Source organism: Rhodococcus sp. BH5 (assembly GCF_027583855.1).
Lineage (GTDB): Bacteria > Actinomycetota > Actinomycetes > Mycobacteriales > Mycobacteriaceae > Rhodococcus_F > Rhodococcus_F qingshengii.
Window position 1 is genome coordinate 399,600 of record NZ_JAJHVW010000003.1, and the last position, 163,695, is coordinate 563,294.

Here is a 163,695-nt window from a genome sequence, read left to right on the forward strand (position 1 = left end):
CGAACCTTTCGGTCGAGGATTACATCCATGATTGGGACCTGGCGGAGGCTCTGGCACGCGACGCCGTAGCTGCTGCTTTCGCAGCAGATCTCACGAGCAACGAGAACCGTGGACGAGTCGAGATCTTGGCACGAGGTCTTCAAATCATCCAGGCGCCAGACGAATTGGGTCCAAACGATCGGTTGACCCGGTCCGTGGATCCGAACGAAAACTTGCATCCGGACGAGGTCGCGCTTCTCGAACTGGAAGATCCATTGGTCGAGGGCGAGTGACACGACCAGGGCCTCCGGCGAGTGTGGCGCGGCAAGCAGAAGGGCGGTTGCCGATGTGGCACCGCGCTCTCAGAACCGAAGTGACGCAACATCATCGTGCTCTGCTCTTCGGTGCCCCCTTGCTCACGCAGACAACGCAGCACCTCATTTCGATACGCACGTAATCGAACCCCGAAAATCATGTCCTCTAGCTGACGGTCCATCCAGTCGAAGAAACAGTTCGCGTCGTGCGGCGGCAGCGGATTTACCGTGGGTATGCCCAGTCTCGAAGCCCCAGCAGAAGCCGAGGGTCTCGACTAACTTTGCCGGACCGACTGCAATGGTCAGCTTCGGCGGAGTGAATCTCGGAAGAAGAAACCTTCGTCCCCGATATGCCAAGTCCCTTTGCAGCCGGATCGACCCGCGGCACGCCTCGCGATAATTGTTCACCTCAGTGCCGCTGTTCCGACCAAGGAAAGTTCGAGGCGCTTCTCCACGGCGAAGTCGATGCATGTCGCGCCGTCGACACCATTCACCTGAGTGCCGGGAAGGGTGCGCACTGGATTCGGCGTCCGTCACCAGAGTGCCAGTGATGGCTACAGCCCCAGTACTCAACCCAGGCGTCATCACGCAGCTGTTCCCGAAATTAGGCAATCGGCGGTTAGGTAATTCGACCTTTTGGGGATCGAATCCACCGTAACCGATTCTCGCCCTCCACTGGAGATGCAACGGCGCGCCGCCGAGAGCCATGAGGATTTCTGAAAAACTGCAGATCAAGTCAGTATTGACGCCCACGGACTAACCTCGCCCTCTGGTTCCGCTGGCCAAAAGACAAACGATTGTGGCGTGCGCCACAAATCTCCTATAGGGTAACCACTGTTAGCCTGCGACGGGGTGCGAGACATTTCCCAGCGCCGGATCCACGCTCTATCCCACTCCTGAACAGACCGAGCGAGAGCTGAGCGCTCTTGACGACGTCGTGGTGGATTGAGGATCAAGAAAGAAAGATGGTATTGCCGTGCAGTCATCACTTGTCTCTCTGCCGTCCATGGAGAGAGTCCGCATTGGCGCTCCGGTCGCGGAGGCCGCGGCCCAGGAAGCAGAGTTGCTCGGGGCGAACCGAGTCTTCGTCGTATGTAGCGGGACGCTCAACTCGCAGACCGACGAGATCGCTCGGGTGATCGAGGCATTGGGTGATCGATTCGTGGGACTGTTCGATGCGGTTCGACCTCATGTACCGCGCGAAGACGTCATTGCTGCCACCCGAGTTGCTGCCGACGCCGATCCGGACATGCTGTTGTGCGTGGGCGGCGGATCGGCGACGGACCTGGCGAAGATCCTTGCAATCACTCTGGAGCACGGAGTTCGCGAGGCATCGCAAATGGACGCCTACCACCTGCAGGTCAATCCCGACACATCGGTGACCGCCCCCACCTTCTCCGCCCCGAAGATCCCGGTAGTGGTGGCGCCCACGACCCTGGCGGGAGGTGAGTTCAACGCGTTGGCCGGGTCGACGGATGAGACGAGCAACGTCAAAGAGGGTTACTTGCATCCGGCGATGACCCCGAAGGCTGTCATCCTCGATCCTGCACTCACGCTGCACACTCCGGAGTGGCTGTGGCTGTCGACCGGGGTTCGCGCACTGGACCACGCCTTCGAGACCCTGGGCTCACTCGAATCGAACGGGTACTACGACGGGATGGCGATGAATGCCATACGACTGCTCTCCGAAGGACTCGTCCGAGTGAAGGAGAACACCGACGACGTGGATGCGCGGCTGATGTGCCAGGTCGGTGCGTGGTCGTCAATGGTCGCGATCGTCGCAGGCCTCGACATGGGCGTCAGCCATGCCGTCGGGCATGCACTCGGCGGTTCGTTCAACGTCCCACACGGGTACACCTCCTGCGTCATGGCGCCCTTCGCGCTCGAGTACAACCGCGAAGTCAACGAGCATCGCCAGGCGCTGATCAGTGCGTCCTTGGGTGCGCCGCAAACGCCCGCACACGAGTTGGCGGACTCGCTCATCCGGCGGCTCGGCATGCCGAGATCGCTGGGAGAAGTCGGGCTGACCGAAAACGACCTCCCCAGTCTGGCTACGTACACGTTCAAGGACATCTGGTGCGGGACCAATCCGAACCCCATCGCGAATCCGGATGCTTTGGTTCCTTTGTTGCGGCGGGCACTCTGATCGAGCTCGAAAACAAGTGATCCCCCTCCACGTCGGGTGGAGGGGGATCACTTGTTTTCGGGCTGAACGGGCGTAACCGTCAGCTGGGCGTACCGCCGTTACCACTCTGCGTTCCGGGACGGTGACGGAGAATTCCGACGACGATGTAATCCACGTAGGTTGCCACCAGCGCCTCGATATCGTGGTCGTCTCGAAGCCACCAGCTCACGCCATTCATGAGGTCGAGCACCGCAACAGCCGCACGCTGTGGGTCGGCGATCTCGAACTCTCCGGCGCGGACCCCGGCAGCAATCACATCGCGCACACGCCTCTGGTAGTACTTGCGGTACTCGAGCACCCTCATACGGTGTTCGTCGGTAAGCGCCGAGATCTCTCGTAGGCTTACCAGATGCTCGACCCTGTTCATCGCCAAATACCGCAGATGAACATCGATCAGCGAGGTGAGTCGCTCGACCGGAGTTCCAGTCTCGTCGAGGACAAGTAGATGCTCCTCGACCGGGTCCCGGGTCATCTTGAGCGCGATCGCGTAGAGGATCTCCTCTTTCGAGGTGAAGTGGTTGTAGAGGCTCGCGCCCTTGATTCCCACCGAATCTGCGATGCCACGCATGCCTGCCGAGTGGTAGCCCTGATCAGCGAAGTATTCGGCCGCCGCGGCCAGTATGTCGTCACGTCTGCTTGGAAGCCCTTCAAGCCGTGGTCGACCGGATCCGGGTGTCGCGCTGCTGGCAGGATCGATGTTCAGCGTTTCAGTCCTTTGCATACAGGCGGCGTAGTTCTCTCTTGAGCAGCTTCCCCTGAGGGTCCGTGGGCAGCTCATCCACAATCTTGATCGCCTTTGGAACCTTATAGCCTGCGAGCACGGTCTTGCAGTGGTCTCGCAACTCCTGGCCGGTGAGGTCGCTGCCGTCTATGACGATGACGAAGCCTGTGACCGCCTCGGACCAGTATTCGTCCGGAAGTCCCACGACGGCGGCGCGCGACACCTCGGGGTGGGCTTGTAGTACGCGCTCGACCTCCTGCGAGGACACGTTGTAGCCGCCCGTCTTGATCATGTCCTTGCTGCGATCGAGGAAGAACATGTTGCCCTCCGAATCGCGACGTACGATGTCGCCGGTGTGGACCCAACCACCGTCGAGGACAGCGGCGGTCTTCTCGGGATCCTTGTAGTAACCCAGCATCACCGACGGCGTGCGACAGAGGAGTTCACCTCGCTCTGCTTCATTTCCGTCGGCATCGACCACCTTGACCTCGAGATGGCCTACAGGCTTGCCGATCCAGGTCGGATCCTGATCGGGAATGTCCTCGAGTCGCTTGAACCAGCCGACGGAGCCCAACTGCGTCAACTCGGACTGACCCCAGTAGGTGCCCCACACCGATGCGGGCGCCGCGTGGTGCCATGCGTCCACCGTTCGCGGCGAGACCTGACCTCCATAGGTCAGGCAGCGCTGGATGGTCCCGACAGTCTCCGGACCGAAGTCAGGATGATCTGCGAGCGAGATGAAGAACGTCGGGGTTTGAGCCAGGACGGTGATCTGCTCCGCTTTGATCATGTGCAAAGCGTCGGCAGGCGCGAGGCTGGCCGGGAGCACGAGCGTCGCTCCCAATAGCAGGAGCGAGGTCAGGGAGCCGATTCCGGCAATAGTGTGGAATGGCATGACGTAGAGCCAGACGTCATCGTCCAGGCATCGCAGTCCCCATGTGTACGCAGGTGCGGTGGAGACCAGGTAGTTGCGATGCGGCAGCATGACGCCCTTCGGAGCCGCCTCGGTTCCACTGGTGTACACAATCATTGCGAGATCGTGCTCGTCGACATCGCAATCCGGCTCTGTCGGCGACGAGGACGCGAGGAGTTGATCGAAGCAGTGACCGCCGAACTCGTCCGTGCTGTCGAGAACAACGATTTCGGGGCGGGTACCGAGTCCCGCCAGCGCTTCTTCCAGTAATGGCAGGAATTCCGCGGCCACGACCACAACCGCGGGCTCGAGGTGCCCGATCTGTTGAGCCACTTCGTTCGGTCCGAAAAGGACATTGATGCCGGAGTACACCGCCCCTATTTTGAGAGCACCGTAGTAGGCGACGATCGACTCCACGCGATTGCGGGCCATCACGGCGACCCGGTCACCGCGGGAAACACCGAGTCCGAGGAACATATGGGATGCCCGGTTGGCATCCTGATTGAGCGCACCGTAGGTGGTCACGGTGCGTCGACCACCTGGGGCATACGACACGATCGCCGGCTTCGAGTATCGACTCTGCGAGTGGCGGCGTAGCTGGTCGCCCAACGTCGCTCGCCCTAGCGGTGACGACTGGGTCGCTGTGAGGGATCGGACAAGCGGACCTGAACTCCGTCGCACATCAGTGGCATCCGATTCGACACTTGTCGACAGATCCATGGTTCCTCAACTTCCTGAATGCTTACCGCGGTTAGTATGATGTGGCTCATACTGTCATCGGCATCCACGCGGGTCAAGCAGAGTTTCCAAGCAACAATGGGAATATCGAAATCACACTTGGTTGTGTCGCTAACGGCTGTTAGCCTGCATGACATGACTATCGTCACTGACCTGGACCGTGACCACCTGCGTTCGGCGGTGTTACAGGGCAACGTTCCGACCATGCTCGCCGTGTTGCTGGAGCTGACCGCCGATGAGCGGTGGGTGGCACCCCGCTATCAACCCACGCGCAGTCGGGGCATGGATGACAACTCCACGGGAGGACTTCCGGAGGACGTTCAGTCCGAAATCCGGAGCGCGTTGATCGACGCAGTGGAACGCTGGTGGACGCTGGACGAGCCGTCCCGGCGGACGCTGGACAGCTCGGAAGTCGAGCGAATCCTCAACTTCACCTGCAGCGAGACCGTGCCGCCGGACTTCGCGCCGATGATGGCGGAGATAGTCAATGGTCCGCAGATCAAGCCTGCCACCACCAAGTGCGACGAGCGACTCCACGCCATCGTGATCGGAGCCGGCATCGCGGGGATGCTGGCCTCCGTCGAGCTCACCCGCGCTGGAATCCCTCACGTGATCCTGGAGAAGAACGACGACGTCGGCGGATCATGGTGGGAGAACCGCTATCCGGGCGCCGGAGTTGATACACCGAGCCACCTTTACTCGATCTCGTCGTTCCCTCGTAACTGGTCGACCCACTTCGGCAAGCGCGACGAGGTTCAGGGATATCTCGAGGACTTTGCGGAGGCCAACGACATCCGGCGCAATGTCCGCTTCCGCCATGAGGTGACGCGCGCCGAGTTCGAGGAGTCGAAACAGAGTTGGCGTGTGTCCGTCCAGCGACCAGGTGAGGCGCCGGAGACCCTCGAGGCTCCCATCCTGATCAGCGCGGTCGGTCTGCTCAATCGTCCCAAGATCCCGCATCTACCGGGAATCGAGACCTTCCGTGGTCGCCTCTTCCACTCCGCCGAGTGGCCGAACGAGCTCGACGATCCCGAGTCGCTCCGCGGAAAGCGAGTGGGCATCGTCGGTACCGGAGCCAGTGCTATGCAGATCGGCCCGGCCATCGCGGATCGTGTCGGATCGCTGACGATCTTCCAGCGCTCACCACAGTGGATCGCACCGAACGACGACTACTTCACGACCATCGACGACGGCGTCCACTGGCTGATGGACAACATCCCCGGCTATCGCGAGTGGTACCGGGCGCGTCTGTCGTGGATCTTCAACGACAAGGTGTACTCGTCCCTCCAGGTCGACCCCGACTGGCCAGAGCCGAGCGCCTCGATCAATGCGACCAACCATGGTCATCGCAAGTTCTACGAACGCTATCTCCGCGATCAGCTGGGTGATCGAACAGATCTGATCGAGGCATCTCTTCCGGACTATCCGCCCTTTGGTAAGCGAATGCTGCTGGACAATGGCTGGTTCACGATGCTTCGTAAGCCCGACGTCACACTGGTGCCCCACGGAGTCGACGCCCTGACACCTTCTGGACTCGTCGACACGAACGGCGTCGAGCACCAGCTGGACGTCATTGTCATGGCGACGGGTTTCCACAGTGTGCGCGTTCTTTACCCGATGGACATCGTCGGTCGATCCGGCCGGTCCACCGGAGAAATCTGGGGCGAGCACGACGCGCGCGCCTACCTGGGAATCACAGTTCCTGACTTCCCCAATTTCTTCGTCATGACCGGACCGAACACCGGCCTGGGACATGGGGGGAGCTTCATCACGATCCTGGAATGTCAGGTCCGCTACATCATGGATGCCTTGAAGTTGATGCAATCGGAAAACCTCGGCGCGATGGAGTGCCGGGCCGAGGTCAACGATCGATACAACGAGGCCGTCGACCGACAGCACGCACAGATGGTCTGGACCCATCCGGCAATGGAGAACTGGTACCGAAACCCGGACGGTCGCGTCGTATCGGTCCTTCCATGGCGGATCAACGACTACTGGGCCATGACCTACCGAGTCGACCCGGCAGATTTTCGTACCGAGCCGGCACGCTCCGAGTCGGTCCCGACTCCGACCGCGCGAGGGTGATCATGCAGGACGAAGCCACCGGCGGAGTGCACGGCGGGCCGCTGTCGGGTATCCGGGTCATTGAAATGGAGGCCATAGGGCCGCTACTGCACGCCGGTCTGATGTTGGCAGATCTTGGCGCCGATGTCGTGCGCATCGTGCGCCCCATCTCGATGGGAGCAGATGACGGAATCGACGATGCGAATGCGGGGATGCTCCGAGGGCGGACCGAACTCACTGCAGATCTGACCAAGACCGAAGATCTCGCCAAGGTGCGCAGGCTGATCGGCCGAGCGGACGTCCTGATGGAGGGCTCTCGGCCCGGCACGATGGAGAAGCTCGGCCTGGGCTCCGAGATCTGCCTGCAGGACAATCCGGGGCTGATCTACGGCCGAATGAGTGGCTGGGGCCAGAAGGGACCGATGGCCCGAGAAGCCGGGCACGACCTGAACTACCTTGCGCTTTCGGGCGCGCTCGAACAGCTCGGACCGGCTTCCGGGCCGCCGTCACCGCCGCTGAACTACGTCGGGAACTTCGGCGGCGGATCGATGTTCCTGCTCGTCGGAGTACTTGCCGCGCTGCACGAAAGAGAACGCACTGGCCGAGGCCAGGTGGTGGATACAGCGATGGTCGACGGCGCCAGTTCGTTGACTGCGCTCGTCCGATCGTGGCAGCATGCCGGCCGCTGGTCAGCCCGTCGTGGAACCAACCTCCTCGACGGATCTGCCCCGTTCTACCGCGCGTACGAGTGCGCAGACCACAGGTACATGGCGGTAGGGGCCCTCGAAGACGTGTACTACGACCGCTTCGTGTTCGGACTCGGATTGGATCCCGCCTCGTTGCCGAATCGCTGGGACCAATCGAACTGGGACGACTTGTCCGAACGCTTCGGCAGAACCTTCGCCACACACGATCGAGACGCCTGGGTCGAGGTCTTCGACGGCCTGAACGCTTGTGTCACACCCGTGCTCACACTCCACGAGGCAACACTCCACGACCATGCAATACAGCGGACGGCCTTCGTCGATGCAGGAGGCTTTTCGATGCCCTCCGCCGCACCACGGCTGGACTCGTCACAGGGAGCAGCCCCACCACGGAGAAACGACGAACTGGACGCAACCGTGTCGCGATGGGAAATTGCCTCAGAGCACCACGGGGGCAATTCCACTCGACATCGGTCCACTCGCATGGCTGTTGGTCCACAGACGTGGTGAGCGAGAGAACCGATGGCGCCAGGCGGGCTACGATTTCGGTATGCGCAGGCTGGCTGGATCGTTCGATCGTGACCTCCCCGGGTTGCCGCGTGGCCGCGGCCGACTGGCTGTGGACGAGGTCCAAGACGCGCAACGCGATCGCATTCTGCGTGCGGTGATCTCGTCGACGGCGGAGAAGGGGATCGCCTCGACCACGATCGCCGATGTCGTCGGGCGTGCCAGGGTGTCTCGCCAAGCTTTCTACAAGCAGTTCGAGAGCAAAGAAGCGTGCTTGATCGCGGCGATCGACGCCGGCATCGAGGTGATCGTCTCCAACATCACCTCGATACAAAGCTCGACCGCCAATTTATCTCTACACGAACAGCTTTCGGCTGTCATCGAGAAGTATCTCGAGACGTGTTCGTCCGAACCGGAGTTCGTGCGAGCCTGGGTGGTGGACCTACCTGTGGCCGGCCCGGCCGGGGTGGCGAAGCGCAACGAGTACGTGGAACTGCTCGCCGATGCATTGCTCGTCGGCTACTCGTCCAAGTCTTCAGAAGCCCCGGGGCGTGAAGTGTTTCTCGCGGCGATCGGCGGTTGCAACGAGTTGTTCTACCGCCAGGTGGTTGACGGGTCGAATTCGTACATGAATCTTCATGCGCCGATCATGTCCTTCCTTGAACGGGTACTGGATCTCTCGCCCGACCTCGTAGTCCGGTGTTGACAAGCCAAGGGTAGATCGCCATGCTCATTCATAAGTACTGCTACGTACTTATGAACGAGGAGTGGTCATGCGAATTACGAGTGGACTGACACAGAGTCCGATCGCACCGCCCGGCCGGGTAGCGATCCGTCCGCGGCGAGTCGATTTCGACTGGGAGAAAGCGCCTTTGGTGTGGTTGCCGAACGAGCCGATCGCCTCATACCTCCTCAGCTCGATGAACCTCGTCATCCCGGAGGGCGAACGGATGATGATCCAGGCCTTCGAGCAGGCCCTCCCGGACGTGCACGACGAGAAGCTTCGCGAGGACATGCTCGGTTTCATGGGTCAAGAACTGCTGCACGCAGAGGCGCATGACGAGGTCATGAATCAGGTGTTCACACGGCACGGGATCGACCCGGCCCCGTTCAACCGCCAGATGCAGTATTTCTTCCGTAGAACTTTGGGCGTCGGTGACGACCCCGATCCGCAGGCCGTCCGGCAGCGTCTGATCGAGCGTCTCGGGATTTGCGCGTCTTCGGAGCATATGTTCGCGTTCGTGGGCGACTGGGCGTTGAACGCGGACTTGGAGAAATTCGGCGCGGATCCGCAGATGCTTGACCTCTATCGGTGGCATGGGGCCGAAGAGGTCGAGCATCGTGCCGTGGCACACGAGGTCGCCACGTACTTCGGAGTCGGCTACTTTCGCCGCTGTATCTCCATGATCATCACGTGGCCAATCTTTTTGGGGTGGTTGCTCCGTGCTGCGATGTATCTGAGTCGCAACGACCCCAACACGCCGAACATCGGTTATCCACGATTGCTACTGGAATTCGTCCGCGCCGGACGCCGCGGACTGGTGCCTGGTGTATCGAAATGGTTCTGGAGCGGTGTGTCGACGTTCGTGCCGGGATTTCACCCCGACAGTGTGGGGTCCACCGCCCAGGCCCTCGCCTACGTCGCGCAATCGCCAGCGGCCAAGCGGGTCAACACATGACACCCAACGCGCCCGAGCTCACACAGCGGTGGCCGGCCCCCCGCGAGATCCCGGTCGACCTACGTCGCGGCAAGCGCCGCGACTCGATTCTGCGCATTCTGGATGTCCTGGTCTCCACGCAGGTCAAGTTGGCGGTCTTGATTCATCGCGACGAGCCACCGGAAAACCGGATCGACGAGTACAAGACAACGCTCACGGTGTCGGAGCGCACGACGGTGGCCACCGACAACGACGTGGTCAGTATCGAACTGCGAGCATCTGACGGCAGCGACCTCGAACGGTGGTATCCCGGGGCACACCTCGACCTGTACCTGCCCTCGGGACGGATACGTCAGTACTCGCTGTGCGGCGATCCCGCCGATCGACGCTGCTACCGGATCGCGGTACGCCGGATTCCTGATGGTGGCGGCGGATCGAACGAGGTGCACGACGAGTTGCCAGTCGGTACCGTCGTCGGCGTTCGCGGTCCACGCAACGCATTCGGGTTCGTCGAACCCGGGCGAATCGAGCGCGCGAAGCGCGTTCACTTCGTGGCGGGTGGCATCGGCATCACACCGATACTGCCGATGGTCCGCGAGGCGGAGCGCATGGGCCTGGATTGGTCGCTGATGTACGTCGGTCGCGAGCGCCGCACACTACCGTTCCTCGAGGAATTGTCGCCGTTTGGTGATCGGGTCACCATCCGCACCGACGACGAATACGGCCTACCCGCAGCGAACGATCTTCTCCCGCCGAATGTGCGCAGCGGCGACGCGATCTACTGTTGCGGTCCCGTCCCGATGATAGACGCGATCACAGCTAGTGTGCGCAACGAGCCCGGTGTGGAAGTGCACGCCGAACGCTTCTCCGCCGCACCGGTCGTCGATGGACGACCCTTCCGCATCCAACTGGCTCGCACCGGTCAGGTCATCGATGTCGCCGCCGACCAGACCGCACTGGACGCGGTGCTGCGTGTGAACCCGAAAGCCCCCTATTCATGTCGTCAGGGCTTCTGCGGCACCTGCATGGTCCACGTCAGCGACGGCGACGTCGATCATCGTGACAATTCGTTGAGCCCAGCCGAGCGCGCCGCCGGCAAGATGCTCCTGTGCGTTTCGCGGAGCAACAGTCCCTGCCTGACGGTCACCACATGAATCCACCGATGAGAAAACACAATTCCAGACAACCGGAGTACCTGTTGAACGACGATCAACTGACATCGCGGGTGGTGGACCTGCTGATCGCACTGGAAGAAATGGACGCCGATGCCGTGCGCGCACTCGTCGATCCCGACATCGAATGGCGCAATACCGGCCTGCCCAGCGTGCGTGGAAGCAAACGCGTCGAACTGGCGCTCACGATCGTCTCTCGCCTGATCACCAGGTACGAGGTCGTGGAAGTGCTCACGATGACCACCGACCACAACACCGTGTCCTCCCGGCGACGAGAGATCATCCGCATCGGATGGTTTGCCATGCACCTCGACGTAGACGGCCACTACACATTCGCAAACGGCCTGCTTCGCATTTGGGACGACCGCTTCTCCTACCGCCGACTGCTCCGCGGATTGCGATTCGGCCCAACCACCTGAAGTAGCGACGTTTTGTGTCGCATTTCGCCGGGGAGTCCTCACCAGATGCTGAAATCTCCCCCTGCAGCTTCTCGACTGCATCCTCGGTTCAGGAGTTCGGCCGCTGGTGCGGAGAACTCTCGCCGAGTCTACGTTCGCGCATGTGACCAGCTCGTTGTTCCTTTGGACTGCAACGGGATTGGATACCGCTGATGGATTCTCGACAATTGTTCGCCCTCGGCGCGCTCGGTACCGGGATGTTGTCGCTGGCCTTGCAGCTGACCCCGCTGTGTCTCGGCGCAGAGGATGCGGAGCAGTACGTCTTTGTTCGCACCGCCAATGCCACCGCGGTCCTCAGCCTTGCTCTGCTGTCCGCCGCGTTTGTCTTCTGGCCGCCGGCTGGATGACTTTCCGGGCGCAACATGTTCACGAATAAAGGAGTTTCGGTGAATCCACCCATAAACCACTACCGCCGGCGATCGGTGGAATCGATCCTCCTCGGCGGAGCCCTTGCAGCACTGCTGCTCTCGGGATGCACGATCAGTTCAGCAGATCCCACTACCGAGGGCAGGCAGTCGTCGAAGATGCCCACCGACTCCGAGCAGATCACCACGGTGATCCGATCTCACCTCGATACCCTCAGTACGACTCGACCGAGGTGCAACGAGAATTGTCGACGGGTCGGGGCATCCAGGGGTCGGTATCGAGCCGACGGTCGACGGGTGCTCAACTGACAAGTAGTTCCGTAACTTTCTTCGAGAGGGTCCCACTAATGCGTATTGGAGTATCCGGCCCGCACGGGACCGGCAAGAGCACGCTGGTCGACGAGTTGTGTGGCCGCCTCGCGGGGCACATTCGGGTCGATGAACCGTATTTCGTGCTCGAAGAGGAGGGGCGCGAGTTCGAGTTTCCGCCCTCGGCTGATGATTACCGTGCGCAGCTTCGTCGTTCACTGCGATTGCTGACTACACCTTCTTCTGGTGTTGTATTCGATCGCACGCCGCTCGACTTCCTGGCGTACTTGTCGGCGTGTGGTGTCGATCCGGAGGCAGAAGTCGAGGCGGCGATTGTGAGGTCCGCGCTACGTACTCTCGACGTGCTGGTTGTGGTGCCGATTACCGTCGAAACAGTGCAGAAGTTGCCTGCGGTGGGGATGCCGGAGCTGCAGCGCGCGGTGAACGACGCGTTGCTGGATTTGGTGTACGCCGATCCGATGCAGGTGTGTGACTCCCTGGTAGTTGTCGAGCTTGACGGCCCACTCCGTGGGCGGGTCGACACGGTTCTCTCGGCTTTGCAGTGACACCGGAATCGTCGAGCTGGGTGCGTTCGAAAGATGCTGGCACTGAGTGTTACTCGTGGTGATCGACCTGATGAAACTTCGGTTCATGGCTGGCCGGTCTCTAAAATCGCAAGGGATCTATGTCTTCTCGGGTGAGCTGGTGCTGCCGCCCCTTCAGTTTGCCGCCCCGCAGTGCGCTGCTCACCAACGCGCGTTCCCGGGCTCACTCTCTGGCGGAAGGTATCGAAAACAGGCATCTCGTGGCTCAGAGTGAATTCTGAGAGCCGGTTGTCCTGGTAAGTTTCGCGAAACCGAGGAAACGGAGTCCAGCGTGACAGTCGCCGCGTACCCATCCTTTCTGTTGCGATTCTCGCTACGGTCGCACTTGTCGTGGCCGGATGTTCGTCGGGCTCCGAGACTGATTCGACAAACACCGTAACCGCTCGGCAGCCGCCCAACATCGACATAATCGCTGGTGCTCGCCCCGAATCCCACCATGACCGATTCTTGTCCAACCTTCAGGCGATGGCGGCTGTAGATTCCGATCTATTTGTCAGATCAACCTGCGACTTTCGAAAAACTACGCGACAGTTGGCGCTGAAATTCCGGGCAAAGATGGCCTTTTCGACAGCTGAGAACAATCCACCAGCAGTCGGTCAACACTGCCCCTCTCCCTGGACTCGACGGGATGAAACCGTTAGCAACGGAGCTACGAACGAGGCACGGGGTGTCAGGATTCACCAGTGTGTCGAGGACCGGGAGTGACTGCCGACGGAAACTGTTGACTAGGTTCGAACCTTTCCAGCACCAGGCACCGACCCGACAGGTGACCTATCGCCATGGTTCTGTGGCAACAGGTGTGGCCGCGACTTCCCACGAGCATTCCGAGCGCTCCAAGGGGCACCAACCACCCCTTACATACTTTGCCAGCGGAGATCGTCCATGTCGTTTCCAACATCAGCCATCGTTGATGCCAACAAACACCTACTGGCGCTTTGCAACAACGGCAACATGATATGGTCGGCAACCAACAAAACCGCACACAACGAGATCGCATCAAACGGCGAACAGCTAACGACTGCAACAATATTCAGTCCACGGCAATCCGGGCTCACACCGCTCCGACGCCAACCACACGGGGACGCGGCATCACCGCTTTTCAATCCTGAAACAGCCACCCGAAAACCACCCCCTCACTCAGGGTGTCGGTTTGTCCAACAAGAACACGGACAAACCGCGGCAGGTCGAACTCATCGGTTTCGCCGCCGGGATGATGACGTACTCGATCGACCGGCCGTGTAGTGGGGAGTCTTCACCTTCCCGATCGGAATCGGGCTTGCAGTCAGTACCTATGGATGGCGCTGGGAGGAAAGCGATTCCGGGCCGTCGGTATCGCAGCGACTGCAGAAATTTTCGCCGTCAACCGCATCCGGGACCTCAACGAGGGCCAAGACACCGCCGAACTGACCGTCCGTATCAGCGGCCCGGGTTTGGACACGTTCGACGCTGACTGCGAGGCACCCAAAAGTAACGTGCTACCCCAGGTCGGTGACCGGCGCACGGTGATGGTGAATCCATCCGACCTCACCTTTGCCATCGTCTATGACCATCTTTCCAACAGGACTAGCACCAATCGTCCTTGCTCGATGATCCATGGTGCTCCACTAAGCCCTCCTCCAAGAACAAGGAGTCCTACTTCACTCCAGGCAGGTCACCTCAAACTCGAAACACTTTGCAATGAAACGAGTTTGAAATGCTCTTCCTACACGGGTAGCGAGTTGGCTCGACTGAGTGCCCTGCTCGTGATCTACCGATACCTGGGTGGAAGCGAGCGACGGACAGTACGCCACAGCCGCGCACGCCGGCAAAGCTACCGTGATTCGGGTATGGCTGTGGCACAACTGTATTCACAACCGAATGTGACCGCCATCGACAAGACATTTTCCAGTCGGTTGTTCAGACTTTTTCAGCGAGAACGTCGAGGTAGCTGATTTCGGGCGGCGCAGCGAAGAGTTCGTCGGCGCGTTCGCCGAGGGCCTTGCCGACCGGACCATTGAGATGTGTCTCGCGGGCAGCTTGGTCCGGGAATGCGTCGATGATGCCGAACGACGAGGGCCCGAACCGCACCGCGAACCAGGGTTTCGTGCCGGGCTCCTGCTCGACGAGCGGCAGTGCAGATCGGAGGAATTCCTCGACCGCTTCTTCCTTGCCGGGCTTCGCTTCAAGTCGGACCAGCAGCGCCTTGGTGGCCATATCGGATCTCCTCTTCGAGGTGGTGAACACTGTCAAGCATCACACCATCCATCGGTTAATGGAAGGTACCCAAACCCACCGTTCGAGGAAACCGATCCCAACCCCCTAGCGATCGTGGAGCCGAAGGAGGAGACTCCATGGTGAGGGAATGCGATACCTGGATGCAGCCGCAGTTGCGTCGATGGCAGGAAAAATGTTGGTGCGCCGACATTTTGGTGCGGTCTTCACTTCTGCGCGCCGTGGACCTTCCCCGAACAGCACGATTCATTCGGTCGGACGCTCACGCGTGGACGCCTGCGGCCGACGAGATCAACCGGAAAGCCGCAGCTACAAGACAAGGGAGTGCCGCGATGAAAGCGCTAGTATACGACGGGCCTCGAGAGGTCCACGTCAAGGACGTGCCCGATGCGCGGATCGAGAATCCGACAGATGTGCTGGTGAAGATCACGAGCACCAACATCTGCGGGTCGGATCTACACATGTACGAAGGCCGCACCGATCTGGAGCCCGGAATGGTCCTCGGTCACGAAAACTTGGGCATCGTCGCCGAAGTCGGCAATGCAGTGGTCAAAGTATCGCCAGGGGATCGAGTGTGCTTGCCGTTCAACATCGGCTGCGGCTTCTGCCGAAACTGCGAGGAAGGGTTGACCGCATTCTGCCTGACGGTGCACCCCGATCCGAAGATGGCCGGCGCTGCATTCGGTTTCGCGGGGATGGGCCCGTTCTGGGGCGGACAGGCGGAATATCTGCGAGTGCCGTTCGGCGACTTCAACTGTCTGCGACTGCCCGAGGATGCCCAGGACAAGGAAACCGACTACGTGATGCTGTCGGACATCTTTCCCACCGGATGGCATTGCACCCGCCTGGCCGACATGCAACCCGGCGATTCGATGGTGGTCTACGGCGCTGGCCCAGTCGGTTTGATGGCCGCGTATTCGGCGATGATCCAGGGAGCGAGCAAGGTGATGATCGTCGACCGCCACCCCGACCGGCTACGCCTGGCCGAAGAGATCGGCGTCGTCCCCATCGACGACTCGAAGGGCGACCCCGTCGAGCAGGTCCTCGAGCAAACCAACGGGAAAGGCGCAGACAAGGGGTGCGAGTGCGTCGGCTATCAGGCACACGACCCGCAAGGCCACGAGGACGCCGCCATGACGATGAACCGGCTCGTGGATTCGGTGCGCTTCACCGGCCACATCGGGGTGGTCGGCATCTTCCTTCCCCAGGACCAGAACGGCCCCGACGAACTCGAGCGCAACGGCAAGATCGCCTTCGACATGGGCAAATTCTGGTTCAAGGGCCAGAAGATCGGCACCGGACAAGCGAACGTCAAACACTACAACCGGCAACTGCGCGACCTCATCCACGAAGACCGGGCAAAGCCCTCCTGGATCATCTCCCACGAACTCCCGCTCGCCGAAGCCGAATCCGGCTACCAGCACTTCGACGCTCGCGACGACGGCTGGACCAAAGTCGTCCTGCATCCCTGACACGGCCAGAACCGAGAGGAGCACAACGATGCCAATTCCACTGCAGGGCAAGCAGATAGCGATATCGACTGCCGACGGGGCCGGAGGAGTAGAAGTCGTAGACGAACAGGTCGCGATCGACGGGAACCTGATCTCGAGCCGCTCGCCCGACGACCTTCCTGCGTTCCGTCAGGCCATCGTCGAGCAGTTCGCGAAGCTCGGGGCAGGTGCGTCATGACCGTGAACCAGACCTCGGTGTCCCTCGACGATGCGCAGCGGGTCATCGCCGCAGGACAGGCCAAAGCCACCGAGATCGAGTCGCCGTCGAACATTGCGGTGGTCGATGCCGGCGGCAACCTCGTGGCTCACGTGCGAATGGACGGTGCCTGGATCGCCAGCATCGACATTTCGATCAACAAGGCGTTCACCGCGCGGGCATTAGACGTCTCGACCGAGGACCTCGCGGCCAACGCGGGCCCGGGCGAGCAGTTCTACGGGATACACGCCTCCAACGGCGGACACATCATGATCTTCACAGGCGGTGTGCCTCTGCGGCACAACGGCCAAGTCGTGGGCGCTGTCGGCGTCAGCGGCGGCACCGGGGAGCAGGACAAGACCGTCGCCGAGGCGGCCGTGGCGGCGCTGTGAGCTCTGTTTCATCCGCGCGTCAGGTGAATTGACGCCGGCCAAGCCCGCTCGGCGAAACCGAATCCGGCTACCAGCATTTCGACGCTCACGACGACGGTTGGACCAAAGTCGTACTGCATCCCTGAGGCGGCTCCGAGCCGAGACGAACACAACCACGGCCAGACCTGGCACACCTGCGCCACCACGGGGGCGAGAGCAAACCGACCCCTCGATAGAAATCCTGCCAAAGGATGCAGCACAGGAATAGACGAGAACCACGTAAGTCCCGTAGTGACGGTGGCCGAAACATGTTGAATTGCAATAGCTCCCGCCTGAGCGGTCTGTTGACCAGCCACAGAACGGGACGTTGAACCGTGCAGCACGCGGGTGTTCGCCACCTACTCGCAACCAATTGGAACCGGCCAGTAGTGGCTCATTACCTTTCTGTCACAAGGCGATTCGATAGAACTACAATGAATCTCGTCCGGGTTCAACGGAGCTGCTGTTCACTGACTGTGACGATCTTTCGCAAAGGGAGTTCTCCTTTTGCATGCGCCGCGGTAGTGTGGACGTACCGCAGTAGCGGCCGACACTCGAGTTTTCGTGTCGAAGCCGATACTCGGAGTTTCATGCGATGGCCGCTTCGATCGGGTTCCGGCGGGCATCTTCGATCAAGGGCAGGTGTGGTCGCCACTGCCCCGTTGCGCCCCGCCCATCAGGCGAATGTTGTTGACGCCCTTTAGGTGGACGAAAAGACTCATCATGGCTGGGTGGTTCGTGAGCTCAACCGGTTGACCGGCGGTCGGGCCCTGTCAGTACACACAGGCCCGGCGAACCCCACAACATCAACGCTGAGGGGCGTGATGTCAAAGCACAGTGGCGGAAACCCTTACCCTCGGCCGCTCTCGAGCCTCACGCCCGCCATCCACGGATTGGTGTCGGGCGCCGTTATCGGCGCCCTGCTCGGTCTCCGTGACTTCACCCAATCCACTCGCCAAAACCAGGGAACTACGAAGTCCTTGCCGACATCGAGCGAAGTTGCGGGCGGAATCGCACTTGCTCAACGGCCGGGCCGATCGAAAGGAATTGAGTCATGACAACTGCTGTAGGCATCGACTTGGGCACAACCAACTCGGTCATCGCAAGCTGGCAAGGCGGCGAGCCGGTGGTGATCTCCAATGTGGAGGGAGCACGGACGACGCCTTCGGTGGTGGCGTTCACCGAGAACGGTGAGCGTCTGGTGGGCCAGCTTGCCCGACGGCAGGCGATCTTGAATCCGAAGGGCACGATCTACTCGGCGAAACGCTTCATCGGACGTCACTACGACGAGATCTCCGAGGAAGCCAAAGCGGTCAGCTTCGACGTCGTAGCGGGTGACAACGGTGAGGCCCGCTTCGACGTGCGCGGCAAGAAATACGCACCAGAGGAGATCAGCGCTCTCGTGCTGCGCAAGCTCGTCGACGACGCGAGCAAGTTCCTCGGTGAGAAGGTGAAGGAAGCGGTCATCACCGTTCCTGCCTACTTCAACGACGCGCAACGAAACGCCACCAAGGACGCCGGCCGTATCGCAGGCCTCGAGGTTTTGCGGATTATCAACGAACCGACCGCTGCGGCACTCGCGTACGGCATGGACAAACAGACCCACGAAACCGTACTGGTCTTCGACCTCGGCGGCGGAACCTTCGATGTGAGCCTGCTGGACGTCGGAGAGGGGGTAGTCGAGGTTCGTTCCACGGCCGGCGACTCCCACTTGGGCGGCGACGACTTCGATCGACGCGTGGTGGACTACCTCGCCGACGAATTCCAGCGCGCGGAGAACATCGATCTGCGTAAGGATGCGCAGGCGTTGCAACGACTGTTCGAAGCCGCGGAGAAGGCAAAGGTTGAGCTGTCCTCGGTGACCCAGGCCCAGGTAAACCTGCCTTTCGTCACCGCTGACGCGAATGGTCCCAAACATCTCACCACTACGATCATGCGATCGAAGTTCGATGATTTGACTGCCGATCTGGTGGAACGGTGCCTCGGCCCGGTGAAGCAGGCCATGAGTGACGCCAAGGTCGCCGCCAACGACATCGACGAAGTGATACTGGTCGGCGGTTCGACACGTATCCCGGCTGTACAGGCGCTGGTTCGCCGGCTGACCGGCGGCAAGGACCCCCACATGGGCGTCAACCCGGACGAGGTCGTTGCCCTCGGAGCCGCAGTCCAGGCAGGCGTGCTCAAAGGCGAGGTTTCCGATGTGTTGTTACTCGATGTCACCCCACTGTCCCTCGGCGTCGAGACGCAGGGCGGGGTGATGACGAAGATCATCGAGCGGAACACGACGATCCCGGCACGGCGCAGCGAAGTGTTCTCCACGGCGGAAGACAATCAGTCCGCCGTGGACGTCGTGGTGTTGCAGGGCGAACGCGAACGTGCGGCCGACAACCGGGTGCTGGGCCGGTTCCGGCTGGAAGACATCCGCCCCGCGCCACGTGGCGAGGCCCAGGTGGAAGTCATTTTCGACATCGACGCCAACGGCATCCTGAACGTCACCGCTCGCGACAAGGATACCGGCAAGGAACAGAGCATCACGATCAGTGAACAGGGCAACCTTGATCAGGGTGAGGTCGAGCGCATGTTGGCGGAGGCCGAACGGAACCGGGGTGAGGACGAGGCGCTGCGCAAGGCGGTCGACGCGCGCAACGGGCTCGATTCGGTTGCGTATCAAGTGGAGCGGCGACTCGCCGAACTCGGTGACAGTGCCCCGCCGCATGAGAAGGCGCGGGCCGAGATGCTGGTTGCCGACGCCCGAAAGGCCGTGCAGGACGGCGCTTCACCCGCGGAGGTTCAGCCACTCACCTCGGAGCTGCAACAGCTGCTCTACGGACTTGTGCCGGACCAGTCGGACGACGGCCAAGCAGGCGGCGCTGATGCTGCGTCGTCGGATGACGGCGACGTGATCGACGCCGAATTCGATCGAAGCTGAGGCGCACGATGGAAATGTCTGCAGATCATTCGACGACTGAGCCGACTACCAACAGCGCCGACACGGATCAAAGCAAGACCGAGTCCGATCGCGCCGAGACGGCAGACGAGCTGTCTCAACTCGAGGACCGTTGGCGCAGGGCCGTCGCAGATCTGGACAACCTGCGCAAGCGATACGCCAAAGATCTGGACCGTGAACGCGCCGCGGAAGTAGCGAAGGTTTCGGCGGCGTGGCTGCCGATACTGGACAACTTGGAGCTTGCGCTTGCACACGCAGGCAGCGATCCGCAGGCCGTCGTCGAAGGTGTGAAGGCGATCCGGGACCAGGCGGTACAGGTGCTCTCACGACTCGGCTTCGAGCGCCACGACGAGGCCGGTGTGCCGTTCTCCCCGGAACTCCACGAAGTGGTCAGTGTGGTAACCCGACCCGACCTTCCGTCCGGGACCGTGGTCGAGGTCTTGCGCCCGGGTTATGGAGAGGACGGGCGACAGTTGCGGCCCGCCGCGGTGGTCGTCAGCCGCCCAGAGGGGTGAGCACCGATGGCCCGTGACTACTACGAAGTACTCGGCGTACCGAAGGGCGCCGGCACCGACGAAATTCAGCAGGCGTACCGCAAGCTGGCCCGCAAGTACCACCCCGATGTGAACAAGGATCCCACTGCGGAGGACAGGTTCAAGGAGGTCAACGAGGCCTATCAGGTGTTGTCCGACCCGGACACCCGGAAACGCTATGACCGATTCGGTGACGACTTCCGGCATGTACCCGAGGATTACGACGAACGGGTGCGGGCAAACGCCGCCGGGTACGGCGGTGGCGGGAGACGGGTGCACTTCGGCCACGGTGTCGGTGGTGAGGGTGCCGTCGACTTCGAAGACCTCTTCGGGCAGATGTTCGGCGGAGGCGGTGGGTTCGGACCGATTCCCGGCGCCGATCAGGAGGCCGAACTCGAACTGGCGCTGGAAGAGGCCTATCAGGGCGGAAAACGCACTCTCAGACTGGACGGACGGCAGTATGACGTCGACATTCCAGCCGGCGTCCTGGACGGCCAGCGAATCCGGTTGGCCGGGCAAGGAGGCCGAGGCAACGGTGACGCGCCGCCTGGGGATCTGTACCTCGTGGTGCGGATCAAACCGCATTCACGGTTCCGCGTGCAGGGTCGGGACATCTACGTCGATCTGCCCGTATCGCCATGGGAGGCGGTTCTCGGGTCGACAGTCGTCGTTCCCACACCGGGCGGAGAGGCGAAAGTCAAAGTGGTGCCTGGCTCTTCGACTGGTAGGAAGCTGCGCCTGCGCGGAGAGGGAATGCCGAATCCGCGCGGTGCCAACGGCAACCTCTACGCCGAAATCAAGGTGATGGTTCCGTCGAAACCGACAGCACGTGAACGCGAACTGTTCGAGCAGTTGGGCGCCGAATCGAACTTCAATCCGAGGAAAGAGACATGAGCACCTCAACGCCGATCACTCAGTACGTATTGGTTCGCCGTACCGGATTGTCGCCGGACGCCTTCGCCGAACGTACTGGCCTGCACCCGGATCTGACACGAAAACTCGTGGCTCTCGGACTGCTCGACGCCCACCGCTACGCCGGCGGAGAGATGTCGTTCGACCCATCCGAAGTGACCCACGCCGCACGCATCCAACGACTGCGGACGGGTCTGGGTCTCAACTACTCGGCAATCGGGCTCGTGCTCGATCTGCTGGATCGAATCGAAAGACTCGAAACAGCGGCCCGCAGAAGGAGGACATCCTCATGGACACCGGCAGCTTGACCGAAAAGTCACGAGAAGCCTTGCAGGAAGCCCAGAATGTTGCGACCAGAATGGGCCACACCGAAGTCGACGGAGAGCACCTGCTGCTCGCATTGGTCGATCAGCAGGATGGGTTGGTGCCCCGACTGCTCGAACAGGCCGGCGCGAATGTCGAAGCACTTCGATCCGATCTGGATCGTGAACTGTCGCGTAGGCCGAAGGTCAGCGGCCCCGGCGCGACCCCCGGTCAGGTGATGATCACCCAGCGTCTGGCCAAGCTGCTCGATGCCGCAGAGCGGGAGGCGAAGAGACTCAAGGATTCCTACGTGTCGGTGGAGCATCTTGTGATGGCCCTCTCCGAGGAAGGATCGGCCAGCGCGGCCGGGCGGGTCCTCGCCAGTCACGGGGTCACACGGGACGCCTTCCTCACAGCGCTGACGAAGGTGCGCGGCAATCAGCGTGTCACGTCGGCAACCCCGGAGGGGGCGTACGAGGCATTGGAGAAGTACGGGCGCGACCTCGTCTCCGAGGGACGGGCAGGCAAACTCGATCCGGTCATCGGCCGGGATGCCGAGATACGCAGGGTAACTCAGATCTTGAGCCGGAAAACGAAGAACAACCCGGTGCTGATCGGCGACCCCGGTGTAGGTAAGACTGCGATTGTCGAGGGTCTCGCCCAGCGGATCGTCCGCGGCGACGTGCCCGAGGGCCTACGCGACAAGACGATCTTCTCGCTCGACATGGGTTCTCTGGTGGCCGGTGCGAAGTACCGCGGCGAGTTCGAGGAGCGACTGCAGGCCGTGCTGTCCGAGGTGAAGGCTGCCGAGGGGCGCATCCTGTTGTTCGTCGACGAGTTGCATACCGTGGTCGGAGCGGGCTCGGTCGGCGGCGAGGGGTCTCTCGATGCCGGCAACATGCTCAAACCGATGCTCGCACGCGGCGAACTGCACATGATCGGTGCCACCACTCTCGACGAGTATCGCAAGCACATCGAATCCGATGCGGCACTGGAGCGTCGATTCCAGACCGTTCTCGTCGACGAGCCCAGTGCCGAGGATGCGATCTCGATTCTGCGCGGACTTCGAGAACGCCTCGAGGTGTTCCATGGCGTGAAAATTCAAGACGGTGCATTGGTGGCCGCCGTGACCCTCTCGCACCGGTACATCACCGACCGCTTCCTTCCGGACAAGGCGATCGATCTCGTAGACGAGGCATGCGCTCGGCTCCGCACCGAAATCGATTCGATGCCTGCCGAACTCGACGAGCTCACCCGGAAGGTGACCCGTCTGGAGATCGAAGAGGCCGCACTGTCCAAGGAAACGGACGCGGCCAGCAAAGCGCGCCTCGAAGAATTGCGCAAGGAGCTGGCCGACCTGCGGGCCGAGGCAGACGCCCGGCACGCTCAATGGGAGGCGGAGCGGCAGGCGATCCGGCGGGTGCAAGAACTGCGAGGAGATTTGGAACGGTTGCGCGTCGAGGCCGAGGCCGCCGAACGCAACTACGACCTCAATCGGGCAGCCGAGTTGCGATACGGCGAGATCACCGAGCTCGAACGCCGGCTCGAGGCGGCGGAGGAGCAACTGGCCACCAGACAAGGCCGAAATCCGTTGCTGCGTGAAGTGGTCACCGAAGACGAGATCGCAGAGATCGTGGCCGCATGGACGGGTATCCCGGTCGCCCGGCTGCAAGAAGGTGAGCGGGAGAAGTTGTTGAAGCTCGACGAGATCCTGCACGAGCGGGTCGTCGGTCAGGACGAGGCGGTGCAACTGGTCGCGGACGCTGTGATCCGGGCGAGGTCCGGTATCCGTGATCCTCGTCGACCGATCGGTTCGTTCATTTTCCTGGGCCCGACGGGCGTCGGAAAGACCGAGCTTGCAAAGACATTGGCCAGCGCCCTATTCGACAGTGAAGACAACATGGTGCGCCTCGATATGAGCGAGTACCAGGAACGGCACACGGTGAGTCGGCTCATCGGTGCACCTCCCGGATACGTCGGGTACGACGAAGGTGGCCAGCTCACCGAGGCGGTGCGGCGTAAGCCGTACTCCGTGGTGCTCTTCGACGAGATCGAGAAGGCCCACGCCGACGTCTTCAATACCCTGCTGCAGGTGCTCGACGACGGCCGGATCACCGATTCTCAAGGGAGGCAAGTCGATTTCCGGAACACGGTGATCATCATGACCTCCAACATCGGATCCCAGCATCTCCTCGACGGGGTCACAGCCGACGGCGAAATCAAGCCGGACGCCAGGGAACGGGTGATGGCAGAACTGCGCGGGCATTTCCGCCCCGAATTCCTCAACCGGGTCGACGACATCGTGCTGTTCTCCCCACTCACCCTGCCCCAGATCGAGTACATAGTGGAACTGCAACTCACCGACCTTCGAAACAGGTTGTCGGAGAGACAGATACACCTGGAAATCACGCCGGAGGCACGCCGACTGATCGCCGAACACGGGTTCGACCCTGTCTACGGTGCGCGGCCGCTGCGCCGATACATCGCACACGAGGTCGAAACCAAGATCGGCCGTGCACTGTTGCGCGGCGAGATCAAACCGGACGGCACCATCAGCGTCACGGTGGACGGCGGCGAGCTTGCCGTCGCGTATGCCGAACCCGCCTTCGCGGCGGCCTGAGAAGAGGTAACTGGTCATGGGATCCGAAAAGGTGAAGTGCCCGAACTGCGGCAAGACCAACAACATCCCGGCAGCAGGGGAAGGAAAACCTCGCTGCGGCAACTGCCACGAGCCGCTGCCCTGGATCGCCGCGGCGGGAGACGGTGACTTCGCGGAGATCGTCGAAAAATCCTCGGTGCCTGTGCTCGTGGATCTGTGGGCGACGTGGTGCGGCCCGTGTCGCATGGTCAGCCCCGCGCTCGAGCAGCTCGCCAGAGAACACGCCGGCCAGATCAAGCTGGTCAAGGTCGACGTCGATGCTGCACCCCGGACGGCTGAACGATTCACCGTCCGCGCCGTGCCGACTCTGCTGGTGATGGACCGGGGTGAGGTTCTCGCTCGCCAGTCGGGCGCAGCTCCGGTCCCCCAGCTGCGCACGTGGCTCGATCAGGCGCTCTCGGAAAATGCCGGCGAGGAGGCGAAGTCATGAGTCCTGTCCATGCGGACCCACATGTAACCGCGATCCGGGCCGTGGTGCCCCGTACCCCGCAGGGCTGCGAGGAATGTCTTCGCCTCGGCACCCCGTGGGTGCATCTGAGGCTGTGCCTGACGTGCGGACACGTCGGTTGCTGCGACTCTTCGCCGGGCAGGCACGCGAGTGCTCACGCTCACGCCATCGGGCATCCGATCGTCCAGTCGATGGAGCCCGGCGAGGATTGGCGGTGGTGTTATGTCGACCAGAACTTCGTCTGAGGGCGCCTCACCCATCGGGTACAGCCCGCCGGTCGACGACGAGACCCCGGACGAGGAGGGCGCCTTCCCGCGGCTGACGGACGACCAGGTCGCGAAGCTCGAGGTCGGTGGCTCGCGTCGACCGGTTCACGCCGGCGAGGTGCTGATCCGAGAAGGCGCGCCTGACAACGATTTCGTCGTCGTCCTTTCCGGAAAGATCGCAGTCGTCGACGAAGGCGACGCGGACGGCGAGCGCCGGATACTGCGCGTGCACGGTCCTGGGCGTTTCCTGGGCGAGCTCGGACTCCTGGAAGGTCAGGTGGCGTTCTTCACCGCCGAAGTGATCGAGGACGGCGAGATACTCGTCGTCCCGGCCGAGCAGGTACGCGAGCTGATTGCCCACGATCCCGTGCTCAGCGATTTGATCCTGCGCGCCTACCTTGTGCGTCGGCACTTGCTGATCGGGCTCGGCTCCGGATTCCGGATCATCGGCTCCTGCTTCTCCCCGGATACGTTGCGACTTCGTGAGTTCGCGATGCGAAACCGTCTGCCCCACAAGTGGTTCGACTTGGAACAGGACGAACGAGTGGAGCAGCTGCTACGCAGCCTGAACGTCGCACCCGAGGACACACCCGTCGTGATCTGGCACGGCGAGAAGGTGCTGCGCAATCCGACGAATGCGGAACTCGCACGCGTCGTCGGGCTTCCTGTCCCGGCACCCGTCGCGGACGCAGCCAAGGACGTCTACAACCTCGTCGTCGTGGGTGCCGGACCGGCCGGCCTGGCCGCATCGGTGTACGGCGCCTCGGACGGGTTGAACACGGTGACGTTGGAGCGGATCGCTGCGGGCGGCCAAGCCAGTACCTCATCCCGGATCGAGAATTATCTGGGATTCCCCGCCGGGGTCTCCGGCTCCGAATTGGCCGAGCGAGCCGTGCTCCAGGCCGGGAAGTTCGGCGCCCGAATCCTGGTGTCGGCAGAAGTGACCGGTTTGGGATCCGAGGCCGGGAACCACGTGCTCCGACTGGCGGACGGCGGGTCGGTGCACGCCCGGGCCGTTGTGCTCGCCGCCGGGGCGCGGTACCGCAAGTTGGCCGTTCAGGGGATCGAGGCGCTGGAAGGAACAAGCGTGTACTACGCCGCAACGCATCAGGAAGCACGGATATGCGGCACCGACCCGATAGCCATCGTCGGTGGCGGCAACTCCGCCGGCCAGGCCGCCGTCTTCCTCGCCGAGCACGTCTCACAGGTGCACCTGCTCATCCGCGGCGATGACCTCGGGAAGAGCATGTCCCGATACCTGGTCGACCAGATCGAACACCATCCGCGGGTCACCGTGCACCGGCACACCGAGATTCGTGCGGTCCACGGCGAGAAATACCTCGAAGCAATTGCGGTCGAGGACAATCGCACCGGCGACCAGGACACGATTCGGGTGCGCGCCCTGTTCGTCTTCATCGGGGCAGTACCGCACACAGGGTGGCTTGCCGACGCGATCGCACTCGACGACCACGGCTTCGTCCTCACCGGTGTGGACGCGATCCACGCACGAGCGGACGGCAGCCTGCCAATCAACGGCGGCCTGTCCAGGACGCTCGAAACCAGCCTGCCCGGCCTGTTCGCGGCGGGCGACATCCGCCGCGGTTCGGTGAAACGAGTCGCATCCGCCGTCGGTGAAGGAGCGATGGCCGTACGCCAAATCCATGAATACTTCGAAAGGAGCTGACGACATGCCAGTAATGGGCACCGTGAAATTCCAGCGGTTCTTCAGGGCAGCGGCCGGACTGCAGGTCGACCGGAACGATCTCAAGCGCTATACCGATTTCATCGACGACAAGATCTACGACGTGATCCTGATCGGGAAAGCCTCCGCGAAAGCAAACTTGCGCGACGTGATCGAACCGTGGGACCTGCCGATCACCAAGGGATTACAGGAGAGCATCCACCGGTTCGAAAAACTCGACGAGGAGATCGAACTTCAACCGCTGCTCGATCAGCTCACGGCCCGCCCGCCCTTGGACGTGGCCCTCTCAGAGGAGACAGAGCAACGACTGCCGCTGATCGCAGGAGGGTTGAGCGTAGCGCTGGCGCAAACTTTCGCCACGGTCGAACCGGACCGCAAGAACCCCGGCACAGCCCAATGGACAGTCGCCTTCGACATCTTCCACCTACTTCTGTGATTACCACCCGTCCCGGCTGACAGCGCGTCTGAGTTCGAATATGCTGTCCGGCTGCGAAAATACCGGTGCGATTCAGAACTGCCTGTCAGTTGGCGTCGACGACGGAGGATTTCCGGCGAGAGGTGCGGTTTCCGCGCTCGATTCTCGAGCAGCGAGAACTCCAGTGAGGGACTCGATTACAGCCCTCAGATCTTCTGCCGTGAGCGAGTTCGGCTTACACGCCGAACCTCTGACACCGGTAATCCGCGTGGCCAGGCGGCGAGCAGAACTTGTCGATCGGCGATCACTCCTTCGGCTCATCTGAGAACCTTTCGTCTTCACTTTCTCGATCCCCGCATCGGGCGGGCCCTGAGCACTTCTGGGCGCGCACAGCTCAAGGCCCGGCAAGGAGACCCGCGAGGGTGATATGGCCTTGCCTTGACGAACACCCGCCCGATTGTTTGCCCCCTCGAACGGAACGGGTGCCCCCGACCCGACGAAGGTTATTGCGCACTGCTTGTAGACGACAGGGTCGAAAGTCCCAGTTCCATTGTGATGAGCAAGCTTTGACGGTGGCCGAAGTGTTCTCCCTTACAGCCGGTTCGGTGTGTGCACGAACACGGACATCGTTCGCAGCGACTCCGACGAACGAGCACCCGCGATGTTCGATGCCCGATCCACCCGCAAACATCGGGAAAAGACCTATTTTGCAAAAGCATTCGGAACAGACGTCTGCAAACCAAATACCAGGAACGGGCCACCTTTCCAGGCACCGCGGCTACTGCGCCGCTAGCGTGACGACCAAGATGTTCACCTTGCCATGCAAACGGCCATGTCACTTCTTGGCATCGAAGGCGACTGAACATGATTTATACCGATCGCACTGTTTATGGTTGAAGATGTGCGGACGACATGAACGTCGACTTCGCACGGATAGTGGGTCATCGGTGTTGTGTGCTCAATGCCGACGTCGGTCATACGCCCCGACTCGCACACGCAGAGCCGGGGCTCCGGCGGATCCGTTGCCGCACCGCCGCTACTGACGAAGTGCCGTACCGCGCCGCCCGCTTCGAATCGAGGCCGAAGGCGGCCACCGCTTTTGTCGGGACCAGGCAAAGCAGCGATCTTCAGGGACCGGAACACTTCCCCAAAGCTTCTGGCACTCTCGGTTGCAGAGTGCTAATTCGTGTGGTTATCATGTTCTCGCACAGTAAGTTCGGTCAACCGCCACAGTGGCGGTGACCTTTCTTTTCACGACATGGGAGGTGTGTTGCTGTGCTTCGTTTCGATCCTTTCACCGACATCGACGCGATCACCAAGTCCGTACTCGCCGCGGGAACCGGCAACGGACGCAGTCCACGGTTCATGCCGATGGACCTCTACAAGGTCGAGGACCAGTACGTCCTGCACGCCGATCTTCCGGGCGTCGACCCAGGATCAGTGGGCGTCCACATCGACGGCTCGACCCTGACGTTGACCGCGCACCGCACCGCCCTCTCCGAAGAGGGTGTGAGCTGGCTGGCGAGTGAGCGTTTCGCTGGAACATACAAACGGCAGCTGTCCATCAGCGACGACATCGACGCCCAACAGATCGAGGCCTCGTACGACAACGGCGTGTTGACGGTGACGTTGCCGATCGCAGAGAAGGCGAAACCGCGGCGGATCGAGGTCTCCTCCGGACCACCCTCCCGAACCGATAACGCCGGATCGACAACACAGGTGCAGATCGAAGCCTGATCCGCCTGGCCCGAACACCGCTTTGATGGTGGGGTGACTCCCGAGGACACGCGATGGGTTCTCGGGCCTCACCCACCATCGTTTCGATCTCCCACTGCACACCCGTGGCGCACACCGGTACATCCACCACACGAAAGAATCAGCGCGAGAACCCTTTAGCTGCCATGACTGCATCCACTATCCCCCCGCACGAACAATCCGACAACACCGACAACACCGAATCCCGCGCGCACACTCCACCCGATTGGTGGGATCACCACCGTCCGATCACCAGCGATGAATACAGCGACATGGCGTTGATGCTCGGTGCACTCTCGATACTGACGTTCTGGATGTTCGGCCTCGGCATCCTCCTCGGTGCCGCCGCCATCGGAACCGCCCTGGCAGCGCGCCGACCCGACACCCCCGGACGCGATCTGGGCGACAACACCGCCGGCGTGGTCGGGATCCTCACCGGCATTGCCGGAATCGCCTTCGGCGCCGTCTTCCTCACTGCAGCACTACCCCACCTGTAGAAAAACCGAATTCGGCACTTGTGAAATCGGATTCGGTTGTGCCGTAACGCGATCACGGTGCGCGCTGGCCAGTGTCGCGGTCGGAGCCCCGATCGCTGGGGTCCTCTACTACGTGCTGCGTTCGATCATCACGAGAGAATAAGGACTGCGCTGGTCAGCTGCACATTCCCATCACGAACCGTCGGCAGGGATCACGACCTCGCCCGCGGTCGCGAACGCCACCGGCAGTAGCGCCTACGAAGCGCTCTCGCGATCATTCATTCGCTTCGTTCGACCGCGTTCGGGTCTCCTTGATGCGTTGCCGCTGCCGAACCCCGTACGTCGCTTCCGTGACGGCATCGTCGTCCTCGAGACCCGACCCGAGAGCCCCACCTATCGTGGCGATCGACGCCAGCAGCCAGGCGAGCGTGAGGTAGTCGGAGAAGTTCACCCCGTGTCCGAGAGTGCGGGCCAGCAGTTCCGGGGGAAGTGTGAGACACGCAGTGAACAACAGTAGACAGAACAGGGCCACGTGGAGGACGGTCACGCCGATGAACAGGGTGACCACGGTCGAAATGTTGTACAGCACGGATCGATCGCGCTCTTCCGACGACTTCGGCCGCTCCCACAGTTCGTGATCGACGATCAGCCAGAGAATCATCGCCACGATCGACAGGAGCGTAGCCGCGCTCATACGCCAAGGGCCCATCGTGTCGGCGAACAACCAAATCGTACTCGTTGCTAGCGCGATCGCACCCGTGGCAAAGGCACCGACGAGCACCTTCGACAGTCCGGCGACCAGCCTCCACGGGCGGTTCGCCCGCACCATCCCCGACAACAGTCGTAACCGCCGCAGTCCTGATGGCGCGAAGTAACGACTGCCATTCTCCGTCTGCGCACACGGGAACCGTCGCGCCGCGCCCTGCGGCATGAGTTCCGGTTCACCAAGAATGCGGGCTATCGCGAGTTCGGTAACAGCGCGGACGCGGCGCTCGATGTGGATCGCACCCACCCCAGCGACAGAGACAAGCGCGAAGCAATGGCCGGGGCTGACGTCGGCCACCACCGGCAGCGTATCTTCGCGGCGCGGTAGATCAGTGAGGTATACGACGATGTCCTCCCCTTCGGACGACGGATCGACCGCCCCGATGACGTCTGCGAAGTCTGTTTGCTCGTCCGAGAGGTAGGGCTTGCTACGTACACAAGTCGTCCACCGGCGCTCGAGGCGGTCACGGCTTCGTAAACGTTGTGGCAGATACTTCGCTATGCGTTCCGCGAGAGCCGTAGCTTTGCCCGGTTCCGCGATCAACAGCACCGAGGCCTGCTCACCTGCGGCACCAGATCGCTCTCCCTGGAAGTGTTTATTTGTCTTCACCGCCTTCACCTACCCGCCCGGAGCTCCCCCAAACTCCTCGAATCCGTTGTCACTCCGAATCAATGTCGGGCGGGAGGTCGACCGCCGGATGTACCAGGGACGCGTCATCGGCCGGGGCAACGAGACACGCCGCGCACCAAGACACACGTGATCATCCCGAGTCGACACCAACCCGCCAATCAGCTCCAGCACCGAACCACAACACTCCGCAGCACTTCGCCGACTGAGCGCATTGCAGGAGGCGGTGTACACAGAGAAGCACCGGAGAGACAATCAACTATGGACACCAACGCCTTCCCCGATATTCGGTGGGGTCACGATCGGCGATTGCTCAAGAAGCCACTGAATGCCTTCGTATCGTCGCGGATCGGGTCTTGGTATCTCCGGAAATTGACGCCGATCGACCGAAAACTGCTCGCGCACAGCAAAGGCCGACGAACGATCTTCGGTCCGATGGGGGTGCCGTTGCTGTTGTTGGCCACGACCGGAAGGAAAACAGGGCAGCCCCGGACGACGCCTCTCACCTACATGCGCGAAGGAGGCCGATTATTTCTGGTCGGTAGTAATTTCGGGCGACCCCATCACCCCGCGTGGTCCGAGAACCTGTTGGCCAATCGGGAGGCGACGGTGACAATCGCAGGGGCCGAGATCCCTGTGAACACAACCTTGTTGACAGGGCAGGAGGCAGAGAGCGTCTTCGAACAGTTCGTCGAATACAACCCTACGTACTCGGTGTACAAGACTCGCACGGCACGTAATCTTCGAGTGTTCGCTCTCGAACGGCGCCAAACCTGATTCCCCGCAACAAGAACAACCCCTTACTCCCGATCGGCCGGTATCGACGGAATCGCCCCGGCGAGTCCGGGGACTTCGATGTACCCCAAGTTTCGTGGAGCCGTCATTTTTACGTCAGGCTACGGGTTGACGTGTGACGTGTACGTTCTCGAACTCGATCGGTGTCAGCATCCCGAGGGCACTGTGACGGCGTTAGCGATTGCGGAAGATCTCGAAGTACTCGAACGTGGAGTCGGCCAATTCGGTCCTCGTTTTCCGTCGTTTTCGATTCAAGAGTTCGGTTTACATGCTGCCCCATAAAGATTCGATCACGGCGTGTTCATAGCAATCGCCGATCGATCCCATAGACGGGACCAGCCCTGAGTCGTGCGGGGTACATCAGTCCCCGGAAACTACGGTGCGATTCAGTGACACGGGTGCCGACGGTGATGGAGGCGGCGGCCGCGGAGCGGTGTGTGTGGCTCATCGGTTGGACGTGTGCGTGCTGCCCGATGAGCCGTGCGCCCGTGGCCGGCAATGAGTGAGCATCCGAACAGCATGAAGGACCGGCCGTCCGTGTTGTGCGGGCTGTCAAGGGCTAGCTAGAGCTTCTTGTCGAGAACAGGTCCGAGCACGCCCTGCGCGGCCGAGACGATCGTCCGCGGTGGTAATCGGAAGCGCTCAAGTGCGCACGAACCGTTTTCCTCTCCATGCTCCATCGAGCAAGGATTTGGTCAGCCGTGATCGGCGATTCTGCTCGGTCATGCGTCGGTGGTGTTGGCCTGGAAGGTTTCCGCTCGTTCAGCGGGTGAGGAAGTCGACGGCGGCGGGTGCGAATGTGTCGTGGTGTTGGAATATGCCGCCGTGCCCGGAGTCGGGGTAGATGATCAGTTCGCTTGCGGGGATTCGGCGGTGCAGGTCTTCGGAGAGGGTTGAGGGCACCATTCGGTCGTTGTCGCCGTTGGCGATGAGGGTGGGTGCGGTGATGGCCGACAGGTTTTCCGGTGTGGAGCGGCCCCACTTCTTGATCGCTGTGAGTTGGGTCTGAAAGGCCTTGACCGAGACGGGCGCATCTCGGTCGTCGGTGCGTTCCTTCAGGCGTTCGACGAATGCTGTGGCGGCGCGTTTGCCGGCGGTGTTGCGGTTGAAGAACAGGAATTCTTTCGGGTCGGACCGGGTCAGGGTAGCTCGAAGAATGTCGTAATAGGTTGTGCGGGCGACTTTGTCGATGTCCTTACCGCCGGCGGGGCCGGTCCCGGTGAGGACAAGTCTGCGCACGAGTTCGGGGTGCTCGAGCACGAGGGCTTGGGCGATCATGCCGCCGAGGGAGAACGAAAAGATATCGACCGTACCGAGTCCGAGCGCTGTGATGAAGGTGACGGCGTCGTCGGCCATCGCCTCGATGCTGTCGGGAACTTTCCCGGTAGAGGCGCCGACGCCGCGGTTGTCGAAGGCGATGACACGGCGCTTTTTCGCGATGGGGTCGATGATTCGCGGATCCCAGTTGTCGAGGTTCGCGGCGAGGTGGACGAAGAAGACGACGGGGATTTCGCCCTTCGGTCCGAGTTCGCGGTACGCGTAGGTGACGCCGCCGGCGGTGATGGTGCGGGTCGGCGCCTTCGCATAGGACGTGATGACGGGGTCGTTGCCGGTACTCATGGATCTGTCCTTATGTCGGTTGAGGTTTCGAGGTTTCGGGTGTTACTGATGACAGCTTTACCCCGGATGCCACCCTTGCTCAGTGTCCGGAGGCCTTGGGGTGTCTCCTCGAACGGGAAGACCTGCCCGAGGACGGGGCGGAGTGCGCCGTCGTCGACGAGTTCGGCGATGTTGCGGAGTTGGTCACCGCTGGCGTGCATGAAGAGGAACTCGTAGCTCACACCCAGCTTGCGAGCTTGGCGGCGGATACTGGAGCTCAGTCCGGTGATCGCGAGGCGCAGTAGCGGATTGAGCCCGATCTCGCGGGCGAAGGCTGGATCCGGCGGCCCGGAAATCCCGATAGCCTTTCCTCCTGGCTTGAGTACGCGGAGGGATTTCTTGAGGTTCTCGCCGCCGAGGCTGTCGAGCACCACGTCGTAGCTGTGGAGGACCTGTTCGAAGTCCTCATTGTGGTAGTCGATGACTGTGTCGGCACCGAGGGCTCGAACGAAGTCCCCGTTTCGGGCGCTGGCTGTGGTTGCGACCGTGGCGCCGAGGTGTTTGGCGAGCTGAATCGCGATAGATCCGACACCGCCGGCGCCAGCGTGGATGAGGACTCTCTGTCCTGGCTGCACGTTGGCGCGCTCGACCAGTGCCTGCCACGCGGTCAGTGCCACCAGAGGCATGGATGCTGCTTCCGTCATGCTGATTGTTGCCGGTTTGAGGGCAAGATCGGCCTCCGTCACTGCGATACGCTCCGCGAATGTTCCGATGCGATCCTTGTCGGGTCGAGCAAATACTTCGTCGCCGGGTTTGAACGACTGAACCTTCGGCCCGACCTCGATGACGACGCCGGCGAGGTCGTTGCCGAGGATCAACGGAAGCCTGTACGGGAGTATCTGCTTGAACTCACCGGTGCGGATCTTCTCGTCGAGTTGGTTCAGCCCGGCTGCTTCTACTCGCACGAGCACGTCACGCTCACCGACAACTGGCTCCGGCACGTCGGATTCTTGCAGTGGCCCTTTATATTTGGTGACGACGAACGCTTTCATGTCTTTGGTTCCTTCGGCTAGGGCGACGGGAAGGGTGGGGAGGCGTCGCGGCTCTGTTTTCCGCGACGCCTCCGCTTGGCTACTGCTGCGGCGCTGCAGTTCCGAGTTGCGGGTAGAGAGCTTCGATGGGCGCACTGAGTCCAGCTTTGACCTGAGCGGATGCTTCGTCGGCGAGGACTTCGTACTCGCCTGCCTCGACCGCGTCGAACACGGTGCGTACGAGGTCCGCTGGATCAGTTTTGGGGTCGGTGGAGTGCGCGGCCATGGGGGTGTCGACCCAGCCGACGTGGACGCCGACGACGTGGACGCCTGCGGGTGCGAGTTCGAGGCGAAGTGAGTTGGTCGCAGACCATAGTGCAGCTTTGGTGGCGCTGTAGATACCCGCGACGGCGTACCAACTCAGCAGCGAGTGGATGTCTATGATGACCGACTCGTCCTGGGCTGTAAGGATCGGCGCGAAGGCGCGGGCGAGAAAGAGGGGGCCGAGGAAGTTTGTTTCGACATTGGCGCGGATTTCCTCGTCGGTATGGGTGAGGATGCCCGTGCTGGAGGTGGAAGTGCCGGCGTTGTTGATCAGAACGGTCACGTCCGATGCGGCGGAAACGACAGCTTCGATGGATGCGGGATTGGTGACGTCGAGGGCGAGGGGGACGATCCGTTCGTCGTCCCACGTACGAGGAGTGCGAGCGGTGGCATATACCTTCGACGCACCGCGAGCGAGGGCTTCGTGGACGAAGTGGGTGCCGATGCCGCCGTTTGCTCCGGTGACGAGGACAACGGATCCGTTGAGTGAGGGCATGTCAGGTTCCTTGGGTTACGTGGCGGATGGTCAGACGTGTGCGAGGGTCGGGTAGTCGGTGTACCCCGCTTCGCCGCCGCCGTAGAGGGTGGTCGGGTCCACAGCGTTCAGTGGCGCTCCCAGGCGTAGACGGTCGACGACATCGGGGTTCGCCAGTGCGAACTGCCCCAGCGGCGCGATGTCAGCCAGACCGGCGTCGATGTCGCCGGAGATCTGCTCACGCGTGCGCCCGAAGCGCACGACCAGGACAGCGGTCGGCCACACGTCACGGAACGAGCGGAGCAAATCGTCGTCACCGACATGATGGACGTGGAGGTAGGCAAGGCTCAGTGCCGCGAGTTCCCCGACCAGGTGCGTGTACTGGGCGCGCACGCTCCCGATCTCACCTTCGTCGATCCCGCCCAACGGCATCGACGGGGAAATCCGGATCCCCACCCGATCGGCTCCGATTTCTTCTGCCACTGCCGCGGCGACCTCGATCACGAAGCGAGACCGGTTTTCCACCGATCCGCCGTACTGATCAGTGCGGTGGTTCGAGTTCGGGGAGAGGAATTGGTGCAGCAAATACCCGTTCGCAGCGTGAATCTCCACCCCGTCTGCGCCGGCTGCGATCGCGGATGCCGCAGCATGCCGGAAATCGGCGATCGTCGTCTCAATGTCGGAGATGCTCATCTCCCGCGGCACCGGAGTCTTCTGCGGACCGGTCGCGGTGAACATGTCCTGATCAGCCGAGATGGCCGAGGGGGCTACCGGCGGACGGTGATGTGTTGTGTTGTCCGGGTGCGACATCCGGCCGACGTGCATCAGCTGGATGAACAGCGCACCGCCACCATCATGGACAGCGTCGGCGACGTGTGACCAGCCCTCGATATGAGCCGGAGTGTAGATCCCAGGCGTGTTCGGGTAACCCTGCCCGTCGTCGGAGGGCTGGGTGCCCTCGGTGATGACCAGTCCGAGCGAGGCGCGCTGGCCGTAGTAGGTCGCTACGAGCGGGCCCGGGGTGCCGTCCGGGTTTGCTCGGTTGCGGGTCATCGGCGCCAAGGCGAGTCGGTGCGGGAGTTCGACGCGTCCGAGGGCGAACGGTTGCCAGAGTGAAGGTGATGTCATGAGCGGGGTGCTCCTCAGGTAAATCGGTCAGGTAGGTCATCGGTGCGATGCAGAGGTGATGTCTCGTGGGACGATCAAGGGGACATCTGAACCGCATCAATATTGACTACAGTCATAACTGAATGTACTCAATATCTATTCCCGAAGGATATCCGTCATGCCATCCGCTTCCCAGCCAGCCGGAAGGCGCGAGCGAAACAAGCAGCAGAAACTTGTCCGTATTACCGCCGCTGCCAGCGAACTCTTCGCCGAGTACGGCGTCGACGATGTCACCACCCAACAGATCGCCGAGAAGGCGGACGTCGGTACCGGGACGGTGTTCCTGTACGCCAAGACGAAAGGCGAGTTGCTCCTACTTGTGCAGAACGCGAACTACAGCGAAGCACTCGCGCGGGGCCGCACGGATGCCGAAAACATCTCCGACGTACTCGACGCGGTGATGGCGATCATCGGCCCGATCGTGGAATGCAACCGCACCCAGATCGACAACGGACGCACCTACCTGCGGGAGATGGTGTTCGGCAACCCCGAGGAACCCCACCATGCGGAAGCGCTCACCATCGTCGGCCAGACCGAAGAAGCCATCGCAGCAGTGCTGCGCCGAGGCGGTCAAATCGGAGAGGCCGAGGCTGCAACGCGGGCGCACGTGGTGTCGGCGATCATGTTCCTCGCAATGGCGGCCACCGTAAACATCGCTCGTACTGTCGACGAAATCAGGGGGGAGATCAAGGCTCAGGTGGCCGCTCTTCTGCCGCACTGATGCCCTGCGCCACGGCACTGTCACTTCTGGCGCCGATCGCGGAGACTTGCCGATCGAAACCAAATGCCCTTAGCGTCCTTATGCGAGGCCGGTGCGCGCTTGGACGCGGTTACACAGGTCTATGATGCGAGAATCAAATACCCTCTTGGCCAATCGAATTGAGTTTCGCATGTGAGCGACTCCGCCAGGATCGACGGGTCGATCCTGTACTTGCCGAAACCTATTCACTATTGTTGTCCACCGACTTCGATCCGCGGTCGACGCTCAAAGAGCCCCGCGCCTGAAAACTACGGCAAGTTCTGCATCTTGACCGACTTCAGACCTGACTCGTTGCTGCACTCGTAATGCCGTAGCCACCGAAGGCGAAAGGGACCGCACAAGCTTTCCCCAACAAATGCGCCTGCCCGCATCCAATCTACGATACAAACAAGGCCGCGAGCGAAATACTGTGCAAGAAGAAATGTTTCAAGAATTCAATGCTTCGCGGCGGATGTCGCGAATAGCTCGAGCGATGGCTTGCCCACCCCCGATCGACTACCGGCGCCGACGACGCATCTTCCCGGCCCCCTCTGATATCGGGCGCAATCACACTCGACTCCTCGCTCGCGCGGCAAACGCCTACCTGACCGAAGCCTTCACATGGAAAATCCAGCGCTACATCTGGCAACCCCTGACCGGCAGCGACCCACTCGTAACCTACGGCGCTGCTCTGCTCCACGGCCCCGCCGCCTATAGCTACCGCAAATTGTGCTGACGATGCCTGCCGACCTGCAAGACAAATCCGGCGAGGCCGCCCATAGGCTCCTACTCAAGCATCGAATCGGTGAACCCACTAGCTAAACAACACAATTCAGTGCAATCCGGAACATGGGCGGCCCGAGGACGCGAAGAACACTACCTTCGAGACATCGGCCGCAGCGACCTCCGAAGAACTAGTCTGTCACTCACACTCGCGGCCTCGACGGCAGGCGACCCCGAAGAATTTGTCCATCTAGCGCTCTCCGGTGAAATGGTTGCCGCACTTCGACTCTGCCGATTCACCGAAACCGCCCTCTGCGCGTGGGAGACAGAGGCCGCAGCAACTTTAGGAATCCGAACCACTCAAATCAGCCGAGAATGCGCGTACCTCTCCAAGTCACTCGGAACGGAAATCTTCGCTCGAAGAATGCCCAATGGGACTCGCGAACTCACACCCACAGGCACTGCGCTGTACAATCTCGCCCGGGCGAACATCGACAAACTACGCCGTCGCCAGCTACGAACCACCCTGCGCAGACTAGACACTGAAGAACCACGCTCACGATTTCTTCAACGCGACCCAGTCGCCGCACTGTATCTCAGGTCGACAAGTTCCATACACAAATCAAACTGTCCCAGATCCGGACGGTGTGTGCTGGGCCTACATCCGCGCTTCGTCCCAACATCGACATAATCGCTGGTGCTCGCCCCGAATCCCACCATGACCGATTCTTGTCCCACCTTCAGGCGATGGCGGCAGCAGCTATCCCCGCGCCATATCGACGAACTTCGAGAGATGAAGCTGGTGCGCCACAGTGATTGTCGCGGTCGGGCCGTTACGGTGCTTACCCAGAATCAGGTCGGCTTCACCGCCACGGGGATCGTCTCGCTCGGTCGCGTCGGGGCGGTACAGCAGAATCACCATGTCGGCGTCCTGCTCGAGCGATCCGGACTCACGAAGGTCGGCGACCTGCGGACGCTTGTCGGTTCGCTGCTCGGGACCACGGTTGAGCTGACAGATCGCGACAACCGGAACTTCGAGCTCCTTCGCCAAAAGCTTTAGGCTACGTGAGAATTCGGAGACTTCCTGCTGACGGGACTCGACCTTTTTGCCGGAGCTCATCAGCTGGAGGTAGTCGATGACGATCAGGCGAATGTCGTGTTTCTGCTTGAGCCGCCGCGCTTTTGCGCGAATTTCCATCATGGTGAGGTTGGGGGAGTCGTCGATGAAGAGCGGCGCCTCGCTGATCTCACTCATACGACGCGCGAGCTTGGTCCAGTCGTCGTCGGTCATCTTTCCGGAGCGCATGTCGCCGAGCTTGATCTTTGCCTCTGCGGACAGCAGACGCATGACGATCTCGGTTTTGCTCATTTCCAACGAGAACATGACGCTGGCCATGCCGTGCGTGATGGAGCAGGAACGCAGGAAATCCATTCCGAGCGTGGAATTGTGCGTCGGGACCATCGAATGACCGGCCAGGTACATGTGGTCGGCGTTGTCGACCTCGACGCAGCGAACCGGAACACTCGCAATTGGTCGAACATCGACAATGTAGCGCGATCCGCTGCGCGCAGTGCTTTTACTCGCTCGACGCTCCTTGTGCAGCATCGCTTTCCGCGTAAGACCGAACACTTCGTCATCAGTCGAGAAGGTCAAGGTGAATGCAGTCGACGAAGCCTCGGTGCGACCGTTGACTCGCTTTGTGCTCATTTGGCAGCGATAGCCAAGACTGACCACTAATTCCTGGGCATCGCGGACGAGGCGCTCGTTGGTTACCGAAAACTGAACGGAGCCACCGGCAGTCACAGTTCCATCAGTGTCGAGAAGCCCCGCAAGAACCGCACGACGCTGCGCCTCAGACCCACGGAGATACTGGACAGGGATGTGCTTGTTGCCCAGAACACCGACCGTACGTAGGCGTCCTTGAACCGTGCCGTACTCATTGCGGCACTTCTGGCACAGTCGCAGCCCGATCGAAGGTCCACCACAGTGTGAACAGGTTGGCGCAGGTACAGGGTCAGACATGAAACGTGCTTTGCCGCCGCATGATTGACCGCACGTTCGCACCTGACTGGTGAACGGCATGAAGCTCTTTCCGCACACAACGCAATCGCGCGGAGCGACGGGATCTTCCGGGGCTAATTTAAGGCTGTAGCGCAAATGCGCCGACTTGGACGGAACTGCAACCAGGCCTTCGGCCTCGATCAACATGATGATCTCGGGATCAGCAGTGGTGAATTGTGCGCAGGCGGTAGAACCGTCACCGAGCCAAGCGCCAAGTGTATAGGGCGGGACAAGGAGATCCTGCGTTGGTAGGTCGAGCGGCTTGGCATTCACGACAGAGTGATTAACGCGGCCATCCGCCGTTGCGCATCGCACCGTCGATGCGATCTCCGCCGTGGTTCGGACCTCGGCGAATGTCTTTTGATTCTTATAGCGGTTGTAACCTGTCTTGGCGTTCTGCGCTGAACGGCGCGAAGCACGCGTCTCCGTCAACCACTGATGCTGCTCGTCGGCCACCAACACAGTTCCATCGGAAAACTCGACCTCGTAGCAAGGGCGGTCAACCATCACGTCGGTAGCGGCAACAACCCGCGTCGGCTTGCCGTGGTTGTCGATCAACAGATCGCCGACAGCAACGTCACCCATCGTGGTCCAGCCACTGGGCGTCGCGAGGGGAGTATCGAGGGCAAGCGCCTTGCCCACACCAGGACGGGCCGCGACGATAATCATCTGACCAGCGTGAAGACCGTTGGTGATCTCGTCGAGATCCTTGAATCCGGTGGGCACACCGAGGGAGATTCCGCCGCGGCTGGCGATGGAGTCGATCTCGTCCATCGTGGGCTGGAGGAGCTCGGTGAGGGGTACGAAGTCCTCGGTGGTTCGACGCTCGGTGACCTCGAAGATCTCGGCCTGCGCGCGGTCGACAACCTCGGCCACGTCCTGACCCTCGGTGCCGGCGTAGCCGTACTGGACGATGCGAGTACCGGCGTCGACCAGACGACGCAGCACGGACTTCTCGGCCACGATCTCGGCATAGAAGGCGGCGTTGGCGGCTGTGGGCACTGTCTGGGTCAGCGTCACCAGGTAGGCAGCACCGCCGATACGGCGGAGCTCACCTCGGCGGTCGAGCTCGGCGGAGACCGTCACCGGGTCGGCGGGCTCGCCACGGCTGTAGAGGTCCAGGATCACGTCGTAGACGGACTGGTGAGCGGGCCGGTAGAAGTCACCCGGACGCAGTACCTCGAGGACGTCAGCGATGGCGTCCTTGCTCAGCAGCATGCCGCCGAGCACCGACTGCTCGGCAGTCATGTCCTGAGGTGGCTGGCGTCCGAACTCCTGGTCGGGCTCGGCCTCGGGAGGGCCCGGGTAGTCCGGCCCTGAGAAGTCGGAAGGTCCTCGATCATCTACAACAGCCACAAGCGAGACCTTCCCGTAAAACACTCGACGACACTGCCAGAAACCGCAGCGCCCTCATCATTTGTACCTGCCCCCACCGACATCCCCTAGCCGCATTCGGCCGGGCTGTAGATAGACGCCGAGATGACGTTAGGGACTAGTAGGTCCGCATACAAACCGGACTGTGGATAAACCTGTGGATGCTTTGTGGAAACTCCCGCCCCACGGTGTGCACCGCCTGTGGAGCATTTGGGGACTACTTTGCCTAGCAACCACAAAAGACCAGGTAGATGGCTATCCACAATTTCACAGGCCTGTTGATGAAAATAGTTTTTCCACAGTCGGCGCGTCGGTGTGTCGGGCGTGTTGCCTCGCCCGATTCGTCACTGATCACCAAGTCGAACATCACAGTGTGAGAGTTATCCCCAGGTCCGATTCGGGACGCTGTCAGGCGGCACACCGCACCCCGAAACAAAACGTCGGGCCCCGCACACCGAAGTGTGCGGGGCCCGGCGAGACGAACAGTCGACTATGCGCCGACGACGTTCAGGTTGAACTTGGCAACCACATCGGGGTGCAGGTTCACGACCACGGCGTGCTTGCCCGTGTTCTTGATGTGAGCCTTCGGCAACACGATGGAGCGCTTGTCGACAACCGGTCCACCGGCAGCCTTGATCGCAGCAGCGACGTCAGCGACGGTAACCGAACCGAAGAGCTTGCCCGAGCCACCGGCGGTCTTGACCGTCAGCGTTACGGACTCGAGGCCCTCGATAGCTGCCTTGAGCTCCTTGGCGTGATCCAGGCCGCGCACAGCGCGCGCTTCCTGTGCACGACGGATGCCCTCGACCTGCTTCTCGGCGCCACGGGTGGCGACGATTGCCAGTCCGCGGGGGAGCAGGTAGTTACGGCCGTAGCCGTCCTTGACCTCCACGGTGTCGCCAGGCGCACCGAGGTTGTCCACGTCAGCGGTGAGGATGAGCTTCATGTTCTTTCCTCCCTTTCCTTAGCGAGCCACGGTGGCGTAAGGCAGCAGTGCTACCTCACGTGAGTTCTTGACGGCAATGGCAACGTCGCGCTGGTGCTGGACGCAATTGCCGGTGACACGGCGAGCACGGATCTTTCCGCGATCGCTGACGTACTTACGAAGCAACGTCGTGTCCTTGTAGTTGATCTGCGTGTTCTTCTCTTTGCAGAAGGTGCAGACCTTCTTCTTCATAACCTTGTCGCGCAAGGGCGGCTTCGGCATGTCTTTGCTCTTTTCTGGATGTTCCTGATCAGGTACGGATCAGAAGGGCGGTTCGTCGCTGCCCGCACCACCGAAGGAGCCCGAAGCCTGAGGCGCGCTGCCCCAAGGATCGTCTCCACCCGAAGGTGCAGCGCTCGGACGTCCGCCACCCGATCCGCCGGAGGAACCGCCGAAGTTGCCGCCTCCACCGCCGCCACCACGGTTGGCCTTGTTGACCTTTGCCGTGGCGTACTTCAGTGAAGGACCGATTTCATCGACTTCGAGCTCGACGACAGTTCGCTTTTCGCCCTCGCGAGTTTCGTACGAACGCTGCTTGAGCCGGCCGCTCACGATTACTCGTGAACCACGGGTCAAGCTCTCCGCGACGTTCTCGGCTGCTTCGCGCCAGATGTTGCAACGCATGAACAGCGCATCGCCGTCTTTCCATTCATTGGAATTACGGTCGAAGGTGCGGGGCGTGGAAGCAACCGTGAAGTTTGCAACCGCGGCACCCGCCGGGGTGAAACGAAGTTCAGGATCAGCCGTCAGGTTTCCGATGACGGTGATGATGGTGTCGCCAGCCATGTGGTTCCTCCTGCATTGATGTAAGACCGTTGGGCGCGAGAGTAGAGCTCGCTACCGACAGTAATTACTTGTTGTGGCGCAGAACCTTCGTGCGCAGAACCGACTCGTTCAGACCGAGCTGACGATCGAGCTCAGCGACGGTGGCGGGAGTGGCGTTGATGTCGATCACCGCGTAGATACCTTCAGCATGCTTCAGGATCTCGTAGGCGAGACGACGCTTACCCCAGACATCGACCTTGTCGATCGTGCCGCCGTGCTGGCGCACAACATTGAGGAACGTATCCAGTGAAGGAGCGACAGTGCGCTCGTCCAGGCTGGGGTCAAGGATGACCATCAATTCGTAATGACGCATAAGACCTCATCACCTCCTGTGGACTAAGTGAAAACGGCCACGGACTATCCGTGGCAGGAGGGTCGTTGCGTCAGCAACCCTCGTAGGCTACACGAGGGGCCTTGACCAGGGAAATCGTCCCGGCCCTCCGGGAAGACCGCCAGGTCGATGCGCGACGCGTGGTGCAGACGCATCACCCCGCGAGCCACTGCGCCCCCTAGGGTGAGAATCATGCGAACAGACCGCAAGACCCCGGCGTCGATCCTGGCGTTGGTCGTCGGATTGTGCGGGCTGACGATGGCGCTGGGCTATTTCAACAAGGCCAGATGCGGCGGTGCACCGTTCGCGCCCGACGGACGAAGCCTGAACTTCGACGTCAACAAGAACATCGACGTCTGCTACTCCGACATTCAGTTGCTCTGGCTCGGACGAGGTATCGATCAACATCTGTTCCCCTTCGTCACCGGAGGGATAACGCCCGAAGGATTCCTGACCGGCGGAACCGTCGAATACCCGGTGCTCAGCGGAATTCTGATGTGGCTGGGCGGTATCGGCTCACACACCGACACCGATTTCCTTCTGCACTCGGCCCTGATCCTGGCTCCTTTCGGACTGCTCACGGCGTGGATGCTCGGCAAGATGAGCGGCGCGTACGCGCTCGTGTGGTCGGCGACTCCGCCCCTGGTTCTGTACGCATTCCACAACTGGGAGCTCCCGGTGGTGGCCACCAGCGTCGGCGCGATCTTCCTGATGACGTTCGAGCGGATCCCGCTGCGAACTCGCGCGGTTCTGGCGGCCGTCATCCTGGCGATCGGTTTCTGTTTGAAGCTGTACCCGGGAATGTTCGTGCTGCCGCTCATGGCCTACGTGCTTCTACGCGGCACCGAAGGCAAGCGCTACGACGTTCGTGGAGCGCTGATGACGGCGGGCGCGGCGATCGTCACCGTCGTCCTCGTCAACCTGCCGTTCGCCCTCATTTCCTACGAAGGCTGGCGCGCGTCGTTCAGCTTCCAGGAGAAGCGAAGCGCGGACATCACCACCAACTCGGTGTGGTTCTGGGGTTTGCGCCCGTTCTACGGTTTCGGAGTTCGCGAACTCAACGCCGACTACGACGCACTGGTGAGCATCCTGTCTCCGGTGATGATCCTGTTGTCGTTCGCGCTCGCGATGTATCTGGGTTGGCGCCGCTACGTCCGCGACGGCTACTTTCCGTGGATTGCAGTCAGTGCCGCGATGCTGTGCGGATTCGTGTTGCTGCACAAGGTCAATTCACCGCAGTACACACTGTGGATCCTGCCTTTCCTCGTACTGTTCAAGATCCGGTGGTTCTGGATCGTCGCCTATCTGGTCGCCGACGCTGCGTTGGGTATCGGCATCTTCCGGTACTTCTACCAACTGGACATGAATCTCGATCCGAGCAAGTACGAAGCCGTCGTCCAGGCGAGTGTGTGGGGCCACGTCGTCCTGCTCGCCGTGTTCTTCTTCTTGTTCCTGCGAGTCCCGTTGCGGTATCCGCTTGCCGGTGGGACCGATCAGATTGCGAACTCCGACAACAACCTTCCGACTCACTCACGGGAGCACGCCTGATGACTGCATCATGGTTCGAATCACCGACGCTGACCGGTGATCGTGTCCGACTCGAACCCCTGGGCGTCGCGCACACCGACGCTCTGCTCGCTGCTGCCGACGACCCGGCGATCTTTCGTTGGACCGCATCGCCCATCACCGATCGGGAACAGGCACAGAAGTACATCGCTGCAGCAACCGACGACCCTAATCGGATCGCCTTTGCGCAGGTGAACATCGCGACGAACGCCGTGGTCGGCACCACGTCCATGTACCAGATCGACCCGGTAAACCGCAGTCTTGCAATCGGATACACGTGGTTGTCGCGATCGGTTCAGGGAACCGGGATCAATCCCGAATCGAAGCTGCTCCTGCTTCGTCACGCCTTCGACCAGCTCGAAGCCGTACGCGTCGAGTGGCACACGGACGAGTTCAACGATCAATCCAGGGCCGCGATCGCAAAGCTCGGCGCTCAGTTCGAGGGCCTGCTGCGCAAGCACCGACGCCGCGCCGATGGCAGTTGGCGTACAACAGCGCTGTTCGCGATGACCGACGACGATTGGCCGACCATCGCACCTCAGCTCGAGACACGTACCCGAAACTAGCGATCACCTGCACTCTTCGGCCAAGTCCATGCCAAGATTCACCTCATGAGCGATCAGGGTGGGTACGGGTACCAGGGCAATCAGAATTGGCAACCGTCTCCGTACGGGCAGCCCGATCCGTACGGCAGGCGGCCGACGAACACACTCGCGGTGCTCGCCCTCGTCTTCGCGTTCCTCATCGCGCCGTTGGGGATCGTCTTCGGTCACATCGCTCGCGGCCAGATCAAACGGACCGGCGAAGAAGGCGACGGACTCGCCCTTGCCGGACTGATCATCGGCTACATCTTCACCGCACTCGGCATCCTGGCCGTGATCGTGTGGATCGCGTTCTTCGGGCTGCTCGCCGCCGCTTTCGGCAACGCCGCCAATGAAGCGAGTTCGCGGAGTCTCACCTATACGACGCCGTACTCGTACTCCACGACCACGACTCGGGCGCCGAGTGCACCCACCACAGCGCCGAAAACGACGACGCCCCCACGCGTCACGACCTCGATCGGACCAGCGCCGACCGTCTCGGGCACCAACCGTCAGGGCTTCATCTCCGGCGGCCCCAGCTGCAACTCCACCAATCCTGCCGTCGCCATCGCCGTCACGACCGGATCACGAATCGTCATCTGCGAAACCGGAGTCGGGCGTTACTACTACAAGGGTCAACGGCTGAGCGACGGCGCCACCATCGAACTCGACGATCCGACGCCCACGGGCAACGGATTCACCGTCACCAACAAGGACGTGACGTACAAGCTCACCTCCGCCGGACTGGTGATCACCGGCAGCGGAGGCGAGCTGGGTCGGGAAGCGGCGCTCGAGTTCTGGATGAACTGAAGCGCGTCAGCCGGCACACGGATCCTGGTAGGGAACACCGGGCAGGTACCGCTCCCATTCGGCTTCCGTGATGGGAGATCCTGCGGTGCGGCACAATCGATCAACGACGCCGTCGGGGTCGATTCCCCACAAGCGAACGGTCTTGTCCGACCCACTGCCCGCGATCATGTCACTCTCGCCGGCGAACTGAGCGTCGTTGACGCGACCCGGGTAGGCGGACAGCGTCGCAAATCGTGTTGACCGCGAGGGCGTCTCGATGTCCCAGAGCCAGACGGTTCCGTCGCCGACACCGGCAGCGAGCCGATCACCGGCGCGGTTGAACGAGATCGAATAGATTGCGCCCTCGGGGCCGACGAGACGAGCGAGTTCCTCGGGTGCCGACGGTGTGCGTACGTCCCACACGGCGACACCGTGATCCGCACTTCCAGCGGCCAACAGCGTTCCGTCGGCGCTGAAAGACACTGCTAATGCGTAGCTTTCGAATCCACCCACCGTCGCCACCACCCGGGGCGACGCTGCGTTCGACACGTCCCACAGATCCACTTCGTTCTTGGCGTTCGCGATCGCCAAGATGTCGGTACCTGGCTGAAAGGCCATCATCTGCGGGTAGGAGCCGACATCGGTCGACGACAACAGTTTCGGAGCCGACGGGTCGGAAACGTCGACCAACGCAATACTGTTGTCGTCCTGCGAGGACACCGCCAGCAGATCACCGGCGGGATTCAGCGCGACAACCGCCACGATGCCCTTCACATATACCGCAGGCTCGCCGTAGATACGTGGCGACGCCGGATCACTCAGGTCCCAAAGATATGCACCGCCGCCGCCGGTGCCGCTCACAGCCAGGTTCCCGTCTGCCGACACCGCCGACGCACCGCTGAAAGAGTCGTCCCCTTGCGGTTTCAACTCCGGCATCACCGCGGGGCGATCGAGATCCTCGGTGTTCCACGCCAACATCGCGCCACCCCTGGCACCGACGCCGGCCACCAGACGCGAGCCGTCCGCGGCAAAGGGACTGGTGAAGATCGTGTCCCGAGCTCCCGCCCAGACCGGACCCGGAAGAGCCCACACGCGAGTCACACCGTTGAGTCCCCCGGTGACCAGATTGCGGCCGTCATCGCTGTAGTCGACTGTGGTCACCGCCCCACTGTCCGGAAGTGTCTCGATCAATGCCCCGGTTCGGGGGTCCCACACGCGCACGGAGTTGTCGGAACTCCCTGCAGCAAGGCGTGTTCCATCTTTACCGTAGTTGAGTTCGTTGACGTAACTGGAGAATCCCGTCAGCGCCGGGAGGGGAGCAGGGCGCGCCGGATCGCTCATGTCCCACCGAACCACCTCCCTGCCAGTCGTTCCCGCCGCAAGCTCACGTCCGTCCGGGCTGAAGGCAACGCCGAGGTAGTGGACGGTGGTGCCGTTGGGCTCGGTCGCGAAGATCGGCGCCGATTCCTCACCCCACTTCGCGACGTCCCACACGCGCAGAGTCGCTTGACGCCCGCCCGCCACGAGGAAACGTCCGTCGGGGCTGAACGTCGCGGTGACAATGCCGTCAGCTGGATGCGGAAGAGCAGGCAAAGCAACGGCATTCGTGGAGGTGTCGATGTTCCATCGCAGAACGTCGGGCGTCGAGGTACCGGCGACCAGCTTGGTTCCGTCCGGGCTGAACTCCATGTCCTGCACTACGCGTTCACCGTCGACGGGAAGTGTTCCACGGACCGGATTCTTCGGGTCCGACACATCCCAGAGTGCAGCGCCGCCGGCACCACCGGTCGCAAGGAGCCGTCCGTCCGGGCTGTAGGCGACGGCAAAGAGGGCCGTGCCCTCCGAGACTCCGAGGAACTCCGCCTGCGGAACGGCTGAGGCAACACCGTCCACCATCGGATAAAGCCTGACTTTTCCGTCCGAACCACCCACCGCCACAACAGTTCCGGCTGGGTTGATCCGGGCCTTCATCGCGCCGGGCGGCCCGATGATGCGAGTAGCCGAATGAACGCCCGACGCATCCAGCAACGCCGAGCGGGCTTCGGTCGTTTCGTTGACCGCAAATGCCGCCAGAGCAAGCTGCGACGCCAGCGACGGATCCCGCTCACGCATCCTGATCGACTCGGTGGCCACCTGACGCGACATCGCCTCGTCGCGCGCGGTATCTGCTTGGACACGTTGACGATTGGCGCCGATACCGGCGACGGTGGCAACCACCGCCAACACCAGAGCGATCACCGACGCGGCTGCCAGCGCAGTCACGAGCCGTCGTAGCACGCGTGTACGTCGGCGATCGGCAAATTCCTGCTGATCACGATGCTCGATGCTCGCGGCGAGGTACTCCCGCTCGGTGGCATTGAGGTCGGCGGCGCGGGTCCGACTCGGTTCCAGTGGGAGCCCGAGTTCGCCCGAACGCAGCCATTCTTCCGTCAGATGAAGACGTGCGGGTCCGAGCAGCGCGCCGGGGTCGCGTCCACTGTCTTCCCACACCTGCGCCGCGTAGGTGAACCGGCGATGCACCGCCAGGCCGGCGCGGTCCGAGTCGATCCAATCGCGAAGCCGACTCCACGCGGACAGCAAGACCTCGTGCGAAACCTCGACGGTCTCCTCGTCGACGGTGAGAAGGCGGCGTAAGGCGAACCGGTCGATGACGGTATTCACGTCGTCGACGTCGTCACCGAGGAAGAGTTCGGTGCGCGGTGCCCGCCGACGCGTCTGCGTCACTTCGTCGACGTTGACCAATCGCAGGAAGATCCTGCGCGCCAACTGCTGCTGCCTCTCTGTGAGCTCGCCGTACACTTCCTCCGCGCTTTGCTGGACGGCTCCGGCAATCCCGTCGGTGGCGTAGTAATCCGAGACGGTCAGAGTTTTACGCGTCGACCGTTGCCAGGTCCCCAACAGTGCGTGTGACAGCAAGGGCAAAGCTCCGGGGTCGCTCGCCGTACGCGAGCCGCGTGGTGTCAGCTCGGAGACCAGAACCTGAACCAATTCGCTCTGCACGGTCATCCCGGCCTTGATCGCCGGCTCGACGATCACCTCGCGCAATTGTTCGTCGGTCAGTGGCCCGACCACCATCGGCGAATCGTCGAGCAGCGGCACCAAAAGCGGTTCCTCCGCCGCGAGCCCGTAGAAGTCGGCGCGCATTCCGATGACGGCGATGGTGTTCTCACCGAGTTCCGCGAGTGTCCGCAGTATTTCCTCGCGCCGATCACCGTCGCACTGCGTCCACAGTTCCTCGAACTGGTCGAGGATCAAGACCGTTGGTTCGTCGGAAATCGACGACGGGATTCCTCCTGTACCCGGCTGCAGGGTTTCCACCCGCCAACCGTCGAACCGTGGATCGTCCCCGGCAACCTTGGGGGCGAGCCCGGCCCGCAGCAAAGACGACTTACCCGATCCGGAAGCACCGATCACCATGAACTGACGGCGGCCGACACCCCGTATCGCCGACGCCACCCGCTCGACCAAGTTGGCAGTGAGTTCGTCTCGACCGAAGAACCACTCGGCATCCTCCTGCCGGAACGACTCGAGACCTCGATACGGAACGGTGGCGTCGCCGCGTCGTCTGGCCGTCAGCTGTCTCACTCGTTGCACCGCACTGATCCAGCGCTCCCGCTCATCCTCGGAATCGACGCCGCAGGCCTCGAGGAGCGCGAAAAACATCGGGGTACTCGCCGGCGTCGGCAGGTGTTGGCCGGCAAACCATCCGCTGACGGTTCCGTGCAAACCACCCGAACGCTCGACGGCTTCGCGGACCGTCAGTCCGGCTGCGTTCCGCAGTGCAGTGAGCGTCTCAGCAAACTGCCCACGCGACTCGATCCGGGCGGGATCGACCTGATTGTGCGTACCGGCTTCTGCCTTCGAGTTCATAGCGACGCACTCTATCGGAGCAGGTAGGGGATTTGTCCGTTGTATGGACTCTGTATCGAGAGAGTTGCACCCGTTCCACTGAGACACCTCGATCGAAATACTCGTCTCAGTCGCACCCTGAGCCAGCAGCCCTTCTGCAAATACGGCAGTCGACGCCCATCCCCTCCGTCGAAAGGCGCTACTCGCATGTCTTCAATCGGCATTTCTCCGAAGATCGAGGCAAACGTGTCCCGAGTCGGCAACCCCAAGCACGGCAAGCACAAGCCGAAGCTGAGCGTCCGCGAGATCGAAGTACTTCTTGCCTGGCTACGTTCGGATTCCAAGTCCGAGGTCGCCGAGACACTCGGCCTACGCGTCTGCACCGTCAACACACACATCACTCGGATCCGCACGAAGTACAGCGGCGACGTCGGGCGGCCGGCTCCCACGAAGGCAGCATTGTTTGCCCGCGCGGTCCAGGACGGGTACACCACCCTCGACGAGTGGTGACCTCAGACCGTGACGGGTTGCGGTTCCTTCGCCTTGGACGGCTTCAGCCAACCGGGTAGCCAGGCAGGTTGTTTGTCCGGTGCTTGATCGAGAACACCGCCCGCCGGATCGTCGATGAACCCGTACCGCACGAGATCCTCCGACGGCCGGTAGATCTGCCGGAGCACCAGCGCGCATAGAACGAGTACCGCGATGTCCCGGATCACGACGGTTCCGGTGAACCACTGCTCGGGCAGCCCCTTGTTGGACACACCGAGGTAATACATCATTCGTGGAACCCAGACCAGGGCGTCGATGGTCATCCACGCGAGCAGGAGTCTGCGGTGCGGCAAGGCCAACACGGCCAGCGGCACCAGCCACAGAGAATACTGCGGGCTCCACACCTTGTTGGTGAGCAGGAAGCCCGCCACCAACAGGAAGCACAGCTGCGCAACTCGCGGACGACGCTGCGCCGTCAGGGCGACGTATCCGACACCGATGCAGACGGCCACGAACAAAAGCAGAGAGACGGCGTTGAGATTCGACGGCGACTCACCCTGTGCGAGAGGACCGTCGAGGCCCTTCCACGACGTGAACGACGCGATCACGTTGTAGAGCGAATCCGGATCGGCCCCGCGTTCGGAGTTGAGCCGGAAGAACTCGTACCAACCATGGGGGTACAGCGCGGCAATGGGCAGGTTCACCGCAAGCCATGCCGCGACCGCGCTGAGAGCGGTCACCAGCCAGTCCCTCGTCTTGCCCGCGCGCAGACACAGGACCAAGAGCGGTCCCAGTAGGAGCAGCGGGTAGAGCTTTGCGGCGCCGCCCAGGCCGAGCAGGATTCCCGCGAGCACGGGCCGCTTGCGTGCCCACGCCAACAACCCACCCGCCGCGAACGCCGTCGCCAGAGGATCGAAGTTCGTGAACACGTGCACGATCACCAACGGGGAGCACGCGATCAGAGCGCCGTCCCACACTCGTCGTCCGGCCAGCAGGGTGCTCGCCCACACGGTGACCAGCCACGCCAACGCCAACCCGAACGCCACGACGTTGAAATAGAGCGCCACCTGAATCGCGCCCGGCAGCCAGGTGATCGAATCCCACGCCTTCGCGACTTTCATTGCGCCGTACTGATAGAGCCCCGAGATGACCGGATACTCCATGTACCGCATCTGGATCGAACCGTCGCCGCGTACTTCTTCCCACGACGTCTTGTACGGGAATGCTCCCTGATCGAGGCGTTCGGCTCCGTACAGCGGAACGGTATCGGAGTAACACATCGCCACGTACTGACGGCTGCCACTCCAGTCGAGGCCGACCTGCCCGCTCTCGCCGACCGGCGCCTGCTGAATACAGCCCGCCTTGGCGAACCAGCCGAAAGCCAAGAACACCACGGCGAGCAGAAGGATCACTCGCATCGGTGTGAAGAAGCGAGTGCGCCCGATCAGTGCGTGACGACCTACCGGACCGCCGACGGTTCCCGACAGCGCAGACACCATCGCGTCGTTGCGACTGGGAACGTCCCGCCAATCCGCCGAACGAAGATCTTCGGCCAGCGGAGCGGGGGAGGTCGGTTCGGCATCATCAGCATTCGCGGCCACTCCGCGAGGTTACCGTCTTTCGAACCGACCACCCTCCAACTACTGGCCGGGGCTCACACCTGCCGGTTCTTCCTCGGTGGTCTCGCCTGCCCCCGGTACCTGTGGCGTGGTTGTCGTCGGCCGGGAGATGCCCGGAATCGGGATCGTGATGCCCGGCAGAACCTCGACCTGCGTCGTTGTCACCACGGGCGGCGGAGTGGTTTCCGTCGTCGTCGGTGCGGTGGTCGGCGGCGCCGACGTCTTGGGCGGTGCGGGAGCCGTGTACTCCGGAACACCACCGGCTTGACCGTTGATCTTGCCCGGCGTCGGGAACTTCTCGTTGTCGGTGCCCTCGAGGGCGCCGTCCATCGTGTCCTTCCAGATGTCCGAAGGCAGACCCGAGCCGTAGATCATCGCGCCACCGGAATTGGTGATCGCTTCACCGTCGGGAGTTCCGACCCAGACCGCGGTCGAAAGCGACGGCGTGTAGCCGACCATCCACGCGTCCTTGTTGGCTCCGGTGTCACCGAGCTGCGCAGTACCTGTCTTCGACGCCGACAGACGTCCGCCGGCCAGGTTGTGACCGCGCGAGTACGCCGCGATCGGCTGCATCGCAGCCGTCACGTTGTCCGCCACGGCAGCGTCGATGCGGTCTTCACCGGCGGGCGCGCCGCGGTCCAGCAGCACGGTGCCGTCGGCCGCGACGACCTTCTGCACGAAGTGCGGTGCGTGATACGTACCGGACGCGGCGAGTGTCGCGTACGACGACGCCATGTCGAGCACGCGGGCCTGGTACTGGCCGAGCACGATGCCGTTGTTGGGGCCGGAACCGTCGGCCTCGGTGAGCGACGGGCCGACGCCCGGGATGTCCTTCGGGATGCCTGCCTTGTGAGCGATGTCCGCGATTTCCTGCGGGCCGTTGCCGTCGAGGCTGAGCATCTGACGGTAGAAGCTGGTGTTCAGCGAACGCTTGAGCGCCTCTGCGATGGTGCAGGTGCCGCAGCTTTCACCTTCGACGTTGCCGATGGAGATGCCGTTGACGGTCAGCGGTGAGCTGTCGTACATCTGCGAGAGCGGGATTCCCTGATCCAGGGCGGCTGCGAGGCCGAACACCTTGAACGAGGAACCAGTCTGAAGTCCGGCATTCGCGAAGTCGTATCCCGCGCCGTCCTCACCGCCGTAGTACGCCTTGACGGCTCCGGTCTTCGGATCGACCGAGACAACTGCGGTACGCAGATTCTCCGGCTCACCCTCCATATTGGAACGGGCTGCCTCGACCGCTGCGGCCTGAGCCTGCGGGTCGATGGTCGTGGTGATCTGCAAGCCCTCGGTGTTGAGCAACTGCTCGCTGATTCCAGCGTCGCCGATCTCCTTGAGCACCTGACGCTTGATCAGGCCTTCGGGTCCGGTCGAGCCCTGGCTGCTGTTGTCGACCTGGGCGAGCGGGATGTAGGCGGGGTACTGCATCGGCGTGCGCGCGGCCTGATCCAGCGTGCCGGCGGACACCATGCCGTCGAGCACGTAATCCCAACGGGACTTCGCGCCTGTCGGGTTGGTCTCGGGATCGAGGAGCGACGGAAGCTGGATCGACGACGCCAGGACGGCGCCTTCTTCGATGGACAGCTGGTCGACGGGCTTACCGAAGTAAGCCTTGGATGCTGCGCCGATGCCGTATGCGCCGCGACCGAAGTAAATGGTGTTCAGATACGCGGCGAGGATGTCGTCCTTGGACCACTCGTTGGCCATCTTCGAGGAGATGACGAGTTCCTTCATCTTTCGCGTCAGCGAACGCTCCGAGCCGACAAGCGCCTTCTTGACGTACTGCTGCGTGATGGTCGAGCCACCACCGGCGCTGTCGCGACCGAGGACGTTGTCTCGGGCCGCGCGTGCGAAACCGGAGATCGAGAAGCCCGGGTTCGAGTAGAAATCGCGGTCCTCTGCGGCCAGAACAGCGTTGCGAACGTGCGGCGGTACCTGATCGAGCGAGACCTCGACGCGGTTGCCATCTGGCGGGACGACAGTGCTGATCACCGTGGTGCCGTCGGCGGCAAAGACCGTCGCCACCTGATTGGTCTTGAGGTCACCGGGCTTGGGGACGTCCTGCACGATGTACGCCGCCATGAAGGCAAGGACGGGCAGAACAAGACCGAGCGCCACCAAGACGTAGGCCGAGCGGCGAACTGTGCGCCACTTGGACTTCTTCTTCACGGTGCTCTTTCTTCCCTTCGGGGGTTGTCCGTCGTTGCCACCGCCACCGGAGCCACCTGTCGGTGGCTTCGTCGGTGGAGGTCCGACCGGCGGGCGGGTGCCCACGTTGCTACGGGTGGTCGCTGCTGCTGCCGCGACGCGCTGGGTCGGTTCGTTCGCCTGAGCGCCTACGGCGCGATCTCGAGGCGGCGGGCCGGCAGGTCGGCCTTGCGGCGGACGACCCTGAGGAGGGGGACCGGCGGGGCGGCCCTGAGGAGGCGGGCCCGAAGGTCGGGCTTGCGGCGGACGACCCTGGGGCGGGGGTCCCATCGGACGACCTTGCGGCGGACGACCCTGAGGGGGCGGACCCATCGGAGGGCGTCCCTGCGGTGGTGGGCCCATGGGACGTCCCTGCGGCGGACGACCCTGAGGAGGTCCGGCGGGACGGTTGGGACCGACGGGACGGCCACCCGGGTTGTTGCCGCCCGGGTTGTTGTTGCTGGGGGAACTCACGAATCAAATCTCCAGTGGTCACGGACCGATCACGTGCAGACTTCGATCGGGCCCTTCTTCGGGTGTGGCGTTACTCGCTGGCGGTGCGCCGGCTTGGTGGGCGTGCTCGCCGCGGTCGCGGCGGCGCAGGTACTGCGCCGAGCACATAGGACTGCACCAAGTGGTTCCAACTGCAGGTACGGCACACCTCTACAACGTGCACCGTGAACTCCTCTGCTGTTTCCGCAAGCCGAGCGAGCTCGTCCGAGGTTCGGGCCGATCCCGAAACCTGACCGAGCTTGTCGCCGAACACCCAGGACACGAGCGTCAACTGTTCCTTGCGGCAAATGGGGCAGACGACGTCGCTGCCCCGGCCGTGGAACTTCGCGGCTCTGAGTAGGTACGGATCGGCGTCACACACCTGCTTGACGTCGGTCCGACCCGCAGACACTTCGGCCAGCACAGACCGACGCGCGAGCGCGTAGTCCACAACTTGCCGCTGTATCCGCACCTGACCAGCGTACGTGCGTCCGTGCCGCGACGGACGGTTCGGGAGGGTCACGATGAACACATTTCGGGGGCTGGAGGCATGGCGACCAGCCATTACGATCACTTCCTGTGAAGTCTTCTCGTTCTCCGATGACGCGCGCTCGTGATCTTGATCGCGTCGAAACGTGCAATGTGTTGGACGCCGCGTACGCCGAAGGGCAGTTGAGCGCGGAGGACTACTTCGACCGGACCGAGAAGGCGAAGTCCGCGAAGACCCTGCTCGCACTCGCACGCCTGGTCAACGATCTGCAGGTGCCGAAGATCGAGACCAAAACGGTGCCTCGGACGTCGACGGCACGAAAGGCCGTGTTCGTCGGTGCTGCTGCTCTGATCGTCGTCGGCGCGATCGCAGCAGTGGCGTGGAGTCGGTCACCGTTGACGCCCTCGGAAGACATCACAGCCAGTTATGCCAGCACTACTTCCCTCGCTCCGCCGTTGCCGACCACCACCCCGGTGCCGGAGCCGACCGTCGAACCGATCCTGATCGCACACATCGACACGTTGACGCCGGAAGGAATCGGCGCATTCATCGAGAGGTATCGAGAAGAGTTCGGCGACATGTTCGTCGACGGCGCGAGCTTCCACGAGAAGCATTCCTCGGTCCAACGCGCAGCACCCGGTGCACCGGCTCAGACCCAGCGCATCAGCTTCTGGGGTGGATTCCAGATCGAGCCGAACAACACCCCTCGCAGAAGCGATCAGCCGACGTTCGACCTCGGCTCCATCCAGATCGACAAACTCACGCCGTTCATGGAAAACATCGGCGAATTCATCAAAGTGCCGGACGCGACGATCACCGCCGTGATCCTCAACGCGAACTACGGCGTCCCGGAGATCGCGATCTATGCAGAGAACGGACTCGGCCACCAAGGACGCATCGAGGTCACGCCGTGGGGCGAGATCTCTCGTTCCTACCCGTACGGGAGCTAGGGTGAGCCGGTGAGTGGGTCCCCGACTACTACCTCTACGCGCACCCGCGCGCGCGACGTCGACCGTTCCGACACCTGCGCCGTTCTCGACTCCGCCCTGTCCGACGGACAGATCACGGTCGACGAGCATGCGAACCGAACGGCATCGGCCATGACCGCGACCACGCTCGGACAGCTCGATCTGCTGGTCCGCGATCTGCAGAAAGCAACGCTGCGCAACGCCGTCGCCAAAGTTCGCCGTATCGACAAGATCTGGTACCTCGCAGCCGCATCGACTATCTTCGCCGGCCTGATCGGGTACCTCACCTTGTCCGCCGACCCTTCACCCCCACCGCCTCCACCGGCGGCAGCCGAAAACGTCGAACCGCTTGCCCCCATTGTGAGTTCGACGTTGAACACGGTCACCGCAAGCGGGATCGGGGAATTCATCACCAGATACAGCGCCAAGTACGGCACGACGATAATCGATTCCGCCAACTTCTACGACGGCTATGCAAGCGTCACTCGCGCCGCCGCTGTCTCGCCGAACCTGGAGGAAGACATCGACTTTCGAGGCGGTTTCACACCACGCGACAGCACGTCGACTCGAGCAGCCAGCACCGTCACCTTCGACCTCGCTGCCGTCGACATCGACAAACTCGCCGGATATCTGGCAGGAGTGTCCGCAAATCTCAACGTCCCCGACGCCGAGATCACACACATCAGCATGAGTTCGTCGAGCGACGATCCACGCGTCTCCATCTACGCCAGCAACAACCTCGGCGCGAGCGGCTCAATGGATTTGACCCCGGATGGCCGCCCGATCCGCTTGTCTCCCTTCACTCCTCGATAGGCCCCGGACATGCCGAACGATCTGACCAGGACCACCCGCGCTCGCAATGCCGATCGCGAGGCTACCTGCGCAGTGCTGGACTCCGCCTTCGCCGACGGACAACTCACGGCGACCGAGCACGACGAATTGACCGAACTCGCCGCGGTGGCAGTCACTCTCGGCGATCTCGAAGATTTGACGTCCGATCTGCAGACCGAGGCGTCCCTACCCATTCTTCGGAAAGAACCTTCGCTGGACACGCGTTGGATCGCCGTTGTGATCATCGCGCTGTCACTGGTCTCGGCTGTCGGTTTCGGAATCAAATACGCCGCGTCCGACGTCACGATCTTCTCGAGCCCCGAGCCACAGTTACACACCGTCGACGGCCTGGGGGCGATGTTCCATGCCATCGAAACGGAGTACGGCAGCGGACTGGTCGACGAGATGACCATCTATCCCACTTATGCACGCGTAACGCGCGCCGATCCCGCCGCGCCGCGCAAGAGCCTGGACAGCTACTACCGAGGCGACCTCGAGGACACGACTTCAGGAGGATCACGCGAACCCGACGTGACACAGATCGACGTCAGACAGCTCGATCCTCGCATCGTGATCGCCCTGCTCGACGGCGCCGGAACAACGACGTCGGTGCAAAATCCGACCACTCGGTACGTCTCTGTCGACAGCACCGAAAATGTTCCGACCATCCAGATTCACGTCGGCAACGACCTCGACGAGAGCGGGTACCTGACCGCTGCCCTCGATGGCGAAATCATGTCGATCTACCCGTTCACCCCCTGATCTAGCCGTGACACCTTGGTACACGTATCGGGCCGCAGTGTGGTTTTATATATCGGCGCGATATAGTTGGTTATCGCATCAAGCGGTTAGGTTCAACGACTCGGGAGGTTTGTCAGTTGCTCGAACTCGCAATCCTCGGGCTGCTCCTCGAGTCACCGATGCACGGATACGAGCTGCGTAAGCGGCTCACTGGTCTGCTCGGCGCATTCCGCGCGTTCTCGTACGGATCGCTGTACCCGGCACTGCGGCGCATGCAAGCCGACGGATTGATCTCAGAAGACGTCGACACTGCCACCGGCACGCTCAAGCGTCGGGCGCGTCGCGTCTACCAGCTCACTCCGGAAGGTCGGCAACGGTTCACCGAACTGGTCGCCGACACCGGGCCGCAGAACTACACCGACGACGGTTTCGGCGTTCACCTCGCCTTCTTCAGCCGCACCCCCGCAGAAGCGCGGATGCGGATCCTCGAAGGCAGGCGACGCCAGGTCGAGGAGCGCCGTGAGGGGCTCCGCGAGGCCGTCGGTCGGGCCAGCGGATCGCTGGACCGCTATACCCGTCAGCTCCATCAGCTCGGACTCGAATCGAGTGAACGCGAAGTGCGTTGGCTCAACGAATTGATCGCAGCCGAGCAATCGACAACAGGAACATCCCGGAAAGAAGGAGAACCCGACCATGGGTGAGAACAGCACCGCGGTGCGCGTAGCCATTGTGGGCGTGGGTAACTGCGCCTCGTCCCTGGTTCAGGGCGTCCACTACTACAAGGATGCCGACGAGACCCAGACGGTCCCCGGCCTCATGCACGTCAAGTTCGGTAAGTACCACGTCCGCGACGTGCAGTTCGTCGCTGCGTTCGACGTCGACGCCAAGAAGGTCGGCTTCGACCTCTCCGAGGCGATCCTCGCGAGCGAGAACAACACCATCAAGATCGCCGACGTCCCGCCCCTGGACGTTCCCGTTCAGCGTGGCCCGACCCTCGACGGCATCGGCAAGTACTACGCCGAGACCATCGAGCTGTCCGACGCCGAGCCCGTCGACGTCGTCAAGGCACTCAAGGACGCTCAGGTCGACGTCCTCGTCTCCTACCTGCCCGTCGGTTCCGACGACGCTGACAAGTTCTACGCACAGTGCGCGATCGACGCAGGCGTGGCATTCGTCAACGCTCTGCCCGTCTTCATCGCTTCCGACCCGGAGTGGGCTGCCAAGTTCAAGGACGCCGGCGTCCCGATCGTCGGTGACGACATCAAGAGCCAGGTCGGCGCCACCATCACCCACCGCGTGATGGCGAAGCTGTTCGAAGACCGCGGCGTCGTGCTGGACCGCACCTACCAGCTCAACGTCGGTGGAAACATGGACTTCAAGAACATGCTCGAGCGTGATCGCCTGGAGTCGAAGAAGGTTTCCAAGACCCAGGCCGTGACGTCCAACCTGACCGGCGCACTTGCCGGCAAGGTTCACGACCGCAACGTCCACATCGGTCCCTCGGACTACGTGGAGTGGCTCGACGACCGCAAGTGGGCATACGTCCGCCTCGAAGGCCGCGCCTTCGGTGACGCTCCCCTGAACCTGGAGTACAAGCTCGAGGTCTGGGATTCGCCCAACTCTGCCGGCATCATCATCGACGCCGTCCGCGCAGCCAAGATCGCCAAGGACCGCGGCATCGGTGGACCGGTTTACCCGGCTTCCGCTTACCTGATGAAGTCCCCGCCGGTCCAGATGGCCGACGACAAGGCTCGCATCGAGCTCGAAGCGTTCATCATCGGCGCAGACGAAGCTTAATTCGACTCACACTGATTCGGGGTCTTGCGCCAACGGCGCAAGGCCCCGATTCTGTTATCCGCAGGGTGTTTTCGCATCCGCGCGGGTAATCACGCCTGCGGCTGCCGAATTGCCGTGCGGGTCCGGGTGCCGCTCAGCGTGGAATGATGGACGTCAGAACCATCACACGGATCGAGGACCCCATGTCGATTACGTCGCTGCCAGTGCTCGATCTGTCGCTTGCGCAGAACCCCGACACCGCCGAGCAGTTCCGCACTCAGCTCCGCGAGGCCACCCACGAGGTCGGATTCTTCTACCTGGTCGGCCACGGAATTCCCGACGAACTGCAGCGCCGCCTCCTCGCCGTCGCCCGCGAGTTCTTCGCGCTGCCGACTGCCGAGAAGCTCGCGATCGAGAACGTCCGCAGCCCGCACTTCCGTGGGTACACCCGGCTCGGCGGCGAACTGACCGAAGGCAAGCAGGACTGGCGCGAGCAGATCGACATCGGGGCCGAACAGCCCGCGGCCGAGCGCACCGACACCTCACCGGCCTGGGAGATCCTGCAGGGCCCCAACCAGTGGCCCGACGCCCTTCCCGAACTCCGCGACGTCATCACCGAGTGGAACGACACACTCACCTCGATCGCATTGAGCCTCTTACGCGAATGGGCGGTAGCCCTGGGCCAGGATGCGAACATCTTCGACGACGCGTTCGCTCACGATCCGTCGATCCTCATCAAGGTGGTGCGTTACCCGGGCCGCCCGAAAGGTGCCGGCTCCCAGGGCGTCGGCGGACACAAGGACGCGGGTGTGCTGACTCTGCTCTATGTCGAACCGGGCAAGGGCGGTCTGCAGGTCGAGCACGACGGCGACTGGATCGACGCGCCGCCGATCGACGGGGCGCTGGTGGTCAACATCGGCGAACTGCTCGAGGTCGCTACCGGCGGCTACTTGAAAGCGACTGTGCACCGGGTAGTTTCACCCGAGGGCGACGGTGAACGTATCTCGGTGCCGTTCTTCTTCAACCCGAACTACGCAGCGCAGATCCCGGAGTTCGACCTACCTCCCGAGCTGGCGGCGCGCGCCACCGGCGTCACCGTGGACGCGAACAACCCGATCCACGATTCCTACGGGGCGAACGCCCTCAAGAGTCGACTACGTGCGCACCCCGATGTCGCGGCCCGCTGGTGGCCGGACATCGTTGCGGCACAAAGCGCTACCTGACGCTGAACTACAGATCCATCGCGACTTTCCACGCCGTGTGCATCGCGCCCTCGATGTAGTCGACGTTCACCGCGTCACCGACCACGTGCACGTCGGAGACGACGCCGATCAGAGAATCGGCCAGTGGCGCCTGCGCCGACACTCCCGAGGCGACGACAACCATGTCGGCCGGAGCGGTCCGTGTCTTGTCACCGGAACGGAATTCGACGTGCTCCTTGGTGATGCGCTGCACCGTTGAATTGCGGTGAATGTTCACGCCGACATGCTTGGCGTGCCGCACCGCCGTCCAGCGGCGCGGCATCGCCATCGGAATGCCCAACTGCTGGCCTTCTTCGATCAGCGTCACATTGCGACCTCGCTCGGCCAGGAACTCCGCGAGCTCGAGTCCGACAAGCGAACCACCGATCACGACAACGTCCTTACCCATGGGCAGGAACTTGCGGGTCACAGCTCGGATCGCCGCGGGGCTCTTGGTGATACCGGACAGCTTGCCCAACTTGGCCATCGTCCGCAGGAACGGCGGTACCTGTGAGACGTCTCCCGCTCCGGTCATCAACGCGCGCAACGAATCACCGGTGTGCACGTGCGGGAGATCACCGCCCGGAACGCTAGGCCGCTCACGGACTGCACCGGTGGCCACGACTACGGCGTCGGGGTTCAGTGCCCGGATCGAGGCAACCGAGGCTTCGGTCTTCAGTCGAACATCGACACCGAGACGCTCGATTTCCACTTTCAACCAGCTGAGCAGACGCCCGTTGTCCGGGGTAGTGAGGCTCGAGAACCACAGGGTGCCGCCGAGGCGATCGGATTTGTCCAACACCGTGACTCGGTGCCCACGTTCAGCGGCCACGCGAGCCGTTTCGAGACCACCGGGGCCCGCTCCGACCACAACAATGTGTTTCGGAGTGCTGGTCCGAACGAAGGGGAGAAGCGCTTCGTTGCCCAGGGCAGGGTTCACCGCGCACAGCGGGGTCTCGTCCCAGAAGTTCTCCTGCACGCAGACGTAGCAATTGATGCAAGGCCGAACCCGCTCGGGTAAACCGTCTTTGAGTTTGTTCACCAACTGTGGATCGGCCAGGAGCTGGCGGCCCATTGCGGCGAAGTCCGTGCGACCTTCCGCGATCATCTTCTCGCCGACCTCGGGGAGCATACGTCCGACCGTGATCACGGGGATCGATATCGCCTGCTTGATTCGCGTTGCATTGTCGGTGTAGTAGCCGACCTTGTCGGGCAGGGGGCCGTCGGTGAAGTTGGCAAAAGCATTCAGCGCGGTACCGGTGACGTGAATGGCGTCAGCGCCGGCCTCTTCGAACATCTTCGCGGCCGCAGCAGCCTCGTCGACCGTCAGCCCGTCGGTTTCGCCGTACTCTTGACCGGCCAGACGCACGATGACGGCGAGCGCACCACCGACCTCCTCCTTGACCGCCCGAATGACCTCACAAGCGAGGCGAGCACGGTTCTCCATGGAACCTCCGTACTCGTCGCTGCGCTGATTCGTGTACCGACTCAGGAACGCTCCGAGGACGTAGTTGTGGGCACAGTGAATCTCGACGGCGTCGCCGCCCGCCGCCTTCACCCGTCCGGCAGCCTCGGCGAACATGCGAACCAGCCAATCAAGATCTTCCTTGGTTGCCTCGTGGTACGTAGCCCTCTTGCCCTCGTTGATGGCAGCCATCTTGCCCAGTTCTTCTGGCGTGCAATCGGCCATCGCGCTCATGTCACCCGGCGGCTTCGGCGTGGACGGGACCAACTGCGGTCGGCCGTCGAGGGTATCGATGCGCGCCACCTTGCCGTGGTGTGTCATCTGCACACAGAGCTTGCTGCCTGCGTCGTGGACTGCGTCGGCCAACGCCTTGAGACCGGGGATGAACCGGTCTTCCGAAAGCCCCGGTTCCTTGCGGCTGGTGCAGCCCAGCGGATACGCAACAGCGCAGCAACCGGTGATGATCAGACCCGTTCCACCAGCTGCACGCGCCACGAAGTGGTCGATGTCGCCCTTTTCGATTTCCCCGTCTTCACACAGGTTCATGTCCATCGCAGGGAGAACCACGCGATTGGGCACGGTCATCGGGCCGATGGTGCCTGGTGCGAGCAGGTGCGGAAAGGTCTGGCTTCGGATCGTCACGAGCAGACGCTAGAACTGGACCACGCCCATCCGTTGCCGCACTCCCGATCAACGAGACTTCACGCGCTGTGACGTGCGAGGCACTCGGCTATCACCTCGAGCGCATATTCGAGGTCCGCGGATTCCACCCGTCCGTAGCCGATGACCAATCCGCCGGGGTCTCCGTGCGTTCGGGTGGACTCGACCAGGGTGGGCACTTCGACGCCGTGTTCAAGTGCCTCGCGAGCGACGGCGGCTGCCAGATCCGCGTCGAGCATGAGCGTCGTGTGCATGCCGGCGCCGAGACCCCGCAGTTCACCGAACGATGACAGCGCTTCCTCGACCGCCCGATCACGCTCCCGGTACCTGCGCCGGGCGGTACGCACCGCTCGATCCCATTCGCCGTCACGGAGCAGGGACAGGAGTGCTTGCTGCAGCGGAACCGACGGGAAGTCGCCGATTCGCTTGCGGTGTACTGCTATGCGGTCAACCAGGTCGAGGGGAGCTACCAACCAGCCCAATCGAATTCCGGCGCCGAGCGTCTTGGCAACTGTTCCGAGATACACCACCCGATCAGGAGCCAACTGGGCAAGCGCAGGCAAAGGCGCTACGTCGTAACGGAATTCGGAGTCGTAGTCGTCCTCGAACAGGACGACGTCGCGGACGCGGGCGAACTCGATCAACTGGTTGCGCCGACCTACCGGAAGCAGCCCACCCGTCGGATACTGATGGGACGGTGTCACATACACGCCACGGACGCTCTCCGACGCAGTTTCGAGTTGGTCGACACAGAGACCATGAGCGTCGACGGGCACGTCGAGCAGCGACCATCCACAGGCTGTTGCGGCCGAGGACGCATACCGGTATCCGGGATCTTCCATCGCCAGAACAGCACCACGGGTACGCAGAGCCGACAGGGCGAGGCCGAGACCATGCGTGGCACCTGAGGTGATCAGGATTCTCTCGGGTTCAACCGACATTCCGCGGGCTCTTGCCAGTAATTCCGATAGTGCCGAACGCAATTCGTAGTCACCCGCAGGATCGGGATCCTCGAAAGGTGGCGGTTTGGACCCGACGTCACGCCACGCCCGCCGCCACGCTGCCGATGCACGCGGTGGCGTCCACGGCACGCCCGGCCGGAGCTGCACCCTGGGTGACATCTTGTCGGCGGCCTTCTTCGGTGTAGTCGTGGGAGTGACCATGGGGGAGGGCGCCTCGGCAACGAAGGTGCCTGAGCCGTGCACAGCGACAAGCCAACCCTCGGCGATCAACTGCTCATACGCCCGTTCCACGACGCCCCGCGCCACCTCGAGCTCCGCCGCCAGCTTCCGGGAACTGGGTAACCTCAGACCCACTGCCGCCTTACCACTGCGGATATCAGCTCTGAGGTGGTCGGCAATCTGGACCGGGAGCGCCCGCCGATCTGTCCGGTCGAGGACGACGGCTACCGCCGAAGGCAGAAACATTCAGAACCCTCCCGGAAGTGGCCTATCGAAGTCTCCACTGATTGGACCATGACTTCAAGCCACTTTGCCACCAGCATTGTCTGCATGACAGATTCCGTTGTCTTTGCTGCCCCTGCTCCTGCCCCCACTGCACCTATTCCGCTGTCCCCGACAGCACGTACGACGCACAAGCGCGCCCGCCACCACGGCGTCGCAGAACGCGCGGCACTCGTCGACGTCTTGCAGTCCGCGAAGCTGTGCCACATGGGTGTGACCGTCGGCGGAGTTCCCATGGTGTTTCCCACCGCCTACGGGTTCGACCTCGACGGCCCCGACCGCGGCGGATCTATTTATGTTCACGGTTCAGTCGCTTCACGGAGTTTGGCTCCCGACAGCGAAATCTGCATCACCATCACGATCCTCGACGGGCTCGTGTTGGCTCGGTCGGGCTTCCACCACTCGATGAACTACCGCAGCGGCGTCATCATCGGATCACCTCGAGTCGTGACCGACGGCGACGAGCGCGTGAAGGCTTTGAATCTGATCGTCGACCAGGTGGTTCCCGGACGTTCCCAACACCTTCGGGATCACACGCGCAAGGAAATGGCGGCAACCATCGTTCTTGCACTGCCGTTGTACGAGGCTTCCGTCAAGGCCCGCACCGGCGGCCCCGGCGACGATGCCGCCGACATTGGTGTCGAAACCGTTTGGGCTGGAGTAGTTCCCGCAGCTACGCACTTCGGTGAACCGATCCCGTCCGAGGATCTCGACTCAGGTGTCGCGCTTCCGGACCATATCTCGACGATGCTCTGACCGCACACGCCGTACACACCGGGGCATGGCTATGCCCCGGTGTGTACGTATTCAGTTGCGCCCGTTCAGGCTGCTGTAGGTGGGCTGTTCCCGCCGATCGGCTGTTGATACGGATCGATCGACATCGGTGGATAGAACACCGATTTCCGATCCGGGCCGATCTCCACCCGCCACTCCGTGTGGTGCAGCGTCCGATGGTGATGACCGCACAACAAGATCAGATTGTCGAGATCTGTTGGGCCACCATCGTTCCAGTGAACAATATGATGGGCATCGCACCACCCTGACGGAGTCCCGCACCCCGGAAACGCACACCCACCATCACGAACCGCCAACGCCCGCCGCTGGGGTACCGTCGCCGTTCTCGCTTCCTTACCGCACTCGAGCGGAACACCATTCTCGTCCAACAAAATCCGCGTCACGGTGCAGTCGCACGCCAACATCCGGGCAGTATCGATACTGATCGGGCCCACCCAATCCGCCCACACGAACCCCAGTTCCTGAGTCGACGGCAACATATCCTTCAATGCTTTCAGGTCCGTCATGTCTTTCGCGCTGGCCGTGACCGTGATGTGCGGTTTCACTCCGCCTTCGATCGGACCCAACCCCGCCCGCTCGTACCGCCGCAGTAGTTCGCAGAACCCGTCCGCCCGCCGTAGCGCCGGAGTACGCGTGTCCTTCACGCCGTCCTTCTCCGGCGTCGGAGCCGACAGACTCGACAACAACGTGATCAACCGGGCCCCGTTCACCGCATCCAGATCACCCTTCACGGTCACCCGCCCGTACAAACCTTTCGACGCGTAGAACTCGTTACGCTCAGAGTCCTCGCCGACCGGGACCCCGTCCTCACGCTTGCCGTACTGCTTCTCGATCCGCCGAATCGCCGCCCGCACCGCATCACAATCAGCGATGTTCTTCGACGCCAAACCGAGCAAGATCCCGCGGGCCTTGTCCACATCCGCCAGGGTCATGTTCTTCGGCGGATGCTGACAAAACGACGCCACCTGCCGCGCCTTCAACGCATCCACATCGCCGCGATGAAACGCATCCGCCACCACGGGTTCGAGCATCAACAACCGCGCCAACCCGACCAGCAGACTGCACTCGCCGATCTCCAGATTCGTCGAACCGTGCAACCACTGCGCGATCGCCCGAAAACCCTTCCCGCCGAGAACCTCACGGGAAAACATCTCCACGATCAGCAACACCATCCGCGACTGCAACTCGTGCCGGACACGCACCAGATCCAGAACCTCACCCTTGAGGCCCACGCCATCCAGTTGCCACGCTTCCCGACTATCCATGCCGAAAGTCTAATCGAACATAGTTTCGAATACAAGGGACGGAGAACCGAAACTAGATGCTAATCAACAACTTTCGCATTCCAGGCGAAACGGGCATGTTCTTGGGTCGCGGGAGTTGCCGCAACTCCGCCACCGATAAAGGGCCGGACAAGATCCAGCGGCAAGGGGAAGACAACGGTGGAGTTGTTCTCACTACCGATCTCGTGAAGCGTCTGTAGATAACGCAACTGCAGGGTGGTCGGATTGCGGCTGATCACCTCGGCCGCCTCGGCGAGCTTGGCCGAAGCCTGAAACTCGGCGTCGGCGTTGATGATCTTGGCTCGCCGCTCTCGTTCGGCCTCTGCTTGCCTGGCGATGGCGCGCTGCATGTTGGCCGGAATCTCGACGTCCTTGATCTCGACGGTCGTGACCTTGACTCCCCACGGTTCGGTCTGCTGGTCGATGACTTTCTGCAGATCCTCGTTGAGGCGTTCACGTTCGGATAGCAGCGAGTCCAGCTCAGCTTTACCGAGGATGGAGCGCAGTGTGGTCTGGGCGATCTGTGAGGTGGCGGCCAGAAAATCCTCGACTTCGACTATCGAACGGTCAGCGTCGACGACCCGAAAGTACGTGACGGCGGTGACCTTCACAGGAACATTGTCGCGGGTAATCACTTCTTGGACCGGTATTTTCAGCGTGACGGTTCGCAGACTGACCCGCTCCATACGATCGATCGCCGGCACCAGAATCACCAGACCAGGACCCTTCAAGGTGATCAGTCGACCGAGGCGGAACACCACCGCGCGCTCGTACTCGCGCAGAACTCTCACCGACATGCCCACAAGGACTGCAATCAGCACGACAAACACGGACAACACGACAAGCACGGTGGTCATAGCGGCAGCTCCCACGGTTCACGACGGCGCACTTTCAGAGTCAGGCCTCGAACCTGCTCTACGACGACGGATTCGCCCACGGCGGGCACAGAATCGTCGTACCCGAATTCCATTCGAGCACGCCATAATCCGCCGTCGAGCTCGACCTGACCCTGCGCACCGGTCCAACTGCGAACGGTCGCGTCCGAGCCGACAAGAGATTCCGTCCCCGTACGCACGGGAGCGCGGCGCGCGGTAAGCGCTTTTCGACTCGCTACCGCCACCACGCCCAGGCCGACTACCGCGACCCCCGCCGTCACCGGAATCGCGATCAATTGCCCGATACCGTCGGACGTGAAGAGCATCCACACGCCGGCACCGATCATGAGTGCTCCAAGCGCACCGAGCACCCCCGCGGTTGGGGCATGCGCCTCGACCACGATCAACAGGACGCCCAGCAACAGGGCAACGACACCGATCGTCGTCATCACTCGTCTCCACGCTCGCGAGGACGCGGTCACGTCGCGTAGCCATTGTGCGATCGCGCCCTCGACTTCAACGGTAATCACGTTCGGCCGGATCTGCCACAAGCGCTTTCACATCACGTCAGAGAAGGACCTCACCGATCTGTCGTGCAGTCACCTTGGCAAGATCCGCGAGGAACGGAATCCGTTCGTCGATCATCAGCTCGACCGGACCACGAAGCCCGAGAGCGTAACGCACAGTGCCAGATCCATCGATTATCGGAATTCCGATCGTTCGGAAATCCGGGGTCAACTCCTCGTCGTTGAATCCGTATCCTCGCTCACGAGTCAGTTCCAGTTCCCGGCGGATACCGGCGACATCGGTGATCGCACGCTGAGTGGTCGCTTCACGTGGCAGCGCAGCAAGTTCGGAATCGTCGACATCGGACCAAGCCAGAAAGGCTTTCCCCAGTGCGCTCGCATGCAAGGGAAGGCGGACACCCTGCAGCACGTGCCCGTCGGCCTCGCGCCACCGACTGAATCCGAGCAACACCACCTCACTTCCGCTTCGCACTGCCAGGGAAGCGGATGCTCCTGTCGTCGCGGCCAATTGCTCCAAATAGGGCTCGGACAGATAGATCCGATGCTGCCGGTAGGAGACCTGTCCGTAAGCCGCCAGCGCCGCGCCGATGCGATACCGACTGGTTGCGTCGTCCTTCTCGAGAAATCCCGCGTCGACGAGCGACTGCAGCAATCGATGCGTGGTGCTGACCGCAAGCTCTTGTCGCCGCGCAACTTCCGAGACTCCCAGTTCTTCGCCACTGCGAAAACATGTGAGCATGGTCAGGGCACGGGTTACCGTCTGAACTCCCGCGCCGCGTGCGTCCGTCACGAACGATCCTTTCGCTGTGGCCTGATCGACCTGAGAATCGGACGCTAACACGGACCCAGCAGTCCGGCCATCCTTTCCATCAGATGGAAAGGAACCGAACGTGGACCTGCAAAAGCCCAGATGAACAGACTTCCGATGTTGTCAAGATTTCCAATCTCCAGAAAACAAACGGGGGTAAAACGGACAAGCACCCAATAGCGTCATCGTCGTCAGTTCTGACGATTCAACGCCTGAAGGAGCCACATACATGTCCCGCTTCCGCCGATTGCCACGAGCTGCCGCTGCGCTCGCCATGATCCCGCTGGCCGGGTTGGCGGTGGCGTGTGGGTCTTCCGATTCCAACAGCGCCGCAGGCAATTCCAGCGCAGACTTCACGCTCAAAGTTTTCGATCCCGGAAACTCCGGTGCCATCGCCGTCGGCAAGCGTGACGGAACCTACGACGAGGCGCTGGCACCGCTGGGCGCGAAGATCGAATGGGTCAAGACCACACCGGGATTCAGCTCCAACCTCAAACTCTTCAACAGCGGTGAACTCGACATCCAAACCGGCGCATACAGTCCCGTCGTCGGCGCACTGTCCAAGGACGTGGGTGTCCGCATCTTCGCCACGTCCGACCCGTACAACAAGGACCAGGCCGGCATCATCGCCACTCCGGAGTCCGGCATCAAGACCGTCGCAGATCTGGCCGGCAAGCGCATTGCCGTCAACCCTGCAGGCAAGGGCGAGTACATCACGCTCAAGGCTCTGACACAGGCCGGAGTGCCGATCGATTCCGTCGAACGTGTTCCGCTGCAACAGGCTGACGCGGCGTCGGCGTTCTCCACCGGGCAGGTCGACGCGTGGGCATCGTTCCTGATTCCGTATCAGGAGGCCAAGGCCAAGGGCGCGGTCGAGATCGCAACCGAGGCGAGCATCGACTCCGTGGACAGCACCATCATCGCCGGCCGCACCGCAGTACTCGAAGCGCATCCCGAGGTAGTCCAGAAGTTCCTCGAGGTCACCCAGGAACTCACCGCGAAGCAGCAGGCCGACCCGGCAGCATTCGAGAACGTCTTCGAACAGACCGGTCCGCGCGCACTCTCCGGACAGCGACTCGACGACGCGATCACCCTGGGCGGCCAGATCACCAACTTCCGCTACCCGACTGCAGCCGACGCTACCGACCTCGAATCGATCTCCACGTTGTTCGCCGACAACAAGGTGATCCAGCAGCCGATCAAGGGCAGTGACGTGATCTTCGACCTCCAGGGTGCTGTGGCAGGTTCGGCAGCGGCAGCACCCACCACCGAGGGGAAGTGACCCGATGGTGACGCTGACCCGGCCCGCACGAACTGCGTCGCCGTCAGTGGAGCATCCGCAACTCGAAACGCCCCGCTACCGCCGCAATCGCAGCAGGCCCAAGTGGGTCTCGATCCCACTCCGCTTCCTCGTGCCCGCGCTGCTGGTTGCCGGATGGTGGATCGGATCCGCTACCGGACTGATCCGCGAAGAGATCCTGGCCGGACCTCCGGCGGTGTGGACGGCATTCGCCGAGCTGTACCAGTCGGGTCAGTTGGTCGACTTCGGTCTCGCGTCGCTTCAACGTGCCGCACTCGGTGTTTCGGTCGGTGTGATCGTCGGATTGGTGCTCGGGGTTCTGTCCGGTCTCTCCTCGCTCGGCGAAGAACTGATCGACTCGACCATGCAGATCAACCGCGCGGTTCCGTTCCTCGCGCTCGTTCCGTTGTTCATCGCCTGGTTCGGTATCGACGAAACCTTCAAGGTAGTCCTGATCGCCGTCGCGACCGTCGCCCCCATGTACGCGTACACCTACCTGGGAGTGCGCGGAGTCGATCGCAAGATGGTGGAAGCGGCACAGGGTTTCGGCCTGACGGGTTGGCGACTGGTGTTCGGAGCAATTCTTCCGACCGCCCTCCCCGGTGTTCTGATGGGGCTTCGAATCTGCCTGTCGCTCAGCATCACCGGATTGATCGCCGCCGAGCAGGTCGGCACACGTGAGGGCATCGGATATCTGGTCACCCTGGCGCAGGAATACAACCGCACCGACTACATGGTTCTGTGCATCGTCATGTACGCGGCACTGGGACTCATCTTCGACGCAATCGTCAGACTGATCGAGCGGTACTCCATGCCGTGGCGGAGATTGTCGGTGGCGCGATGACGAATACAACCATCGGCTCGCTGCCATCCACCGAAGCACCTCTGCCGCCGTTGGCAGCCCGTGAGCGGACCGGCACCACCGCGGCCGAGCGACGTGCCGGATCACCGGTAGCGGTCTCGCTCACCGGAGTGCGTAAGTCGTTCGGTGACAAGACTGTTCTAGGTGGTATCGACCTCGAGATCACGCGCGGCGAGTTCGTCGTTCTCCTCGGCCCCAGCGGTACCGGCAAGACGACCCTGCTGCGAGTGCTTTCCGGTTTGGAAGCACCGGACAGCGGTGATGTGCTGGTCCCACGCGACCGCACGGTCGTCTACCAGGAACCGCGATTGATACCGTCGAAGCGAGTTCTGGCCAATGTCACAGTCGGACAGAAACGGTCACGTCAGGTGACCGACAATGCACGCAACGCACTCGCCGAGGTCAACCTCGCGGACAAGCACCGCGCCTGGCCGGCCACCCTCTCCGGCGGCGAGGCCCAACGCGTCGCATTGGCGCGCGCTCTCGTCCGTGAACCTGAACTGCTGCTACTCGACGAACCGTTCGCAGCCCTCGACGCTCTGACACGGCTCCAAATGCAAGACCTGGTAGGCGATCTGGTCGCCCGCCACCGTCCGGCAGTACTGCTCGTCACGCACGACGTCGACGAAGCCGTACGACTTGCCGACCGTGTGCTCATCCTCGACAAGGGCGGGTTTGCCGTGGACGTCGACATCGACCTGCCACGCCCCCGCGATCGGAACGATCCCGAATCTCTGCGCTACCGAGCGAGTTTCCTGAAGGAACTCGGCGTCGGTCGCACCTTCCCCGACGGACAGGACAGTCATGACATTGATCGCTGATTCCGCAATCGACACACTCTGGTACACCCGCTGCCCCGTTCCCACCGCCAGCGGCCTCGCCAACAGTCTCGGTTGGCTCGACCGGACGGCAAACGAATCCGGAGTGCGTTTCGGCGTACTGCAAGATGCCGGACCGGAATTGGCAGTGCGCCATTTCGATCACCACCTCTCCGGACTCATTCGCGAAGGCGGCAACGTCCCCGCACTGGCTGCGCGTGCCAGTGGTTCTCCGACGAGGCTCATCGGGCTCACCTGGATCGACGAGGCCCAGGCAATCCTGGTGCGCGGAGACTCCGACATCCGAGAAGCCGGTCTTCTGGCAGGCGCTCGGATCGGCATCCCGGCCTGGGCGGCAGATCAGGCCAGGAGCTTCCCCCGTGCCATGGCCCTGCACGGCTTCGCCTCCGCACTTCGACTCGGCGAGTTGAGTTTTGCCGACGTCACTCTCGTCGAGGTTGCGACGACGGCAGCCCCCGAGGTCCGCACCGCCTCGTCCACCCGCAACACGACGTGGGGCGTCGAATCCCTGCTACGCGGCGACGTCGACGCCATCTACGTCAAGGGTGCCCGCGCCCAGGAAGTTGCCCGCGAACATGGCCTCGCCGTTGCCGTCGATCTCGATTCCACTGCATCGCTACGTGATCGCGTCAACAACGGCACCCCACGACCGATCACAGTTCATGCCGACCTACTCGAACAACGCCCGGACATCGTCGTGGGTTTCCTCGCCGAGAGCCTGAGAGCGGCGGACTGGGCCGCAGCCAACATCGACGAGGTCCGAGCCGTTCTGCAGACCGAAACACAGTCGGGGCCCGAAGGTGTGGTGGCAGCGTACGGCGAGAACTTCCACACCGGACTGCATTTGAGCCTGTCTGACGAGCGTGTGGACCTGCTCGGCGTGCAGAAACAATTCCTGTATGCGCACGGCTTCCTTGCCGCCGACTTCGACCTGCAGTCCTGGGTGGCGCACGAACCACTGGAACAGGCACGCAACCTTGTTGCGCAGAAGGGCACAGCAGAATGACGGACGTCTACTGGGAGCTACCGTCTCGCGGTGACGGACGCCGGGCGGTGGCCGCACTGAACAGTCGCGGCGGCTTCGGGCCGCAGCGACCGACTACCGTCGCGACCGATGTTCGTCCCGGAAACTTCGGGCCCTTCGACGAATTGGCACAGATCGTTCTCGCCGCCGAACTGTCGGGCGTCGACGGCGTTGTTGCACCGTACGATCCGAATGGCGAAGAATCCTGGATCGTTGCTGCCGCCGCCCTACGTCAGACGCGTCATTCGCGAGTGGTCGTGGAGTTTCACCCCACTTTCGGCACCCCCGTCTACGCCGCCAAAATGTCGGCGACACTTCAGCGCCTGTCGGCAGGTCGTCTCGAATGGCGAGTGAAGGTAGAGACGGACCCCGAAGACGCCGCTGCTCGCGGCGACGTGGTTCGAGGAGCCGACCGCTACGCGCGCGCCGCGGAGTTCCTGACCGTGGCCCGTGGCGTATGGAACGAGGAGCAGATTCTCCCTGGCGGATTCGGCGGTACGGGTTACGACTTCGACGGCGAATACTACGACGTACTCGGCGGCGGATTCCGAGGCATCTTGTCGGGACTCCGTTTTCCCCGAGTACATCTGACCGGGGACTCGCCGGAAGCTCTGGAACTCTCGGCCCACCATGCCGATGTCCATCAGTTCACCCTTGCCGGCGACGAGTTGTCGACACGGATCACCACCCTCGACGACCGAGCATCCGAACTCGGCAGGACCGTCGAGAAGGTCCTGCGCATCCCGATCATCGCGAGGGAAACAGCGGACGAAGCCTGGGCTCGCGTCGAACGGCAACTGAGAGAAGCCGATTCCGCTGCACTCGAGATCGATCGGGGCGGCATCCTGTGGTCCGGATTCGACCGCATCGGCTACGAGCACAGTATCGGCCTCGTCGGAAGCTACGAGGAGGTGGCGCAGCGATTGTCGTCGTATCGCGATATCGGCGTGGACGGTTTCGTCTTGTCCGGTCGGCCACACATCGAAGAGCTGCACCGGGCGGGCGAGCATCTCCTGCACCTGGTCGATCCCGAGGGTCGGATTCGCAAGGAAGAGAAGGCCACCACAGAAGAGAAGGCCACCGCATGAGCATCGATTTCTATTGGCGGATCGGGATGGAAGGCGACCACGCGTCGCTGCGTACTCCGCGTCGCTACAACCGCGGCGATGCCGGTGGATACGGGCCGGGCAACATTGCTCCCGCGATCCGCGGCGGCGAATTGGACGGATACAGCTACATCGACCACATGGCCGCGGTGGCAAAGGCTTCCGAGTCCGCAGGGTTCCTCGGTGGACTTCTGCCGTCTTTCCCGATGACCGAGGATCCGTGGGCGACCGCAGCAGCGTTGGCCGCCGAGACCACCACCTACCGTTTCATGGTCGCGTTCCAACCGGGGTTCCTTCACCCGGTACAGGCAGCGCGGATGTCGGCCAGTCTGCAGCGAGCAACCGGCGGACGTCTGGTTTACAACATCATCAGTGGTGGAGGTGGAGCGCCTCAGCTGTGGTGGGGCGACAAAGTCGACCACGACGATCGCTACACCAGGACGTCCGAGTTCCTCGATGTCCTCAAAGGTGTGTGGGCCGGTGAACCTTTCGACTTCGACGGTCGCTTCTTCCAAACCCACGGCGCTGCACTGCCACCCGGACTTGCCGGCCAACCGTTTCCCGAGGTGTACTTCTCCGGATCTTCGGCCGCAGCCGTCGCCGCCGCCGGACTGCACTCCGATTACTACCTTTCCTGGCTGGAACCGTACGCCGATCTGAGAGCCAAGATCGACGGCGTGCGGGAGAACTCGGCCAAGCTGGGACGCACCCCAAAGTTCGCCGTACGCATCGACGTCGTTGCCCGGCACACCGAGGAAGCCGCGTGGGCCGAGATCGAGAAAGGCTGGGCCTTCGTCGACAAGGGGGCCGCCGACCGTGCAGCCCAGGGCGATTCGGTGGGCGCCGCCCGCATCAAAGGCTGGGTACCCGAACACATCACCGGCTACCGAGATCTGGAAGTGCAACCCAACGTGTGGTGCGGCTTCAGCCTCATCCGCGGCGGACCGGCGTTCGGGCTGGTCGGCAGCTACGAGCAGGTCGCCGAAAGACTCGACGAGCTGCGCGAACTGGGCGTCGACGCCTTCATCCTCGCCGGTAACCCGCATCTCGAAGAGGCATACCGCGTCGGCGAAGAAGTTCTTCCCCTCCTGCAGCGCACCCCGATCACACCTTCTGGACTGGAGACTCGATGACCACCACCGAAACTCGACTCGACACCGAAACCGCAGCATTCGTCGAAGAAGCTCGCAAAGCAGCAGACAAGGCATTCGACGTCTTCCGCAAGACCGGAACGGTTGCAGCCAACGGGACCGTCAACTTCGTCGAACGAGTACCCGGCACCGAAATCGCGGTCGCCCTGAACGATCCGGGACCGTGGGCGAACGATCCGTCGGTGTCACCGGTTGTCGCCACCTTCGATGGAGAGGTGCTGTCCGGCAACGGATCGGCCGGATTTGTCACCGGCTACGCATCGGTCTTCCGTCAGCATCCGGAAATCACCAGCGTTGTCCACATCCACACACCGTGGCTCGGCGGTTGGGCACAGACACATCGGACGCTACCCATCCGCTATGCGGCTTCGCAGAGGCTGACGCTCTCCCGAGAGATTCCGCCGCACATCGATCGGTCCCGTTCTGCAGGCGATTTCATTCTCGAGCGTCTCGAACACGATCCCGATCTGGTGGCGATCTTCGAAGCCAACGGCGGGGTCAACGTCATCGGCCGCAGCGGGTTGCTCGACCTCGCGAAGTTCGTCGTCCTCCTCGAGGAAGGCGCCCAGTTCCAGGCGATCGCCGAATCCCTCGGCGGTTCGGTTGAATTCGATCCATCCAACCTCGTCGTGCAGTGGGGCCGTAGCGGACTCGCCGACGAGGCGCGTCGACGCGGCCTCATCTAGCCACCCCCATCACTGATTCAGAACAGGAAACCGTAGATCTCATGACCGTTCGCGTCGGATACTTCCCACACAACAATTCGCTGTTCGTACTGCGCCACACCGGATTCCTCGAACGCCGTCTCCCCGATGTCGAGTGGGTGGACCTGCGTGAGCTTCCCGCCAAGCCTGCAGTGAACCCGGAAAACGCCTTGCCGACCCTGCACTCGGACTGGCTGTTCGAGGAGGGCGGATACGACGTGATCGGAACCGGATTCACGCCGCCCGTCACCGGATTGGCCCAGGGCCGCGATCTCGTCTACATCGGAATCTCCGGCCCACGTGTGGAGAACGGGCGCCTGGTAGTCAAGGCGGAGTCCGAGATCAACACGGTTGAGGACCTGCGCGGCAAGCGCGTCGGCATCGCGCACGGATCGTGGCAGACCACACTTTTGTTGTTCGCCTTGGATCAGGCGGGGCTGACCTGGTCCGACATCGTCCCCGTCGACACCGACGTACGCGGTGGTGGAGCGGACCTCGTCGACGGCACCATCGATGCCTGGGTTGGCGCGTACCCGGGGCTGACGGACATCGAAGCGAACCACGAACTGCGCACGCTGATCGCCACCGACGGACTCTTCAGCCACCCCTCACTGTGGTTCACCCGGCGCGATTTCGCGGATACCAACCCGGAGGCCCTCCAGGCGATCATCGAGGCCCTGCAGGAATCCGACGCCTGGATCGAAGCCAACCCCCGCGAAGCCGCCCAGGTCTTCGTCGACGACGTCGAGAAGCGTGGCGGGTCCGCGAGCCTCGATGCCTGGGAAGCTGCACTGCGCGGACGCCCTTTCGGTGTCAACCCTGTCACCGACGAGTTCCTGGACGAGCAGCAGCGCGCGGCCGATCTCCTGCTGAGCAACGGACTACTGCCGAAAGCGGTCACCGTCCGCGAAGCAGTCGTGCCGTGGATCAGCGAGTTCGTCGGTTCGGATCGTTCGTCGATCTGAGGACCCACTCCTGACAGATCCGCTTCACACGTGACAGATACCGAACGGTCTGCCATTGTGAAGGAATGCGGCGGCGCGTGGGTGAGAGTTGGTCCACGCGACCAGTCTCAGGGGTAACCCCTGGGTCGGCCAGAAGAATTGGATACTGCGTCCACCGGCGTTCGGCACGCTCCGCGTGCTTGCCGCCGCACCGGACAAAGGATTTGGTCACCCCGCCCCGTCGCATCCCGGAGTCGTATCATGCGTGACTTCGAGCTCGATCCCGAGTTGGCGCGTCGTCTGGCCGTTGCGGCCGCTGACGCTCCGTGGACCCTCAGCGGCCTCGAGGAGGCATTCGGAACCGTCTTCGGCGTTTCCCCGACGCTCCTGGCCGTGCGCGTTCTCGACCTCATGCCCGCTCCACCGTTCGAACCGCAGACTCTGTATCGATTGCTTCGCGAACTACCTCGCCTGCGGCCTGTTCCTCTCTCACTGGACACCAATGAAACCTCGGTGTGGCGGTTCGACGTTCCCCGCTACAACACCAGTGTGGACCTGGCTCGTTCACTGGATCTGACGATCTCCGAACTCGAGTGGTTCGCCGACCGAGGGGAATGGCTCCGCACGAAACCCCGACCGCTACGCCACTACCGGCCGATGCAGATCAGCAAGAAGGCCGGCGCTCGCCTCCTCGAGGTACCGAAACCCCGATTGCGCGAAATTCAGCGGAAGATCCTGCGCCGCATCCTCGACCTGGTGCCCCCGCACGACGCGGCACACGGATTTGTCCGTGGTCGAAGCCCTCTGACTTTTGCAGCGCCGCACGCACAGTCGGAAATCGTGATCGGCGCGGACCTCGCGCAGTTCTTCCCTTCGATCAGCGGCAGCCGCGTTCATGCCGTCTTCGCCGCCCTCGGCTATCCACCCGCAGTGGCAGGCGTTCTCACCGGATTGTGCACTGTTGCAACACCTGCCGATACCCTGCGCGGCCTACCGTATGCACAGGCATCACAGCTACGCACCGCGCATCTTCCGCAAGGCGCACCCACTTCTCCTGCACTGGCGAATCTCGTCGCACGCAAACTCGACATCCGCTTGAGTGGACTCGCACAAGCGAACTGGCTCACCTACACCCGATACGCCGACGACCTCGCGTTCTCCGGAATCGAAGTAGCCGACGTCGGCACCCTCCTCTGGACGGTCGAGCAGATCGCCGGGGACGAAGGGTTTGCCATCCATCCACGAAAGACCAAGGTAATGCGCCCTCATCGACGCCAACACCTCACCGGGTTGGTGATCAACGACCAACCCTCGTATCCGCGCGACGACTACGATCGCTTGCGTGCCCTGCTGCACAACGCCGCCAGTACTTCTGCGCAGGAACAGAATCGGGATGGCGTGGAGAACTTCCGCGCCCACATCTACGGCCGGATCGCGCACATCGGCGAAACCAGCACTACACGCCGACGCACATTGCTGCGCCTGGCTGAACGTGTGGATTGGGACGGTTAGTGCCCGCGAGCAGTCAGACCCGCGGGGTGTAGGCCATGCATTCGACTTCCATGTGCGCACCCAGCGCCAGTCCGTCTGTTCCGAACGCACTGCGGGCCGGCAGTCTCGACGCCGGGAAGTACTCGAGGTAGACCTTGTTGAACTCCTGCCAACGTGACATGTCGTCAAGCATGACAGTGCATTTGAAGATCGCTTCGACACCGGAACCGTAGGCGATCAGCGAAGCCACGATATTCTCCATCGTCTGGCGAGCCTGCGCTTCGAAGCCGTCTGCCAAGGTCCCGTCGGGAAGCATGCCGATCTGACCCGACAGATACAGAACGTCTCCGACGCGCACTCCGGTGGAGAACGGCGTATCGAAAGCGGGTGGGATGAACTCGACGGTCTGAGATGAATCCATTAGATCTCCTCGGAGTTGGAATATGCGTGACGAGTTGGCGTTTCAGTGCACTGGGCGCGCACGAACATCGGCCAGGAAGTGCGCCACCAACTCGTTCCACGCGTGTGGGTCCTCGAAGTAGGGGGAGTGGCCGCGGTCGGCAAGCTCGACCACTTCGGCGTGAGGCAGGAACTCGGCGGCGCCGCGAATCCGCTCGGGTGTCATCAAATCGTCCAGCTCACCTGCGATCAGGAGAACCGGCGCAGCCACCGCCGCGAGTTCGGCCACCGAATAGTTGTGGGCCTTGAGAATTCGGAAGAACTCGGTGTCAGGTGGGCGATGGCCGAAGGTGCCGAGAGCTTGGTACAGGTATGCCCTCGCCATGTCCAAGCTCGGCAACCGTCCGCCCACAGCGGGATGCTCCCCCAGGGGCCGCGCGGTGACGGGTGCTGCGGTGAGGGGAGGTGCGCTGTCCGGACCGAATCCGACGGGAATGCCGCCGGTCGTGCAGGCCAGGACTACCGACTCCACCCGGTCCGGAACAGCGATCGCGGTCCCCAATGCGGCCCAACCGCCCATCGACTGGCCGACCACGTGCGCTCGATCAACCGCCAACAGGTCCATGATTTCGATCAGATCAGAGACTGCCGCTACCGGGCCGTGGTTGCCGTTCTCGTTGGTAGAGCGGCCGAATCCTCGCTGATCCCAGCTGATCACCCGATAGTGCTGAGCGAAGTAGGGCACCTGCTGGTACCAGACGGCCGCATTTCCGCCGAGACCGTGCGTGAGAATCAGATCCGGGCCCTCGCCGGCAGTCTCGTACCAGACCCGTTCGCCGTCTGCGACGGTGATGAAGCCCTCGGTCCGTGAAATCATCCTTATTCTCCTGTGTCGGACGGGCGCTTGCCCGAAGTGTGGTCAGTGAGGAGTTGCTGCACTTCATCGGTGGCCCGCAGCAGGTGTTCTTCGACCATTCGCGTCGTTTTCGCATCGAAGTCGGTATCGAAACCGATCACCGTCAACGCACAGAGCGGAGACCCCTTGCGGGAAGACACTGCACGCGAGACCGAACCGATGATGTCCTGAGATCGTTTGTGGACAACGGCGAATCCGGTTTTCTGCGTCTCGGCGATGTCGGCGAGAAAGCCGGTGGGTCCTTCCAGTGGATAGCCACTCTTCTCCACCATCGCCAGGTAGGGCGCCCGGGTGTTGTCCTCGAGTGCCGCCACCAACGCGAGCGGACCCGCGAACCGGTGCGGCGGAAGCAGATCCCCGAGCATACGAGTGATCATCTTGAGTCGCTCGGGACGCAGGGCCGCGATGATCCGCGTCCCGCCGCTCTCGAGAACCTGCAGATTCACCATCATGTCCGTGCTCTCGGACAGCACCCGCATGGTCGGATCGCACAAGGCCGCCAACGAATGCGCTGCCGCTTCGTGGGAAACCTGCAGTGCAGCCGGGCCGGGGAGATAGCGACCGTCGTAGCGGAAGACCCAACCACGGTTCGCGAGTTCTCCGAGCACTCGGTGCGCAGTCGGGCGGAGCATCCCGACTTCTTCTGCCAGTTCGCTGAGCTTCATCGGCGTGGTCGAGCGCGCGATGGCCTCGAGTAGATCCAGCGCTTTGTCGACGGCGGACGCAGAACCCTTCGTCATCCGATCCCCTCCCGGTGCCGTGGATGTACCCGGCGATCCGAAATCTCGTGTTCTTGGAAAACCCTTGGCATTCGCCTAGGAAATTACTATAGTCACAACAATCGTTCCGGCATACGGAATTCTTTGAGCGTCTTCACCTTCCCACCGGATTACCGGCAAGGAAGTCATATCTTTCCCAGCGAGAGGTTTTCGGACATGACGGTTGGACTTACCCTTCGGTCGGCACCACGGTTCAGAGTTGTTGCCCTAGCCGCGGTCGCGACCGCGGCATTGGCACTGACAGGCTGTTCGAGCGACGCCACGGCCTCCGACGACGGGGGCACCCAGACCACCACGATTCGAATCGCACCTCAGCCGATCGCGGACTTCGCACCGATTTGGCTCGGCATGGAGCAGGGGTACTTCACCGATGAGGGACTCGACATCCAACTCGTGGAGGGCGGCGCTAGTTCCTCGGCTCAAATTCCGTTGCTGCTCAGCGGAAATGCAGATATGGCAGCCACGACTGCCGCTGCCGCAATTCAAGCACGGAGCCAGAACATGCCCGTCACCATTGTCGGCGGGCTCACGAATTTTGCCGCAAATGACAGCGTCGACCAGTCCGGTCTCGTGGTCGCCAAGGACAGTTCCATCAGCGGCTTCCGTGACCTCGAAGGCAAGACCGTCGCGATCAGCGGTTTGAAGTCCGTCAGCGAAGCAGTCATCTCTGCCGCGGTGGAGAAATCCGGCGGAGCAGCGAACAAGGTCTCGTTCATTCAGGCGCCCATGCCCAACCTCGGCGACCTGGTTTCCACCGGCGGGGCCGACGCGGCATTCCTCATCGATCCGTTCCTGAGTAAAGCAACCGACTCGGGGCTGAAGATCCTCGGCCACCCCTTCCCCTTGGCCGCACCCGGTGTGCCAGGGACCTCGCTGGTCGCTTCGGAATCGTTTGTCAATGCGAACCCTGACTCACTCGCGAAATTCCGTACCGCGCTTGCCAAATCAGTTGACTACGCCAATCAGAATCCGGGCGCGGTCAAGGCTGCACTCTCGACGCAAGCCAAGATTCCGCTCGAAATGCTGGCCAACAGCAAGAATCCTCAGTTCGTCGCAGTAGTGGAACCGGGTGCTCTCGGCACGGAGATCGAACTGCTGGTCAAGTACGGGGTACTGACGGATTCGGTCGAGGCCGAATCCCTGCTGACCCCGGCCAACTGAGTTGTCCGCCTTGACAACCCTGCAGACTCGCCGCAGGCAGGTTCTGCTCGGTCGGCTGCTGACGCTCTTCGCGTTGGCAGCCGTCTGGCAGATCTTCGGAATGCTCGGCGACGAGGACGTCAAAGGTATTCCGAAGTTCAGCGACGTGGCAGTGGCCTTTGTGAACGAACTCGGCACGTCCTCGTTGTGGACATCACTGGGACAAACGGTGACCACCACGGCGATCGGATTGGCGCTGTGCCTGGTGATCGGAATCCCGGCAGGGCTGCTGCTTGCCGCGCACCCGTTCCTGACGGTCTCCTCCCGCTTCGTCATCGACTTCTGCCGAACCGTTCCGCCGCTCGCAATCATTCCGCTCTTTCTGCTGATCATGGGCCCGACGCAACGGATGGCGGTGGCACTGATCGTGGCAGTAAGTGTGTGGCCGATTCTGCTCCAGACGATTCACGGTGTGCGCAACGTCGACCCGGAACTGCTGGCCACCGCACGATCCTTCCGACTTCCACTGTGGCGCAGGCTCGCTCTCGTCGTCGCACCGGCGTCGATGCCCTACATCTTCACCGGGATTCGCATCTCGGCAACACTGAGCTTGCTGCTGACCATCGGTGCAGAATTGATCGCCGGCGTGCCGGGACTCGGTAAGGAGATCCTGCTGAGCCAATCCGTCCCCGATCGAATGTTCGCACTGATCATCGTCGCCGGACTACTCGGAATGCTGCTCGCCTTCGCCGTGATGGCGATCGAGAATCGTTTACTTGCCTGGCATTACATCCCGAGGAGGATGACGACGTGAAGATGATGTCAGGACTTCGACTCCTCGCGTGGGAGTTGTGGCTGCCGATCTTGATCGTCGTCGTATGGTACTTCGGTTCGGAGTCGAGCAAGTCGCCTTACTTCCCGCCGCTGTCGCGTATCTGGAAAGCGTTTGTGGACAACTGGTTCGGTCCGGGATTCGCCCACGATGTCGTACCGAGCTTGACCAACCTTGCCTTCGGTCTCGCCGTGGCACTGGTGGTCGGCGTCGGCGCCGGTCTCCTGCTGGCACTGTTCCCGCTGGCTGCCGACATTGCCGATCCGTTTCTCCAGTTCTTCCGCGCTATTCCGGCGCTGGCCGTATTACCCGCTCTTTTCATCGTTTTCGGAACCGGTTCGACGGGTAACGTTGCCGCCATCGCCTTCGGCGCGGTCTGGCCGATACTCCTCAACACCCTCGACGGCATTCGCTCCATCGACCCGAGTATCCGATTGGTGGCGCGCAGCTACCGGATCCGTACACCCCTCCTGGTGACGCAGGTACTCCTCCCCGGAGCGATGCCGCAGATAACAGTCGGTATCCGCACCAGTCTCGCGATCGGTGTCGTCATCATGGTCGGAAGCGAAATGTACGTCTCCACTGCAGGAATCGGTCACTTCGTGATCGTCGCGCAACAGACCTTCGCGATCGCCGACATGTGGTCCGGAATTCTCCTGCTGGGAATCATCGGATACGTGCTCAACCTCGGATACGGCGTGATCGAACGATGGTTGCTCAGATGGCAGCCGCGGACCCACGACGCTCTCGCAGTGAAAGGAAACTGATGTCATCCACAGAATCTGCGGCATCGATACCCGCAGTCGAACTGAGCGGCCTCGGGGTGACCTACGGCGGTCCCACCGGCCGCGAAGTGCTCCGCGGCATCGATCTGTCCGTTGCACCCGGAGAAATCGTCTGCATCGTCGGCCATTCCGGCATCGGCAAGAGCACGCTGATTCGTTGCATCGCCGGTCTGCAGAAGCCGACCACCGGTGAGGTCCGCATCGCCGGGATCGCGATCGATGCACCGCCGGCCACGCTGGCTCTCGTGTCACAGGACTACGGACGCACACTGATGCCGTGGCTTCGAGTGGGCGAGAACGTTCGCCTGCCGCTACGGGGCAACGGTCTGGCGCGGAAGGTTCAGAACGAGAGGGTTAGCGATGCACTTGCCGTTGTCGGTCTAGGCGGTGCTGCGCGTTCCTACCCCTGGCAGTTGTCCGGCGGAATGCAGCAGAGAGTGGCGATAGCTCGCGCTCTCGCCTATCGGCCGCAGGTACTCCTCATGGACGAACCCTTCGCGTCGGTCGATGCGCAGACCCGCGCGGAACTCGAAGACCTGCTGCTGACGCTTCAGCGTGATCTTGGCATCACCGTCCTCCTCGTCACCCACGACGTCGACGAATCGGTGTACCTGTCCGATCGAGTGGTCGTCCTCGGCGGAACTCCGGCATTGATGCAGGACATCGTCGACGTCCCGTTGACCGGAGCTCGAGATCAACTGACCACCAAGGCAGACCCACTGTTCATCGAGTGCCGTACCAGGGTCCTGTCCGCGATCCAGCAGTCGAAGGTGGTGGCGCCCGTGTCGTAAGCGCCTCGCCTAGGCTGGCTCCGTGATCCTTCTCCTCATCGGCCTCGCGCTGCTCGGATTCTGCGGCTACCGGTTCAGGCAGGATCGACGGAGGCTGAGCAACGGCGTCTATCTACTTCTCGGACTGATCTTCACCGGTCTGTGGATGTTGCAGTCGGGTGCGCCAGGCACCGAGGTCCCGTCGTTCGTCATCGCGACGATCGCTCTGCTCTCGCCGTTGCTGGTGCTCCTGCTTGCAGGATTCCTGATCGTCAACGGAATCACGATGCTGCGGCGCGAGGGATTCAGCGTCGCGAATCTGCTCTCACTCGTCGCCGGAGTCGGCCTGCTCGTTCCCTACGTGTTGCTCGCATCAGCGCTGCTGACGCAGAGATATTGGCTCGCAGTCGTTCTCGGTTCGTTCAGCCTGGTCGCGTCGTACCTGGGGTTTCTGTTCACGAGCTTTCTGCTCTACTCCTACGTCTACGGACGCCAGAAGTACCAGCCCGGGATGGACGCGATAGTGGTTCACGGCGCCGGGCTTTCGGGCGCCGACGTGACGCCCCTGCTTGCCAGCCGTCTGGACAAGGCGGCCGACGTCTTTCGCGCCGAGGTCCGCGAAGGACGTTCACCACTGTTGGTCGTGAGCGGCGGGAAGGGTTCGGACGAGGTGGTCAGCGAGGCGGACGCAATGTGCGTCTACCTCGTCGATCACGGGATACCGTGCGAGAGCGTGATTCTCGAGGACCGCTCGACCACCACGCTCGAGAACCTCGAGTACACCAGGGACCTTCTCCGTGCCAACACCACGAAGCCTCGAATGGTGCTGGTCACCAGCAACTTCCACATCCTCCGAACTGCGACGTTTGCCCGAAGCCTCGATCTGGATGCGGAAGTCATCGGTTCCCACACCGCCCGGTACTACCTGCCGAGCGCCATTCTGCGCGAGTTCGCCGCCGTCACGGTGGAGCACAAGTGGCTCAACGGAACGGTCTGCCTGATCCTGGCCGCCCTGCCCCCACTGGTGGTCTGGGCGGCAGGAGGCATTTCGTAGCCGGATTCAGCGAATCAGGCTCTCGACGGCCATCGGTCGGCGACCCAGAAGCAGTTCGACGGCCGCGCTGCCGGCAAGAAAATCGTGGTGGTTGTAGAACTCGAACATCGCCGCCAGACGCGAGCTGGCGTTGACGTCAAGGCTGCTGCCGATCTGTTCGCGCCATTGATCCACGCTGATCTGATCTATCGCGACGGTCCGTGACGTCTGCTTTTCCACCATCTGTGCCACCTCCATGACGCTCAGAGCTTGCGGGCCGCCCACCTCGTACGTCGCTCCGTGATGTTCACCCGAGCCCTCGCTCAGTACGACCGCGGCAACAGCCGCCACGTCCGCCAGACTCACGAACGAGAACTTCGTTTCCGCGCTGTACGGCAGGACGATGGTGTCAGATCGGCCCGTGAGTACCGCCTCGAAATTCTGCGCGTACGCACACGGTTGCAGCACAGTCCATTTCAAGGGTGAACGATGCAGTTCGTCCTCACACCTGGCTTTGTCCAGGTGATGCGGCATGGACGGGCTGAACGGCCACGCGACGGAGTGATAGACAAAGTGCTCCACTCCCGCCGATGCCGCTGCCGTCAGCGCATTGCGAAGCAGTGCGGGCTCGTCGGGATGGACGTTCGGGGCAATGAAGTACACGCCTCGGCACCCGGCGAGCGCCTTGCGCAGTCCGCTTCCGGTTTCCAGTTCTACCTCGAAGTCCCCGTCGACACGCGCCTTTCGCACCAGTCGCCGAACTGTCACGCTCGGCGGCAGTGCTGCGACGACGGCCTCACCGGTCTTACCCGCGGCGCCGATCACCGCGATGTCGGCGCCGCGAGCAATTCCGTTCTCCATGAGAGTTTTCCGTCCTAGACGTAGTCGTAGACCGCTGAGGTGGCGCCACCCGAAAGCTGCGCGTAGCCCGGACCCCGATCGAAGAAGGGCTCGTTCTCACCGCGTTCCGAGCGCAACTGATCCCGCAACTCCGTGGTAGCAGCCTCGTCGACGGTCGGCTCGTCACCCTCGATCACAACGACAACGCCGTAGTCGTCGCGTGCACCCTCTACGGAAACCTTGCGCCACTGAATGTCTCGCAAGACCTCCTCGATCGGGCGCTCCAGTGGATCTCCCCAACCGCCACCACCGGTGGTGCGAATCCGTACGACCTCGCCGGCCTTGATCGGCTCGGCATCGGTCAGCGCGTCGAACTCACGCTCGTTCGGTCCACCCGGATCCAGGACGACGGAGAACGGCCGACCGGCCTTGCCACCCTTGACTCCCCAGCATGCGAGAATCGAACGGTCCGCGATGGACATGAAGTGAGCATCCTTGAGCATGCGGATGTGCTTCTCGTATCCCAAGCCGCCGCGGTAACGTCCGGCTCCGCCCGAATCCATGGCCAGACCGAGCTTTTCGACGATGAAGGGGAAACGGCTCTCGGTGAACTCGGTCGGCAGGTTCCGTGAATCGGGAACGACGTGAATCGTGTCCTCGCCGTCGGCGTAGTAGCGTCCGCCGGAACCTCCGCCGAGCACCTCACGCATGAGATACGAGTGACCCTCGAAGTCCTCACCGTACACACCGGTGTACCTGATGGTCTCCTGATCGGCGGGCATGTTGCCGTCCACAGCCTTGGCCACGACGCCGGCCAGCACTCCGAGCAGACGGAGGATGACAAACGTGCGAGCGTTGGTGGGGGCAGGGAAGATCGGGGTGATCAATGTTCCCTTCTCGGGGAACTTCATCTCGATCAGCGGTACGACGCCCTCGTTGACATCCAGTTCGGCCATGCGCTCCGGGGTGTCCGCGAGGTTACGCAGAATCGGGGCCAACCACTTGATGAGGAAGTTTCCGTCCGCGTAGTCACCACAGTGGTTGATCGGGCCCTTTGCCTGCGGTCCGGTTCCGTTGAAGTCCAGGATGAGTCGCTCGCCGCCCTCGTCCTCCGGCCGCGTCTTCGTGAGCGTGATCCGCTGGATGTGGAGCATCGGTTCGTCGACGCCGTCGTGCTCGGCGTAGTCCTCCCACGTGTACTCACCGACCGGGATCTTGCTGAGGATCTCGCGGCGGTACGTCTCGGTGGTCGCGTCCATCATCGCGTCGAAGCACGACTCGACGGTGTCGACGCCGTAGCGCTCGAACAGTTCGGTGAGTCGGCGCGCACCCATCAGGCACGCCGAGCACTCGGCGTCGAGATCGGCTGCGAGAGCGTCGGGCATGCGGGAGTTACGCGTCATGATGCGCAGCGCCGCCTCGTTGGGAACTCCCTGGTCCCACAGTTTGATCGGCGGAACCATCAGTCCCTCTTCGTACACCGTGGTGGCGCCGGACGGCATGGAGCCGGGGCAGCAACCGCCGATGTCGTCGTGGTGACCGAATGCCTGAACGAACGCAACAACCTTCGGCTCGGCATCGGGAGTGACGCGGGCGAAGACAGGCACCGTGACGCAGAGGTCGGGGAGATGGCCGATGCCACCTTCGGACAGGTAGACGTCGTTGTGGAAGTACACGTCTCCCGGCTTCATCGTCTCGAGTGGGAAGTCCCGGGCGATCGGATGAACCAGTGCGGAATACGAACGGCCCGTGAGCTTGCGGAGGTTCCGGTCGTGAATACCCGCGCGGAAGTCGTGAGCGTCACGGATCATCGGCGAACGCGAGGTGCGCGAAATGGAGGTCTCGACTTCCATTTCCACGCTGGCGAGGTAACCGGCGACGATCTCGACCAGAATCGGATCAGGTGACGCGCCGTCGGTAGCGGTGAGTCGGTACGGCTTGGCCGCGGTGGCAGCAGCAGCATCGAGAATGGCGGTCATCACTTCACTCCGTTCGAGTCGGAAGACTTCGAGATACGAATGTTCCCGAAGGTGTCGATACGTGCCGAGAATCCGGGATGGATCGGGACAGTCGAGCTGAACTCCTCGATCACGGCCGGTCCTTCGATGACGTCACCCGCACCGAGCAGTGTGCGATCGTAGGTGGCCGTTTCGACCCAGCTGTCGAAATACGATTGACGCGAACCGGTTCGAGCGGTGTCGGCGCCGGTGCCGGCCGGGATCTCCTTGAGCGTCGGACGCTTGATCGGGCCGATGCCACTCACGCGCAGGTTGACCCATTCCACGTGCTGCGACGGGTCTCCCCGGAAGTCGTAGCCGTACAGCTCGCGGTGCGCCTGGTGGAACGCCTCGGCCGCGTCGTCCATGATCTGCGTCGTGACGGTACCTTCCGCCACCGGGACGCGTACCTCGAAGGCCTGACCGAGGTAACGCAGATCCGCAGTGCGAGAGTACTTGCGCTGCGTCTCGTCGAAACCCTCTTCGGCAAGCGCGATCTCGGCTTCGCCGGCCAGCGCGTCGAACTGGCTCTGCAGGTCTTCAGCCTTCAACCGGTCGTGACGACTGACGTGCGTCTGGACGTAGTCGTTGCGGACATCGACCGTCAGCAGACCGAACGCGGAGACGTTACCCGGATTGAGCGGGACGAGAACGTCTTTCAGACCCAGGATGTCGACGAGACGGCAGGCGAGCAGGGAGCCGGAACCGCCGAACGTCACGAGGGTGAAGTCGCGAACGTCGAGGCCACGCTTGACGGTGATCTGACGCAGGGCGTTGGCCTGGTTCCATGCCGAGACCTCGAGGACGCCGACCGCGCACTCTTCGAAGCCCAGACTGAGCTGTGTTGCAAGCTCTTCGAGGCCCTTGCGTGCCAATTCCGTGTCGAGAGGAATCTCGCCACCGAGCAGGTGGGGTGGGATGCGACCGAGCAGGACGTGCGCGTCGGTGATGGTCGGTTCGCTGCCGCCCTTGCCGTAGCACAACGGTCCGGGATCGGCGCCGGCCGACTGAGGGCCGACTCGGAGGGTGTGTTCCGGCGTCATCCACGCGATCGACCCACCACCGGCGCCGACGGTCACGACGTCGATCATCGGGATCTTCGACGGGTAGTTGCCCACTCGCCCTTCGGTGGTCAGCGCGGGCTCGCCGCGAACCACGACGGTGACATCCGTCGACGTTCCGCCGCCGTCACAGGTCAACACCTGCTCGACGCCGGCGGCGTCGGCGATCAGCGCAGCACCGAGGGCTCCGGCGGCCGGTCCCGACAGGACTGTCGTAATAGGCTGGTGAACAACCTCTTTGGCCGACAGGACACCGCCGTTGGACTTCATGACGTAGAACGGGATGTCGCGGGGTTCACCGTCGGTGGTCGAGAACTCACGCAGACGATTGGCGATGTTGTTCACGTAGTTGCGGATGTTCGGCTTGACCGCGGCGTCCACGAGTGTGGTGATGGACCGCTCGTATTCGCGGTACTCACGCAGCACCTGGCTCGAGATGCTCACCGTCGCATCGGGGAAAACTTCGAAGAGGATGTCGCGTACGCGCTCCTCGTGCGTCGGATCGGCGTACGAGTGCATGAGGCAGACGCCGATGGTCCGGATCCCGCGGTCCTTGAAGAACTGCGCTGCGCTGCGAACGCTCTCTTCGTCGAGCGGACGAATCTCGCTGCCGTCGAAGGAAAGGCGTCCACCGACGGTGCGTACACGATCGGCGGGGACGATGCGTTCGGGCTTGACCCAGAAGTACGAGTTGCCGTAACCGTCCGGCACCGACTGACGAGCGATCTCGAGAACGTGCTCGTAGCCCTCGGTGGTGATGAAGCCGAGGTTCTCGACCTTGCCTTCGAGCAGCTTGTTCGTCGCTACGGTCGTGCCGTGGCTGACCGCACCGATGGAGTCGCCACTCTCACCGAGCTTGGCGAGTACCTTCTCGATACCGGCGAGAAAGCCCTCGGCGGGGTCCGCCGGGGTGGACGGGGTCTTGGTGGTGACGATGGCGCCGGTTTCGTCGTCCACTGCCACGATGTCGGTGAACGTTCCGCCGGTATCGATACCGACCCGAATCTTCCTGGGTTCCACGCTTCCTCCTGAGATCTTTGGCTCGTCTCGTCTGGTACCGATCGACGGTTGCGGCCTAGCCGGTAAGTGGCTCGTACCTGACGTGTAGAGCTATTCCACAGGTTCGGAAGAGCGGATTCTTTGTCACAATTCGCCGAATCGGGGGACCAAGGTTCGGCGCACGATCACGAGCGGATCTTCGCCGGCGCCCCCGCGGGTTACGCGGACGTGAAAAACGCCCCGAACCTGGTCGGTTCGGGGCGTTTCCCTCATCGTGAATCAGCTGTTGACACCTGAGTGAACTACTTGCGACAACCAGAACGCGCCAGGAATCCGCCTATAGCAACACCTGACAAAGCAATGGCTGCGCCGACGACGGCGCTGACCATCACCGTGCGAGCATCTGTGCTGCCCGCTGTCGGTGCAGCGGCCGGAAGAACCGCCGGTGCCGCGACAGCTCCGGAAACTACCGGCGCGCCTTCGACCGCCACTGCCGGTACCGCCGCCGCCACGGCGGCAGTGACCTTCTCGGGGATGCCGTTGGCAATGACGCCGTCGATGCTCTTGAAGAACACCCCGGCCATCTTCTTGGCTACACCGGTGATCATGCGCTGCCCGACGCCGCCGACCATCCCGCCGACCACGGCGTCGGCGTCATACGAAAGCAGCGTGCCACCCTCGTTCTCCGTCAAGGTGACCGTGACGTCCGCCTTCACCGTGCCGGGAGCACCCGCCCCCGAAGCCGTCATGACAAACGAATTAGGCCGATTCTGTTGCGACAGAACAACCTCGCCGTCGTAGACGCCCTTGATCGACGCGACCCCCGCCATGATGGAGAGCTTGTAGTGATTGTCCGTGAGCTGCTCGAGCGACTGCACACCGGGAATGGTCGCGGCCAGTACACGACCGTCCTGGAGCTTGTCGTAGACCTCTTCGCGAGGTGCCGTCAGCTGCGCGGTGCCGGCGATTCTCATGCATTCTCCTCTGATGACGAACCCGCGTGTGCGAGTCGAAGTTCGAACAGTTCGGACGGTGAAATGGGCATGGACGTGATCGAGATTCCTTCGGCGTCCTCGATGGCAGCCGCGATGACGGCGCTGGTGGGGATCACACCCGCCTCACCGGCACCCTTCATTCCGAGTGGGTTGAGTCCCGACGGCGTGACGGTGTGATCCATCTCGAGCGAATCCGGCATCTCGGTGACGAACGGCATCAAGAAGTCCATGTACGACGCGTTGAGCATCTGCCCGTGCTCGTCGTAGACGATCCGCTCGTAGAGTGCGCCGCCGATACCTTGCGCGACGGCGCCCATGACCTGACCTTCGACGATGCGGGGGTTGATCACGTTTCCGCAGTCGTGGATGACAACGTAACGACGGACCGTGATCTCGGCTGTCACGGGATCGGTTTCGACGATCGCCGCGTGCACTCCCGAAGCGAAGGTGGAACTGGGCGGCGAGTAGTAGCCGGTTGCTTCCAGACCGGGCTGCTCACCCTCGGGAATCGGCGGCTTCGACATGTCCGTGTCGGTCTTGGCGAAACCGGTGGCCAGCTTCGACTCACGGTCGAACGCATATCGTAGCGGGTTCGACAGCACGGCAACAACACTCAGCGGTACGGACGTACCCTCCACTCCGGCTTCGGTGCCGATCTTGCACACGTGCCCTTCCCGGAGTTCCAGTTCGGTTTCCGGCAGATCCAGGATTCCGGACGCGATCTTCTTCGCCTTCTCCGCGACCATCTGCGCTGCGACGTGGAAGGCCGAACCTGACATGACCGCACCACGCGAGGCGAAAGTGCCGACGGCATAACCGAACCGGCGGGTGTCACCCGTGACGATCTCGACGTCGGAGACCTTGACTCCGAGGTCGTCCGCAACGATCTGGGCGAACGCGGTCTGGTGGCCCTGCCCCTGCGTCGTCAAGCCTGTTGCGGCCTTGACCTTTCCGGACGTCTCGACCACGACGTGCGCACCCTCGTACGGTCCGGGTCCGGTTCCCTCGACGTACGCACCGATACCGATTCCGACCGACCGACCTTCGGCGCGAGCCTTCCTCTGGTACTCGGGAAATCCGTCCCAGTCGATGAGCTTCTTGAGCTTTTCGATGCCTGCCTGATAGTCGCCCGTGTCGTAGATCAACGGGCGTCCGTCCTGGAACATCAGGCCGAAGTCGTACGGCATGTCCTCGGGGCGAATGAAGTTCGCCTCCCGCACCGCGATCTTGTCCTTGTTCAGGTACTTGGCGATGGCGTCCATGGATCGCTCCATCGCGAACACGGCCTGCGGACGTCCGGCGCCGCGGTACGGGGTCACGATCACGGTGTTGGTGTAAAGCGAATAGGCGTTGACCCGGAACGACTTCGGCTTGTACGGCCCGAGAACCTGCGTCGCGGTGTTGATCATGACGATGATCCCGTACGGCAGGTAAGCGCCGTTGTCATGCCAGAACGTGAAGTCGAACGCCAACAGACGACCATCGTCGTCGAATCCGATGTCGACCTTCTGGATCTGCCCGCGCTCGTGTGCGCTCGAGATGAAGTGCTCACGGCGATCCTCGACCCACTTCACCTCGCAGGAGATACCGGCCTGGCCGAGGCGTCGAGCGGCCCACGTGATCATGACTTCTTCGGGCCACGGGTGAACGATCTTGACGCCGAATCCGCCGCCGACGTCAGGAGCGATGCAGTGAACCTTGTTCAGCGCCATCCCCAATCGCGCGGCGATTGCGGCGCGGGCGGACGTGGACGTCTGGGTGGAGGTCCAGAACGTGAGGGTGTTCTCGTCACCGTCCCAACGTGCGTAGACGCCCTTGCCCTCCATCGGCATGGAAGCCGAACGCTCGATTTCGAGATCCAGCGTCAGTCGGTGCGGCGCGGCGGCCAGTTCGTCATCCAGATCTCCGAACCCGTGCTGCAGGTGAGCGGCGACGTTGTCCGGAACGTCTGCGTGGACGGCGTTCGCGGCGGTGCGAGCGACGTCGATCCCCACTACAGGCTTCAGCGCCTCGTAGGTGACGTCGATCTTCGCGCAAGCGTCCTCGGCGATGTACCGGTTGTCGGCGACCACCATGGCGATGGCTTCGCCGACATGCTTCACCTCGTCCTTCGCGAGGGGATACCCGTTGCGCGGAGCGATGATTCCCGGATGCGGAATGAGCAGTGGCAGGTTCTCCGCCATTTCCGGCGTGTCGGCCAGGAGATCTTCGTAGGTGTAGATGGCATGCACACCAGGCACTTCCAGCGCCTGGTCGATGTCGATGTCGATGATTCGCGCATGAGCGTGCGGCGACCTGACGAATGCCGCGATCAGCGCGTTGTGGCCCAGATCGTCGAGGTATCGCCCCTGACCGCTGAGCAGACGCGTATCTTCCTCGCGCGGAATCGGTTTACCGAAGAACTTGCCGTCGTCGGCAACCGAATGATCGGCCGTCGAATGATCGGAAGCGGGGTGCTTCGCCCCGTTGCGCTTTGCTGGTTTGACCGGAGTACTCATGCCTTACCCGCCCGTCCTCCGACAGGATTCGTTGTTCCCCGCACCTTGCGATCCAACGCCTCCCGAGTGGACGCGTCGTCGATTCCGAGCGGGAACTGCCCGGCCCGTTCACGCTTGATCTCGGCTGCGCGCAGAACCGACGCCCTGATGTTCTGGTACCCCGTACAACGGCAGAGGTTTCCCGCTATCGCGTCGGTAGCTTCCTCCCGCGTGGGGTTGGGGTTCTCCTCGAGAAATGCCGCGATGGTCGTCACGAATCCCGGAGTGCAGAATCCGCACTGCAGACCGTGACAATCCTTGAACGCCTGCTGAACCGGATGCAAAGTGCCGTCCGGCTCGACGAGGCCTTCGACGGTGGTGATCGATCGACCTTCGAGGCTGGCCGCGAGGACGAGGCAGGATCGAACAGGCTTTCCGTCGAGCAGCACGGTGCACGCACCACACACGCCGTGTTCACAACCCACGTGCGTGCCCGTCTTACGGAGGTGGTGACGAATGGCATCCGAAGCCAGAGTGCGGGAGGGAAGAACGACGGTGTTCGTCACCTCGTTGAGCGTGAACGTGACAGCTACATGGTGCTCACCGGTATCTGCTGCCAGCTCGGCAAGTTGATCATCGATGGAGCGATCGTTTTTGGACATTGTCACCACTTTCCTGCCAGTACTGCGTTCTCACTGAGAGCATCCGTTGCCGCCGCGAAGCCGACCCGCGCCGTGAGCGCGGACACCAACTGCGAGCGGTACGCCGCCGTCCCGTGAATGTCTGCCTCGGTATCTATCTGCGCGCGGGCGCATTCCCCGAGGGTGCGCCACCGCGGGTCTCGCTGATCCGTCGCGGACGCCCCCGCCAGCACGTTCGTGTAGTCCACGACCTGCCCCAGCTCTCCGGCGGACACGTACGTCATGTGCGCTTCGGTCACCAGACCGTCGACCACGCGAATCCGGGCGACGACGCCGACCAGTGCATAGTCACCGTGACGACGCGCGATCTCGTCGATGGCGGTTCCCACGCCGGGTTCGGCGGCGGGCACCGACACCGACACCGCGATCTCGTCTGATTCCAGGCTCGACTCGAGAGGGCCGGCGAAGAGATCCGTCGACGCGATCTCGCGGGTGCCACGCACCGACTGGACGGTCACGCTGCCCCCGAGCAGCGTCAGGACTGCCGGCATCTCCGCCGACGGATCGGCATGGACGATGGAGCCGACGCTCGTCCCGCGGTTACGGATCGTGGGGTGCGCTACCAACTGCAGAGCACGGTTCAGCAGAGGCTGGACTCGACGAGCACCTTCGTCGGCCGCCAGCACCGAGTGCGTGGCCAGGGCCTGGAACCGCACTCCTTCGTCTTCGGACGAGGTCACCGAAGCGAGGTTCGGGATCGATCCGATGTCGACGATGTGGGCGGGCGCGGCGAGGCGCATGGACAGCAGCGGCACAAGCGATTGCCCACCGGCGAGCACCTTCCCCTCGTGAGAGACCTCGGAGAGGATTCGGCACGCGTCCTCGACCGAGGACGGTCGGTGATAAGTCAGCGGCGACGGTTTCATTACTCAATCCTGCCTCTATGAGTCACTTCACGTTTTGTGCAGATGTGACAACGGTCACGGGTCATACCTGGCATACATTCAACTTGGCATCACGTGAGCTGCGCCACGGGCTCTTCGCGTTCGTCATCTGACGCATTCGCCCCCGGCGTTGCGCCCGGCCGCCTGCCGGACTTCGGCCTGTTCAGTTCAGGGTTCCAGGACCCTACGAGCCGGCAGAGGTGGTACATCACGATCAAGACGATGGTGCCGAGCGCGATACCTCCGAGCGAGAACGTGTCACTGAACTTCAGCGCCGTGTCGCCGATACCGATGATCAGACCGGCGGCAATCGGCATCAGATTCAGCGGGTTCCCGAAGTCGACGCCGTTCTCTTTCCAGATCTTGGCGCCGAGCAGACCGATCATGCCGAACAGAACCACAAGAATTCCGCCCAGGACGCCGCCGGGCGTCGCCGCCATGACTGCTCCGAACTTAGGCGAGAAGCCGAGCAGGATCGCGATGAAACCCGCAATCACGTACGCGGCGGTCGAGTACACCCGCGTGGCAGCCATGACACCGATGTTCTCGGCATGAGTCGTCGTAGGGGAGCCGCCTACTGCGCTGGCGATGGCGGTGGCAAAACCGTCACCGGCAATGGCGCGTCCGATGTACGGGTCGAGATCGTCGCCCGTGATTTCGGCGACCGCCTTGACGTGTCCGGCGTTTTCCGCGACCAGTGCGATGACACCGGGAAGCACCAGAACGATGAATGTGAGGCTGAACGAGGGAGCATGAATACCGACGATCCCGTTGGCTTCGTCCGAGAACGGCGGCAACCCGAACCAGGACGCCGAGTGCACCGAATCCCAGTTGACACGAAAGTGCTCGGTGGGTGCGCCGCTACCACTGGCGGACGTGATCGGACCGGAGAGCCGGTCGAGGACCCACGAGAAGATGTAGCCGAAAACCAGCGCGACGAGAATGGCGATACGTCCCAGGAAGCCGCGTAGCGCAACGCTCATCACGATCAGTGCAACCATCACGATCAGTGCCACCCACTGATCCTGCGGCCAGTACAACCCCGCGACAACGGGCGCCAGGTTGAAGCCGATCAACATCACCACAGCGCCGGTGACCACCGGCGGTAGCGCTTTACTGATGACGCCACCGCCGAGAAAGTGGATGGCGATGCCGACGAATCCCAGAACCAACCCCGACACCAGAATCGCACCGGTCACTTCGGCCGTCGTTCCACCTTGGGCACGAATGGCGGCAACGCCACCGACAAAAGCTGCGGATGTTCCGAGGTAGCTGGGGACGTGCCCCTTGACCACCAGCAGGAAGAAGAGCGTACAAAAGCCTGACATCATCACGGCAAGTTGAGGATTGAGGCCCATGATGATCGGGAAGACGAACGTCGCGCCGAACATCGACACGACATGCTGGCCGCCCAACCCGATGGTTCTCGCCCAACTGAGTCGCTCGCCGGGAGCGACCACTTCACCGGCTCCGATGTTCTTTCCGTCTCCGTGCAACGTCCAGATCGGCATGACGAGACCTTTCGCAAAGGAGGAAGGTGTTCGAAATGCTTTGTGCCCCAGCTCACAAACACCGTGTCTGGAGTGAAACGCTAATGCAGGACCGAGATTTGGACGTGATGACAATCTGCCAGAACCCACTCACCGAGATTGGCAACAATGGTGGCAGATGATGCGGGCAGGGGTCATCGTCAGTGTTGGAGGCAGTTTCGACCGAAATGAGGACCACGCCACGAAGGGCCCAAACATTTTCTTCGGCTTAATGATTCCGTAACACGATGTCTGTCAACGGAAAACGACAGTCCTAGCCGAGGGCTGCGAGGATTCCCGCTGCCATCTCCGCGACCTGATCGTCGGTCATGACAAACGTCGGCGAAATCTGCATCGCACCCTGACCCGCCGCGCGACCCGAAATACCGTGCTCACGAAGCGTCTTCACGAACGGCAAAGCCTCCGCCGGATCGGCCAACTGCACCGCAGCGACCGCACCGAGCCCACTGCGAACCTCCGCCACCCGCGGATGCTCGGCCAGCGGTTGCAGATGCGTATGCAACGATGCCTCCAGACGCTTCGACTCCGCGAGCAGATTCTCACGCTCGAGAATGTCGAGGTTCGCCATCGCCGCAGCAGCAGCACCGGCATGACCGCCGTACGTGTAACCATGACGCCACCACGAACCCGCATAGAACGGCTCCGCCACCCGCGGCGCGATGAACACCGCACCCATCGGAACGTAACCCGACGTCAAACCCTTTGCCGTGGTCATCATGTCGGGCTGCAAATCGAAACGAGTGGACGCGAACCACTCACCACCGATCCGGCCGAAACCGGTCACGACCTCGTCGACGACAAACAGAATGTCGTGCTCACGGCAGATGTCACGCACCTCCGCCAGATACCCCTCCGGCGGCAGATACACCCCACCCGCACCGATGATCGGCTCCGCGAAGAACGCAGCGATCTTGTTCGCACCGACCCGCTCGATCAACTCGAGCAGACTCTTCGCATCATCCCAGCCGACCGTGGCCGCATCCGCCATCAGCTCGCCGTACCCCTCACGGTTCACCGGAATACCCGCCAGAGCTGTTCCCGCAACGTGCATTCCGTGATACGCCTTCTGACGACCGACGATGATCGTCTTCTCCGGCTGCCCCACCTCGTGCCAGTACCGGCGAGCCAGCTTCGCCGCAGTGTCCACCGAATCCGAACCACCCGAGGTGAAGAAGATCTTGCTCCCGGCAACCGGCGCGATCGTCGCCAACCGCTCGGCCAACACCTGCGTGGTCTCGGGAACAAAATCACCGAAGTTGGAGAAATGAGCGATCTTCGACAACTGAGCCGCCACCGCATCCGCGATCTCCGTGCGCCCGTGCCCGACATTGGTGAACCACAGGCCCGCCGTCGCATCCAGATACCGAGTGCCCTCGCGGTCCCAGATGTACGCGCCCTCACCGCGAGAGACGACAAACGCGCCGTTCTTCTCCACAGCGCCCATGTCCGCGAACCCGTGCCACAATGCCGAAGCCATCGTCTTTCTCTCCCAACTGGATACGTTCGAAATAGATCGGTCAGTTCACGCGGAGTGCGGGCGGAAGAACCCGCTCGACCCACTGGGTTGCCTGCTCGAATGCGTAGGCGAGTTGGAGTACGTCCAAGTCGGCTCCGTGCCGACCGATGATCTGGATACCCATGGGAAGCGAACGATCGTCGAAGCCGACCGGCATCCCCGCAACCGGAACCCCGGCCATCGTCCAGGGAACAACCGTCTCCATCCACCGGTGATACGTGTCCATCGATCGGCCGTCGACGGTCTCGGGCCAGTGAGTGTTCTTGTCGAAAGGAAACACCTGGGCACTGGGCGCAAGAATGTAGTCGTAGGTTTCGAACATCTTGGTAATGGCCGACAGCCAGCCGTTGCGGGCCTCCGCGGCCTTGGTCACGTCGAGAGCCGACAGTGTGACCGCGTGCTCGAGTTCCCACAACAGTTCGGGCTTCATCAACTCGCGCAAGCTCGGATCGTTGTACTGATCGATCAAGCCGAGCTGTGCCCACCAACGCCACCGCAAGAACAGTTGCCAGATGTCCTCGGGTTTGAAGTCGGGAAGCGCCGCCTCGACGCGGCACCCCAACTGTTCGAAGACCTCGAACGAGGATTCGCACAACTCGAGAACTCCAGGTTCGGTTGCCAGGTAACCGTTCCAGTCACCGACCCATGCGATCCGAGAGCCCTTCAGATCACGTGCGAGGCTTTCGGTGAATACCGCGGGATCCTCACGAATCCCCAACGGTGCATAAGCATCCGGCCCCGCCATCGTGGAAAGCAGGTGAGCCACGTCGGTGACGGTTCGGCCCATCGGGCCCACAACGGCGCCCTGAGCGATGAATCCCGTCTCCGGTATCCGACCCCAGGATGGTCGAAACCCAACAACGTTGTTGAATGCCGACGGGTTTCGGAGCGAACCCATGTAATCGCTTCCGTCAGCCACCGGCAACATGCGGAGCGCCAACGACGCTGCGGCGCCACCGCTGCTACCGCCGGCAGTGCGCGAATTGTCGTACGGCGACACCGTCGTACCCCACACCGGGTTGTACGTCTGGGATCCGAGCCCGAACTCCGGTGTGTTCGTCTTGCCGATCACGATGGCACCGGCAGACCTGATCCGCTTGACGAACAGTTCGTCATCTTCGGCGATTCGGTCCGCGAACATCGGCGACCCGGACGTGAACGGCAGACCCTTGGCCGCCGAAAGATCCTTCACCGCATGCGGAAACCCGTGCATCCAACCGAGATACTCCCCACTCGCCAACTGCGAATCACGCTCGCGCGCCTCCGCCGTCAACGCTTCCCGATCCCGCAATGCGACAATCGCGTTCACCGCCGGGTTATGTAATTCGATCTGATCGAGGAAGCTGTCCATCACCTCGACACACGACACTTCACGCCTGCGTATCAGACCACTGAGCGTGACCGCATCGGCCATGACGAGTTCGCGATTCTCGGGCGCACCGGAAACGCTCTCGTCGACAGGGTCAGCAGCATGAACCATCGTGAATCCTTTCAAGCAGTGAAGTGGGGTACGCCGCGGCGGACTCGCCGCCACCGGCAACTGATTCGAGGACGAATTGCCGGTGGCGGCGCGACTGTCGAGGTTTCCAGCGAGGTTCTTGCCTATTACTGACCGAGATCGACGATGGCAGCGACTGGGCCGCCGCCCTCGGGACCCTGGTGCGCTGCCGATACCGAGACGAACACTGCCGGATCGCCGGTGACAGCTGCCGTGACTCCGCCGACACACGACTTGATCTGGCGGTGCCAGTGCACGTCGGAGTCGTCGAGCATCGCATTACGACGGCCACGGACCGTTCCGTCCTGACTGGCCTCGCACTTCAAGAACACGTTGACGAGTTGACCGTCCAGGTCGCTCGAGTGCGGCCGCTCCGGAAGTTCGAGTCCGGCGTCACGGATCGCCGCCCAGATGCCGTCCTGGTCGAGCGGATCCTTCATCACGCTGTGGCCGATCCGGTAGCGTCCGCCGACGCCACGTGCGTTACCGACGACGACGATCTGCGCGCGGTCCAACTCGACGCCGGACGAGCAGGATGCGACAGAGGAGAAGAGTTCGCGGCTGTGCATGACATCCTCGTCGGTCGGCATGTCGATTTCGCCGAGCGCAACCGCGATCCCCAGAGCCGTTCCGCCGTTGGACAGGTCCATCGACTCATGAGTCTGTTCGGTCCACACAGTCTTGCCGCGGCTCTTGGCGTCACGGATGGTGTGAATTGTCAGCAACGGAGTCTTGGTCTGTACGTAGTGCACGTCGGCGGGATCGGTGATGCCGGCATTGGCCATCGCGTCTTTCACTGCCGCAGCAACTTTGGTGATCATGGCCGTACGGCCGATGTCTTCGGGCAGCAGTTGCTCACTCATGGCGACACCCACGGTCAGTCGCGGCTCGTCGGTCTTGGTGACCTTGTCTGCCGGCACGGTCGCGAAGATCGTCGCGTGCGGGCTGATCACGCCGTCCGTGCCGCCGGACCAGACGATCGGCACCTCCGCCACTTCTTCGGGGCTGCGATTACCCTTGGCGGAGAGAACCTCTCGGAACGCTCGGTCCGCGATGATGCGCGTGTAGTCGTTGACGCCGCCGTTACCCTCGGTTTTGCCGATGACTGCAATGACGCGGTCGGCCTCGAGGACACCGTCGTCGATCAGATTGGCGAGCTCACTGGCGTCGGAGACGCTGTGTAGCGGAACCTTACGGACCTCGATTGCTTCGGGCATTGGCATCTCCTTGTATAGGGAATCGTGGAGGCAAAATTGGGCCTTGACAGCTCCGGGCGCCCAGTCCAGCCGAGCGGTTCGGAACTGCCGTGTCGACCACGCTATGACGACTCGAACCCATCGGCATCGTCAATACTTGCCCAAACGAAAACCGCGATTGGTTATTTCGACTCCGAATCACCGGTTGCGCGCCGCCCCATCGGTTCTCACTTACGATTCGACCATGGACACCACTGTTGTCGACCATCCGCTGGCGGCATCGCTGCTCACGACCATGCGCGACGCTCGCAGCGACAACGCAACGTTCCGGTCCGCCTTGCGCAGACTGACCCATATGTTGGTCTACGAGGCCATGCGCGGCGCAGAACTGGAACAGTTCGACATCGAGACGCCAGTTGCTCCGACGCTGGGGGTGCGGCTGGCGAATCCACCGCTCCTGGTCCCGGTCTTGCGAGCGGGCCTCGGCATGGTCGAACAGGCGAGTGCCCTCATTCCGCAGGCAGGCGTCGGTTTCGTGGGAATGGCACGAGACGAGAAGACACACCAGCCGGTTCCGTATCTGGAGTCCCTGCCTGCTGATCTGTCGAGCACCCCCGTCTACGTCCTCGATCCGATGTTGGCGACCGGTGGATCCATCGTCCGCACAATCGATCTGCTCATTGCACGCGGAGCCACCGATGTGACTGCAATATGTGTCGTCGTGGCTCCGGAAGGGATCGAAGCACTGAAGAACTCCGGACATCCGGTCCGGCTCCTCACAGCGAGCATCGACGACGGCCTGAACGAAAATGCTTTCCTGATACCTGGACTCGGAGACGCGGGCGATCGCCAATTCGGGCCGCGGTAGTTGGCAGACATACGGAGAACCGCTCATTCCGAGAGGCTATTTTCGTCAACTGTTGACAATGTTCGTCGCGTGATCGAGCGTAGTCTCGCGACATGGATAGATCTGCCAAATATTCGAGCGAAGAGCTTCAACATTTGCCAGAAGGTGGCGACTACAGACTCACAGTTCGGGATGTCCTCGAGCTGCCCAGTCTGCGTGGAGCCGAAGTCCTTGCCGGGCACGGGGGCTTGCGCCACCTCGTTCAATCGGTGAACGTGATGGAAGTACCGGACATCCTCGCTTGGGTGAAGCCGAACGAGTTGTTGGTGACAACCGGGTTCCCGCTGCGCTACGGGCGAACCGGCGAGCTTCTCGACGACACAGATCTCAGTGACCTCGTCGACGGTCTTGCACGTCGAGGAGTCGCGGCACTTGCCGTGAAAACGGGCCGTTATCTCGACGAGCTGCCCGAGGCGATGCTGCACATGGCAGAGCAGCGAGGGCTTCCGCTGTTGGTTCTTCCCGTCACCGCGGGATTCGACGAGGTGATCTCGGAGGTCTTCACCAAGTTGGTGGCGAAGCAGTCCGCGGCACTCGACATTGCCGATCGACTTCACCGCTCGTTGACGTCGATCGTCTTGGAAGGTGGCGATCTACCTCAGATTGCCGCAGAATTCGCCGCGCTTTTCGACGTCAGCGTTCTCATCTGCTCGCCGGACGGAAGAGTGTTGACGGAGGCCGGAGATTCAGCCGCGCTGAACGCGCTTCCGTTGTTCGAAAGCACCGGTCGGTTCCTGACCGAACGGGTCGCTGTCGGTTTACAGAACGCGCCCAAAGGATTTCCTGGTCAGTTGGCGCTCACCCGGGTGGTGGCCGGCGGCACCGACCACGGCCGAATGGTGGCGTACGCCGGCACCCACGAACTCGGCGCAGTTGTCGTTCAAGCGCTGGAGCGAGCGGCCACCGTTGCCGCGCTGGCCGTCACCAAACAGCTGGCAGTTGCGGCAGTGGAATCCAAGTTCCGCGGCGACTTCCTCCGCGACGCACTGATAGGCGAAGCCGGCTCGCCGGCGGAAGTGAGCGCGCACTTCACCCAGTTGGGGTGGGATGTCACTCGTCCACTTGCCGTTGTGGTTGCAGAACTCGACGTCGATCACCCGGAATCCCAGCACGCGAATTCCACTCGCACGGACCAAGATCGACTCAGCGACGGCTGGCAACAAGTGGTACGAACACACGAGCGGACGGCGCCGTCCGTCGGGTTTCGACACGAGGTGGTCACGCTTTTCCCGACCAGCACCGACCGTGCGGTTCGGGACATCGAAGGGTTGGTGCGCAAGGTTGCCGGCGATCGCACCAGCGGCCGCCGATCCTTCAGCACGGGAGTGAGCCGGGTGATCTACTCCCTGGCCGATCTACCCGCGGCCTACGACCAAGCCTGTACAGCCGTGGTCGTCGGCCGACGTATCAACGGGCCGGGGCAGATCGCACACTTCGACGAACTCGGTGTACACCGACTCCTCTCGCTCCAGACGGACAAGAGCGAACTGCGTTCGTTCACCGATGACGTTCTGAAGTCCTTGTCGGCGGACAACGCCGAAGCCGCTGACCTGCGTCTGACACTCCAGACCCTGCTCGACTGCAATTGCAATGTCGCCGAGGCCTCCCGGGCGCTGCACATGCACTACAACACTTTGCGTTACAGAATCGGAAAGCTGGAGAGCGTCGTCGGATCGTTCACCGACGACCCCGTCCTTCGATTGAACGTCTCACTCGCCCTGCAGGTCATGAAAATGCACGAAATGTCATGACTTCGCACGATATGAGCTGACAGAACGTCCCGATAACGGTTCGATACAACCGCAATCGCGCCGCCCGGTGAGCGTTCGTCACTTCTTACCCACCACTGACACCCGTCGTCGGCAAGGTTACCCATGTGCCGTTCACCGGTGCCCGCTTACGGTTCGAAAGACGGGCCGCACATACCTCCTTCAGTGGCCCTGGCCGGTTTCTCGGTCCAGCGGACCGGAGTCGACCGAACTACGGAGGCCTCAACCACCAACTGGCTCAGCCAATTACACCAGAACACGGCGGTGCGACATGAACTCGACTTCGAAGCCTCACAACACAAGTGCTCGTAGTGGTCCGTTACACGACGTGATAGTCGTCGACCTCACGCGCGCACTCGCGGGTCCTCACGCGGCAATGATGCTCGGCGATCTGGGTGCCGACGTGATCAAGGTCGAATCACCTCACGGCGGCGACGACACCCGTGGGTGGGGGCCGCCTTTTGTGGAGCCCACGTTGGAACCACCGAACACACAACGGGAATCGACGTATTTTCTGTCCACGAACCGGAACAAGAAGTCGATCACGCTCGATCTGAAATCCGACAGTGGGCGCGCGACCCTCGAAGATCTCGTCTGCCGCGCCGATGTTCTCATGGAGAACTTCCGCACCGGAGTTCTCGATCGACTCGGATTCTCGACCGAGCGGTTGGCCGAACTCAATCCTCGACTGATCGTTCTGTCCATCAGCGGTTTCGGCCACGACGGCCCGGAAGGCGGTCGCGCCGGCTACGACCAGATCGCCCAGGGGGAAGCCGGACTCATGTCGCTGACCGGCTCGAGTCCGGACGACGTTCAACGAGTCGGAGTTCCGATCGCCGATCTTCTCGCCGGAATGTACGGGGCGTTCGGTGTCGTCGCGGCTTTGAAGGAACGCGAACAGACGGGGAAAGGCCGCGTTGTCCGAACGTCGCTCTTGGCCAGCGTGGTCGGTGTTCACGCGTTTCAAGGAACGAAGTGGACCGTCGCCGGCGAGGTAGGCACAGCGCAGGGCAACCACCATCCCTCCATCGCACCGTACGGGCTCTTTCGTACCGGCGATGGCGCAGTGCAGATCTCGGTCGGCAGCGAAAGCCTGTGGAGAAGATTCTGCGAAGGATTCGACCTCGACCCTGACGCCCCGGGTATGGCAACAAACGCCGAACGCGTCGAAAATCATTTCCAGGTCGTCGAATTGATCGAACGTACCTTCAAGCCGTACTCGCGTGACGAGCTTCTGACCGAACTCGACCGCATCGGAGTACCGGCAGGACGGGTTCGGACGATCTCCGAAGTGTACGAATGGGAGCAGACCCGATCACAGGGATTGCTCGTCGACGTCGACCACAGCACGCTCGGAAACATCACACTGCCCGGTCCACCGCTACGATTTTTCGATCCGGACGGAACCGAAGTGACGGAGACCCGCCACACTGCACCTCCGGTTCTCGGTGAAGACACTGACGAAATCATGTCGTGGATACAAGGATTCACCCGATGAACCGCCTGACGGCTCGCGACTTGCTCGACCTGGTGATCGATGCCGGCACCTGGGAGTCGTGGGATACCCCTCCGATTCCCGTCGCGACCGACTCCGATTACGCCGAAGCACTTCTGCGGGCCCAGGAGAAGACCGGACTCGACGAGTCCGTCCTGACCGGAAGCGCCTCCGTCCGAGGCCGCCGTGTGGCAATCATCGTCTGCGAGTTCGGTTTTCTCGGTGGTTCGATCGGCGTGGCGGCGGGAGAACGCCTCGTCGTCGCCATCCGTCGAGCCACCCAAGAGCAGCTGCCCCTTCTTGCGCTTCCCACGTCCGGGGGAACGCGTATGCAGGAGGGGACGACGGCGTTTTTGCAGATGGTCAAGATCACCGCGGCGCTCATCAAGCACAAAGAAGCGCACCTGCCCTACATCGTCTATCTCCGAAACCCCACCACCGGAGGCGTATTCGCGTCCTGGGGATCACTCGGTCACGTGACGATCGCGGAACCGGGGGCCCTCGTCGGATTCCTCGGCCCTCGAGTGTTCGAGGCCTTGTACAACTCACCTTTCCCCGCCGGTGTCCAGACAGCGGAGAACCTTCACGAGCACGGACTCATCGATGCAGTGAGGCCGCCAGACCAGCTCGCCGAAATCGTCGAACGCGCATTGCGCATCATCACCGGGGCGCATCGTGGGTACTTATTGCCCAGTGACCCGTGCTCGTACGATTGCCCACCCGATACGTCGGCGTGGGAATCCGTCGTCGCATCCCGGCGCGAAGACCGACCGGGGATACGGGAAGTGTTGCTCAATTCCGCCTCGGACATGCTCCCGCTCAACGGAACCGGCCAAGGCGAGAACGATCCCGGCATCATGCTCGCGCTCGTTCGCTTCGGCGACATGCCCTGCGTCCTTCTCGGACAGGACCGGCGCGGACAGACTGCTCACTCCCCACTCGGCCCCGGCGCTCTGCGGGAGGCTCGGCGAGGTATGCGGCTGGCCGCAGAACTCGACCTGCCGCTGGTGACGATCATCGACACAGCGGGCGCGGCACTGTCGAAGGAGGCCGAAGAAGGCGGACTGGCGGGCGAGATCGCTCGGTGCATAGCCGACATGATTTCACTCGAGGTCCCCACCATTTCCCTCCTGCTCGGGCAGGGCACGGGCGGCGGCGCCCTGGCACTGATTCCGGCCGATCGAGTGCTGGCGGCCCGCCACGGTTGGCTCTCGCCCTTACCTCCCGAAGGTGCGAGCGCGATCATGTTCCACGACGTCACGCACGCGCCGGACATGGCAGCCAGTCAAGGGATCAGGTCCTTCGATCTGCTCGCGGGCGGCATCGTCGATCGGGTCATCCCCGAATTTCCCGATGCCGCGGACGAATCCGCCGCCTTCTGCACTCGCGTCGGAGCGGTACTGCACTACGAGCTGAGCGTGCTCAGTGCTACCGATGCGACTGAACGGCTCAACACCCGCACCGAACGCATCGACCGTATCGGCCTGGTCGAAGCCAGTACCTCCGTCTGATCGATCAGTACCCAGAACACCGGAAAGGCCGGACATCCTCCGCGGAGGATGTCCGGCCTTCGTCGATCGAGCACACTCAGCCAAGCGTCACGTGAGTTGCTTGGCGGGTTCCTCCCGATCGCCGCCGGGAGTCTTCGAATCCGGCTTGTTCGGTTCCGGATTCTTCGCATTCAGTTCCGGGTTCTTCGAACCGATGAACTGGCACAGGTGGTACATCCCGATCACGACGATGGTGCCGAGCGCGATGCCGCTGAGCGAGAACGTGTCACTGAACTTCAGGGCCGTGTCGCCGATACCGATGATCAGACCGGCCGCGATCGGCATCAGGTTGAGCGGATTGCCGAAGTCGACGCCGTTCTCCTTCCAGATCTTGGCGCCGAGAAGGCCGATCATGCCGTAGAGCACCACGGTGATTCCGCCGAGAACACCGCCGGGCGTCGCCGAGATGACGGCACCGAACTTGGGGGAGAAGCCGAGCATCATGGCGACGATGCCGGCAACCGCGTAGGCGGCGGTGGAGTACACACGGGTCGCTGCCATGACACCGATGTTCTCGGCGTACGTCGTGGTGGGCGAACCGCCGACGCTGCTGGCGATAGCGGTGGCGAAACCGTCACCGGCGAGCGCACGTCCCATGTACGGGTCGAGGTCGTCCCCGGTCATCTCGGCCACGGCCTTGACGTGGCCCGCGTTCTCCGCGATCAACGCGATGACACCCGGAAGGACCAGGATGATGAACGTGAGGCTGAACGACGGAGCGTGGATGCCGACGATTCCGTTGGCCTCGTCCGAGAACGGCGGAAGCCCGAACCACGACGCCGACTGCACCGAATCCCAGTTGACGCGGAAGTGCTCGGTGATCTGACCGGTGCCTGCGTCGTAGGAGGTGATCGTCCCCGAGACCCGGTCGAGGATCCAGGAGAGGACGTAGCCGAAGATCAGCGCCAGGAAGATGGCGATGCGCGCCATGAAGCCGCGTAGCGCGATACTCATGACGATCAGGGCCACCATGACGATCAGAGCCACCCACTGGTCCTGTGGCCAGTACAGCCCCGCGACGACGGGTGCCAGGTTGAATCCGATCAGCATCACCACTGCGCCGGTCACCACCGGGGGAAGAACCTTGAATACGACCCGGCCACCGAGGAAGTGGATCGCGATACCGATGGCTGCCAGGACCAGTCCGGACACCAGGATCGCGCCGGTCACCTCTGCGGATGTTCCGCCCTGGGCACGAATGGCGGCGATACCACCGACAAAGGCCGCCGACGTACCGAGGTAGCTGGGGATGCGTCCCTTGACCACCAGCAGGAAGAAGAGCGTACAGAAACCCGACATCATCACGGCAAGTTGAGGATTGAGCCCCATGATGATCGGGAAGACGAACGTCGCGCCGAACATCGACACCACGTGCTGGCTGCCCAGCCCGATGGTTCTTCCCCAGCTGAGCCGCTCGCCGGGAGCGACCACTTCACCCGGTTTGATGTTCTTTCCATCTCCGTGCAACGTCCAAATCGGCATGATGGGACCTTTCGTGCAGAGGAAGGTGTCCGAACGCTGAGTGTGCTCCAGCTCACAAAACACCGTGACTGGAGTGAAACGCTATTACAGCGCAGGGGTATCGACGTGATGACAATCTGCCAGAACCCACGGACTCGGATTGGCAATATTAGTGATTGATGCCGCGCATCGCGGTTATCTTCAGTGCTAGAGACAGATCCAGCCGTAGCTCGGGTTGCGCCGTGAAGGGTCCCAGCATTTTCTCCAGCTTAACGACCCTGTAACGCAGTGTGTTGTAATGGAAGTGGAGCTTGCGCGCTGTCTCGGCGATGTTGATGTTGGTCGCGAGCAAGACTTCCAATGTCTTGCGCATGTCCTGCGCTTCGGCAGTTTCCTCCGTCAGTTCCCGCAGTGTCTCCCGCGCGAACGTCTCCAGCTCGTTTTCGTCCTCGACCAGACTGAGCAGTCTGTACACGCCCAGATCGTCGAACTGAGTCACCGTCCACGGACCGGAGATCCGTCGCCCGACGGTCAGTGCGGTGCGCGCCTGACTGTAGAGCGCCGGAACGGCGTCGATCGCCGCTGTCGGCCGGGACACCCCGACACTGAACGGCCTTCTCCCGCCGCCACCTTCACCGCGAACGACCGTGACGAGGTCCCGCACCAATGCCATCGTGTCGGTGCCGACGCCCATCACGATCACCGTCTCGCCCGTCAGCGCGGTCACCGCCGCACCGGGATCGCGGTGGGCGATCGCGCCGGAGAACGCCATCGCCTGGCGATCGACGACGGGCAGCCGAGCGGGCGCCGCAGAGGCCGGTTCGTCGATCGGGTCCGGCTCGATCGAGACGATCACCAGCGGGCGGTCGAAGTCCCAACCGAATGTCTTGGCATGGGAGACAACGTGATCGTGGTCCCCGGCCCGACCGAGGAGCAGGTCGTGAACGAAGTTGGCGCGATGGCGTTCCTCCACCGACGCCACGGCTTGTTCGCGGGTGATGACCAACGCACACACCGACGCGGCCCGCTCGACCAGGTACTGGTCGTAACTCGTCATCACGCGCTCACCGGTGAACAACGCGAGACGCCCGTGGTCGATGTGATTGGCGGAAATCGCGGACACCGCGATGAATTGACCGTCGAACTCGTGCAGACCCAATCCGCCCTCGACGGTGTCGGTCCGCAGACGACCGGTGGAATCGACGGCGGGACAGGCAGACAGATGCTTGCGCTCCGCGGCGTCCCCGGCGCGGCAGATCTCGCGTCCGTCCGAGGTGGTGATCAGGGCAGCGCCCTTCATCTCCCGAGCGATGACTTCGGTCAATTGCGGGAGGCCGCCGCCGCCCATCACGACGTCGACCAGCAGCCGTCGCAAGCGCTCGGCCCCGAACATGGCGTCGATCTGGGCCGACTCCGTCTGCTCACGGTCTCTCGCCGCAGGGTGATCACACGCACCGTGAAAAACCAGGAGCGGGAAGCCGGCGCTTTCGGCCGCGTCGACCAGCTCCGGCGCGAGAGTGTCCCCGTCTGCGCCGAATTGGACGGCAAGTGCCGCAACACCTCGCGTCGACAACCGTCCGACAAATGCTTTGAAGGTTTCGGTGACCCTGGCGAGGGTTTCCGGCGTGGTGATCAGCAACTGTCCGTGCCGCAGCCACGGTCCGATGTCCGGAACCGCCATGAATCCCACCCGGGCTACCGTCGGGTCTTCGCAGCCGCCGGCGACCTTTCGAACACCAGGAAGGAGCTGGGTTCGAAGAAGTTCGGAGAGAACAGCATTCACCTCGGATGCCGGTACGGCCGGGTTTGCCACTTGGCAGGCACCTCGATTTCATTCGGATCACGGAAGATGGTTCACGAAAGAAACGATCCTATCCCCACCGAACACAAGATGTCCGAATTCAGCGCAGTCGACTCAGGCCGTTCGATGCAGGGCGGTCGGATTCTCCTGAGGTGGCGGGTGGATCGGCCCCTGCAGATCCCGCAGTTCCAAACCGGAGGCATTGCGCAGGGTCTTGGTCATCTCGGCGAGGATCGACACTGCAGTCTCCTCCGGTGTCCTCGCGCCGAGATCCAACCCGATCGGTGAGTGCAGACGCCCCAACTCGGCGTCGGTGACGCCTCGCTCCTTCAACAGCGCCACCCGACGCTCATGCGTCGCACGACTTCCCATCGCGCCGACGTACGCAGCCGGCGAACGCAGCGCGATCTCGAGCAGGGGGATGTCGAACTTCTCGTCGTGCGTGAGCACGGCCAGGACGGTTTTGTTGTCGATCGGTGCGGTTTCGAGGAACTTGTGTGGCCACATGACGACCAGATCGTGGGCGTCGGGGAAGCGCGCCCGTGTCGCGAAGACCGGCCGTGCGTCCACGACGGTCACGCGATAACCCGCAAAGGCGCCCAACGTACACATCGAGGCCGCGAAGTCGATGGCCCCGAACACGTACATCCGCGGTAGTGGCGCGAAGATCTCGACCAGCAGGTCGTGCTGCGAATCGATGAGAGTTCCCGCCGGCGCGACAAAAGCGACGGACTCACCGGTGTCCATCGTGCGCAGCAGGATGGACACCTCGTCCTCCGTGGCATCCAGATCTCCGCTGCGTCGGCCGTGCTCGACGACGAGGTGCCGTGCCGGTGCTCCCGGACGCACTTCGGTGACCACGACGACGGGCGTATCGGCCTCGATCCGTTCACAAACCTGACCGAACTCGGCGAAATCGGCTCCGACGGCCTGGACGAACACTTCGATGGTTCCGCCGCAGGTCAGCCCTACTCCGATGGCGTCGTCGTCGGAGACGCTGAAGACCTCGACGCGACTGGTGCCGTCGGCGAGAACCTCCTGGGCGATCTCGTACAGTGCACTCTCGATACACCCGCCCGAGACGCTGCCGACCACCTCGCCGGAGCGTGAGACGGCCATCGAAGCACCGGGCATGCGCGGTGAGGATCGCCAGGTACGGACAACCGTCGCCAGTGCAAAATCCTCGCCGCGGGCGTGCCACTGCGCCAGCTGAGTGGAAATGTCGCGCATCGCCTCGCCTCCCGCTTGCATCGCCGTCCGTAGAGAGTTCACGGTATCGGCCCACCGCAATCCTGCCTGTCACACAATGCGCCTAAATCCGGGCCCTGCAGTTGTGCAATGTCGCCGTCGCATCACCGTGCGCTCTCGACCAGTGTTGTCACCGAGCCCAGCCGAAAGCAGGCCTGACCTTCATTCTTCCCCTCTCCGACGATCACTGCAGCGGCAATTCACGCAGATGGTGCGACGGATCGAGTGGGCGACGTTGCACACCACAGAACCGAGGTTTCTCCCATGGACCAATTGCTCAGCGGTATCAAAGTTCTCGACCTCACCCGTGCTCTCGCGGGGCCTCTGTGCACGTCGCTGCTCTCGGACTTCGGCGCCGACGTGGTCAAGGTCGAAACCCGTGGCTCCGGCGACAGTTCGCGTCAGTGGCCGCCGTTCGACGGCGATCGAAGCCTCTACTTCGCTTCCGTGAACCGCGGCAAACGGTCGATCGCCATCGACATGCGCAGTGACCGCGGGCGGAAACTGCTTCGCAGCCTGGCCCTCGACGCAGATGTGCTGGTCGAGAACTTCCGTCCGGGAGTACTGGCCGACATGGGGCTCGATCCCGACTCGCTCGAGCAGGAGAATCCAGGGCTCGTCGTGATGAGCATCAGTGGTTTCGGCCCGGTGGGCCCTGACCAGTTCGCGCCCGGACTCGATCAGGTGGCCCAGGGCATGTCCGGGCTGATGTCGGTCACCGGTGCCGGGGAACAGACCCCGATGCGGGTCGGTATCCCCATCATCGACACGGTCTCGGGCATCTACGCGGCACTGGGAATCACGGCGGCACTGGCTTCGCGCGGACGCGACGGTCGTGGGCACCGCGTGCAGACCTCGTTGCTGGAATCCGCGATCTCGATCATGACCTTCCAGGCGCAGGACTACCTGAGCACCGGGCGGGTTTCGACGCCGAACGGCAATACGCACCCGACGATCACGCCGTACGGCGCTTTCGACACTGCCGACTTCCCGATCAACATTGCCACCGGCTCGGACAAGCACTGGATCGCACTGTGCTCGGTACTCGGCGACCCCGAGCTCGCCTTCCGTACCGAATATGCGACGGGTAAAGAACGTTTGGCGCACCGAGACCAACTGACCAAAGAACTCGAGGACCTACTGACCACGAAGGGCGCGGCGCAATGGATCTCCGAGATCCGCGGTGCCGGAATTCCCTGCGGCCCCATCCATTCGATCGATCAGGTGTTCTCCGACCCTCAGGTCGAGGCATTGCAGATGGTCGAGCAGACCCAGAGCGCCGACGGAACGTCGATTCCCGTTGTCCGCGGACCGTTCTGGGTGGACGGCAAGACCCTTCCCGTCAGGAATGCGCCACCCATGACTCTCGGCGGTGACGCCGACGACGTACTCACCGACTTCGGCCTGCGCCCGGAGGAGATCGAGGATCTTCGCGCAAATTCGGTGATCTGACCGCACACTAGTAACAGAGCAGACGCTCTGTTACTGTGCGTTCATGCCTCGGCCACGCGTCCACGACCTCGACACCCTGCTCGACGCTGCCGAAAAACTTGCCGCCACTGCCGGGCCGAGCGCTGTCACGGTCCGGGCAGTCTCCGACGCCACCGGTGTATCCAACGGGGCGATCTATCACGCATTCGGCTCTCGCAGTGGACTGGTCGGTAGCGCGTGGCTGCGTGCTGCGCGACGATTTCTCGCGCTTCAACAATCGAGAGTGGACGACGCTCTCGCGGACCCGTCGCCGACTTCGGCGGTTTCCGCCGTCGTCGCGGCCGCCGAAGTTCCGGCTGTCTTCGCGCTCGACTACCCACAATCCGCGTTGCTGCTGTTGACGATCCAGCGCGACGAACTGCTCGGCACCGACGTCCCTGCCGACATCGCCGAGCAACTCACACAACTCGACCGGTCTCTGGTCGAGTTGTTCATCCGGTTGTCGACCGCGCTCTGGGGCCGCAAGGACGGCAGAGCCGTCGAGGCAATCGAGGCCTGTGTTGTCGGCCTGCCTACCGGACTGCTCATCCATCCCGCCAAACGCGCCGACGGTTGGCGAGTCCCCGACGCCGCAGCACGCGCGCGGTTGGATGCCGCCGTTCGAGCGGTTCTGCATCTCGACCCACCACTGCCCAAGCCACGCAACAGGAAAGGCCAATCATGACCGCAACTCTGCGCTTCGAAGACAAGATCGCCGTTCTCGATCTCGGCGAGGACGAGAATCGATTCTCGCCGGAGTGGCTCGATTCCGTCGACAAGCTACTCGACCAGGCTTTGAGCGAAAGCGCACATGCCCTGGTCACCACGGCGACGGGCAAGTTCTACTCCAACGGACTCGACCTCGACTGGCTGGGCGCGAACGGCGACAAGGCGAAGTGGTATGTGCAGCAGGTGCAGTCGCTGTTCGCTCGGATGCTGACGTTCCCGATGCCCACCGTCGCGGCGATCAACGGCCACGCCTTCGGAGCCGGCGCCATGCTCGGCATCGCGCACGATTACCGCGTCATGCGCGATGATCGCGGCTACTACTGCTTCCCGGAGGTGGACATCAACATCCCCTTCACCGAAGGAATGGCAGCTCTCATCCAGGCCAAACTCAGCCCGGCGTCGGCAATCGTCGCCATGACCACGGGGCGGCGATACGGCGGAAGTGACGCATTCGCAGCCGGTTTGGTGGACTTCACCGCATCCGTCGACGCTTTGACCGCCAAGGCCATCGAAATGGTTGCACCGATCGGCCCGAAGAATGCGGGCACACTGGGGGCAATCAAGTCGACGATGTTCGCTTCAGTGGTCACCGCTCTGAACACCGACGGCTAGAAGCGACGGACTGTGTTCTCGCAGAGCCGCTTCCAGATCGTCGGCAACACTTTCGGGATCGCGGCCTTCGGTGCTCAGAACCACGTCGACTCCACTGAGCGTCGGCATCGAATCGGCCAGCAGTTGTGACGCCTCCACCAACTCGTCCAACCCGGCCCAGCCGGCCGGTTCACGTTCGATAATTCTGGTACGCAACGTATCCGGATCGGCCTCGAGGCGTGCCAGCAGGTGCCCCTCGGCGCCGGTCGCGGCCAGCAGGGCGCGCCCGTAGTCGTCGTCTTCGACGGTCGCCGTGAGGAACAGGAGTTCGTACCCCGCGTCCCGGTACGACGCGGACAGCATCCCGACGTGTGAGATTGCCCGCTCGGTTCCCAGCGGCGGGTAGCATCGCTCGAGTTCGTCCACCTCGATCATCGCGTTGCTCACCCCGGCCTCGCCGAGTCGATCGTGAAGCGCGGTCAGCACGGAACTCTTCCCCGCGCCCGGCGGGCCTGTCAGCAGCAGTACGAACACGTCCTCCACTATTGCAGAGCCGTAAGCACGTCCAGAACCTTGTGCATGCGCGGGGCGGCGAGAAGGCTGGAGAAGACAGCTCGACATGTACAACAGGCCTGATCGGAGCACCGCGATGACCACCACGATCACCGAAATCGCGCCGGACATCTACCGACTGTCGACCTTCGTGGACGAAGCGAACCTCACGATGAACCAGTTTCTCGTCGACGGCGAGGAACCCTTGCTCTTCCACACCGGGCAGCGAGCGTTGTTCACCTCGGCTTCCGACGCACTCTCCACGCTGATCGACATCGACCGTCTGAAATGGATCACGTTCGGTCACGTCGAGGCCGACGAATGCGGGTCCATGAACTCCTGGCTTGCGGCGGCCCCCGAAGCGCAAGTTGCACACGGTGCGATGGGGTGCTTCGTCCAGGTCAACGATCTGGCCGATCGGGCGCCACTTCCCTTGCAGGACGGCGACGTACTCGAAACCGGCAGCCGCCGAGTCCGGCACATCGACACCCCACACGTCCCACACGGTTGGGACGCGGGCCTGATGTTCGAGGAGACGACGTCGACGCTGTTCTGCGGAGACCTCTTCACCGCGTTCGGGCACCACCCCGCGACCACCGAGCACGAAATCGTCGGTCCCGCTTTGGAAGCCGAGGACTTGGGCCACGCCACCTGCCTCACCCCGGATCTCGAACCCACGATCCGCGCCCTGGCCGACCTCGAGCCGCGGATTCTGGCTACCATGCATGCACCGACGTACTACGGCGACTGCGTCACCACGCTTCACGACCTGGCCGACTCGTACGCAACACGTTTCGCAGCCGAAACCGAAAGATGGAAGTCAGACTAGAGCTTGCGCATTCGACGTGATTCGCGCCGCCACGGACAGCGCAACATGCTCGTGGAACGGCCGGGCCACCACTTGCACTCCGACCGGTAAACCGTTGCGGGAGAGTCCTACCGGAACCACGACCGACGGAAGGCCGAGCACACTGATCGCCCGGCAACTCGCGAGCGCGTCCATCCACGTGAGTTTGCGACCGCCCACCTCGAAGCTCTCCACACCGAGCGGCGGAGCGAGCACCGACGCAACCGGCAGAATCAGGACGTCGCCCATCTCGTCGAGGAATTCGGCGATCAACATCGCACGATCCGCCCACAGCGCTTCCACCTCGGCGGAACTGCGATCACGGCCTGCCGCAAGCATGGCGGTGATGTCCGCGTCGAAAGAGTGCGCTGAACCTGCGGCGAGAGAGTGGATGTCCGCGTGGGTCTCGACCGATCGCAACGCGCCGAAAAGCGCGTTGGCCCGCGGCAGAGCCAGACCGTCGTACTCGCTCGCGTCCAGGCTGATCGCCACCGTCCGAACCGCTGACCGGATTTCTTCGTCGACGGGAATCGTTCCCTCGCCGGTGGCCCAGCGGATGTCGAGGTCATCGACGTCGACCGAATCAGGCTCGCTCCACGAGAAATGCGGCATCGACAGGACGCGCAACGCAAGCGCCGCATCACCGAGGTTGCGGGCCAGTGGGCCGATGGTCTGGATCGTGCCGTGCATCGTCGCAGGGTTGGCGAGTACCCGTCCATCCGAAAGCACGCCTGGATACTGACCTTCCGGATCGACACGTCCGAGCGTCGGGCGAACCGAAGTGAGGCCGGTGCAGTGGGCGGGCCAACGCACCGAGCCACCAAAATCCGTACCGAGTCCGAGCACGCTCATTCCGGCAGCAACCGACGCGGACTCGCCGCCACTCGACCCGCCGGGGGACCGGACGACGCCGTCCGGTCGCACCGGACTGGCCGTGGTTCCGAACAGTTCGTTTCGAGTCAGGCCGCACGCGCCGAATTCCGGGGTGTTGGTCTTGCCGATCAGAATCGCACCGGCAGCCTTGAATGCCGCGACGGCCGGGGCGTCGACGGCCGGGACGTTGTCCGCCAGAGTGCGAGAACCGGCAGTGGTGCGCACGCCGGCAGTGGCGATCAGGTCCTTGACCGTGAACGGAACCCCGGCAAGGGGGCCGAGTGTCTCACCGAGAAGGCGTCGTTCGTCCAGGGCATCCGCGGCCGTGCGAGCCTCCTCGGCGCACACGGTGACCAGTGCGTTGAGTTCGTCATTGCATTCGTCGACCCGTGCGAGGTGGTCTTCGACGATGGTCCGCGCCGACGCCTGACCCGACCGCACGGCCTCGGCGATGGATCGGGCATCACGGCCCACCCAGCTCTCACGACTCATCGCACGCCTCTCCTTGCCAGTACCCTCTGCCGAGCGTAAGGACAACGAGCAACCCGAGAAACGACCACAATGCACATACCGACGGCGCCGGCGATGTGAGGTTTTGCCACAACGTTGGCGGCCCCGGAGGGATCGGTCAGGTGCTGGTACCTACAAACCCTGCCTGATGAATGCTGCAAGCTTCTCGATCTGTTGCTCGTTTCGCTTGTAATGCCGCCACTGACCGATTCGTGTGGTGGTCACCAGATCCGCGGCCTGGAGTGCGGCCATGTACTGAGACGCCGTCGATTGCGACACCTTCGCCCTCGCTTGAATGTGCTTGAGGCACACTCCGACCTCCTCAGCAGGCTCGAGCTGAGGGGGAAAGCTCCCGGGGTCTTTCAACCACTGCAGGATTTGCACACGCATCGGGTTGGCCAGCGCCTTGAACGCCGTTTCCCACTCGGTTGTTGCGTCTTCCATGTTCGTGAGCATACCGCTAGATCGCGAAATGCCGATATGTGTGGTTCACTCCCTATATCGCAACATCGCGATATACCAATGGGAGGCTGAAATGGTGCAGCACGACAAAGTGGCACTCGTGGTCGGAGCCCGAGGCGTGATCGGTGGGAACTTGATCGATCACCTCGAGTCGACCGGAGAATGGAAGATCATCGGACTCTCGCGGCGAGGCGGTACGGACACCGACCGGGTCGAACACATCGCAGTCGACCTGCTCGATCCTTACCGGACTGCAGCGGCACTGAGCGGACTGGGCGACGTCACTCACGTCTTCTACGCCGCCTATCAAGACCGCCCGACATGGGCCGAGCTGGTTCCGCCCAACTTGGCGATGCTGGTCAACACTCTCGACGCCATCGAGCCCGTTGCGGGCGGACTCGAGCACGTCAGCCTGATGCAGGGCTACAAGGTTTACGGGGCACACCTCGGACCGTTCAAAACTCCGGCCCGCGAGAGCGATCCACCGCACATGCCACCCGAGTTCAACGTCGACCAACAGCAGTTCCTCGAACGTCGGCAGCTCGGCAAGTCGTGGACATGGTCGGCGATCAGACCCTCGGTCGTCTCCGGATTCGCACTGGGTAACCCGATGAACCTCGCGATGGTCATCGCCGTCTACGCGACCATCTCGAAGAAACTGGGTGTCCCACTCCGATTCCCCGGCAAACCCGGCGCGTACACCAGCTTGATCGAGATGACCGACGCCGGACTCCTGGCCGAAGCGACGGTCTGGGCCGCGACCAACCCCGAGTGCGCAAATCAGGCGTTCAACATCAACAACGGCGACCTGTTCCGCTGGCAGGAGATGTGGCCGAAGATCGCAGCCTTCTTCGACATGGACGTCGCACCTCCGCTCCCGATGTCCCTCGATGTCGCAATGGCGGACAAGGAGTCGGTGTGGGATGAACTCGTCGAGGAACACCAACTTGCTCGGACCCCGTATTCCGATGTCTCGTCCTGGGGGTTCGGTGACTTCGTATTCGGATGGGACTACGACTTTTTCGCTGACGGATCGAAAGCTCGGCGGTTCGGATTTCACCGCCACGTCGACACCGAAGCGATGTTCCTCGACATCTTCGCCAATCTGCAGGCTCGGAAGATAATCCCCTGACTGAAACACGGTCACTCGGATCCTACGAACACTGTCACTGTCGGACCCCACGACTAACGTCGTAGGCGGGGTTTGAAAAGCAGGGGTTTCGGCGAGTCGTCGGTAGGGCCCCATGCGCCCCCGGACCAGAGGAGCGACGATGTCGGACAATACTTTCGATCTGGAAATCCTGAGTGCCTGGACTACTTTCGAGACTCATCTCGCTCGCTACATCTCCGTGATGGAGGACGACGACACCCTCGTGGTGGAGTCGCATTACGACAGCATGGACGAACTGGCCGACGCACCCGCGTGCATCCAGTTCTTCGCGTGGAACCAGACCTCCGTGCGCTGTGAAGTTCCTTCCAACAGGTTTCTGCATCCACTGCGGATGCTCGAACCGGAAGACCATTCAGCGCTGCTCGACATGGGGTTCAACGCTCCCGATCTGTGCGAGCACGAACCCGAGGGCAATGGGTCCATGTCCTTCTACATCGACGTCGACCGCGCTCGTCCCGAGGAACTGGTGACAAAGGTGTTGCGCGTATTCCGCGAAATGTGGAGCATTGCGCACCCGTCGTTCCTGCGTGCCAGCACCAGTGGGCGCGAGTCGACGCCGGCGTTCGCCACGACGCCGTCTCACGCTCCCTCGGGTTCGGGCGACATGCTGCGGATCCTGGTCGACGGGGCCGTCGAGCGCCTTCTCGGTCATCCGCCCAAGCGTGACGACGACGGCGATATCCCGCTGGTCCGCGGTGAGCAGGTCACCTATGTTCGTGTCCTCGAGGACGACGAGTACGTAGAGGTGTTCTCGCGGGTCGTGCATTCGGTGGAGAACCTCGAGAACGCTGCTGTAATTCTTGCTCAGCTCAATCGGCAATGGCCGACCATCAAGCTCATTCTCGTCGAGCAGAGTGTGCTGGGCGTGGTCCGCGTGGACGGCGCACCCTTCGTCGCCGAGCACCTGCTGCGGGCTCTGCGCTCGTTCGCCGAACTGGCCGAAGCATCCGACGAACTCGCCGAAGAACTGGGCGGGCAACCCATCCGCGCAACCGGAGACACCGCCTTCAACGACGGCATGGCCTCCGAGCACGAAGATCCCGGTGCCGAATACGAGTCACACGAGTGCCACGAATTTCCGCCGGCTCTCATGGCGCTCCTCGAACTCGACGCAGACGGAACGGGCGAGCTCAGCGCCGAAGAGGTTGCCGTGATCTGTGAGCACGACCGCGACACCATTCTCGACTACCTGCGGATCAGCCAGGAGCAGGAGACTGCCTGGCACGAGGCGTTGACCGAGTCCATCCGCCGCAAGGACGACGACACCGACCTGTGTGCGGGCGAAAAGCGCGCGTGGACGCACGCGATCCGCAACCTCAGGCGCGGACTGCGCGTCGTCGTACTGCCCGCCAAGGATGCAGCGCCCACCCAACTCGGTCTCTTCGACGATCAGGCCTGAGAACCGGAAATCGGGCGCTGCTTGTCAGCCCGGTAGTGGGATGACGATGCCCGGCAGGATCTCGATCTGACGCGGCAACTGGGGGAGCGGCGGTACTTCGATCGGCGGTAGGCCGGGCACCTCGATGGGCGCCGGGGGAGCGACCGCGCCCGTCGTGGGCGTGCCCGTCCCGTCCCCCGAGGTCACGCCGGAGTTCGCGGGAACGCCGGCCTGCCCGCCGATGGGGTCCGGCCACGGAAAGCTCTCCCAGTCGGATCCCTTCAGCGCGCCGTCCATCGTGCTCTTCCAGATGTCCGCAGGCACTCCGGAGCCGTAGATCAAACCACCGTAGGAGTTGGTGATGGCCTGAGCGTCGGAAGTTCCGATCCACACCGCGGTGGACAGCGACGGCGTGTAACCGACCATCCACGCATCCTTGTTCTGCCCCGTGTCACCCAACTGCGCGGTGCCGGTCTTGGCAGCAGACGGGCGTCCACCGGCAAGCGCGTGACCGTTCGAGTACGACGCGATCGGGAGCATTGCCTGCGTGACGTTGTCGGCAACGGCAGCATCGAGACGACGCTCACCGGGAGAGACCGGGCGATCGAGCAGGACTTCACCTTCGGCCGTCACGACCTTCCGGATGAAGTGCGGCTGCTGGTACACACCGGAATTGGCGAGCGTCGCGTAAGCGGACGCCATGTCGATAACGCGAGACTGATACTGGCCGAGCACGATTCCGTTCTCCGGCGGACCACCCTCCTGTGTGAGCGTCGGGTAGTCGAGTCCGGGAATGTGCTCGGGGATGCCGGCCAGGTGGGCGGCGTCGGCGATCTTCTGGGGACCGTTCTCCATCGAGAGCATCAACCGGTAGAAGCTGGTGTTCAGCGAACGCTTGAGTGCCTCGGCGATGGTGCATCGACCACAGGATTCGCCGCCGACGTTTCCGATGGTCACGCCGTTGATCGTGAGCGGTGAACTGTCGAACCGTGCGGACAGCGGAATGTCTTCCATCAATGCTGCGACCAGACCGAAGACCTTGAACGCTGAACCGGTCTGCAGCGGCGCCTGGGCGTAGTCGAAGCCGGCTCCGTCGTCACCGCCGTAATAGGCGTCGACGCCACCGGTCTTGGGGTCGATGGACACTACTGCGGTCCGCAGGTCTTCCGGCTCGCCCTCGAGATTCCGCCTGACGGCGTTCAGCGCAGCTTCCTGCGCAACCGGGTCGATGGTCGTCGTGATCTGCAGACCAGCGGTGTTCAGCGTCTGATCGCTGATACCGGCCTCGGCCAGTTCCTTGAGTACCTGGGTCTTGATGTGGCCTTCGGGTCCTGGCGCCTGGTTCAGATCGGTCGGCCGATTGGCGGGGGCGACGGCCGGGAACTGCATCGCGTCGCGATCCGTCTTGGTCAGGCTGCCCAGTTCCACCATGCCGTTGAGAACGTAGTCCCAGCGCGCTTGCAGCGCGGACAGATTGGTCTCGGGGTCCAGGAACGACGGGCTCTGGATGACGGACGCGAGAACTGCGCCTTCCTCGACGCTCAGCTCACTGACCGGCTTGTCGAAGTACGCGTTCGACGCGGCGGCGATGCCGTACGCACCGCGACCGAAGTAGATGGTGTTGAGATACGCGGCAAGAATGTCGTCCTTGGACCATTCGCGCGCCATCTTGGCGGAGATGACGAGCTCACGCAGCTTCCTGTCGATACTGCGCTTGTCACCGACCAAGACGTTCTTCACGTATTGCTGAGTGATCGTCGAGCCACCGCCGGCACTTTCCTTGCCCATCACGTTGTCGCGGGCAGCGCGAGCAAATCCGGAGATCGAGAACCCGGGGTTGGTGTAGAAGTTACGATCCTCCGCCGAGAGCACCGAATCGCGGACGTGAATCGGGATGGCCGACAACGCGACCTCGGTCCGGTTTCCCTCCGGCGGCACTACCTTGCCGAGCACGGTCGTGCCGTCGGCCATGTAGATGGTGGACACCTGATTGGTCTGCATGTCAGAGGGGCGCGGGACGTCGGTCCGGCTGTACGCGACAGCAAAAACCGACGCGGGCACGATGACCATCAGGAGCACGAGCACGTAGATGGTCCGCCGGACGTACCGCCACTTCGAGCGCTGCTTTTTCGCGGGCTTGGCCGACTTGTTCGACCGGGGCGAATTAGCCGACTTGCCCGATCGAGCCGACGACTGATCGCCACCCGTCGCACTCGATCTGTTCGATGGACTCACTCAACACTCCCGGTCGTGGATCCGGACTTACCGGCACCATTCCACCAGGGTGATATCTCGATCAGATAACTCCCGGCAACTGCGATACCGAAATGTCACCCTACCGGGCTGGCTACTCGCGACGTTCTGCTCGGACCGCGTTCCGATATCCGCGGAACGCGAGCCCGAGAGCGACGACGCAACCGAGCAGCACCAAAGACGGCATCACGCCGGGGTCTCCCTTGACGATCGCGACCACAGCGCCGATCAACGCCATGAGGGCGAAGACCGAGATGAAGCCGGCAATCAGCTCCATACGCTGGGCGCGCGAAGCCCGCCTCATCGAAACCGTGCGCAAGCGCGCATCACGACTTGACGCCGCCTGCGGTCAGACCGGCGATGATGCGTCGCTGGAAGATGAGAACCATGATGACCAGCGGGACCATCACGAGGGTTCCGCCGGCCATGATCGAGGTGTACGGCGTGACGAATGGGTCCGTTCCGGAGAACTTGGCCATCGCCACGGTGACGGGTGCGGTCTTGTCACTCGAGAGTTGGAGCGAGAGCAGGTACTCGTTGACCGTTGCGATGAAGGCGAGGATCGCGGTGGTGAACAGTGCCGGCGCGGCGAGCGGAAGCATGATCAGACGGAAGGCCTGGCCACGGGTGGCGCCGTCAATACGCGCCGCCTCTTCGAGCTCCCACGGAAGCTCGGAGAAGAACGACGTCAGCGTATAGACCGTCAGCGGCAGCACGAACGAGATGTTCGGGATGATCAGCGCTTTGTAGCTGCCGATCCAGCCGATGTCGGTGAACAACTGGAACAGCGGGGTCACGAGGGCGACGACCGGAAACATGGACGCGCCGAGGATGATTCCGGTGACGAAGTATTTGCCACGGAAATCGAAACGCGAGAGCGCGTACGCCGTGAACACGCCGATGACCAAGGCGATCAGCGTGGTCGCGCCCGCGATGATGAGGCTGTTCATCAGTGCACGGGTGAAGTTCACCTTGGCATCGGGATCGAGCGCCGCGGTGAAGTTGGACAGAGTGAGATTGGTGGGCCACAGCGACGTCGAGAACGTGTCCGCGGGGTCGCGCAGCGCCGTCACGATCATCCAGTAGCAGGGAGCGAGTCCCCACACGATGATCAGTACGACGCCGATGTAGGTGCCGATCTTGCCGCGTAGTGCCTTGTTCATACCGGCTCCCCCTTCCGCTGCTTTTCCTGCGTGCTGACCGCATTGGCTCCGAGGAATCGGACCAGGATGAAGGCCACAGCGAAGATGATGAGGAACGTGATGGTGGACAGTGCCGACGCCGAATTGGCGCCGACGCGCATCTGATCGACCACCAGAACCGAGATGGTGGAGGTGGCGGGATTGGATCCCATCATGATCGCGGGCAGGTCGTACATGCGCAGCGCGTCCATCGTGCGGAAGAGCACCGCCACCATGAGTGCGGGCTTGACCAGCGGAAGCGTGATCATGCGGAACCGCTGCCACGCCGTCGCACCGTCGACCTTGGCGGCCTCGTAGACGTCGGCGGGAATCATCTGAAGACCCGCGAGGATCAGCAACGCCATGAACGGCGCGGTCTTCCAGACGTCGGCGACGACGATCGCGAATCGCGCCGGCCAGGGGTCCGCCGTCCACAGGATGTTGGTGCCGAGGATCTTGTTGGCAATGCCGTCGTTGGCGAAGATGAAGAACCAGAGCTTCGCGGTGACGGCGGTGGGGATGGCCCAGGGAATCAGCACGGAAGCGCGGAGCAAACCGCGTCCGCGGAACGTCTTGGCCATGATCAACGCCATCGACAGACCGATCACCGTCTCGAGCAGGACGGTGACGACGGTGAAGCCGAACGTATTTCCGATCGACTGCCAGAACTGCGATCCGAGTGTGCCGGGCGGGCAGGGAATCGAGCCGTTGGCGGTGTTGCAGGACTGGGTGATCCAGTTCTTGTAGTTGTCGAACCACGTGAACTGACCGGTGACGAACATGCCGGTCTCGGGATCGAGCTTCTTGCCGTCGCTGTGCATCGACATCCAGATCGCTCGTCCGAGCGGATACAGAATGATGACGGCGAGAACGATCAGCGACGGTGCGACGAACGCCCACACCGGAACTCGTCGACGCTTCTTCGGCTTGTCGGCCGACGCAGGCGGGGGCGAGGTCGGCGGGGGTGGAGTAGCTGCAAGGTCAGGCAGAACCTTGGTCAGGGATGTCCCTGCTGCCTCGGATGCCGACGGCTCTTCTAGCGGTTCCGGTGCACGGTGTCTCCCACCAACGCCCGAACGGTCGGGACCGGTTGAACCGGCCCCGACCGTGGGGTTGGTAGGCACAGCCGCGGAAGGATCCTGCGGTTCTGCCATTGCTTATTGCTCCTGGTAGATCAGTTACCGGCGGTTTCGATGCCGGCCTTGGTGTCCGCCAAGGCCTGCTCGACGGTCTTCTCGCCGCGAATAGCAGCGTAGGTGTTGTCGGAGATCGACTTCGACACCTGCGTGTAGTACGGCGTGACGGGGCGCGGCTGAGCGGTGGCGAGTGCTTCCTTCAGGGTCGCGAAGTACGGGAACTGAGCGAGCACTGCCGGATCGTCGTAGACAGCCGAGAGGACGGGTGCGCCGCCGACCTCGGTGAAGTACGTCTGCGACTTCTTGGTCTGCATGAACTCGAGGAAGTCACGAGCCGTGGCGGGTGCGTCCGAGTACGCGCTGATGCCGACGTTGTAGCCGCCGACGGTCGAAGCGCCCGGTCCGTCGACACCCGGAAGAACGGTGTAGCCGTACTTGCCGGCAACCGAGGTCTTCTCACCGTCGACCGAGAAGCCGGACCACGTGCGCATGAAGAGTGCCTTGCCGTCGCCGAACGCGGTCTGCGACTCGCCCTCGGAGTAGGTCAGCGCTTCCTGCGGGATCGTGTTGTCGGCGAAGTTGTCGACGATCGACTGAACGCCTGCCTTCGTCTTGTCGTCGATGGCCGGGGTGAGTCCGTCCGGGCCGACCCACGGTCCGTCGAAGGCGTTGGTGATCTCGGTGGTGTTGACCGTCAGGCCCTCGTAGTTCTTGAACTGACCGATGTAGCAGGAGATGCCGGCTTCGACAGCCTTCGGGCAGTTTTCCTTGAGCTCGGCCCACGTGGTGGGGGCCTTCTCGACGAGGTCCTTGCGGTAGTACAGGAACGCTGCGTTGGTGTTCTTCGGCGCTGCGTAGAGCTTGCCGTTGTAGGTGCCCGAAGCGACGGTCGACGGCAGGAGGCCGGACTCGTCGATCGCGAGGTCACCCTCGAGCGGCAGCAGCCAACCGTTTGCGGCGAACTGGGCGGTGTTGACGACGTCGACGCCGATGAGGTCGTACTCGTCGCTCTTGGCCTGCATGCGCTGGGTGATGTCGTCGACCTGCGCGTTGGCTTCCTTCGCCAGCGGCTTGAGCGTGACCTTCTCGTCCGGATGCTCGGCATTCCAGTCGGAGATGATGTTTTCGAGCGCCTCGTTCAGGGCATCCTGCCCCTCGACGATCGTGATGGGTCCGCGGCCTTCGCTCGAGGACGATCCCCCGGATGCGGCCGTGGTGCTGGTTCCGCTGTCCTTGTCCGAATCGGACGAACAGCCTGCCAGTACCAGCATGGACGCTGCCGTGGCTGCAATTGCAGCGCGGCGCATCGCCTTCGAGTTCAGAACCATGGATTCGCTCCCCGTATGTGTATGACAAATAGACGGTCACCGAGAGCCTGCTCACGGCATGCGCCATGAGTGCCGGCTCCCGGCATCGGCCCCTACTGTGGCACGAGACACCCCTACTTGTGGGTATTACGCCGAACCTGAATCGGTCATGTGTCGTTTGACAGGTCCACCTAACCCAGGCGACGCCCGTCGGTGGTGGCAAAAATGTGCACCTTCTCGGGGTCGACGCGCAGGTTGACGCGCTCGCCCTTCTGCGGCGGATTGCGCCAGTCACCACGCGAGACGATCTGCTGCAACCGTCCGCCGATCGTGGTCCGGCCGTAGACGTAGGCGTCCGAGCCCAGTTCCTCGACGACGTCGACCTCCATCGGCAGGCCTTCGGCTGCGATCTCGAGGTGCTCGGGGCGAATACCCAGAACAACCTCGGTTTCGACGACGCCGTTCATCGTCTCGCGCGGAACCGGAACGATCCCGTCACCGAATGCGACGCCGCCGTCGACGACGGGGAGGGTGAAGAGGTTCATCGCGGGTGAACCCATGAAGCCGGCGACGAAAACGTTCTTCGGCTTGTTGTACAGCTCGCGCGGCGAGGCGCACTGCTGCAGGATTCCCTTTTCGAGGACGGCGACGCGGTCACCCATCGTCATGGCCTCGACCTGGTCGTGGGTCACGTAAACCATCGTCGTCGCGAGGCGTCGTTGCAGCTGAGCGATCTGCGTACGTGTCTGCACACGGAGTTTTGCGTCGAGGTTCGAGAGCGGCTCGTCCATCAGGAAGACCTGCGGCTGGCGAACGATGGCGCGGCCCATCGCCACTCGCTGACGCTGGCCACCGGACAGCGCCTTGGGCTTGCGATCGAGGTACGGCTCGAGATCGAGCATCTTCGCGACCTCTTCGACGCGGGCGCGGATCTCCGTCTTGTTGGTTCCGGCGAGCTTGAGCGCAAAACCCATGTTCTCGGCCACCGACATGTGCGGGTACAGCGCGTAGTTCTGGAAGACCATCGCGATGTCGCGCTCTTTCGGCTCCTGACCGGTGACGTCGCGGTCGCCGATGAGGATGCGTCCACTGTGGACGTCTTCGAGCCCGGCGAGCATGCGCAGGGTGGTCGACTTTCCGCAGCCGGAGGGTCCGACGAGGACGAGGAACTCGCCGTCCTCGATCTCGAGGTCGAGCTTGTCCACTGCCGGAGTGTTCGATCCGGGGAACAGGCAGGTGGTGCTCTCGAAAGTCACTGAAGCCATGACGGGGTTGATCCCTTCTACCGGCAGGAACGTGCCGGACGATCCAAGTCGAGGGTGAGCGTGTGCGCTAGCAGCATAAACGTCCGTGTCGGCGCGCGAGCGTAGTCTTTCACGGTGAGTTCGGAGAAGATGCTGACCCGCATCGGTGCGCTGCTTCGCCAAGCGGAGTCCACCGACAATCCACACGAAGGTGAAGCCTTCATGGCTGCCGCTCAGCGGTTGGCCACCAGTTCCGCGATCGACCTGGCGGTCGCGCGTGCGCACACCGCGTCTTCGGAAAAGCGTGCGACGCCCACTCAACGGCTCATCACCATCGGCGAACCGGGCAAGCGCGGACTGCGAACGTACGCCCAGTTGTTCATCGCCATCGCCGCTGCCAACGACGTGCAATGCGACATCGCGCAGACGTCGGCCGTCATCTACGCCTACGGCTTCGCCGGCGACATCGACGTGTGCGAGGCCCTGTATTCGAGCCTGCTCTTCCAGATGGTGCGCGACTCCGATGCCTACGTGCGTTCCGGGGCGTACCGAGGCGAAACGTCCGTGCGGACCGTCGTCGAAACTCGTGGACGACGACGCGTCAGCACGCAGGTCCGCAAGCCGGTGGCCGGAGTGACGGCACGCCTGAACTTCCAGATGGCGTACGCGTCCCGCATCGGCGCTCGGTTGGCCGGGACGAAGCAGGAGACGGAGAAGACCGCGATCGCAGAATCTGCCACGTCGTCTTCCGAAACCGCACTCGTGCTGCGTAACAAGGAAATCGAGCTGAAGGACTACTACTCGTCCAACTCCAAAGCGCGTGGGACGTGGCGGGGCGGCGGCCGCGCAAGCGCCGGGCATTCCTCGCATGCTCGACGAGCGGGTGATCGGGCGGCGCGCTCCGCACGTCTGGGAAACCTTCCGGAGATCGGCGGGGTGCGCGGGCAGCTCGACTCGTGAGGGATACGCAGCGGAGCGCCGTTTACGAGGCAGAGACGTTGGTACGCACCATGTTCGATCGCGCCGACCAGCGCGGACTTCGGAGCGTCGAAGTCATGGGTTCCACCATCACCTTGCCGGTCGAGCGCAAATTCGGTTCCGTGGAGTCGGTCCAGGCGTACTGCGATCAGCTACTCGGGCTGAATTGGGTACGGGAGACCTGGACTCGCGCAACCATTCCGGTGTCCGTACGCTCCCGCGCCGGCAATGCCGCCGCTCACTACTCGAACGACGTCATCGCCGTCCCGGACGACCGTGACGGCCGGTGGGCGCTACGCGAATTCGTTGTCTTGCACGAACTTGCGCACCACCTCGGCGACCCCACTTCCGACGAGGCCTCCCACGGGCCCGAGTTCGTCGACCGCTATACGAGCCTGGTCGGCGAGATCATCGGACCCGAGGCGACCTTCGTTCTTCGAGCGATGTTTCTTGCCGGTGGTGTTCGAACGGACTAGATGTCAGCCCTCGGTGAACCGGGTGGTGTGCGAACCGGTCGGCTGGAATACTCGGCCTATGGATGCGCCGCGCAGACTGGTCCTGGTCAAGGGTGAGTCGGAACTCCCCGATCCGGCTGTCGCCGTGCGCAAACCCCCGCTGATTCGTGAAGCCTACGGACGAGTGCTGCGGGAGGTCAGACGCGATCAGGACCGAACTCTCGACGACGTAGCCGCAAAGGTCGGGATGTCGAAGCAGTACCTCTCAGAGATCGAACGGGGCAAGAAGGAACCGTCGTCGGAAATTCTGCGCGCCATCTGCGAAGCGCTCGGGATGCCGCTCGAGCACCTGCTGTTCCGAGCGGGCAACAGGATCGTTGCGCTCAACTCCCTCACTTTCGGACATTCTCCCGCACCGATCTCCGGTCCCGTCCTGATGGCGGCCTGATCAGTTCCCTTCGATGAGGGTGTCAGCCAATCCGTAGGAGATAGCGTCGTCGGCAGTGAAGATTCTGTCGCGATCGGTGTCCTTACGGAGCCGCTCGACGCTCTGACCGGTGTGCATACTCAGAATCGCCTCGGTCTGCTCCCGGATTCTCAGGATCTCGGCTGCTTGAAGCGCGAGGTCCGAGATGGTGCCGCTACCTTGCGTCGACGGTTGATGCAGCAGCACCCGCGAATGGGCAAGAACATGCCGATGGCCCGGAGTGCCTGCGGCCAGAAGCACTGCAGCAGCCGAAGCCGCTTGACCCATGCAGTACGTCGAAATCGTCGGCTTCAAGAACTGCATGGTGTCGTAGATCGCGAGCATCGCCGTGGTGGAACCGCCGGGAGAGTTGATGTACAAACCGATTTCGCGATCCGGGTTGTCGGCTTGCAGATGCAGCATCTGAGCCATCACGACGTTGGCGACGCCGTCGTCGATCTCCGTGCCGAGAAAGACGATGCGTTCGTTGAGCAGCCTGCTGAAGATGTCGAAAGATCGCTCACCCGTTGGTGTTCGCTCGATGACACTGGGAATCGTGTACTGGGACATGACGTCACAATCCGATCTTGGGGAAGGTGGCTTGCGGTGCTATCTCGGCGAAGGACGTCACGACGCGGTCGACGATTCCGTACTCGCGCGCCTGCTCGGCGGTGAACCAGCGATCCCGATCGCTGTCGGTCTCGATCTCTTCGACGGTCCGGCCCGTTTCGGCGGCGAGGATTTCCTGCGATTGACGCTTCATCAGCTCGAGGCTCTCGGCCTGGATCGCAATGTCCACCGCAGTGCCACCGATACCCGCCGAAGGTTGGTGCATCATGATGCGGCTGTGCGCCAGGCTGATTCGTTTGCCGTGGGCGCCGGAGCAGAGGAGCACCTGGCCCATGCTGGCGGCGAAGCCCATCGCGACCGTCACGACGTCATTGGGGATGAGCTTCATCGTGTCGTAGATGGCCAGACCGGCAAACACCGATCCGCCAGGTGAATTGATGTACAGCACGACGTCGCGCTTGGGGTCGGTGGTGGCGAGGAGCACCAGTTCCGAACACACACGTTCGGCCATGGCGTCGTTGACCTCGCCGGTGAGCAGAATGGTTCGCTGTCGGAAGAGCCTGTCTGTCAACAGGTCACGGTAGCCGGTATCGGTGGGCGCTTCAGTAGTCATGAATCCATTCCTACCGGCGCTGCAGTGCCGCGGCCCCGCTTGTCTGCTGTGGGCAGACCACCCCTGTTTTTACCCGCCCCCTGTTGCCTGCCCCCCTTTGACTGCCCCCTGTTTGAGCGAACGGCACGTTCAGTCGATCTAAGGCGCCGAAAGTACCGTTCGCTCGAACAGGGGTGGGCACAAGATCGGGCAAACCCGTCACCGACGGCGGCGGTAGCGGTACCGCGCACACCCGGCCATGATGGGAGAAGACAACCATTCCTCTCGTCAGGAGCGTGGCATGACTCGTCCGGTACGCATCGGTGTTCAACTCCAACCCCAGCACGCACCCGATTACGGGTTGATACGCGACGCCGTCTTGCGGTCCGAGGACGCCGGGGTGGACATCGTCTTCAACTGGGACCACTTCTACCCGTTGACCGGCGATCCCGACGGCGCACACTTCGAATGCTGGACCATGCTCGGCGCCTGGGCCGAGCAGACCGAACGCGTCGAGATCGGCGCCCTGGTCACCGGTGGTGGCTACCGCAATCCGGATCTGCTGGCCGACATGGCGCGAACCGTCGACCACATCAGCGGTGGGCGCCTGATCCTCGGTATCGGTGCCGGCTGGTTCGAGAAGGACTACGACCAGTTCGGATACGACTTCGGCACTCCCGGTTCACGGCTGAAACTGCTTGGCGAATACCTCCCCCGCATCACGGGCCGCCTGGCGAAGGGCAACCCGCCGCCGACGCGCAACATCCCGGTCCTCATCGGCGGTGGCGGCGAGAAGAAGACCCTGCGCTTGGTCGCCGAGTACGCCGACGTCTGGCACAGCTTCGGCGACCGTGAGACACACCTGCGCAAGTCAGACATCCTCTCCGACCACTGCGCCGACGTGGGCCGGAACCCGCTGGAAGTAGAGCACTCGGTTCCGTGGCCTGGGCTCGAAAATGCAGCCGACCTGGTCGCCGACGGTGTCTCACTCTTCACCGTCGGCGTCAGCGGACCGGACTACGACCTCACGACGCTTGCCGAGGCCATCGGTTGGCGCGACGACAACACGCCGCCTGCGTTGAGCGGGCTGGCCTGAGCGGTACCAAGGACTTCGTCGTTGTCGGCGCCGAGAACGGGCGGCGCCGACGTCAGACGTGGCCTCTGGCCGGAGAAGTTGACCGGAAAGGCCACTTGCTTCAACGGTCCGAGCGTCGGATGGTCGACGGTTCCGACCATGCCGAGCGCGGCGGTGTGGGGATCGGAGTAGATCTCGTCGAGATGCCGGATCGGTGAGACCGGTACGGCGCGTTCGGCGAGAAGAGCGCACCAGTGTTCGACGGTCTCCGATGCGAAGGCGCTGGTGAGTTCTCGTTCCAGACTCTCGCGGTTCTCCACCCTGTCGCGGTTGTGGGCAAAACGCGGATCGGTGACCAGTTCACTCCTTCCGATGGCCTCGCACAGCGACGCCCACATCGCGTCGTTGCCGACAGCGACGACGAAGTACCCGTCACTGGCAGGAAATGCTTGATACGGAGCAAGATTCGGATGACCGGAGCCCAACGCAGTCGGGCGCTCACCGGTGGCGAAGTAACTGGTCGCCCAGTTCACGTGCATCGCGAGTTGGCACTCGTACAGCGACGTGGTCACGTACTGTCCGCGCCCGGTCCGGCCTCGCTCGACCAATGCAGCCAGGACACCGACCAGTCCGAAAAGCGCTGCGCCCAAGTCTCCCAACGCAAACCCGGATTTCATCGGAGCACCACCCGGTTCACCGGTGAGCGACATGAGCCCACCCGCGGCCTGCGCGATCATGTCGTACCCCGGTTCGTCGCGCAGCGGTCCTTCTTCACCGAAGGCAGAGATGTGCAGGGTGATCAGATGCGGGTATCGCTCGGACAGTGCCTGGTAGTCGAAGATCTTCTGTAATCCGCTGCCCGGCTTGAAGTTCTCCACGACCACATCGGTCTCTTCGAGCATGCGGTGGATGATCTCCTGTCCTTCGGTGGACTTGAGGTCGATCGTGACCGACTTCTTGCCGCGGTTGATCGCGAGGTAGTAGGCGGCATCTACGCCGACGAAGGGAGGCCCCCACGAACGCGTGGGGTCGCCGCCTTCAGGGTGTTCGATCTTGGTGACGTCGGCTCCGAGATCGGCAAGCGACATGGTTGCGTACGGCCCGGCAAGGATCTTCGACAGATCGAGCACGCGGACACCAGCCAAGGGTGTGGGGCCTGTTGGAGAATTCACTGGTGAACCCCTGCTACGGAGAGGAACTCGGCTACGACGTCACGTGCATCATCCAGCTCGACGTCACCGCCGTCGGTGATCACGTCGAGATTGCCGAGTGCAGCCGACGGCACCTTCCCCACAAGACCGGCCAGGTAGGAATTCGCCACCAGCAGTGACCGGTACCCATTACCGTGTCGGATGCCGTGGTCCGCAAGGTCGAAGAGCAGGGTCGCCATGACGGTACAAGCCAACTCGTCGGAGTACCTTGCACTCGCAGCCTGCGCGGCATCGTCAGATCCGGAGATCAGACGATCTCCTTCATCGACCAGTTCCTCCCAGCGCCGCAACAGAACTCCGGACCCGGCTTCGCAATCCGGTCCGACGGTGGACAGGATGTCGGTCATCGCTTCCGCGACCGTGCGGTGCGAGTTGAACTTGCGTAGGCACCGAAGTACGTCCAGCGCAATGACATTGCTCGAGCCTTCCCAGATCGAGCCCAAGTGGGCATCCCGCACTAGTCGCGCGTTGGCCCATTCCTCGATGTAGCCGTTTCCTCCGCGCACCTCCATGGCCTCGCCGGTGACCACCCGCGCGCGTTTGCAGACAAAGTGTTTGGCGATCGGTGTCAGCACCCTGATCAGTGCGCGCGCCTGTTCGTCGCCGCCGTCTGCTGCCTGAAGACACTGTGCGCTGTACGCGACCAGGGCCAGCGAAGCCTCGGCATCGAGTGCAAGGGGAAGAAGCGTCGCCCGCATCAGCGGCTGGTCGAAGAGCTTCTTACCGAACACGACTCGACTCTTCGAATGTTCGACGGCTTCGCGGACTGCTCGGCGCATGAGAGCGCTCGAACGCATCGCATTGGACAGGCGAGACGTGTTGACCATCTCCGCCATCTGGCGGAATCCTCGATCGAGTTCGCCGACCTGGAGTGCGTGCGCGCGGTTCAGCGTCACCTCGCCGCTCGGCATGGAACGCGTACCCAGCTTGTCCTTGAGACGATCGATCGTGAGGTTGTTGCGCTCGCCGGATCCCAAGGTCTTGGGCACCATGAACATTCCGACTCCACGCGTCGAACCATCCTGTCCGCCCGGGAATCTCGCGAGGGTGATGATCACATCGGCATCCGGGTTGGAGGCGAACCACTTCTTGCCCGTCAGAACCCATCCGTCACCGTCGCGCTCGGCGCGTGTTTCGGTGCAGGCGATGTCGGTGCCTGCCTGAATCTCGGTCATGAACATCGCACCCGTCTTCGCCTGCCCGGGGTCCGTCGACGTCAACGCGTCGATCCAGGGCGAGAACACGGCCGGATCACCGAACATACGCAGGGTCCGCGCAGCAGCATCTGTCATCGACACCGGGCAGGCCAGCCCGAACTCTGCCTGCACGAAGATGTATGACGCGAGATACTTCGCGAGTGGCGGATGCACGGAGTCCCATCCGTGCAACCCTTTTCGGTGCGACATGGCGGACAGGCCGTACTCGTTGTACGCCGCCCGGCACAGTTCCAGGTAGGCCGGGTGATAGGAAATCCGGTCGACGCGGTCACCGGCCTTGTCGAATTGCTGCAGCACCGGCGGGTTCTTGTCCGCGATGTCGGCAAGCTCGGACAAACGGCCGGCGGCATCTCGGCCCAGTCGGTCGAGCAATCCGTTCAACGTCTCTCGGTCCGCCCCGGCGGTCCATCTGTCCACTACCGCTGTCAGAGCGGGGTCGGTGTGTGCAAAGTTCATCAGTGGTCAACGCCTTTCAGGGTGGAAACATCGGTCATGTTCGAGGAGCTCGTCGAATCCGGCCCTTGCGCGTGCAGCGCACTCCTGCGCAGCAAAGCAGTCATACAGACAAGGGAGAGAACGACATACACGAGCCCTAGAGCTACGACCGGCCAGATCGAGTTGGTTCGCGTCAGCAGATACTGGCTGACCATCGGGGCCGTTCCGGCAAAAACGGCGGTCGACAATTGGTACGACAGAGAGATGCCGGTATACCGAACATTGGTGGGGAAAACCTGCGCCAGGATGCCGGCCAACGCGGCGTAATACATTGCGTGAGGCGCCGTCGCGAGGACCATACCCAGAATCGCCAAGGGCACGGAGCCCGTCTGAACCAGCACGAACATCAGTGGTAGGAGCACGATCTCCGGAAGCAGCATCCAACGGACCGCTTTCGACGGATCGATCCGCGTGGCCAGCACAGCGCCGAAAGGCTGTACGAGCGCCTGGGCTACCAGTGCCACGGTGATCACGAGGAGGAAGTCACTACGCTCGAAGCCGAGATCCGTTGTCGCCCAAGAGAGCGCAAAAGTTGTCTTGACGTACGTGATGGCAACACCGGCAACCACAGCGCCGACGCCGAGAGCAAGTTCGACGGGATGCGACCGCAACACTTCGACCAGCGGCATCCGTGTACGCTCCTGTGCCGCAACAGCCTTCTTCATCTCGGGCGTCTCGGAGATGTGCAACCGGATGTAGAGAGCGACGATCACCAAAGCTGCGGATCCGAGGAACGGCAGACGCCAACCCCACGACTCGAACACGGAATCCGACATCAACGTCAGGCCGAGGAAGGCCAGCGTCGCGAGCAGGTTGCCGACCGGTGAACCCTGCTGCGCAAACGCACCGTAGAGCACCTTTTTCTTCGGGGGAGCGAACTCGGTGGCGATCAATACGGCGCCGCCCCATTCGCCGCCCATGGCAATGCCCTGGAGAACACGCAGTGCCACAAGCAGTATCGGTGCCCAGATCCCGATCTGGGAGTACGTAGGGAGGAGACCGACACCGACAGTTCCCAACCCCATGAGCGCGAGGGTGATGATCACGGCGTTCTTGCGACCGAACTTGTCTCCGAAATGACCGAACACCACTCCGCCGACCGGACGAGCCACGAATCCCACGGCAAAAGTCGCGAAGGCTGCGAGTGTCCCCACCGCCGGCGACGCATCCGGGAAGAACAGCGGGCCGAGCACCAAGGCGGATGCGGTTCCGTAGATGTAGAAGTCGAACCATTCGATGGTCGTTCCGACAAACGCCGTGATTCCGGCCTTGCGTGCCTGTTTGGTGTTGTATTCAGGCGGATTGGTGTCTTGACCTGGGTTTTGATCCACGGTTCTCCCTGATTCTCGCGTCGGGCATCACCAAGGGATGCAATGTGAGGCGTGAATCACTATCGTCCGAAATCCATGTAGAGTCCAAGACTTAGTTCGACTCATTTATGTGGGAGAACCACATAATGAAGACCGGGAGGAGCGACATGGAATTGCGTCAGCTGCGCGCGTTTCTCGCAGTCGCCGACGAACTTCATTTCGGCCGGGCCGCCGAGCGACTCCACATCGGGCAGTCCCCGCTCAGCCAGACCATTCGGGCGCTCGAGCGCGAACTCGGCACCGACCTGTTTGTCCGGACCACCAGATCAGTGCAATTGACCGCAGCCGGCGAAGCCTTGGTCACGCCCGCACGAATCATCGAAGCGCAGATCGCCGTGGTACGAGAAATCGAATCGGCCGCGTCGACTGGCGAGACGGGCCGTGTCACAGTGGGTTTCGGCGGAACAGGCGGCTACACCGTCCTGTCGGCCCTCACACGGTCCTTGGCCGACTCCCATCCGGGAATCGAACTGGAACTACGGCCGCAGATGTACTCGGGTGAGGTGCTCGACGCTCTCCGACGCGGAGCACTGGACATGGGCATAGTCGGCCTGCCCATTCCGCGCGGATTCGAGACTCACACTGTGCGGGAGGAAACCTTGATGGTCGCGGTTCCGGCCAGGCATCACCTCGGTACGCATGACTCGGTGTCACCGGAAGACCTGGCAACCGAGCGATTCGTGATGTATCCCGCCGAGCACGGCTCGGTGGTGCGCGATGCAACGTTGTCCGTTTGCGCCACAGCAGGTTTCACGCCCACCATCGCACACGAAGCCCCCGATCCGTACAGCCTGTTGGCCATGGTCGGAGCGGGGGTCGGGATCGCCGTCGTCGTGGAGTCGACGGCGCATCTGTCCATGGACGGGGTCGTGTACCTGCCGATCGCCGGGGCCACGCCCACGCTGAAAATCGCGATGGCATGGCGACCCAACAATCCGACGCCGGCAGTACACACCGTCACCAGGGTACTGAGGGAGCAGCCTTAGGCTCTCGCGAGAATTCCGGCGAAATCTGTTCCCACAGGCAGAGTTCCGTACTCGTGACCACGGTCGGCGCCGAGGCGAGCGGCAATGAACGCATCGGACGAGGCGGCCGGGGAGTGGCGCACCATGAGCGAAGCCTGCAGTGCCAACGCCATAGCCTCGACGACGGTCCGAGCGCGGAGTTGAGCGTCGGCAGGTGCCATCGTGGCGAGCTCACCGAGTTGGCGTCGTACCCGATCGAGGTGCTGATCGAGGACCGGGTTGTTGCCGCGGGCGAGGTTGACCTCGTGGTCGAAGGCGGCAACGGAGTCGGGTTCACGGGTCATCGCGCGCAGGACGTCGAGCGCGATGACGTTGCCCGACCCCTCCCACACGGCCATGACGGGCTGCTCACGGTAGCGACGGGCAAGCGGGAAGTCCTCGGTGTAACCGTTGCCACCCAGGCACTCGAGGGCTTCGTAGGAGTGGTGCGGGCCGCGCTTGCAGATCCAGTACTTCGCAACAGCCGTCGCGAGTCGGCGGAACGCCTTTTCCTGCTCATTCGCGTCCTCGTCCTGCGCACGGGCCAATCGCAGTGCGGTGATGGTCGCGGCCTCGGATTCGAGAGCCAGATCGGCAAGCACCGAGGTCATCGCCGGCTGATCTGCCAGGACGGCACCGAAAGCGCTGCGGTGCCGTGCATGCCACACCGCTTCGGCGACCGACTGACGCATACCTGCCGTGCTGCCGAGGATGCAGTCGAGTCGCGTCTGGGACACCATTTCGATGATGGTCCGCACGCCACGACCCGGTTCGCCGATCATGGTGCCGACGGTGCCGTCGAGTTCGATCTCGGACGACGCGTTGGACTTGTTGCCCAGCTTGTTCTTCAGACGCTGGATACGGAAGACGTTGCGTGTGCCGTCAGGCAGGATGCGGGGGAGAAGGAAGCAGGAAAGTCCCTCGCCGGCAGCACCTTCGGCCTGAGCGAGAACCAGGAAGGCGTCAGACATCGGCGCGGAGCAGAACCACTTGTGTCCGGTGAGGAGGTAGTCCGCACCCGGGCCGCCACGTCCGGCCGGCTTGGCGATGGTCGTGTTGGCTCGCACGTCGGAGCCACCCTGCTTTTCCGTCATCGACATTCCGAAGATCGCGGATGCCTTTCCGGGAGCATCCAACTCGGGGGTGTAACTCCGAGAAAGGGCACGCGGGGTCCAGATGGCGGCTACATCGGGTTGCAGCTCGAGCGAGGGGATCACAGCGTGCGTCATGGAGATTGGGCACGCGTGGCCCGGTTCGACCTGGGAGAACAGCATGAATGCCGCGGCCCGAGCCACGTTGGCACCCGGCTTGGGGTCAGCCCAGGCAGAGGTGTGAGCACCGTGCGCAACGGCGGCAGAGATGATCCGGTGATACGACGGATGGTATTCGACCTCGTCGATGCGGTTTCCCCAGCGATCGAAGGTCTTCAATTCGGGGATCACCGTGTTGGCCAGCTCGGCGTCGTGATGGAACCCGGCACTACCGACCAGTTCACCGATATCGGTGAGTTCACTGGTGGCCCAATCGGCGTCGTGACGCGCGACGCCTTCGGCCAGGACCGTATCGAGCAGGAACTCGTTGACGTCCGTGCGCGGTACCGACTGGTTGAGCACTGCATGGGTGCGATGCGGAGCCGGGTGGGTGACGGTCTTCTCGGAAATATCAGTCATGACAGGCCTTTCAGCTCGCTGCGCGGATGAGGTGCTTCTGGATCTTGCCGGTCGGTGTACGCGGAAGAATCGTCGCGAACACCACTTCACGCGGAATCTTGTAGCGCGCCAACTTGTCCGAGAGGTAGTCCTTGATGTCGTCGGCGCTGATGACATCCGGTTCACGCCAGACGACGTGCGCGACGACGGTCTCGCCCCATTCTTCGTTGGGTTTTCCGACAACGGCGACGTCGACGACGTCCGGGTGGCCGGAGATCACGTCCTCGACCTCCTTGGAGTAGACGTTCTCGCCGCCCGTGATGATCATGTCCTTCGCGCGGTCGACGATGAAGAGGTAGCCGTCCGCATCCTTGCGCGCCAGATCGCCGGTGCGGTACCAACCGCCGTCGGCAAATGCAGCCTTCGTGGCAGCGGGGTCGTCGAGGTACCCCTGCATGACGGTGTCGGCGCGCAGCCAGATCTCACCGATCTGATCGGGCTCCGCGTCGGTGCCGTCATCGGCAACCAGGCGCAGGTCGACGCCGGCCAGCGCGACGCGGCCGATCGAGCCCGCCTTGCTCAACTGCTCTTCGGGGTACAGCACGGTGCCCACTGGCCCGGTCTCGGTCATGCCGTAGACCTGCCGGAATTCGGTGGTGCCGTACGACTCCACCAGTCGCCGAGCGACATCCGCACCGATCGGTCCCCCGCCGTACAACCACGCACGAACGCTTCCGAGGTTGTAGTCGGCAAAGTTCGGCACGAGGTTGAGTGCAGTGGTGTAGATGACCGGCGGGCCGAAGCAGAGGGTAATGCGTTGTTCCTGAACTGTTTCCAGGAATTTGACGGGATGGTACTCGCGCAGCAGCACGACGGTTCCGCCCATGTAGAGCGTGGACATGAACCAGTTGTTGAGCGGGGAAGCGTGCCAGATCGGGACGGCCATGAGCAGTCGCTCGTCCCGAGTCGTCGACACGGCGAGGGCCGCGGTGACGGCAACACCGACGACGTTGCGGTGGCTGTGGACGCAGCCTTTGGGCGAGCCGGTAGTCCCCGAGGTGTAGAGGATTTCAGCCGGATCGTTCTCGTCGATGTCGATACCGTCGACGCCCTCCTGGCGGGTGATGGCGTCGTCGAAGAAGTCGAAACCGTCTGCGACAGAGTCCGTGCTGATCAGCTTGGCCGTTGTCTCCAGTCGACCGACAACCGGCGCCAACTCACCGTCGAAGACGCACACCGACACCTTCGCGTGCTCCAGCACGTAGGCAACTTCCGGAGTCTGCATCTTGTGATTGATGGGGACCACGACGGCGCCCAAGCGCCAGGCACCGAGCATCGCGTACACGAATCCCGGAGTGTTGTAACACATCAGCGCGACGCGGTCACCCGGCTGCACGCCCAGCGACTGCAAATAGCCCGCGGCACGTCGACTTCCCTCCTGAACCTGGGAGTACGTGTGATCGTGACCATCGAATATCAGGAAGGGTTTGTCCGGGGTCTTGGTGACGTTGCTGTCGAATACGCGAACGATATCCATCGAAGTCCTTGTCGGAGAATCACGCTCGAAGAGAGTTCATTCCATCGAGCTGTTGAGTACGGCGTCGGGTATCTGGAGGGTGGCGAAGATGACGGCAACCGCCTCCTCGAGGGAGTAGCCGAAGCTCTCGCCGGTGGCAGTCTTCTGGATGACGAGGCCGAAGATCGCAGACCAGAAGGCCTTGGACTCGACGTCGATGCCCGCGCGCAGCTGCCAGCCGGTGCGGATCAAGGTACGGAGGAGGGCGGTTTCGCCCGAGGAGTGCAGAGTGCGAAGCGTTTCGGAGATCAGGTCGCGGAGTTCACCACGACGACCCGTCATCATCATCGCTTCCACGAACAGTTCGACACTGGGAGCGCCCGAGCCCAGGAGGGATCCGACCAGCTTCTCGGTGTAATCGCCGACCGTGTCGGCGTCGGCGGCATCGACCTCGGCACGCTTGCCTGCGCGCAGAACGGCCGCGCACGCCACCTCGACGAAGAGCTTTTCTTTGGAGCCGTAGTAGTAGGTCACCTGGTTGGGATGGGCGCCGGCGGCCGTGCAGATCTGCGCGATGGAGACGCTGTCGCCGTGCTCGAGGAACAGCTCGGTTGCGGCGTTGAACAGCGCCATGCGCGTCTGCTTGCCCGACTCACGCGTCGCGCGCGCTGCGGGAACTGCCTCGGTGGCCATCACGAACTCCTACTTGTTTGTACGACAAACAATAACTCGGCGTTGTTTGTATGGCAAACAATTTCTTCCCGACGCGATGACATGTCGACTTCTATCGACATGTCTGATGTGCGGGATTACTCTCTGAACATCGAGCACCCGAGAACTTCGGCTTTTCTGCGAGGAGGCGCCCTGCAATGCTCGCGCGATCCGGCTTCTCCCTGCCCACACGCACGACTCTCACGGGCGACTGGGCAGATTTGTTGCGCGAGCATTTTGTCGCGCTCGACGTATCCGATATCGGAGACGGCGATCGATTCAGCGGGGCCGTCCACTCGGCCCAACTCGCACACGTTCGGGTATCCGCAGTTCAATCGATGGAACAACGAATAGTCCGTAGCAACAGCCTGATCAAGAGCGACGGCGCGGACTATCTGCAGATCGGGATGATCCGCCGCGGTAGCGCGGTAGTGCGCCAAGACGACCGCGAATGCGTCCTGCGACGTGGCGACTACGTCCTGTACGACACCACGCGCCCCTTCGATTGGCAGATCGAGGGACACGCACACGACGGCATCTGGGGACTCGAGGTGTTCACCTGGCCACGGTCGTACCTGTCGCTCAGCGACGCGGAAGTCACGAGCCTGACCGCCATCGCCTTCGACGGACACGCGGGCCTGAGTGGCCTGCTCGGTCGCTTTCTTCACGATCTTGCCTCCGTCCGCATGACGTCCGACGCAAGCGGAGACGAAGAGGAAGTCGTCAACGAGATCGGCAACCTGGTCAAGTCCGTTCTTCACACAACTGCGCGACCGATCACCTCGCGGCGAACCAGCCTCTACGAATCCGCCCTGTCGGTCATAGACGCCCGCATCGCAGACCCGGCCCTGTCTCCGGTGGACATCGCGGGATCGGTCAAAGTCTCCATTCGGCAGTTGCACCGAGCCTTCGCCGAACACGGCACGACGGTGTCACGGTCGATTCGCAGCCGTCGACTCGACGGTTGCCGTCGTGAGATCGTGCAACGACACGGAGTAGAGCGGTCGCTGACCCAGATTTCTCACCGCTGGGGATTCACCGACCTGGCCGCCTTCAGTCGAGCCTTCAAGGCGGAATTCGGGATCAGCCCGCGGCGGTACCGGTCGCAAGCAGCGGCCCCCACAAGTACTACCCGCTGATCTGTAACATCTTCGGACACTTACCCATTGAACATGGTGTTCAAAATTTTCTGTCGCCGAAGCGTATCCACAATTCTTGGCACGGTAGGCCAAGCATCGGGCGCTGACGGCCAAGTTTGCTCGGCTGAGCGGGCGTAGATTTTCGGCACGGCGTTGCCAAGTGCCAGGCACCCGATTCGACCACCTACATCACAGGGAGCACTCATGGAATCTGCAATCGGCGAACACCTTCAATGCCCGCGCACTCTGACCAGGCGGGTCCCGGATACCTATACGCCACCGTTTCCCATGTGGGTCGGGCGCGCAGACGACACATTGCACCAGGTCGTGATGGGCTATCTCGGCGTGCAGTTCCGCGGCGAGGATCAGCGCCCGGCAGCACTGCGGGCGATGCGGGATATCGTCGCCGGCTTCGACTTGCCGGACGGACCGGCACACCACGATCTCACCCATCACATCGACAACCAGGGCTACGAGAACCTGATCGTGGTCGGTTACTGGAAAGATGTTTCTTCCCAACATCGTTGGAGCACATCACCTCCAGTGTCCTCCTGGTGGGAGTCCGGAGACCGCCTGTCGGACGGATTGGGGTTCTTCCGCGAGATCGTGGCACCGAGAGCCGAACAATTCGAAACGCTCTACGCGTTCCAAGACGACCTCCCCGGGGTGGGAGCTGTCATGGACGGTGTCAGCGGCGAAATCAACGAGCACGGCTACTGGGGTTCGATGCGCGAGCGGTTTCCGATCTCCCAAACCGACTGGATGCAGGCCTCGGGCGAACTGCGGGTCGTCGCCGGTGACCCCGCCGTAGGTGGACGCGTAGTAGTGCGGGGACACGACAACATCGCACTGATCAGGTCCGGGCAGGACTGGGCCGACGCGGAAGCAGACGAGCGCAGCCTCTACCTGGACGAAATCCTGCCCACTCTTCAATCGGGCATGGACTTCCTCCGCGACAACGGCCCGGCCGTCGGGTGCTACAGCAACCGATTCGTACGCAATATCGACATCGACGGAAACTTCCTCGACTTGAGCTACAACATCGGCCACTGGGCCTCCCTCGACCAACTCGAACGGTGGTCGGAATCCCACCCGACCCATCTACGGATCTTCACGACGTTCTTCCGGGTGGCCGAGGGCCTGTCGAAATTGCGTCTCTACCATGAGGTCTCGGTATTCGATGCCGCCGATCAGCTCTACGAGTACATCAATTGCCATCCCGGGACCGGAATGCTGCGCGACGCGGTGATCACCGCCGAGCACTGACCGAAGTCGCCGGCAATCTTCGGCCACATTCTTTCCCTCGGAGGCAACTCGAGATATGTTGACGGGTGTCGACATATCTCAGTAGAGACCATCGAGGAAGCGCGGACAGCAGACAGTGACTACTCAACGAAACGAAGAGTTGGCGTTTGCTGTGCTGGCCGACCAAGTGCGTCGACAGATTCTCGACACGCTGGCTACACACGGCGAGTGCAACGCGGGCTTCATCAGCGATCAAATTTCGACGGTCGGTCGCACCACGGTATCCACACATCTCAAGGCGCTGCGGTTGTCCGGCGTGATCGTCGAACGGCGTCAAGGACGTCATCGCCTGTTCTCGATAGATCCATCGGGGCCCGCCAACGATGCACTCCAGTTCCTGCGCGACGTCCTCGGGCGAGCGCTGGAAGCAGGTTCGAACGCCTCCGAGTTGCCGGCCACTGCGACTGAGGATTCAGACGTCGCATCGGTGCGTCGCCGAGCGTGAGGCCTTGTTGAGCCCCAGCACCTATTTCAGGCAGGAAGTAGAACGTGCCAGGTCTCTCTGTAACGGCACAGATCGTGACGACCGACCCACCAGGGTCAGCCTTCGAGCGCCTCGAAACGGGGCAACTGCTCGAACTCGAATGTGAGCAACTGACGGTCGGGGCCGCTGCCGCCATCTCCCTTCCCGTCGGCGACGGCGCACGCGCAGAGCCAGCCGGAATGCCGATCACGCTGTTGGGATACGTCGCCGGCGTGAAGCGGGGCCGATCGGTCGTGATCGTGCACCACCAACCGTGGCGCGGCCGCCTGACGATCCGGTTCTTTCCCGACGGCGCCGGGACCCGGATCGTTCTCGAGTCCAGCCTCGATCAGGACGGCATTTCCTGGCTTGCCAACAAGCGCGGATTCGCTCCACCCGAACCTCCGCGTTCCGACCGACATCGGATCGGGCTGCTGGTCAGCAAATCCGGCCCGGCAGCTGTATTCGCCCAGGCGACAGAAACACTCGCAGCCCTGGCCGTGGAAGAAATCAATGCCGACGGCGGCGTCGGCGGCGTTCTCGTCGACTTGGTGATCGGCGATGACGCTTCCGACTCGGCGGCCGGAGCGGCGACCGCACTGCGATTGGTGAAAAGCGGATGTCGCGCCGTTTTCGCGTGCGTGACATCGTCGACCTTCAATGCCGCTGCATCTGCATTGCAGAACACCGGTGTGCTGTTGGTGCACACAGTTCTCAACGAGGGAGGTCGATCGCGTCCGGGAGTCCTTCGATTGGGTGAGCGACCACTCGACCAGACGCGAGCAGGTATACCCGCAATGATGTCCGAGACCGGTTCTCGCACTTGGTTCCTGGTCGGCCAGCAGTATTCGTGGTCGTTCGGAGCGCATTGGGCGGCCCGGCGTGTGATCGCCGAATCCACAGGTTCGGTGGCCGGCGAAGTCTACGTACCGTTGGGGACAACCGACTTCTCACGCATCATCGAGTCGATAGCCGACTCCGGGGCCGAACTGATTCTTTCCACCCTGGTGGGCCATGACGAGGTCTTCTTCGAACGACAATGCGCCCAGCACGGACTGCGGGCCACCACGCGGACGTTTGCATTGGTCCTCGACGAGGCCACTCAGCAGCTCATCGGCAATTCCGATGCTGACGGAGTCTGGGCGGCATTCGGCTACTTTCAATCCGCAGCCGGCGATCACGACCTCGAAAAGCGATACAGCGCGAGCTCGAACGAACTCCTGCCTCCGCTCAGTTCCCTGTCGGAGACAACGTACGAAGCGATCGTCGCTTACGCACGCGCCGTCGAACGAACGTCGGCAGGCGATCCGGAAACAGTACTTCGGCAGCTTGTCACGACATCGAAAAGCTCTACGAACAACGGTGTTCCACTGCATCGACCGATTCTGCTCGCTGAATCACGCCGTGGGCGCCTGTACCCCCGCTCTCTCTGAGCGCGCGTAACCCGAACTTAACGAGTCAATATGTCGATACCTATTGACGCAATTATGGATCCGGCCCTAGTCTGAAAGACAAGTGAAGCCGATCACATCAGGAGCACACTTCTCATGGCGACAATCCGACCTGACGACAATGCAATAGACACCGCCGCAAGGCATTACGGCATCACTCTCGACCAATCAGCCCGGCTCGAGTGGCCGGCACTGATCGACGGAGCACTGGGCTCCTACGACGTCGTCGACCAGTTGTACGCCGACGAGGCAACCCCGCCGACCACGTCACGTGAGCACACGGTGCCAACAGCGAGCGAAAATCCTTTGAGCGCTTGGTATGTGACCACAAGCATCCCGCCGACGTCGGACGGCGTCCTGACCGGCCGACGCGTGGCGATCAAGGACAACGTGACCGTGGCCGGAGTTCCGATGATGAACGGGTCTCGGACAGTAGAGGGGTTCACTCCGTCTCGCGACGCGACTGTGGTCACTCGACTACTGGCGGCCGGTGCAACCGTCGCGGGCAAAGCTGTGTGTGAGGACCTGTGTTTCTCCGGTTCGAGCTTCACACCGGCAAGCGGACCGGTCCGCAATCCATGGGACCCACAGCGTGAAGCAGGTGGATCATCCGGTGGCAGTGCGGCTCTCGTCGCAAACGGTGACGTCGATTTTGCCATCGGCGGGGATCAGGGTGGATCGATCCGGATCCCGGCGGCATTCTGCGGCGTCGTCGGACACAAGCCGACGTTCGGGCTCGTCCCGTATACCGGTGCATTTCCCATCGAGCGAACAATCGACCATCTCGGCCCGATCACACGCACGGTCCACGATGCCGCACTGATGCTCTCGGTCATCGCCGGTCGCGACGGTAACGACCCACGCCAAGCCGACAGCGTCGAAGCAGGTGACTATCTGTCCACCCTCGACTCCGATGTGGATGGTCTGCGAATCGGGATCGTTCGAGAAGGTTTCGGGCACGCGGTCTCACAGCCCGAGGTCGACGACGCAGTCCGCGCAGCGGCACACAGTCTGGCCGAAATCGGTTGCACGGTAGAGGAAGTAAACATCCCGTGGCACCTACATGCTTTCCACATCTGGAACGTGATCGCCACGGACGGTGGTGCCTACCAGATGTTGGAAGGCAACGGATACGGCATGAACGCCGAAGGTTTGTACGATCCGGAACTGATGGCACACTTTGCTTCTCGACGCCTTCAGCACGCCGACGCTCTGTCCGAAACCGTCAAACTGGTGGCTCTGACCGGCCACCACGGCATCACCACCCTCGGCGGCGCGAGCTACGGCAAAGCCCGGAACCTCGTACCGCTCGCCCGCGCCGCCTACGACACTGCCTTGAGACAATTCGACGTCCTGGTGATGCCCACACTGCCCTACGTCGCATCCGAATTGCCGGCGAACGACGTGGATCGTGCAACCTTCATCACGAAAGCTCTCGGGATGATCGCCAACACAGCACCATTCGACGTGACCGGACATCCGTCCCTGTCCGTTCCCGCCGGCCTGGTGAACGGGCTTCCGGTCGGAATGATGATCACCGGCAAGACCTTCGACGATGCGACGGTCCTCCGGGTCGGGCGCGCATTCGAAAAGCTTCGCGGCGCGTTTCCGACGCCTGCCGACCACATCTCCGACTCTGCACCACAACTCAGCCTCACCTAGTTCTGTATCCGCACTTGCACAACAAATTCCACCGATTCACACATGATCAGCCCGCATAGAAAAGGTGAACCAGATGTCAGTAACGATCGACCACACAACGGAGAACGCCGCACCGGCCCAGGCGCCGGTCTCCGATCGCGCGTGGGCCCTGTTCCGCGCACTCGACGGTAAGGGATTGGTACCCGACGGTTACGTCGAAGGATGGAAGAAAACCTTCGAGGAGGACTTCAGTCCAAGGCGCGGAGCGGAATTGGTCGCGCGGGCTTGGACCGACCCCGATTTCCGGCAACTGCTTCTCACCGACGGTACCGCCGCGGTTGCCCAGTACGGATATCTGGGCCCCCAGGGCGAATACATCGTGGCAGTCGAAGACACCCCGACCCTCAAGAACGTGATCGTGTGCTCGCTGTGTTCATGCACCGCGTGGCCCATTCTCGGCCTGCCCCCTACCTGGTACAAGAGTTTCGAATACCGTGCGCGAGTGGTGCGTGAGCCACGGAAGGTTCTCTCCGAGATGGGAACCGAGATCGCGTCGGACGTCGAGATCCGCGTCTACGACACCACCGCCGAAACTCGCTACATGGTTCTCCCGCAACGTCCCGCAGGCACCGAAGGCTGGAGCCAGGAACAGCTTCAGGAGATCGTCACCAAGGACTGCCTGATCGGCGTCGCAGTCCCGCAGGTCCCCACCGTCTGATCACCCCGACAAGAAAGAAGCACACCATGGATGGAGTACACGATCTTGCCGGAGTTCAAGGCTTCGGCAAAGTCCCGCATACCGTCAACGCCGACATCGGCCCCACCTTCCACGCCGAGTGGGAACACCTGCCGTACAGCCTGATGTTCGCCGGTGTCGCCGAACTCGGGGCATTCAGCGTCGACGAAGTTCGATACGTCGTCGAGCGGATGGAACCACGCCACTACATGATGACCCCGTACTACGAGAGGTACGTCATCGGCGTCGCGACACTGATGGTCGAAAAGGGAATCCTGACGCAGGAAGAACTCGAAAGCCTTGCAGGGGGACCGTTCCCACTGTCGCGGCCCAGCGAATCCGAAGGGCGTCCGGCACCCGTCGAGACGACCACCTTCGAAATCGGTCAGCGAGTACGCGTGCGCGACGAGTACGTTCCGGGGCATATTCGAATGCCTGCGTACTGCCGCGGACGAGTGGGAACCATCTCTCATCGGACTAGCGAGAAGTGGCCGTTTCCCGACGCAATCGGCCACGGGCGCAACGACGCCGGCGAAGAACCGACGTACCACGTGAAGTTCGCCGCCGAGGAATTGTTCGGTAGCGACACCGACGGCGGCAGCGTCGTAGTCGACCTTTTCGAGGGTTACCTCGAGCCTGCGGCCTGATCGTCCAACATTCCGGGCTGCGGTCACGCGATCACAGCGTTTCGCGTGACCGCCGCCTGATCACAGCAATTCTCTCATTCGGAAGGACACTGGAAATCATGGTCGACACACGACTTCCGGTCACGGTGCTGTCAGGTTTCCTGGGCGCCGGGAAGACGACACTACTCAACGAGATCCTGCGAAATCGAGAGGGTCGGCGGGTCGCGGTGATCGTCAACGACATGAGCGAAATCAACATCGACAGTGCAGAAGTCGAGCGTGAGATCTCGCTCAGTCGCTCCGAAGAGAAACTGGTCGAGATGACCAACGGCTGCATCTGCTGCACTCTGCGAGAGGATCTTCTTTCCGAGATCAGTGCCTTGGCCGCCGATGGCCGATTCGACTACCTACTCATCGAATCTTCGGGCATCTCCGAACCGCTGCCTGTCGCAGAGACGTTCACATTCATCGATACCGACGGCCACGCCCTCGCCGACGTCGCCCGACTCGACACCATGGTCACCGTCGTCGACGGCCACAGTTTTCTGCGCGACTACACGGCTGGTGGCCGCGTCGAAGCCGATGCCCCGGAAGACGAACGAGACATCGCGGATCTGCTTGTCGATCAGATCGAATTTGCCGACGTCATCCTGGTGAGCAAGGCCGATCTCGTCTCGCACCAGCACCTGGTCGAATTGACCGCAGTCCTGCGCTCTTTGAACGCATCCGCTGCGATAGTTCCGATGACGCTCGGTCGCATCCCACTCGACACGATTCTCGACACCGGTTTGTTCTCACTCGAAAAGGCTGCACAGGCCCCCGGATGGTTACAAGAACTCCAAGGTGAACACATCCCCGAAACCGAAGAGTACGGAATCGGTTCGGTGGTGTACCGCGAGCGCGCACCCTTCCACCCCCAACGGCTGCATGATTTCCTCAGCAGCGAGTGGACCAACGGAAAGTTACTTCGGGCCAAGGGCTACTACTGGAATGCCGGCCGGTTCACCGAGATCGGGAGTATTTCTCAGGCCGGTCATCTCATTCGCCACGGATACGTCGGCCGTTGGTGGAAGTTTCTACCCCGTGACGAGTGGCCGGCCGACGATTACCGTCGTGACGGAATCCTCGACAAGTGGGAAGAACCCGTCGGAGACTGCCGACAAGAACTCGTCTTCATCGGCCAAGCCATCGACCCGTCTCGACTGCACCGAGAACTCGACGCGTGTCTACTCACCACAGCCGAGATCGAACTCGGGCCAGACGTGTGGACCACCTGGAGCGACCCCCTGGGCGTCGGCTATACCGACCAGACCGTTTGATATTGGTCCGGCTTGCCGTAAGTTGTGCGCAATGGGGGTATCACGCAACCGAACTCGGGCGTTGTTGATCGTCGCGGCGATCGCAGCCGGGACCGTGGCCGCGGTGACGCCGGCGGGGGCCACCTGGACAGTCGCGCCGATGTGCGGCGAGTGGCGGGTCGAAACCGTAGCGCAAGGGTTGGAACAGCTCGAAAACCTCGAGCCCGATGACAACGGCGGGTTCTACCTCTCCGGCGAGTCGAAGATCTATCACGTCGACGCCGCAGGACAGGTACGAACTGTCCTCGACGACATGGCTGCCCCTGGCGGTTTGCAACTCGACGGTTCGAGGCTGTCCTTCCTCACCAGACAGGACGGCAAGCTGTGGCACCTGGACACCTCGACGGATCAGCTGTCCGCACCCGTCGACTTCGCGGGCAACGGCCTGCTCCGGCTTCCCGACGGCGATCTGCTGACCACGTGGGTCGGAACAGAAGGAGGTCCGCCAAAGGGCGTCTCGCGCTATCTGCACGACTCCGGAGCCGTCGTTCCCAATTGGTCGACAGTGCCGCGTTCGGAGGGACTCGCGCTCAGTCCGGATCATCGAGCCGTGTACACCGATGACCTGTTCACCGGTCAGATCATTCGAGTGCCCTTGGATACCCCTGACGCGTGGACAGTTGTAGCGACGGTCCCGAGCCTGATACCCGGACTCGACGATCTGACCATGTCGCAGGATGGAATGCTCTACGCCGCTGCTCACGTCGAAGGCTCGATCTATCGCGTACACCCTGAAACCGGCACTTCCTGCGTCGTCGCTTCGGGTCTGTCGAATGGGTGGAACGGGCCGAGTTCAGTGCGTATAGGACAGGACGGCGACGGCTGGGCGCTCTACGTCACCGGCTTCGACGGAACGCTGCGTCGCCTGGTACCTCCGTCGGGCGTCGAACTCGCACCCGTCCGCTGACGCCGATCTCTACGGCACGAGATTCCCCGACCTGGCGATACTTAAAATCACGCTGATTTGAAGGCATGCCCGCAGCGCAACGGCCCCTTGTCCGAAAACTGTCAACAGTTCTACACGGAGAAATGGCTACCCTTAGGTTTACGCTGCACGCATGTTTTCTTCCGTCGCAGCGAAGATCCGCCTGGTGGTGGCACTGCTCCTCACTGCCCTCCTGGCGCTGACTCTGTCATCGTGCTCGAGTGGCTCGGATTCGTCGGCAGCCCCCACAGACCTGTGTGCACCTCCAGGAGTGGGAGCTGCAACCGCGGCGCCCACCAATCTGGACGCGGCAGCGGGTGCGGGCGCCGAAGACCGCTACACCACGGCCACCGTCACCCCTGTCGATCAGATCGACACCTCGAAGCTGAATCTGATCAAACCCGGGGTCATCACGGTCGGCACGCTCGGTGACGCGCCCCCGAGCATCTGCGTCAACTCCGAGAATCAGTACACCGGATACGACAACGAGCTGCTGAAGGCCGTCGCGGACAAGCTGGGCCTGAAGGTCGAGTTCGTCGGCACCGAGTTCGCCGGGCTTCTCGCCCAGGTTGCCGGTCGACGCTTCGACGTCGGCTCGTCGTCCATCACCACCACGGACGACCGTCGCAACACCGTCGGCTTCACCAACGGTTACGACTTCGGATACTTCTCCCTCGTCGTGCCTAACGGCAGCCCGATCACCGGCTTCGGAGACCTGGACGCATCAAAGCGCATCGGCGTCGTACAGGGAACCGTGCAGGACGACTACGTCGTGAACACGCTCAAGCTCGATCCCGTGAAGTTTCCCGACTACGCCACGGCGTACGCGAACCTCAAGTCCGGACAGATCGACGCCTGGGTAGCTCCGTCTCAGCAGGCCGAAGGTGCAATCGCTCCCGGTGATCCGACCTCGATCATCCAGAACACCTTCTCGGTCAACAACTTCGTCGGCTGGGCGGTGAACAAGGAAAACCAGCCGCTGATCGACGCCCTCAACTCCGGCCTCGACGCAGTCATCGACGACGGAACCTGGTCTCAGCTGTACGCCGACTGGGTACCGCGCCAACTCCCTGAAGGCTGGAAGCCCGGATCCAAGGCCGCGGCCACTCCGGAACTGCCCGACTTCGCAGCCATTGCCGCGGAAAACGCAGCAAACGGCGACGGTGGCGATACCGCGTCGTACCAACCGAAGTCGACGCTCGAACAGCTCAAGGACACGTTCTTCGACTGGGATCTGTACAAGAAGGCATTCCCCGATCTCCTCAAGACCGGTCTTCCCAACACCCTGATCCTTGCGCTCGCGTCCGGCATCATCGGCACGATTCTCGGCATGCTGCTCGCTGTCGCCGGTATCTCGCGCACCCGTTGGCTGCGCTGGCCGGCCCGCGTCTACACCGACATCTTCCGTGGCCTGCCCGCAGTCGTCATCATCTTGATCATCGGGCTCGGCGTCGGACCGATCGTCAAGGGAATCACCGGTAGCAATCCGTACTGGCTCGGTGTCGCGGCGCTGTCCCTGCTCGCGTCGGCATACATCGGTGAGATCTTCAGATCCGGAATCCAGAGCGTCGAGTCCGGGCAGCTCGAGGCTTCACGTGCCCTCGGTTTCAGCTACCGAAAGTCCATGTCGCTGGTCGTCATCCCGCAGGGTGTACGACGCGTTCTGCCGGCGTTGATGAACCAGTTCATCTCGCTGATCAAGGACTCGTCGCTGATCTACTTCCTCGGTCTGCTCGTCACCCAGCGGGAACTCTTTGCCGTCGGACGTGATCTCAACGCCCAGACCGGCAGCCTGTCCCCGCTCGTTGCGGCAGGCTTGTTCTACCTTGCTCTGACCATCCCGCTGACGCACCTCGTCAACTACATCGACAACCGACTCCGGACCGGACGCGCCGACACTTCAGGCACGTTGGATCCGCTCGAGCAGGCCATCGTCGTGGAAAGGGGCTGAGGACATGACCACCAGCTCTGAACTGAAGTCCGTATCGCTCACCGGCAAGGACCTGCATCTGTCCTTCGGCACCAACAAGGTGCTTCGCGGCGTCAACCTGCACGTCGACGCCGGAAACACCGTCACCGTCATCGGGCCCTCCGGTTCGGGCAAGTCGACGCTCCTGCGCGTGCTGAACCGTCTGCACGAGCCCGAGCAAGGTGACGTGCTGCTCGACGGGAAGTCCGTCCTGAAGGACAACCCCGACGAGCTACGCCAGCGAATAGGCATGGTGTTCCAGCACTTCAACCTGTTCCCGCACAAGACCGTCGCGGAGAACATCGCACTCGGGCCGAACAAGCTCAAGGGTTTGTCGAAGGAACAAGCTCGGGCGCTCGCGCTCGAGCAGCTGGATCTGGTGGGGCTCAGGGAGAAGGCCGACTCGCGGCCCGGCAACCTTTCGGGAGGTCAGCAGCAGCGCGTCGCCATTGCCCGCGCCCTGGCGATGAAGCCCGAGGTCATGTTCTTCGACGAGGCGACGTCAGCTCTCGACCCCGAACTGGTCAAGGGTGTTCTGGCATTGATGGCCGATCTCGCGAAGTCCGGCATGACCATGGTCGTCGTGACGCACGAAATGGGTTTCGCGCGTTCCGTTTCCGACAAGGTGCTGTTCATGGATCGCGGTGCCGTTGTCGAAACCGGTACTCCGGAACAGCTTTTCGACGATCCCGAAACAGATCGACTGCAAGCGTTCCTCTCACAGGTTCTCTGACTCAGGGGCGCTTGCAGGAGATCGACGGGCGTTGATCCTGGACGCCTGAAGCATCAGATGGTCGCGTTCGGCGAGGTTGGATGCCTTGTGCGCTGCATCGGCATACAACCTCGCCGCCGACTCGAGGTCTCCGTCGCGTTCACGCAGATAGGCCTCGACTGCGGCATGGCGTGGAAGTGAATCGTCCAGCGCTGCAAGAGCTGCCAATCCGGCGCGTGGTCCGTCTGCCTCGCCGACGGCCACCGCTCGGTTGAGCCGGACGATCGGGCTGTCGGTCAAGGCTGCGAGTTCGTCGTACCACTCCACGATCTGCACCCAGTCGGTCTCGTCTGCTGTGAGAGCGTCGGCATGGAGTGCAGCAATGGCGGCCTGGGCCTGGAACTCACCGAGCCGGTCGCGGGCGAGAGCTGACTGGAGGATTGCGACTCCTTCGGCAATCGAATCGGTGTCCCACCGGCTGCGATCCTGCTCGGCTAGCGGAACCAGACTGCCGTCCGCGGCAGTTCGCGCGGCTCGACGAGCGTGATGGAGCAGCATCAGTGCGAGCAACCCTGCGACTTCGGGGTGATCGATCGCGGCCGCCAACTGCCGGGTGAGCCGGATGGCCTCGGCAGCCAGGTCGACGTCGCCGGAGTACCCCTCGTTGAAGACCAGATAGAGGACACGCAGGACGGTGGCGACATCGCCGGGTTGCTCGAACCGGACGCCGGAGACCGTGCGCTTGGCTCGGCTGATGCGCTGAGCCATAGTCGCCTCGGGCACCAGGTAGGCCTGCGCAATCTGGCGGGTGGTCAGCCCGCCGACAGCGCGCAGCGTGAGTGCGACGGCGGACGACGGCGTCAACGACGGGTGCGCGCACAAAAAGTAGAGCTGGAGTGTGTCGTCCACGCCCGGCACCGACCCGCTGACCGGCCGCTCGCCTGGCTGCTCGTCCGCCAGAAACTCCCGCTTGCGACGAGCCGCATCCGAACGGATCCCGTCGAGGAACCGCCGCCAGGCCACCGTGACCAGCCAGCCCTTCGGGTCCCGCGGCGGGTTGTCCGGCCAGACCCTGACCGCCTCGAGCAGAGCGTCCTGCACGGCGTCCTCGGCCGACGCGAAATCTGCTCCGCGGCGGACGAGGATGCCGAGCACGCTCGGAGTCAGACTCCGAAGTAGGGCGTCGTCCATGACAGGTTTCAGTCCGTGATGGTCGGCGGCTCGGTCAGGAACGGGCGCAGTTCGAGCCATTCGTGAATCGGCTTCCCGCCTGCGCCGGGCGCGGCCGAGAGCTCGCCGGCCAATTGGACGGCACGGTCGTAGTTGTCGACGTCGATCACCATCCAGCCGGCAATGAGGTCCTTGGTTTCCGCGAACGGACCGTCGGTGACCGGCGGGCGACCCTCACCGTCGTACCGGACAAAGGTGCCCTCAGGAGCGAGAGCCTGACCGTCGACGAACTCGCCCGCCTTCTCGAGCCGATCCGCGAAGTCCTGCATGTACTTCACGTGGGCAGTGATCTCGTCCGGCGTCCACTGGTCCATCGGCACGTCGTTGACTGCAGCCGGAGCGCCGCGGTAGTGCTTGAGCAGCAAGTACTTGGCCATCGTGAATCTCCTCTGTGTCGGTGCCACCCATTCTGGTCGCACTTCACTACAGGGACGAAGCAAGTCGGGGATTCTCGACATTGCGGGGCCTTCGGCCCTGTGCGCCTTTTTGGTAGTGCCCGCAACCAGAAAGGCGCACGGGGCCGAAGGCCCTAAATCCACCCCTGCCGGCGGGCGATCACCGCTGCTTCGTGCCGGTTGGCAGCACCGAGTTTGGTGACAGCTGACGACAGATAGTTCCGGGTGGTTCCTGCCGAGAGGTGTGCCCGGGAAGCGATCTGCTCGATGGATGCTCCGTCGGCCGCGTACTCGAGTACGTCCGCTTCGCGCGGAGTAAGCGGTGAGTCGCCGGCGCCGATTGCCTCGGCAGCCAACGACGGGTCGACGTACCTCCCGCCGGCATGGACGCTGCGGACCACCTCGGCGAGCGTCGCCGCAGGCGTCGTCTTCGGCAGAAATCCTCGGACGCCTGCTGACAGTGCCTTCTTCAGATACCCGGGACGCCCGTGGCTCGTCACGATGATCGAGACGCACCCCGAGACCGTCTGCGCAATCTGTTGCGCCGTCTCGATGCCGTCGATACCTGCCATTTGAAGGTCGAGCACGGCTACGTCAGGTTGATGTTTTGCAGCAGCGACCACGGCATCCTCGCCGGATTCGGCTTCCGCGACGACAACGATGTCGTCCTCGAGCGACAACATCATGGCCAGAGCCGAGCGGATCAGGTTCTCGTCGTCGGCCAGCAGTACCTTGATCGGCTCGGTCACCGAGACTCCTTCGTTCGGGACGGAAAGTGGGCGGTGAGGGTGAAGCGATCTTCGTCCTGCACGGTTTCGACAATTCCTCCGACGGCGCCGACGCGCTCGCGCAATCCGTTCAGGCCGGTTCCGTTGTTCGGCTCTGCGATCCGTGCGCCGTCGTTGGCGATCACGACGCCGTCCGCGAACACTTCGATGCTGCAATTCTCGGCACTGGAGTGCCGGAGAATGTTGGTGACGCCTTCACGGACGACCCAGGCGGCAGCTTCGGCCAGTTCCACCGGCAGCTGATCTGCCGATCCACGTATCGCAGTGGAGATTCCGGCGGCCTCGAGCAGAGACTGCGCACCGGCCAGCTCGGACGCCAAGGCGATGGACCGGTATCCCCGAACCAACTCGCGCGCTTCGTCGAGTGAATCTTGCGCAAGTTCGCGTACTTCGTCCATCTGCGCGGCGGCACGATCGTCGCCGCGTCGTGAAAGAGTAGCTGCAAGTTCACTTTTCACCGCAATTGCAGACAGTGCCCGCCCGACGACGTCATGGAGATCGCGTGAAAATCGCAACCGTTCCTCGGCGACGGACAGAGCGGCAGCGGCTCCGCGTGCCTCGTCCAATTCGGTGACCATCCGCAGCAGCCACACCGACATGTAGACGGTCAGCCCCATGAAGGCGGCGACGATTCCGACGGACACGCCGCTTTCCGGACCCGCAAGCAGTCCCAGTACAACCCCGGCGGCCACCGAGCCCACGATCAGCCAGCGCAACGACGTCAACCCCGCAAGGGGCACGACAAGGATTGCCGCCAGCCAGAAGTACGGGCCGTTCTCGCCATTGCTTCCCAAGGCAATTCCCGCCGAGCAGAACGCCGACAACGTCATCACGGCAAGAGGAATCTGGACGGGCTTGGCCACGACTCCGCCCAGATCAGGCATCCGAGACACGGCGATGACGCACGCAACGGCACTGATTCCGAGGAAGACACACGACAGGTACCGATCCGCAACGACCTCGGTGACCGCACCGAAGCCACCGAAAACCACTGCGACCATGATGAACGATTGCCGCGTGTAGAGGCGAACCTTGTCGACGTTCGACGCGGTTCGCCACGTCCGTCTCGGATTCCAGCGTCCGAAGTTCTGCGCGATCATGCCCACTACCTTCTCAGAGTTCTACGAACGCGGTTCCCAGCGGAAGTGGACGTTCGCGATCAGAACCGAACCGACGATCCACGCCAGCATGACCAACAACGGTTGCACAGCCGAACCGAAGGTGTCGACAAATCCCGCTGCCGCACCGGGCGCATCGCCCAGATCAGCCAGTTCGCCAGTGGTCCGCCCCAGCCATCCGAGATTGAGAAGGTCCACTACTGCGGCCAGCGGAGTGAAATCGAGAATGCGAGCAACGTTGTCCGGCACGACATTCCTGATCGAGGACATACCTGCCGTCGCCAGAATCAGAATCGGCATGCAGGTGATCTGCGCCGCCTCTGCATTTCGCGTGACAGCCGAAGTGATCAACGCCAGCGCCGTGAAGAGCGCGGCGCCGCCGATCACCGCGACCAGCACCAGGACCGGATTGACCGGAGCACGACCGCCCAGAACCATCACGGCGATTCCGATCACCACCGTCAACAGGCCGGTGAGAACCCACGACGGCACTGCCGGGCCCGCGAGGATCTCGGCGTCGCTGCATTCCCCTGTCCGTAGTCGCTTGAGAACCAACTCGTCACGACGCGTCGCGTACACCGACAGGAGGTTGTAGAAGACCACGAACACGAGCAGGAAGAGTGCAAACACCTCGAGGCCTGCCGACACCGACTTGTCGGACAACCCGCCATCGCGCGACAGGTACAGCATCCCCACGGGAAAGATCAACGGGAGGACGATTGCGTTGAAGAGCAACAGTCGATTTCGTCCCAGGAGCGTGAACTCCGAACGAGACAGGGTTGCTATGCGGTTCATGCCGACGCTCCTTCGAGAGCTGCGTGATGATCGAATTGGTCTGCAATGGAGAGGAATACGGTCTCCAGGGATGCCGCGCGGGCATCCAGGCCGGTCAGCAGGATGTTGTTGTGCTGTGCCCACAGCAGCAGTTCCGTCAGCGTCTCCTGCACTGTGCGAGTGGTGATCACCACCAGATCGTTTTCGACGCGTACCTCGGCGCCGGCCAGGGCCGGGAGCGGAAGACCGGGACGGTGCAGTTTGATCTGGGCGGGATGATCCGCGACGACGTCCGCCACGGTTCCGCTGCGCACCACCGATCCTCGGTGCATGATCGCCAACTGGTCGCACAGGGACTCGGCTTCGTCCAGGTAGTGCGTCGTCAACATGATGGTGACGCCCGACGCTTTCAAGTCAGCAATCAATTGCCAAGTGTTACGTCGACTTTCGGGATCCAAACCAGTAGTCGGCTCGTCGAGAAACAGGACGAGTGGCCGGCCGATGATCGCGCACGCCAGATCCAGTCGCCGCGCCTCACCTCCCGAGAGGAACTTCACGCGGGTATCACCACGGTCACGCATGTCCACGCGCTCGAGCACCTCGTCCACGGGCAGCGGATTCGAGCAGGTTCCGGCCCACATCGCCAAACTCTCACGAGCAGTCAGGTCTTGGGGCAAGCCACCCTTCTGGAGCATGATGCCAAGCGACGGGCGAATCTGCTTGCGGTTGCGCACCGGATCCATGCCCAGAACGCGCACCGTTCCGGCACTGGATCGTGAAAGACCCTGAATCACTTCGAGAGTGGACGTCTTGCCGGCACCATTGGTTCCGAGGAGGCCGAACAGCTCGCCTTCCTGAACACTCAGATCCAGATTGCGAACAGCATCGAACGCCTCCTTACCGGAGCCGTAACGCCGCGACATTCCGACTACGTCGATCACGGGATCGCCCTTCATCGCTGCGCCTCCGCTCGGTTCCAGCCGCGCAGTCCGATCACGAATCGGATACCCGCATAGACAGCGAGAGCGGCAACAAGAATCCAGAACACGGGATTGGAGCCGATGATCGCGAACAGCACTCCGATGATCGCAATATTCACGACGATCACAACAAGTTCGCGGCCCATCGTGGGTGCGGGTCCGATGTCCATCAGGTCCGTCAGGAGGCTTCCCTCATGTGGTTCTCTCATGCATCCAAGCTTCGCGGGAAGTCAGAGCCGAAAACAGTGCACTGCGTCATCACCTGCGGTGACACCGTCACGGATCAGCGATGACAAATGTCATGCGACGTCCCCGCGGGGACGCGTCGTAAACCGCGGGTAAGGGTCACCTCGTTGTTTTGCCGTTCATTTTTACGTTCCTTTACCCTTGCTTCGAGCTTCTACGGTTCCCGAAGTCCGTACATCGAATCTCGGGAGTTCACGGTGGCTATCAAGCCTTTGGCCTTGTTCGTCAAACACGACGGCGTGTCTGCACGCGCGTCGATCACCTGCCAGTACAAGTGCGGAAACGCGTGCTCTCACGAGGTCCCCAACACCTCGGGCGGCGAGTACTTCCGCGACATCGCACGCACAGCGCTGAGTCGTCGCGGCTTGCTCCGGGGCAGCGGCATGGCAGTGCTCGCGGTGGGAGCGGGCAGCGCCCTCGTCGCCTGTTCGGACGAATCCGCAAGTGCCGAACCGGGAACCGGATCGACGAGCGGCAGCAGCAGCGGATCGACACCAGCGGGGACGAACTTCGGCGCCGTCGCGCCCAACAAGGAAGACAAGGTCACCGTCCCTGACGGATACGATCAAGCCGTCGTGATTCGCTGGGGTGACGCCGTTCTCGCAGGCGCCCCGGCTTTCGACTTCGACAAGCAGACTGCTGCAGCGCAGGAACTGCAGTTCGGATTCAACAACGACTTCGCCGGATTGCTCCCGGTCGACGGGCAGCCCAACACCTACCTACTCGTGGTCAATCACGAATACTCCACCGAGCCGGCGATGTTCCGCGGCTACGATGCGGAGAACCCGACCGAGGAGCAGTTCAAGATCGGCCTCGCCAGCCACGGACTGTCGGTCGTGCAGGTCACGGGCGAATCCGACAACGGCAAGCTCGTACCGGAGATCGGATCGAACAACCGCCGCATCACCGGAACCACGGAATTTGTCGTGACCGGCCCCGCTGCAGGTAGCGACTTCCTCAAGACGAGTGCCGATCCCACGGGAACCAAAGTGCTCGGCACCCTCAACAATTGCGCCGGCGGCGTCACCCCCTGGGGCACAGTGCTTTCCGGCGAAGAGAACTTCAACCAGTACTTCGCGAACGCCGAGGGTGTCACCGATCCCACGGTGGCAGCACGGCTGAAGCGCTACGGTCTTGCCGGTGCCGCTTCCGAGCGCAAGTGGGAACGCTTCGACAAGCGGTTCGATCTGGTCGCAGAACCCAACGAGGTCAACCGATTCGGATACGTCGTCGAGATCGATCCCTGGGATCCGTCGTCGACTCCGATCAAGCACACAGCGCTCGGACGTTTCAAGCACGAAGCCGCCACCATTTACATCACGTCGGACGGCACCGTCGTCGCCTACAGCGGCGACGACGAGCGCTTCGACTACATGTACAAGTTCGTCTCCAGCCGAAAGATGCAGGACGGCAAGAGTCAGGCAGCCATGCGCCACAACATGACTCTGCTCGACGCCGGAACACTGTACGTCGCAAAGCTCAGCGGAAACTCCGCCGGCGAGATCGACGGCAGCGGCAAGCTTCCGTCGGACGGCAAGTTCGACGGAACCGGCGAGTGGGTAGCCATCCTGCGCACCGGCGAAGACGGCAAGGGCGAATCGCTGGTCGACGGCATGAGCGCCGAAGAGGTCGCCGTCTTCACCCGCCAGGCCGGTGACAAGGTCGGGGCAACGAAGATGGATCGCCCCGAGGACTTCGAGGCAAACCCGAAGAGCGGCAAGGTTTACGTCGCACTGACCAACAACACCAAGCGCGGAGTCGACGGTGGCGCCGCGGCCGACGAGGCGAACCCGAGGAACAACAACAAGAACGGCCAGGTCCTCGAAATCACCGACGACCACGCCGGCACCACCTTCGGCTGGAATCTTCTTCTCGTCTGCGGAGATCCGGCCACAGCCGATACTTACTTCGGCGGGTTCGACAAGAGCAAGGTCAGCCCCATCTCATGCCCGGACAACCTTGCCTTCGACCCGCACGGCAATCTGTGGATCTCCACCGACGGCAACGCACTCAAGTCCAACGACGGGCTGTTCAGCGTTGTCCTCGAAGGCGAAAACCGCGGTGAGACAAAGCAGTTCCTCACCGTTCCCGTCGGCGCCGAAACCTGCGGCCCCATCGTGGACGAGAAGCGCGTCATCGTCTGCGTCCAGCACCCCGGCGAGACCGACGACGCCAGCATCGAAAGCCCCGCATCCCATTGGCCCGACGGTGGTTCCGCCCAGCCTCGCCCGTCGGTAGTTGCAGCCTGGAAGAAGGACGGATCTCGGCTCGGCTCGTAACACACATGAAAACGACGTGGGGCAGATCGCATACTCTGCGATCTGCCCCACGTCGTTTACCTCAGATTCTCAAGAGAATCAGTTGTCACCGTCCTCGCGACGCTTACGCGTCAGGAGAACAACACCCGTTCCCAGCGCCAGCAGCAGAACCAATCCACCTGCTGCGAGCAACCCGGTGTTCACGCCACTCTCACCAGCGCCACCACCCGAGTTGATCGTCCCGCCCTGAGGAGCAGACGGCTTCGGCTGACCCGGCTGACCCGGGTTTGCTGTCGGCGGCTTCGGCTGTCCCGGAACCGTGCTCGGAACCGGCTGACCCGGAACCGTCGGCGGTACGACGATCGGAGGCACAACGACGATCGGGGGAATGATGATCGTCGGTGTAACCGGCACCGTCGTGTTCGGAACCGTCGTGGTCGGCGGAACTGTCGTGACCGGCGGCGTTGTCGTCGGCGGCGTCGTTGTCGTCACGCCACACGGATCCACAATCTCCTCCGCGACAACTTCTTCTGTCGTGGTCTCCTCTGTGGTGGATTCCTCCGTACCGGTCACATCAGCGTCACCGGCAGTGGTCGCGCTAGCCGTCGTCGTCGCAACCGTTGTCGTCGGAACCATCCGCGTGGTCGTCGTCGGAGGAACACAGGGTTCCGTCGTGACCGGCGGCGTCGTGGTGGTCGTCGGCGGCACCGTAGTGGTGGTCTCCGGCGGGTCTATCGGGTGTTCGGTGCAGAGAGCGTCGCCCGGGACACAGTCCACTGGCGGGTTCTCGCCACCAACCACCAGGTAGTTGTTCAGGACACCCGGAGTGAATCCGGGACCTGACAACGTTCCGATCTCAGGATTGACCTTGACGGTGTACGTCACGGTCGCGCTCTCACCCTTGGCCAGCTTGCCGGTGACCGTGAAGACGTTGTCGACGACACCCGAAACAACCAGCGTGGAAGTGGTAGCCGGATCCTTCGTCATTACTGCATCGTCGAGAACATCGGTCAGATCGTCGTAGAAACTGATCTCACCATCCGCGGTGCCCACATTCTTGAACGTGAGCGTGTACGTGATCTCCTGGCCGCCAACCACACGGTTCGTGGTGGACGGAACAGAGGACTTCAGTACCTCGATCGCGGGTGTGCCATCCACCGGATGCTCGGTCGTCACCGGCGGAGGAGTGATCTCCGGACCCGTCGGCGGCTTCGCAGTACCGGTGACCTTGTTGTTGATCAGAACCCCGCCGGCAACACCATCGTTGATCTTCACCTGGTAGGTCAGGACAACCGACTTACCGGCTTCCAATGCACCGGTCCAGGTGAGCGTGGTGCCCGACAGGGTCGGAGCAGCACCGTCGACACCGTCAACAGTCGCCTTCAGCGAACCGTCCACCAACGTCGCGTTGTCGAGAACCTTCGACAGATCATCGGTCAACACCACCGGATCAAGAGTCGTGTTACCCGTATTCGCACCCGTCACCGTATACGTGATCGTCTGACCCGCAGCAACATTGGTACCCGACACCGGATCCGCAGCCTTCGCGACCGTGAACCCCGGAACCTTCACCGGGTGTTCGGTCGTCACCGGCGGAGGAGTGATCTCCGGACCCGTCGGCGGCTTCGCAGTACCCGTGACCTTGTTGTTGATCAACGTGCCACCGGCGACACCGTCGTTGATCTTCACCTGGTAGGTCAGGACAACCGACTTACCGGCTTCCAATGCACCGGTCCAGGTGAGCGTGGTGCCCGACAGGGTCGGAGCAGCACCGTCGACACCGTCGACAGTCGCCTTGAGCGAACCGTCCACCAACGTCGCGTTGTCGAGAACCTTCGACAGATCATCGGTCAACACCACCGGATCAAGAGTCGTGTTACCCGTGTTCGCACCCGTCACCGTGTACGTGATCGTCTGACCAGCAGCGACATTGGTACCCGACACCGGATCAGCAGCCTTCGCAACCGTGAACCCCGGAACCTTCACCGGATGCGTCGTGCACAGCTGCGTCGCCGGATCACACACCTCCGGAGGATCAACCGGCGGAGTCGTCCCCGGAACAACGAAGTTGAGCACCATGTTGTCGGCATTCGCCGCAACGCGATCGGCATCAGCCTTGACCGTGACGGTGTACGTCACCGTCTTGCTCTCACCGGCCGCAAGGGATCCCGTCACCGAGAAACCATCCGTGCCGACCATCGCAGCAGTCAACGGAGCATCAGCACTCAAGCTGCCCGCAACCAGATCAGCATCATCGAGCAGACCACGCAGATCATCGAAGTGCGCGACCTCACCCGCACCGTTACCGGTGTTCGTGAACGTGAGCGTGTACTTGATGTCCTGACCGGCAACAACATTCGAACCCGACACCGGATCAGAAGACTTCACCACAGCAATCTTCGGAGACAGAACCGGATGCTCGGTCGTCACGGGCGGAGGAGTGATCTCCGGACCCGTCGGCGGCTTCGCAGTACCGGTGACCTTGTTGTTGATCAGAACCCCGCCGGCGACACCGTCGTTGATCTTCACCTGGTAGGTCAGAGCAACCGACTTACCGGCCTCGAGTGCACCCGTCCAACTCAACGTCGTACCCGACAGGGTCGGAGCAGTCCCGTCGACACCGTCGACCGTTGCCTTGAGCGAACCGTCCACCAACGTCGCGTTGTCGAGAACCTTCGACAGATCATCGGTCAACACCACCGGATCAAGGGTCGTGTTACCCGTGTTGGAACCGGTCACCGTATACGTGATCGTCTGACCAGCAGCAACATTGGTACCCGACACCGGATCAGCAGCCTTCGCAACCGTGAACCCCGGAACCTTCACCGGGTGTTCGGTCGTCACCGGCGGAGGAGTGATCTCCGGACCCGTCGGCGGCTTCGCAGTACCGGTGACCTTGTTGTTGATCAGAACCCCGCCGGCAACACCGGCATTGATCTTCACCTGGTAGGTCAGAACAACCGACTTACCGGCCTCGAGCACGCCGGTCCACGAGAGCGTCGTACCCGACAGGGTCGGAGCAGTCCCGTCGACACCGTCGACCGTTGCTTTCAGCGAACCGTCCACCAACACCGCGTTGTCGAGAACCTTCGACAGATCATCGGTCAACACCACCGGATCAAGAGTCGTGTTACCCGTGTTGGAACCGGTCACCGTATACGTGATCGTCTGACCAGCAGCAACATTGGTACCCGACGCAGGATCGGCAGCCTTCGCGACCGTGAACCCCGGAACCTTCACCGGATGCGTCGTGCACAGCTGCGTCACCGGATCACACACCTCCGGAGGATCAACCGGCGGAGTCGTACCCGGAACAACGAAGTTGTTCACGAACACCCCACCGACCACATCGGCATTGACCTTCACCGAATACGTCACCGTCTTGCTCTCACCGGCCGCCAAGGTTCCCGTCACCGAGAAACCATCCGTGCCGACCATCGTCGCAACCAACGGAGCATCAGCAGCCAAACCACTCAATGCACCCTTGTCCACAACCTGACGCAAATCATCGAAGTACGCGACCTCACCCGCACCGTTACCGGTGTTCGAGAACGAAAGCGTGTACTTGATGTCCTGACCGGCAACAACATTCGAACCCGACACCGGATCAGAAGACTTCACCACAGCAATCTTCGGAGACACCACCGGATGCGTCGTGCACAGCTGCGTCGCCGGATCACACACCTCCGGAGGATCAACCGGCGGAGTCGTACCCGGAACAACGAAGTTGTTCACGAACACCCCACCGACCACATCGGCATTGACCTTCACCGAATACGTCACCGTCTTGCTCT

144 protein-coding genes and 1 pseudogene (1 of these 145 cut by a window edge) are annotated in these 163,695 nt (G+C 62.5%); 80 read left to right on the forward strand and 65 right to left on the reverse strand.

All coding sequences use genetic code 11. From position 1 onward, the window contains the following. Together RhoBH5_RS10920 and RhoBH5_RS10925 are read left to right on the forward strand one after the other, a co-directional pair. Positions 1-272, forward strand: the 3' portion of a protein-coding gene (locus tag RhoBH5_RS10920; RefSeq protein WP_116057649.1) for a hypothetical protein. The gene continues 745 nt to the left of window position 1, outside the view; the window shows 272 of its 1,017 coding nt (coding positions 746-1,017); its start codon lies beyond the left edge, outside the window; the stop codon is at positions 270-272. Between the two features lie 997 nt (positions 273-1,269). Next, positions 1,270-2,439: an iron-containing alcohol dehydrogenase gene (locus tag RhoBH5_RS10925; RefSeq protein ID WP_024487884.1), complete on the forward strand. Its 1,170-nt coding sequence runs from the start codon at positions 1,270-1,272 to the stop codon at positions 2,437-2,439. Positions 2,440-2,518: 79 nt separating this feature from the next. On the opposite strand, the gene RhoBH5_RS10930 is transcribed toward RhoBH5_RS10925, so the two are convergent. Continuing rightward, positions 2,519-3,199: a TetR/AcrR family transcriptional regulator gene (locus tag RhoBH5_RS10930; RefSeq protein ID WP_007735574.1), complete on the reverse strand. Its 681-nt coding sequence runs from the start codon at positions 3,197-3,199 to the stop codon at positions 2,519-2,521. After that, a complete protein-coding gene (locus tag RhoBH5_RS10935; RefSeq protein WP_231782708.1) occupies positions 3,186-4,832 on the reverse strand; it encodes a class I adenylate-forming enzyme family protein in 1,647 nt (548 codons plus the stop codon). The genes RhoBH5_RS10930 and RhoBH5_RS10935 overlap by 14 nt, the downstream gene beginning before the upstream one ends. Before the next feature lie 153 nt (positions 4,833-4,985). On the opposite strand from RhoBH5_RS10935, the gene RhoBH5_RS10940 reads away from it, so the two are divergent. The 9 genes from RhoBH5_RS10940 (at position 4,986) to RhoBH5_RS10980 (ending at position 12,653) form a co-directional block, all read left to right on the forward strand. Further along, on the forward strand, positions 4,986-6,935 hold the full coding sequence (locus RhoBH5_RS10940; protein ID WP_270008274.1) for a flavin-containing monooxygenase: 1,950 nt from the start codon (positions 4,986-4,988) through the stop codon (positions 6,933-6,935). A gap of 2 nt (positions 6,936-6,937) precedes the next feature. Further along, positions 6,938-8,128 (forward strand): CaiB/BaiF CoA transferase family protein, encoded by a 1,191-nt coding sequence (locus tag RhoBH5_RS10945; RefSeq protein ID WP_042922113.1) that lies wholly within the window; start codon positions 6,938-6,940, stop codon positions 8,126-8,128. A 40-nt stretch (positions 8,129-8,168) separates the two neighbouring features. Beyond that, positions 8,169-8,831, forward strand: a complete 663-nt coding sequence (locus RhoBH5_RS10950; RefSeq protein WP_270008275.1) for a TetR/AcrR family transcriptional regulator — start codon at positions 8,169-8,171, stop codon at positions 8,829-8,831. Between the two features lie 67 nt (positions 8,832-8,898). Next, positions 8,899-9,804 carry a metal-dependent hydrolase gene (locus RhoBH5_RS10955; RefSeq protein ID WP_270008276.1) on the forward strand — a complete coding sequence of 302 codons (906 nt, stop codon included), beginning with the start codon at positions 8,899-8,901 and terminating at the stop codon, positions 9,802-9,804. Then, the gene (locus RhoBH5_RS10960) at positions 9,801-10,937 is read left to right on the forward strand and encodes a PDR/VanB family oxidoreductase (protein WP_270008277.1); all 1,137 of its coding nucleotides are present in this window, start codon (positions 9,801-9,803) and stop codon (positions 10,935-10,937) included. Before RhoBH5_RS10955 ends, RhoBH5_RS10960 begins: the two co-directional genes overlap by 4 nt. A gap of 8 nt (positions 10,938-10,945) precedes the next feature. After that, positions 10,946-11,374, forward strand: a complete 429-nt coding sequence (locus tag RhoBH5_RS10965; protein ID WP_007735566.1) for a limonene-1,2-epoxide hydrolase family protein — start codon at positions 10,946-10,948, stop codon at positions 11,372-11,374. Positions 11,375-11,565: 191 nt separating this feature from the next. Beyond that, the gene (locus RhoBH5_RS10970) at positions 11,566-11,760 is read left to right on the forward strand and encodes a hypothetical protein (protein ID WP_125052412.1); all 195 of its coding nucleotides are present in this window, start codon (positions 11,566-11,568) and stop codon (positions 11,758-11,760) included. Between the two features lie 39 nt (positions 11,761-11,799). Further along, positions 11,800-12,087: a hypothetical protein gene (locus tag RhoBH5_RS10975; protein ID WP_125052414.1), complete on the forward strand. Its 288-nt coding sequence runs from the start codon at positions 11,800-11,802 to the stop codon at positions 12,085-12,087. A 38-nt stretch (positions 12,088-12,125) separates the two neighbouring features. Then, positions 12,126-12,653 carry an AAA family ATPase gene (locus RhoBH5_RS10980; RefSeq protein ID WP_042922064.1) on the forward strand — a complete coding sequence of 176 codons (528 nt, stop codon included), beginning with the start codon at positions 12,126-12,128 and terminating at the stop codon, positions 12,651-12,653. Positions 12,654-14,588: 1,935 nt separating this feature from the next. Here RhoBH5_RS10980 and RhoBH5_RS10985 read toward each other — a convergent pair. Then, positions 14,589-14,885: a putative quinol monooxygenase gene (locus RhoBH5_RS10985; RefSeq protein ID WP_020971354.1), complete on the reverse strand. Its 297-nt coding sequence runs from the start codon at positions 14,883-14,885 to the stop codon at positions 14,589-14,591. Between the two features lie 350 nt (positions 14,886-15,235). On the opposite strand from RhoBH5_RS10985, the gene RhoBH5_RS10990 reads away from it, so the two are divergent. The 14 genes and pseudogenes from RhoBH5_RS10990 to RhoBH5_RS11055 all read left to right on the forward strand — a co-directional run bounded on the left by RhoBH5_RS10990 (position 15,236) and on the right by RhoBH5_RS11055 (position 29,457). After that, a complete protein-coding gene (locus tag RhoBH5_RS10990) occupies positions 15,236-16,375 on the forward strand; it encodes a glutathione-independent formaldehyde dehydrogenase (protein WP_024487877.1) in 1,140 nt (379 codons plus the stop codon). Between the two features lie 85 nt (positions 16,376-16,460). Beyond that, positions 16,461-16,592: pseudogene (locus RhoBH5_RS10995) on the forward strand (DJ-1/PfpI family protein); the annotation flags it as partial. Further along, entirely contained in the window at positions 16,589-17,002 is a 414-nt protein-coding gene (locus RhoBH5_RS11000; protein WP_007735555.1) for a GlcG/HbpS family heme-binding protein, read from the forward strand. The pseudogene RhoBH5_RS10995 and the gene RhoBH5_RS11000, both read left to right, overlap by 4 nt. 1,072 nt (positions 17,003-18,074) lie before the next feature. Next, positions 18,075-19,949 (forward strand): molecular chaperone DnaK, encoded by a 1,875-nt coding sequence (gene dnaK / locus RhoBH5_RS11005; RefSeq protein ID WP_007735554.1) that lies wholly within the window; start codon positions 18,075-18,077, stop codon positions 19,947-19,949. An 8-nt stretch (positions 19,950-19,957) separates the two neighbouring features. Next, the gene (locus tag RhoBH5_RS11010) at positions 19,958-20,482 is read left to right on the forward strand and encodes a nucleotide exchange factor GrpE (RefSeq protein ID WP_007735553.1); all 525 of its coding nucleotides are present in this window, start codon (positions 19,958-19,960) and stop codon (positions 20,480-20,482) included. Positions 20,483-20,488: 6 nt separating this feature from the next. Then, positions 20,489-21,394: a DnaJ C-terminal domain-containing protein gene (locus RhoBH5_RS11015; protein ID WP_007735552.1), complete on the forward strand. Its 906-nt coding sequence runs from the start codon at positions 20,489-20,491 to the stop codon at positions 21,392-21,394. After that, positions 21,391-21,720, forward strand: coding sequence for a chaperone modulator CbpM (locus RhoBH5_RS11020; RefSeq protein ID WP_270008278.1), 330 nt, complete (start codon positions 21,391-21,393; stop codon positions 21,718-21,720). The genes RhoBH5_RS11015 and RhoBH5_RS11020 overlap by 4 nt, the downstream gene beginning before the upstream one ends. Then, entirely contained in the window at positions 21,702-24,335 is a 2,634-nt protein-coding gene (gene clpB / locus RhoBH5_RS11025; protein ID WP_054188357.1) for an ATP-dependent chaperone ClpB, read from the forward strand. Before RhoBH5_RS11020 ends, clpB begins: the two co-directional genes overlap by 19 nt. A gap of 16 nt (positions 24,336-24,351) precedes the next feature. After that, on the forward strand, positions 24,352-24,804 hold the full coding sequence (gene trxA / locus RhoBH5_RS11030) for a thioredoxin (RefSeq protein WP_007735549.1): 453 nt from the start codon (positions 24,352-24,354) through the stop codon (positions 24,802-24,804). After that, positions 24,801-25,067: a UBP-type zinc finger domain-containing protein gene (locus RhoBH5_RS11035; RefSeq protein ID WP_007735548.1), complete on the forward strand. Its 267-nt coding sequence runs from the start codon at positions 24,801-24,803 to the stop codon at positions 25,065-25,067. Before trxA ends, RhoBH5_RS11035 begins: the two co-directional genes overlap by 4 nt. Beyond that, positions 25,045-26,772, forward strand: a complete 1,728-nt coding sequence (locus tag RhoBH5_RS11040; protein ID WP_270008279.1) for an FAD-dependent oxidoreductase — start codon at positions 25,045-25,047, stop codon at positions 26,770-26,772. Before RhoBH5_RS11035 ends, RhoBH5_RS11040 begins: the two co-directional genes overlap by 23 nt. A gap of 13 nt (positions 26,773-26,785) precedes the next feature. Further along, positions 26,786-27,226, forward strand: coding sequence for a DUF1931 family protein (locus RhoBH5_RS11045; RefSeq protein WP_024487875.1), 441 nt, complete (start codon positions 26,786-26,788; stop codon positions 27,224-27,226). Between the two features lie 1,254 nt (positions 27,227-28,480). Further along, a complete protein-coding gene (locus RhoBH5_RS11050) occupies positions 28,481-28,942 on the forward strand; it encodes an Hsp20/alpha crystallin family protein (protein WP_047272442.1) in 462 nt (153 codons plus the stop codon). Positions 28,943-29,106: 164 nt separating this feature from the next. Next, complete coding sequence (locus RhoBH5_RS11055; RefSeq protein WP_039973505.1) at positions 29,107-29,457, forward strand: hypothetical protein; 351 nt, start codon at positions 29,107-29,109, stop codon at positions 29,455-29,457. 253 nt (positions 29,458-29,710) lie between these two features. On the opposite strand, the gene RhoBH5_RS11060 is transcribed toward RhoBH5_RS11055, so the two are convergent. Further along, on the reverse strand, positions 29,711-30,811 hold the full coding sequence (locus RhoBH5_RS11060; RefSeq protein ID WP_039973504.1) for a membrane protein: 1,101 nt from the start codon (positions 30,809-30,811) through the stop codon (positions 29,711-29,713). Positions 30,812-31,090: 279 nt separating this feature from the next. Here RhoBH5_RS11060 and RhoBH5_RS11065 point away from each other — a divergent pair, with 279 nt between their 5' ends. Then, the gene (locus RhoBH5_RS11065) at positions 31,091-31,606 is read left to right on the forward strand and encodes a nitroreductase family deazaflavin-dependent oxidoreductase (protein WP_270008280.1); all 516 of its coding nucleotides are present in this window, start codon (positions 31,091-31,093) and stop codon (positions 31,604-31,606) included. A 780-nt stretch (positions 31,607-32,386) separates the two neighbouring features. Here RhoBH5_RS11065 and RhoBH5_RS11070 read toward each other — a convergent pair. The 4 genes from RhoBH5_RS11070 to RhoBH5_RS11085 form a co-directional block, all read right to left on the reverse strand. Continuing rightward, positions 32,387-33,244, reverse strand: coding sequence for an alpha/beta fold hydrolase (locus tag RhoBH5_RS11070; RefSeq protein ID WP_064113704.1), 858 nt, complete (start codon positions 33,242-33,244; stop codon positions 32,387-32,389). Beyond that, a complete protein-coding gene (locus RhoBH5_RS11075) occupies positions 33,241-34,275 on the reverse strand; it encodes an NADP-dependent oxidoreductase (protein ID WP_270008281.1) in 1,035 nt (344 codons plus the stop codon). Before RhoBH5_RS11075 ends, RhoBH5_RS11070 begins: the two co-directional genes overlap by 4 nt. Before the next feature lie 79 nt (positions 34,276-34,354). Continuing rightward, positions 34,355-35,074, reverse strand: a complete 720-nt coding sequence (locus tag RhoBH5_RS11080) for an SDR family oxidoreductase (protein WP_007735537.1) — start codon at positions 35,072-35,074, stop codon at positions 34,355-34,357. A gap of 30 nt (positions 35,075-35,104) precedes the next feature. Then, entirely contained in the window at positions 35,105-36,181 is a 1,077-nt protein-coding gene (locus RhoBH5_RS11085) for an alkene reductase (RefSeq protein WP_270008282.1), read from the reverse strand. A gap of 157 nt (positions 36,182-36,338) precedes the next feature. On the opposite strand from RhoBH5_RS11085, the gene RhoBH5_RS11090 reads away from it, so the two are divergent. Both RhoBH5_RS11090 and RhoBH5_RS11095 read left to right on the forward strand, forming a co-directional pair. After that, positions 36,339-36,941: a TetR/AcrR family transcriptional regulator gene (locus tag RhoBH5_RS11090; protein WP_007735533.1), complete on the forward strand. Its 603-nt coding sequence runs from the start codon at positions 36,339-36,341 to the stop codon at positions 36,939-36,941. Between the two features lie 511 nt (positions 36,942-37,452). Further along, the gene (locus RhoBH5_RS11095; protein WP_134929588.1) at positions 37,453-37,695 is read left to right on the forward strand and encodes a hypothetical protein; all 243 of its coding nucleotides are present in this window, start codon (positions 37,453-37,455) and stop codon (positions 37,693-37,695) included. 747 nt (positions 37,696-38,442) lie between these two features. Here the strand turns inward: RhoBH5_RS11095 and dnaB are convergent. From dnaB to rpsF, 5 genes are all read right to left on the reverse strand, one after another. Continuing rightward, positions 38,443-41,100: a replicative DNA helicase gene (dnaB, locus tag RhoBH5_RS11100; protein WP_270008283.1), complete on the reverse strand. Its 2,658-nt coding sequence runs from the start codon at positions 41,098-41,100 to the stop codon at positions 38,443-38,445. 508 nt (positions 41,101-41,608) lie between these two features. Then, positions 41,609-42,064, reverse strand: coding sequence for a 50S ribosomal protein L9 (gene rplI, locus RhoBH5_RS11105; protein ID WP_007735531.1), 456 nt, complete (start codon positions 42,062-42,064; stop codon positions 41,609-41,611). Positions 42,065-42,082: 18 nt separating this feature from the next. Further along, the gene (rpsR, locus tag RhoBH5_RS11110) at positions 42,083-42,325 is read right to left on the reverse strand and encodes a 30S ribosomal protein S18 (protein ID WP_003941245.1); all 243 of its coding nucleotides are present in this window, start codon (positions 42,323-42,325) and stop codon (positions 42,083-42,085) included. A gap of 39 nt (positions 42,326-42,364) precedes the next feature. Then, positions 42,365-42,889, reverse strand: a complete 525-nt coding sequence (locus RhoBH5_RS11115; RefSeq protein ID WP_003941248.1) for a single-stranded DNA-binding protein — start codon at positions 42,887-42,889, stop codon at positions 42,365-42,367. A gap of 64 nt (positions 42,890-42,953) precedes the next feature. Next, a complete protein-coding gene (gene rpsF, locus RhoBH5_RS11120; protein ID WP_003941237.1) occupies positions 42,954-43,241 on the reverse strand; it encodes a 30S ribosomal protein S6 in 288 nt (95 codons plus the stop codon). 210 nt (positions 43,242-43,451) lie between these two features. On the opposite strand from rpsF, the gene RhoBH5_RS11125 reads away from it, so the two are divergent. Genes RhoBH5_RS11125 through RhoBH5_RS11135 form a run of 3 tightly spaced genes read left to right on the forward strand, consistent with a single transcriptional unit; the run spans position 43,452 to position 46,216 of the window. Beyond that, on the forward strand, positions 43,452-44,807 hold the full coding sequence (locus RhoBH5_RS11125) for a glycosyltransferase family 87 protein (protein ID WP_003941247.1): 1,356 nt from the start codon (positions 43,452-43,454) through the stop codon (positions 44,805-44,807). Beyond that, positions 44,807-45,391, forward strand: coding sequence for a GNAT family N-acetyltransferase (locus RhoBH5_RS11130; protein ID WP_058227759.1), 585 nt, complete (start codon positions 44,807-44,809; stop codon positions 45,389-45,391). Before RhoBH5_RS11125 ends, RhoBH5_RS11130 begins: the two co-directional genes overlap by 1 nt. A gap of 45 nt (positions 45,392-45,436) precedes the next feature. Then, complete coding sequence (locus tag RhoBH5_RS11135; RefSeq protein ID WP_050656539.1) at positions 45,437-46,216, forward strand: DUF4190 domain-containing protein; 780 nt, start codon at positions 45,437-45,439, stop codon at positions 46,214-46,216. A 6-nt stretch (positions 46,217-46,222) separates the two neighbouring features. On the opposite strand, the gene RhoBH5_RS11140 is transcribed toward RhoBH5_RS11135, so the two are convergent. Then, positions 46,223-50,065 carry an nSTAND1 domain-containing NTPase gene (locus tag RhoBH5_RS11140; RefSeq protein WP_270008284.1) on the reverse strand — a complete coding sequence of 1,281 codons (3,843 nt, stop codon included), beginning with the start codon at positions 50,063-50,065 and terminating at the stop codon, positions 46,223-46,225. Between the two features lie 186 nt (positions 50,066-50,251). Here RhoBH5_RS11140 and RhoBH5_RS11145 point away from each other — a divergent pair, with 186 nt between their 5' ends. Further along, positions 50,252-50,554: a helix-turn-helix transcriptional regulator gene (locus RhoBH5_RS11145; protein ID WP_270008285.1), complete on the forward strand. Its 303-nt coding sequence runs from the start codon at positions 50,252-50,254 to the stop codon at positions 50,552-50,554. Positions 50,555-50,556: 2 nt separating this feature from the next. Here the strand turns inward: RhoBH5_RS11145 and RhoBH5_RS11150 are convergent, their stop codons facing one another. From RhoBH5_RS11150 to RhoBH5_RS11160, 3 genes are all read right to left on the reverse strand, one after another. Then, a complete protein-coding gene (locus RhoBH5_RS11150) occupies positions 50,557-52,134 on the reverse strand; it encodes a glycosyltransferase family 87 protein (RefSeq protein WP_270008286.1) in 1,578 nt (525 codons plus the stop codon). Between the two features lie 39 nt (positions 52,135-52,173). Continuing rightward, the gene (locus RhoBH5_RS11155) at positions 52,174-54,321 is read right to left on the reverse strand and encodes a transglycosylase domain-containing protein (RefSeq protein ID WP_007735524.1); all 2,148 of its coding nucleotides are present in this window, start codon (positions 54,319-54,321) and stop codon (positions 52,174-52,176) included. A 562-nt stretch (positions 54,322-54,883) separates the two neighbouring features. After that, positions 54,884-55,303: a DUF5318 family protein gene (locus RhoBH5_RS11160; RefSeq protein WP_042448217.1), complete on the reverse strand. Its 420-nt coding sequence runs from the start codon at positions 55,301-55,303 to the stop codon at positions 54,884-54,886. 128 nt (positions 55,304-55,431) lie between these two features. Here RhoBH5_RS11160 and RhoBH5_RS11165 point away from each other — a divergent pair, with 128 nt between their 5' ends. The 6 genes from RhoBH5_RS11165 to RhoBH5_RS11190 all read left to right on the forward strand — a co-directional run bounded on the left by RhoBH5_RS11165 (position 55,432) and on the right by RhoBH5_RS11190 (position 60,860). Then, positions 55,432-56,271: a DUF1707 SHOCT-like domain-containing protein gene (locus tag RhoBH5_RS11165; RefSeq protein WP_270008287.1), complete on the forward strand. Its 840-nt coding sequence runs from the start codon at positions 55,432-55,434 to the stop codon at positions 56,269-56,271. 9 nt (positions 56,272-56,280) lie between these two features. Beyond that, positions 56,281-57,102, forward strand: a complete 822-nt coding sequence (locus RhoBH5_RS11170) for a DUF1707 SHOCT-like domain-containing protein (RefSeq protein ID WP_063315405.1) — start codon at positions 56,281-56,283, stop codon at positions 57,100-57,102. 9 nt (positions 57,103-57,111) lie between these two features. Then, positions 57,112-57,882: a DUF1707 SHOCT-like domain-containing protein gene (locus RhoBH5_RS11175; protein ID WP_054827438.1), complete on the forward strand. Its 771-nt coding sequence runs from the start codon at positions 57,112-57,114 to the stop codon at positions 57,880-57,882. Positions 57,883-57,998: 116 nt separating this feature from the next. Beyond that, a complete protein-coding gene (locus tag RhoBH5_RS11180; protein WP_003946014.1) occupies positions 57,999-58,562 on the forward strand; it encodes a PadR family transcriptional regulator in 564 nt (187 codons plus the stop codon). Continuing rightward, entirely contained in the window at positions 58,555-59,658 is a 1,104-nt protein-coding gene (locus RhoBH5_RS11185; protein ID WP_003945979.1) for an inositol-3-phosphate synthase, read from the forward strand. Before RhoBH5_RS11180 ends, RhoBH5_RS11185 begins: the two co-directional genes overlap by 8 nt. 143 nt (positions 59,659-59,801) lie before the next feature. Next, a complete protein-coding gene (locus tag RhoBH5_RS11190; RefSeq protein WP_270008288.1) occupies positions 59,802-60,860 on the forward strand; it encodes an isopenicillin N synthase family dioxygenase in 1,059 nt (352 codons plus the stop codon). 7 nt (positions 60,861-60,867) lie between these two features. Here RhoBH5_RS11190 and RhoBH5_RS11195 read toward each other — a convergent pair whose 3' ends face one another. Both RhoBH5_RS11195 and pdxR read right to left on the reverse strand, forming a co-directional pair. Then, positions 60,868-62,985: an NAD(P)/FAD-dependent oxidoreductase gene (locus RhoBH5_RS11195; RefSeq protein ID WP_270008289.1), complete on the reverse strand. Its 2,118-nt coding sequence runs from the start codon at positions 62,983-62,985 to the stop codon at positions 60,868-60,870. 59 nt (positions 62,986-63,044) lie between these two features. Further along, positions 63,045-64,430 (reverse strand): MocR-like pyridoxine biosynthesis transcription factor PdxR, encoded by a 1,386-nt coding sequence (pdxR, locus tag RhoBH5_RS11200; protein WP_042448051.1) that lies wholly within the window; start codon positions 64,428-64,430, stop codon positions 63,045-63,047. 84 nt (positions 64,431-64,514) lie between these two features. Here pdxR and RhoBH5_RS11205 point away from each other — a divergent pair, with 84 nt between their 5' ends. Continuing rightward, on the forward strand, positions 64,515-65,222 hold the full coding sequence (locus RhoBH5_RS11205; protein WP_019746065.1) for a pyridoxamine 5'-phosphate oxidase family protein: 708 nt from the start codon (positions 64,515-64,517) through the stop codon (positions 65,220-65,222). A gap of 65 nt (positions 65,223-65,287) precedes the next feature. On the opposite strand, the gene RhoBH5_RS11210 is transcribed toward RhoBH5_RS11205, so the two are convergent. The 4 genes from RhoBH5_RS11210 to RhoBH5_RS11225 all read right to left on the reverse strand — a co-directional run bounded on the left by RhoBH5_RS11210 (position 65,288) and on the right by RhoBH5_RS11225 (position 68,736). Continuing rightward, the gene (locus tag RhoBH5_RS11210; protein WP_270008290.1) at positions 65,288-66,526 is read right to left on the reverse strand and encodes an HNH endonuclease signature motif containing protein; all 1,239 of its coding nucleotides are present in this window, start codon (positions 66,524-66,526) and stop codon (positions 65,288-65,290) included. A gap of 59 nt (positions 66,527-66,585) precedes the next feature. After that, on the reverse strand, positions 66,586-67,401 hold the full coding sequence (locus tag RhoBH5_RS11215; RefSeq protein WP_270008291.1) for a slipin family protein: 816 nt from the start codon (positions 67,399-67,401) through the stop codon (positions 66,586-66,588). After that, the gene (locus RhoBH5_RS11220) at positions 67,398-67,868 is read right to left on the reverse strand and encodes an NfeD family protein (protein WP_007735511.1); all 471 of its coding nucleotides are present in this window, start codon (positions 67,866-67,868) and stop codon (positions 67,398-67,400) included. Before RhoBH5_RS11220 ends, RhoBH5_RS11215 begins: the two co-directional genes overlap by 4 nt. Positions 67,869-67,986: 118 nt before the next feature. Beyond that, positions 67,987-68,736 (reverse strand): IclR family transcriptional regulator, encoded by a 750-nt coding sequence (locus RhoBH5_RS11225; protein WP_030537941.1) that lies wholly within the window; start codon positions 68,734-68,736, stop codon positions 67,987-67,989. A gap of 247 nt (positions 68,737-68,983) precedes the next feature. Between RhoBH5_RS11225 and RhoBH5_RS11230 the strand changes: the two genes are divergently transcribed. From RhoBH5_RS11230 to RhoBH5_RS11270, 9 genes are all read left to right on the forward strand, one after another. Further along, entirely contained in the window at positions 68,984-70,036 is a 1,053-nt protein-coding gene (locus RhoBH5_RS11230) for an NrtA/SsuA/CpmA family ABC transporter substrate-binding protein (RefSeq protein WP_058039347.1), read from the forward strand. Between the two features lie 4 nt (positions 70,037-70,040). Next, complete coding sequence (locus tag RhoBH5_RS11235; protein ID WP_003946011.1) at positions 70,041-70,898, forward strand: ABC transporter permease; 858 nt, start codon at positions 70,041-70,043, stop codon at positions 70,896-70,898. Continuing rightward, positions 70,895-71,737, forward strand: coding sequence for an ABC transporter ATP-binding protein (locus tag RhoBH5_RS11240; RefSeq protein WP_030537943.1), 843 nt, complete (start codon positions 70,895-70,897; stop codon positions 71,735-71,737). The genes RhoBH5_RS11235 and RhoBH5_RS11240 overlap by 4 nt, the downstream gene beginning before the upstream one ends. Next, positions 71,721-72,761, forward strand: a complete 1,041-nt coding sequence (locus RhoBH5_RS11245) for an ABC transporter substrate-binding protein (protein ID WP_007735503.1) — start codon at positions 71,721-71,723, stop codon at positions 72,759-72,761. Before RhoBH5_RS11240 ends, RhoBH5_RS11245 begins: the two co-directional genes overlap by 17 nt. Continuing rightward, positions 72,758-73,867 (forward strand): LLM class flavin-dependent oxidoreductase, encoded by a 1,110-nt coding sequence (locus RhoBH5_RS11250; RefSeq protein ID WP_050656907.1) that lies wholly within the window; start codon positions 72,758-72,760, stop codon positions 73,865-73,867. The genes RhoBH5_RS11245 and RhoBH5_RS11250 overlap by 4 nt, the downstream gene beginning before the upstream one ends. Further along, complete coding sequence (locus RhoBH5_RS11255; RefSeq protein WP_050656906.1) at positions 73,864-75,018, forward strand: LLM class flavin-dependent oxidoreductase; 1,155 nt, start codon at positions 73,864-73,866, stop codon at positions 75,016-75,018. The genes RhoBH5_RS11250 and RhoBH5_RS11255 overlap by 4 nt, the downstream gene beginning before the upstream one ends. After that, complete coding sequence (locus RhoBH5_RS11260; protein ID WP_054187225.1) at positions 75,015-75,722, forward strand: class II aldolase/adducin family protein; 708 nt, start codon at positions 75,015-75,017, stop codon at positions 75,720-75,722. Before RhoBH5_RS11255 ends, RhoBH5_RS11260 begins: the two co-directional genes overlap by 4 nt. 41 nt (positions 75,723-75,763) lie before the next feature. Then, entirely contained in the window at positions 75,764-76,705 is a 942-nt protein-coding gene (locus tag RhoBH5_RS11265; protein ID WP_054187226.1) for an ABC transporter substrate-binding protein, read from the forward strand. Positions 76,706-76,945: 240 nt separating this feature from the next. Further along, complete coding sequence (locus tag RhoBH5_RS11270) at positions 76,946-78,196, forward strand: reverse transcriptase family protein (RefSeq protein WP_081377614.1); 1,251 nt, start codon at positions 76,946-76,948, stop codon at positions 78,194-78,196. 13 nt (positions 78,197-78,209) lie between these two features. On the opposite strand, the gene RhoBH5_RS11275 is transcribed toward RhoBH5_RS11270, so the two are convergent. The 3 genes from RhoBH5_RS11275 to RhoBH5_RS11285 are packed head-to-tail and all read right to left on the reverse strand — an operon-like array spanning position 78,210 to position 80,230. After that, positions 78,210-78,596 carry a RidA family protein gene (locus RhoBH5_RS11275; protein WP_003946047.1) on the reverse strand — a complete coding sequence of 129 codons (387 nt, stop codon included), beginning with the start codon at positions 78,594-78,596 and terminating at the stop codon, positions 78,210-78,212. A gap of 42 nt (positions 78,597-78,638) precedes the next feature. Next, a complete protein-coding gene (locus tag RhoBH5_RS11280) occupies positions 78,639-79,451 on the reverse strand; it encodes an alpha/beta fold hydrolase (RefSeq protein WP_007735499.1) in 813 nt (270 codons plus the stop codon). Positions 79,452-79,453: 2 nt separating this feature from the next. Next, positions 79,454-80,230 carry an IclR family transcriptional regulator gene (locus RhoBH5_RS11285; RefSeq protein ID WP_007735498.1) on the reverse strand — a complete coding sequence of 259 codons (777 nt, stop codon included), beginning with the start codon at positions 80,228-80,230 and terminating at the stop codon, positions 79,454-79,456. A 195-nt stretch (positions 80,231-80,425) separates the two neighbouring features. Here RhoBH5_RS11285 and RhoBH5_RS11290 point away from each other — a divergent pair, with 195 nt between their 5' ends. The 5 genes from RhoBH5_RS11290 to RhoBH5_RS11310 are packed head-to-tail and all read left to right on the forward strand — an operon-like array spanning position 80,426 to position 84,850. Next, complete coding sequence (locus RhoBH5_RS11290) at positions 80,426-81,430, forward strand: ABC transporter substrate-binding protein (RefSeq protein ID WP_054187227.1); 1,005 nt, start codon at positions 80,426-80,428, stop codon at positions 81,428-81,430. A 10-nt stretch (positions 81,431-81,440) separates the two neighbouring features. After that, the gene (locus RhoBH5_RS11295; RefSeq protein ID WP_180279665.1) at positions 81,441-82,223 is read left to right on the forward strand and encodes an ABC transporter permease; all 783 of its coding nucleotides are present in this window, start codon (positions 81,441-81,443) and stop codon (positions 82,221-82,223) included. 2 nt (positions 82,224-82,225) lie between these two features. Next, entirely contained in the window at positions 82,226-83,008 is a 783-nt protein-coding gene (locus RhoBH5_RS11300) for an ABC transporter permease (RefSeq protein WP_218959922.1), read from the forward strand. Beyond that, a complete protein-coding gene (locus tag RhoBH5_RS11305) occupies positions 83,008-83,817 on the forward strand; it encodes an ABC transporter ATP-binding protein (protein ID WP_054187230.1) in 810 nt (269 codons plus the stop codon). The genes RhoBH5_RS11300 and RhoBH5_RS11305 overlap by 1 nt, the downstream gene beginning before the upstream one ends. 22 nt (positions 83,818-83,839) lie before the next feature. Further along, a complete protein-coding gene (locus RhoBH5_RS11310; RefSeq protein WP_270008292.1) occupies positions 83,840-84,850 on the forward strand; it encodes a YdcF family protein in 1,011 nt (336 codons plus the stop codon). 6 nt (positions 84,851-84,856) lie between these two features. Here RhoBH5_RS11310 and RhoBH5_RS11315 read toward each other — a convergent pair whose 3' ends face one another. The 11 genes from RhoBH5_RS11315 to RhoBH5_RS11365 form a co-directional block, all read right to left on the reverse strand. Next, complete coding sequence (locus RhoBH5_RS11315; protein WP_003945973.1) at positions 84,857-85,690, reverse strand: NmrA family NAD(P)-binding protein; 834 nt, start codon at positions 85,688-85,690, stop codon at positions 84,857-84,859. Between the two features lie 14 nt (positions 85,691-85,704). Beyond that, positions 85,705-87,648, reverse strand: coding sequence for a hydantoinase B/oxoprolinase family protein (locus RhoBH5_RS11320; protein WP_231782722.1), 1,944 nt, complete (start codon positions 87,646-87,648; stop codon positions 85,705-85,707). Further along, positions 87,648-89,747 carry a hydantoinase/oxoprolinase family protein gene (locus tag RhoBH5_RS11325; RefSeq protein ID WP_007735491.1) on the reverse strand — a complete coding sequence of 700 codons (2,100 nt, stop codon included), beginning with the start codon at positions 89,745-89,747 and terminating at the stop codon, positions 87,648-87,650. The genes RhoBH5_RS11320 and RhoBH5_RS11325 overlap by 1 nt, the downstream gene beginning before the upstream one ends. 281 nt (positions 89,748-90,028) lie before the next feature. Beyond that, positions 90,029-90,700, reverse strand: coding sequence for an SRPBCC family protein (locus RhoBH5_RS11330; RefSeq protein ID WP_054187233.1), 672 nt, complete (start codon positions 90,698-90,700; stop codon positions 90,029-90,031). Next, positions 90,697-93,219, reverse strand: coding sequence for an aerobic carbon-monoxide dehydrogenase large subunit (cutA, locus tag RhoBH5_RS11335; RefSeq protein ID WP_054187234.1), 2,523 nt, complete (start codon positions 93,217-93,219; stop codon positions 90,697-90,699). The genes RhoBH5_RS11330 and cutA overlap by 4 nt, the downstream gene beginning before the upstream one ends. Continuing rightward, the gene (locus tag RhoBH5_RS11340; RefSeq protein ID WP_003946048.1) at positions 93,216-93,860 is read right to left on the reverse strand and encodes a (2Fe-2S)-binding protein; all 645 of its coding nucleotides are present in this window, start codon (positions 93,858-93,860) and stop codon (positions 93,216-93,218) included. The genes cutA and RhoBH5_RS11340 overlap by 4 nt, the downstream gene beginning before the upstream one ends. 2 nt (positions 93,861-93,862) lie before the next feature. Then, the gene (locus RhoBH5_RS11345; RefSeq protein WP_007735487.1) at positions 93,863-94,765 is read right to left on the reverse strand and encodes an FAD binding domain-containing protein; all 903 of its coding nucleotides are present in this window, start codon (positions 94,763-94,765) and stop codon (positions 93,863-93,865) included. Positions 94,766-94,854: 89 nt separating this feature from the next. Further along, positions 94,855-96,294, reverse strand: coding sequence for a uracil-xanthine permease family protein (locus RhoBH5_RS11350; protein WP_003945984.1), 1,440 nt, complete (start codon positions 96,292-96,294; stop codon positions 94,855-94,857). A gap of 292 nt (positions 96,295-96,586) precedes the next feature. Further along, entirely contained in the window at positions 96,587-97,810 is a 1,224-nt protein-coding gene (locus tag RhoBH5_RS11355; protein ID WP_083058496.1) for an aminotransferase family protein, read from the reverse strand. Between the two features lie 40 nt (positions 97,811-97,850). Continuing rightward, on the reverse strand, positions 97,851-99,329 hold the full coding sequence (locus RhoBH5_RS11360) for an amidase (RefSeq protein WP_007735205.1): 1,479 nt from the start codon (positions 99,327-99,329) through the stop codon (positions 97,851-97,853). Positions 99,330-99,454: 125 nt separating this feature from the next. Then, the gene (locus tag RhoBH5_RS11365; RefSeq protein ID WP_270008293.1) at positions 99,455-100,564 is read right to left on the reverse strand and encodes a ring-opening amidohydrolase; all 1,110 of its coding nucleotides are present in this window, start codon (positions 100,562-100,564) and stop codon (positions 99,455-99,457) included. 223 nt (positions 100,565-100,787) lie between these two features. On the opposite strand from RhoBH5_RS11365, the gene upp reads away from it, so the two are divergent. The 4 genes from upp (at position 100,788) to RhoBH5_RS11385 (ending at position 106,225) form a co-directional block, all read left to right on the forward strand. Further along, positions 100,788-101,411 carry a uracil phosphoribosyltransferase gene (upp, locus tag RhoBH5_RS11370; RefSeq protein ID WP_007735207.1) on the forward strand — a complete coding sequence of 208 codons (624 nt, stop codon included), beginning with the start codon at positions 100,788-100,790 and terminating at the stop codon, positions 101,409-101,411. A 92-nt stretch (positions 101,412-101,503) separates the two neighbouring features. Further along, entirely contained in the window at positions 101,504-103,201 is a 1,698-nt protein-coding gene (locus tag RhoBH5_RS11375; RefSeq protein WP_003946020.1) for a PucR family transcriptional regulator, read from the forward strand. 289 nt (positions 103,202-103,490) lie between these two features. Beyond that, on the forward strand, positions 103,491-104,717 hold the full coding sequence (locus RhoBH5_RS11380) for a CaiB/BaiF CoA transferase family protein (protein ID WP_270008294.1): 1,227 nt from the start codon (positions 103,491-103,493) through the stop codon (positions 104,715-104,717). Next, the gene (locus RhoBH5_RS11385; protein WP_007735211.1) at positions 104,714-106,225 is read left to right on the forward strand and encodes a carboxyl transferase domain-containing protein; all 1,512 of its coding nucleotides are present in this window, start codon (positions 104,714-104,716) and stop codon (positions 106,223-106,225) included. The genes RhoBH5_RS11380 and RhoBH5_RS11385 overlap by 4 nt, the downstream gene beginning before the upstream one ends. 87 nt (positions 106,226-106,312) lie before the next feature. Here RhoBH5_RS11385 and RhoBH5_RS11390 read toward each other — a convergent pair whose 3' ends face one another. The 3 genes from RhoBH5_RS11390 to RhoBH5_RS11400 all read right to left on the reverse strand — a co-directional run bounded on the left by RhoBH5_RS11390 (position 106,313) and on the right by RhoBH5_RS11400 (position 110,756). Next, positions 106,313-107,746, reverse strand: coding sequence for a uracil-xanthine permease family protein (locus RhoBH5_RS11390; protein WP_003946008.1), 1,434 nt, complete (start codon positions 107,744-107,746; stop codon positions 106,313-106,315). 148 nt (positions 107,747-107,894) lie between these two features. Continuing rightward, positions 107,895-109,538, reverse strand: coding sequence for a PucR family transcriptional regulator (locus tag RhoBH5_RS11395; RefSeq protein WP_007735212.1), 1,644 nt, complete (start codon positions 109,536-109,538; stop codon positions 107,895-107,897). Between the two features lie 102 nt (positions 109,539-109,640). Further along, complete coding sequence (locus RhoBH5_RS11400) at positions 109,641-110,756, reverse strand: XdhC family protein (protein WP_020909752.1); 1,116 nt, start codon at positions 110,754-110,756, stop codon at positions 109,641-109,643. A gap of 282 nt (positions 110,757-111,038) precedes the next feature. Here RhoBH5_RS11400 and RhoBH5_RS11405 point away from each other — a divergent pair, with 282 nt between their 5' ends. The 3 genes from RhoBH5_RS11405 to RhoBH5_RS11415 are packed head-to-tail and all read left to right on the forward strand — an operon-like array spanning position 111,039 to position 113,585. After that, complete coding sequence (locus tag RhoBH5_RS11405; protein ID WP_003946016.1) at positions 111,039-112,226, forward strand: CaiB/BaiF CoA transferase family protein; 1,188 nt, start codon at positions 111,039-111,041, stop codon at positions 112,224-112,226. Positions 112,227-112,269: 43 nt separating this feature from the next. After that, positions 112,270-112,929, forward strand: coding sequence for a TetR/AcrR family transcriptional regulator (locus tag RhoBH5_RS11410; RefSeq protein WP_003946066.1), 660 nt, complete (start codon positions 112,270-112,272; stop codon positions 112,927-112,929). Then, positions 112,926-113,585 (forward strand): enoyl-CoA hydratase-related protein, encoded by a 660-nt coding sequence (locus RhoBH5_RS11415; protein WP_007735215.1) that lies wholly within the window; start codon positions 112,926-112,928, stop codon positions 113,583-113,585. The genes RhoBH5_RS11410 and RhoBH5_RS11415 overlap by 4 nt, the downstream gene beginning before the upstream one ends. Here the strand turns inward: RhoBH5_RS11415 and RhoBH5_RS11420 are convergent. Beyond that, positions 113,553-114,248 (reverse strand): hypothetical protein, encoded by a 696-nt coding sequence (locus RhoBH5_RS11420; RefSeq protein ID WP_231917423.1) that lies wholly within the window; start codon positions 114,246-114,248, stop codon positions 113,553-113,555. The two genes, RhoBH5_RS11415 and RhoBH5_RS11420, sit on opposite strands and share 33 nt — an antisense overlap. Between RhoBH5_RS11420 and RhoBH5_RS11425 the strand changes: the two genes are divergently transcribed. Continuing rightward, positions 114,214-114,945 (forward strand): MBL fold metallo-hydrolase, encoded by a 732-nt coding sequence (locus RhoBH5_RS11425; protein ID WP_003946042.1) that lies wholly within the window; start codon positions 114,214-114,216, stop codon positions 114,943-114,945. The two genes, RhoBH5_RS11420 and RhoBH5_RS11425, sit on opposite strands and share 35 nt — an antisense overlap. Here the strand turns inward: RhoBH5_RS11425 and RhoBH5_RS11430 are convergent. Together RhoBH5_RS11430 and RhoBH5_RS11435 are read right to left on the reverse strand one after the other, a co-directional pair. Continuing rightward, positions 114,937-116,328, reverse strand: a complete 1,392-nt coding sequence (locus RhoBH5_RS11430) for an amidase (RefSeq protein WP_064075500.1) — start codon at positions 116,326-116,328, stop codon at positions 114,937-114,939. The two genes, RhoBH5_RS11425 and RhoBH5_RS11430, sit on opposite strands and share 9 nt — an antisense overlap. Before the next feature lie 150 nt (positions 116,329-116,478). After that, entirely contained in the window at positions 116,479-116,790 is a 312-nt protein-coding gene (locus tag RhoBH5_RS11435; RefSeq protein ID WP_007735219.1) for an ArsR/SmtB family transcription factor, read from the reverse strand. 91 nt (positions 116,791-116,881) lie between these two features. Here RhoBH5_RS11435 and RhoBH5_RS11440 point away from each other — a divergent pair, with 91 nt between their 5' ends. Next, complete coding sequence (locus tag RhoBH5_RS11440; protein WP_042926153.1) at positions 116,882-117,940, forward strand: SDR family oxidoreductase; 1,059 nt, start codon at positions 116,882-116,884, stop codon at positions 117,938-117,940. A gap of 139 nt (positions 117,941-118,079) precedes the next feature. Further along, on the forward strand, positions 118,080-119,378 hold the full coding sequence (locus RhoBH5_RS11445) for a T3SS (YopN, CesT) and YbjN peptide-binding chaperone 1 (RefSeq protein ID WP_003946055.1): 1,299 nt from the start codon (positions 118,080-118,082) through the stop codon (positions 119,376-119,378). Between the two features lie 24 nt (positions 119,379-119,402). Here the strand turns inward: RhoBH5_RS11445 and RhoBH5_RS11450 are convergent, their stop codons facing one another. The 6 genes from RhoBH5_RS11450 to RhoBH5_RS11475 all read right to left on the reverse strand — a co-directional run bounded on the left by RhoBH5_RS11450 (position 119,403) and on the right by RhoBH5_RS11475 (position 126,499). After that, positions 119,403-121,592, reverse strand: a complete 2,190-nt coding sequence (locus RhoBH5_RS11450) for a transglycosylase domain-containing protein (RefSeq protein ID WP_054187244.1) — start codon at positions 121,590-121,592, stop codon at positions 119,403-119,405. 112 nt (positions 121,593-121,704) lie between these two features. After that, positions 121,705-121,914, reverse strand: a complete 210-nt coding sequence (locus tag RhoBH5_RS11455; protein WP_019746112.1) for a hypothetical protein — start codon at positions 121,912-121,914, stop codon at positions 121,705-121,707. 22 nt (positions 121,915-121,936) lie between these two features. After that, positions 121,937-122,773: a carbohydrate ABC transporter permease gene (locus RhoBH5_RS11460; protein WP_003946046.1), complete on the reverse strand. Its 837-nt coding sequence runs from the start codon at positions 122,771-122,773 to the stop codon at positions 121,937-121,939. Beyond that, positions 122,770-123,945 carry a carbohydrate ABC transporter permease gene (locus tag RhoBH5_RS11465; RefSeq protein ID WP_007735224.1) on the reverse strand — a complete coding sequence of 392 codons (1,176 nt, stop codon included), beginning with the start codon at positions 123,943-123,945 and terminating at the stop codon, positions 122,770-122,772. Before RhoBH5_RS11465 ends, RhoBH5_RS11460 begins: the two co-directional genes overlap by 4 nt. A 20-nt stretch (positions 123,946-123,965) precedes the next feature. Then, positions 123,966-125,255 carry an ABC transporter substrate-binding protein gene (locus RhoBH5_RS11470; protein ID WP_007735225.1) on the reverse strand — a complete coding sequence of 430 codons (1,290 nt, stop codon included), beginning with the start codon at positions 125,253-125,255 and terminating at the stop codon, positions 123,966-123,968. 170 nt (positions 125,256-125,425) lie between these two features. Beyond that, the gene (locus tag RhoBH5_RS11475; RefSeq protein WP_003946073.1) at positions 125,426-126,499 is read right to left on the reverse strand and encodes an ABC transporter ATP-binding protein; all 1,074 of its coding nucleotides are present in this window, start codon (positions 126,497-126,499) and stop codon (positions 125,426-125,428) included. A gap of 114 nt (positions 126,500-126,613) precedes the next feature. Between RhoBH5_RS11475 and RhoBH5_RS11480 the strand changes: the two genes are divergently transcribed. From RhoBH5_RS11480 to RhoBH5_RS11490, 3 genes are read left to right on the forward strand one after another with little or no spacing between them, the layout of a single operon-like run. Beyond that, on the forward strand, positions 126,614-127,438 hold the full coding sequence (locus tag RhoBH5_RS11480) for a DUF2786 domain-containing protein (RefSeq protein WP_211921805.1): 825 nt from the start codon (positions 126,614-126,616) through the stop codon (positions 127,436-127,438). Then, positions 127,435-127,932: a TIGR04338 family metallohydrolase gene (locus RhoBH5_RS11485; protein WP_065351656.1), complete on the forward strand. Its 498-nt coding sequence runs from the start codon at positions 127,435-127,437 to the stop codon at positions 127,930-127,932. The genes RhoBH5_RS11480 and RhoBH5_RS11485 overlap by 4 nt, the downstream gene beginning before the upstream one ends. Positions 127,933-127,990: 58 nt before the next feature. Then, complete coding sequence (locus RhoBH5_RS11490) at positions 127,991-128,359, forward strand: helix-turn-helix domain-containing protein (protein ID WP_003946041.1); 369 nt, start codon at positions 127,991-127,993, stop codon at positions 128,357-128,359. Here the strand turns inward: RhoBH5_RS11490 and RhoBH5_RS11495 are convergent, their stop codons facing one another. Beyond that, complete coding sequence (locus RhoBH5_RS11495) at positions 128,360-128,947, reverse strand: ATP-dependent Clp protease proteolytic subunit (RefSeq protein ID WP_065351657.1); 588 nt, start codon at positions 128,945-128,947, stop codon at positions 128,360-128,362. 4 nt (positions 128,948-128,951) lie between these two features. Beyond that, positions 128,952-129,560, reverse strand: coding sequence for a ClpP family protease (locus tag RhoBH5_RS11500; protein ID WP_270008295.1), 609 nt, complete (start codon positions 129,558-129,560; stop codon positions 128,952-128,954). A 280-nt stretch (positions 129,561-129,840) separates the two neighbouring features. On the opposite strand from RhoBH5_RS11500, the gene RhoBH5_RS11505 reads away from it, so the two are divergent. Continuing rightward, positions 129,841-130,635, forward strand: a complete 795-nt coding sequence (locus RhoBH5_RS11505; protein ID WP_030537640.1) for an LLM class F420-dependent oxidoreductase — start codon at positions 129,841-129,843, stop codon at positions 130,633-130,635. Here the strand turns inward: RhoBH5_RS11505 and RhoBH5_RS11510 are convergent. Genes RhoBH5_RS11510 through RhoBH5_RS11520 form a run of 3 tightly spaced genes read right to left on the reverse strand, consistent with a single transcriptional unit; the run spans position 130,557 to position 134,868 of the window. Next, positions 130,557-131,786, reverse strand: a complete 1,230-nt coding sequence (locus RhoBH5_RS11510) for a CaiB/BaiF CoA transferase family protein (RefSeq protein ID WP_081558695.1) — start codon at positions 131,784-131,786, stop codon at positions 130,557-130,559. The two genes, RhoBH5_RS11505 and RhoBH5_RS11510, sit on opposite strands and share 79 nt — an antisense overlap. After that, a complete protein-coding gene (locus RhoBH5_RS11515) occupies positions 131,783-133,498 on the reverse strand; it encodes an acyl-CoA dehydrogenase family protein (RefSeq protein WP_151098501.1) in 1,716 nt (571 codons plus the stop codon). Before RhoBH5_RS11515 ends, RhoBH5_RS11510 begins: the two co-directional genes overlap by 4 nt. Next, positions 133,498-134,868, reverse strand: a complete 1,371-nt coding sequence (locus tag RhoBH5_RS11520; protein ID WP_151098502.1) for an MFS transporter — start codon at positions 134,866-134,868, stop codon at positions 133,498-133,500. Before RhoBH5_RS11520 ends, RhoBH5_RS11515 begins: the two co-directional genes overlap by 1 nt. 146 nt (positions 134,869-135,014) lie before the next feature. On the opposite strand from RhoBH5_RS11520, the gene RhoBH5_RS11525 reads away from it, so the two are divergent. Further along, entirely contained in the window at positions 135,015-135,893 is an 879-nt protein-coding gene (locus tag RhoBH5_RS11525; RefSeq protein ID WP_270008296.1) for a LysR family transcriptional regulator, read from the forward strand. Here the strand turns inward: RhoBH5_RS11525 and RhoBH5_RS11530 are convergent. The 3 genes from RhoBH5_RS11530 to RhoBH5_RS11540 are packed head-to-tail and all read right to left on the reverse strand — an operon-like array spanning position 135,890 to position 139,769. Then, a complete protein-coding gene (locus tag RhoBH5_RS11530; protein WP_270008297.1) occupies positions 135,890-137,581 on the reverse strand; it encodes an acyl-CoA dehydrogenase family protein in 1,692 nt (563 codons plus the stop codon). The two genes, RhoBH5_RS11525 and RhoBH5_RS11530, sit on opposite strands and share 4 nt — an antisense overlap. Before the next feature lie 10 nt (positions 137,582-137,591). Beyond that, complete coding sequence (locus RhoBH5_RS11535) at positions 137,592-139,097, reverse strand: class I adenylate-forming enzyme family protein (RefSeq protein ID WP_151098504.1); 1,506 nt, start codon at positions 139,095-139,097, stop codon at positions 137,592-137,594. Between the two features lie 36 nt (positions 139,098-139,133). Continuing rightward, positions 139,134-139,769, reverse strand: coding sequence for a TetR/AcrR family transcriptional regulator C-terminal domain-containing protein (locus RhoBH5_RS11540; protein ID WP_030537647.1), 636 nt, complete (start codon positions 139,767-139,769; stop codon positions 139,134-139,136). Positions 139,770-139,945: 176 nt separating this feature from the next. On the opposite strand from RhoBH5_RS11540, the gene RhoBH5_RS11545 reads away from it, so the two are divergent. The 11 genes from RhoBH5_RS11545 (at position 139,946) to RhoBH5_RS11595 (ending at position 152,133) form a co-directional block, all read left to right on the forward strand. Next, positions 139,946-140,926 (forward strand): helix-turn-helix domain-containing protein, encoded by a 981-nt coding sequence (locus RhoBH5_RS11545; RefSeq protein ID WP_047270147.1) that lies wholly within the window; start codon positions 139,946-139,948, stop codon positions 140,924-140,926. A 204-nt stretch (positions 140,927-141,130) separates the two neighbouring features. Next, positions 141,131-142,192: an aliphatic aldoxime dehydratase gene (gene oxdA, locus RhoBH5_RS11550; RefSeq protein ID WP_151098505.1), complete on the forward strand. Its 1,062-nt coding sequence runs from the start codon at positions 141,131-141,133 to the stop codon at positions 142,190-142,192. Positions 142,193-142,307: 115 nt separating this feature from the next. Then, positions 142,308-142,676, forward strand: coding sequence for an ArsR/SmtB family transcription factor (locus tag RhoBH5_RS11555; RefSeq protein ID WP_007735244.1), 369 nt, complete (start codon positions 142,308-142,310; stop codon positions 142,674-142,676). 44 nt (positions 142,677-142,720) lie between these two features. Further along, the gene (locus RhoBH5_RS11560; protein ID WP_042924347.1) at positions 142,721-144,127 is read left to right on the forward strand and encodes a substrate-binding protein; all 1,407 of its coding nucleotides are present in this window, start codon (positions 142,721-142,723) and stop codon (positions 144,125-144,127) included. A 114-nt stretch (positions 144,128-144,241) separates the two neighbouring features. Beyond that, the gene (locus RhoBH5_RS11565; RefSeq protein ID WP_151098507.1) at positions 144,242-145,807 is read left to right on the forward strand and encodes an amidase; all 1,566 of its coding nucleotides are present in this window, start codon (positions 144,242-144,244) and stop codon (positions 145,805-145,807) included. Between the two features lie 73 nt (positions 145,808-145,880). Then, complete coding sequence (gene nthA, locus RhoBH5_RS11570; RefSeq protein ID WP_003946052.1) at positions 145,881-146,504, forward strand: nitrile hydratase subunit alpha; 624 nt, start codon at positions 145,881-145,883, stop codon at positions 146,502-146,504. A gap of 26 nt (positions 146,505-146,530) precedes the next feature. Beyond that, a complete protein-coding gene (gene nthB, locus RhoBH5_RS11575; protein WP_042450645.1) occupies positions 146,531-147,169 on the forward strand; it encodes a nitrile hydratase subunit beta in 639 nt (212 codons plus the stop codon). A gap of 98 nt (positions 147,170-147,267) precedes the next feature. Next, positions 147,268-148,467: a zinc metallochaperone GTPase ZigA gene (gene zigA, locus RhoBH5_RS11580; RefSeq protein WP_075835027.1), complete on the forward strand. Its 1,200-nt coding sequence runs from the start codon at positions 147,268-147,270 to the stop codon at positions 148,465-148,467. 31 nt (positions 148,468-148,498) lie between these two features. After that, a complete protein-coding gene (locus RhoBH5_RS11585) occupies positions 148,499-149,413 on the forward strand; it encodes an SMP-30/gluconolactonase/LRE family protein (RefSeq protein ID WP_030537653.1) in 915 nt (304 codons plus the stop codon). Positions 149,414-149,564: 151 nt separating this feature from the next. Continuing rightward, complete coding sequence (locus RhoBH5_RS11590; protein WP_003946057.1) at positions 149,565-151,382, forward strand: ABC transporter substrate-binding protein/permease; 1,818 nt, start codon at positions 149,565-149,567, stop codon at positions 151,380-151,382. A 4-nt stretch (positions 151,383-151,386) separates the two neighbouring features. Continuing rightward, the gene (locus RhoBH5_RS11595) at positions 151,387-152,133 is read left to right on the forward strand and encodes an amino acid ABC transporter ATP-binding protein (protein WP_003946070.1); all 747 of its coding nucleotides are present in this window, start codon (positions 151,387-151,389) and stop codon (positions 152,131-152,133) included. On the opposite strand, the gene RhoBH5_RS11600 is transcribed toward RhoBH5_RS11595, so the two are convergent. The 7 genes from RhoBH5_RS11600 to RhoBH5_RS11630 all read right to left on the reverse strand — a co-directional run bounded on the left by RhoBH5_RS11600 (position 152,119) and on the right by RhoBH5_RS11630 (position 157,606). Continuing rightward, a complete protein-coding gene (locus tag RhoBH5_RS11600) occupies positions 152,119-153,303 on the reverse strand; it encodes an RNA polymerase sigma factor (RefSeq protein ID WP_270008305.1) in 1,185 nt (394 codons plus the stop codon). The two genes, RhoBH5_RS11595 and RhoBH5_RS11600, sit on opposite strands and share 15 nt — an antisense overlap. Positions 153,304-153,311: 8 nt before the next feature. Next, a complete protein-coding gene (locus tag RhoBH5_RS11605; RefSeq protein WP_003945999.1) occupies positions 153,312-153,719 on the reverse strand; it encodes a YciI family protein in 408 nt (135 codons plus the stop codon). 152 nt (positions 153,720-153,871) lie between these two features. Continuing rightward, the gene (locus RhoBH5_RS11610) at positions 153,872-154,486 is read right to left on the reverse strand and encodes a response regulator transcription factor (RefSeq protein ID WP_003946002.1); all 615 of its coding nucleotides are present in this window, start codon (positions 154,484-154,486) and stop codon (positions 153,872-153,874) included. Next, on the reverse strand, positions 154,483-155,625 hold the full coding sequence (locus tag RhoBH5_RS11615) for a sensor histidine kinase (RefSeq protein WP_270008298.1): 1,143 nt from the start codon (positions 155,623-155,625) through the stop codon (positions 154,483-154,485). Before RhoBH5_RS11615 ends, RhoBH5_RS11610 begins: the two co-directional genes overlap by 4 nt. Before the next feature lie 21 nt (positions 155,626-155,646). Continuing rightward, positions 155,647-156,438 carry an ABC transporter permease gene (locus RhoBH5_RS11620; RefSeq protein WP_118605714.1) on the reverse strand — a complete coding sequence of 264 codons (792 nt, stop codon included), beginning with the start codon at positions 156,436-156,438 and terminating at the stop codon, positions 155,647-155,649. Further along, positions 156,435-157,373, reverse strand: a complete 939-nt coding sequence (locus RhoBH5_RS11625; RefSeq protein ID WP_007735263.1) for an ABC transporter ATP-binding protein — start codon at positions 157,371-157,373, stop codon at positions 156,435-156,437. Before RhoBH5_RS11625 ends, RhoBH5_RS11620 begins: the two co-directional genes overlap by 4 nt. Next, positions 157,370-157,606, reverse strand: coding sequence for a hypothetical protein (locus RhoBH5_RS11630; protein WP_228401538.1), 237 nt, complete (start codon positions 157,604-157,606; stop codon positions 157,370-157,372). Before RhoBH5_RS11630 ends, RhoBH5_RS11625 begins: the two co-directional genes overlap by 4 nt. A gap of 234 nt (positions 157,607-157,840) precedes the next feature. Between RhoBH5_RS11630 and RhoBH5_RS11635 the strand changes: the two genes are divergently transcribed. Beyond that, a complete protein-coding gene (locus RhoBH5_RS11635) occupies positions 157,841-159,922 on the forward strand; it encodes a PhoX family protein (RefSeq protein ID WP_270008299.1) in 2,082 nt (693 codons plus the stop codon). 78 nt (positions 159,923-160,000) lie between these two features. Here RhoBH5_RS11635 and RhoBH5_RS11640 read toward each other — a convergent pair. Beyond that, the coding region (locus RhoBH5_RS11640) for an isopeptide-forming domain-containing fimbrial protein (protein WP_270008300.1) at positions 160,001-163,695 on the reverse strand (3,695 nt) is incomplete at its 5' end.

Excerpts from the sequence above, each read along its gene's own strand:
- RhoBH5_RS11305 (WP_054187230.1), top strand. The coding sequence starts at position 83,008 with ATGTCATCCACAGAATCTGCGGCATCGATACCCGCAGTCGAACTGAGC.
- RhoBH5_RS11620 (WP_118605714.1), bottom strand. The coding sequence starts at position 156,438 with ATGAACCGCATAGCAACCCTGTCTCGTTCGGAGTTCACGCTCCTGGGA.
- RhoBH5_RS11215 (WP_270008291.1), bottom strand. The coding sequence starts at position 67,401 with ATGACCACCGTGCTTGTCGTGTTGTCCGTGTTTGTCGTGCTGATTGCA.
- RhoBH5_RS11255 (WP_050656906.1), top strand. The coding sequence starts at position 73,864 with ATGAGCATCGATTTCTATTGGCGGATCGGGATGGAAGGCGACCACGCG.
- RhoBH5_RS11015 (WP_007735552.1), top strand. The coding sequence starts at position 20,489 with ATGGCCCGTGACTACTACGAAGTACTCGGCGTACCGAAGGGCGCCGGC.
- RhoBH5_RS11000 (WP_007735555.1), top strand. The coding sequence starts at position 16,589 with ATGACCGTGAACCAGACCTCGGTGTCCCTCGACGATGCGCAGCGGGTC.
- cutA (WP_054187234.1), bottom strand. The coding sequence starts at position 93,219 with ATGAGTACTCCGGTCAAACCAGCAAAGCGCAACGGGGCGAAGCACCCC.
- RhoBH5_RS10940 (WP_270008274.1), top strand. The coding sequence starts at position 4,986 with ATGACTATCGTCACTGACCTGGACCGTGACCACCTGCGTTCGGCGGTG.
- RhoBH5_RS11140 (WP_270008284.1), bottom strand. The coding sequence starts at position 50,065 with ATGAACTCGAAGGCAGAAGCCGGTACGCACAATCAGGTCGATCCCGCC.
- RhoBH5_RS11515 (WP_151098501.1), bottom strand. The coding sequence starts at position 133,498 with ATGAACTTTGCACACACCGACCCCGCTCTGACAGCGGTAGTGGACAGA.
- RhoBH5_RS11260 (WP_054187225.1), top strand. The coding sequence starts at position 75,015 with ATGACCACCACCGAAACTCGACTCGACACCGAAACCGCAGCATTCGTC.
- RhoBH5_RS11545 (WP_047270147.1), top strand. The coding sequence starts at position 139,946 with ATGCTCGCGCGATCCGGCTTCTCCCTGCCCACACGCACGACTCTCACG.
- RhoBH5_RS11535 (WP_151098504.1), bottom strand. The coding sequence starts at position 139,097 with ATGGATATCGTTCGCGTATTCGACAGCAACGTCACCAAGACCCCGGAC.
- RhoBH5_RS11465 (WP_007735224.1), bottom strand. The coding sequence starts at position 123,945 with ATGGCAGAACCGCAGGATCCTTCCGCGGCTGTGCCTACCAACCCCACG.
- rpsR (WP_003941245.1), bottom strand. The coding sequence starts at position 42,325 with ATGCCGAAGCCGCCCTTGCGCGACAAGGTTATGAAGAAGAAGGTCTGC.
- RhoBH5_RS11590 (WP_003946057.1), top strand. The coding sequence starts at position 149,565 with ATGTTTTCTTCCGTCGCAGCGAAGATCCGCCTGGTGGTGGCACTGCTC.
- RhoBH5_RS10930 (WP_007735574.1), bottom strand. The coding sequence starts at position 3,199 with ATGCAAAGGACTGAAACGCTGAACATCGATCCTGCCAGCAGCGCGACA.
- RhoBH5_RS11300 (WP_218959922.1), top strand. The coding sequence starts at position 82,226 with ATGATGTCAGGACTTCGACTCCTCGCGTGGGAGTTGTGGCTGCCGATC.
- RhoBH5_RS11460 (WP_003946046.1), bottom strand. The coding sequence starts at position 122,773 with ATGAACAAGGCACTACGCGGCAAGATCGGCACCTACATCGGCGTCGTA.
- RhoBH5_RS11235 (WP_003946011.1), top strand. The coding sequence starts at position 70,041 with ATGGTGACGCTGACCCGGCCCGCACGAACTGCGTCGCCGTCAGTGGAG.
- RhoBH5_RS11190 (WP_270008288.1), top strand. The coding sequence starts at position 59,802 with ATGATGGACGTCAGAACCATCACACGGATCGAGGACCCCATGTCGATT.
- RhoBH5_RS11290 (WP_054187227.1), top strand. The coding sequence starts at position 80,426 with ATGACGGTTGGACTTACCCTTCGGTCGGCACCACGGTTCAGAGTTGTT.
- RhoBH5_RS11435 (WP_007735219.1), bottom strand. The coding sequence starts at position 116,790 with ATGGAAGACGCAACAACCGAGTGGGAAACGGCGTTCAAGGCGCTGGCC.
- RhoBH5_RS10945 (WP_042922113.1), top strand. The coding sequence starts at position 6,938 with ATGCAGGACGAAGCCACCGGCGGAGTGCACGGCGGGCCGCTGTCGGGT.
- RhoBH5_RS11250 (WP_050656907.1), top strand. The coding sequence starts at position 72,758 with ATGACGGACGTCTACTGGGAGCTACCGTCTCGCGGTGACGGACGCCGG.
- RhoBH5_RS11355 (WP_083058496.1), bottom strand. The coding sequence starts at position 97,810 with ATGGCTTCGGCATTGTGGCACGGGTTCGCGGACATGGGCGCTGTGGAG.
- RhoBH5_RS10970 (WP_125052412.1), top strand. The coding sequence starts at position 11,566 with ATGGATTCTCGACAATTGTTCGCCCTCGGCGCGCTCGGTACCGGGATG.
- RhoBH5_RS11280 (WP_007735499.1), bottom strand. The coding sequence starts at position 79,451 with ATGATTTCACGGACCGAGGGCTTCATCACCGTCGCAGACGGCGAACGG.
- RhoBH5_RS11530 (WP_270008297.1), bottom strand. The coding sequence starts at position 137,581 with ATGACTGATATTTCCGAGAAGACCGTCACCCACCCGGCTCCGCATCGC.
- RhoBH5_RS11220 (WP_007735511.1), bottom strand. The coding sequence starts at position 67,868 with ATGACGACGATCGGTGTCGTTGCCCTGTTGCTGGGCGTCCTGTTGATC.
- RhoBH5_RS11375 (WP_003946020.1), top strand. The coding sequence starts at position 101,504 with ATGGATAGATCTGCCAAATATTCGAGCGAAGAGCTTCAACATTTGCCA.
- RhoBH5_RS11350 (WP_003945984.1), bottom strand. The coding sequence starts at position 96,294 with ATGCCGATCTGGACGTTGCACGGAGACGGAAAGAACATCGGAGCCGGT.
- RhoBH5_RS11365 (WP_270008293.1), bottom strand. The coding sequence starts at position 100,564 with ATGCCCGAAGCAATCGAGGTCCGTAAGGTTCCGCTACACAGCGTCTCC.
- RhoBH5_RS11615 (WP_270008298.1), bottom strand. The coding sequence starts at position 155,625 with ATGATCGCGCAGAACTTCGGACGCTGGAATCCGAGACGGACGTGGCGA.
- nthB (WP_042450645.1), top strand. The coding sequence starts at position 146,531 with ATGGATGGAGTACACGATCTTGCCGGAGTTCAAGGCTTCGGCAAAGTC.
- clpB (WP_054188357.1), top strand. The coding sequence starts at position 21,702 with ATGGACACCGGCAGCTTGACCGAAAAGTCACGAGAAGCCTTGCAGGAA.
- RhoBH5_RS11605 (WP_003945999.1), bottom strand. The coding sequence starts at position 153,719 with ATGGCCAAGTACTTGCTGCTCAAGCACTACCGCGGCGCTCCGGCTGCA.
- oxdA (WP_151098505.1), top strand. The coding sequence starts at position 141,131 with ATGGAATCTGCAATCGGCGAACACCTTCAATGCCCGCGCACTCTGACC.
- RhoBH5_RS11345 (WP_007735487.1), bottom strand. The coding sequence starts at position 94,765 with ATGAAACCGTCGCCGCTGACTTATCACCGACCGTCCTCGGTCGAGGAC.
- RhoBH5_RS11540 (WP_030537647.1), bottom strand. The coding sequence starts at position 139,769 with ATGGCCACCGAGGCAGTTCCCGCAGCGCGCGCGACGCGTGAGTCGGGC.
- RhoBH5_RS11470 (WP_007735225.1), bottom strand. The coding sequence starts at position 125,255 with ATGGTTCTGAACTCGAAGGCGATGCGCCGCGCTGCAATTGCAGCCACG.
- RhoBH5_RS11175 (WP_054827438.1), top strand. The coding sequence starts at position 57,112 with ATGCCGAACGATCTGACCAGGACCACCCGCGCTCGCAATGCCGATCGC.
- RhoBH5_RS11020 (WP_270008278.1), top strand. The coding sequence starts at position 21,391 with ATGAGCACCTCAACGCCGATCACTCAGTACGTATTGGTTCGCCGTACC.
- RhoBH5_RS11425 (WP_003946042.1), top strand. The coding sequence starts at position 114,214 with ATGACCACCACGATCACCGAAATCGCGCCGGACATCTACCGACTGTCG.
- RhoBH5_RS11035 (WP_007735548.1), top strand. The coding sequence starts at position 24,801 with ATGAGTCCTGTCCATGCGGACCCACATGTAACCGCGATCCGGGCCGTG.
- RhoBH5_RS11045 (WP_024487875.1), top strand. The coding sequence starts at position 26,786 with ATGGGCACCGTGAAATTCCAGCGGTTCTTCAGGGCAGCGGCCGGACTG.
- zigA (WP_075835027.1), top strand. The coding sequence starts at position 147,268 with ATGGTCGACACACGACTTCCGGTCACGGTGCTGTCAGGTTTCCTGGGC.
- RhoBH5_RS10990 (WP_024487877.1), top strand. The coding sequence starts at position 15,236 with ATGAAAGCGCTAGTATACGACGGGCCTCGAGAGGTCCACGTCAAGGAC.
- RhoBH5_RS11625 (WP_007735263.1), bottom strand. The coding sequence starts at position 157,373 with ATGAAGGGCGATCCCGTGATCGACGTAGTCGGAATGTCGCGGCGTTAC.
- RhoBH5_RS11500 (WP_270008295.1), bottom strand. The coding sequence starts at position 129,560 with ATGACTACTGAAGCGCCCACCGATACCGGCTACCGTGACCTGTTGACA.
- RhoBH5_RS10935 (WP_231782708.1), bottom strand. The coding sequence starts at position 4,832 with ATGGATCTGTCGACAAGTGTCGAATCGGATGCCACTGATGTGCGACGG.
- RhoBH5_RS11285 (WP_007735498.1), bottom strand. The coding sequence starts at position 80,230 with ATGACGAAGGGTTCTGCGTCCGCCGTCGACAAAGCGCTGGATCTACTC.
- RhoBH5_RS11070 (WP_064113704.1), bottom strand. The coding sequence starts at position 33,244 with ATGAGTACCGGCAACGACCCCGTCATCACGTCCTATGCGAAGGCGCCG.
- RhoBH5_RS11505 (WP_030537640.1), top strand. The coding sequence starts at position 129,841 with ATGACTCGTCCGGTACGCATCGGTGTTCAACTCCAACCCCAGCACGCA.
- RhoBH5_RS11380 (WP_270008294.1), top strand. The coding sequence starts at position 103,491 with ATGAACTCGACTTCGAAGCCTCACAACACAAGTGCTCGTAGTGGTCCG.
- RhoBH5_RS11245 (WP_007735503.1), top strand. The coding sequence starts at position 71,721 with ATGACATTGATCGCTGATTCCGCAATCGACACACTCTGGTACACCCGC.
- RhoBH5_RS11080 (WP_007735537.1), bottom strand. The coding sequence starts at position 35,074 with ATGCCCTCACTCAACGGATCCGTTGTCCTCGTCACCGGAGCAAACGGC.
- RhoBH5_RS10965 (WP_007735566.1), top strand. The coding sequence starts at position 10,946 with ATGAGAAAACACAATTCCAGACAACCGGAGTACCTGTTGAACGACGAT.
- RhoBH5_RS11420 (WP_231917423.1), bottom strand. The coding sequence starts at position 114,248 with ATGTCCGGCGCGATTTCGGTGATCGTGGTGGTCATCGCGGTGCTCCGA.
- RhoBH5_RS11205 (WP_019746065.1), top strand. The coding sequence starts at position 64,515 with ATGACAGATTCCGTTGTCTTTGCTGCCCCTGCTCCTGCCCCCACTGCA.
- RhoBH5_RS11330 (WP_054187233.1), bottom strand. The coding sequence starts at position 90,700 with ATGAGAATCGCCGGCACCGCGCAGCTGACGGCACCTCGCGAAGAGGTC.
- RhoBH5_RS11360 (WP_007735205.1), bottom strand. The coding sequence starts at position 99,329 with ATGGTTCATGCTGCTGACCCTGTCGACGAGAGCGTTTCCGGTGCGCCC.
- RhoBH5_RS11095 (WP_134929588.1), top strand. The coding sequence starts at position 37,453 with ATGGCTTGCCCACCCCCGATCGACTACCGGCGCCGACGACGCATCTTC.
- RhoBH5_RS11145 (WP_270008285.1), top strand. The coding sequence starts at position 50,252 with ATGTCTTCAATCGGCATTTCTCCGAAGATCGAGGCAAACGTGTCCCGA.
- RhoBH5_RS11125 (WP_003941247.1), top strand. The coding sequence starts at position 43,452 with ATGCGAACAGACCGCAAGACCCCGGCGTCGATCCTGGCGTTGGTCGTC.
- RhoBH5_RS11320 (WP_231782722.1), bottom strand. The coding sequence starts at position 87,648 with ATGACCGCCATTCTCGATGCTGCTGCTGCCACCGCGGCCAAGCCGTAC.
- RhoBH5_RS11490 (WP_003946041.1), top strand. The coding sequence starts at position 127,991 with ATGGATGCGCCGCGCAGACTGGTCCTGGTCAAGGGTGAGTCGGAACTC.
- RhoBH5_RS11340 (WP_003946048.1), bottom strand. The coding sequence starts at position 93,860 with ATGTCCAAAAACGATCGCTCCATCGATGATCAACTTGCCGAGCTGGCA.
- RhoBH5_RS11405 (WP_003946016.1), top strand. The coding sequence starts at position 111,039 with ATGGACCAATTGCTCAGCGGTATCAAAGTTCTCGACCTCACCCGTGCT.
- RhoBH5_RS11390 (WP_003946008.1), bottom strand. The coding sequence starts at position 107,746 with ATGCCGATTTGGACGTTGCACGGAGATGGAAAGAACATCAAACCGGGT.
- RhoBH5_RS11065 (WP_270008280.1), top strand. The coding sequence starts at position 31,091 with ATGGACACCAACGCCTTCCCCGATATTCGGTGGGGTCACGATCGGCGA.
- trxA (WP_007735549.1), top strand. The coding sequence starts at position 24,352 with ATGGGATCCGAAAAGGTGAAGTGCCCGAACTGCGGCAAGACCAACAAC.
- RhoBH5_RS11595 (WP_003946070.1), top strand. The coding sequence starts at position 151,387 with ATGACCACCAGCTCTGAACTGAAGTCCGTATCGCTCACCGGCAAGGAC.
- RhoBH5_RS11075 (WP_270008281.1), bottom strand. The coding sequence starts at position 34,275 with ATGAAAGCGTTCGTCGTCACCAAATATAAAGGGCCACTGCAAGAATCC.
- dnaK (WP_007735554.1), top strand. The coding sequence starts at position 18,075 with ATGACAACTGCTGTAGGCATCGACTTGGGCACAACCAACTCGGTCATC.
- RhoBH5_RS11415 (WP_007735215.1), top strand. The coding sequence starts at position 112,926 with ATGACCGCAACTCTGCGCTTCGAAGACAAGATCGCCGTTCTCGATCTC.
- RhoBH5_RS11400 (WP_020909752.1), bottom strand. The coding sequence starts at position 110,756 with ATGCGCGACATTTCCACTCAGCTGGCGCAGTGGCACGCCCGCGGCGAG.
- RhoBH5_RS11445 (WP_003946055.1), top strand. The coding sequence starts at position 118,080 with ATGTCGGACAATACTTTCGATCTGGAAATCCTGAGTGCCTGGACTACT.
- RhoBH5_RS11085 (WP_270008282.1), bottom strand. The coding sequence starts at position 36,181 with ATGACATCACCTTCACTCTGGCAACCGTTCGCCCTCGGACGCGTCGAA.
- RhoBH5_RS11565 (WP_151098507.1), top strand. The coding sequence starts at position 144,242 with ATGGCGACAATCCGACCTGACGACAATGCAATAGACACCGCCGCAAGG.
- RhoBH5_RS11055 (WP_039973505.1), top strand. The coding sequence starts at position 29,107 with ATGACTGCATCCACTATCCCCCCGCACGAACAATCCGACAACACCGAC.
- RhoBH5_RS11600 (WP_270008305.1), bottom strand. The coding sequence starts at position 153,303 with ATGGACGACGCCCTACTTCGGAGTCTGACTCCGAGCGTGCTCGGCATC.
- RhoBH5_RS11010 (WP_007735553.1), top strand. The coding sequence starts at position 19,958 with ATGGAAATGTCTGCAGATCATTCGACGACTGAGCCGACTACCAACAGC.
- RhoBH5_RS11230 (WP_058039347.1), top strand. The coding sequence starts at position 68,984 with ATGTCCCGCTTCCGCCGATTGCCACGAGCTGCCGCTGCGCTCGCCATG.
- RhoBH5_RS11440 (WP_042926153.1), top strand. The coding sequence starts at position 116,882 with ATGGTGCAGCACGACAAAGTGGCACTCGTGGTCGGAGCCCGAGGCGTG.
- RhoBH5_RS11585 (WP_030537653.1), top strand. The coding sequence starts at position 148,499 with ATGGGGGTATCACGCAACCGAACTCGGGCGTTGTTGATCGTCGCGGCG.
- RhoBH5_RS11040 (WP_270008279.1), top strand. The coding sequence starts at position 25,045 with ATGTCGACCAGAACTTCGTCTGAGGGCGCCTCACCCATCGGGTACAGC.
- RhoBH5_RS11165 (WP_270008287.1), top strand. The coding sequence starts at position 55,432 with ATGACGCGCGCTCGTGATCTTGATCGCGTCGAAACGTGCAATGTGTTG.
- RhoBH5_RS11410 (WP_003946066.1), top strand. The coding sequence starts at position 112,270 with ATGCCTCGGCCACGCGTCCACGACCTCGACACCCTGCTCGACGCTGCC.
- RhoBH5_RS11115 (WP_003941248.1), bottom strand. The coding sequence starts at position 42,889 with ATGGCTGGCGACACCATCATCACCGTCATCGGAAACCTGACGGCTGAT.
- pdxR (WP_042448051.1), bottom strand. The coding sequence starts at position 64,430 with ATGTTTCTGCCTTCGGCGGTAGCCGTCGTCCTCGACCGGACAGATCGG.
- rplI (WP_007735531.1), bottom strand. The coding sequence starts at position 42,064 with ATGAAGCTCATCCTCACCGCTGACGTGGACAACCTCGGTGCGCCTGGC.
- RhoBH5_RS11495 (WP_065351657.1), bottom strand. The coding sequence starts at position 128,947 with ATGTCCCAGTACACGATTCCCAGTGTCATCGAGCGAACACCAACGGGT.
- RhoBH5_RS11385 (WP_007735211.1), top strand. The coding sequence starts at position 104,714 with ATGAACCGCCTGACGGCTCGCGACTTGCTCGACCTGGTGATCGATGCC.
- RhoBH5_RS11130 (WP_058227759.1), top strand. The coding sequence starts at position 44,807 with ATGACTGCATCATGGTTCGAATCACCGACGCTGACCGGTGATCGTGTC.
- rpsF (WP_003941237.1), bottom strand. The coding sequence starts at position 43,241 with ATGCGTCATTACGAATTGATGGTCATCCTTGACCCCAGCCTGGACGAG.
- RhoBH5_RS11275 (WP_003946047.1), bottom strand. The coding sequence starts at position 78,596 with ATGGATTCATCTCAGACCGTCGAGTTCATCCCACCCGCTTTCGATACG.
- RhoBH5_RS11315 (WP_003945973.1), bottom strand. The coding sequence starts at position 85,690 with ATGGAGAACGGAATTGCTCGCGGCGCCGACATCGCGGTGATCGGCGCC.
- RhoBH5_RS11455 (WP_019746112.1), bottom strand. The coding sequence starts at position 121,914 with ATGAGGCGGGCTTCGCGCGCCCAGCGTATGGAGCTGATTGCCGGCTTC.
- RhoBH5_RS11630 (WP_228401538.1), bottom strand. The coding sequence starts at position 157,606 with ATGAGAGAACCACATGAGGGAAGCCTCCTGACGGACCTGATGGACATC.
- RhoBH5_RS11525 (WP_270008296.1), top strand. The coding sequence starts at position 135,015 with ATGGAATTGCGTCAGCTGCGCGCGTTTCTCGCAGTCGCCGACGAACTT.
- RhoBH5_RS11475 (WP_003946073.1), bottom strand. The coding sequence starts at position 126,499 with ATGGCTTCAGTGACTTTCGAGAGCACCACCTGCCTGTTCCCCGGATCG.
- RhoBH5_RS10985 (WP_020971354.1), bottom strand. The coding sequence starts at position 14,885 with ATGGCCACCAAGGCGCTGCTGGTCCGACTTGAAGCGAAGCCCGGCAAG.
- RhoBH5_RS10960 (WP_270008277.1), top strand. The coding sequence starts at position 9,801 with ATGACACCCAACGCGCCCGAGCTCACACAGCGGTGGCCGGCCCCCCGC.
- RhoBH5_RS11135 (WP_050656539.1), top strand. The coding sequence starts at position 45,437 with ATGAGCGATCAGGGTGGGTACGGGTACCAGGGCAATCAGAATTGGCAA.
- RhoBH5_RS11270 (WP_081377614.1), top strand. The coding sequence starts at position 76,946 with ATGCGTGACTTCGAGCTCGATCCCGAGTTGGCGCGTCGTCTGGCCGTT.
- RhoBH5_RS11185 (WP_003945979.1), top strand. The coding sequence starts at position 58,555 with ATGGGTGAGAACAGCACCGCGGTGCGCGTAGCCATTGTGGGCGTGGGT.
- RhoBH5_RS11430 (WP_064075500.1), bottom strand. The coding sequence starts at position 116,328 with ATGAGTCGTGAGAGCTGGGTGGGCCGTGATGCCCGATCCATCGCCGAG.
- RhoBH5_RS11265 (WP_054187226.1), top strand. The coding sequence starts at position 75,764 with ATGACCGTTCGCGTCGGATACTTCCCACACAACAATTCGCTGTTCGTA.
- upp (WP_007735207.1), top strand. The coding sequence starts at position 100,788 with ATGGACACCACTGTTGTCGACCATCCGCTGGCGGCATCGCTGCTCACG.
- nthA (WP_003946052.1), top strand. The coding sequence starts at position 145,881 with ATGTCAGTAACGATCGACCACACAACGGAGAACGCCGCACCGGCCCAG.
- RhoBH5_RS11090 (WP_007735533.1), top strand. The coding sequence starts at position 36,339 with ATGCCATCCGCTTCCCAGCCAGCCGGAAGGCGCGAGCGAAACAAGCAG.
- RhoBH5_RS10955 (WP_270008276.1), top strand. The coding sequence starts at position 8,899 with ATGCGAATTACGAGTGGACTGACACAGAGTCCGATCGCACCGCCCGGC.
- RhoBH5_RS11240 (WP_030537943.1), top strand. The coding sequence starts at position 70,895 with ATGACGAATACAACCATCGGCTCGCTGCCATCCACCGAAGCACCTCTG.
- RhoBH5_RS10950 (WP_270008275.1), top strand. The coding sequence starts at position 8,169 with ATGCGCAGGCTGGCTGGATCGTTCGATCGTGACCTCCCCGGGTTGCCG.
- RhoBH5_RS11210 (WP_270008290.1), bottom strand. The coding sequence starts at position 66,526 with ATGGATAGTCGGGAAGCGTGGCAACTGGATGGCGTGGGCCTCAAGGGT.
- RhoBH5_RS10980 (WP_042922064.1), top strand. The coding sequence starts at position 12,126 with ATGCGTATTGGAGTATCCGGCCCGCACGGGACCGGCAAGAGCACGCTG.